Source organism: Streptomyces sp. S465 (genome assembly GCF_026898115.1).
Taxonomy (GTDB): Bacteria; Actinomycetota; Actinomycetes; order Streptomycetales; family Streptomycetaceae; genus Streptomyces; species Streptomyces luomodiensis.
The window spans coordinates 6,994,389-7,224,514 of the sequence record NZ_CP114036.1; the positions used below are offsets into that span (position 1 = coordinate 6,994,389).

At 72.2% G+C, this 230,126-nt stretch carries 191 protein-coding genes and 2 pseudogenes (2 of these 193 cut by a window edge); 111 read left to right on the forward strand and 82 right to left on the reverse strand.

The features are described from left to right. The 3 genes in view from ectB to thpD are tightly spaced (at most 32 nt apart) and all read left to right on the forward strand, a layout consistent with a single transcriptional unit that may run on beyond the window. A protein-coding gene (gene ectB / locus N6H00_RS29610) for a diaminobutyrate--2-oxoglutarate transaminase (protein WP_268974882.1) crosses the window boundary here: on the forward strand, positions 1-246 show its 3' portion. 1,044 nt of this gene lie to the left of the window's left edge; the window shows 246 of its 1,290 coding nt (coding positions 1,045-1,290); its start codon lies beyond the left edge, outside the window; it ends in the stop codon at positions 244-246. 32 nt (positions 247-278) lie between these two features. Continuing rightward, a complete protein-coding gene (locus N6H00_RS29615; RefSeq protein WP_268974883.1) occupies positions 279-677 on the forward strand; it encodes an ectoine synthase in 399 nt (132 codons plus the stop codon). A gap of 3 nt (positions 678-680) precedes the next feature. Continuing rightward, a complete protein-coding gene (gene thpD / locus N6H00_RS29620; protein ID WP_268974884.1) occupies positions 681-1,559 on the forward strand; it encodes an ectoine hydroxylase in 879 nt (292 codons plus the stop codon). Between the two features lie 8 nt (positions 1,560-1,567). On the opposite strand, the gene N6H00_RS29625 is transcribed toward thpD, so the two are convergent. Continuing rightward, a complete protein-coding gene (locus tag N6H00_RS29625; protein ID WP_268974885.1) occupies positions 1,568-2,095 on the reverse strand; it encodes a hypothetical protein in 528 nt (175 codons plus the stop codon). 146 nt (positions 2,096-2,241) lie between these two features. Here N6H00_RS29625 and N6H00_RS29630 point away from each other — a divergent pair, with 146 nt between their 5' ends. From N6H00_RS29630 to N6H00_RS29660, 7 genes are all read left to right on the forward strand, one after another. Next, entirely contained in the window at positions 2,242-3,399 is a 1,158-nt protein-coding gene (locus tag N6H00_RS29630) for an ATP-binding protein (protein WP_268974886.1), read from the forward strand. Next, entirely contained in the window at positions 3,383-3,745 is a 363-nt protein-coding gene (locus N6H00_RS29635; RefSeq protein WP_268974887.1) for a nucleotide pyrophosphohydrolase, read from the forward strand. Before N6H00_RS29630 ends, N6H00_RS29635 begins: the two co-directional genes overlap by 17 nt. 178 nt (positions 3,746-3,923) lie before the next feature. Further along, positions 3,924-4,409, forward strand: a complete 486-nt coding sequence (locus tag N6H00_RS29640) for a DUF6099 family protein (protein ID WP_268974888.1) — start codon at positions 3,924-3,926, stop codon at positions 4,407-4,409. An 18-nt stretch (positions 4,410-4,427) separates the two neighbouring features. After that, the gene (locus N6H00_RS29645) at positions 4,428-5,351 is read left to right on the forward strand and encodes an LLM class F420-dependent oxidoreductase (protein WP_268974889.1); all 924 of its coding nucleotides are present in this window, start codon (positions 4,428-4,430) and stop codon (positions 5,349-5,351) included. Between the two features lie 20 nt (positions 5,352-5,371). Continuing rightward, positions 5,372-6,388 carry a homocysteine S-methyltransferase gene (mmuM, locus tag N6H00_RS29650; RefSeq protein WP_268974890.1) on the forward strand — a complete coding sequence of 339 codons (1,017 nt, stop codon included), beginning with the start codon at positions 5,372-5,374 and terminating at the stop codon, positions 6,386-6,388. A 92-nt stretch (positions 6,389-6,480) separates the two neighbouring features. Next, a complete protein-coding gene (locus tag N6H00_RS29655) occupies positions 6,481-8,163 on the forward strand; it encodes a 3' terminal RNA ribose 2'-O-methyltransferase Hen1 (protein ID WP_268974891.1) in 1,683 nt (560 codons plus the stop codon). Next, a complete protein-coding gene (locus tag N6H00_RS29660; RefSeq protein ID WP_268974892.1) occupies positions 8,160-10,784 on the forward strand; it encodes a polynucleotide kinase-phosphatase in 2,625 nt (874 codons plus the stop codon). Before N6H00_RS29655 ends, N6H00_RS29660 begins: the two co-directional genes overlap by 4 nt. A gap of 216 nt (positions 10,785-11,000) precedes the next feature. Here N6H00_RS29660 and N6H00_RS29665 read toward each other — a convergent pair whose 3' ends face one another. After that, positions 11,001-12,053: a GlxA family transcriptional regulator gene (locus N6H00_RS29665; protein WP_443073077.1), complete on the reverse strand. Its 1,053-nt coding sequence runs from the start codon at positions 12,051-12,053 to the stop codon at positions 11,001-11,003. A gap of 54 nt (positions 12,054-12,107) precedes the next feature. Here N6H00_RS29665 and N6H00_RS29670 point away from each other — a divergent pair, with 54 nt between their 5' ends. Further along, positions 12,108-13,634 (forward strand): MFS transporter, encoded by a 1,527-nt coding sequence (locus N6H00_RS29670; RefSeq protein ID WP_268974894.1) that lies wholly within the window; start codon positions 12,108-12,110, stop codon positions 13,632-13,634. Positions 13,635-13,816: 182 nt separating this feature from the next. Further along, entirely contained in the window at positions 13,817-14,536 is a 720-nt protein-coding gene (locus N6H00_RS29675; protein ID WP_268974895.1) for a Crp/Fnr family transcriptional regulator, read from the forward strand. Positions 14,537-14,774: 238 nt separating this feature from the next. Here the strand turns inward: N6H00_RS29675 and N6H00_RS29680 are convergent, their stop codons facing one another. Continuing rightward, complete coding sequence (locus tag N6H00_RS29680) at positions 14,775-15,128, reverse strand: VOC family protein (protein WP_268974896.1); 354 nt, start codon at positions 15,126-15,128, stop codon at positions 14,775-14,777. 397 nt (positions 15,129-15,525) lie between these two features. Here N6H00_RS29680 and N6H00_RS29685 point away from each other — a divergent pair, with 397 nt between their 5' ends. The 4 genes from N6H00_RS29685 (at position 15,526) to argF (ending at position 22,328) form a co-directional block, all read left to right on the forward strand. Beyond that, positions 15,526-17,922 (forward strand): hypothetical protein, encoded by a 2,397-nt coding sequence (locus N6H00_RS29685; RefSeq protein ID WP_268974897.1) that lies wholly within the window; start codon positions 15,526-15,528, stop codon positions 17,920-17,922. Positions 17,923-18,335: 413 nt separating this feature from the next. Next, on the forward strand, positions 18,336-19,025 hold the full coding sequence (locus tag N6H00_RS29690; RefSeq protein ID WP_268974898.1) for a hypothetical protein: 690 nt from the start codon (positions 18,336-18,338) through the stop codon (positions 19,023-19,025). A gap of 936 nt (positions 19,026-19,961) precedes the next feature. Continuing rightward, the gene (locus N6H00_RS29695; RefSeq protein ID WP_268974899.1) at positions 19,962-21,191 is read left to right on the forward strand and encodes an arginine deiminase; all 1,230 of its coding nucleotides are present in this window, start codon (positions 19,962-19,964) and stop codon (positions 21,189-21,191) included. Between the two features lie 132 nt (positions 21,192-21,323). Next, positions 21,324-22,328, forward strand: coding sequence for an ornithine carbamoyltransferase (argF, locus tag N6H00_RS29700; protein ID WP_268974900.1), 1,005 nt, complete (start codon positions 21,324-21,326; stop codon positions 22,326-22,328). Here argF and N6H00_RS29705 read toward each other — a convergent pair. Beyond that, positions 22,315-22,821: an ATP-binding protein gene (locus N6H00_RS29705; protein ID WP_268974901.1), complete on the reverse strand. Its 507-nt coding sequence runs from the start codon at positions 22,819-22,821 to the stop codon at positions 22,315-22,317. The genes argF and N6H00_RS29705 overlap by 14 nt on opposite strands. Before the next feature lie 137 nt (positions 22,822-22,958). Beyond that, on the reverse strand, positions 22,959-23,393 hold the full coding sequence (locus N6H00_RS29710; protein ID WP_268974902.1) for a hypothetical protein: 435 nt from the start codon (positions 23,391-23,393) through the stop codon (positions 22,959-22,961). 212 nt (positions 23,394-23,605) lie between these two features. On the opposite strand from N6H00_RS29710, the gene N6H00_RS29715 reads away from it, so the two are divergent. From N6H00_RS29715 to N6H00_RS29730, 4 genes and pseudogenes are all read left to right on the forward strand, one after another. After that, positions 23,606-24,394 carry an FHA domain-containing protein gene (locus N6H00_RS29715; RefSeq protein WP_268974903.1) on the forward strand — a complete coding sequence of 263 codons (789 nt, stop codon included), beginning with the start codon at positions 23,606-23,608 and terminating at the stop codon, positions 24,392-24,394. 782 nt (positions 24,395-25,176) lie between these two features. Then, positions 25,177-25,548, forward strand: a pseudogene (locus N6H00_RS29720) (trehalase-like domain-containing protein); the annotation flags it as partial. A 361-nt stretch (positions 25,549-25,909) separates the two neighbouring features. Continuing rightward, positions 25,910-27,004: a glycoside hydrolase family 15 protein gene (locus tag N6H00_RS29725; protein WP_268974904.1), complete on the forward strand. Its 1,095-nt coding sequence runs from the start codon at positions 25,910-25,912 to the stop codon at positions 27,002-27,004. Then, positions 27,001-28,401, forward strand: coding sequence for a glucose-6-phosphate dehydrogenase (locus tag N6H00_RS29730; protein WP_268974905.1), 1,401 nt, complete (start codon positions 27,001-27,003; stop codon positions 28,399-28,401). Before N6H00_RS29725 ends, N6H00_RS29730 begins: the two co-directional genes overlap by 4 nt. Positions 28,402-28,693: 292 nt before the next feature. Here N6H00_RS29730 and N6H00_RS29735 read toward each other — a convergent pair whose 3' ends face one another. The 5 genes from N6H00_RS29735 to N6H00_RS29755 form a co-directional block, all read right to left on the reverse strand. Continuing rightward, the gene (locus tag N6H00_RS29735; RefSeq protein ID WP_268974906.1) at positions 28,694-29,503 is read right to left on the reverse strand and encodes a universal stress protein; all 810 of its coding nucleotides are present in this window, start codon (positions 29,501-29,503) and stop codon (positions 28,694-28,696) included. A 102-nt stretch (positions 29,504-29,605) separates the two neighbouring features. Next, a complete protein-coding gene (locus N6H00_RS29740; RefSeq protein ID WP_268974907.1) occupies positions 29,606-30,646 on the reverse strand; it encodes a C-terminal binding protein in 1,041 nt (346 codons plus the stop codon). Beyond that, the gene (locus N6H00_RS29745) at positions 30,633-32,423 is read right to left on the reverse strand and encodes an IlvD/Edd family dehydratase (protein ID WP_268974908.1); all 1,791 of its coding nucleotides are present in this window, start codon (positions 32,421-32,423) and stop codon (positions 30,633-30,635) included. The genes N6H00_RS29740 and N6H00_RS29745 overlap by 14 nt, the downstream gene beginning before the upstream one ends. A 305-nt stretch (positions 32,424-32,728) precedes the next feature. Continuing rightward, positions 32,729-32,929 carry a universal stress protein gene (locus N6H00_RS40240; protein WP_329618570.1) on the reverse strand — a complete coding sequence of 67 codons (201 nt, stop codon included), beginning with the start codon at positions 32,927-32,929 and terminating at the stop codon, positions 32,729-32,731. A gap of 275 nt (positions 32,930-33,204) precedes the next feature. After that, on the reverse strand, positions 33,205-34,734 hold the full coding sequence (locus N6H00_RS29755; protein ID WP_268974909.1) for a helix-turn-helix domain-containing protein: 1,530 nt from the start codon (positions 34,732-34,734) through the stop codon (positions 33,205-33,207). A gap of 125 nt (positions 34,735-34,859) precedes the next feature. Between N6H00_RS29755 and N6H00_RS29760 the strand changes: the two genes are divergently transcribed. Continuing rightward, positions 34,860-35,828: a DUF1648 domain-containing protein gene (locus tag N6H00_RS29760; protein ID WP_268974910.1), complete on the forward strand. Its 969-nt coding sequence runs from the start codon at positions 34,860-34,862 to the stop codon at positions 35,826-35,828. Between the two features lies 1 nt (position 35,829). Continuing rightward, entirely contained in the window at positions 35,830-36,189 is a 360-nt protein-coding gene (locus N6H00_RS29765; protein WP_268974911.1) for a GntR family transcriptional regulator, read from the forward strand. A gap of 6 nt (positions 36,190-36,195) precedes the next feature. On the opposite strand, the gene N6H00_RS29770 is transcribed toward N6H00_RS29765, so the two are convergent. Both N6H00_RS29770 and N6H00_RS29775 read right to left on the reverse strand, forming a co-directional pair. Continuing rightward, positions 36,196-36,753, reverse strand: a complete 558-nt coding sequence (locus N6H00_RS29770; protein ID WP_268974912.1) for a Uma2 family endonuclease — start codon at positions 36,751-36,753, stop codon at positions 36,196-36,198. 72 nt (positions 36,754-36,825) lie between these two features. Then, positions 36,826-37,725 carry a LysR family transcriptional regulator gene (locus N6H00_RS29775; RefSeq protein ID WP_268974913.1) on the reverse strand — a complete coding sequence of 300 codons (900 nt, stop codon included), beginning with the start codon at positions 37,723-37,725 and terminating at the stop codon, positions 36,826-36,828. Positions 37,726-38,130: 405 nt separating this feature from the next. Here N6H00_RS29775 and acnA point away from each other — a divergent pair, with 405 nt between their 5' ends. Next, on the forward strand, positions 38,131-40,848 hold the full coding sequence (acnA, locus tag N6H00_RS29780; protein ID WP_329618571.1) for an aconitate hydratase AcnA: 2,718 nt from the start codon (positions 38,131-38,133) through the stop codon (positions 40,846-40,848). A gap of 653 nt (positions 40,849-41,501) precedes the next feature. On the opposite strand, the gene N6H00_RS29785 is transcribed toward acnA, so the two are convergent. Further along, positions 41,502-42,401 carry a GNAT family N-acetyltransferase gene (locus N6H00_RS29785; protein ID WP_268974915.1) on the reverse strand — a complete coding sequence of 300 codons (900 nt, stop codon included), beginning with the start codon at positions 42,399-42,401 and terminating at the stop codon, positions 41,502-41,504. Between the two features lie 230 nt (positions 42,402-42,631). On the opposite strand from N6H00_RS29785, the gene N6H00_RS29790 reads away from it, so the two are divergent. Then, the gene (locus N6H00_RS29790; RefSeq protein ID WP_268974916.1) at positions 42,632-45,910 is read left to right on the forward strand and encodes a GH92 family glycosyl hydrolase; all 3,279 of its coding nucleotides are present in this window, start codon (positions 42,632-42,634) and stop codon (positions 45,908-45,910) included. A gap of 156 nt (positions 45,911-46,066) precedes the next feature. Beyond that, positions 46,067-46,969 (forward strand): hypothetical protein, encoded by a 903-nt coding sequence (locus tag N6H00_RS29795; protein WP_268974917.1) that lies wholly within the window; start codon positions 46,067-46,069, stop codon positions 46,967-46,969. On the opposite strand, the gene N6H00_RS29800 is transcribed toward N6H00_RS29795, so the two are convergent. The 3 genes from N6H00_RS29800 to N6H00_RS29810 form a co-directional block, all read right to left on the reverse strand. After that, positions 46,966-47,736, reverse strand: coding sequence for a PIG-L deacetylase family protein (locus N6H00_RS29800; RefSeq protein WP_268974918.1), 771 nt, complete (start codon positions 47,734-47,736; stop codon positions 46,966-46,968). The two genes, N6H00_RS29795 and N6H00_RS29800, sit on opposite strands and share 4 nt — an antisense overlap. A 288-nt stretch (positions 47,737-48,024) precedes the next feature. After that, positions 48,025-51,882 (reverse strand): GH92 family glycosyl hydrolase, encoded by a 3,858-nt coding sequence (locus tag N6H00_RS29805; protein WP_268974919.1) that lies wholly within the window; start codon positions 51,880-51,882, stop codon positions 48,025-48,027. A gap of 194 nt (positions 51,883-52,076) precedes the next feature. Continuing rightward, positions 52,077-52,598, reverse strand: coding sequence for a hypothetical protein (locus tag N6H00_RS29810; protein WP_268974920.1), 522 nt, complete (start codon positions 52,596-52,598; stop codon positions 52,077-52,079). A 339-nt stretch (positions 52,599-52,937) separates the two neighbouring features. On the opposite strand from N6H00_RS29810, the gene ngcE reads away from it, so the two are divergent. The 9 genes from ngcE (at position 52,938) to N6H00_RS29855 (ending at position 65,462) form a co-directional block, all read left to right on the forward strand. After that, entirely contained in the window at positions 52,938-54,374 is a 1,437-nt protein-coding gene (gene ngcE, locus N6H00_RS29815; protein ID WP_268974921.1) for an N-acetylglucosamine/diacetylchitobiose ABC transporter substrate-binding protein, read from the forward strand. 80 nt (positions 54,375-54,454) lie between these two features. Then, a complete protein-coding gene (locus N6H00_RS29820) occupies positions 54,455-55,372 on the forward strand; it encodes a carbohydrate ABC transporter permease (protein ID WP_268974922.1) in 918 nt (305 codons plus the stop codon). A gap of 61 nt (positions 55,373-55,433) precedes the next feature. Beyond that, positions 55,434-56,378 (forward strand): carbohydrate ABC transporter permease, encoded by a 945-nt coding sequence (locus N6H00_RS29825; RefSeq protein WP_443073079.1) that lies wholly within the window; start codon positions 55,434-55,436, stop codon positions 56,376-56,378. Positions 56,379-56,788: 410 nt separating this feature from the next. Continuing rightward, positions 56,789-57,988: an ROK family transcriptional regulator gene (locus tag N6H00_RS29830; RefSeq protein WP_268977156.1), complete on the forward strand. Its 1,200-nt coding sequence runs from the start codon at positions 56,789-56,791 to the stop codon at positions 57,986-57,988. Positions 57,989-58,206: 218 nt separating this feature from the next. Continuing rightward, entirely contained in the window at positions 58,207-59,310 is a 1,104-nt protein-coding gene (locus N6H00_RS29835) for a substrate-binding domain-containing protein (RefSeq protein ID WP_268974923.1), read from the forward strand. A gap of 124 nt (positions 59,311-59,434) precedes the next feature. Further along, positions 59,435-60,223: an ATP-binding cassette domain-containing protein gene (locus tag N6H00_RS29840; protein ID WP_268974924.1), complete on the forward strand. Its 789-nt coding sequence runs from the start codon at positions 59,435-59,437 to the stop codon at positions 60,221-60,223. Further along, positions 60,220-61,569 carry a sugar ABC transporter permease gene (locus tag N6H00_RS29845; RefSeq protein ID WP_268974925.1) on the forward strand — a complete coding sequence of 450 codons (1,350 nt, stop codon included), beginning with the start codon at positions 60,220-60,222 and terminating at the stop codon, positions 61,567-61,569. The genes N6H00_RS29840 and N6H00_RS29845 overlap by 4 nt, the downstream gene beginning before the upstream one ends. Before the next feature lie 167 nt (positions 61,570-61,736). Continuing rightward, positions 61,737-63,701, forward strand: a complete 1,965-nt coding sequence (gene dxs / locus N6H00_RS29850) for a 1-deoxy-D-xylulose-5-phosphate synthase (protein ID WP_268974926.1) — start codon at positions 61,737-61,739, stop codon at positions 63,699-63,701. A 288-nt stretch (positions 63,702-63,989) separates the two neighbouring features. Next, positions 63,990-65,462 carry an amino acid permease gene (locus N6H00_RS29855; protein ID WP_268977157.1) on the forward strand — a complete coding sequence of 491 codons (1,473 nt, stop codon included), beginning with the start codon at positions 63,990-63,992 and terminating at the stop codon, positions 65,460-65,462. 155 nt (positions 65,463-65,617) lie between these two features. Here the strand turns inward: N6H00_RS29855 and N6H00_RS29860 are convergent, their stop codons facing one another. Beyond that, positions 65,618-66,028, reverse strand: coding sequence for an NTP pyrophosphohydrolase (locus N6H00_RS29860; RefSeq protein ID WP_268974927.1), 411 nt, complete (start codon positions 66,026-66,028; stop codon positions 65,618-65,620). Positions 66,029-66,097: 69 nt separating this feature from the next. On the opposite strand from N6H00_RS29860, the gene N6H00_RS29865 reads away from it, so the two are divergent. Next, the gene (locus N6H00_RS29865) at positions 66,098-67,144 is read left to right on the forward strand and encodes a hypothetical protein (RefSeq protein ID WP_268974928.1); all 1,047 of its coding nucleotides are present in this window, start codon (positions 66,098-66,100) and stop codon (positions 67,142-67,144) included. Between the two features lie 630 nt (positions 67,145-67,774). Here the strand turns inward: N6H00_RS29865 and N6H00_RS29870 are convergent. The 5 genes from N6H00_RS29870 to N6H00_RS29890 form a co-directional block, all read right to left on the reverse strand. Continuing rightward, positions 67,775-69,904, reverse strand: a complete 2,130-nt coding sequence (locus tag N6H00_RS29870) for a 3-hydroxyacyl-CoA dehydrogenase NAD-binding domain-containing protein (protein WP_268974929.1) — start codon at positions 69,902-69,904, stop codon at positions 67,775-67,777. Continuing rightward, positions 69,901-71,118, reverse strand: coding sequence for a thiolase family protein (locus N6H00_RS29875; RefSeq protein ID WP_268974930.1), 1,218 nt, complete (start codon positions 71,116-71,118; stop codon positions 69,901-69,903). The genes N6H00_RS29870 and N6H00_RS29875 overlap by 4 nt, the downstream gene beginning before the upstream one ends. Before the next feature lie 170 nt (positions 71,119-71,288). Next, positions 71,289-72,566, reverse strand: a complete 1,278-nt coding sequence (locus tag N6H00_RS29880; RefSeq protein ID WP_268974931.1) for a ribonuclease D — start codon at positions 72,564-72,566, stop codon at positions 71,289-71,291. Positions 72,567-72,691: 125 nt separating this feature from the next. Then, complete coding sequence (locus N6H00_RS29885; RefSeq protein WP_268974932.1) at positions 72,692-73,351, reverse strand: response regulator transcription factor; 660 nt, start codon at positions 73,349-73,351, stop codon at positions 72,692-72,694. A gap of 275 nt (positions 73,352-73,626) precedes the next feature. Beyond that, on the reverse strand, positions 73,627-74,358 hold the full coding sequence (locus N6H00_RS29890; protein WP_268974933.1) for a DUF3000 domain-containing protein: 732 nt from the start codon (positions 74,356-74,358) through the stop codon (positions 73,627-73,629). A gap of 91 nt (positions 74,359-74,449) precedes the next feature. Here N6H00_RS29890 and hemE point away from each other — a divergent pair, with 91 nt between their 5' ends. Further along, positions 74,450-75,544, forward strand: coding sequence for a uroporphyrinogen decarboxylase (gene hemE / locus N6H00_RS29895; protein WP_268974934.1), 1,095 nt, complete (start codon positions 74,450-74,452; stop codon positions 75,542-75,544). A gap of 73 nt (positions 75,545-75,617) precedes the next feature. On the opposite strand, the gene N6H00_RS29900 is transcribed toward hemE, so the two are convergent. The 4 genes from N6H00_RS29900 to N6H00_RS29915 all read right to left on the reverse strand — a co-directional run bounded on the left by N6H00_RS29900 (position 75,618) and on the right by N6H00_RS29915 (position 80,930). Continuing rightward, on the reverse strand, positions 75,618-77,009 hold the full coding sequence (locus N6H00_RS29900; RefSeq protein WP_268974935.1) for an FAD-dependent oxidoreductase: 1,392 nt from the start codon (positions 77,007-77,009) through the stop codon (positions 75,618-75,620). 58 nt (positions 77,010-77,067) lie between these two features. Next, on the reverse strand, positions 77,068-78,519 hold the full coding sequence (locus N6H00_RS29905; RefSeq protein WP_268974936.1) for an MFS transporter: 1,452 nt from the start codon (positions 78,517-78,519) through the stop codon (positions 77,068-77,070). 432 nt (positions 78,520-78,951) lie between these two features. Beyond that, positions 78,952-79,752 (reverse strand): IclR family transcriptional regulator, encoded by an 801-nt coding sequence (locus N6H00_RS29910; protein ID WP_268974937.1) that lies wholly within the window; start codon positions 79,750-79,752, stop codon positions 78,952-78,954. Next, positions 79,749-80,930 (reverse strand): 4-hydroxybenzoate 3-monooxygenase, encoded by a 1,182-nt coding sequence (locus tag N6H00_RS29915; protein ID WP_268974939.1) that lies wholly within the window; start codon positions 80,928-80,930, stop codon positions 79,749-79,751. The genes N6H00_RS29910 and N6H00_RS29915 overlap by 4 nt, the downstream gene beginning before the upstream one ends. A gap of 74 nt (positions 80,931-81,004) precedes the next feature. Here N6H00_RS29915 and N6H00_RS29920 point away from each other — a divergent pair, with 74 nt between their 5' ends. The 3 genes from N6H00_RS29920 to hemQ all read left to right on the forward strand — a co-directional run bounded on the left by N6H00_RS29920 (position 81,005) and on the right by hemQ (position 85,556). Then, entirely contained in the window at positions 81,005-82,939 is a 1,935-nt protein-coding gene (locus N6H00_RS29920; protein ID WP_268974940.1) for an IclR family transcriptional regulator domain-containing protein, read from the forward strand. Positions 82,940-83,362: 423 nt separating this feature from the next. Then, entirely contained in the window at positions 83,363-84,835 is a 1,473-nt protein-coding gene (hemG, locus tag N6H00_RS29925) for a protoporphyrinogen oxidase (protein ID WP_268974942.1), read from the forward strand. Positions 84,836-84,839: 4 nt separating this feature from the next. Continuing rightward, on the forward strand, positions 84,840-85,556 hold the full coding sequence (gene hemQ / locus N6H00_RS29930) for a hydrogen peroxide-dependent heme synthase (RefSeq protein WP_268974943.1): 717 nt from the start codon (positions 84,840-84,842) through the stop codon (positions 85,554-85,556). A gap of 72 nt (positions 85,557-85,628) precedes the next feature. Here hemQ and N6H00_RS29935 read toward each other — a convergent pair whose 3' ends face one another. The 4 genes from N6H00_RS29935 to N6H00_RS29950 form a co-directional block, all read right to left on the reverse strand. Next, positions 85,629-87,464: an alpha/beta hydrolase gene (locus tag N6H00_RS29935; RefSeq protein WP_268974944.1), complete on the reverse strand. Its 1,836-nt coding sequence runs from the start codon at positions 87,462-87,464 to the stop codon at positions 85,629-85,631. Between the two features lie 113 nt (positions 87,465-87,577). Beyond that, positions 87,578-88,381, reverse strand: coding sequence for a TIGR04222 domain-containing membrane protein (locus tag N6H00_RS29940; RefSeq protein WP_268974945.1), 804 nt, complete (start codon positions 88,379-88,381; stop codon positions 87,578-87,580). 154 nt (positions 88,382-88,535) lie between these two features. Then, the gene (locus tag N6H00_RS29945; protein WP_268974946.1) at positions 88,536-89,603 is read right to left on the reverse strand and encodes a TIGR04222 domain-containing membrane protein; all 1,068 of its coding nucleotides are present in this window, start codon (positions 89,601-89,603) and stop codon (positions 88,536-88,538) included. Continuing rightward, positions 89,600-91,228: a DUF692 domain-containing protein gene (locus tag N6H00_RS29950; RefSeq protein WP_268974947.1), complete on the reverse strand. Its 1,629-nt coding sequence runs from the start codon at positions 91,226-91,228 to the stop codon at positions 89,600-89,602. The genes N6H00_RS29945 and N6H00_RS29950 overlap by 4 nt, the downstream gene beginning before the upstream one ends. Before the next feature lie 324 nt (positions 91,229-91,552). Here N6H00_RS29950 and N6H00_RS29955 point away from each other — a divergent pair, with 324 nt between their 5' ends. Beyond that, positions 91,553-93,601, forward strand: a complete 2,049-nt coding sequence (locus N6H00_RS29955; protein ID WP_268977158.1) for a transglycosylase domain-containing protein — start codon at positions 91,553-91,555, stop codon at positions 93,599-93,601. A gap of 65 nt (positions 93,602-93,666) precedes the next feature. Here the strand turns inward: N6H00_RS29955 and N6H00_RS29960 are convergent, their stop codons facing one another. Continuing rightward, complete coding sequence (locus tag N6H00_RS29960) at positions 93,667-94,965, reverse strand: hypothetical protein (protein ID WP_268977159.1); 1,299 nt, start codon at positions 94,963-94,965, stop codon at positions 93,667-93,669. A gap of 101 nt (positions 94,966-95,066) precedes the next feature. Next, positions 95,067-96,464 carry a hypothetical protein gene (locus tag N6H00_RS29965; RefSeq protein ID WP_268974948.1) on the reverse strand — a complete coding sequence of 466 codons (1,398 nt, stop codon included), beginning with the start codon at positions 96,462-96,464 and terminating at the stop codon, positions 95,067-95,069. A 152-nt stretch (positions 96,465-96,616) separates the two neighbouring features. Between N6H00_RS29965 and N6H00_RS29970 the strand changes: the two genes are divergently transcribed. Together N6H00_RS29970 and N6H00_RS29975 are read left to right on the forward strand one after the other, a co-directional pair. After that, positions 96,617-97,900 (forward strand): molybdopterin-dependent oxidoreductase, encoded by a 1,284-nt coding sequence (locus N6H00_RS29970; RefSeq protein ID WP_268974949.1) that lies wholly within the window; start codon positions 96,617-96,619, stop codon positions 97,898-97,900. A gap of 29 nt (positions 97,901-97,929) precedes the next feature. Next, on the forward strand, positions 97,930-98,484 hold the full coding sequence (locus N6H00_RS29975) for a hypothetical protein (protein ID WP_268974950.1): 555 nt from the start codon (positions 97,930-97,932) through the stop codon (positions 98,482-98,484). Positions 98,485-99,184: 700 nt separating this feature from the next. Here the strand turns inward: N6H00_RS29975 and N6H00_RS29980 are convergent. The 3 genes from N6H00_RS29980 to N6H00_RS29990 form a co-directional block, all read right to left on the reverse strand. Further along, positions 99,185-99,958, reverse strand: a complete 774-nt coding sequence (locus N6H00_RS29980; protein WP_268974951.1) for a methyltransferase domain-containing protein — start codon at positions 99,956-99,958, stop codon at positions 99,185-99,187. Next, positions 99,955-100,578, reverse strand: coding sequence for a TIGR04282 family arsenosugar biosynthesis glycosyltransferase (locus N6H00_RS29985; RefSeq protein ID WP_268977160.1), 624 nt, complete (start codon positions 100,576-100,578; stop codon positions 99,955-99,957). Before N6H00_RS29985 ends, N6H00_RS29980 begins: the two co-directional genes overlap by 4 nt. Before the next feature lie 188 nt (positions 100,579-100,766). After that, positions 100,767-101,489, reverse strand: coding sequence for a glycosyltransferase family 2 protein (locus tag N6H00_RS29990; protein ID WP_268974952.1), 723 nt, complete (start codon positions 101,487-101,489; stop codon positions 100,767-100,769). Positions 101,490-101,605: 116 nt separating this feature from the next. On the opposite strand from N6H00_RS29990, the gene N6H00_RS29995 reads away from it, so the two are divergent. The 5 genes from N6H00_RS29995 to N6H00_RS30015 all read left to right on the forward strand — a co-directional run bounded on the left by N6H00_RS29995 (position 101,606) and on the right by N6H00_RS30015 (position 104,810). Further along, positions 101,606-102,451 (forward strand): response regulator transcription factor, encoded by an 846-nt coding sequence (locus N6H00_RS29995; protein ID WP_268974953.1) that lies wholly within the window; start codon positions 101,606-101,608, stop codon positions 102,449-102,451. Continuing rightward, positions 102,444-103,559, forward strand: coding sequence for a sensor histidine kinase (locus N6H00_RS30000; protein WP_268974954.1), 1,116 nt, complete (start codon positions 102,444-102,446; stop codon positions 103,557-103,559). Before N6H00_RS29995 ends, N6H00_RS30000 begins: the two co-directional genes overlap by 8 nt. 152 nt (positions 103,560-103,711) lie before the next feature. Further along, on the forward strand, positions 103,712-103,909 hold the full coding sequence (locus N6H00_RS30005) for a hypothetical protein (protein ID WP_268974955.1): 198 nt from the start codon (positions 103,712-103,714) through the stop codon (positions 103,907-103,909). After that, positions 103,906-104,349 (forward strand): DUF6262 family protein, encoded by a 444-nt coding sequence (locus N6H00_RS30010; protein ID WP_268974956.1) that lies wholly within the window; start codon positions 103,906-103,908, stop codon positions 104,347-104,349. Before N6H00_RS30005 ends, N6H00_RS30010 begins: the two co-directional genes overlap by 4 nt. Before the next feature lie 272 nt (positions 104,350-104,621). After that, positions 104,622-104,810 (forward strand): hypothetical protein, encoded by a 189-nt coding sequence (locus N6H00_RS30015; protein WP_268974957.1) that lies wholly within the window; start codon positions 104,622-104,624, stop codon positions 104,808-104,810. A 206-nt stretch (positions 104,811-105,016) separates the two neighbouring features. On the opposite strand, the gene N6H00_RS30020 is transcribed toward N6H00_RS30015, so the two are convergent. Continuing rightward, a complete protein-coding gene (locus N6H00_RS30020; protein ID WP_268974958.1) occupies positions 105,017-106,246 on the reverse strand; it encodes a glycosyltransferase in 1,230 nt (409 codons plus the stop codon). Between the two features lie 634 nt (positions 106,247-106,880). Between N6H00_RS30020 and N6H00_RS30025 the strand changes: the two are divergent. Both N6H00_RS30025 and N6H00_RS30030 read left to right on the forward strand, forming a co-directional pair. After that, positions 106,881-107,231: pseudogene (locus N6H00_RS30025) on the forward strand (arsenate reductase ArsC); the annotation flags it as partial. Next, positions 107,228-107,737, forward strand: a complete 510-nt coding sequence (locus N6H00_RS30030; protein WP_268974959.1) for a GNAT family N-acetyltransferase — start codon at positions 107,228-107,230, stop codon at positions 107,735-107,737. The pseudogene N6H00_RS30025 and the gene N6H00_RS30030, both read left to right, overlap by 4 nt. Positions 107,738-107,868: 131 nt before the next feature. On the opposite strand, the gene N6H00_RS30035 is transcribed toward N6H00_RS30030, so the two are convergent. Then, positions 107,869-108,921 (reverse strand): NAD-dependent epimerase/dehydratase family protein, encoded by a 1,053-nt coding sequence (locus tag N6H00_RS30035; protein WP_268974960.1) that lies wholly within the window; start codon positions 108,919-108,921, stop codon positions 107,869-107,871. Positions 108,922-109,260: 339 nt separating this feature from the next. Between N6H00_RS30035 and N6H00_RS30040 the strand changes: the two genes are divergently transcribed. The 3 genes from N6H00_RS30040 to N6H00_RS30050 all read left to right on the forward strand — a co-directional run bounded on the left by N6H00_RS30040 (position 109,261) and on the right by N6H00_RS30050 (position 112,027). Continuing rightward, entirely contained in the window at positions 109,261-110,175 is a 915-nt protein-coding gene (locus N6H00_RS30040) for a class I SAM-dependent methyltransferase (protein ID WP_268974961.1), read from the forward strand. 201 nt (positions 110,176-110,376) lie between these two features. Beyond that, the gene (locus tag N6H00_RS30045; RefSeq protein ID WP_268974962.1) at positions 110,377-111,120 is read left to right on the forward strand and encodes a glucose 1-dehydrogenase; all 744 of its coding nucleotides are present in this window, start codon (positions 110,377-110,379) and stop codon (positions 111,118-111,120) included. Between the two features lie 304 nt (positions 111,121-111,424). Next, the gene (locus tag N6H00_RS30050) at positions 111,425-112,027 is read left to right on the forward strand and encodes a hypothetical protein (protein ID WP_268974963.1); all 603 of its coding nucleotides are present in this window, start codon (positions 111,425-111,427) and stop codon (positions 112,025-112,027) included. A gap of 107 nt (positions 112,028-112,134) precedes the next feature. Here N6H00_RS30050 and N6H00_RS30055 read toward each other — a convergent pair whose 3' ends face one another. After that, on the reverse strand, positions 112,135-112,944 hold the full coding sequence (locus N6H00_RS30055) for a peptidyl-tRNA hydrolase (RefSeq protein WP_268974964.1): 810 nt from the start codon (positions 112,942-112,944) through the stop codon (positions 112,135-112,137). A 169-nt stretch (positions 112,945-113,113) separates the two neighbouring features. Here N6H00_RS30055 and N6H00_RS30060 point away from each other — a divergent pair, with 169 nt between their 5' ends. Together N6H00_RS30060 and N6H00_RS30065 are read left to right on the forward strand one after the other, a co-directional pair. Continuing rightward, complete coding sequence (locus N6H00_RS30060; protein WP_443073081.1) at positions 113,114-113,524, forward strand: hypothetical protein; 411 nt, start codon at positions 113,114-113,116, stop codon at positions 113,522-113,524. 10 nt (positions 113,525-113,534) lie between these two features. Further along, on the forward strand, positions 113,535-113,687 hold the full coding sequence (locus N6H00_RS30065; RefSeq protein ID WP_268974965.1) for a hypothetical protein: 153 nt from the start codon (positions 113,535-113,537) through the stop codon (positions 113,685-113,687). A 21-nt stretch (positions 113,688-113,708) separates the two neighbouring features. Here the strand turns inward: N6H00_RS30065 and N6H00_RS30070 are convergent, their stop codons facing one another. Both N6H00_RS30070 and zapE read right to left on the reverse strand, forming a co-directional pair. Next, the gene (locus N6H00_RS30070; protein WP_268974966.1) at positions 113,709-115,130 is read right to left on the reverse strand and encodes an alkaline phosphatase PhoX; all 1,422 of its coding nucleotides are present in this window, start codon (positions 115,128-115,130) and stop codon (positions 113,709-113,711) included. A 489-nt stretch (positions 115,131-115,619) separates the two neighbouring features. Beyond that, the gene (gene zapE, locus N6H00_RS30075; RefSeq protein WP_268974967.1) at positions 115,620-116,747 is read right to left on the reverse strand and encodes a cell division protein ZapE; all 1,128 of its coding nucleotides are present in this window, start codon (positions 116,745-116,747) and stop codon (positions 115,620-115,622) included. Between the two features lie 67 nt (positions 116,748-116,814). On the opposite strand from zapE, the gene N6H00_RS30080 reads away from it, so the two are divergent. From N6H00_RS30080 to msrB, 4 genes are all read left to right on the forward strand, one after another. Then, positions 116,815-117,654 (forward strand): pyrimidine reductase family protein, encoded by an 840-nt coding sequence (locus N6H00_RS30080; RefSeq protein ID WP_268974968.1) that lies wholly within the window; start codon positions 116,815-116,817, stop codon positions 117,652-117,654. 76 nt (positions 117,655-117,730) lie between these two features. Continuing rightward, entirely contained in the window at positions 117,731-118,207 is a 477-nt protein-coding gene (locus N6H00_RS30085; protein ID WP_268974969.1) for an indole-3-glycerol phosphate synthase, read from the forward strand. Between the two features lie 323 nt (positions 118,208-118,530). After that, positions 118,531-119,952: a UDP-N-acetylmuramate--L-alanine ligase gene (gene murC, locus N6H00_RS30090; RefSeq protein ID WP_268974970.1), complete on the forward strand. Its 1,422-nt coding sequence runs from the start codon at positions 118,531-118,533 to the stop codon at positions 119,950-119,952. 14 nt (positions 119,953-119,966) lie between these two features. After that, complete coding sequence (gene msrB, locus N6H00_RS30095) at positions 119,967-120,374, forward strand: peptide-methionine (R)-S-oxide reductase MsrB (RefSeq protein WP_268974971.1); 408 nt, start codon at positions 119,967-119,969, stop codon at positions 120,372-120,374. Positions 120,375-120,488: 114 nt separating this feature from the next. Here msrB and treZ read toward each other — a convergent pair whose 3' ends face one another. The 5 genes from treZ to glgX form a co-directional block, all read right to left on the reverse strand. Continuing rightward, positions 120,489-122,246 carry a malto-oligosyltrehalose trehalohydrolase gene (treZ, locus tag N6H00_RS30100; protein ID WP_268974972.1) on the reverse strand — a complete coding sequence of 586 codons (1,758 nt, stop codon included), beginning with the start codon at positions 122,244-122,246 and terminating at the stop codon, positions 120,489-120,491. A gap of 124 nt (positions 122,247-122,370) precedes the next feature. Continuing rightward, positions 122,371-123,279, reverse strand: coding sequence for a GNAT family N-acetyltransferase (locus N6H00_RS30105; RefSeq protein ID WP_268974973.1), 909 nt, complete (start codon positions 123,277-123,279; stop codon positions 122,371-122,373). A 352-nt stretch (positions 123,280-123,631) separates the two neighbouring features. After that, positions 123,632-124,744, reverse strand: coding sequence for a lytic polysaccharide monooxygenase auxiliary activity family 9 protein (locus tag N6H00_RS30110; protein ID WP_268974974.1), 1,113 nt, complete (start codon positions 124,742-124,744; stop codon positions 123,632-123,634). Between the two features lie 166 nt (positions 124,745-124,910). Continuing rightward, positions 124,911-127,520, reverse strand: coding sequence for a malto-oligosyltrehalose synthase (treY, locus tag N6H00_RS30115; protein WP_268974975.1), 2,610 nt, complete (start codon positions 127,518-127,520; stop codon positions 124,911-124,913). A 127-nt stretch (positions 127,521-127,647) separates the two neighbouring features. Continuing rightward, positions 127,648-129,792 carry a glycogen debranching protein GlgX gene (gene glgX, locus N6H00_RS30120; RefSeq protein ID WP_268974976.1) on the reverse strand — a complete coding sequence of 715 codons (2,145 nt, stop codon included), beginning with the start codon at positions 129,790-129,792 and terminating at the stop codon, positions 127,648-127,650. Between the two features lie 233 nt (positions 129,793-130,025). Here glgX and N6H00_RS30125 point away from each other — a divergent pair, with 233 nt between their 5' ends. From N6H00_RS30125 to N6H00_RS30135, 3 genes are all read left to right on the forward strand, one after another. Beyond that, positions 130,026-130,829 carry a Tat pathway signal sequence domain protein gene (locus tag N6H00_RS30125; RefSeq protein ID WP_268974977.1) on the forward strand — a complete coding sequence of 268 codons (804 nt, stop codon included), beginning with the start codon at positions 130,026-130,028 and terminating at the stop codon, positions 130,827-130,829. Positions 130,830-130,872: 43 nt separating this feature from the next. After that, positions 130,873-132,189 (forward strand): copper amine oxidase, encoded by a 1,317-nt coding sequence (locus tag N6H00_RS30130; RefSeq protein WP_268974978.1) that lies wholly within the window; start codon positions 130,873-130,875, stop codon positions 132,187-132,189. 89 nt (positions 132,190-132,278) lie between these two features. Next, entirely contained in the window at positions 132,279-133,526 is a 1,248-nt protein-coding gene (locus tag N6H00_RS30135; protein ID WP_268974979.1) for an SAV2148 family HEPN domain-containing protein, read from the forward strand. Between the two features lie 56 nt (positions 133,527-133,582). On the opposite strand, the gene N6H00_RS30140 is transcribed toward N6H00_RS30135, so the two are convergent. After that, the gene (locus N6H00_RS30140) at positions 133,583-134,410 is read right to left on the reverse strand and encodes an ABC transporter ATP-binding protein (protein ID WP_268974980.1); all 828 of its coding nucleotides are present in this window, start codon (positions 134,408-134,410) and stop codon (positions 133,583-133,585) included. Positions 134,411-134,616: 206 nt separating this feature from the next. Between N6H00_RS30140 and N6H00_RS30145 the strand changes: the two genes are divergently transcribed. Then, on the forward strand, positions 134,617-135,351 hold the full coding sequence (locus N6H00_RS30145; RefSeq protein WP_268974981.1) for a 3'-5' exonuclease: 735 nt from the start codon (positions 134,617-134,619) through the stop codon (positions 135,349-135,351). 207 nt (positions 135,352-135,558) lie between these two features. Further along, entirely contained in the window at positions 135,559-135,801 is a 243-nt protein-coding gene (locus N6H00_RS30150; protein ID WP_268974982.1) for a hypothetical protein, read from the forward strand. A gap of 250 nt (positions 135,802-136,051) precedes the next feature. Here the strand turns inward: N6H00_RS30150 and N6H00_RS30155 are convergent, their stop codons facing one another. Beyond that, positions 136,052-136,984, reverse strand: coding sequence for an aminoglycoside phosphotransferase family protein (locus N6H00_RS30155; protein WP_268974983.1), 933 nt, complete (start codon positions 136,982-136,984; stop codon positions 136,052-136,054). Between the two features lie 224 nt (positions 136,985-137,208). On the opposite strand from N6H00_RS30155, the gene N6H00_RS30160 reads away from it, so the two are divergent. Then, positions 137,209-138,300 carry a CDP-alcohol phosphatidyltransferase family protein gene (locus N6H00_RS30160; RefSeq protein WP_268974984.1) on the forward strand — a complete coding sequence of 364 codons (1,092 nt, stop codon included), beginning with the start codon at positions 137,209-137,211 and terminating at the stop codon, positions 138,298-138,300. 10 nt (positions 138,301-138,310) lie between these two features. Here the strand turns inward: N6H00_RS30160 and N6H00_RS30165 are convergent, their stop codons facing one another. Then, the gene (locus N6H00_RS30165; protein WP_268974985.1) at positions 138,311-140,590 is read right to left on the reverse strand and encodes an MMPL family transporter; all 2,280 of its coding nucleotides are present in this window, start codon (positions 140,588-140,590) and stop codon (positions 138,311-138,313) included. 379 nt (positions 140,591-140,969) lie between these two features. Here N6H00_RS30165 and N6H00_RS30170 point away from each other — a divergent pair, with 379 nt between their 5' ends. The 4 genes from N6H00_RS30170 (at position 140,970) to N6H00_RS30185 (ending at position 145,031) form a co-directional block, all read left to right on the forward strand. Further along, on the forward strand, positions 140,970-142,187 hold the full coding sequence (locus N6H00_RS30170; RefSeq protein ID WP_268974986.1) for a S8 family peptidase: 1,218 nt from the start codon (positions 140,970-140,972) through the stop codon (positions 142,185-142,187). 122 nt (positions 142,188-142,309) lie between these two features. After that, positions 142,310-142,633, forward strand: a complete 324-nt coding sequence (locus tag N6H00_RS30175; RefSeq protein WP_268974987.1) for a cupin domain-containing protein — start codon at positions 142,310-142,312, stop codon at positions 142,631-142,633. A 256-nt stretch (positions 142,634-142,889) separates the two neighbouring features. After that, on the forward strand, positions 142,890-143,828 hold the full coding sequence (locus N6H00_RS30180; protein WP_268977161.1) for an STM4015 family protein: 939 nt from the start codon (positions 142,890-142,892) through the stop codon (positions 143,826-143,828). Between the two features lie 63 nt (positions 143,829-143,891). Further along, on the forward strand, positions 143,892-145,031 hold the full coding sequence (locus N6H00_RS30185; protein WP_268974988.1) for a wHTH domain-containing protein: 1,140 nt from the start codon (positions 143,892-143,894) through the stop codon (positions 145,029-145,031). A gap of 60 nt (positions 145,032-145,091) precedes the next feature. Here the strand turns inward: N6H00_RS30185 and N6H00_RS30190 are convergent, their stop codons facing one another. The 13 genes from N6H00_RS30190 to N6H00_RS30245 all read right to left on the reverse strand — a co-directional run bounded on the left by N6H00_RS30190 (position 145,092) and on the right by N6H00_RS30245 (position 156,481). After that, positions 145,092-145,727 (reverse strand): hypothetical protein, encoded by a 636-nt coding sequence (locus N6H00_RS30190; protein ID WP_268974989.1) that lies wholly within the window; start codon positions 145,725-145,727, stop codon positions 145,092-145,094. Positions 145,728-145,920: 193 nt separating this feature from the next. Beyond that, positions 145,921-146,682, reverse strand: coding sequence for a sirohydrochlorin chelatase (locus tag N6H00_RS30195; RefSeq protein WP_268974990.1), 762 nt, complete (start codon positions 146,680-146,682; stop codon positions 145,921-145,923). Between the two features lie 81 nt (positions 146,683-146,763). After that, positions 146,764-147,762, reverse strand: a complete 999-nt coding sequence (locus N6H00_RS30200) for an ABC transporter permease (protein ID WP_268974991.1) — start codon at positions 147,760-147,762, stop codon at positions 146,764-146,766. After that, positions 147,749-148,570, reverse strand: a complete 822-nt coding sequence (locus N6H00_RS30205) for an ABC transporter ATP-binding protein (protein WP_268974992.1) — start codon at positions 148,568-148,570, stop codon at positions 147,749-147,751. Before N6H00_RS30205 ends, N6H00_RS30200 begins: the two co-directional genes overlap by 14 nt. A 50-nt stretch (positions 148,571-148,620) precedes the next feature. Then, complete coding sequence (locus tag N6H00_RS30210) at positions 148,621-149,682, reverse strand: aliphatic sulfonate ABC transporter substrate-binding protein (RefSeq protein ID WP_268977163.1); 1,062 nt, start codon at positions 149,680-149,682, stop codon at positions 148,621-148,623. Between the two features lie 297 nt (positions 149,683-149,979). Beyond that, a complete protein-coding gene (locus N6H00_RS30215) occupies positions 149,980-151,347 on the reverse strand; it encodes a sulfate adenylyltransferase subunit 1 (protein WP_268974993.1) in 1,368 nt (455 codons plus the stop codon). 2 nt (positions 151,348-151,349) lie between these two features. Beyond that, on the reverse strand, positions 151,350-152,288 hold the full coding sequence (cysD, locus tag N6H00_RS30220) for a sulfate adenylyltransferase subunit CysD (RefSeq protein WP_268974994.1): 939 nt from the start codon (positions 152,286-152,288) through the stop codon (positions 151,350-151,352). A gap of 124 nt (positions 152,289-152,412) precedes the next feature. After that, on the reverse strand, positions 152,413-153,003 hold the full coding sequence (cysC, locus tag N6H00_RS30225; RefSeq protein ID WP_268974995.1) for an adenylyl-sulfate kinase: 591 nt from the start codon (positions 153,001-153,003) through the stop codon (positions 152,413-152,415). Continuing rightward, positions 152,985-153,683 (reverse strand): phosphoadenylyl-sulfate reductase, encoded by a 699-nt coding sequence (locus N6H00_RS30230; RefSeq protein WP_268974996.1) that lies wholly within the window; start codon positions 153,681-153,683, stop codon positions 152,985-152,987. The genes cysC and N6H00_RS30230 overlap by 19 nt, the downstream gene beginning before the upstream one ends. Next, complete coding sequence (locus tag N6H00_RS30235) at positions 153,680-153,865, reverse strand: hypothetical protein (RefSeq protein WP_268974997.1); 186 nt, start codon at positions 153,863-153,865, stop codon at positions 153,680-153,682. Before N6H00_RS30235 ends, N6H00_RS30230 begins: the two co-directional genes overlap by 4 nt. After that, positions 153,862-155,556, reverse strand: coding sequence for a nitrite/sulfite reductase (locus N6H00_RS30240; protein ID WP_268974998.1), 1,695 nt, complete (start codon positions 155,554-155,556; stop codon positions 153,862-153,864). The genes N6H00_RS30235 and N6H00_RS30240 overlap by 4 nt, the downstream gene beginning before the upstream one ends. 215 nt (positions 155,557-155,771) lie before the next feature. Continuing rightward, entirely contained in the window at positions 155,772-155,855 is an 84-nt protein-coding gene (locus tag N6H00_RS40245; protein WP_309471194.1) for a putative leader peptide, read from the reverse strand. A gap of 92 nt (positions 155,856-155,947) precedes the next feature. Beyond that, positions 155,948-156,481, reverse strand: a complete 534-nt coding sequence (locus N6H00_RS30245; RefSeq protein WP_268974999.1) for a GNAT family N-acetyltransferase — start codon at positions 156,479-156,481, stop codon at positions 155,948-155,950. A gap of 15 nt (positions 156,482-156,496) precedes the next feature. Between N6H00_RS30245 and N6H00_RS30250 the strand changes: the two genes are divergently transcribed. The 3 genes from N6H00_RS30250 (at position 156,497) to N6H00_RS30260 (ending at position 160,001) form a co-directional block, all read left to right on the forward strand. Continuing rightward, positions 156,497-157,714 (forward strand): helix-turn-helix domain-containing protein, encoded by a 1,218-nt coding sequence (locus tag N6H00_RS30250; protein WP_268975000.1) that lies wholly within the window; start codon positions 156,497-156,499, stop codon positions 157,712-157,714. 203 nt (positions 157,715-157,917) lie between these two features. Further along, positions 157,918-158,472: a hypothetical protein gene (locus N6H00_RS30255; RefSeq protein WP_268975001.1), complete on the forward strand. Its 555-nt coding sequence runs from the start codon at positions 157,918-157,920 to the stop codon at positions 158,470-158,472. 188 nt (positions 158,473-158,660) lie between these two features. Next, the gene (locus tag N6H00_RS30260; protein ID WP_268975002.1) at positions 158,661-160,001 is read left to right on the forward strand and encodes a YihY/virulence factor BrkB family protein; all 1,341 of its coding nucleotides are present in this window, start codon (positions 158,661-158,663) and stop codon (positions 159,999-160,001) included. 224 nt (positions 160,002-160,225) lie between these two features. On the opposite strand, the gene N6H00_RS30265 is transcribed toward N6H00_RS30260, so the two are convergent. Then, positions 160,226-161,164 carry an alpha/beta hydrolase gene (locus N6H00_RS30265; RefSeq protein ID WP_268975003.1) on the reverse strand — a complete coding sequence of 313 codons (939 nt, stop codon included), beginning with the start codon at positions 161,162-161,164 and terminating at the stop codon, positions 160,226-160,228. 195 nt (positions 161,165-161,359) lie between these two features. On the opposite strand from N6H00_RS30265, the gene N6H00_RS30270 reads away from it, so the two are divergent. The 5 genes from N6H00_RS30270 (at position 161,360) to N6H00_RS30290 (ending at position 167,585) form a co-directional block, all read left to right on the forward strand. Further along, positions 161,360-161,851: a MerR family transcriptional regulator gene (locus tag N6H00_RS30270; protein ID WP_268975004.1), complete on the forward strand. Its 492-nt coding sequence runs from the start codon at positions 161,360-161,362 to the stop codon at positions 161,849-161,851. Between the two features lie 53 nt (positions 161,852-161,904). Further along, positions 161,905-163,362 (forward strand): dihydrolipoyl dehydrogenase family protein, encoded by a 1,458-nt coding sequence (locus N6H00_RS30275; protein ID WP_268975005.1) that lies wholly within the window; start codon positions 161,905-161,907, stop codon positions 163,360-163,362. Positions 163,363-163,677: 315 nt separating this feature from the next. Continuing rightward, positions 163,678-165,219: a protein phosphatase 2C domain-containing protein gene (locus N6H00_RS30280; protein WP_268975006.1), complete on the forward strand. Its 1,542-nt coding sequence runs from the start codon at positions 163,678-163,680 to the stop codon at positions 165,217-165,219. Between the two features lie 92 nt (positions 165,220-165,311). Further along, positions 165,312-167,054: a pyruvate dehydrogenase gene (locus N6H00_RS30285; RefSeq protein WP_268975007.1), complete on the forward strand. Its 1,743-nt coding sequence runs from the start codon at positions 165,312-165,314 to the stop codon at positions 167,052-167,054. 129 nt (positions 167,055-167,183) lie between these two features. After that, positions 167,184-167,585, forward strand: a complete 402-nt coding sequence (locus tag N6H00_RS30290; protein WP_268975008.1) for a VOC family protein — start codon at positions 167,184-167,186, stop codon at positions 167,583-167,585. A 119-nt stretch (positions 167,586-167,704) separates the two neighbouring features. On the opposite strand, the gene N6H00_RS30295 is transcribed toward N6H00_RS30290, so the two are convergent. After that, positions 167,705-170,902, reverse strand: coding sequence for an alpha-mannosidase (locus tag N6H00_RS30295; RefSeq protein WP_268975009.1), 3,198 nt, complete (start codon positions 170,900-170,902; stop codon positions 167,705-167,707). A 252-nt stretch (positions 170,903-171,154) separates the two neighbouring features. Between N6H00_RS30295 and N6H00_RS30300 the strand changes: the two genes are divergently transcribed. After that, complete coding sequence (locus N6H00_RS30300) at positions 171,155-171,571, forward strand: ATP-binding protein (protein WP_268975010.1); 417 nt, start codon at positions 171,155-171,157, stop codon at positions 171,569-171,571. A gap of 136 nt (positions 171,572-171,707) precedes the next feature. On the opposite strand, the gene N6H00_RS30305 is transcribed toward N6H00_RS30300, so the two are convergent. Next, positions 171,708-172,868 carry a DUF2637 domain-containing protein gene (locus tag N6H00_RS30305; protein WP_268975011.1) on the reverse strand — a complete coding sequence of 387 codons (1,161 nt, stop codon included), beginning with the start codon at positions 172,866-172,868 and terminating at the stop codon, positions 171,708-171,710. A 374-nt stretch (positions 172,869-173,242) separates the two neighbouring features. Here N6H00_RS30305 and N6H00_RS30310 point away from each other — a divergent pair, with 374 nt between their 5' ends. Then, the gene (locus tag N6H00_RS30310; RefSeq protein WP_268977164.1) at positions 173,243-173,902 is read left to right on the forward strand and encodes a GntR family transcriptional regulator; all 660 of its coding nucleotides are present in this window, start codon (positions 173,243-173,245) and stop codon (positions 173,900-173,902) included. 803 nt (positions 173,903-174,705) lie between these two features. On the opposite strand, the gene N6H00_RS30315 is transcribed toward N6H00_RS30310, so the two are convergent. After that, entirely contained in the window at positions 174,706-175,587 is an 882-nt protein-coding gene (locus tag N6H00_RS30315; RefSeq protein WP_268975012.1) for a hypothetical protein, read from the reverse strand. A gap of 124 nt (positions 175,588-175,711) precedes the next feature. Continuing rightward, positions 175,712-177,466, reverse strand: coding sequence for a PucR family transcriptional regulator (locus tag N6H00_RS30320; protein WP_268975013.1), 1,755 nt, complete (start codon positions 177,464-177,466; stop codon positions 175,712-175,714). A gap of 233 nt (positions 177,467-177,699) precedes the next feature. Between N6H00_RS30320 and N6H00_RS30325 the strand changes: the two genes are divergently transcribed. The 5 genes from N6H00_RS30325 to N6H00_RS40610 all read left to right on the forward strand — a co-directional run bounded on the left by N6H00_RS30325 (position 177,700) and on the right by N6H00_RS40610 (position 184,597). Next, positions 177,700-178,590 carry an FAD binding domain-containing protein gene (locus N6H00_RS30325; protein ID WP_268975014.1) on the forward strand — a complete coding sequence of 297 codons (891 nt, stop codon included), beginning with the start codon at positions 177,700-177,702 and terminating at the stop codon, positions 178,588-178,590. Next, on the forward strand, positions 178,581-179,114 hold the full coding sequence (locus N6H00_RS30330) for a (2Fe-2S)-binding protein (protein ID WP_268975015.1): 534 nt from the start codon (positions 178,581-178,583) through the stop codon (positions 179,112-179,114). Before N6H00_RS30325 ends, N6H00_RS30330 begins: the two co-directional genes overlap by 10 nt. Before the next feature lie 2 nt (positions 179,115-179,116). Further along, a complete protein-coding gene (pucD, locus tag N6H00_RS30335) occupies positions 179,117-181,507 on the forward strand; it encodes a xanthine dehydrogenase subunit D (protein WP_268975016.1) in 2,391 nt (796 codons plus the stop codon). 105 nt (positions 181,508-181,612) lie between these two features. Beyond that, entirely contained in the window at positions 181,613-182,764 is a 1,152-nt protein-coding gene (locus N6H00_RS30340; protein ID WP_268975017.1) for an XdhC family protein, read from the forward strand. Between the two features lie 156 nt (positions 182,765-182,920). Continuing rightward, a complete protein-coding gene (locus N6H00_RS40610; protein ID WP_443073084.1) occupies positions 182,921-184,597 on the forward strand; it encodes a glycoside hydrolase family 6 protein in 1,677 nt (558 codons plus the stop codon). 43 nt (positions 184,598-184,640) lie between these two features. Here the strand turns inward: N6H00_RS40610 and N6H00_RS30355 are convergent, their stop codons facing one another. The 4 genes from N6H00_RS30355 to N6H00_RS30370 form a co-directional block, all read right to left on the reverse strand. After that, a complete protein-coding gene (locus N6H00_RS30355) occupies positions 184,641-185,534 on the reverse strand; it encodes a phosphatidylinositol-specific phospholipase C (protein ID WP_268975018.1) in 894 nt (297 codons plus the stop codon). A 100-nt stretch (positions 185,535-185,634) separates the two neighbouring features. Beyond that, positions 185,635-186,252, reverse strand: a complete 618-nt coding sequence (locus N6H00_RS30360) for a hypothetical protein (RefSeq protein ID WP_268975019.1) — start codon at positions 186,250-186,252, stop codon at positions 185,635-185,637. A 110-nt stretch (positions 186,253-186,362) separates the two neighbouring features. Then, positions 186,363-187,520 carry a magnesium and cobalt transport protein CorA gene (locus N6H00_RS30365; protein ID WP_268975020.1) on the reverse strand — a complete coding sequence of 386 codons (1,158 nt, stop codon included), beginning with the start codon at positions 187,518-187,520 and terminating at the stop codon, positions 186,363-186,365. Positions 187,521-187,881: 361 nt separating this feature from the next. Next, entirely contained in the window at positions 187,882-188,706 is an 825-nt protein-coding gene (locus tag N6H00_RS30370; protein WP_329618697.1) for a helix-turn-helix transcriptional regulator, read from the reverse strand. 157 nt (positions 188,707-188,863) lie between these two features. Here N6H00_RS30370 and N6H00_RS30375 point away from each other — a divergent pair, with 157 nt between their 5' ends. Beyond that, positions 188,864-190,561 (forward strand): AMP-binding protein, encoded by a 1,698-nt coding sequence (locus tag N6H00_RS30375; RefSeq protein WP_268977165.1) that lies wholly within the window; start codon positions 188,864-188,866, stop codon positions 190,559-190,561. Positions 190,562-190,646: 85 nt separating this feature from the next. Continuing rightward, complete coding sequence (locus N6H00_RS30380) at positions 190,647-192,371, forward strand: AMP-binding protein (protein WP_268975022.1); 1,725 nt, start codon at positions 190,647-190,649, stop codon at positions 192,369-192,371. A gap of 72 nt (positions 192,372-192,443) precedes the next feature. Here N6H00_RS30380 and N6H00_RS30385 read toward each other — a convergent pair whose 3' ends face one another. Continuing rightward, positions 192,444-193,172 carry a neutral zinc metallopeptidase gene (locus N6H00_RS30385; RefSeq protein WP_268975023.1) on the reverse strand — a complete coding sequence of 243 codons (729 nt, stop codon included), beginning with the start codon at positions 193,170-193,172 and terminating at the stop codon, positions 192,444-192,446. Between the two features lie 153 nt (positions 193,173-193,325). Beyond that, positions 193,326-194,045 carry a hypothetical protein gene (locus tag N6H00_RS30390; RefSeq protein WP_268975024.1) on the reverse strand — a complete coding sequence of 240 codons (720 nt, stop codon included), beginning with the start codon at positions 194,043-194,045 and terminating at the stop codon, positions 193,326-193,328. Positions 194,046-194,181: 136 nt separating this feature from the next. Between N6H00_RS30390 and N6H00_RS30395 the strand changes: the two genes are divergently transcribed. The 6 genes from N6H00_RS30395 (at position 194,182) to N6H00_RS30420 (ending at position 198,050) form a co-directional block, all read left to right on the forward strand. Next, a complete protein-coding gene (locus N6H00_RS30395) occupies positions 194,182-194,433 on the forward strand; it encodes a hypothetical protein (protein ID WP_268975025.1) in 252 nt (83 codons plus the stop codon). After that, entirely contained in the window at positions 194,430-194,801 is a 372-nt protein-coding gene (locus N6H00_RS30400; RefSeq protein ID WP_268975026.1) for a helix-turn-helix domain-containing protein, read from the forward strand. The genes N6H00_RS30395 and N6H00_RS30400 overlap by 4 nt, the downstream gene beginning before the upstream one ends. A gap of 100 nt (positions 194,802-194,901) precedes the next feature. Beyond that, a complete protein-coding gene (uraD, locus tag N6H00_RS30405) occupies positions 194,902-195,432 on the forward strand; it encodes a 2-oxo-4-hydroxy-4-carboxy-5-ureidoimidazoline decarboxylase (RefSeq protein ID WP_268975027.1) in 531 nt (176 codons plus the stop codon). Continuing rightward, positions 195,432-195,770: a hydroxyisourate hydrolase gene (gene uraH, locus N6H00_RS30410; protein ID WP_268975028.1), complete on the forward strand. Its 339-nt coding sequence runs from the start codon at positions 195,432-195,434 to the stop codon at positions 195,768-195,770. The genes uraD and uraH overlap by 1 nt, the downstream gene beginning before the upstream one ends. Positions 195,771-195,775: 5 nt before the next feature. Next, a complete protein-coding gene (pucL, locus tag N6H00_RS30415) occupies positions 195,776-196,657 on the forward strand; it encodes a factor-independent urate hydroxylase (protein ID WP_268975029.1) in 882 nt (293 codons plus the stop codon). A gap of 22 nt (positions 196,658-196,679) precedes the next feature. Then, a complete protein-coding gene (locus N6H00_RS30420; RefSeq protein ID WP_268975030.1) occupies positions 196,680-198,050 on the forward strand; it encodes an 8-oxoguanine deaminase in 1,371 nt (456 codons plus the stop codon). A 37-nt stretch (positions 198,051-198,087) separates the two neighbouring features. Here N6H00_RS30420 and aceB read toward each other — a convergent pair whose 3' ends face one another. Together aceB and N6H00_RS30430 are read right to left on the reverse strand one after the other, a co-directional pair. Continuing rightward, entirely contained in the window at positions 198,088-199,707 is a 1,620-nt protein-coding gene (aceB, locus tag N6H00_RS30425) for a malate synthase A (protein WP_268975031.1), read from the reverse strand. A 118-nt stretch (positions 199,708-199,825) separates the two neighbouring features. Beyond that, entirely contained in the window at positions 199,826-200,434 is a 609-nt protein-coding gene (locus N6H00_RS30430) for a nucleotidyltransferase family protein (protein ID WP_268975032.1), read from the reverse strand. A 272-nt stretch (positions 200,435-200,706) separates the two neighbouring features. Between N6H00_RS30430 and N6H00_RS30435 the strand changes: the two genes are divergently transcribed. Further along, positions 200,707-201,042, forward strand: a complete 336-nt coding sequence (locus N6H00_RS30435; protein WP_268977166.1) for a DUF5955 family protein — start codon at positions 200,707-200,709, stop codon at positions 201,040-201,042. 1,083 nt (positions 201,043-202,125) lie between these two features. Here N6H00_RS30435 and N6H00_RS30440 read toward each other — a convergent pair. Continuing rightward, positions 202,126-202,929 carry an IclR family transcriptional regulator gene (locus N6H00_RS30440; RefSeq protein WP_268975033.1) on the reverse strand — a complete coding sequence of 268 codons (804 nt, stop codon included), beginning with the start codon at positions 202,927-202,929 and terminating at the stop codon, positions 202,126-202,128. 252 nt (positions 202,930-203,181) lie between these two features. On the opposite strand from N6H00_RS30440, the gene allB reads away from it, so the two are divergent. Together allB and alc are read left to right on the forward strand one after the other, a co-directional pair. Next, positions 203,182-204,534: an allantoinase AllB gene (allB, locus tag N6H00_RS30445; RefSeq protein WP_268975034.1), complete on the forward strand. Its 1,353-nt coding sequence runs from the start codon at positions 203,182-203,184 to the stop codon at positions 204,532-204,534. Then, the gene (alc, locus tag N6H00_RS30450) at positions 204,531-205,727 is read left to right on the forward strand and encodes an allantoicase (protein WP_268975035.1); all 1,197 of its coding nucleotides are present in this window, start codon (positions 204,531-204,533) and stop codon (positions 205,725-205,727) included. The genes allB and alc overlap by 4 nt, the downstream gene beginning before the upstream one ends. 57 nt (positions 205,728-205,784) lie before the next feature. Here the strand turns inward: alc and N6H00_RS30455 are convergent, their stop codons facing one another. After that, positions 205,785-206,348: a TetR/AcrR family transcriptional regulator gene (locus N6H00_RS30455; RefSeq protein WP_268975036.1), complete on the reverse strand. Its 564-nt coding sequence runs from the start codon at positions 206,346-206,348 to the stop codon at positions 205,785-205,787. 84 nt (positions 206,349-206,432) lie between these two features. Between N6H00_RS30455 and N6H00_RS30460 the strand changes: the two genes are divergently transcribed. Both N6H00_RS30460 and N6H00_RS30465 read left to right on the forward strand, forming a co-directional pair. Continuing rightward, complete coding sequence (locus N6H00_RS30460) at positions 206,433-207,314, forward strand: NAD(P)H-binding protein (protein ID WP_268975037.1); 882 nt, start codon at positions 206,433-206,435, stop codon at positions 207,312-207,314. Between the two features lie 126 nt (positions 207,315-207,440). Beyond that, complete coding sequence (locus N6H00_RS30465) at positions 207,441-208,268, forward strand: AIM24 family protein (protein ID WP_268975038.1); 828 nt, start codon at positions 207,441-207,443, stop codon at positions 208,266-208,268. Between the two features lie 11 nt (positions 208,269-208,279). On the opposite strand, the gene N6H00_RS30470 is transcribed toward N6H00_RS30465, so the two are convergent. The 3 genes from N6H00_RS30470 to N6H00_RS30480 form a co-directional block, all read right to left on the reverse strand. Continuing rightward, complete coding sequence (locus N6H00_RS30470; protein WP_268975039.1) at positions 208,280-209,677, reverse strand: amidohydrolase family protein; 1,398 nt, start codon at positions 209,675-209,677, stop codon at positions 208,280-208,282. Positions 209,678-209,778: 101 nt separating this feature from the next. Then, complete coding sequence (locus N6H00_RS30475) at positions 209,779-210,732, reverse strand: DMT family transporter (RefSeq protein ID WP_268977167.1); 954 nt, start codon at positions 210,730-210,732, stop codon at positions 209,779-209,781. 188 nt (positions 210,733-210,920) lie between these two features. Beyond that, on the reverse strand, positions 210,921-211,799 hold the full coding sequence (locus N6H00_RS30480) for an NAD-dependent epimerase/dehydratase family protein (protein WP_268975040.1): 879 nt from the start codon (positions 211,797-211,799) through the stop codon (positions 210,921-210,923). Between the two features lie 113 nt (positions 211,800-211,912). On the opposite strand from N6H00_RS30480, the gene N6H00_RS30485 reads away from it, so the two are divergent. After that, positions 211,913-212,827 carry a LysR family transcriptional regulator gene (locus N6H00_RS30485; protein WP_268977168.1) on the forward strand — a complete coding sequence of 305 codons (915 nt, stop codon included), beginning with the start codon at positions 211,913-211,915 and terminating at the stop codon, positions 212,825-212,827. A gap of 70 nt (positions 212,828-212,897) precedes the next feature. Here N6H00_RS30485 and N6H00_RS30490 read toward each other — a convergent pair whose 3' ends face one another. After that, positions 212,898-213,086 carry a DUF6126 family protein gene (locus N6H00_RS30490; protein ID WP_268975041.1) on the reverse strand — a complete coding sequence of 63 codons (189 nt, stop codon included), beginning with the start codon at positions 213,084-213,086 and terminating at the stop codon, positions 212,898-212,900. Continuing rightward, positions 213,083-213,760, reverse strand: a complete 678-nt coding sequence (locus N6H00_RS30495) for a helix-turn-helix domain-containing protein (protein WP_268975042.1) — start codon at positions 213,758-213,760, stop codon at positions 213,083-213,085. The genes N6H00_RS30490 and N6H00_RS30495 overlap by 4 nt, the downstream gene beginning before the upstream one ends. Positions 213,761-213,936: 176 nt before the next feature. Between N6H00_RS30495 and N6H00_RS30500 the strand changes: the two genes are divergently transcribed. The 6 genes from N6H00_RS30500 to N6H00_RS30525 all read left to right on the forward strand — a co-directional run bounded on the left by N6H00_RS30500 (position 213,937) and on the right by N6H00_RS30525 (position 219,244). Further along, positions 213,937-214,365 (forward strand): ribonuclease, encoded by a 429-nt coding sequence (locus N6H00_RS30500; protein WP_268975043.1) that lies wholly within the window; start codon positions 213,937-213,939, stop codon positions 214,363-214,365. 187 nt (positions 214,366-214,552) lie between these two features. Beyond that, positions 214,553-215,518 carry a sugar kinase gene (locus N6H00_RS30505; protein WP_268975044.1) on the forward strand — a complete coding sequence of 322 codons (966 nt, stop codon included), beginning with the start codon at positions 214,553-214,555 and terminating at the stop codon, positions 215,516-215,518. Between the two features lie 211 nt (positions 215,519-215,729). After that, positions 215,730-216,383, forward strand: a complete 654-nt coding sequence (locus N6H00_RS30510) for a bifunctional 4-hydroxy-2-oxoglutarate aldolase/2-dehydro-3-deoxy-phosphogluconate aldolase (RefSeq protein ID WP_268975045.1) — start codon at positions 215,730-215,732, stop codon at positions 216,381-216,383. A gap of 388 nt (positions 216,384-216,771) precedes the next feature. Beyond that, positions 216,772-217,617: a transporter substrate-binding domain-containing protein gene (locus N6H00_RS30515; RefSeq protein ID WP_268975046.1), complete on the forward strand. Its 846-nt coding sequence runs from the start codon at positions 216,772-216,774 to the stop codon at positions 217,615-217,617. Positions 217,618-217,738: 121 nt separating this feature from the next. Next, a complete protein-coding gene (locus tag N6H00_RS30520; RefSeq protein WP_268975047.1) occupies positions 217,739-218,395 on the forward strand; it encodes a TetR/AcrR family transcriptional regulator in 657 nt (218 codons plus the stop codon). Positions 218,396-218,524: 129 nt separating this feature from the next. After that, a complete protein-coding gene (locus tag N6H00_RS30525) occupies positions 218,525-219,244 on the forward strand; it encodes an HAAS signaling domain-containing protein (protein ID WP_268975048.1) in 720 nt (239 codons plus the stop codon). On the opposite strand, the gene N6H00_RS30530 is transcribed toward N6H00_RS30525, so the two are convergent. Further along, the gene (locus N6H00_RS30530; RefSeq protein WP_268975049.1) at positions 219,187-221,145 is read right to left on the reverse strand and encodes a cellulase family glycosylhydrolase; all 1,959 of its coding nucleotides are present in this window, start codon (positions 221,143-221,145) and stop codon (positions 219,187-219,189) included. The genes N6H00_RS30525 and N6H00_RS30530 overlap by 58 nt on opposite strands. A 352-nt stretch (positions 221,146-221,497) precedes the next feature. On the opposite strand from N6H00_RS30530, the gene N6H00_RS30535 reads away from it, so the two are divergent. From N6H00_RS30535 to N6H00_RS30570, 8 genes are all read left to right on the forward strand, one after another. Beyond that, positions 221,498-223,177, forward strand: a complete 1,680-nt coding sequence (locus N6H00_RS30535) for an ABC transporter substrate-binding protein (RefSeq protein ID WP_268975050.1) — start codon at positions 221,498-221,500, stop codon at positions 223,175-223,177. 17 nt (positions 223,178-223,194) lie between these two features. Continuing rightward, positions 223,195-224,178 carry an ABC transporter permease gene (locus N6H00_RS30540; protein ID WP_268975051.1) on the forward strand — a complete coding sequence of 328 codons (984 nt, stop codon included), beginning with the start codon at positions 223,195-223,197 and terminating at the stop codon, positions 224,176-224,178. Then, complete coding sequence (locus tag N6H00_RS30545) at positions 224,175-225,050, forward strand: ABC transporter permease (RefSeq protein WP_268975052.1); 876 nt, start codon at positions 224,175-224,177, stop codon at positions 225,048-225,050. The genes N6H00_RS30540 and N6H00_RS30545 overlap by 4 nt, the downstream gene beginning before the upstream one ends. Then, positions 225,047-226,228 (forward strand): ABC transporter ATP-binding protein, encoded by a 1,182-nt coding sequence (locus N6H00_RS30550; RefSeq protein ID WP_268975053.1) that lies wholly within the window; start codon positions 225,047-225,049, stop codon positions 226,226-226,228. The genes N6H00_RS30545 and N6H00_RS30550 overlap by 4 nt, the downstream gene beginning before the upstream one ends. After that, positions 226,225-227,208 carry an ABC transporter ATP-binding protein gene (locus tag N6H00_RS30555; RefSeq protein ID WP_268975054.1) on the forward strand — a complete coding sequence of 328 codons (984 nt, stop codon included), beginning with the start codon at positions 226,225-226,227 and terminating at the stop codon, positions 227,206-227,208. The genes N6H00_RS30550 and N6H00_RS30555 overlap by 4 nt, the downstream gene beginning before the upstream one ends. Positions 227,209-227,331: 123 nt before the next feature. Continuing rightward, positions 227,332-228,099 carry a GntR family transcriptional regulator gene (locus N6H00_RS30560; RefSeq protein WP_268977169.1) on the forward strand — a complete coding sequence of 256 codons (768 nt, stop codon included), beginning with the start codon at positions 227,332-227,334 and terminating at the stop codon, positions 228,097-228,099. Between the two features lie 244 nt (positions 228,100-228,343). Further along, complete coding sequence (locus N6H00_RS30565) at positions 228,344-229,333, forward strand: sugar ABC transporter substrate-binding protein (protein ID WP_268975055.1); 990 nt, start codon at positions 228,344-228,346, stop codon at positions 229,331-229,333. Beyond that, positions 229,330-230,126, forward strand: partial view of an ABC transporter permease gene (locus N6H00_RS30570; protein ID WP_268975056.1) — the 5' portion only. Its footprint extends 256 nt past the window's final position; only the first 797 of its 1,053 coding nucleotides appear in the window; the start codon lies at positions 229,330-229,332; the stop codon falls past the right edge of the window. The genes N6H00_RS30565 and N6H00_RS30570 overlap by 4 nt, the downstream gene beginning before the upstream one ends.

The following is a 230,126-nucleotide window of genomic DNA, read 5'->3' on the forward strand; positions in this document are numbered from 1 at the left end:
ATCCGTGACGAACACCCGCGGCTCGGCGCCGACATCCGCGGCCGCGGCCTGGTGTGGGGCCTGGGGTTCGCGGACACCTCCCGTGCCTCGGCCGTGGCCCGCCGAGCCTTCGAACTCGGGCTGCTGGTCGAGACGTCCGGGGCGCGGGACGAGGTGGTGAAGCTGCTGCCGGCCCTCACCGTCGCCCCGCACGAGCTGGACGAGGGGCTGCGGATCCTCGCCCGATCGGTACGGGAGACCGGCTGAGCGACAGATGGGCAAGGGAAAGGCGTGGTCACGTGATTGTCCGGTCCTTCGCAGAGATCCAGAACACCGAACGCCATGTGCGGGCCGCCTCCGGGACCTGGGAGAGCAAGCGCATCGTGCTCGCCCAGGACAAGGCCGGCTTCTCGCTGCACGAGACCCTGCTGTACGCGGGGACGGAGACGTCGATGTGGTACGCGCACCACGTCGAGGCCGTGCTGTGCGTCGCGGGAGAGGCCGAACTCACCAATGACGAGACGGGCGAGACCCACTGGATCAAGCCCGGCACGATGTACCTGCTCGACGGCCATGAGCGGCATACGCTGCGCCCCAAGACGGACTTCCGGTGCGTGTGCGTCTTCACCCCGCCCCTGACCGGGCGGGAGGACCACGACGAGAACGGCGCCTACCCGCTGCTCCCGGAGGAGGGCTGACCCATGACCGAGACCACCACGGCCGTGCGGGACGCGTACCCGACCCGGGGCAGCCGCGAGGTCGTGACGCCCCGCCAGGACCCGGTCGTCTGGGGGCCGCTCCGCCCCGAGCTGGAGTCGTACGAGCGGGACGGCTTCCTCACCGTCGAGCACCTGCTGACCGGGGAGGAGGTCGCGCACTACCGTGCCGAGCTCGACCGGCTGGTCCGCGACCCGGCGCTGTACGCGGACGAGCGCCGCATCGCCGAGCCGACGTCGCGGGAGGTGCGGTCGGTGTTCGAGGTGCACAAGATCAGCGAAGTCTTCGCGGACCTGGTGCGCGACGAGCGGGTGGTGGGCCGGGCTCGCGAGATCCTCGGCTCCGAGGTGTACGTCCACCAGTCACGGATCAACGTCAAGCCGGGCTTCGGCGCGTCCGGCTTCTACTGGCACTCGGACTTCGAGACGTGGCACGCGGAGGACGGACTGCCGCGGATGCGGGCGGTGTCCGTGTCCATCGCCCTGACCGAGAACCATGACACCAACGGCGGTCTCATGATCATGCCGGGGTCGCACCGGACGTTCATCGGGTGCGCCGGCCGGACGCCGAAGGACAACTACAAGAAGTCGCTCCAGGCGCAGGACGCGGGCACACCGTCCGACCGGGCCCTGACGCGCTTCGCCGAGGAGCACGGCATCCGCCTGTTCACCGGCCGTGCGGGCTCGGCCACGTGGTTCGACTGCAACTGCATGCACGGCTCCGCCGACAACATCACGCCGTATCCGCGCAGCAACGTCTTCATCGTGTTCAACAGCGTGCTCAACCCGGCGGTGGAGCCGTTCGCGGCCCCGGTCCGGCGCCCCGAGTTCATCGGAGCACGCGACTTCACGCCCGTTCGGTAGGCGATTCGCTAGGGCTCCTGTAGAGCCGTCTTCGCGGCGTCGACGAAGTCCGTGAGGGCCTGCCAGAACGGCCTGAAGGCGGCGTCGAAACGCTGGAACGCCTCCGGCTCTCCGGAGCGCATCGCGCTCAGGGCGCGGTGGAACGGGCCGGTGGACCTCTGTAGCGCGTTCGCGGCGGTGGCCGCCGCGGCCGGGCCCTCCAGCTCGACCACGCGCACACAGCGGCGCAGCGTGCCGTACTCATCGCGTTCCCGCTCGGCCAGCTCGTCCAGGAGGGCGGCGCGGCGCTCCGTACCGCTCTCCTTCTCCTGGACGGCGGCGACCTCCCAGTACAACTCGCCCATGCGGTGGGTCTGTTCGATCAGCTCGAGATACGCGGTGCGCCTGCTGTCGCGCAGCCGCTCCGCGCGCTGGGCGAGCGCGGCGGTGTCCGCCTGGATCCGGGCGGCCCGGGTGTTGCCGCGGCTGGTGACCCAACTGGCCACCACCGCGGTGGAACCGGTGAGCGCCGCGATCCAGAACGTGTTGTCAGCCATGGCCCCCCGTACCGCCCGCACCTTCCGGCTCGCCGATCATCCGCCGTCCCTTGGTCATCATCAGCCACCACGGCCATCCCCCGATGGTAGGAAGATACGGAAGGCGTAACGGTTCGGCGGTATGTGCCACAGATATGTTCCCGGGCATGAGCGTATCCGGGCTGCTGCCCGCCAGGACCGAACTGCGGCCCGTGGTCTCCGAGTTGAGGCTGTCGGCCTTCAAGACCCACCGCCGTGCCGCCTTCCGGCTGGGTCCGCTGACCCTGATCTCCGGGCCGAGCGGCAGCGGTAAGTCCGGTGTGCTGGAGGCGTACACGGCGCTCGCGCGGCTTGCGAGCGGCGCCCGGCTCGCGGAGGTGTTCCGCGATCCGGCGGCGTACATCCCGCGCCGGGCGCGGCCGGACCGGCAGGGGCGGCGAGGCTTCCGCATCGGCTGCACCGTGGACGGCCCGGTCGGGCCGGTACAGCTCGATGTCGCCGTCCAGGCCGAACCCGAACTGCGCATCGTGGGCGAGCGGATGACGGGCGCGGGGGAGACCCTGCTGGAGACGGCGCTGCGCGACCCGGGGCGGCGCTGTGTGCAGGCCGCCTGGCACACGGCCGGCGCGGTCGCGGTGACCCGCGCCCCGCTGCCCGACGACCGGCTCGCGACCTCGCTGCTGCCGCTGCGGGTGGCGGGCACCACGGAGGGGCAGCGGCTCGCGCTGGCCGCCGCCGAACAGGTGGTCATCGCGCTGCGCTCGGTCTTCCCCTGCGATCCGCGGCCGGAGCGGATGCGGGCGCCGGCGGCGCCGAGGGACGGGCGGCTGCGCGGCGGCTGCGAGAACCTGGCGGCGGTGCTGCGGCGGACCAGCCGGGAGTGCGGTACGCGGCATGCGGCGCTGGTCGCGGCGGTCCGGGCCGGATGCGCCGGACCGGTGGAGGGCCTGGTCACGGAGGGGCACGCGGACGGGGCGGTGCGGGCCCTGGTCGAGCAGGGGGAGCTCGGCGCGATGCCCGTGGAGCGGCTGGGCGACGGCGAGCTGCGGTATCTCGCGCTCGCGCTGGTGCTGCTGACCGGGCCCGGCGTGCTGGCCGTGGACCCGGCGGCCGATGTGCTCCCCGCGCGGCAGGTGCTGACCGTGCTGGCCGACGGTTTCGACCGGTGTCTGGACCGGCGGCAGGCACGGGAACTGCTGGGGGTGGCGGCCCGGATGTGCGCACGGGGGCACATCCGGCTGGTGGGGACGGTGGGGGACGTGACGGGGGCGGTCGGGGACGCCCCCGTCACGGTGGTAAACCTGGGGCGTGAGCGAGTCCTATGAGAGCGAGCGACGAACCGACGGCCTGGACGTGGCCGTGCTCCAGCGCAGGCTGGCCGCCTTCGCGGCGGCTCGCGACTGGCAGCAGTACCACACCCCCAAGAACCTCGCGGCGGCGCTGAGCGTCGAGGCGTCGGAGCTGGTGGAGATCTTCCAGTGGCTGACGCCTGAGCAGTCGGCGCGGGTGATGGAGGACGAGGACGCGGCGGCCCGGGTCGAGGACGAGGTCGCCGATGTCCTGGCGTATCTGCTCCAGTTCTGCGAGGTGCTCGGGATCGACGCGCTCGCCGCGCTCTCGGCGAAGATCGACCGGAACGAGGGGCGGTTTCCGGTGAACGAGAGGCGCTGACAGCCCGCTTGCAGCCCGCTTCGTCACTCTCCGTAGTGAAAAAGTTATCCACATCGCAACTGTTGTCAACAGATTCCTGAATTCCCCTAGCTTTTCGGCCTGACAGTCATCACTCTGGGTAGTGGAGGAGTGACGGGTGCGGAAAGTCCGTTGAGATCCGTTGAGAGGGGTGCGGGGAATGGACGCGATGCGGCTGATCGGTGTCACCCGGCACGCCCTGGCGAAGGCCGGGAGCGTGCACGACATCGTGGCCGAAGCCTGGCAGGTTCAGGCGCTGGCCGAGGCGGTCGGCGGATATTTCGTGGTGAGCGGACCGGCGGCCGCGCGAGCGGAGGCGCGCGGTCTGTGCGAGGCGGGCGGGCGGGCGCGCGGCGCCCTGTTCCACCCGGCGTTGCACTACCCGACGCTGCGCGGCGGGCGCTTACGGGCCGCGCAGCTGACGGAGGTGCGCGATCCGAGGGAGGTGCTGCTGGCGCTGGGGGATCTGCTCGCGGAGGCGGGGTTCGCGCTGGTCGGCGTCGCCTCCAACACGGAGGAGGAGGCGCTGTACTGGCAGTGCGTGGAGGCGATCGACGCGGCGGACGAGGCCAGGGACCGGGTGCACGGGATGCTCAGGCACCTCACGTTCCGGGAGTGGGGTGGGGAGTGGGGCGGTGCCGCGTGAGGAGGCAGGATGGGGGCCATGGATCTTCGCATTTTCACCGAGCCCCAGCAGGGCGCGACCTACGACACCCTGCTCACCGTCGCCAAGGCCACCGAGGACCTCGGATTCGACGCCTTTTTCCGGTCCGACCACTATCTGCACATGGGAGGCGTGGACGGCCTCCCGGGTCCCTCCGACGCCTGGATCACCCTGGCCGGGCTGGCCCGCGAGACCCGGCGGATCCGGCTGGGCACCTTGATGACCGCCGCCACCTTCCGGCTGCCCGGTGTGCTGGCGATCCAGGTCGCGCAGGTCGACCAGATGTCGGGTGGCCGAGTCGAGCTGGGCCTGGGCGCGGGCTGGTTCGAGGAGGAGCACCGGGCCTACGGGATCCCCTTCCCCAAGGAGAAGTTCGCGCGGCTGGAGGAGCAGCTGGCCATCGTCACCGGGCTGTGGCAGACCCCGGTCGGCGAGACCTTCGGCTATGGCGGTGCCCACTACCAGCTGGTGGACTCCCCGGCACTGCCCAAGCCCGCGCAGAGCAAGGTGCCGGTGCTGATCGGCGGCCACGGGGCGACCCGCACCCCGCGGCTGGCCGCTCAGTACGCGGACGAGTTCAATATGCCGTTCGCCTCGGTCGAGGACAGCGAGCGCCAGTTCGGCCGGGTGCGGGAGGCGGCCGAGGCCGCCGGCCGCAAGGGCGACGACCTGGTGTACTCCAACGCGCTCGTGGCCTGCGTGGGCAAGGACGACGCCGAGGTCTCCCGGCGGGCCGCGGCCATCGGACGCGAGGTCGGGGAGCTGAAGGAGAACGGGCTGGCGGGCTCCCCGGCCGAGGTCGTCGACAAGATCGGCCGCTATGCGGAGGTGGGCGCCTCCCGGATCTACCTCCAGATGCTGGACCTGACCGACCTCGACCACCTGGAGCTGATCTCCTCACAGGTCCAGGCCCAGCTGGGCTGAGTAAACCACCAGGAGCACCCGTGACGTCCGTACCCCGTCCGCCCCTCGCCGCCGCGCTGGAGCGTGGACCGCTCGTTCTCGACGGCGGGCTGTCCAACCAGCTGGAGGCACAGGGCTGCGATCTCTCCGACGAGCTGTGGTCGGCCCGGCTGCTGGCCGATGACCCGGCGCAGATCGAGGCGGCCCACACCGCCTACGCACGGGCGGGCGCACGGGTGCTCATCACCAGTAGCTACCAGGCCACCTACGAGGGCTTCGCCCACCGGGGCGTGGGCCACGAGGAGGCCACGGCGCTGCTGAGGCGCAGTGTCGAGCTGGCGCGCGCGGGGGCGGAGCGGGCGGCTGCCGAGCGGCTTGCTGCCGAGGGGGCGGCTACCGAGGGGGCGGCTGCGGAGCGGCCTGCTGCCGAGGGGGCGGCCGCGGGTGGTCGGGGCGCGCGGCCGGTGTGGGTCGCCGCCTCCGTCGGCCCCTACGGGGCGATGCTGGCGGACGGCAGCGAGTACCGCGGGCGGTACGGACTGAGCGTGGCCGAGCTGGAGCGGTTCCACCGGCCGAGGATCGAGGCGCTGGCCGCGGCCGGGCCCGATGTGCTGGCGCTGGAGACGGTGCCGGACGCCGATGAGGCCGCGGCGCTGCTGAGCGCCGTCGAGGGATGCGGGGTGCCGGTATGGCTCTCCTACAGCATCGCGGGGGAGGCCACCCGGGCCGGGCAGCCCCTGAGGGACGCGTTCGCCCTGGCCGCGGGGGCCGACCAGGTGATCGCCGTCGGCGTCAACTGCTGTGAGCCGGGCGACGCGGACCGGGCCGTGGAGATCGCGGCCGACACCACCGGCAAGCCGGTGGTGGTCTATCCGAACAGCGGAGAGGAGTGGGATGCCGCGACATCGAGCTGGCGCGGCCGGGCGACCTTCGACCCGGGGCGGGTGAGCGCATGGCACGACGCGGGGGCGCGGCTCATCGGCGGCTGCTGCCGGGTGGGTCCGGAGCGGATCGCGGAGCTGGCGGCCGTGGTGAGAAACCACGAGGTGCCGTGGTGAGAAGTCCTGGGGTGCCGTGGTGGGAAACGTTGGGGGTGCCGTGGTGAGAAACCATTAGGTGACGGGCGCTTCGCCCGGCGATACTCGGACGGGTGTTCTTGACGATAACCACCACCGGCACCGCCGAGCGCCCCGCGACCGACCTCGGGTTCCTGCTGCACAAGCATCCCGACAAGGCGCAGCGGTTCTCGACCTCCCACGGCACCGCACACGTCCTCTACCCCGAGGCGACCGCCGAACAATGCACCGCGGCGCTGCTGTTGGAGGTGGACCCCGTGGCGCTGGTGCGGCGGGGCCGTGGCAAGGGCCGGGGCGGTGCCCCCGACTCCGCGCTCGCCCAGTACGTCAACGACCGCCCCTATGCCGCCTCCTCACTGCTGGCCACCGCGTTGAGCGCGGTCTTCTCCAGCGCGCTGAGGGGACAGTGCAAGGCCCGGCCCGAGCTGCCGGAGCGGGCGCTGCCACTGCGGATCGAGGTGCCCGCGCTGCCCGCCCGCGGCGGTGCCGCCCTGGTCGAGCGGCTCTTCACGCCGCTGGGCTGGCAGGTGACGGCCGAGCCGGTGCCGCTGGACGAGGAGTTCCCGCGGTGGGGCGACTCGCGGTACGTACGGCTGGTGCTGGAGGGTGAGCTGCGGCTGGCGGACGCGCTGCGCCATCTGTATGTGCTGCTGCCCGTGCTCGACGACGCCAAGCACTACTGGGTCGCCCCGGACGAGGTGGACAAGCTGCTGCGCTCCGGCGAGGGCTGGCTGGAGCACCACCCCGAGCAGCGGCTGATCACCAACCGCTATCTGGCCCGGCGCTGGTCGCTGACGCGCAGTGCGCTGGAGCGTCTGGAGCTGGCGCGGCTCGCCGAGACCGACGACACCCAGGCGGAGGAGATCGACAACGCCGTCGGCGAACCGGCGGCCGAGCTGATGGAGGGAGAGATGCGGGGAGAGGGGGATGCGGGCGGCGCAGGCGGCGAACGCGGTGAAGGCGACGGGAGTCCCGAGAACCCGGTGCCGCTGGCGGTACGGCGGCGGGAGGCGATACTCGATGCCCTGCGCGGGGTCGAGGCGGCAAGGGTCGTCGATCTCGGCTGCGGCCAGGGCCAGTTGCTGGCCGCGCTGCTGAAGGAGGCGCGGTTCACCGAGATCGTGGGTGTCGATGTGTCGATGCGCGCGCTCAACGAGGCGGCGCGGAGGCTGCGGCTGGACCGTATGCCCGAGCGGCAGTCGGCCCGGCTGAAGCTGACCCAGGGCGCGCTCACCTACACCGACTCCAGGCTCACCGGATATGACGCGGCGGTCCTCAGCGAGGTGATCGAGCATGTGGACCCGCCCCGGTTGCCCGCGCTGGAGCACGCGGTGTTCGGCGCCGCACGGCCCAAGGCCGTCGTGGTGACCACGCCCAACGTCGAGTACAACGTGCGCTGGGAGACCCTGCCCGCCGGGCGGATGCGTCATGGCGACCACCGTTTCGAGTGGACGCGGGAGGAATTCCGGGCCTGGGCGGGACAGGTCGCCGAACGGCACGGCTACACGGTGGAGTTCCGCCCCGTCGGCCCGGAGGACCCCGAGGTCGGCCCGCCCACCCAGCTCGCGCTGTTCCGGATCGGCGCCCAGGGCGGCGGCGACGGCACGGGCACCCGAGGCACCGAACGCGTTGACCGCACCACCGTGACCAGGACGGCCACCGAGACCAGGACGGCCACCGGGGCCGGCGCGGCCACCGGGGCCGCCGCCGCGACCGCCGCGGCCACCGCGACCGCCGCGAAGGAGGCAGCAGCATGACCGAGGACAAGCGCCCCATCGGCGTGCCCGACCTGTCCCTCGTGGTGCTCATCGGCACCACCGGCTCCGGCAAGTCCACCTTCGCCCGGCGCCACTTCCTGCCCACCCAGATCGTCTCCTCCGACATCTGCCGTGGACTGGTCGCCGACGACGAGAACGACCAGAGCGCCACCCCCGACGCCTTCGACGTCCTCCACTACATCGCGGGCAAGCGGCTCGCGGCCGGACGGCTGACCGTCGTGGACGCCACCAACGTCCAGAGCGAGGCCCGCCGCAGTCTGATCAGGCTCGCGCGCGAGCACGACGTGCTGCCCGTGGCGATCGTCCTCGACGTCCCCGAGGGTGAATGCGCCCGGCGCAACGCCCAGCGCCCCGACCGCGCCGCGCTGCCCGCCCATGTCATCCCCCGCCAGCGCCGTGAGCTGCGCCGCTCCCTGAAGTCCCTGGAGCGCGAGGGGTTCCGCAAGGTGCACATCCTGCGCGGTGTCGAACAGGTCGAGGCCGCGGAGATCGTCACCGAGCGCCGCTACAACGATCTGCGCCACCTCACCGGCCCGTTCGACATCATCGGCGACATCCACGGCTGCCGCTCCGAGCTGGAGACCCTGCTGGGCAAGCTCGGCTACGCCCTGCGCCGCGACGACCTCGGCCGCCCGGTCGACGCCGCCCACCCCGAGGGGCGTACGGCGGTCTTCGTCGGTGACCTCGTCGACCGCGGCCCCGACAGCCCCGGGGTGCTGCGCCTGGTGATGGGCATGGTCGCCTCCGGCGCGGCCCTGTGCGTGCCCGGCAACCACGAGAACAAGCTCGGCCGCTATCTCAAGGGCCGCAAGGTCCAGCTCACCCACGGCCTCGCCGAGACCGTGGCGCAGCTGGACCGGGAGCACGCCGCCGACCCGGGCTTCGCGGACCGGGTGCGGGACTTCGTCGACTCGCTGATCAGCCACTATGTGCTGGACGGCGGGAAGCTGGTGGTGTGTCACGCCGGGCTGCCCGAGAAGTACCACGGCCGCACCTCCGGCCGGGTCCGCTCGCACGCCCTGTACGGGGACACGACCGGGGAGACCGATGAGTTCGGCCTGCCCGTGCGCTACCCATGGGCCGAGGACTACCGCGGCCGCGCCGCCGTCGTCTACGGCCACACCCCCACCCCCCGCGCCTCCTGGCTCAACAACACCATCTGCCTGGACACCGGCTGTGTCTTCGGCGGCCGGATGACCGCGCTGCGCTGGCCGGAGCGCGAGCTGGTGGACGTCCCGGCCGAGCGGGTCTGGTACGAACCGGTCAAACCGCTGACCACCGAGGCCCCCGGCGGCGCCGACGGCCGCCCGCTCGACCTGAGCGATGTGCGGGGCCGCCGGGTCGTCGAGACCCGCCACATGGGCCGGATCGCGGTCAAGGAGGAGAACGCGGCGGCGGCGCTGGAGGTCATGAGCCGTTTCGCGGTCGACCCTCGGCTGCTCGGCTATCTCCCGCCCACCATGGCGCCGAGCGCCACCTCCAAGGAGGGTTCCGGCGGTGGAGCCGCCGACGGGGGCTTCCTCGAACATCCGGCGGAGGCGTTCGCCGCCTACCGCTCGGACGGGGTGCGCCAGGTGATCTGCGAGGAGAAGCACATGGGCTCCCGCGCGGTGGTGCTGGTCTGCCGTGACGCGGACGTCGCACGGGAGCGCTTCGGCGCACCGGACGGCGTCTCCGGCGCGGTCCACACGCGCACCGGACGGCCGTTCTTCGACGACGCGGCGCTCACGGAGACCGTGCTGCGCCGGCTGAACCGCGCCCTCGACGACGCCGGGCTGTGGCAGGAGCTGGACACCGACTGGGTGCTGCTGGACGCCGAGTTGATGCCGTGGTCGCTCAAGGCCGAGGGACTGCTGCGCAACCAGTACGCGGCGGTGGGCGCCGCCTCCCGCGCCGTCTTCCCCGGCGTCCTCGCGGCGCTGGAGGGGGCGGAGGCGCGCGGTGTCGAGGTGTCCGCCCTGCTCGGCAAGCAGCGTGAACGCGCGGCGGACGCGGCCGCCTTCACCGACGCCTACCGGCGCTACTGCTGGCCGGTCGACGGGCTGAACGGTATCCGGCTGGCGCCGTTCCAGATCCTGGCCGTCCAGGGCCGCAACCTCGCCACCGCGCTTCCGCACGATCAGCAGCTCGCCCTGATCGACCGGATGATCGAGGCCGAGAAGCCGGCCTCCGACGCCGACGGTGCCCGGATGCTGGTCCCCACCCGTCGGCTGATCGTCGACACCGAGGACGAGGCATCGGTCGCCGAGGGGGTGCGGTGGTGGCTCGACCTGACGGCGGCGGGCGGTGAGGGCATGGTGGTCAAGCCCCTCCAGGGCTTCGTCCGCAAGGGCGACGGCCGGCTGGTCCAGCCGGGCGTGAAGTGCCGGGGCCGCGAGTATCTGCGGATCATCTACGGCCCGGAGTACACCCGCCCGGAGAACCTGGCGCGGCTGCGGGAGCGCCATCTGGGCCACAAGCGCTCCCTCGCCCTGCGGGAGTACGCGCTGGGGCTGGAAGCGCTGGACCGACTGGCGGAGGGCGAACCGCTGTGGCGCGTCCACGAGGCCGTATTCGCGGTCCTCGCCCTGGAGTCCGAGCCGGTGGACCCGAGACTGTAGCGGCCGGCCTCCGCGGCCGGGGCCCGCTCCGGCCCGGTTGTGGCTTGGCTGCGGTCTGGTTGCGGCCTGGCTCCGGTCCCGCTCCGGCCTGGCTTCGGCCTCCGCTCCGGCGCGGTTGCGGTCCGGCTCCGGTGTCCGTTCTGGGGCCCGGTCCGGCCCTCGGCCTGGCCGTGGCTCCGGGTTCCGGCCCGGCCACCGGCGGCCGGCGGTCAGGTGTCAGACGGCCGTCTGGGGCCGTGACTCCTGGGGCCGTGACCAGGCCAGGGGCCGGGACTCGCGGGCCCGGAATGCGCGGCGGTAGTCGTGTGGCGGTACCCCCACCGCCCGGGTGAAGTGGCGGCGCAGGTTGGCCGCCGTCCCAAGCCCGCACAGCTCCGCGATCCGGTCCACTGGAAGATCGCCGCTCTCCAGCAGCTCACGGGCGCGTGCGATCCGCTGGGCCTGTAGCCAGCGCAGCGGTGTCGTGCCCGTGGCGGAGTGGAAGCGGCGGGTCAGGGTGCGCGGGCTGGTGTGGGCGCGGCGGGCGAGGTCGGCGACGGTCAGCGGCTCGTGGAGCCGCTCGGCGGCCCAGTGCAGCAGCGGGGCGAGCGAGTCGTCGGTGCGCTCCGGCAGCGGCGCCTCGATGTACTGGGCCTGGCCGCCCGGCCGGTGGGCGGGTGCGACGAGCTGCCGGGCCAGGGTGTTCGCCGCCTCGCTGCCGTAGTCCTCGCGCACCAGATGCAGACAGACGTCGATGCAGGCGGTGGAGCCCGCCCCCGTCAGTACGTCGCCGTGGTCGACGTAGAGCACGGACGGATCGAGCCGCACGGCCGGATAGCGCTCGGCGAACAGCGCCGCGTACATCCAGTGGGTGGCCGCCGTACGGCCGTCGAGAAGTCCGGTCGCGGCGAGGGTGAACGCGCCCGAGCACAGCGACACGATGCGGGCGCCGCGCCGATGGGCCTCGCGCAGCGCGTCGATCAGCTCCTCGGGCGGATCGCCGCGCACATCGGCCGAGGCCGGGACGATCACCGTGTCCGCCGAGATCAACTCCTCGGTGCCGTACGGGGTGCGGGCGGCGAACCACGAGCGGGCGGCGACCGGGTCACCGGCTCCCTCGCCACCCGGTCCGATCGCACAGACCCGCAGGTCGTACCAGGGGTCGGGGAGTCCGGGCCGATCGGTGCCGAAGACATGGCAGGGCACCGCCAGGTCGAAGATCGGCATACCCGGGGTGACGGCGAGGGCGATGGACCGGTGGCGCGCGGGCATGGCAGGAATGTACCGCATGCTGTCACTCCTGCCACTCGTTCCGTCCTGTCCCGGAGCCGATGCTGGATGGGCATGACGAACCCTTCCGCAAAGGCCCAGGGGAGCGGTGCGCCCACGGCCGCCCCCGATCCGGCTCCCGGTCCCGATCCGGGGTCCGGTCCCGATCCGGGGTCCGGTCCCGTTCCGGCTCCCGATCCCCGGCGCTGGCTGATCCTCGCCGTCGCGTCGGCGGCCCAGTTCCTCGCCGTGCTCGACATGATCGCGGTCAATATCGCCTTCCCCGCGATCGGCGCCGACTTCCGCTCGGCGTCCACCGCCCAGCTGTCCTGGGTGCTCAACGCCTACACCATCGTGCTCGCGGCGCTGCTGGTCCCCGCCGGGCGGCTGGCCGACGCGATCGGCGGGCGGCGCTCGTTTCTGACCGGCATCGCGCTGTTCGGACTCGCCTCGGTGGCCTGCGGGGTCGCTCCCGGGCTCGGCTCGCTGATCGCGGCGCGCGTGGTGCAGGGCGCGGCGGCGGCCGTCCTGGTGCCCACCTCCCTCTCGCTCGCCCTGCCCGCCTTCCCGGAGCGCGAACGGCCCACAGCCGTCGGCGTCTGGACGGCGGTGAGCGCGGTCGCGGCCAGCTCGGGACCGGTGGCGGGCGGACTGCTGGCCGCCTCCGACTGGCGCTGGATCTTCCTCGTCAACCCGCCCGTGGTGCTCGTGGCATGGGTGGCCGGGCTACGGCTGCTGCCGCGCCCGGGGTGCGTAGGCGACGAGCGCCGCCGCACCGGGCGCGTAGGCGAGCGCCGTCGCCTCGATCCGCTCGGGACGCTGCTCGTCCTCCTCGGCACCGGATCCCTCACCACCGCCTGTGTCGAGGCCGCCGACTGGGGCTACGACGCCCCGGCCACCCTCGCCTTCCTCGCCGCCGGCCTGGCCGTGGGCGCGCTGGCCGTGGCCCACGTACGCCGCCACCCGGACCCGGTGGTGGATCCGGCGCTGTTCCGGACCCGTGCCTTCACCGCCGCCGCGCTCGGCCTGCTGAGCTACTTCCTCGCCTACGCGGCCTCGCTCCTCGCCGCGACCCTGCTGTTCACCGGGGCGTGGGGCTGGTCCACGTCCCGTGCGGGCCTGGCCGTCACGCCCTGGCCGCTCACCGTCCTGGTGGTGTCGATGCTGTCGGGGCGGATCGTCCGGGCGCTGGGGGAGCGGACCACGGCCGTTGTCGGCGGGCTGTGCTTCGCCGCCGGTCCGATGTGGTGGCTCTTCCTCGCGGGCGGCGACGGTGCGCACTACGTCGTGGAGTGCATGCCCGGACTGGTGCTCACCGGAATCGGCGCGGGGCTCTACCAGCCGGTGATGTTCTCGGCCGCCGGACTGCTTCCGGCCCGTCAACTGTCCCTCGGGTCGGGGGTGCTGATGATGTCCCGGCAGGGCGGCTCGGCCCTGGGCGTCGCGGCGCTGGTCGTGATCACCGGTGGCGCCGCCCGGCCGGGGCTCGACGCGCTGCGCGCGGGCTGGGTCTTCACGGCGGTGACCGCCGCGCTCGCCGCCGTCGCGGGTGCCGCCTTGCGTACGGGGACGGGTACGGGTGGTCGTGATGGCCAGGGGTGAAGCGGGGGTGACGGGGAGATGCGGTCCGTACCGGGCAGGGACCGCACGGGTACGGACCCGGTACGGCACCATTGACGTGCCCGCGTCGGCTGCCTAGCGTTCTGAGCGATCCCTGGGTTCTCCGCAGGCATGGCGACGGTTCTCCGCAGGCATGACGACGACTGGCTGAGCGGGGAGGGCGGATGAGTCTCTTCGAGGACGGACGGCCCTTTCTGCACGCGCTTCCCGCCGAGGACCGGCGCGCGCTGCTCGCCCTCGGCAGGCCCCGGGCCTACGCCCCCGGCGAGGTCGTGCTGCGCGAGCACGACCGTACGACCTTCGTCGTCGCGATCACCTCCGGCTGGGCCGCCGTCTCGGTGGAGACCGAGCGCGGGGTGCGGCTGATCCTGGCGCTGCGCGGGGCGGGCGAGGTCGTGGGCGACCAGGCCGCGGTGGACCACGGCTCGCGCAGCGCCACCGTCACCGCGCTCGGCCGGATGGAGGCGGTGGTGGTCTCCGGCGACCGGTTCCGTGCCTATCTGGCCGCACGTCCCGTCGCCACCGTACTGATCATGCGTCAGTTCAGCTCCCGGCTGCGCAGTTCCGACGGCGAGCGGCGCTCGCTCGCCTCGGAGAGGGTGCTTCAGCGGCTGGCGGTCCGGCTGGTCGAACTCGCCGAGCGCACCGGCCACCCCGGCGCCGACGGGGCCATCACCGTCGATCTGCCGCTGCCCCAGCACGACATCGCCGCCGCGGTGGGCTCGACCCGGGAGGCGGTCGCCAAGGCGCTGCGACTGCTGCGCGACCAGGGCGTCGTCCGGACCGCCTCGCGCCGTTTCGTGGTGACGGACATCGGACTGCTACGGCTGTTGGCCGAGGGCCGTGCGACGGGGGAACACATCCCGGCGAGCCCTCGCGACTGAGCCCCCGCCACGCGCCCCACGATGCGGCCCGTGCGCCTCGGCGCTTGAACGCCCTCGCGTGGCCGGCCGCACCGCTGGTCCCCTCCGAACGGTGACCGCGGGCGGTGGCGGCCTTGAACATCGCCGTGGCCACGGCAGTGCATGTCGATCAGCCCGCCGTCGGCATCTCCACGCGATCCACTACGTCCGCGCCGCCCGTCCCGAATGCCCCACCATCGACCCCAGTCAGGCGTGAGCCCTACTGCCGCCGCTGGCCAAGGATGCAGAACTCGTTGCCTTCGGGGTCTGCCAAGACAACCCACGATTGATCACCCTGGCCAATGTCAACGCGCTGTGCGCCATGGGCCACCAGACGAGCCACCTCGGCGTCCTGGTCATCGGGCCTGAAGTCGAGATGCAGTCGGCTCTTGGCCTTCCTCGGCTCATCAAGCCGGACGAAGTCCAACCCCGGAGTGCGATCCGGCGCCGGACGGATCTCGAACTCGTCATCGGAGGAGTGGACCACAACCCAGCCAAGAGCCTCGGCCCACCACTGGCCCAGGGCCGCCGGATCCGCCGAGTGAACGATTACCTGTTCCCATTCCAAGGTCATTTGGCGAGCTTAGACGTGCCGGCCTGCGAAGAACAGTCATTTAAATCTCCCTCATCGGGCTGGTCCGGAGCGGCCTTTCCCCTCGTGGAGCCACCGCCTCGCGACTGAACCACCCTTGGCGCTTCGCGCCCCCGCGATCGATCGCGGGGGCGCATGCCTCACGCGTTTTCCGCGACTGTGTAAACGGCTACAGCCGTCCCGCCGCTCCCCCGCGACCCTGGAGACGGCACAGGGCGCGGGACCGTGGGCGACGGGGGTGCGCACGGCCCAGCGCCCCGCACCGGAGACGGGCGGCGGGGCGGGCAGGGGGAGAGACCCCGCCGCCCGCTTCGGGCATTCACCGGCACCCCGACACCACAGTGGGAGACGGGGGCCACGGCATGAAGGACGGCGGGCGATGAACGCACTGGAAGACGTGGGCGCCCCGGCGGACTCGGGGAGACGGCGCCCGGCGGGGTCGGGGGAGCGCCCCCTGGCGGACGCGGCGGGCCGGCCCCTGCTGGACCCGGTGGACCGGCCCCTGGTGGACGCGGCGGGCCGGCCCCCGGCGGACTCGGCGGATCGCCCCCCGGCGGACTCGGTGGGCCGCCCCGTGGCGGACGCGGGACGACGGCCCCCGCTGGATGCGGAGGCACGACTGGCGGACGCGGCGGGACGACGGCTGGCGGACTCGGGGGGACCGCCCCCGGCGGACGCGGCGGGACGACGGCTCGACATCCCCCAAGGCGGCCCGCTGGACGGGGCGGGCCTGCCGGGCGGTGCCCGCACAGCCCGCGAGGCGTGCGCCCATCTGCACATCGCCGACAGCCCGGCCCGCCTCCGCGCCGAACCGGCGCCCCACCCGCTCCCGGAAGGCCCGGTGCCCCGCGAGGAGCTGGACCGGCTGCGCCGGCTGTACCGGACCGTCCCGAACTATGCCGCGATGCGCGACCATCTGCGCCGCACCCGTCTGCTGGCGCTGTGCGGCGAACCCGGCACCGGCCGCGCCTGGACCGGGCTCGCTCTCCTCGCCGAGCTGTCCGAGCTGACCGGCGGCGGGGTCTCCCGGCTCGGTCCCGGCATCCTGCACGGGGCGCCCGGCGTGGAGAAGACCGAGCGCGGCCATGGCTATCTCCTCGAACTCCCCGCCGAGTACGCCGAGTACGCCGAGTACGCCGAGTACGCCGAGTACGCCGTGCACACCGAGTACGCCGTGCGTGCCCCGCGCACCGCGCACACCGGCCTCGCGGCCGAACTCCTGCTGGACCGGCTGCGCGCCCACTTCGCCGAGCGCGAGGCGTTCTGTGTGGTCCTGGTCGCGGGCGGCCCGGCCGCCGACCGGCTGCTGCGCGGCCGCCGTCACGCCGTGCCGTACGAGCCCCCGGCCGCCGCCGACGTCCTCGACCGCCACCTCGTCGAACTGCTCGCCGACGGCCCCACCGGACTGCTGGAGACGGCCCGCGCCACCGCCGTACGTCCCGAACTGGCCGAGGCGCTCGGCCTGGACGAGCCACGGCCCGGTGAGGCCGCCCGGCTCGCCGGCCATCTGGCCGCGTACGCCGGGGGAGGGCTGTCCGAGGAGCGGCTGCTGGAGCACTGCCGGTCGTTCGCCCCGGACCAGGCCCGTGAGTGGTTCCTGGCGGCCGGGCGCCCCGGTGATCTGCCCGCGGCGCTGCCCGCGCTGCGCGCCGCCGCGATGCGGATCGCCCTCGCCGTCTTCAACGGCGCGGCGCACAGCCTCATGGCGGAGGCCGCCGAGCTGCTGACCTGGGAACTGGTCGTCACGCTCGATCCGCAGTACGCCCCCGGCCGACCGCTGTTCGACCACCGCTCCGGGGCCTCGCTCGCCATGGCGCGCGCGGTTCACGGCGACGGGGTGGAGGACCTCGGGGACGCCTCGGTGCCCGTACGCGCGGTGTGGTTCGCGGGGCGGCGGCTGGCGCTCGCCGTGCTCCACGAGTCCTGGGACGCCCACCACAACCTCCGCGGCCCGATGGCCCGTTGGCTGCGCGCGCTGTGCGACGACCCGCGCCCCCAGGTGTGGGTGCGCGCGGCGGTCGCCGCGGGCGTGCTGTGCGCCCGCGACTACCTCAACGGCCTGGTCGAGCTGGCGCTGCCGCTGGCCCGCACGGACAGCCCGGTGCAGCGGATGGCGGCGGCCACCGCCCTCGCCGAGGCATCCCGCGCCGCGGAGGTGCGCCCCGCCGTGAACGGACTGCTGCGCGACTGGGCGCGCGGCGACGACGAGCGGGAGCGCGAGACCGCCGCGCTCGCCCACGGCTACGGCCTGGCGGCGGGCTCGGTCATGGCGTCCCTGGAGGAACTCGGCCGGATCGCCTGCGCCGACGAGGGCCGTACCACCTCGTACAGCGCGCTGCGGCTGCTGGCCGGGACCGAACCGGAGACCGTGCTGGCCGCGCTCACCCACTGGCTGCGCGACACCCGGCGGCCCCGCCGGGACCTGGCGCTGCTGACGGTGTTGCGCGCGGTCACCACCCGCACTTCGCATCTGTGGGGGCTGTGCGAGGTGCCGGAGCTGGCGCCGTACGCCGCCTGGCCGCTGGCCACGGCGCTGCTGGCGGCCCGTCCCGGATGCGCACCCCGGCTGGCCGAGCTGCTGCGGGCCGCCCTGACCTGGGCCAGATCGGCCGGGGCGGCCGAGGACGCGCTGGTCGGCTGGATCCGGCGGGCGGCCGGCGACGAGCGGCAGCTGGCGGTGTTGTGCGGCTTTCTGCCCCGGCTGGCGCAGGACGGCGACGAGCCGATCGACGCCGGGGCGGCCACACGGATACGGGAGGTACTGGAGGCGCTGTGAGGAGAAGGACGTCGATGGTGAAAGAGACAGAGAACCCGGCCGCCACGGAAACCGCGTACGACGCGTACGACACGACGGCGTCGAGCCCGGCAGGCCCCGTGGGTTCCGCGGGCCCGGCGAGTCCGGCAGGTTCGGCGGGTCGGGTGGGTTCGGCGGGCCTGGCGAGTCCGGCAGGTTCGGCGGGCCTGGCGAGTCCGGCAGGTTCGGCGGGCCTGGTGGGTTCGGCGGGCCCGGCAGGCCTGGCAGGCCCCGCGGGCCCCGTGGGTTCCGCAGGCCCGGCGGGCCCGGCAGGTCCCGTGGGTTCCACAGGCCCGGCAGGCCTCGCGGGCCCCGTGGGTTCCGCAGGCCCGGCGAGCCTGGCAGGCCCGGCAGGCCTCGCGGGTTCCACAGGCCCGGCGGTGCCCCGGGTTTCGGTGACCGGGGCGCGCACGCTGCGCGAGGCGCTGCGCCACGGCGGGGACGCCCTGCCCGCGGCGCTGCGGGAGGCCGACGACGGCCTGCTGCTGAGCGCGCTCGACGAGGGACTGCCCGCCGAGCGGGCCACCCGCGTCGTGGTCGAGCTGGTGCGCCGCGCGCCCGAGCGCGGACCGGAGCCAGCGGCCGCGGTCTGCGAGAAGGTGCTGGTCGCCCAGCTCTATCTCGACCCGCCGCCCCGCGCCCCGGGTGGTACGGCCGGAGCGGCCGGCGACGTGGACCGCCGGCTGCGGGTGCGTAACGCGCTGATGCTGTACGAGGGGCTCGTCCGCCCGTACGCGCAGCGCGGTGCGGTACCGGAGCTGATGGCGTGCGTCCTGCCCGGCCTGTGGACGGCCGGCGACGGCGCGGGCCGGGAGGTGGTGCGCCGGATCGCCGGCACCCGGCAGCCCACCGGGTTCGGCGAGAAGGGCTGGAAGGCGCTGTTCGGCGGCGTGGCCGAGGAGTGCCGGGAGCACGAGGAGGCGGCGGCCCGCGCCGCCCGGCACGAGGTCCGGCGGCACTGGTGGCGCCGGGGCACCGACGACGGGGGCCGCATCGACCTCCAGCCCGGCCAGCTGTGGGTCTCCGCCCTGCTGGGCTTGATCGCGGTCGCGCTGGTGCTGATCGTCGTGATCGCGGCCGGCTGACCACCCCACCCGACCCAGGCCCCCGCCCCCGCCGGGGCCGACGGGCTGGCCGTTCTCTCGCTGCCCCGCCCCCGCCGGGGTCGGCCGCCTCGTCCTGCCGGGGCCGACCGTCGGGCCGCTTCCCCGTTGCCCCGCCTCCGCCGAGGCCGGCCGGCAGGCCGCCCTCCCGTCGACCTGCCCCTTCGCCGGGGCCGATGTCTCTGCTCCTGCCGGGTCCGCCGCCTCGTCCCGCCGGGGCCGACGGGCGGGCCGCTTCCCCGGCGGTGCCCGTTCCCGCCCGCAGCGAGCCCATGACATGTCCCGCGCGCACCCCCACCGCCGGACCGCGATCGGCGGAAGAAATTCGCGAGACCGCAGACCCGCGAGACGTAGAGAGGCCCGCGAGGCCCGCGAGACCCGCGAGTCCCGCGAGGCCCGCGAGACGTGCGGAGGCCCGCGAGATTAGCGAGACCTGCGGAGGCCCGCGAGGCCAGCAGGTCCCGCGAGACCCGCGAGGCCCGCGAGACGTAGGGAGGCCCGCGAGTCCCGCGAGGCCCGCGAGACGTGCGGAGGCCCGCGAGATTAGCGAGACCCGCGAATCACGCGAGACCTGCGAAAGCCCGCGAGACCTGCGGAGGCCCGCGAGATCAGCGAGACCCGCGAATCACGCGAGACGTGCGGAGGCCCGCGAGATTAGCGAGACCCGCGAATCACGCGAGACCTGCGAAAGCCCGCGAGACCTGCGGAGGCCCGCGAGATCAGCGAGACCCGCGAATCACGCGAGACGTGCGAAGGCCCGCGAGACCTGCGGAGGCCCGCGAGATCAGCGAGTCCCGCGAAACCCGCGAAACCCGCGAGACCCCCGAAACCCGCGAGACCCCCAAAGCCCCCCAGAGATCCGCACAGATCCGTGTCGTGAAGCGGTCACAGCGGGCCGTGAGCGACGAAGATGGGGTCATGGGATTCCATGTCGACTCCGAGGCCGGGCGGCTGCGCCGCGTCATACTGCACCGCCCCGACCTCGAGCTCAAGCGGCTCACGCCGTCCAACAAGGACGCGCTGCTCTTCGACGACGTCCTGTGGGTGCGCCGGGCCCGCCAGGAGCACGACGGCTTCGCCGATGTCCTGCGCGACCGCGGGGTCGAGGTCCATCTCTTCGGGGATCTGCTCACCGAGAGCCTGGTCCTGCCCGAGGCGCGGGCGCTGGTGCTGGACCGGGTCTTCGACGAGAAGGAGTACGGCCCCCTGGCCACCGACCGCCTGCGCGCCGCCTTCGACGAGCTGACCGCTCCGGAGCTGACCGAGGCGCTGATCGGTGGCATGACCAAGCGGGAGTATCTGGAGCGGTACCCGGAGCCGGTCTCCGTGCGCTTCCACGCCATGGAGCCCGATGACTTCCTGGTCAACCCGTTGCCGAACCACCTCTTCACCCGGGACGCCTCCGCCTGGGTGTACGACGGGGTGTCGATCAACGCGATGCGCTGGCCCGCCCGCTGGCACGAGACGGTGCACTACGAGGCCGTCTACCGGCACCATCCGCTTTTCGCGGACGAGGACTTCCACGTCTGGTCGGAGGGCCAGGCCGCGTACCCCTCGACCATCGAGGGCGGCGATGTGCTGGTGCTCGGCAAGGGGGCGGTGCTGATCGGGATGAGCGAGCGGACCACCCCGCAGGCGGTGGAGATGATCGCGCACCGGCTCTTCGAGGCAGGTTCGGCCCGGACGATCGTGGCGCTCGACATGCCCAAGGGGCGGGCGTTCATGCACCTGGACACCGTGATGACCATGGTGGACGGGGACACCTTCACGCAGTACGCGGGGCTGGGGATGCTCCGCTCGTACACCATCGAGCCGGGCGCGGGCAGCCGTGACCTCAAGGTCACCGACCATCCGCCGGAGCATATGCACCGCGCGATAGCCGCGGCCCTGGGCCTGGACTCGATCCGCGTGCTCACGGCCACGCAGGACGTCCACGCGGCGGAGCGCGAGCAGTGGGACGACGGCTGCAATGTGCTGGCGGTCGAGCCGGGTGTGGTGGTGGCCTACGAGCGGAACGCGACGACCAACACCCATCTGCGCAAGTGCGGTATCGAGGTCATCGACATCCCGGGCAGTGAGCTGGGCCGGGGCCGGGGCGGGCCGCGGTGCATGAGCTGTCCGGTGGAACGGGACCCCGTGGAGCCGTAACGCCGGGGTCACCCCCCAGCCTCTGTATATATGCAGAGCCTCGTATATGCTTCCATGGTTTCCGGCCGCGGCGCCGCAGTCGTAGCCGCAGCCGCTGACCACCGTGTTCGCCGTGACCTAGGAGCCACCCTTATGGCGATTGACCTCACCGGCCGCCACTTCCTCAAGGAGCTGGACTTCACCGCCGACGAGTTCCGCCGCCTCATCGAGCTCGCCGCCGAGCTGAAGGCGGCCAAGCGCGCGGGCGCCGAGGAGCGGCGGCTGCGGGGCAAGAACATCGCCCTGGTCTTCGAGAAGACCTCCACCCGCACCCGCTGCGCCTTCGAGGTCGCGGCCGCCGACCAGGGCGCCTCGACGACCTACCTCGACCCGGTCGGCTCCCAGATCGGTCACAAGGAGTCGGTGAAGGACACGGCGCGGGTGCTCGGCCGGATGTACGACGCGATCGAGTACCGGGGCCATGGCCAGGGCGTCGTCGAGGAACTCGCCGCGCACGCCGGAGTGCCCGTCTACAACGGCCTCACCGACGAGTGGCACCCCACCCAGATGCTCGCCGACGTGCTGACCATGACCGAGCACAGCGAGAAGCCGCTGGAGCGGATCGCCTACGCCTACCTGGGCGACGCCCGGTACAACATGGGCAACTCTTACCTGGTCACCGGCGCCCTGCTGGGCATGGACGTGCGTATCGTCGCGCCCAGGCTGCTGTGGCCGGACAACACCATCGTGGAGCTGGCGCGGCAGCTGGCCGAGGCCTCCGGTGCCCGGATCTCGCTCACCGAGAACGTCGAGGAGGGGGTGCGCGGCGCGGACTTCGTCGCCACCGATGTGTGGGTGTCGATGGGGGAGCCCAAGGAGGTGTGGGACGAGCGGATAGCGCTGCTCGGGCCGTACGCGGTGACGATGGACGTGCTGCGCGCCACGGGCAACGACGCCGTGAAGTTCCTGCACTGCCTGCCGGCCTTCCACGACCTGGGCACGGATGTCGGCCGGGAGATCCACGAGCGGCACGGGCTGACCGAGCTGGAGGTCACCGACGAGGTCTTCGAGTCCGAGCACTCCGTCGTCTTCGACGAGGCGGAGAACCGGATGCACACGATCAAGGCGGTGCTGGTCGCGACCCTCAGCGCTCCGTAGCGCCGTCCGTAGCGCCGCCCGCGGTGTCCTCCGTGGGCGAAAGGACGAACCAGACGGCCTTGCCGTAGGGGGTCCGCCGGTAGCCCGCGTCCACGCTGAGGGTCCGGATCAGCAGCAGACCGCGTCCGCCCTCGGCGAGGCCGTCGGGTCTCTTGGGCCCGTCGGGATGCCCCAGCGCGTCCAGCTCGCCGGGCGGATTCGGATCCTGGTCGTGCACCTCGACCTGCCAGCCCCCGGTCGGCACCAGCTCCACCACCAGCTCTATCGGCTCGTCGCCCGCCGTGTGCCGCACCGCGTTGGCCACCAGCTCCGCCGTCAGCAGCTCCGCCGTGTGGCCGTCCACGGACGCCCCGAGGTCGGCCAGGGTCTTCCGGATCAGCGCACGCGCCAGCGGCACGGCGGCTGTCGTGTGCGGCAGGGTGAAGCGCCAGGTGGCGGTGTGGGTGGGATCGTGCACAAAGAGGTCCCGTCGGTCGGCGGCGTGAAGCGGCATACCGCAGCCCTCGACGCTAGGAAGCGGACGATGGCGCCGGAAGGGACCGTGGACCACTCTTCACGGGACCTAGGGCCTGACAGGGGCCTTTCAGGTGTATCGGTCATACATGGCCAAACCGCCAGGATGGGGAGGGGTCATCGGGCGGATCGGGCGGTCTGCTGCCGGTGCGCGCGGAAGTAGGCGCGGCTCCGCGGTGCGTACAGGAGGCTCACGCCGGTGCCCGAGGCCGCGATGGCCAGGACGGCCCGCACCGCGTACTCCGGCTGGAACGGGCCGCCCGGATCCGAGAACCCCCACATCACATGGGGCCCCAGATAGACCAGGAACAGCGCGGCGGTCACCGTCGCCGTGACGCACGCCGCGCGTCCGCCCCTGCGGATGCGGACGGCGGCACCGATGGTCACGAAGAGCAGCAGATACACGAACTGCGTCATCGACGGGTCGTTCACCGCGATCGTGGCGCTGAGCAGCGCCGAGGCGACCAGCAGCACGGCGGCCGCGGTGATGTGTCCGGGACGCTGGGGCGGGGGAGGTCCGGGCCAGTTGGTGTCGTCCGATGAACCGGTCATGGTGCCCTCCTTGTCTTCTCGCCCGGCGGCCGGGGGCCGGCGCCGGGCCGTGCCCGGCATCATCCGGCCGAACCTCCGGGACCCGTCCCGTCCGGGACGCGGCACCGTGCGTGTGGACGGGCTCGCCGTGGGGAGGGGTCCCGAAGGGGGCGCGGATCCTGGTGGTCGCGCCCGTGCACTGCCGAGCACCCCCCGACCCGAGGAGACGTCCGATGCCCCTCTCCACCAGCCTCGCGCGCGGAGTCGCGCCCACCACGCCCGGCACGCTCCACGCCCGCACCGTGACCGGCGATCTCAGCGCCCCGCCGCGGCCCGGCCTGACGGTCTGCTTCGGGCGCGGTGAGAAGCCGGACGTGGACCTGGGCGTGGGCGTGGACGATCTCCGGGTGAGCAGGCGGCACGGCGAGCTGACCTACCGTCATGGGCAGTGGTGGCTGCGCAACACCGGGCGGCAGCTCGTCCGGCTGCCCCGCGGCCGGATGATGCACCTCAGCTCCGAGCCGATCCCGCTCGCCACCGGCTACACCCCGCTGTTCGTCAAGGGTTCCGGCTACCGGGAGCACCTGGTCGAGCTGTACGTGGCGGGCCACGACGACCAGGGACCGGTCTCGCGGCGGCGCGCCGCCACCGTGCGGCCCGAGACCTGGGAACTCGACGACGACGAACGGCTGCTCCTGGTCGTCCTCGGCCAGCGCTACCTGCTGTACGAGGAGGACCCCAGACCCATGACGTACGCCATGGCGGCCAGGCAACTCGGCTACCTCCGCCCGGACGCGGGCTGGAACGAGCGCAAGATCGAGTACCGGATCGAGGCCGTACGCCGCCGTCTGCACCGCACCGGCTTCAGATACCCGCTGCTGCACGACCCGTCGCAGGGCCGCCCCGCCGACAACGCCCTGCTGCACAACCTGCTCAAGGGGCTGGTGGAGTCCACCACGCTCGTACCGCCGGACCTGGATCTGATGGAGGACGACTCCGACTGGTCCGACCCCGCGCCCTGAACGTACCACTTTGCGCAGATTGCGGATGCAGTGAGTCACTGGCGTTCCTGATCGAAAGCGGTTGAGCATGAGGGAAGGCACAGGGTCCGGCGAGCAGACGGCGGCGGCGGACGGCGGTGCCCGTGCACCGGCCGTGAGTCCGGCGCCCTCAGCCACCACCGGCGGCGCCACGGAAGCCCTCGTCTCCCCGGTCACCTTGCTCTGGTACCCGATTGCCGCAGTGTGTTCGCCGTGCTGCTGGTTTCGGGTGAGGCTGTGACCGACGATGCGCCCGCTTCCCGCCCGCGCCGTCCGGCGCGGTGACGATCGCGCGACTGGAAGGGGCAACCGGCCATGGTCGCGGCTTGCGAGGGGGGCCGATCTCGGTGAATCTGGAACCGACAGGAGGGCAGGCAAAGCGGGTAATTGTCGCCAACTGGACTGCACGGGACAGTCGATCCGCTTCGGTTCCCGCTATGCCCCGGTGCGGACGACGAAGGCTTTCGTACGTACCTCTGCTCGTGTCTCGGCGCGGGGTAGCACCGGGCCACGGGAAGACCCGACGCCGGGGCACGAGGAGGCCGACGGGCGGAAGCCAGGAGCAGCGCGTTCCAGACCCCGGTCGGACGATCGCGATCTTCGGAGGGAGCGTCTCCTGAGCGGACTGGCGACGGGTCGGCCCGACTCCCCACGCATGGCGCACGCCTGTACATAGGGGGTGGGGCGCGCCTTCGAGACGCGCACGTGGCCGGTGTCGTGGGGTGTGTGCGGAAAGCCCGCGAGCGGTCAAGGAGTGTAACGGCATGCACGATCCCGACCCACCGTTCCGGCCGGTTCGTCGGCCGGACGGGTACCTGCCCCTCGAGGACCTCGGCCTCATCGGGGACGGCACCACCGCGGCACTCGTCGGCCTCGACGGCACCATCCCGTGGATGTGCTTGCCCCGGTTCGACTCCGAACCAGTCTTCTGCGCGCTACTGGATCACGCACGGGGCGGTCACTTCGCCGTGGCACCCGAGAACCTGCGCGAAGCGCGGCAACGGTATGAGACGGACACCGGCGTGCTGCACACGGAACTGCGCAGTGACACCGGCGTGGTGCGCGTCACGGACGCCATGGTCCTCCGCTCGGGTGCCGATCTCTCCGACGACGCTCCGTCGAGCCGCGGGGAACTGGTCCGCTCGGTCACGGTCCTGGAGGGATCCGTACGCCTCGCCGTGGAGCTGGAGCCACGCGGCGGCGCGCAGACCCACCACCTGTACAGCGGACTGGAGGTGCGGCCGGCTCACTCCGCCGGTCTGCGTCTTCACCTACGGTCCAACCGCTCCGTGGACGGCCTGCGGACCGTACACGACCTGAGGCAGGGGGACCGCCTCGACGTTGTGCTGTCCTGGGGGCGCTTCCACCGCCACCACCGCTTCGACCCCGACGCGATGGTGCACCAGACAGTCGACGCGTGGCGGCGGTGGATGTGGGCCTTCGACTACGCCGGGCCCCCAGCACGCCCTCGCCCGGCGTGCCGCGATCACGCTGAAGATGTGCGACGACTGGGGCAACGGTGCACTCGTCGCCGCCCCCACATCGTCCCTGCCCGCGCCCATCGGGGGAATTCGGAACTGGGACTACCGCTACGCCTGGATCCGGGATGCCGCGTTCGCGGTCTTCGCACTGCGCCGCATCGGCTTCGACGGTGAGGCCGACGCCTTCCTCGGCTGGGTCCTCGACGCGTTCGAGCGCAGCCGCCGACCTCGCATCATGTACACCCTGGACGGCGATCAAGTGCCGGACGAAATCGAGGACGCCGGACTGGAGGGCTACCGCGGCTCCGCACCCGTCCGCTGGGGCAACGGCGCCGCCGACCAGCGACAGCACGACGTGTACGGCGAGATCCTGGACTGCGCTGACCAGTGGCTGCGTCGAGGAAGCGAGATCCAGCCCGCGATGTGGGCCGGTCTGGCCGGCCTCACCGACGCGGCCGGACGCGCCTGGCGCCAACCGGACCAGGGCATCTGGGAGGTCCGGAGTGACGGCCGCCCCTTCACCTACTCCGCCGGTCTGTGCCAGGTGGCTCTGGACCGGGGGGCCCAGATCGCCGAGCGCCTGGGACTGCCCGGCGACGCCGGCCGCTGGCGTGCCGAGGCCGGCCGGCTGCGCGACCTCATTCTGGAGCAGTCCTGGGACGAGAGAGCACAGACGCTGAGCGTCTACCTGGACGGCGGCGGCATCGTCGACGCGAGTCTGTTGAACCTGCCGCTGCGCCATGTCGTACCGGTCGACCATCCGCGGATGGTGGCAACCACCCGCGCCGTCGCCGAGCGCCTCTCGGCCGGCGACGGGCTGCTCTACCGCTACCTGCACGAAGAGCACCCCGACGGCCTCGCGGGCGATGAGGGTGCCTTCGTTCTGTGCTCCTTCTGGATGGTCGACAACCTGATCGGCCAGGGCAGGGTCGAAGAGGCCGAGGAACTGTACACGTCGCTGTGCTCGCGAGCGAGTCCTCTGGGGCTGCTGTCGGAGCAGATCTCCCCGACCACGGGAGCCTTCATGGGCAATTTCCCCCAGGCGTTCAGCCACATCGGCGTCATCGCCAGCGGAGTCAACCTCGACCGGGCGAAGGGCGGTTCCCGATGACCGTACGGCGACTCGCCGTCTTCGGCGGGACGGGCGACCTCATGGGCCGCTACCTCCTTCCGGCGCTGGCCGCCTTGCGCGCGGCGGGACATCTCGACGACCGGTTCAGCCTGGTGGCCGCCAGCCGGGAGAACTGGGACCGGAAGCGGTACCAGGAGTGGGCGGGCGACCAACTCGACAAGCACGGAGCCGGCTTCCCGGCCGACGTCCGGAGGGCCGTCACGGCCTCGGCGGACTACCGCAGGGCCGATGTCACGAACCCCGCGGACGTCGCGGCGGTCGTCGCCGGTGATGACCCCGCAGCCGTCTATCTCGCGCTTCCCCCCGCCCTCTTCCCGGACACGGTGACCGCGCTCCACGAGGCGGGGCTGCCCCGGGGCAGCCGCGTCGTCCTGGAAAAGCCCTTCGGCGAGGACCTCGCCGGCGCCCAGGAACTGAACCGGCTGCTCGCGGACCTCGTGCCCGAGCGCGCCGTCTTCCGGGTCGATCACTTCCTGGCCATGACGACCGTCCAGAACGTTCTCGGCAGCAGGCTCGCCAATCGGGTCCTGGAACCCATCTGGAACAGCACCCACATCGCCGAGATCGAGATCGTCTGGGACGAGACCCTCGCATTGGAAGGAAGGGCCGGCTACTACGATCACGTGGGCGCGCTGAAGGACATGGTGCAGAACCACCTGTTGCAACTGCTGTGTCTGGTCGCCATGGAGCCACCGCTCACCCTCGGTGAGCGAGACCTGCGCGACCGCAAGGTCGACGTGCTGCGCTCGGTACGGCTGCTGACCGACCAGGAGATCGTGGAGCGCACGCGTCGCGCCCGCTACTCATCCGGCACGTGCGGTGGCCATGAAGTGCCCGCCTACACCGACGAGCAAGGCGTGGACGCGCGGCGCGGGACGGAGACCCTCGCCGAGATCGATCTGGAACTGGACAGCTGGCGCTGGGCGGGCACCCGGTTCCGCCTGCGCAGCGGCAAGGCCCTGGGCAGGGACCGCAAGGAGGTCGCGGTGCGCTTCCGTTCCGTTCCGCACCTGCCGTTCGGGGAGGACCAGGACGTCCGGCCCAACGTGCTGCGCTTCGGACTGGAGCCGGAAAGCCTCAGCCTGGACATGACCGCCATCGGCTCGCGTGCCGAGGCCCTCACGCAGCTCTCGTTGGGCGCCCGCATGGACGCTCCCGCTCTGCCGGCCTACGGCCGTCTGCTGATGGACGTTCTCGACGGGGACCCGGCCCTGTCGATCCGCGGAGACGAGGCCGAGGAGGCGTGGCGCGTCGTCGAACCGGTCCTGTCCGCCTGGGAAAGGGGCCTCGTGCCCCTCGACGAGTATCCGGCCGGCTCGGACGGACCGCCGCCGCGCCACACCACTGCGGGGCGGCGGGACGACTCGCTGCACTAGCGCCCGGCTGCACCGTCCGGCCGACGGAGTGATCTCGACAGACCTCTCCTTGTGCCGTCGTCACAGGAGGGAGTGTCCGGGGCCGGGAAGTCGACCGTCGCCCGGGAGCCGGCCGACCGCCTGGTGCGCTGCGGCGGCGCTACCGGGACACGTTGAGGTCGGCCTGCCCCGCCGTGTTCATCCCCGAGACCCTGCTCGACTCCCAGCTCGCGACGCACAGGCGCCGCCGTCCGGGCCGGTCCGCGCGGGTACGGGGTCCTCCTGAGCTGGTCGGCCGCCCCGATGCCACCGCTCACGCTGTGTCCCGAACGATGGCGACCGGGCAGTGCGCGTGGTACAGGAGTGCTTGGCTCACCGAGCCCAGGAGCAGTCCGGAGAAGCCACCGCGTCCCCGAGCTCCGGCCACCATCAACTGCGCGTTCCGGCTCGCTTCGATCAGGACCTCGCGGATCTCACCGCTCAGCACTTGCTGCCTGACGGTGATGTCCGGATACCTTTCCCTGTGACCGGCGACTGACAGGGCCAGCAGACGTTCCGCGCTCTCCGCTCCCGTGCCAGGCGGCGCCAGGTCGGGCTGCCACGCGTGCACGGCGTAAATCTCGGACCCCCGCAAGGACGCTTCGGCGAAGGCGAACTCGACGGCCTTCTCACCTTCCGGGGAGCCGTCGACGGCCAGTACCACCGGCCCGATGTCATCTGGCTCCTCACGGACCACCAGTACCGGACAATGGCTTTGACCGACCAGGGACACCGCGGTCGAACCCAGCAGCATACCGACGAACTTCCCGATGCCCCGGCGGCCGACGACCACCAGATCCGCGGTTCGCGACTCGGCCGACAGCACGGGCGCCGCGTCGCCGACGACCACGGCATGGGTGACGTCCACCTCGGGCACCACACTGCGGGCGTGTTCTGCGGCGTCGTGGGCCAGGCGGTGGATCGGCGTCGGATCCAGTGGCGCGTACATGGGCCTGACCGGCCAGCTCAGGGCGTGCACCACACGGAGCCTCGCACCACGCCTCCTGGCTTCCCGTGCGGCCTGTGCCACGGCGGCGTCGCTCGAGGACGAGCCATCCACTCCCACGACGACCAGACCACTCATTGTGCCTCCACGTTCGCGTCGTTCCAGTCCCGTCAGGCACTCCAGGTCCGAGCCTCACTCCGGCCGAGCCCCGCCGCCAGTCGGCCGGAGACGGGCGGACGGTCATGACCCGGAGGAGGGAGGGCCGTCGCGGGGCGGGCGGGACTCGGCCGGCAGTCGGTTCACCGGGAAACGCGCCGGCTGCCCGGTCAGCACCCTTACGGCTTCCTCGGCGGCGATGGTCCGTACCGTCCTGACGGCTTCCTCCGAGTAGTAGGCCGCGTGGGGGGTGACGACCACGTTGGGCAGTTCGAGGAGGGTATTCGTCGGAAGCCATGCGCGCTGTTTCGCGGGTTCCTCCTCGATGTCGTCCAGCGCCGCACCGGCGATCCATCCCTCGGTGAGTGCCTGGTGGAGCGCCGCGTCGTCCACGATCGGTCCGCGCGCCGTGTTGACGAGGACGGCGGTCGGCTTCATCCGCCGGAGCGTCGCGCGGTCGAAGGTGTGGTGTGTCTGCGGGGTGAGCGGCGTCTGGACCACCACGTGGTCGGAGCCTTCCACCAAGTCGTCGAAGGACACCGGCCGGACCCGGGCACCCCGGATCACGGACTGGTCGATGAACGGGTCATGGGCCCAGACCTCGACGCCGAACGCCTTCACGCGTTCGGCGATGAGCCGTGCGATGGCCCCGAACGACAGCAGGCCCAGTACCTGTCCCCGCAGTCTGTGGATGGGCATCCCGGTCTTCCAGTGCCATTCGCCCTGCCGGGTCGCCCGGTCGTACCGGCAGATCTTCCGGGCGGCCGCGAGCCAGAGCGCGACGGCGTGGTCGGCGACCTCTTCGGCGCACCACTCGCTCGGGGCGTTCGTGACCTGGATGCCGTGCCGGGTGGCGGCATCGATGTCGACGATGTCCACGCCGGTGCCGTAGCGGGCGATCACCCGGCAGCGGGTCAACGCGGCGACGGCGCGGGAGCCGACGCGCGCGTACTGGGTCAGCACGCCGTCGGCCTCGCGTCCCGCCTCGATCACCTCGTCCTCGCTCTTGCACTGCGCGGCGAGGAGCCGCAGTCCGGCACCTTCGACGATCGCGCGTTCGATGTCCGCATCGCCGAAGTCGGAGTCGGCGATCAGAATCGTTCCGGGGGAGTCAGTGCGAGTCACGGGGGATCCCCTTCGTGTGGACGAGGTCCTGGTACGCCACGGCAAGCTCCAGACAGGCTCCGCTGTCCAGTTGGCCGACCGTGGCACGGTAGATCTCCTGCCACGGTGTCTGGTGTTCCAGGGCGGGAGGTGTGTGGGCGGCCCGCCGCGCGGCGATCTCCTCGTCCGACAGGAGGACGTCGACGCGTGCGTTGTCCAGGTCGACCCGGACCCGGTCACCGCTGCGCAGGATGGCGAGGTTGCCGTCGACCGCCGCTTCGGGGCTGGCGTTGAGGATGGACGGCGCGTCCGACGTGCCGCTCTGCCGGCCGTCTCCGAGCGCGGGCAGCGCGGTGATGCCTCGTTGGACCAGCCCCGCGGGAAGTTCCATGTTCACGACCTCGGCCGAGCCCGGATACCCGACGGGCCCGGTGTACCGGATGACGAGGAGACAGTCCTGGTCGATGTCCAGCTCCGGGTCCTCGATGCGGGCGTGGTAGTCCTCGGGCCCGTCGAAGACGACGGCGCGGAACTCGAACACCGACGGACCGCCGGAGTGCGGCAGCCCACGGGCCCGGAAGCTGTCCCCGATGACCGACGTCTTCATGATCGCGGAGTCGAATAGGTTTCCGGTCAGGACGAGCAGTCCGCCGCTCGTGGTCACGGGGTCGTGGAAGGGGCGGATGACCGCCGGATCGGCGGGCGGGGCGTTCTCCAGGTTCTCGGCCAGGGAGCGGCCCGAGACGGTCATGGCGTCGCCGTGCAGGCGTCCCGCTTCCAGCAGCGACCGCATGACCGCTGGGACGCCGCCGGCGCGGTAGAAGTCCTCGCCGAGGAACTCTCCAGCGGGAGCGAGGTTCACCAGTACCGGGATGTCGCGCCCGACGTGCTGCCAGTCCTGGTTGGACAGGTCCACACCGGCGTGCCGGGCGATGGCGTTGATGTGGACGGGCGCGTTGGTCGACGCCGCGATGGCCGACGCGACGACGATCGAGTTCTCGAAGGCGTGCCGGGTCATGATCTTGCGCGGGGGCAGGTCCTCTCGCACCAGGGCCACCGCTCGCAGGCCCGTCTCATAGGCCATCTGCGCCCGTTCGTTGTAGGGGGCCGGGATCGCCGCACAGCCGGGAAGGGACATGCCCAGTGCCTCGGCCAGACTGTTCATCGACAGTGCGGTGCCCATCGTGTTGCAGTGTCCGATGCTGGGCGCGGAGGCGGTCACCCGTGCCATGTACTCGTCGTGGTCGATCTCTCCGCTGGCCAGAAGCCGCTTCGACTGCCAGATCACCAGCCCCGAGCCCGTGCGCATACCGTTGTGATAGCCGTTGAGCATTGGTCCCCCGGACAGCACGATCGCCGGGATGTTCACCGTCGCCGCCGCGGTCAGGCAGGCGGGCGTTGTCTTGTCGCAGCCGGTCGTCAGGACCACCCCGTCGAGCGGGTATCCGTAGAGGACTTCGACCAGTCCGAGATAGGCGAGGTTCCGGTCCAGTGCCGCGGTGGGACGTTTTCCGGTCTCCTGCAACGGATGGACGGGGAACTCGAGGGGGATTCCGCCACCGTCGCGGATTCCGTCCCTGACCCGCTCGGCGAGGGCGAGATGGTGACGGTTGCAGGGGACCAGGTCGTTGCCCGTCTGGGCGATTCCGATGATCGGCCGGCCCGACTGAAGCTCTGCCCGTGTGAGGCCGTAATTCAGGAACCGCTCGAGATACAGGGCCGTCATCTCCGGCTTTTCCGCGTTGTCCCACCATGCCTGGCTGCGCAGTTCCCCTGCGGTGCGCTCCGTCGGTGACATGCTCAGCTCCTCGCCGACCGGTCCGGGCTGTCGCCGCGAGACCGGGAAAGGAAGTCGAAGGTCCAAAAGCGCTGATTCGGCAGGTCGTGAGGTTCCGGTCCGACGTCGACAGGGTGCGGGTGGCGTTGTCACCCTCGCTCAGCGGCCGTCGTCGCGCACCACGACCACCGGACACCCGGCCTGCTGGACGCGACGTCGGCTGCGGTGCCGTGGCGGGCCTCGGTACGTAGATCCACTGGTGGCGGCTCTCCCACGGTTTCCGCCACCCCCACGACCTGGACGAGAGCGGCTGTGCGCCCGTGCCTTCACCGCTGCCTCGTCGCTGCTCGACGGGGGCAACCAGCCGAGCGCGCCGTGGACTGGGGAACAGTCCAGGCGGTCGGCGCCTCCACCGTGCCGCCGGTGAGTCCGGCCTCACGTACGGCCCGGCGCAGCGCTTGTTTCGACGAGTCCGATCCGTCCACTCCGACCACGACGCGTTCGGTGTTCTGCTTCCAGTCAGCCACGGATCCTCCTCGGTTCGCCAGTGGCGGGCGACTGACTCGGCCGGCCGAGTACGGGTGTCAGCATCAGCTTCGGTCAAAGGGGCCGGACGCGCAGTTCGGGAGGCGCGGACGGACCGGAAGCCGCCACGGCCTCCTCCGAGGCCGCGGCAGGTCGGGCAGGTCAGCTCCTCGGCCGGCCTGAAGTCCCAGAAAGGTCCCAGAGACACCAACAAGTACCCTCCGGCCTGGCATGTGCGCAGACCAGAGGGGGTTTGCCGCTCTCTCCGCCAGAGCTGTCAAATGTCCCGGAACGTCTCGATCTGGGCGCCGATCGAGTTCAGCCGCTCCGCCAGGTCCTCGTAACCACGGTTGATGACGTACACGTTGCGCAGCACCGAGGTGCCCGGGGCCGCCATCATCGCGAGCAGGACGACCACCGCGGGGCGCAGGGCGGGCGGGCACATCATCTCGGCGGAGCGCCAGCGGGTCGGGCCCTCGACCAGGACACGGTGCGGGTCGAGGAGTTTGACGTGGGCGCCGAGCCGGTTGAGCTCGGTGAGGTAGATCGCGCGGTTGTCGTAGACCCAGTCGTGGATCAGCGTCGAGCCCTGGGCGACGGCGGCGATGGCCGCGAAGAAGGGCACGTTGTCGATGTTGACGCCGGGGAACGGCATCGGGTGGATCTTGTCGATGGGGGCCTGGAGCTTGGACGGCCGCACGGTCAGATCGACCAGCCGGGTGCGGCCGTTGTCCGCCGCGTACTCCCGGCCGCGCTCGTGGTCCAGTCCCATCTCCTCCAGGACGGCCAGCTCGATCTCCAGGAACTCCACCGGCACCCGGCGGATCGTCAGCTCCGATTCGGTGATGACGGCGGCGGCCAGCAGGCTCATCGCCTCGACCGGGTCCTCGGAGGGCGAGTAGTCGACGTCGCGGTCGATGTGGGCGACGCCGTGGACGGTGAGCGTCGTGGTGCCCACGCCCTCGACCTTGACGCCCAACTCCTCCAGGAAGAAGCAGAGATCCTGGACCATGTAGTTGGAGGAGGCGTTGCGGATCACCGTGACCCCGTCGTGCCGGGCGGCCGCCAGCAGCGCGTTCTCGGTGACGGTGTCGCCCCGTTCGGTCAGCACGATGGCGCGGGTGGGGGAGACCGAGCGGTCGACGCGGGAGTGGTACATCCCGTCGGTGGCGGTCACTTCGAGGCCGAAGTGGCGCAGCGCGGTCATATGCGGCTGCACGGTGCGGGTGCCCAGGTCGCAACCGCCCGCGTAGGGAATCCGGAAGCGGTCCATCCGGTGCAGCAGCGGACCGAGGAACATGATGACGCTGCGCGTCCGGCGCGCGGCCTCGGTGTCCATGGCGTCGAGGTCCAGCTCGGCGGGCGGCACGATCTCCAGATCGGCGCCGTCGTTGATCCAGCGGGTGCGGACGCCGATGCTGCCCAGCACCTCGAGGATGCGGTAGACCTCCTCGATCCTGGCGACCCTCCGCAGCGTGGTGCGGCCCGCGTTGAGAAGCGTGGCGCACAGCAGCGCCACGCACGCGTTCTTGCTCGTCTTGACGTCGATGGCACCCGACAGACGGCGGCCGCCGACCACCCGAAGGTGCATGGGGCCCGCGTAGCCGAGGGAGACGATCTCGCTGTCCAGGGCCTCGCCGATCCTGGCGATCATCTCAAGGCTGATGTTCTGGTTGCCCCGCTCAATGCGGTTGACCGCGCTCTGGCTTGTGCCGAGAGCCTCCGCGAGCTGGGACTGGGTCCAGCCCCGGTGCTGTCGGGCGTCACGGATGAGCTTGCCGATACGTGAGAGGTAGTCGTCAGTCATACAGAAGAGGCTATCTCAGATATGAGATGCGCATGCGACCGGGGAGGCGGAAGGGGTGACGGCCGTTCGGTCGGGGCATTGTTCTACTAGTATGCGAACAAGTTAAATGAACCGAGGAGGCCGATGTGAGTCCTGTCCGGCGGCGCGCACTCGTCCTGCTCCTGCCCTCCGTGCTGGCCTGGGCCGTGGTCCTGGCGGTCTTCGCCGGGCTGCGGGACCGGCTGCCCGACCCGCTCGCGACGCATTTCGGCACCGGCGGGGAGGCCGACGGATTCACCGGTCCGGGTGCGTTCCTTACGGTGGCGACCGCCGTGCTGCTCGGCTCCGGCCTCCTCATCGCGATGGGCGCCCTGCGCGCGGGCAGGACACTCCGCGCCCAGCGGCCCATGGTCGCCATCGGCTACGGCACCTCCGGGCTGCTGGGCTACTGCTTCGCGGCCGTGCTCTTCGCCAACGCCGACGCCGTCCGCGCCTCCCGGGTGTCCCAGCCGCTGTGGCAACTGGGCGTCGCCCTCGCCGTGGCGGGCGCCATGGGCGCCCTGGGATGGCTGCTCGCGGGCCCGGACACGGCACCCGGGGCCGGGCCCGGGACACCGGCCGCCGCGCCCCGCCTCCCGCTGGCCGACGGCGAGGTCGCCAGCTGGACGCGCACCGTCGGCTCGCCCGTGCTGCTCGCCGTGGGCGTGGGGACCACGCTGCTGGGCGCGGTGCTGGCCGCCGGGGGTTCAGGGGCGGAGGTGTGGCTGATCGTCATCGGGCTGATCTCCACCGCGCTGGCCCGCTGCCGGGTGACGGTCGACCGCCGCGGCCTCACCGTCGCCCCGTGGTGCGCCCCGCAGCCCAGGATGCGGATACCGCTGGCCCGCATCGAGCGGGCCACCAGCGGCGAGGCCGACGCGCTGAGCCTCGGCGGATGGGGCTACCGGATCCGCGGCGGGGGCAGCGCGCTGGTGTTCCGCTCGGGCGACGCGCTGTTCCTGCGGCTGGCCACGGGCCGGGAGTTCGCGGTCACGGTGGACGACGCCGGCACCGCCGCCGCCCTGCTCAACACGCTGATCGAGCGCGACCGCCGCGGACCGGGAGAGCGCGGCTGAGATGCTCTTCCGAGTCGACCCCCGTTCCGCGGCGCCGCTGGCCGACCAGATCGCCGCCTCCGTGCGTGGCGCGATCGCCGACGGCACCGTACGCCCCGGCGAACGCCTCCCCGCCGCCCGCGCGCTCGCCGCATCGCTCGGCGTCAACGTCCACACCGTCCTGCGCGGCTACCAGCGGCTCCGCGAGGAGGGCCTGATCGAACTGCGCCGCGGCCGCGGCGCGGTCGTCACCGGCGACCAGCCCACCGCCCGCGCCCGGCTCCTGGAGGGCGTCCAGGGCCTGGTGGAGGAGGCCCGCGCCCTCGGCCTGACGGACGAGGAGGTCCTGACCCTGGTCAGAACCCGCCTCGCGGGCGGCTGACGCCCATCAGAAGTCGGAGGTGTCCAGCTCCAGGCCGAACGGCTCAGGGAGCGGGAGGGGGGTGCCGAAGGGGTGGGGGCCGTCCACCTTGGTGTAGCCGAAGTCTCCGGGGGCGGAGAAGAGGGTGCAGGTCCGTTGCTGCCGGTCGACCAGCAGGAACAGCGGGGCTCCGTACTCGGCGTAGCGGCGCCGCTTGACGATCCGGTCGGTGTCCCCGTTCGAGTCGGAGGTGACCTCGACGATCAGGAGGGTCTGGCCGGGGACCAGGGCTCCTCCGCCCTTGGCGAGTTCGCGCGGCACGACGGCAAGATCCGGTACGAACCAATTCGGGCTGCCGGTCAGATCGAGGTCTCCCGACCCCGCCATGCACCCCAGTGCGGGCAGCACGGGGGTGAGCTGCTGCCGGAGCTTGGCGGCGGTGCGCTCATGATCCCAACTCGGTGACAGTGGTTCGATCAGCCCTTCGATGACCTGCACTCGGTCGAAGCCCCGGATGCGCTGGACGGCGTACTTGAGGGCCGTCTCCGGGTCGTCGGGGGCGTAGACGTGTGCTGGTGCGTTCATCGGTCCTCCCATCGGTAGCGGATGGCAAGGATCGTGGCTGCCGCTTCACGGGGGTTGCGTCCGGTTGCTCTCTCACCCGTACCGGTGACGATCCCCCGTCACCAGCGCCGCCAGCGTCCGGGCCGGGCCGTCGACGGCGGGGCCGTGGAGGAGTTCGGTGCGGTGGACCAGGCGGGGGGTGATCAGGGGGACGGTGACGATGCCGGGGGCGCCCTTGGTGGCCGGGTGGGGGAGCAGGGCGAGGCCGTGTCCGGCGGCGGTCAGGGCGATCAGCCCGCGTACGTCGGTGCCCTCGTACGTCAGGGTGGCGCGGAAGCCGCCGGTGTGGGTCAGCGCGCGCAGCCGGCCGAGCGGCATGGCGGCGTCCGGGGCGTCCAGCCAGTGGGCGTCGGCGAGGTCGGCCAGCCGCAGCCCGAGCCGGCGGGTCAGCGGGTGGCCGGTGGGCAGGGCCACCACCAGCGGGGCCTCCGCGACCGGGACCGTGGTGAGCGGACCCAGCTCGGGCAGCGGAAGGGCGTCGGCGGGGGTGGCCGGGCCGTCGATCAGCCCCAGGTCCAGCGCCCCGGACGCGACCGCCGCCGGGATCTCCCGGCGGCCGAGGATCCGCAGCGAGGTCCGGATGGCCGGGTGGGCCCGGCGCGCCCGGTCCAGGGCCGTGGCGATCCTCGGGGTCATCGCCAGCGGTGAGGCCCCCACCGCCAGCCGGGCGGTGCCCGACGCCGACAGCCGTTCGACGTCGGCCCGCGCCGCGTCCAGCCGGAGCAGCAGCGGTCCGGCGTGTTCCAGCAGCCGTGCGCCCGCGCTGGTGAGCATGACGGGCCGCCGGGTCAGCAGCGCCGTGCGCAGATCCGCTTCGAGGGAGGCGATGTGCTCGCGGACCGCCGCCGGGGTGAAACCCAGCTGATGCGCGGCGTCGGAGAAGGATCCGCAGCGGGCCACGGAGACGAACGTACGGAGCAGATGCGGGTCCATGGCAGCAGTATCGCGGTGGCGGGGGGTGGCTCAGTTCGCAACTGGGGGGTGGCCGGGGCCGGTTCGGGCCCGGTCGTCGTCCGTTCCGGGGCCGGCGGTCGCGTCCGCGTGCGTGCTCATGGCCCCAGGTCTAACGCGGGACGCCGGTACCGGGGAACCTTCCGGCACGCGATCACCCTTACCGGTGAACCGACCCGGAACGCGCCCACCGCCGGGCAGGGCATGACCGCGCGGGGTCGATGTACTAGAGTTATCTCGACATCGAGATATCTGCTGGCAGGCGCGCAATGCCGCCCCCGTGCCGGTAAGGCTTACCTAACTTAGCCATACCTTAGCGGATCGGCGCGGGCATGTGACGGCAGCATTGCGGTGGTACGCGCGAAATCATGCATGAAGGAGACTGTCGTGTCGGCGAACAGCTTCGACGCCCGCAGCACCCTGCAGGTGGGCGACGAATCGTACGAGATCTTCAGGCTGGACAAGGTCGAGGGATCGGCCCGGCTCCCGTACAGCCTGAAGGTGCTGCTGGAGAACCTGCTCCGCACCGAGGACGGCGCGAACATCACCGCCGACCACATCCGCGCACTGGGCAGCTGGGACTCGCAGGCCCAGCCCAGCCAGGAGATCCAGTTCACGCCGGCCCGTGTGATCATGCAGGACTTCACCGGTGTGCCCTGTGTCGTGGACCTCGCCACCATGCGTGAGGCCGTCAAGGAGCTCGGTGGCGACCCGGCGAAGATCAACCCGCTGGCCCCGGCCGAGCTGGTCATCGACCACTCGGTGATCGCGGACCGCTTCGGCACCCCGGACGCCTTCACCCAGAACGTGGAGCTGGAGTACGGCCGCAACAAGGAGCGCTACCAGTTCCTGCGCTGGGGCCAGACCGCCTTCGACGAGTTCAAGGTCGTTCCGCCCGGCACCGGCATCGTCCACCAGGTGAACATCGAGCACCTGGCCCGCACCGTCATGGTCCGCAATGGCCAGGCCTACCCGGACACCCTGGTCGGCACCGACTCCCACACCACCATGGTCAACGGCCTCGGTGTGCTCGGCTGGGGCGTCGGCGGCATCGAGGCCGAGGCCGCGATGCTCGGCCAGCCGGTCTCGATGCTCATCCCGCGCGTCGTCGGCTTCAAGCTCACCGGCTCGCTGCCCACCGGCACCACCGCCACCGACCTGGTGCTGACCATCACCGAGATGCTGCGCAAGCACGGCGTGGTCGGCAAGTTCGTGGAGTTCTACGGCGAGGGCGTCTCCTCCATCCCGCTCGCGAACCGCGCCACCATCGGCAACATGTCGCCGGAGTTCGGCTCCACCGCCGCGATCTTCCCGATCGACTCCGAGACCATCGACTACCTGAAGCTCACCGGCCGCAGCGAGCAGCAGCTCGCGCTCGTCGAGGCGTACGCCAAGGAGCAGGGCCTGTGGCTGGACCCGGCCGCCGAGCCGGACTTCTCCGAGAAGCTGGAGCTGGACCTGTCGACGGTGGTCCCGTCGATCGCCGGCCCCAAGCGCCCGCAGGACCGGATCATCCTGTCCGAGGCCGCCGAGAAGTTCGCCCAGGACGTCCGCAACTACGTGCCGGTCGCCGACCTCGACGAGGCGGGCGTGGAGTCCTTCCCGGCCTCCGACGCGCCGGCCGTCACCAACGGCGTGCCGACCAAGCCGACCCCGGTGATCGCCCCCGACGGCAGCCAGTACGAGATCGACCACGGCGCGGTCACCGTCGCCGCGATCACCTCGTGCACCAACACCTCCAACCCGTACGTCATGGTCGCCGCCGCCCTGGTGGCCAAGAAGGCCGTCGAGAAGGGCCTGACCCGCAAGCCGTGGGTCAAGACCACCCTGGCCCCCGGGTCCAAGGTCGTCATGGACTACTACGACCGCGCCGGGCTCACCCCGTACCTCGACAAGCTGGGCTTCAACCTCGTCGGCTACGGCTGCACCACCTGCATCGGCAACTCCGGCCCGCTGCCGGAGGAGGTCTCCAAGGCGGTCAACGAGGCCGACCTGGCCGTCACCTCGGTGCTCTCCGGCAACCGCAACTTCGAGGGCCGGATCAACCCCGACGTCAAGATGAACTACCTGGCGTCCCCGCCGCTGGTCGTCGCCTACGCCATCGCGGGCTCCATGAAGGTGGACATCACCAAGGACGCCCTCGGCATCGACCAGGACGGCAACCCGGTCCACCTGAAGGACATCTGGCCCTCCGAGAAGGAGGTCGAGGAGGTCGTCGCCTCTGCGATCGGCCAGGAGATGTTCAACACCAGCTACGCCGACGTCTTCGCCGGTGACGCCCAGTGGCAGTCGCTCCCGGTGCCGACCGGCAACACCTTCGAGTGGGACCCGGAGTCCACCTACGTCCGCAAGCCCCCGTACTTCGAGGGCCTGACGATGGACCCCGCCCCGGTCCAGGACGTCACCGGCGCCCGGGTGCTGGCCAAGCTGGGCGACTCGGTCACCACCGACCACATCTCCCCGGCCGGTGCGATCAAGGCCGACACCCCGGCCGGCAAGTACCTCACCGAGCACGGTGTCGAGCGTCGTGACTTCAACTCCTACGGCTCCCGCCGGGGCAACCACGAGGTCATGATCCGCGGCACCTTCGCCAACATCCGGCTGCGCAACCAGATCGCGCCCGGCACCGAGGGCGGCTTCACCCGCGACTTCACGCAGGACGGCGGCCCGGTCTCCTTCATCTACGACGCCTCGCAGAACTACCAGGCGGCCGGCATCCCGCTGGTCATCCTGGCGGGCAAGGAGTACGGCTCCGGCTCCTCCCGCGACTGGGCCGCGAAGGGCACCGCGCTGCTCGGCGTCAAGGCCGTCATCGCCGAGTCGTACGAGCGCATCCACCGCTCGAACCTCATCGGCATGGGCGTCCTGCCGCTCCAGTTCCCCGAGGGCGCCTCGGCGGAGGCGCTGGGCCTGACCGGTGAGGAGACCTTCGACATCACCGGCGTCACCGCGCTCAACGAGGGCGGCATCCCGGAGACCGTCAAGGTCAAGGCGGGCGACGTCGAGTTCGACGCCACGGTGCGCATCGACACCCCCGGCGAGGCGGACTACTACCGCAACGGCGGCATCATGCAGTACGTGCTGCGTTCGCTGATCCGCAAGTAAGACGCGGCCGACGCACGCAGCGGCGACGGGCCGCACTCCTGAAGGGGGTGCGGCCCGTCCGCGTGCGCGGCGGGGAATCCGCGTGCGCGGCGGGGGGATCGCGTGTTGTGCCCGCGCCGCGCACGGCGCGGCCGTGCCGGCGGACCTGCCCGCCACGTCCTCGTCGCCGCCCGAGCGGCCCGCGGCCCGCCCGCCCACCCACCTCAGCACTCGGCGGCGGCCGCCCGCGGCGCGTCGTATGCGGCCCGGGGTCCGCGTGGGCGCGGCGGGGGTTCGCGTGGGTGGTCCGGGGTCCGCGTAGGCGGCCGGAGACTGTTGGCGTGGTCGGGGACGGCCGACGTGGTCCGGGACTGTTGGCGTGGTCCGGGACCGCTGGCGCGGCCTGGGACCGTTGGGCGTGGTCGGGGACGGCCGACGTGGTCCGGGACTGTTGGCGTGGTCGGGGAGCCGCTGGCGTGGTCCGGGATCAGCGTGGGCGGTCCGGGAGCCGCTGGGGTGGTCCGGGAGCCGCTGGGGTGGTCCGGGAGCCGTTGGCGCGGCTCGGGACCGCTGGTGCGGCCCAGGACCGCTAGTGCGGCCCGAGACCGCTGGCGTGTTCCGGGACCGTTGGTGCGGCCCGGGACCGTTGGCGTGCCCCAGCACCGCCGGTGTGGTCAGAGAAACGTCCCCGAGGGGATGTACGGCGTCGGCGGTGGCATTCCGCGCAGGCACACATAGCCGCTTGTGGACAGCTCCAGCCCGGCCTCGAGGCCCACGTCCACCGCCCACTGCTGCTCGGCCGTCAGCCCCGGGACCCGGGCCTCCGCGCCCTCCGGCAGGCACAGCAGGGCCGCTGTCAGCAGCCGTTTGGCCAGCCGCCGCGAGGTCGCGGCCAGCAGCTCGATCTCGCCGTCGTCGCTCACGTAGCAGTAGCCGCTGCCCGCCAGGTCGTCCACGACCAGCAGCCGCCGCTGGGTGAGCAGCAGTTCGTGGTCGGCGCCGTGCGCGCCGCCCCGGGTGCGGCGGTCCACCGAGTCCAGCAGGTCGCGGTGGCGGGCCACCCCCTCGTGTACCGCGCCGTCGGGCGGGGACAGCCGCTCCTTGGTCTCCGGACCGACGGTGCCGCGCAGCCGCATCGCCGGATGCAGGGCGAATCCCGCCCGCCGGTAGACGCCCGCGGCGCGCGAGTCCTCCGAGCCGCGGATGATGCCGCGCAGACAGCCCCGTCCGTACAGCAGCGCCGCGGCCAGCAACTCCCGTCCCACGCCCTGCCGCTGGGCACGGGGCAGCACGGCGAGCAGCGAAAGCCCCCAGGTGCCCTCGCGCCGTGCGGACACCGCCACGCCGAGTGGCATGCCGGTCTCGTCCAAGGCGATCCAGCAGCCGCCCGGGTCGGTGCGGGCGAGGTGCCGGTGCCGGTCGTGGACCTCGGCGACGTACCCCGGCGGCCATCCGTCCTGGCCCGCGGCGGTGGCGGCGTCCGCGAGGGCGGCGGAGTCCCCGAAGGCGGCGGCCACCACCTCCCATGCGGCCTCGGCGTCCTCGTCGGTGTCACGTAGCTGGCGGAGGATCATGCGCCCATGATGGCGCGTCGGGTGAGGGGTTGTCGGGTACGCGGAAGCGGCTTGCTCGACCGGCGAACGCGACAACGTTGTCAGTGTGGCTGTAATGATCAGTACGCCGCCAACCGGGTGCCTGTGTCAAGACCGTCCGGCACCCTTACGGCCGACGGCCCCCGTGCGGTACGGTCCCCACGGCTTGTTCGACCCGGTGATCGCGGCCCTTCCGACAAGGTAGGACCGCAATGCCCTCAAGACCCCTGGCCGCCCTGGCGGCCGCGGCCCTGACCGCGGGGCTGCTCGCCACCGCGGCCACCGCGCCCGCGTCGGCCGCCGCGCCGCCGACGCTGGTCAAGGACCCGGCGGCGTACGTCGATCCGCTGATCGGCAGCGCGGCCGGCGGCGACACCTTCCCCGGCGCCGTCGTCCCCTTCGGCATGCTGTCGTGGAGCCCGGAGAACACCCGCGGTGACGCCACCCGCACCGTCGCGCCCGGCGGTTACCACTACGACGCCACCCGTGTGCGCGGCTTCAGCCTGACCCATATGTCCGGCACCGGCTGCGCGGGCGGCGCGGGTGACATCCCCTTCTTCCCGTACGTCGGCGAGGTCACCTCCTCACCCTCCGCCGACACCAAGGACCAGGTCTACGCCGCCGACTTCAGCCACTCCGACGAGACCGCCGAACCCGGCCGCTACAAGGTCGGCCTCGCCTCCGGCGCCGGCGCGGACCTGACCGCCACCGCCCGCACCGGCTCGGCCCGCTTCACCTACCCCGCGGACAAGACCGCGTCCCTGTTGATCCGCACCTCCTCCTCCGAGGTCGGCAGCACCGACGCGGACCTCACCATCGACCCGGCGCACCGCACCGTCTCCGGCTCGGTCACCAGCGGCAACTTCTGCGGTTACCTCGATCCCGAGGGCCGCCGCAGCTACTACACGCTGCACTTCACCGCCACGTTCGACACCCCGTTCACCGCCCAGGGCACCTGGCAGGACGGCACCCTGCGGCCCGGCACGACCAGCGCCGAGGGCGGCACCGGCTATGGCAGCGACGGCCGTCCGGTCGCCGGCAAGGGCTCCGGCGGCTATCTCCAGTTCGCCCCGGGCACCCGCCAGGTGGGCGTCAAGGTCGGCATCAGCTACGTCAGCGACAAGGGCGCCCGTGCCAACCTCGCCGCCGAGAACCCGCCGCGGCGCGGCTTCGACCAGGTGCGGACCGCCGCGTACGACGCCTGGCGGCGGCAGCTGTCCGCCATCAGGGTCGGCGGCGGCGCGGACGCGGACCGCACCACCTTCTACACCGCGCTCTACCACTCCCTGCTGCACCCCAACGTCATCGGCGACACCGACGGCCGGTACCGGGGCGGCGACGGTGAGGTGCACCGGGTGAGCCGGGGCCACCGGGCCCAGTACGGCACCTTCTCCGGCTGGGACGTCTACCGCTCCCAGGTCCAGCTGCTCACCCTGCTGGAGCCGGACAAGGGCTCCGACATCGCCCAGTCCCTGCTCAACCTCGCCCAGCAGAACGGCGGCGTCTGGGACCGCTGGCTCCAGGGCGCCTCCGGGACGCATGTGATGAACGGCGATCCGTCGCCCGCCGCCCTCGCCGGCATCCGGGCCTTCGGCGGCACCCGCTTCGACCTCGACGCCGCCCTCGACTCGCTGGTCAAGGCGGCCACCGTGCCGACGGACAAGGACCTCAGCCCGGCGGGCAAGCCCATCATGTCGGTCGGCCAGCGGCCCTCCCTCGACAAGTACCTGAAGCTGCACTACATGCCGTCCGTCTCCAACGCCTGGGGCGGTGCGGCCGAGACCCTGGAGATGTCCGGCGCGGACTTCGCCCTCTCCCAGCTGGCGCGGGCCGCGGGGCGGAAGTCCACCGCCGACACCTTCGCCCGCCGCGCCCAGTGGTGGCAGAACACCTTCAACGCCGCCGCCGACCCCGCCACCGGCGGCTACATCGCCAACCGTAAGGCCGACGGCAGCTGGGTCACCGGCTTCACACCGGCCACCGGCAACGGCTTCGTCGAGGGCACCAGCGCCCAGTACACCTGGATGGTCCAGCACAACCCCGCCGGTCTGTTCGCCGCCATGGGCGGTAAGGACGCCGCGATCAAGCGGCTGGACGCCTTCTTCCACGACGCCGACGGGGGCTGGGCGCTGACGGGCGCGGGCGGTGAGAAGTCCGAGCTGGACAACGAGCCGTCGATCAACGTCCCGTATCTGTACGCGTACGCCGGGCAGCCGTACAAGACCCAGGAGACCGTGCGCGCCGCGATGCGCCAGCTGTGGACCACCGACCCCGATGGCATCCCCGGCAACGACGACCTCGGCGAGATGTCCTCGTGGTACGTCTTCTCCGCCCTCGGCATGTACCCGCAGGTGCCCTCGCGCGCCGAACTCGTCCTGGCCTCACCCCTCTTCCCCAGGGTCGAGATCGAGCGCGGCGGCCGGGACATCTCCATCCGCGCCCCGCAGGCCGCGCCCGACGCGCCGTACGTCCAGTCGCTGAAGGTGAACGGGCGGGCGAGTGACCGCCCCTGGCTGCCGGAGTCCTTCGTCCAGCACGGCGGAACGCTCGACTACACCCTGTCCGACGCCCCCGACCGCGCCTGGGGCGCGTCCGCGTCCGACGCCCCGCCCTCCTTCCGCGAGGGCGAGCAGCCGTACCAGATCGGCGTCGGGCCGACCACGGGCACACTGGCCCCGGGCGAGAGCCTGACCGTGAAGGTGGCCGCCGTCCCGGTCAGCGAGGGCGACCGCCCCGAGGTGCGCTTCACCACCGACGCGCCCGACGGCATCACCGCCTCACCCGCCTCCGGGACGGTGGGGCCGGACGGCACGGTGGAGATCTCGCTGCGCGCCGGGAAGGACACGGCCGAGGGCTTCTACGATGCGAAGGTGACGGTGACCAGCGAGGACACCGAGGTCGTCCAGCCGATCACGCTCACCGTCGCCGCCCCCGGCACCCTGCTCGCCGCGTACAACAACGTCGGCGCGACCGACGACGACGGCGAGCACGACGAGGGCGACTACGACGGCGGCGGCTGGAGCTACTCCCGGCAGGCCCTCGCCGCCGCCGGCCTCGAACCGGGTGCCAAGGCCACCGTCCAGGGCCTGGACTTCACCTGGCCCGCCTCCCCGGCCGGCCGCCCCGACAACGCCTCCGCCACCGGCCAGACCATCGACCTCCCGGCCTCCACCGCCCTGTCCTTCATCGGCAGCGCCGTCAACGGCAACCAGAAGGCCACGGCCAAGGTGACCTACACGGACGGCACCACGGACACCACGGACCTGTCCTTCACCGACTGGACGGTGGGTGGCGGCGGCGGAACGGTCCAGTACGGGAACGTGACCGTCGCCAAGACCTCGTACCGCAACATCAGTGGCGGCGACAAGGACGTGGTGGACGCGTACATCTTCGCCACGAAGGCATTCCAGGCGCCGGAGGGCAAGACCATCAAGAGCATCACCCTGCCGGACAACGCGGACCTGCACGTCTTCGCGGTGGCCCGCGGCTGATTTTCGGGACCACTCCGCACGGTTCGCCGGGCCGCCCTGCCGAGGGCGGCCCGGCGAAACCTTGACCGGGTCAACCCATAATGGCTGCCGATACGTTCGAGTGAAGCCAGCGCAATTGCCATCGGCAATTGCCGAGATGTCTTTAGCGTTCAACGCATGGTCAGTTCCTCACACGAAGCCCTCCACCGGATTTTCCAGGAGGACACCGGGGCCATCGTCCGAGCGCTCAGACAGCTCCTCGGCGTTCCGTTCCCCGAGCCGGACAAAGCGTTTCTCGTCAGCCCGGACCTCACCGAGATCGCACCGGTCGAACGACGCGTGGACACCCTGCTGCAGGTCGAGACCGAGAATGACGGCACGTATCTGTTCGCGATCGAATCCCAGAGCAGAAGAGATACCAAGAAGCCGGCGGCCTGGGCCTACTACCTCTCGTACATGCACGCGAAATTCGGCCACCAGCCGGTGTTGATCGTGCTCTGCCCGGACGAGGCTACAGCCCGCTGGGCCGCCCGCCCGGTCACGCTCGGCATCCCCCATTTCCCGTCCCTGACGGTTCACCCGCTCGTTCTGGGCCCCGGTAACGTTCCCGTCATCACTGATGCGAAAGAGGTGGCGCGGGATATCCCGATCGCCGCCTTCTCCGCGATGACACATAGTAGGGACGAAAACGTCGATGGCATACTGAAGGTGCTGGCGACCACACTCACCAGGACCCTTCACATCGACGAGGCGATCATGTACGCCGAGCTCGTCGCAGCGGGACTCGGCAACACCCCGGCACGAAAGACTTGGAGCGACCTGATGTCCGCGTTGCTGGATTTCTTCCGTTCTGACCATGCGCAGCGGGCCTTCGCCGAGGTCCGGGCTGAGGCCCACGCCGAGGCCCGAGCCGAGGCCCACGCCGAAGCTCTCCTGCGGATCCTCAAGGCTCGGGAGCTCGAGGTCACTGCCGAGACGCGTGAGCGCATCGAGTCGTGCAAGGACATGGATGTCCTCGGCACCTGGGTGGACCGGGCCGCGACCGTCTCCCGCACGGAGGAGCTGTTCGCCGAAGGCTAGCGCTGCGCGGGCCGGGAGCTGGAGGTGTCGATGAACCACTCCCGGCCCAGCAGCAGCCCGAAGAGCGGGGCCGGTAGCCGGGTCATCGTCCGCATGACGGCGCTCATGCGGCCGGTCCCGTTCAGCTGGGAGTGGTGGGCGGCCAGGGCCGCCTGCTTCTGGCGGGCGTAGCGGCGCACGTCGTAGCGGTGGGTGATGGCCGAGCGCGCGCTGAAGCGCATGCTGAGCTCGTCGGGGTCGAAGCGCAGCGGTATCCGCAGCAGCCGTACGAGCCGGACCAGGCGCTCGGCGGTGTCGCGCGGCATCGTCGCCTCCAGCACCCTCGGGGTCCCGGCCAGTTCGGCGGCCCGCCGCCCCACCTCGTGCACCTTGACGTGGTCGCGGTGGCCGTAGCCGCCGTTGGGGTCGTACCCGATCAGCATCGCCGCGTGCTCCGCGCGCAGGACCGCCGCCAGCCGCTCCGCAGCCTCCTCCGTATCCGCCCGCGCGAAGCGCGTACGGTCCGGCGGGTCCGGGTGGAGGAGCGGGCCGTGGCCGCTGTCCGCGTAGCCGAGGTGGACGACACGGTCGACCCCGAGCACGGCCGCGCTCGTACGCAGTTCCCGCATGCGGGGTGCTTCGCCGTTCGCCGGGACGGCGCCCATCAGGCCGTCCGTCGCGACCACGAGCACCACCCGGTGCCCCTCGTCGGCGAGCCGGGCGAGCGTGCCCCCGGTCAGCAGTGCCTCGTCATCGGGGTGGGCGTGGAACGCCAGGACGGTGGCCATACGGCCCATCCTGGCATTCCCGGTCGGCGCCCCGCGCGGTGGCCGCGCAGGGAGGCGCCCATCAGCCTCCCGCCCCCACCGGTCGTCGGCCGGCGGCGGCGCGGTGCCGCCCACCCCGCCGCCCGTGGTCATTGGCGCCGAAGGCGCGAGACGGCGGGGCAGACGGCCCCGCACCGTTCAACACGCGGTGTGCGGCCGCCCGGACAACAAGCCGTGTGCGGCCGCACCGCACGGCGGGCCGTGGCCGCCAAGAACTCGCGGCCACGGCCCGCACCCTTACCGCATGGCTCAGCTCAGCAGCTCCACCTCCGCCAGCGTCGCCTTGCCGTCCGCCACCAACCGGTAGTGCTCATACGTCCCGGGCGTGCGCACCGAGAAGACACGGGTCTGCTTGTCCCATGTGAAGGACTCATCCGACCTCCGGTCCAGGTCTTTCCAGTCCTTGCCGTCCCGCGAGCCCTGGAGCACCCACCCGGTCGGCGCCTTGCCGCGGTCCGACGAGGTCAGGGTGTACTGGACCGCGCGGCCCGCCTCCGTGACCGGCAGGTCCACGGACTCGAACGTCGCCTCCGTGCCGGAGGTGTTGTCCAGCAGCGCCGTGCCGCCGCTGGGCACCGTCAGGTCGTGGCGCGGTGTCGGCACCTTGTCGTCCTGGGTGATGGAGGACGGTGCCGCGTTCTTCCCCGTGCCCCACTTCGACGGCTTGGCGCCCATCGTGAACTCCAGCGTGCCGCCCTTGGCGAGGACTTCATGCGGCAGGGCGGTGGAGTTCCACGCCTTGCCGTTCACCTTCAGGCCCTGGACGTATATGTTCGTCCGGCTGTTGCGCGGGGCCTTGATGACGAGGTCGCGGCCGTTCTCCAGGTGCACCGTGGCCTTGGTGAACTGCGGCGAGCCGACCGCGTACTCCGAACCGCCCATCACCAGCGGATAGAAGCCGAGCGAGCTGAAGATGTACCAGGCGGACTGCTCGCCGTTGTCCTCGTCGCCGTGGTAGCCCTGGCCGATCTCGCTGCCGGTGTAGAGGCGGGAGAGCACCTCGCGCACCTTCTCCTGGGTCTTCCACGGCTGGCCGGCCGCGTCGTACATGTACGTCACATGGTGGGCGACCTGGTTGCTGTGGCCGTACATGCCCATGCGGACGTCCCGCGCCTCGGTCATCTCGTGGATGACGCCGCCGTAGGAGCCGACGAACTCGGGGGAGGCGGTCTCCGGGGTGGCGAAGTAGGTGTCCAGCTTCTTGGCCAGGCCCGCCCGGCCGCCGTAGAGGTTGGCCAGGCCCCGGCTGTCCTGGGGCGCGGTGAAGGCGTAGCCCCAGCCGTTGGTCTCGGTGTAGTCGTTGCCCCAGATCCGGGGGTCGTACTTATCGGAGTCGACGCGCCACTTCCCTGCCGCGTCCTTGCCCTGGAAGAAGCCCGCCTTGTCGTCGAAGAGCGAGACATACCCCTGCGCGCGGTGCAGGAAGTATTCGGACTCCTCCTTGTAGCGGGCCTTCTTCGTCTTCGCGTAGAGCGCCTCGCCCATCTTCGCGAGGCCGAAGTCGTTGAGATAGCCCTCCAGCGCCCAGGACAGGCCCTCGTGGGTCTCGGTGCTCGTGTAGCCGAGGAAGGGCGAGGTGGACATGCCCTTACGGCCGACGCCCGACGAGGGCGGCGCGGCGGTGGCGTTCTTCAGTGCCGCCTCGTACGCGGCCTCGGCGTCGAACTTCACGCCCTTCAGATACGCGTCGGCGAAGGCCACGTCGGAGCTGGTGCCGGTCATCAGATCGGCGTAGCCCGGTGAGGACCAGCGGGAGATCCAGCCGCCGTCCTTGTACTGCTGGACGAAGCCGTCGACCATCGTGCCCGCCCGCTTCGGGGTCAGCAGGGAGTAGGCCGGCCAGGTGGTGCGGTAGGTGTCCCAGAAGCCGTTGTTGACGTACACCTTGCCGTCGGCGATCTTCGCGCCGGTGTGGGTCGGGGTGTTCTCCCCGGTGGCCGGCGAGAAGGCGCTGGCGTACTGGTACCGCGGCTTCGCCGTCGTCCCGGTGTTCTCGTAGGCGGAGTTGGGATACAGGTACAGCCGGTAGAGGCTGGAGTAGAGCGTGGTGAGCTGGTCGTGGTCCGCGCCCTCGACCTCGATACGGCCCATGATGTCGTCCCAGGCGCTCTGCGCGGCCCGCTTGACCCGCTCGAACGACCTTGACGCGGGCAACTCCCGGTCGAGGTTGGCCTTCGCCTGGTCGACGCCGATGAGGGAGGTGGCCAGCCGCAGGGTGACCGTACGGTCCTTGCCCGGCTTGAAGCGGAAGTAGCCGGTGACGTCCTTGCCGCCGCCGCCCTCCAGCTTGCCGCTCGCGCTCACCGGGGCGTCGAAGACCCCGTAGACGAACATCCGGGTGGCGCCGGTGGACAGTCCGCTCTTGACGTCGGAGTAGCCGGATATGACGCCGTGCTCGGCGTCGAGGGTCAGCCCGCCGTTGTTGTTGACGTTGTCGAAGAGGACGCTCGCGTCCTCGCCCGGATAGGTGAACCGCATGACCGCGGCGTGATCGGTGGGCGCGATCTCCGCCTTGAGGCCGTTCTCGAAGGTCACCCCGTAGTAGTAGGGGCGGGCGGTCTCCTTCTCATGGCGGAAGGGCAGGGCGCGGGCGGTCCGGGAGGCGTCCGGGACATCGGCCGCGGCGGACGGCATCACCTGGAAGGTCTGCCGGTCGCCCATCCAGGGGCTGGGCTCATGGCTCGCGCTGAACGCCTGGATGGTGGGGAGGTTGTCGGCGTTGTTGGCGCGGGCGTACTGGTAGAGCCAGTCGGTGGAGCCCGCGTTGGTCACCGGAGTCCAGAAGTTGAAGCCGTTGGGGACCGCGGTGGCCGGGAAGTTGTTGCCGCGCGAGAAGCTGCCGCTGGAGTTGGTGCCGCGGGTGGTCACGGCGTAGTCGGACAGGTGCCCCAGCGGCTTCTCGGGGGCCTTGGGGGCGATCGAGACGTCGTCCACCCAGCCGCGGAACTGCGCGGCGCCCTTGGGGGAGTCGTAGGCCACGAGTATCCGGTCCACCGTCTTGCCGGCGGCGACCGACCCGATCCGCGACTCCACGTGGTTCCACTGGTTGACGTAGAGCGTCTTGCCGGCGGCCTGGCCCTGCGGGCTCATCCGGGCGCCGTGCTGGTCGACCGCGCCGGGCAGCTCGCTGAGGTAGGTGCCATCGGTGAAGGCGAGATCGACGGAGACGTGGGTGGCCGGGTAGTTGAGGTCCGTCTCGGGCATCGACGGGAAGATCTGGTAGGACAGCGAGGTGTCCCGGGTGACGACCGTGTCGACGTCGAAGACCTTGTTGTACGAGTACGCCCGGCCGTCCGGCTTGTGGGTGCCCGCGTAACGCAGGGCGTGGGTGCCGGTGAAGCCCGCGTTGGGTTTGGCGGTGGGGGAGCCGGTCGGGCCCCGGTCGATCTGGGTGCGCATGTCGGAGGGCGCGGGCGTACTGGTGTCGCCGTTCGCGAACTGCACCTCGGCGAGCTGGATGAGGTCGTCCCCGGCGTTGCGGCTGATCTCCAGCCGGAAGTGCTGGTACGCCGTGCCGTTGTCGAAGGTGAACTCCCGCGTCTGCTGGCGCGAGGAGAAGGTCTCGTCCTTACGGGTGTCCAGCGTCGTCCAGTCGGAGCCGTTGGCGGAGCCCTTGAGGGTCCAGTCCTTCGGGTCCCGGCCGGGGGCGTCGTTGGCGGAGGTGAGGGCGTAGCGGATGGCCTCGACCGGCTCGCTCAGGTCGAACTCGAGCCAGGCGGTGGTGTCGACGGCCAGCCACTTGGTGGTGACCTCGCCGTCGACCAGGTTCTCCTTGATCTCCCCGCCCGCGGTGTTCTCCCCGCTCGCCCGGACCTCGGTGACCTTGTCCGTGACGTTGCCGGGTATCCCGGCGGAGTAGCTTCCGTCCACCCCTGACGCCTTCTTCTCGCCGTCGGGGCCGGTTTCGACGGTGTTGCGCCAGTCGGGCTGGGGGTCGTCCGATTCGAAGGACGAGGCGAACGTGCGGTCGGCGTGGTGCGCGGAGGCCGGGTCGGCGGGGGCGGCGACCGCGCCGCCCTGGGCGGTCACCGCCAGCACGACGGCCGCCACCAGGGCGGCCGGCCGTCCGATCCCACGCCATCGTCTTAGTGGTTGTCTCTGTCGCATACTCAGCTACTCAGCCTCTCAACGAGTCTGACAACGTTGTCCACTGGGTCGGGCAGTGATAAGTAGGGAGGCAGGGGGAGGGTGGTGTCAAGGTTGCGGACAGCCGTCGACGCGGGTCAGCCCGGCGCAAGCACGACGAGGGCCGTACCGCGTGAAGGCGGTACGGCCCTCGTCCGAGGCGATATAGCGGACCGTCAGCCCGTCTCGTCGGACTTCGTGGCGAGCGACAGCCGGCACTTCTTCGCGGTGTGGGAGCTGTCCGCCTGAAGCCCGGTGACCTTGATGGTCTTGTCGGCGCCGCCTGCCACGGACGCGTCGGACTTCGTTCCGGTGGTCACGACCTCGTCGGAGCTGTCGACGAAGCCGACCAGCAGTGAGTAGTAGGCCGTGTCGGAGCTGGAGTTGCTGATCTCCACGTTGGCGTAGGGCTTGCCGTCCGACCCCCATCCGCACGTGCCCATCTTGGCGTCCGAGGTGACCAGGCCGGAGCCGCCGGTGGGATCGTCCGACGGCTCGTCATACGGGTCGTCGTAGGGGTCGTCGGTCGGCTCCTGGGTGGGCTCCACCGGCAGTTGGGCCATGCCCTTGCCTATCGCCGCGCCGCCCTTGCTGTCCCCGGCGGACGAGCCCCCTTTGTCGGAGCCGCACCCCGCGGTGAGGGCGAGTGTCGCGGCCACGGCCATGCCGGTGGCGAAGGTGAGCTGCTTCCGGGACACGAAGACCGCCTTTCGAGGAGCGCACGGCGGCGTGCCGCACGGACTGTCTCCCCCACGGTATGTCGGACAGGTCTCAACTCGGGAAAGACTGAAACCCGAAGACCTTTCGATCTTGCCCATATGCGGCCGAGTGGACTATACCTGTCGCCCCAGGGGGAAGGCCGCACCGCGGCCCATATCGGAGGGCCTCGGCGGGCCTCCGCACTCCCCGGCGCACACCCAGCAATACTCCGCTTGACGCTTCAACTGACCCGCGGTGTCGGGGGCCCCTCGCCGGAGGCGAGCATGTACGGGAGACCGTTACACCGCCTGAGTCCTGACGAAGGCGAGGACTTGAGCATGGGATTCTCCTCAGAGGTGGGCCGTCGTGACCTGATCAAGCGCTCGGCGGCGCTCGGATTGATCACCGTGCCGGCGATGAGTGCGCTGTCCGCCTGCGCCAGCGGCGGCGATGACGACTCCAAGAAGGTCGACAAGGGCAAGAAGAGCGCCAAGAACCCCCTGGCGGTGAACGAGAGCGCCGCGCTCGACGTGGTCATCTTCGACGGCGGCTTCGGGCAGCAGTACGCCAAGGACGCCGAGGCGGAGTACGCCGCGGCCTTCCCGAAGACCAAGGGCAAGATCAAGCACGCCGCCACCCAGAAGATCCAGACCGTGCTCCAGCCGCGCTTCAACGGCGGCACCCCGCCCGACCTCGTCGACAACTCCGGCGCCGAGCAGATGGACATGGGCACCCTGGTCGGCAAGAACCAGCTGACCGACCTCACCCCGCTGCTGGACGCCCCCTCCCTGGACGACCCGAACAAGACGGTGCGCGAGACCCTGCGCCCCGGTGTCGTGGAGATGGGCCAGTTCGACGGCAAGCCGGTGTGGATCCTCTACTACGCCTACACCGTCTACGGCGTCTGGTACTCCAAGACCAATCTCGCCAAGCTCGACGTGGAGTACCCCGAGACCTGGGACGACATGCTCAAGGTCTGCGAGAAGGCCAAGAAGAAGGGGATCGCGGGCTGGACCTACCCCGGCAAGTTCCCGTACTACCTGCCGTTCAGCCTCTACCCCTTCATCGCCAAGATCGGCGGCCGGGAGGTCCTGGACTCGATCGACAACCTGGAGCCGAACGCCTGGAAGCACCCGGCCGTCAAGGCCGCCTTCGAGGCCTACTACGAGCTCTACAAGAAGGGGTACATCCTCAAGGGCACCCCCGGCCTCTCCCACATCGAGTCCCAGACCGCGTGGAACGAGGGCAAGGCGCTGTTCATCCCCAACGGCTCCTGGGTGGAGAACGAGGCGAAGAAGACCACGCCGGACGACTTCCAGATGGCGGTGAGCGCGCCCTCCAGCCTCGACAAGAGCGACAAGCTGCCGTTCGGCACCCTCTGGGCCTCCGGCGGCGAGCCCTTCATCGTCCCGAAGTCGGCCAAGAACCCCGAGGGCGGCATGGAGCTGCTGCGGATCATGCTCGGTGAGAAGTCCACCAAGAACTTCATCAAGCAGGTCTCCTCGCTCTCCTCCCTCAACGGCGGCACCGACGGCCTCGACCTGCCGCCGGGTCTGGCGTCCGCGCAGGAGGCGCTGACCAAGGCGGGCAAGAACGTGGTCAACCCGCGGCTCCAGGACTGGTACGTGACGCTTCAGAAGCAGCAGATCGGCGTCGGCGCGCTCGGCGAGATGATGGCGGGCCGGATGACCCCCGCCGAGACGATCAAGAAGTGTCAGAAGTTCGCCGATGACACGGCGAAGGACGACGCGGTCAAGAAGTACAAGCACGTCTGATGCAGCGCAAGCACACCTGATGAGGCTTTTCACGCGTCGCCGGCGGCACCATCCGTAGCGGAAGACCGAGGTCGGTAGAAATGCAGCATGGGAAGTACCGGTTCATCGCGGGGTTCCTGGCCCTGCCGGTGATTCTTTACGCGGTCTTCGTGATCTCGCCATTCGTCCAGGCCATCTACTACTCGTTCACCGACTGGACCGGTCTGAGCTCCGACTTCGAAATGGTCGGGTTCAAGAACTACGACTGGCTGCTGCACGACGACATCTTCTGGAAAGCGGTCGGACACAATGTCCTGCTGTTGCTGGTGGTGCCGCTGGTGACGCTCGGCCTCGGACTCTTCTTCGCCTTCATGCTCAATGTGGGCGGCCGGGGCAGGAAGAACGCGGCCGTCTCCGGGGTGCGCGGGTCGAGCCTGTACAAGGTGATCTATTTCTTTCCGCAGGTGCTGTCGATCGCGATCGTCGCCCTGCTGTTCCAGTTCACCTACAACCCGCGCAACGGCGCGATCAACGCCTTCCTCGGCGGAATCGGCCTGGACGCGCTCCAGCAGCAGTGGCTGGCCGATCCGAAGCTCGCGCTGTGGTGCCTGATGGCGGTCATGGTCTGGAGCAACGTCGGCTTCTACGTCGTCCTCTTCTCCGCCGGGATGAGCTCCATCCCGAAGGACTTCTACGAGGCGGCGCTGCTGGACGGGGCCAACCGGGTCAAAACCTTCTTCAAGATCACTCTGCCGCTGCTGTGGGACACGGTCCAGACCGGCTGGATCTATATGGGCATCATCGCGCTCGACGCCTTCGCCGTGGTGCAGATCATGACCGTGGGGCCGGGCGGCCCCGCCGACTCCACCCAGGTCATGGGCTACTACGTCTACACCAAGACCTTCCACGACGGGCAGGCCGGACGGGCCACCACGATCGGCGTCGCGATGCTCATCGTCACCTTGGTCTTCGCGGTCATCGTGACCAGGCTCGGCCGGCGCGAACGGCTGGAGTACTGATGCCGAGCACACCGACCGCACCCGGCCACCACCGCCCGACCGCCGATCTGGGGGTACCACAGTGACCTCGCACGCGCAGCCCTCGGAGCTCCCGGGCGTCACCAAGGAGGACGCGGCGCCGCCCGCCGGGCCGGTCCGCAAGCAGCCGCCGGGCCCGGCCGCCGAGGGCCGGATCGGCAGCGAGGGCCGGGTCCTCAACGTCTTCTCGCACGGCATCCTGGTGATCTGGGGGCTGCTGGTCACGCTGCCGCTGCTGTGGGCGGTGATGAGCTCCCTCAAGACCGACAAGCAGATCTTCACCTCGCCCTGGGGGCTGCCCTCCGCCCTGCACTTCGACAACTGGTCCCGGGCCTGGAGCAAGTCGAACATCGGCGACTTCTTCCTCAACACGATCCTGGTGGTGGGCTGCTCCCTCATCGGCACGATGCTGCTGGGCTCGATGGCGGCGTACATCCTGGCCCGGTTCGAATTCCCGGGAAAGCGGTTCATCTATTTCATGTTCGTCGGCGGGATGAGCTTTCCGATCATCCTGGCGCTGGTGCCGCTGTTCTTCGTGATGAAGAACATGAGCCTGCTCAACACCTTCCATGGGCTCATTCTGGTCTATATCGCCTATTCGCTGCCGTTCACGGTCTTCTTCCTGACCTCGTTCTTCAAGACGCTGCCGTCGTCGGTGGCGGAGGCGGCCCTGATCGACGGGGCCTCCCACACCCGTACGTTCTTCCAGGTCATGCTGCCGATGGCGAAGCCCGGACTGATCAGCGTGGGGATCTTCAACTTTCTCGGCCAGTGGAATCAGTACATGCTGCCCACGGTCCTCAACACCGACGAGGACAAGCGTGTGCTCACCCAGGGGCTGGTGCAGCTCGCGGCCAGTCAGCAGTACAAGGGCGACTGGTCCGCGCTGTTCGCCGGTCTGGTGCTGGCGATGCTGCCGGTCCTGGCCGTCTACATCCTCTTCCAGCGGCAGGTCCAGGCGGGCCTGACCGCGGGCGCCCTCAAGTAGCGGGCGCGCTCACATAGGGGCACCGGACATCTCCCCGTGCGGCCCCGTCCTCTCCGCGTGACCCGCGCGACGGAGAGGACGGGGCCGTCGCGGCTGTGCGCTCCCCGGGGTGTTCCGCCTGGTCGGGCCGGTCGTACGCTGGCGTGGACACGGCCGGGCGGCGGGCGGGGGATATGCCGGGCGGCGGGCGGGGGATATGCCGGGCGGTGGGCGGGAGAGATGCAGTGTGCCGGGCGGAGGACATCGGGAGGGGTGTGCGAGCCGGTCCGCGGCGGTCAGGGACTTGACGTGGGACAACCGTGGCGGCTCAGCTTAGAGTTCACATGTTGGAGACACAGCCGGGCCTCACTGCTGCGGTCCGGCCTGCGGAGCGGCCGTCGTGCCGCTCGCGAAGGCGGGAGTGGATGGGCGTGGAGACTCCGGGATCGCAGTCGTCGCTGCACCGGGCCAATCTCGAGCGGGTGGTCCGTGCGGTGCGCATGGCGGGCTCGCTGACCCAGGCGGAGATCGCCCGGTCCACCGGGCTGTCCGCCGCCACCGTCTCCAACATCGTGCGTGAGCTCAAGGACGGCGGGACGGTCGAGGTCACCCCCACCTCGGCGGGCGGCCGCCGGGCGCGCAGCGTCTCGCTCAGCGGGGACGCGGGCATCGTCGTCGGCGTGGACTTCGGCCATACGCATCTGCGCGTCGCCATCGGCAACCTCGCCCATCAGGTGCTGGCCGAGGAGGCCGAGCCGCTGGATGTGGACGCCTCCTCCTCGCAGGGGCTGGACCGGGCGGAGCAGCTGGTCAGCAGGCTGATCACGGCCAGCGGCCTGAGCCAGGACAAGGTGGTCGGCGTCGGTCTGGGCGTGCCCGCCCCGATCGATGTGGAGACCGGCACGCTGGGCTCGACCGCGATCCTGCCGGGCTGGGCGGGCACCAACCCGCGCGACGACCTGGCCCAGCGGCTCGGGGTGCCGGTGCACGTGGACAACGACGCCAACCTCGGCGCCCTCGGCGAGCTGGTCTGGGGCTCCGGGCGCGGGGTCGGCGACCTCGCGTACATCAAGGTCGCCGACGGTGTCGGCGCCGGGCTGGTGATCAGCGGGAAGATCTACCGCGGCCCCGGCGGCACGGCGGGCGAGATCGGCCACATCACCCTCGACGAGTCGGGGCCGGTGTGCCGCTGCGGCAACCGCGGTTGTCTGGAGACCTTCACCGCGGCCCGGTATGTGCTGCCGCTGCTGCATTCCAGCCATGGCGCGGACCTGACCGTGGAGCGCATGGTGCAGCTGGCCCGCGAGGGCGATCCGGGCTGCCGGCGGGTGATCGCGGACGTCGGCCGGCACATCGGCAGCGGGGTGGCCAACCTCTGCAATCTGATCAACCCCAGCCGGATGGTGCTGGGCGGTCATCTCGCCGAGGCGGGGGAGCTGGTGCTGGGCCCGATCCGGGAGTCGGTCGCGCGATACGCGATCCCCAGCGCGGCCCAGCAGCTGTCGGTGATGCCCGGGGCGCTCGGCGGCCGGGCCGAGGTGCTGGGCGCACTCGCGCTGGTGCTCAGCGAGATGGGGGATTCGACGCTGCTGGACGGGGCGCTCTCGGCGGGGACTCCGGCCCTCACCTGACCGCCGGGGGACCGCGGCTGGTGGCTCAGGTCTTGCCTGAACGCCTTTGTCCGGTCACGCTCCGTCTATCCGGCCTGTACGACTGCGTTCACTCAGATAACGAATGGCACCGTTGCCATCTCGTTAAGGATTTACTTCTTGACGCCATGTTGGCGGCCGAGTTGACTTCGAGCCACCTCGGCCGCAATGACGCGGCCTCGTCAGGGAGGTCACCCCCAATGAACGCAACGATGCGTCGCGTCGCCCTCGCCGCTTCTGTCGTCTCCATGACTGTCGCCCTCGCCGCATGTGGTTCGGCGAAGGAGGCCGGCGACAAGAAGTCGGATGAGAAGAAGAAGACCGGTCCGCTCACCATCGGGCTGCTACTGCCCGAGGACCAGACGGCGAGATACGAGAATTTCGACCGGCCTTTCGTCACCGAGAAGGTCAAGGCGATCTGTGCGGACTGCAAGATCGTTTACGTCAACGCCAAGTCGGACCCCTCGCTCCAGCAGCAGCAGGTCGACTCGATGATCACCAAGAAGGTTGACGCGATCATCCTCGACTCGGTGGACTCCAAGTCGATCGCCAGCTCGGTCCGGAAGGCCGACGAGGCCGGTATCCCGGTGGTCGCCTACGACCGGCTCGCCGAGGGCCCGGTCTCCGCCTACACCTCGTTCGACAACGAGACGGTCGGCAAGGTCCAGGGCCAGGCGCTGCTCAAGGCGCTGGGCAGCAAGGCCAAGAGCGGCAAGATCGTCATGCTCAACGGCTGGGAGGCCGACCCCAACGCCGCCATGTTCAAGAAGGGCGCCCTCTCCGTGCTGAAGGGCAAGGTGAACATCGGCAAGTCCTACGACGTGGACCGCTGGCTGGCGGACAAGGCCAACGAGGCCATGACGGGCGCCATTTCCTCGCTCGGCAAGGACAACATCGTCGGCGTCTACTCGGCCAACGACAGCATGGCGGGCGGCGCGATCACCGCGCTCAAGAGCGGCGGCGTCGACCCGCTGCCCCCGGTCACCGGCCAGGACGCCGAAATCGAGGGCGTGCGCCGGGTGATCTCCGGTGAGCAGTACATGAGCGTCTACAAGTCCTACCTGGACGAGGCCACCGCCGCCGCGGAGATGGCCGTCGCGCTCGGCCGCGGGGAGAAGGTCAACGAGTCCAACACGGTCGACAGCCCGACCACCAAGGACATTCCGGCGACGCTGATCACCCCGGTCTCGCTGACCAAGGAGAACATCAAGGACACCGTCATCAAGGACGGGATCTACAAGGTCGACCAGATCTGCACCGCCAAGTACAAGGCGGCGTGCGAAGAGGCCGGTCTCCTGAAGTAGCGGCGCGGGGCCGCCCGTAACCCCCGTGGCCGGCCCGCCCGCCCCCCCCCGATACCCCCCATCCGAGGGGAGAGTGCGCTCTCCCCTCCGTCACACAGCAGGGATCTCCCTGCCCGGAACGGAGATGGCCATCGTGCCGAACGGACCCGTGTTGGCGTTGCGCGGGATCTCCAAGCGGTTCGGCGCCGTCCAGGCGCTCACCGACATCCATCTGGAGGTCCACGCCGGTGAAGTCGTCGCCCTGGTGGGCGACAACGGCGCCGGCAAGTCGACCCTCGTCAAGACCATCGCCGGAGTCGGCCCCGCCGACGAGGGCGTTCTCGAGTGGCAGGGCAAGCCCGTCCAGGTCACCCGGCCGCATGACGCCCAGGAGCTGGGCATCGCGACCGTCTACCAGGACCTCGCCCTCTGCGACAACATCGACGTCGTCGGCAACCTCTTCCTCGGCCGCGAGATCCTGCGCGCCGGGGTGCTCGACGAGGTCGAAATGGAGCGGCGCTCCCGTGAGTTGCTCCAGACCCTGTCGATCCGCATCCCCAGCGTGCGGATTCCGATCGCCTCGCTCTCGGGCGGCCAGCGGCAGACCGTCGCCATCGCCCGTTCGATGCTCGGCGAGCCCAAGCTGGTGATCCTGGACGAACCGACCGCCGCCCTCGGCGTCGAGCAGACCGCGCAGGTCCTGGACCTGGTCGAGCGGCTGCGCGACCGCGGCCTCGCCGTCATCCTCATCAGCCACAACATGGCCGACGTCAAGGCCGTCGCGGACCGGGTCGCGGTGCTGCGGCTGGGCCGCAACAACGGCACCTTCGATGTGCAGAGCACCTCTCAGGAAGAGATCATTTCCGCCATCACCGGCGCCACGGACAACGCCGTGACCCGCCGTAAGGCGCGTACCGGGGAGGTCGCCAAGTGACCACCAATGTCCACAAGGCCAACGGCGGCCCGTCGAACGGCGGCAACAAGGGCGGCGGCAAGAATGGCAAGGGCGACAACAAGGCGAGCGTCCCGGCCGACGCCAACCCCGTCGCCAAGGAGGCGGTCACCGTCGTCGACCCCCGGCTGCTGGTCCGCCAGGAGGGGTTCAAGGGCTATCTGACGGAGTTCGGCCGCAAGATGCGCAGCGGTGATCTGGGCGCGGTCCCGGTCATCGTCGGCATCGCCATCATCTGGGCGGTCTTCCAGTGGAAGGACAGCGCCTTCCTCTCGCCCAAGAACCTCTCCGACCTGTCCATCCTGCTCGGCGGCACCGGCATGATCTCGGTCGGCATCGTCTTCGTGCTGCTGCTCGGTGAGATCGACCTGTCCGTCGGTTCGGTCAGCGGTCTGGCCGCGGCCACCCTGGCGGTGCTCAACGTCAACCACGGGGTGCCCGAGGGGATCGCGGTGATCGCCGCGCTCGCCAGCGGCGCGGCCCTCGGCGCGGTGCACGGCTTCTTCTTCGCCAAGATCGGTGTCCCCGCCTTCGTCGTGACCCTGGCCGGTCTGCTGGCCTGGAACGGTCTGATGCTCCAGGTGCTCGGCACCACCGGCACCATCAGCATCGACGACGACAGCTTCGTGCGTACGCTCACCGCGCATTACTTCAGCCAGCTCATCGCGGCGTACGGGGCGGCCACGGTCGCCACGGCGGGCTTCTTCCTCGCCCAGTTCCTGGACAGCAGGCGCCGTAAGGCGGTCGGCATACCCTCGCGGCCGCTGAGCGAGATCCTGGTGCGGACGGCCGTGCTCGCCGTGATCGTCTTCGCCGCGGCGTGGCGGCTCAACGAGTACAAGGGGCTGCCGCTCGGCCTGGTGATCTTCGTGGCGGTCCTCGTGATCCTCGACTTCGTGGTCCGCCGCACCTCCTACGGGCGCAAGGTGATCGCCCTGGGCGGCAGCGTCGAGGCCGCCCGCCGTGCGGGTATCAACGTGGTCGCCATCCGGATCTCGGTGTACTCGCTGGCCGGGCTGATGGCCGCGTGCGGCGGACTCATGATCGCCTCCCGGGTCGGCTCCGCCAGCCAGCAGGCCGGCACCGGCAACCTGCTGATGGAGGCCATCGCGGCCGCGGTCATCGGCGGCACCAGCCTCTTCGGCGGCCGCGGCTCGGTCTGGTCGGCGCTGCTCGGCATGCTGGTCATCGGCTCCATCTCGTCCGGGATGAACCTGCTGGGCGTCGCGAACTCCGTCCAGTACATGATCACCGGCGGTGTGCTGCTGGCCGCCGTCGTCATCGACTCGGTGTCGCGGAGGACACAGCGTTCCGCGGGTCGCGGTTAGCCCCGATGTCCGGCCGGCTGCCCGGTGCCTCCCCGGAGGCGCCGGGCAGCCGTGTGTACAGGCGCCGCAGGGCTTCCGGGTGCTCCGGTCTTCCGGCCGGTGGACGGAACATTAGACTCGGGCGGACGGCAAGGTTCCATGGAGACGCTCGAAGCAAGGAGGCACGGGTGCTGCTGACCCGCATCACGGGACCGCGCGATCTGGACCGGCTCGCTCCGGAGGAGCTGGACCAGCTGGCCGCGGAGATCCGCACCTTTCTCGTCGACGCCGTCTCCAAGACCGGTGGTCATCTCGGCCCCAATCTCGGCGTGGTGGAGCTGACCATCGCCCTGCACCGGGTCTTCGACTCGCCCCGGGACAAGGTGCTGCTGGACACCGGGCACCAGAGCTATGTGCACAAGCTGCTCACCGGCCGGCAGGACTTCTCCAAGCTCAAGAGCAAGGGCGGTTTGTCCGGTTATCCCTCGCGGGCCGAGTCCGAGCACGACGTCATCGAGAACAGCCACGCCTCGACCGTCCTGGGCTGGGCCGAGGGCATCGCCAAGGCCAATGAGCTGCTGGGCAAGCAGGACCATGTGGTCGCCGTGATCGGTGACGGCGCGCTGACCGGCGGTATGGCCTGGGAGGCGCTCAACAACATCGCCGCCGCCAAGAACCGTCCGCTGGTCATCGTGGTCAACGACAATGAGCGCTCCTACGGCCCGACCATCGGCGGCCTCGCGAACCACCTCGCCACCCTCCGTACCACCGACGGCTATGAGCGCTTCCTGGCCCGCGGCAAGGACCTGCTGGAGCGCACCCCGGTCGTCGGCAGGCCGCTGTACGAGACCCTGCACGGCGCCAAGAAGGGGCTGAAGGACTTCATCACCCCACAGGGCATGTTCGAGGACCTCGGGCTGAAGTACGTCGGCCCGATCGACGGCCACGACATCGAGGCGCTGGAGTCGGCGCTGCACCGGGCGAAGCGTTTCGGCGGCCCGGTCATCGTGCACTGCCTCACCGAGAAGGGCCGCGGCTACCAGCCCGCCCTTCAGGACGAGGCGGACCGCTTCCACGCCGTCGGCAAGATCCACCCGGACACCGGACTGCCGATCTCGGCCGGCGGTGCCGACTGGACCTCGGTCTTCGGCGAGGAGATGGTCAAGCTCGGCGAGGAGCGCGAGGACATCGTCGCGATCACGGCGGCCATGCTGCACCCGGTCGGGCTCACCGAGTTCGCCAAGCGCTTCCCGGACCGGGTCTACGACGTGGGCATCGCCGAGCAGCACGCGGCGGTCTCCGCGGCCGGGCTCGCCACCGGCGGACTCCACCCGGTCTTCGCCGTCTACGCCACCTTCCTCAACCGCGCCTTCGACCAGGTCCTGATGGATGTGGCCCTGCACAAGTGCGGGGTGACGTTCGTCCTGGACCGCGCCGGTATCACCGGTACCGACGGGGCCTCGCACAACGGCATGTGGGACATGTCGCTCCTCCAGGTCGTCCCGGGCCTGCGGATCGCCGCCCCGCGCGACGCCGACCAGGTCCGCGCCCAGCTGCGCGAGGCCGTGGAGGTGGCGGACGCGCCGACCGTGGTGCGCTACTCCAAGGGCGCGGTGGGCCCGGCGGTCGCGGCCGTCGGCAGGATCGGCGGTATGGACGTGCTGCGGGAGCCCGCGGCGGCCGACCGGGACCGGCCCGATGTGCTGCTGGTGTCGGTGGGCGCGCTGGCCCCGATGTGCCTGGAGGTCGCCGAGCTTCTCGACAAACAGGGCATTTCCACTACGGTGGTCGACCCGCGCTGGGTCAAGCCGGTCGACGAGGAGCTGCCCGCCCTCGCCGAGCGCCACCGCGTCGTCGTCACCGTCGAGGACAACAGCCGGGTCGGCGGAGTGGGCTCCGCCATCGCCCAGGCGCTGCGCGACTCGGGCGTCGACATGCCGGTGCGCGACTTCGGCATCCCGCCGCGCTTCCTCGACCATGCCTCCCGTAAGGAGATCATGGCGGAGATCGGGCTGACCGCGCCGGACATCGCCCGGCAGGTCACCGGGCTGGTCTCGCGGATCGGCGGGCGCTACGGGAACGAGTCCGCGGGCGCGGGCTCCCAGGGCGCCGGTGTGACCCGGTCGACGACGGCCGAGCCGGTGCGCGACTGAGCCACCGGGCCACCGCCCCCGCCCCCGCCCCACAACGCCTTCCCCGCTGGGCCGGCCGGAGCGTTTCCTGCTCCGACCGGCCCAGCGTCCGTCCCGCGACCCCGCCCCCATCGGGTGAATCGGCGTGCGCCCCGGGTGTGCGCGCCGCGCTCCCGCCCGTCTGGCAGAACCATGGGCGCGCACGGGGCACGGGCAGGCGTGGAGGTGGCACCGGTGAGCGAGCGGAAACCCGGCGGCGGCCCTGGTAGCGGCGCCGACGGCTCCGGCCGTACGGTCCGGCGCGGGTACCTGCGGACGAAGTCGATCGAACAGTCCATCAGGGACACCGAGGAGCCCGAGCACGCCCTGACCCGGTCGCTGTCCGCCCTGGACCTCACGGTCTTCGGCGTCGGCGTGATCATCGGCACCGGCATCTTCGTCCTCACCGGAGCCGTCGCCAAGCAGCAGGCGGGCCCCGCGACCGCGCTCGCCTTCATCGTCGCGGGCATCGTCTGCGGGCTGGCCGCCCTCTGCTACGCCGAGTTCGCCTCGACCGTGCCGGTGGCCGGGTCCGCGTACACCTTCTCGTACGCCTCACTGGGCGAGCTGCCCGCCTGGATCATCGGCTGGGACCTGGTGCTGGAGTTCGCGCTCGGCACCGCCGTGGTCGCGGTCGGCTGGGCCGGCTACATCCGCTCCCTGCTGGCCAACGCCGACTGGCGGTTGCCCAGTGCGCTGTCCGGCCCCGACGTGGCACACGGCTTCTCCTTCGACGTGCTCGCCGCCGCGCTGGTGCTGGTGATCACCGCGATCCTCGTCCTCGGGATGAAGCTCTCCGCACGCGTCACCTCGGTGGTCGTCGCGATCAAGGTGGCCGTGGTGCTGCTCGTCATCATCGCGGGCTCCTTCTTCATCGACCCGGCCAACTACCACCCCTTCATCCCCGAGGCCAAGGGCACGATCTCGGGTTCCGGCTTCGGCGCGCCCCTGATCCAGCTGATGTTCGGCTACCAGCCGACGACCTTCGGCGTCGAGGGCATCTTCACCGCCGCCGCCGTGGTCTTCTTCGCCTTCATCGGCTTCGACGTCGTGGCGACCGCGGCGGAGGAGACCAGGCACCCCCAGCGGGACATGCCCCGCGGCATCCTCGGCTCGCTCCTCATCTGCACCGCGCTCTACGTCGCCGTGTCCATCGTGGTCACCGGGATGCAGAAGTACACCCGGCTGTCCGTGGACGCCCCGCTCGCCGACGCCTTCAAGGCCACCGGGCACCCCTTCTACGCGGGCGTCATCAGCTTCGGCGCGGCGGTCGGGCTCACCACGGTGTGCATGATCCTGCTGCTCGGCCAGAGCCGGGTGTTCTTCGCGATGAGCCGGGACGGGCTGCTGCCCAGGTTCTTCTCCCGGGTGCACCCGCGCTTCGGCACGCCGTACCGCTCGACGATCCTGCTCGGCGTGCTCATCGCCGTCGTCGCCGGGTTCACCAGCATCTCCCAGCTGGCGGCCCTGGTGAACATCGGCACGCTCTTCGCCTTCGTCGTGGTCGCACTCGGTGTGCCCATCCTCCGCCGCACCCGGCCCGACCTGCCGCGCGCCTTCCGCACGCCCTGGGTGCCGGTGCTGCCGATGCTGTCGGTGGCCGCCTCGGTGTGGCTGATGCTCAATCTGCCCGCCGAGACCTGGCTGCGGTTCGCGGTGTGGATGGTCATCGGCCTGGTCGTCTACTTCCTGTACGGCCACCGCCATAGCCGGGTGACCGAGGTGGGGGCGCGTACGGAGTAGGGCGGTTCGCGAGACGCCGGGCAGGGGCCTGCGGCGGGCCTACGGCACCCGGCTGCGCCTGGCACGGGCCTGGGCAGGGCCCCATGACGAGACGTCCGGCACGGGCCTGGGCAGGGCCCCATGACGAGACATCCGGCACGGGCCTGGGCAGGGCCCTACGACGAGACGTCCGGGCGGACCGTCCGGGGGCCCGTCACCTGCGCGCCCAGGTCCATGACCCGCGCCCGCAGCCCCCGGTCCGCCGTCACCACCAGGCAGTCCCGCCCCTTTTCGCGGGCGTCCGCCACCACCGCCACGATGTGGTCGTCGCCGCTGCCCGGCGCGTCCTCCACCCGTACGTGCCCCGCCGGCTCGACCCCGCGCGCCGCGCCCTCGACGACCATCACGATGTCCACCGGAGGGCGGGTGGCCCAGTCGGGCACGCCCGGACGGGGCGGGAGTCCGGCCCCGGAAAGGCCGGCCAGACGGTCGCGGAGCCGCTCGGCGGCGCCGCGGCGGTCACGCCACCAGCCGTCGGGTACCGAGCCGATCACATTGGCGGTATCGACCACCACAAGGCCATCCATAGTCCGAGCAAATTACTATGGACATCGTTCATTCGGAGGTAACGGCTCGGGGAAGGTTGGCAGCGAGCCATGGCGTTGCGGTTGCTCCGCGGCAAGGACGGCAGGCTCACGGCCTACGCGCAGGTGGCGGGCGGTGTCGCCCGCTGGACCGAGGACCGCCCCGGCGGATCGTCCTGGACCGGACCGTGGCTGATCGAGGTCCCCGGGCTGTCTCAGGTGACGGTCGCTCAGGGCGCCGACGGCTACGCCCATCTGCTGGGGACGCGGCGTACGGAGGACAAGGACGGGCCGCGGGTCGACATCGTCCACGCCACCCAGTTCCAGACCGGGCGTCCCCTGACCGCGTGGCACTCCCTGGGCACCCCGCACCCCAAGGACCGCGCCAAGGCGCGGCGGATCGGCCCGCCGGCCGCGGCCCTGGACTCCACCGGCGCACTCCGCGTCTTCGTCCGCAACGCCGGGGGCGGGGTGAGCGCGCGGCGGCAGGACCCCAAGGGGACATGGGAACGCTGGACCGACTGGAAGGGCACGCACCTGCTGGACGGCCTGTCGGCGGCCGCGACCGCCGACGGCCGTCTGGAGCTGTTCGCACCGGCCGGGAAGGGCGCCGCGCTGCGCTGGTACCAGCCCAAGCCCGGCGCCGCCCCGCAGCGGGGCGAGGACATCCCCGCCGACGCCCAGCCGGATTCGGCGTCCGCGGTGGAGAGCAGCCCCGGCACCCTCACCCACTACTGGCGCGACGCCCACAGCGGTGAGGTCCTGGCCTGGCGGCCGGACGCCCCGGCCCCCGCACGGCTGGGCGGGGCGACGGGCACCGGCCCGGTCGCCGCGGTGCGCGCCGTGGTCGACGGCCACGACTGCACCGTCCTGGCCCACCGGGACACCGCGACCGGCGCGCTGGCGGTCGCCGCCTACCCCTGCGAGGACGAGGCGGCGGGGGTGTGGTGGACACCCTCGGGCGAGCCGGGCGCCCACACCCCGGCACTGGCGATCGACGGGCAGAGCCGGGTGGTGCTGGCCGCGCTGGGGCTGGACGGAGGGCTGCTGGTGGCCCGCCAGAAGACCGACGAGGCCGGACTGGCACTCGAGGCGTGGACCCGCGTGGGACGCGGCTGAGGGGACGCGGCGGCGCGTCGCACAAAGCGGCTGTGCCGGCCTCACGCTCGTAGCGGCAGCGGGCGCCCCGCCCTCACGCGGGGCCGGACCGCGCGTCGAGACGGTGATGTCATCCGGTCCTCCGCGTGGCGGCCAGCAGGTGCAGGCTGCTCACCCTTGGTGCCGACGCACCGGGCACTGCTGCGCCGTGGCGGTAGAGGCATTCGCTGACCAGGTCGCTGTCCGAGGCAACCTCGATCAGCGACCTGCCATGCGGCTTCCGTGCTGGGTGGCCGGGGCTCCGCCGGACTGCGGGCAGGCAGCCCCGCCGGGTACCCCCTGGATAACGCTTGATCTGACGCAACTGATTTGTCAATCAGTTTCCAGAGGGGTACCCCGCCCCCTGCTGTCCGGCATCGACCTCGGCCCCCGGCCACGGACGCCTCCACCGGCCCCGCCTCCATCGGCCCGCCGCCCGGCGGCGGGCGCCCGGCCCGGCATCCGGCATCAACGCCCTCGTACGGGGGTCGGTCTTCTGGAGGGAGGGCCGCCGGAGCGGTACGGGTGCCGGCGGCACGAGCGCGGAACGCGACAAGCGCCGGGCGGGCCGATTTCTCGGGCTCACCCGGCGCTCGTCGCACCGCTTCGTCGTTACGCCGGGACGCTCGCCACGCCCGGAGCCAGGAACGTCTTGCCGTTCACCCGCTCCGAGATGCCCTCGCGGTCCAGGTACGGCGTGATGCCGCCCAGGTGGAAGGGCCAGCCCGCGCCGGTGATCAGGCACAGGTCGATGTCCTGCGCCTCGGCGACGACGCCCTCCTCGAGCATCAGGCCGATCTCCTGCGCCACGGCGTCCAGCACCCGGGCGCGCACCTGCTCCTCGGTCAGGACGGTGTCGCCCTGCTGGAGCAGCGCGGCGACCTCCGGGTCCAGCTCCGGCTTTCCGGAGTCGTGCACGTAGAAGCCGCGCTTGCCCGCCTCGACCACGCGCTTGAGGTTCTCCGAGACCGTGAAGCGGTCCGGGAACGCGCCGTGCAGCGTCTCGGAGACGTGCAGACCGATCGCCGGGCCGACCAGCTCCAGCAGTACCAGCGGGGACATCGGCAGCCCCAGCGGCTCCACCGCGCGCTCGGCGACCTCGACCGGGGTGCCCTCGTCGATGACGTTCTGGATCTCGCCCATGAAGCGGGTCAGGATCCGGTTGACCACGAACGCGGGGGCGTCCTTGACCAGGACGGCGGTCTTCTTCAGCTTCTTGGCCACGCCGAAGGCGGTGGCCAGCGCCGCGTCATCGGTCTTCTCACCGCGGACGATCTCCAGCAGCGGCAGGATCGCGACCGGGTTGAAGAAGTGGAAGCCCACGACCCGCTCGGGGTGCTTGAGCTGGGACGCCATCTCGGACACCGACAGCGAGGAGGTGTTGGTGGCGAGGATGGCGTGCTCCGGCACGACCGCCTCGACCTCGGCGAACACCTGCTGCTTGACGCCCATCTCCTCGAAGACGGCCTCGATGACGAAGTCGGCGTCAGAGAAGGCGGCGGCCTTGTCCAGCGACCCGGTCACCGCGGCCTTGAGCCGGTTGGCCTTGTCCTGGTTGATCCGGCCCTTGAGCAGCAGCTTGTCGATCTCGCCGTGGACATAGCCCACACCCTTGTCGACGCGCTCCTGGTCGATGTCGGTCAGCACGACCGGCACCTCCAGCCGCCGCGCGAACAGCAGCGCCAGCTGCGAGGCCATCAGGCCCGCGCCCACGACACCCACCTTGGAGACCGGGCGCGCCAGCGACTTGTCCGGGGCGCCGGCCGGGCGCTTGCCGCGCTTCTGCACCAGGTTGAAAGCGTAGATGCCGCTGCGCAGCTCGCCGCCCATGATCAGGTCGGCGAGCGCCTTCTCCTCGGCCTCATAGCCGCGGGCGAGGTCGCCGTTGCGGGCGGCGTCGATGATCTCCAGCGCGCGGTAGGCGGCCGGGGCCGCCCCGTGCACCTTGCTGTCGGCGATGGCCCGGCCGCGCACGATGGCCTCGTGCCACGCGTCACCGCGGTCGATCTCGGGCCGTACGACCTCGATCTCGCCCTTGAGGACGGAGGCGGTCCAGATCAGCGACTGCTCCAGGAAGTCCGCGCCCTCGAAGATCGCGTCCGCGATCCCGAGCTCGTAGACCTGCTCGCCCCTCAGCTGCTTGTTCTGGTTGAGGGAGTTCTCGATGATGACCGAGACCGCGCGGTCGGCGCCGATCAGGTTCGGCAGCAGGGTGCAGCCGCCCCAGCCGGGGACCAGGCCCAGGAACACCTCGGGCAGCGAGAAGGCGGGCAGGGCCGCGGAGACGGTGCGGTAGGAGCAGTGCAGCCCGACCTCGACGCCACCGCCCATCGCCGCGCCGTTGTAGTACGCGAAGGTGGGCACGGCCAGGTTGGCCAGCCGCTTGAAGACGTCGTGGCCGCCCTTGGCGATGGCCAGCGCGTCCTCGTGGCGCTTCAGCAGCTCGACGCCCTTGAGGTCGGCGCCCACGGCGAAGATGAACGGCTTGCCGGTGATGCCGACACCGGTGATCTCGCCGTCCGCGGCCTCCTTCTCGACCTGGTCGATCGCCGTGTTGAGCTGGGCGAGCGAGGCCGGGCCGAAGGTGGTGGGCTTGGTGTGGTCCAGGCCGTTGTCCAGCGTGATGAGCGCGAACCGGCCCGCGCCCTGGGGGAGATCGAGGTGGCGGACGTGCGCCTGCGTCACGACCTCGCCTGGGAACAGCTCGGCCGCTCCCTTGAGAAGCTCTGCGGTGTTGGTCACTTGTTCCCCTCGAAGTGCGGGTTCTCCCAGATCACGGTGCCACCCATGCCGAAGCCGATGCACATGGTCGTGATGCCGTAACGGACCTGCGGCTGCTCTTCGAACTGCCGGGCCAGCTGCGTCATCAGCCGCACACCGGAGGAGGCCAGCGGATGGCCGAAGGCGATCGCGCCGCCGTACTGGTTGACGCGCGGATCGTCGTCCGCGATGCCGTAGTGGTCCAGGAACGACAGGACCTGGACCGCGAACGCCTCGTTGATCTCGAACAGGCCGATGTCCTCGATCGACAGACCGGCCTTGGCGAGGGCCTTCTTGGTGGCCGGGACCGGGCCGTAGCCCATCACCTCGGGCTCGACGCCCGCGAAGGCGAAGGAGACCAGGCGCATCCGCACCGGCAGCCCCAGCTCCCGGGCGACGTCCTCGGCGGCGATCAGCGAGGCGGTGGCGCCGTCGTTGAGCCCCGCGGAGTTACCGGCGGTGATCCGGCCGTGCGGGCGGAACGGGGTCTTCAGCGAGGCCAGGCCCTCCAGTGTGGTGCCCGGCCGCATCGGCTCGTCGGCGGTCGCCAGGCCCCAGCCCAGTTCCCCGCCCTCGGGGCTGGTCCGGCGCACCGAGACCGGCACCAGGTCCTGCTGGATCTTGCCATTGGCGTACGCCTTGGCGGCCTTCTCCTGGCTGCGCACCGCGAACTCGTCGGCGCGCTCCTTGGTGAGGTGTGGCAGCCGGTCGTGGAGGTTCTCCGCCGTCATGCCCATGAACAGGGCCGACTCGTCGACCAGCTTCTCCGAGACGAAGCGCGGGTTGGGGTCGACGGCCTCGCCCATGGGGTGGCGGCCCATGTGCTCCACACCGCCCGCGACGACGGCGTCGTACGCGCCGAAGGCGATGGACCCGGCGGTCGTCGTCACGGCCGTCATCGCACCGGCACACATCCGGTCGATGGCGTAGCCGGGGACCGACTGGGGCAGCCCGGCCAGGATGCCCGCGGTGCGGCCGATGGTCAGCCCCTGGTCGCCGATCTGCGTCGTCGCGGCGATGGCCACCTCGTCGATGCGCTCCGGCGGCAGGTCCGGGTTGCGGCGCAGCAGCTCCCGGATGCACTTGACGACCAGGTCGTCGGCGCGGGTCTCGTGGTAGATGCCCTTCGGGCCCGCCTTGCCGAATGGGGTCCGGACGCCGTCGACGAAGACGACGTCCCTAGCGGTACGAGGCACGTTGGCTCTCCTCCAGGTGCGGGATGGCACTGCTGCGGGCACGCCCGGGGGCGCGCCGTCACACCCTCATGCTACTTATGAGTAACCAAGCTGCCCAGTCCTCGCGACCGGAGGGTTGAAGGTCACAGCCGTGGACCGGCGGCGCCCGCCGCCGGTCCACGCGCGTCACATCACGCCGGGGGCGCCAGCAAGGCGGCCGTCAGCGCCGGGGTCACCTGGTCGATCTGCCAGGCGCGGGCGCCGTGACCAGCGAGAACGGAGGCGACCGCGTCCGCCGTCGGCTCGGCCGGCGGCTCCCAGCACAGCCGCCGGACGGTGTCCGGGGCGATCAGGTTCTCCTGCGGAAGATTCAGCTGTTCCGCCAGTTGGGTGACGGCCGCGCGCGCCGCGGCGAGCCGTGCCGCCGCGGCCGGGTCCTTGTCCGCCCACGCCCGGGGCGGGGGCGGCCCGGCCACCGGCTGGCCCGGCTGCGGAAGGTCTGCCTCGGGCAGGGCCCGCGCCCGGTCCACCGCGGCCTGCCACTGCTCCAGCTGACGCCGGCTCATCCGATGGCCGAAACCGCTCAGCGCGGCCAGCGCCCGGACGTTCGCGGGCAGGGCCAGCGCGGCCTCCACGATCGCCGCGTCGCCCAGCACCTTGCCCGGTGAGACATCGCGGCGCTGGGCGATCCGGTCCCGGGCCGTCCACAACTCGCGCACCACGGCCATCTGCCGGCGCCTTCGGATCTTGTGCATCCCCGACGTCCGCCGCCAGGGGTCCTTGCGCGGCGGGGCGGGCGGGGCCGCGGCGATGGCCGCGAACTCCTGGTGCGCCCAGTCCAGCTTGCCCTGCCGGGTCAGCTCCTCCTCCAGCGCGTCGCGCAGGTCGACCAGCAGCTCGACATCGAGCGCGGCGTAGTGCAGCCAGGGCTCGGGCAGCGGACGGGTGGACCAGTCGACGGCGGAGTGGCCCTTCTCCAGGGCGTATCCGAGGATGTTCTCGACCATGGCGCCCAGCCCCACCCGGGCGAAACCGGCCAGCCGGCCCGCGAGTTCGGTGTCGAAGATCCGGGACGGGATCATGCCTATGTCACGCAGACACGGCAGATCCTGGGTCGCGGCATGCAGCACCCACTCGGCGTCGGCGATCGCGGCGCCCAGACCCGACAGGTCGGGGCAGCCGACGGGGTCGATCAGTGCGGTCCCCGCTCCGGCCCGGCGCAGCTGGACCAGATAGGCCCGCTGCCCGTAGCGGTAGCCGGAGGCGCGCTCGGCGTCGACGGCCACCGGGCCATGGCCCGCGGCGAAGGCCGCGACGACCTCGGCGAGCGCGTCCGCGTCGGCGGTGACGGGCGGGATGCCCTCACGCGGCTCCAGCAAGGGGACCGGCGCCGGGGGGAGGTCGTCCGGAGGGGCGCCCCCGGTGGTTCGCAGTGTCGTCTCTGCTGCGGTCTCTTGGGCGTCGGTCACCTGTCAAGGGTAGCTGTGTGCGGCGGTAACGCAGGGCGCCCGTCGACGGAACGTTCCGTCGACGGGCGCGGGGACCGCCCCTTCGCAGGCGAACCGGGCCGGTGAGGGGCGCCGGGCGGTACAGCTCAGTGGATGATCCCGGTGCGCAGCGCGACCGCGACCATTCCGGCCCGGTCGCCGGTGCCGAGCTTGCGGGCGATCCGGGCGAGGTGACTCTTCACGGTGAGTGCGGACAGGCCCATCGAGACGCCGATGGCCTTGTTGGACTGGCCCTCCGCAACCAGCCTCAGCACCTCGACCTCGCGGCCCGACAGCTCCCGGTAGCCGCCCGGGTGGCCGGGGGCGCCCGGCGGGCGACGGTGCATCCGGGCGGCGGCGCCGAGCGGGGTGGCGCCGGGACGGCCCGGGATGCCGAGGTTGGTGCGGGTGCCGGTGACGACGTAGCCCTTGACGCCACCGGCCAGCGCGTTCCGTACGGCGCCGATGTCATCGGCGGCGGACAGGGCCAGCCCGTTGGGCCAGCCCGCGGCGCGGGTCTCGGACAGCAGCGTCAGGCCGGAGCCGTCGGGGAGGTGGACGTCGGCGACGCAGATGTCGCGCGGGTTGCCGATACGGGGACGGGCCTCCGCGATGGACGACGCCTCGATGACGTCGCGCACCCCGAGGGCCCACAGGTGACGGGTGACGGTGGAACGAACGCGGGGGTCGGCGACGACGACCATGGCCGTCGGCTTGTTCGGGCGGTAGGCGACCAGGCTGGACGGTTGCTCGAGGAGAACAGACACCAGGCCTCCTGGGAAGTGGTGGGACGGGTCACCACGTCCTTCGGCACCGATACGGTCCGGCTTTAGAGAATGATCACGATTTGGTGAGTAACAATTCGGGCAATTAGGACGACTGATCGATCAGTGCTGGTCTTTTAGGCTCGGTTCTCCCCCAGCTACCGCTGGGAGGTGCCACCGGTCGGAAGACCCGAGAACCCGGGGACTCTGCGCTCAGCCAGGCACCGTAGCGGGGCGTCCCCGGCCGGAAGGTCCCCGTGCCGGGACCCCTACGGCACTCAGCGTGCCTGGGGGCCCCGTCGCTGGGGCAGGGAGACGACCCCCGCCTCGGTGGTCCCTGCCGGGGGCAGGCCGGCGATCTGGCACAGGAGGTCGCACCAGGCGGCCAGATGCGCCGCGGTGTCCGGCGCGCCCGGCGGTTCGGTGGTGCCCTCTGCCGTCGGCTCCGGAGGGCGCGGGCCGGGGTGGGCCGGTTCGGGGGCCGGGTGGTCGGACGGGGTCCAGGAGGCCCGGATCTCGATCCGGGTCGACGGCTCCCGCTCGCCCATCGCGCCGAAGTAGTGCGAGCTCGCCCGGGTGACCGTGCCGCTGGGCGCCCCGTAGGACAGGCCGCGTGCCTCCAGGGCGCCGGTGAGCCAGGACCAGCACACCTCGGGCAGCAGCGGATCCGCCGCGATCTCCGGCTCCAGGTCGGCGTGGACCAGCGTGACCAGGCGGAAGGTGCCGCGCCAGGCGTCGTGTCCGGCCGGGTCGTGCAGCAGGATCAGCCGCCCCTCGGCCAGCTCCTCGTCGTCGCCGGACGCGCCGGTGACCACCGCCTCCAGCGCGTACGAGTAGGGTGCGAGCCGACGCGGGGGTGGGGTCGGATCGAGCTCCACCTCGGGCCGCACCCGCACACCGCGCAGCGCGGCGACGGCATGCCGGAAGGCGGGCGGGGTGTCCTCACCGCCCGCGTCCGTGCCGTCAGGGCCGTCAGCACCGTTCGAGAGGTGTCCTTGAACCGCTGCCATGCCCGGAAGACTAGGCGTAGTGAGGGCCCCAACCGGGGAGGAACACCCGGGTTGGCGGGTCACTCGTTCGGCCCGTGCGAAGATTTGGTGCATGAGCCCCAACGAGCGGCCCTCGGGCCAGCAGCAGTCCGGCCGTGCCGCGGCCCGTGCCACAGCCGATTCGGCCTTCCTGCGGGCCTGCCGCCGGGAGCCGGTGCCTCATACACCGGTGTGGTTCATGCGGCAGGCGGGGCGCTCGCTCCCGGAGTACCGCAAGCTGCGTGAGGGCATCGCGATGCTCGACTCCTGCATGCGGCCCGACCTGATCACCGAGATCACCCTGCAGCCGGTGCGCCGGCACCGGGTGGACGCGGCGGTCTACTTCAGCGACATCGTCGTACCGCTCAAGGCCATCGGCGTCGACCTCGACATCAAGCCCGGTGTCGGGCCCGTCGTCGAGCGGCCGGTCCGCAGCCGGGCCGATCTGGAGCGGCTGCGCCCGCTCGACCCGGACGATGTGAAGTACGTCACCGAGGCCGTCGGGGCGCTCGTCGGCGAGCTCGGGCCGACCCCGCTCATCGGCTTCGCGGGCGCCCCCTTCACACTCGCCAGCTATCTGATCGAGGGCGGCCCCTCGCGCAACCACGAGCACACCAAGGCGCTCATGTACGGCGACCCGGCGCTCTGGGCCGCCCTGCTCGACCGGCTCGCGGACATCACCTCCGCCTTCCTGAAGGTGCAGATCGAGGCGGGCGCCTCGGCGATCCAGCTCTTCGACTCCTGGGCGGGCGCCCTGGCCCCCGCCGACTACCGCCGCAGCGTGCTGCCCGCCTCCGCGAAGGTCTTCGAGGCCGTCGCCGGATACGGTGTGCCGCGCATCCACTTCGGTGTGGGCACCGGTGAGCTGCTCGGGCTGCTCGGCGAGGCGGGCGCGGACGTCGTCGGCGTCGACTGGCGGGTGCCGCTGGACGAGGCCGCCCGGCGGGTCGGCCCGGGCAAGGCCCTCCAGGGCAACCTGGACCCCGCCGTGCTCTTCGCCCCGCGTACGGCCGTCGAGGCCAAGGCGGACGAGGTGCTGGCGGCGGCCCGGGGGCTGGAGGGGCATATCTTCAACCTCGGCCACGGCGTTCTGCCCAGCACCGACCCGGACGCGCTGACCCGGCTCGTCGAATACGTGCACACCAGGAGCGAGGGCGGCGCGAACTGACCGGCGCCCCCGAGCGGCTCCCAGGGGCCGCCCCGGCTCCGGGCACGGCCCCGATACCGCCCGCGCGGCGGGCTCAGCGGCGCTCGGCCTGCCGTACCGTCGCCGCCGCCTTGCGCGCCGCCACCAGCACCGGGTCCCACACCGGGGAGAACGGCGGGGCGTAGCCCAGGTCCAGCGCGGTCATCTGCTCCACCGTCATCCCGGCGGTCAGCGCGACCGCCGCGATGTCGACCCGTTTGCCCGCGCCCTCGCGGCCGACGATCTGCGTGCCGAGCAGCCGTCCGGTGCGCCGCTCGGCGAGCATCTTCACCGTCATCGGCCGGGTGTCCGGGTAGTACCCGGCCCGGCTGGTCGACTCGATCGTGACCGTCTCGAACTTCAGCCCCACGGCGGTCGCTTCGGCCTCCAGCAGCCCGGTGCGGGCGATCTCCAGATCGCAGACCTTGCTGACGGCGGTGCCGACGACACCGGGGAAGGTCGCGTAGTCGCCGCCCACGTTGGAGCCGATGACCTGGCCGTGCTTGTTGGCGTGGGTGCCCAGCGGAATGTGCCGGGTGCGGCCGGACACCAGATCGAGGACCTCGACACAGTCGCCGCCCGCCCAGATGTTGTCGTAACCGCGCACGCGCATGGCCAGATCGGTCAGCAGCCCGCCGTGGTCGCCCACCGGCAGCCCCGCCTCCTGGGCGAGCCCGGTTTCGGGGGCCACGCCGAGGCCCAGGATCACCAGATCGGCGGGGTATTCGTCGACCTTGGTGGCCACGGCCCGTACCCGGCCGTCCTCGCCCGTGACCACCTCGGTGACCTCGGCACCGGTCACGGTGTCGATGCCGAGCCCCGACATCGCCTCGCGCACCAGCCGCCCCATGTCCGGGTCGAGCGTGGACATGGGCTGCTCACCGCGTTCGAGGACGGTGACCCGGCAGCCGCGCCGCATGAGCGCCTCGGCCATCTCCACCCCGATGTATCCGGCGCCGATCACGACCGCCCGCTCGACCCGGGTCGACTCCAGGGTCTCCAGCAGCGCCCGCCCGTGCTCCAGGGTCTGCACCCCGTGCACACCGGGCGCGTCGATCCCCGGCATGGCGGGGCGGCGCGGCCGCGCGCCGGTGGCGATGACCAGGTCCTCGAAGCCGTGCCAGCGCTCGCCCGTACCGCGCGGGTCGAGGTCCCGCGCCAGGACCCGCTGCCCGGCGAGGTCGATCTCGACCACCTCGGTGTGCGTCCGTACGTCGATCCCGCGGCCCCGGTGCGCCTCGGGCGTACGGGCGACCAGCTCATCGGGGCCGTCCACCAGCTCGCCGACCCAGTAGGGGATGCCGCAGGCCGAGTACGAGGTGAATGGGCCCCGCTCGAAGGCGAGGATCTCCAGCTCGCTCCGGCTCCTGAGCCTGCGCGCCTGCGACGCGGCCGACATGCCCGCCGCGTCGCCCCCGATGACCACCATGCGCCGTGCCGCCGCCATGTTCGCCCCTCCACCACTGGATGTCCGGCACTGGATGTCCGGCTGTCGTGGGACCAACCTATGCGCGTGCGGCGTGCTCCCGGATCAGCACGTACAGCACGGCGCTCAGGAGCATCAGCGCGCCGTCGATGTACACCGCGTGCGTCCAGCTGCCGTACGTGTCGAAGAGGGTGCCGCTGAGCGCCGGGCTGATCACCGCGCCGATCTCCCCGACCAGGTTGAACAGGCCGAAGGCCGCGCCCCGTTCGGTGGCGCCGACCACATCGCTCAGCAGCGCGTGCGCCATCGGCTGGAGCGCGTTGAAGAACAGGCTGGTCACGAAGAGCAGCACGGACATCACCCAGAGGGAGGGCTTGTCATGGGTCTGTAGATACGCGGCGAACACCAGCACCAGCACCCCCTGGACCACGGTGAACGCGATCAGCAGCGGCCGCCGCCCCCACCCCCGGGCCTTCGCCCGATCCGAGAGCCGGCCCCCGACGGGGAAGCCGAGGATGCCCGCGCCCGCGTTGAAGGTGGCCACCAGCGCGGCGTTCTGGAACGAACTGTGGGCGGCGTCCGCGACGATCGACACCGACCAGAAGCTGAAGAACCACAGATTCCACATGACCGCGATGAAGGCGAAGCTGAGCAGCAGCACATTGCGGTTCCGCGAGACCGCGCCCAGCCGGGTGCTCCGCCGGGTGAAGATCGCCCCGATCAGCAGGAACGCCAGCACGCACTCCAGGACGGCCACGCCCCAGCTCGGCATCCCCGCCCCGTCGGCGATCAGGTAGACCACCATGACCGCGGCGCACAGCACCACCGAGATCCCCAGCAGCCGCAGGGTGGAGCCGGTGGCCTTGAGCGGGCCGCCGATACGGCGCATATAGACCGCGGTGGCCCAGCCGAACGCCAGCGTGGCCCCGCCCAGCACCAGGAACGGCATCCGCCAGGCGTCCTCCGCGCCGAACGCCGCCCCGCCCCAGTCGATCAGATACGGCGCGCTGATGGTCGCGACCGTCAGTCCGATGGACAGTCCGGTGATGGCGACGCCCATGCCCAGACCGGCCTTGGCGGGCGGGGTGCGCTGGGCGATCAGCGAGCGGTCGTTGGAGTAGAAGACGCCCTCGCCGAGCCCGGTCAGCACCCGCAGCACGACGAAGGCGATCAGCCCGGTCATCATGCCGCTGGCCAGGGTCGTGACCCCCGCCCACAGCAGCGAGACCGCGAGCATCGTGCGGTGCCCGAAGCGGTCGCCGAGATAGCCGCCGGGGAACTGGGTCAGCATGTAGCCCGCGAAGAAGAGGCTGCCGATCAGACCGCCGAGCGCGTGCGGATGACTCGCGGAGCCCAGCATGCCGTGGTCGTGGTCGATCAGCCAGGTGACGACCGGGCCGGTGATGGTGCGGTCGGCGTAGCTGAAGAGCCAGCCGCCCAGCAGCATGGCCCACAGGGTGTGGTACGGCTGCCAGCCGCCCCGGGAGGTCGCCCGCCCCTGCGCGGCGGGCTCAGCGGTCACTTCGGGCATGTCCCGGGGTCCCCCTTCGGGCGCGGGCTGCACGCTCGACGGCGCGGTGTGTGCCACACAGAATGTGGCCGGGCACCCGCCCCGGCAAGACGCGCTCCGGGTTCTTCCAGTGACCGGAAGCCTTGGTGACGAGGGGTTGACCCGGAGCCCACGGTCACTGTGGCCTGTCCGGCCGCGATCCGCCGGTTCGGCGCCACCGCCACGCCAGTGCCGGTGACCCGGGTCCCGGCCTGGTCTCTCGCGCGGTGAGCCGCGAGCGTGCCCCCGGGCGCCGGGCGCCGGGCGCCGGGCGATGGGCTTCTCAGTCCCGGTCTTCCGGCCGGCCCCAGCGTCCCGGCCGGCCCCGGCCGGGACGCTTTCGCCCCGAGAGCCCCGGCGGCGGCCGCGCATGCGTCCGGCCCACCGGACGTCATCGGGGCGGCGGGAAAGACCCTAGGCGGCGAGGGTGCGGGAGATGCCGTGGGCCGCGACCCGTACGGCCGGGATCAGCCCCGGGGCTACCCCCTCCCCGGCCGGCACCACCACCGACAGCGAGGCCACCACCTCACCGCCCGGCCCGCGCACCGGGGCGGCGATGGACAGCCCCTCCATGGTGATCTGCCGCTCGCTGACCGCGATCCCGGTGCGCCGCACCTCGGCGAGGACGGCCCGCAGCCGGTGCGGGTCCTGGATCGTCATCTCGGTGTAGCGCCGCAGCGGGCGGGCGCACACCTGCTCGGCCAGCCGGGGCGGCCCGTAGGCGAGCAGCACCAGCCCGACACCGGTGGCGTGCAGCGGCCAGCGGCTGCCGACCCGGGTGCGCACCTGGACCGCGGAGCGCCCCGAGATCAGCTCCACGTAGACCACCTCCAGGCCGTCCCGCACGGCCAGCTGGACGTTCTCGTGGGTGGCCTCGTACAGGTCCTCCATGAACGGCAGCGCCGCCTCGCGCACCCCGCCCCCGCGCGGTGAGAGCATCGCCACCTCCCACAGCCGCAGCCCGACGTGGTACGCCCCGGTGGCGTCGCGCTCCAGCGCGCCCCAGCGGGTGAGCGTGGCGACCAGCCGGTGCGCGGTGGCCAGCGGCAGTCCGGCGCGCCGGGCGAGGGCGGTGAGGGTCAGCGAGCGGTGCGAGGCGTCGAACGCGCCGAGGACCGCCAGCATCCGGCCCGCGACCGAGCGGCCGGTGTCCGGGCGGCGGGGGGCCGGGGAGCGCGGCGTGCCCATGGGGGTGCGCGGGCGTGGTGAGGTCATGACAGCGGGAGACCGACGTAGTTCTCGGCGAGTTCGGCGGAGGCGGTGGGGGAGGAGGCGATCCGCTCCAGCCGCGCGAGCCGCAGCCGGTCCTCGAACGGGCCGGCGTCCGGGTGCCGGTGGAGCGTGTCCGTCATGAAGTACGAGAACCGCTGGGCCTGCCACACCCGGCGCAGACAGGTCCGCGAGTAGCCGTCCAGCAGCTCGGACGAGCCGGTCTGCTGCTGGTGGATCAGCGCACGGGCCAGGGTGATCACGTCGCTGACGGCCAGATTGAGCCCCTTGGCGCCGGTGGGCGGCACGATGTGCGCCGCGTCGCCCGCCAGGAAGAGCCGGCCGTGGCGCATCGGCTCCTGGACGAAGCTGCGCATCGGGGTGACCGAGACGGCGGTGATCGGACCGCGCTCCAGCGTCCAGTCCCCGTCGAGCGCGAAGCGGACCGACAGCTCGTCCCAGATCCGCTCATGGGGCCAGTCGGCCGGGTCGGTGCCGCCTGGCACCTGGAGGTAGAGCCGGGAGACCTGAGGGGAACGCATGCTGTGCAGGGCGAAGCCGCGCTCGTGGCGAGCGTAGATCAGCTCCTCGCAGGACGGCGCCACATCGGCCAGCACACCGAGCCAGGAGTAGGGATAGCCGTGCTCGAAGGTGCGGACCCGGTCGGCGGGGACGGCGCGCCGGGCGATGCCGTGGAAGCCGTCGCAGCCCGCCACGTAGTCGCAGGTCAGGGTCTGTTCGCGGCCGTGGTGGCGGAAGCGGATCACGGGCGCGGCGGAGTCCGGCTTCTCGATGGCCAGCGCCTCGGCCTCGAACAGCAGCGGGGGGCCGCCGGGCTCGTCCAGCTGGAGCGCGATCAGATCCTTGACGATCTCCGTCTGGGCGTAGACCATCACCGACTTGCCGCCGGTGGCGGAGGGGAAGTCCACGCGGTGGCCGCGGCCGTCGAAGCGCAGCTCGATGCCGTGGTGGGGCAGCCCCTCGCGGTCCAGGCGCTCGCCGGCGCCGCACTCCCGCAGCACGTCCACGGTGCCCTGCTCCAGGATTCCGGCCCGCTGGCGCCGCTCGACGTACGCCCGGTCCCGGCTCTCCAGCACCACGCAGTCGATCCCGGCGCGGTGCAGCAGCCGGGCGAGCAGCAGACCGGCGGGCCCGCCGCCGATGATGCCGACGGTCGTGCGCATCACATTGTCCCCTTGCTGTGGCTTGCCACTGTGACTTGTTCGCTGAGTGAAACTTCGTTCATAATCGGCTGGTGATGAGTTTCAGCCCGGTGCCCCCGCATGTCAATGGCCCCGTCGGCCCCCTCGAGCGCGGTCTCGCCGTGCTGCGCGAGCTGACCCGGCTGGCCGCGCACGAGGGGCGGACCACGGTCCGTCCCGGCGATCTCGTCCGTGGCACGGGGCTCGCCCGGTCCGTGGTCGACCGGGTGGTGGGCACGCTCGAACAGCTCGGCTACGTGACGCTCGACGGGCGCGACATCGGCCTCGCGGTCCGGCTGATGGAGCTGGGCAACGCGTATCTGGCGGCGAGCGGACTGCCCGGTGCGCTCGGCCCGTTCGCGGAGCGGCTCGCGGACGGCCTCGACGAGTCGGTCTCGGTCGCCGTCCCCGACGGCGACGGAGTGCGCTTCGTCGTCCAGGCCACCCGCCGCCGCACCATGTCCCTCGCCTTCCGTATCGGCGATCTGCTCCCCGCCGAGCGCTGCGCCCCCGGCGCGCTCTTCGCCACCGAGTGGTCCGAGGCCGACTGGGCCGCCTGGCACGTCCGCCGCGCCGAGGACCCCCTGGACGCCACCTTCCCGGCGGTCCCGCCCCGCCCCCGGCCCGCCTCCGACGCCGACGTCGAGGCCCACGTCACGGCCGACTTCCAGGCCCGCGTCAAGGAGACCGCCCGCGACGGCTGGGCCGCCGACGACCAGCTGATCGAACCGGGCCTGGTGGCGGTGTCCGTTCCGGTCCGGGACGCGTCGGGCCGTATCGTCTGCGCGGTCAACGTGGTCAGCCACACCAGCCGCCATGACGTGGACTCGCTGCGGGCGATGGCGCTGGGCCCGCTGAGCGCCCAACTCCCGGCGATGGCGGCGGCGGTGGCGGCTCCGCCGCCGTACTCCGCCGCATCGGCTCCTTCGGCCGCTTCGGTCCCGGGCGCGTCCGCCCCGGCCCCGGACGGGGCGCCGACGGCCGTGGGCGAGGACCCCGCGCGGGTGGCCAAGCGGGAGCTGGGAGCGGGTTTCCTCCAGTCGCTCGCGCGGGGGTTGACCGTGCTGCGGGCACTGGGCGGGGCGGAGGGCGCCCCTCAGGACGAGGCCCACGCGGCCGGGGGCGCGGCGCGGGGCACCTCCGACAGCAGCGGAAGCCTGACGGGCGGTCAGGGCGAGGCGGGGCCGGGCCGGGGGCCGGCCGACGGGGCGCGGGGCCGGGCCGACGGGGCGCGGGGCCGGGCCGACGCGGGCCCGTACGGCGGCGCCCGGCGTGGCGGAATGACGCTCAGTGCGGTCGCGGAGGCCACCGGGCTGGCGCGGGCCACCGCCCGGCGCTCGCTGCTCACCCTGGTCGAGCGGGGGTACGCCGAGGCCGACGGCCGGGTCTTCCGGCCGCTGCCACGGGTGCTGGAGCTCGGCTACGCCCCCCTCGCGGACCTCGGCTTCACCGAGATCGCCCAGCCGCATATGCGCGAACTGGTCCGCACCGTCCACGAGTCGGCCTCCCTGGCCGTCCTCGACGGCGGCGACATCCGCTACATCGCACGCGTCCCCACCGTCCGCATCATGAGCGTCAACATCACCATCGGCACCCGCTTCCCCGCCTACGCGACCTCCATGGGCCGGGTGCTGCTCGCGGGCCTGGACGCCGACGCCCGTGCCGCCCATCTCGCCGGGGTGGAGCCCCGGCCGCTCACCCGGCACACCGTGACCTCCGTGCCCGAGCTGGCGCGCGTCGTGGAGCGCGCGGCGGCGGACGGGTACGCCCTGGTCGACCAGGAGTTGGAGGAGGGGCTGCGGTCGCTCGCCGTGCCCGTACGGGACGCGCGCGGGCGCGTGGTGGCCGCACTCAACGTGGCGACCCACGCCGGTCGCGGCGCCGCCGAGAGCGTTCGCCGGGACCTGCTCCCGGCGCTGTGCGCGGCCGCGGCCCGGATCGAGGCCGACCTGGCCACGGCCTCGGCGCAGCACCCCTTGAAGTCCTTCTGAACCCCACCCCCGGCGCAACCCACCCCTAGCGCAACCCCGCCCCCGGCGCAGCACTACCGCCGTCGCGGTCCCGTCCCTGGCGCAGTCCGCCCCCGGCGCCGCCTGGCCCTCGGCGCCGCCTGGCCCTCGGCACAGTCCGCCCCCGGCGCCGCCCTGCCGCCGTCGCCGCCCGGCCCCAGCGGGCCAGGAGCCCCCGCCCGCCGCAGGACGAGCCGCCGCGTGAGGAGCGCGAGGACCCTCCGCGGCCGGAGCCGCCTCCCACGGCGCCATGAGCCGCCGTTTGTCCGCAGGCGTTCGCGGAGTTCAAGGGTCCGGCGGTGGCCGGTGAGCTCGCGGCACCCGCCGCCGACGGGTCGTCGCGGCCCCGCGTCGCCCGCGCGGACCCCTCTCGAGGGCCCCGGGGACGAGTGAGAGAGTGGGGGCATGAGAGCGGCGAACACCCCGGGGACGGAACACACCGGCCATGTCGTGGTCATCGGCGGCGGCATCGCGGGCCTGGCGGCGGCCCACCGGCTGCTGGCCGGCGGGGCGCGGGTGACGGTCCTGGAGGCGTCGGGGCGGCTCGGCGGCAAGCTGCGCGCGGGGGAGATCGAGGGCGTACCGGTCGACCTCGGCGCCGAATCGATGCTCGCCCGCCGCCCGGAGGCGGTCGAGCTGGCGCGCGCCGTGGGCCTCGGCGACCGGCTTCAGCCGCCCGCGACCGCGACCGCCTCCCTCTGGACGCGCGGCGGGCTGCGCCCGATGCCCAAGGGGCATGTGATGGGCGTCCCCGGCGATCTGGCGCCGCTGGCCGCGTCCGGGGTGATCTCGGAGGAGGGGCTGGCCCGGATCGCCCGCGACCGGGAGCTGCCGCCCACACCGGTCGGCGAGGACGTGGCGCTCGGCGGGTTCATCGCGGCGCGGCTCGGCCGCGAGGTGGTGGACCGGCTGGTGGAACCGCTGCTGGGCGGGGTGTACGCGGGCGATGTGTACCGCACCTCGATGCGTGCGTCCGTCCCCACCCTCTTCGACGTGGCCCGCTCGGCCCGCCCGCTGACCGAGGGCGTCCGGGAGCTGACCGAGCGCGCCGCGCAACGGCAGGACGGCCCGGTGTTCATGGGCATCGACGGCGGGATCGGCCGGCTGCCGCTCGCGGTCGCCGACGCCGTACGGGCCGCCGGCGGGGAGATCCGCACCGAGGCGCCCGTGCGGGAGCTGCGGCGCACCGCCGACGGCTGGACCGTCGCCGTGGACGGCACGGACGGCCCGCCGGTGGTGGCGGCCGACGCGGTGGTGCTGGCGGTTCCCGCGCCCGCCGCCGCCCGGCTGCTGACCGGCCTCTCCCCGGTCGCCTCCGCCGAGCTGGCCACCGTCGACTACGCCTCGATGGCGCTGGTCACCATGGCCTTCCGCCGGGACGCGATCGTCGGCGTGGACGCGCTCGCCGAGCGCAGCGGCTTTCTGGTGCCGCCGGTGGACGGCCGGACGATCAAGGCGGCGACGTTCTCCAGCCGGAAGTGGGGCTGGCTGCGGGACGCCGACCCCGATCTCTTCGTGCTGCGTACCTCGATCGGGCGGTTTGACGACGAGGCGGATCTGAAGCGGGACGACGCCGACCTGGTAAGGATGTCGCTCGCCGATCTCGGCGAGGCCGTCGGCCTGACGGCCCGGCCCGTGGCGACCCGGGTGGACCGCTGGGACGGCGGGCTGCCCCAGTACCCGGTGGGCCATCTCGACCGGGTGGCCCGCATCCGCGCCGAGGTCGCCAAGGTGCCGGGGCTGGCCGTGTGCGGGGCGCTCTACGACGGCGTGGGCATCCCGGCGTGCGTCGGCAGCGGCCGTAAGGCGGCCGATGAACTGCTGGGCACCCTGGCGGCCACCCTGGAGCCGGGCTCCGGAGCCGGAGAGCGAGAATAGGGCCATGACTGCTGCTCCTGAGAAGACTCCCAACGCCGGTAAGAAGGCCAAGGACCTCAACGAGGTCATCCGCTACACCCTGTGGTCGGTGTTCCGGCTGCGCGATGTGCTGCCGGAGGACCGCACCGGCTACGCCGACGAGGTCGAGGAACTCTTCTCCCAGCTCGCCGCCAAGGACGTCACCGTGCGCGGCACCTACGACGTGTCCGGGCTGCGCGCCGACGCGGACGTCATGATCTGGTGGCACTCGGAGACCTCCGACGCCCTCCAGGAGGCGTACAACCTCTTCCGCCGCACCCGGCTGGGGCGGGCCCTGGAGCCGGTGTGGTCCAACATGGCGCTGCACCGCCCGGCCGAGTTCAACAAGTCCCACATCCCGGCGTTCCTCGCGGACGAGAACCCGCGCGACTACGTGAGCGTGTACCCGTTCGTCCGCTCCTACGACTGGTACCTGCTGCCCGACGAGGACCGCCGCCGGATGCTCGCGGACCACGGCAAGATGGCGCGCGGCTACCCCGATGTGCGGGCCAACACGGTCGCGTCCTTCTCACTCGGCGACTACGAGTGGATCCTGGCCTTCGAGGCGGACGAGCTGCACCGGATCGTCGACCTCATGCGCCATCTGCGCGGTTCCGAGGCGCGCCGGCACGTGCGCGAGGAGGTGCCGTTCTTCACCGGGCGGCGCAAGGAGGTCTCCGAGCTCGTCGCCGGTCTGGCCTGACGGGTTCCCTGACGCTCACGGCGGGACGGGACGGCCGGACGGCCGTCCCGTCCCGGTCGTCCCGTACCCGCCTTACGGCGTGCCCGGGAGCGCGGCCGGCTGCTTGCCGGACTCGGGCAGCGGGGCCGGTTCCGGCAGCGGTTCGGGCTCCGGGCGCGGGGCGCAGAAGGCGGACCGGCCCGGGGTCCGCCCGGTCAGCAGATAGGTGTCCACATGGCGGTTGACGCAGTCGTTCGGGCCGCCCCACAGACCGTGGGTGCCCGCCTTCCGCTCGGTCACCAGCGAGGAGCCGGGCAGCCGGTGCCACAGTTCCTTCGCCCCCGTGTACGGCGTGGCCGCGTCCCGCTCCGCTGACAGCAGCAGCACCGGCGGCAGCGCCGCGCGTTCCTTCCGGGGACCCACGGCTTCCACGGACCCCACATCGACGGGGCGGCCGTGCTTCAGCGGCCAGAAGGCGCATGGCAGGTTCATCGCCACGTTGTTCCAGGTCTCGAAGGGCGCGCGGCGGGCGAGGGCGGTGTTGTCGCGGTCCCAGGTGGCCCAGGCGTGCGGCCAGGGCGCGTCGTTGCACTCCACGGCGGTGTAGACGGCGCTGCCGTTCTCGTCGGCGGCCGCCTGTGCCGGATCGGGCGCGGCGAGCGCGATCAGCGGCTCGGGGTCACCGAGCAGATAGGCGGCCAGCGCCCGTGCGGACGGATCCCAGTAGGCGTCGTTGTAGCCGGTCCTCAGGAACGCGTTCTGGAGCTGGGCGGTGCCGATGACCCCGCCCGCCGGTTTCCGCCCCAGCCGCCGCCGCGCCTTCTCGTAGGAGGCGAGCACCCGGTCCGCGGTGCGGCCCAGGTGGTAGACGGCGTGGTGCCGGGCGACCCAGCGGCGCCAGTCCCGCCAGCGCCGTTCGAAGGCGACCGACTGGTCGAGGTTGTCGCGGTACCAGATCTGCCGGGGGGCGGGGTTGACCACGCTGTCGAACACCATCCGGCGCACCCGCCCGGGGAAGAGCGTGGCGTAGACGGCTCCGTAGTACGTGCCGTACGAGGCGCCCACGAACGTGAGCCGCCGCTGGCCCAGCGCCGCGCGCAGCACCTCCAGGTCACGGGCGTTGTTCAGCGTGGTGTAGTGCGCGAGGGCGCGCCCCGAGCGGCGCGTACAGCCCCGTACGTAGGCCCGTGCCCGCGCCACCAGCCGCCGTTTGAAGGCGGCGGTGGGGTGCGGCGGGGAGCTGGTCGGCGCCTTGGCGTGGGCCGACGGCCGCCGGCAGGACAGCGGGGCGGACCGGCCCACGCCGCGCGGGGCGTAGCCGACGAAGTCGTAGGCGGCGGCCAGGCGGCGGAAGGCGTCCTCGGCCGCGTACTCCGGGAACGCCATACCGGAGGCGCCCGGTCCGCCGGGGTTGTAGATCAGCGCACCCTGCCGCCGCGCCGTGGGGCCGGTGGCCCGGACCCGGCTGACGGTGAGGGCGATGTGCTTGCCGCGGGGACGGGTGTAGTCGAGCGGTACGGAGACCTTTCCGCAGGTGATGGGGGCGGCCAGCTGCTCGGCGCGGGGACAGCGGCGGAAGGTGACACCGCGCTGCGCCGCGCGCCGGGCGGCGAGCGCCACCCCACGGGCCGCGGCCGCGCCGCCGGGCGGGGCGGCTGAGGCGGCTGAACCGGACCAGGCGGACCAGCCGGGCGCGGTGGGGGCGGCGGGGGCCGAACGGGGCGCGGTGGCGGCCGGGGCGGTGAGGGGCACGCCCGCCGCACCGGCAGGGGCCGGGACGGACCAGGTGGTCGCGGCGGTGGCCGTCGTGGCGGCGCGGACGGCGGGCACGGCGAGCGGGCGGCCGGTGGCGGGCGTCGCCAGCAGGGCGCTCATGGTCAGCGACAGGGACAGCGGTCCGAGGATGCCGTACAGCGGTGCTGCTCTCACCGGCCCCTCCCTTCATGCATCGCGCCGGACCTCCGGGCATCGCGCATAACGCAATGAAAGGGATATTTGGTGCGGCGGATGACCATGTAAAGCACCGGGCCGCGGTGTCGGGGTCAATGACCCCAATGCGCCTTCAGCGCCGCGCGCAGCGCCGGGTCGGGGAGGGCGGCCGGGCCGCGCAGCGCGAACGCGGTGAGCAGCTCGCCGTCGGCTCCGTCGCCCGCGCCGCCGCCGGAGCGCTGGGCGGCGGCCCGCCGCGGGGGCGTGCCGAACCGGCCCAGCAGCCGCTGACCGGCGGGGGAGGCCCACCGCGAGTACGGATACGCCTCGACCCGGGCGATCAGCAGGCAGCTCGCCGTCAGCAGCAGCGGCAGCGCGAACCACGCGGCCACCGCACCACGCCCCCCGGCGGGCGGCACCAGCAGCAGCGCGGCGGCCGCCGTGACCAGGACCAGCGCACCGGCCGCCCGCACCTGCCGTACCGCGACCGCCACATTCGTACGGGCCGAGGCGGGCACCGCGAGCCCCGCCGCCACCAGCCGGTCGGCCAGGTCCCGTACCGGGGCGGCGGTGGCGAGCGCGGCCCGCGCCGGCCGCACCGGGGACTGGCCCTCCGGCCCTATCGCGTTGATCAAGGACCGCTCCAGATCGTCCCGACCGTCCGGGTCCACGACGGTGACCCAGCCGGTGTGCGCGAGCAGCAGCCGGCGCTCGCGGTACATCGTGACGAGGGTCAGATCACCCACCCGCCGCGGACCGCCGGACAGGAACGCCGCCTCGTACAGGCTCAGCACCTTCCCGTCCGCCGCCGGGCCGGGGTCCGCCGCCTGGGCGGCGGCGACGGCCGCCAGGCACAGCTGCGTGCAGCTGACGACCGCCGCGCCCCACGCTACGAGCAGGAAGATGACCCACAGCATGGGCGAGTTCTACTGGACCCGCCGTCGCCGCGCCACGGTTTTCACCATATGAACGACTCGCGCGGAGCTGCCGGGCGTGCCGGGCGTGCCGGGCTTCTCGAGCCCGTTGGGCCGGGGCGACCCGGACGGGGGCGCGGCCTGCGGCTGCGGCGGCTCATCCCCCGCCGCAGCCGCCGCCCCCGCCGCCGCCTCCACCGCAGCCGCCTCCGCCGCCGCAGCCGCCGCCTCCGCCGCCCCCACCGCACGAGGAGCCCCCGCCCCCGCCTCCGCCACAGGACGAGCCGCCGCACGAGGAGCCTCCACAGCCGGAGCCTCCGCCACCGCACCACGATCCGCCGGCGGAGCAGGAGGAGGTGCCCGGGGAGGTCGAGGTCCCGCCGCCGGACGGGGAGGCCACGGTGCCGGCCGCCTTCTGCGCCTCCAGCAGGTGGTCCCGCAGCGTCGGCTCGCCGACCAGCGCGGCCGCCCCGGTCAGCGCGACCACGACGGCCACGGGGACCGCCGCGCCCTGTCCGGTGGACAGGGCCTGCCGTCCGCGCTGTTCGAAGACCTCCCGCCGGTACGCCGAGACCCCCGACTCCTTCCGGTAGACCGCCAGCGCCCGCTTCCCGGCCGCGGTCAGCCGGCGCTTGCTCGCCTTGACGCAGGCGCCGCCGACGACGAAGCCGACGAACAGCCCGGGGACGAGCTTGAAGATCAGCGGCACCCCGTGGCCGTCCGTGGCGGAGATGGTCATCACGAAGCCCAGGAACGTGGCCACGAAGCAGAGCCCGAGCTGGAGCTGTGCCAGTCCGTGCCAGAAGCGGAGGGCGTCCGGCGGCACCATCAGCCCGCGCCGGGCCAGCCGGTCACCGATCACCTGCACCGCCCGGCTGCGCATCAGCTCCCGGCGCAGCCAGTGCAGCGCGCCGTGCGGGGAGCGCGCGCACAGCCGCAGCACCTCCTCCTCGACCGGACCGCGGGCGACCTGCCGCCGTACCGAGAGGACGCCCGGCCCGCCGATCGCCAGCCGTCCGTCCGCGTACATCTCGCTGATCGCGGTGTCGGCCACCCGGCCCGGACCCCCCGCCAGGAACGCCGCCTCCAGCAGGTCGTGCGCCCGGTCGCCCACCGGTTCCGTGGCCACCTTCCCCCGGGCCGTGGCCGTGCCCGCGATGAGCGCCGTCGAGAAGACCGCCACCGCCGCGTAGAACAGGATCACCGCCGTGTCCACGCCGCTCACCGCCCGCTCAGCGCGAGCCGGACCCGGCGGGCCAGCCGGGCCGCCGGATGGGCCGCCAGGGGCGCGGGGCCGGACCGCTCCCGCCACCAGAGCGTCAGCTCACGCCGCGCCGCCGGGTCGTCGGGCCGGTCGTCCGCCAGCAGATGCTCGGCGAACGACAGCGCGTCGCGGCGGTAGCCGCCGGTCATCGGGCGGCCGTCGGCGTACCGCGCGAACGCCGTACGGTAGCCGCTGCCCAGGATCTCCGGCAGCTCCGGGGCCACCTTGGCGACCACGGACGCGCGCTTGGCGGTCAGCGCCGCGGTCTGCACCCGCAGCCGCCTCCGGTCGAAGCCCTCCGGCGCCGGGGTGCCCGCGACCAGCGCGGACAGCAGCGCGGTCTGGGCCAGCGCCAGCCGCTCACGGACGGCGTCCGGCACGGGGCCGCCGGGCGCGGCGGAGGTGATGGCGGCGGTGACGGAGGAGGTCCGCACCGGAGCGGTGCCCGCCGTCACCGCGCGGCCCGCTTCGGCGGTGCCCGCCGTCGTCACTGGGCGCGCCGCTTCCGGGGCGTCCGCCGCCGTCACCGGGCGCGCCGCCTCCGAGGCGCCCGCCGCTTCGGGGGCGTGCGTCGTCGTCACCTGGCGCGCCGCTTCCGGGGCGTGCGTCGCTGTCACCGGGCGCGCCGCTTCGGGGGCGTCCGCCGTCGTCACCGGGCGCGCCGCTTCCGGGGCGTCCGCCGCCGTCACCGGGCGCGCCGCCTCCGAGGCGCCCGCCGCTTCGGGGGCGTGCGTCGTCGTCACCGGGCGCGCCGCTTCCGAGGCGCTCGCCGTCGTCACCGCGCGGATCGCGTCCAGCTCGCCCGCCAGTTCCCCGGCCGACGGGAAGTCCTCGTCGCGCTCCAGCAGCACGCCGGGCGGCGTCGTACGGGCGCACAGCTCGGCGAGGACGTCGAGCACCGGCTGGGTCACCGGATGGGCGTGGCTGTCGTGCCACACCCCGTCCCTCTCCACCCCGCCCGCCACATGGACGTAGGCGATCGCCGACGTGGGCAGCTCGTCCAGCGCCTTGGCCGGGTCCTCGCCCCGGTTGACGTGGTTGGTGTGCAGATTGGCCACGTCGATGAGCAGCCGCACCCCGGTGCGCTCCACCAGCTCGGCCAGGAACTGACCCTCGGTCATCTCCTCACCGGGCCAGGAGAACAGCGCCGCGATGTTCTCCACCGCCAGCGGCACCGGCAGCGCGTCCTGCGCGATGCGCACGTTCTCGCACAGCACGTCCAGGGCGTCACGGGTCCGTGGCACCGGCAGCAGATGCCCGGCCTCGATGACCGGTGACGCGGTCCGCGGCCCCCCGGCCCTGACGAACGCGATGTGCTCGGTGACCAGCGGCGAGCCCAGTGCCTCGGCTCGCTCGGCCAGTGCCCGGAGGCGGTCCGGGTCGGGCCGCTCGGCTCCCCCGAGGCCGAGCGACACCCCGTGCGGGACCACCGTGGTCCCGCGCTCGCGCAGCCGCCGGAGCGCGTCCGGCACATGGTCGGGGCAGACGTTCTCCGCCACCACCTCCACCCAGTCGATGCCGGGCAGCCGCGCGATGTCTTCGGCGATCTCCGGGCGCCAGCCGATTCCGGTACCGAGGCGCACCATGGCTCCCCCTCCTCGTTCCGTACCGCGTCCCCCGCGGTGTGTTCTCGCGTGCCGGGGTGATGACCCCCCGGAGGGAGGACGAATCCCCCGGCCGTCCGGTTCAGAGGTTCATTTGAGCTTCAGGGCGTTACGCGGGAGGTCCCGGGTGGGCGGTGTCGCTGAATATGGCCACTGTTACAAAAAATTGGGGCCCTATGACGACAGACGTTCGGACGGGAAAATAGGATCGGTCTGGTCTGGGGGATGGAAGATCACACCTGTGTGCCGCGCCCGCGCGCGGAGCGAGCGTGGGGGAAACACGTGCTGGGCAGCAGCGACAACGCCATGGGGAAGCACCGCAAGCACCGCAGCAGGCCGCCTTCGAGGAGCCGGGGGAGGCGGCTGCGCCGCTGGGCGGCCGCGCACGTCCGGCTGGACTACCCCCGGGCGGGGCGGCGGGGGGTGCGGCGTTGGCTGCCGTCGTGGCGTCAGATCGCCCTGTTCTTCCTGTTCTGCCTCGGCAGTCTGACCGGTCTGCTGAGCTATCTCTACCTGCAGACCGACATCCCCAAGAACCTCAACGACTTCGCCACCCAGCAGGACAACGTCTACTACTGGGCCGACGGCACGGAGATGGCCCGCACCGGTCCGGTCAACCGGCAGGAGGTGCCGCTGGACAGGGTGCCGGAAAAGGTCCAGTGGGCGGTGCTCGCCGCCGAGAACGCCAGTTTCTACTCCGACAGCGGGGTGTCCCCGAGCGGTCTGATGCGGGCCGTGACCCGGATGGTGACGGGCGGTGAGACCCAGGGCGGATCCACCATCACCCAGCAGTACGTGAAGAACGCCTACCTGAATCAGCGTCAGACCTTCTCCCGCAAGCTCACCGAGATGTTCATGGCCATCAAGCTGGACGACCGGATGAGCAAGCGGGAGATCCTCCAGCGCTATCTCAACACCAGCTGGTTCGGGCGCGGCAGTTATGGCATTCAGCGGGCCTCGTACGCGTACTACGGCAAGGACGTCTCGGAACTCAACGCGAGCGAGGGCGCGCTGCTCGCCTCGCTGCTCAAGGGCGCCGGCACCTTCGATCCGACACTCAGCGCCAAGAACCACAAGCGGGCGGTCGAACGCTGGAAGTGGGTGCTGGACCGGATGGTCGACATCGGCCGGCTCTCCAAGGCCGAGCGGGCGCGCTATACGACGTTCCCCGAGCCCCAGCCGGAGCCCAAACCGGTCGGACTCACCGGTCAGGTCGGCTATCTGGTGGAGACCGCCAAGGCGTATGTGAGCTCCCACACCGATGTCTCCGACGCCGATTTCGACCTGGGCGGCTATCAGATTCACACCACCTTCGAGAGGTCGAAGGTGGACGCGCTCACCAAGGCGGTGAACGAGACGCGGGGCAAGCTCGACCCCGAGCGGCGCCCCGAGGACCGCAATGTGCGCATCGGCGCCGGCTCGGTGGCTCCGGACGGTGCCATTCGCGCGCTGTACGGCGGTCCCGGCTACCTCAAACAGGGGTTCAACGACGCGAACGCCTCCAATGTCCCCGCCGGCACCTCCTTCACCCCCTTCGTCTACGCCGCCGCGCTGCGCGACGGGGTGCTGTTGGAACGAGGCGGGGCGCGGACGCCCGTGACGCCCTCGACGCTCTACGACGGCGACAACAAGGTCGCCGTGCATACGCCCGAGGGGCCGTACTGGGACCGCAGCGGCAAGATCGTGCGGGCCACCAACGACGGTGATGTCTCCTATGGGCAGGTCACGCTGCGTCAGGCGATCGTGCAGTCCATCAACACCCCGATGATGCAGCTGGGCATGGACGTCGGCCTGGACGAGGTGCGGCGGGCGTCCATCGACGCGGGACTGCTGCCCAGCAGCTTCGGCGAGCGGGTGCCCGCGTTCTCGCTCGGCACCGCGACCCCCAGCTCCATCCGTATGGCGAGCGCCTACGGGACCTTCGCCGCCGGGGGTACGCACCATCCGCCCTACTCGGTGAGCGGGCTCACCCACGGCGGGGAGAGGGTGGAACTGCGCAAGGACCGTGCCAAGCGGGCCTTCAGCGCCGAGGTCGCGGCGGAGGTGGACGACGCGCTGCGCGGTGCGGTCCAGAGCCCGTCGGGTGCGGCGCACGGGGCCGCCGTGGCCGGGGAAGAGGTGGCCGGTAAGGGGGGCACGGCGCAGGACGGCACCTCGGCCTGGTTCGTCGGCTACACCAAGGAGCTGTCGACGGCGGTCTCGCTGTCCCGGCTGGACCCGAAGACCCAGGAGCTGATGCCGCTGGAGGGGTTGGGCGGGGAAGGCGCCGCCGACTCGGGAGACACCTACCCCCTGGACATCTGGAAGAGCTATATGACGGACCGGACGGCGGAACAGGACCGGACGGCGGAATAGGACGAGGCGGCGGAACAGGACCGGACGGCGGAACACGGCCGGGCGGTTCGGGCCCGAGCGGGACGCTATTCGGTCTTGGTGTACGTCGACCAGTCCGGCGATTGCGCCGGGTCCAGCATCCGCAGCTTCGCCAGCACCTTCGGGTCCTGGGCGTCCAGCCAGTCGGCGAGCTGCTTGAACGACACGCACCGCACACCGTCGCGGCGGCATACGCTCCTCATCACGTCCTCGATGGCCTGCATATAGATGCCGCCGTTCCAGGTCTCGAAGTGATTGCCGATGAACAGCGGTGCCCGGCTGCCGTTGTAGACCCGCTCGAAGCCATTGAGATAGCCCTGGCGGGTCAGCCGCTCCCACTCCGGGTATTTCGCCGGATCGCCCTCGGTGCTGTCACCGGACTGGTTGTAGAGGAAGTTGAAGTCCATCGACAGGACCTGCTTCTCGCTCTCCGGGTACGGCACCAGCTGTAGCGGGAAGTTCCAGATTCCGTCGACCTTGGACGGCCAGAGCTGGAAGTCGCCCGGGGAGCTCGCGTCATAGCGCCAGCCCATGGATTTGATGGCCGGGATCAGCGTCTTCTGACCCTCCAGGCACGGGGCGCGCCCGCCGACCAGTTCCACGTCGTAGTCGAACGGCAGCGGTTCGATGTCGGTGAAGCCGGTGTTGGTCTTCCAGTGCTTCACAAATGAGTACGCCTGTTCCGTCTCGCTCTTCCACTCCTGGGTGGACCAGTCCTCGCCGCCCTTGGCGCCGCAGAAATGGCCGTTGAAGTGGGAGCCGATCTCATTGCCGTCCAGCCAGGCCCCGCGCAACTGCTCCAGGGTCTCCCTGATGTGCTCGTCGGTGGGGAAGGAGATGGCGGCCGAGCCCCTCTTGTGCTGCGGCGGCTGGTAGAGGTCGCTCTTCGACTTGGGCAGCAGATACATGCCGCTCAGGAAGAACGTCATCGTGGCGTCGCTCTCCTTGGCGACCTGGCGGAAACGGGAGAAGAGGTGGTCGTCGTTCTCCAGCGCGCCGTCCCAGGAGAAGACCACGAACTGTGGCGGTTTCTCACCGGGTTTGAGCTTTTCCGGCTTGAGCTGGTGCGGCTGCGGCCCGGTGTAGGACGTGGAGCCGTCCCCGAGCACCTTGACCTTGCCGTCCCAGTCGGCGTACTTGTCCTTCTTCTTGGCCTCTTTGGGGACCCGGTCCGACTTGGGGGACGCCGCGACGGCCGGGAGATCCTCGCCCGGGGCCTCGCTCGTGTCCCCGCGCGAGGTGAGGGCTATCAGCAGCGCCACCACCACGGCCACGGCCGTCAGCGCGCCTATGGGCGCGGCAACGCCATAGGCGTTCTTCGCGTTTAAAGCCTTCAACGCCTTCATGATCTTCAGCGCCTTCACGGGTCCCGCCCCCTGGCAACAGTACAGATGTACGTCCCCCCTAGTATCACAGAAGTATCACGTGCTCTTCACACGGGTCTCCGTCACCAACCGGTCAACAGCAGATGGTTGACGGCCAGTGCGAGACACGCCTGGACCAGAAGCCATCGGCGTCGGTCGTCAGCGGGCAGCAGCGCGGTGGTGGGCAGCAGCCAGAGGAGGAAGGGAAGCCAGATGCGCTCCGTCTCGGCCTTGCTCATCCCGGACAGGTCGGCCACGGCGAGCGCGAGCAGCGCGGCGAAGGTCAGCACGACGAGCTTGTCCGGGGTGCCGGCCCCGCCCCGGCGCTGCCGCCGCAGAACATCGGGCAGCGCCGCGAGCATACGCCGCACACCCGCGACACCGGCCGGGCCGGCGACCACCGTCGCGACGGCCAGGTTGGCCCAGACCCAGTACCCGTAAGGACGTTCCGAGGCGACGCCCTGGTAGTAGCGCGTCACCAGCAGGGAGTAGCCCTCCCACCACCGGAACCCGGCCGCGGTGAACGCGCCCGCCACCGCCGCCACCCCCGTCAGCGCGAAGGGCAGCGGCCGCGTGGTGCGGGCGAGCAGCAGCACGGCGACGGCGGGCAGCGCGAGCAGCGTCAGCCCGTAGGAGAGATAGACCGTCAGCCCCAGCAGCAGTCCGGAGCCGAACGCGACGGCCCGTGGCGCCCGGACCGTACGCGTCGCCGCGAGCGCCAGCAGGGCGAGCCCCCAGGCCGCGACGGCCGCGAACCAGCCATCGGCCGAGGCGCCCGCCCAGACCGCCCCGGGCGCCAGGACCAGGAACGGGGCGGCCGCGCGGGCGGCGTGCTCCCGCCCCAGCGCGCGCAGCGTGACCAGGACCGCGACCGCAGCCGAAGCGCCCACGGTGATACAGAACGCCCCCGCCCGGCCACCCCCGCCCAGACCGAACCGGTCCAGGGCCACGAAGGTGAGCACGGCGCCGGGCGGATGGCCGGCGATATGCGCGGGCCAGTGGTCGGGCTGAGTGAGCAGGATGTGGCCCGTGAAACCGCGCAGGGCCGCGCCGATGTCGTGGAACCGGTCGATACCGCGCAGATACTCGTGGCGCGTGGTCAGCCGCTCCGCCACCCCCCGGTGCCATCCGTCGACCAGCGCCAGGGACCAGGTCCAGGCCATGGCAGCGGCCCACACCGCCCCCAGCAGCCCGCGCCACGGCAGCCGCGCCGCGAGCCGCGGCCCGTGGACGACGACCGCGGCGGCGACGGCCAGAGCGGCGGGCGTGCCCGGACCCACGTGGGGGAGCCAGTCGGCGTACAGCGGCGCCCAGTCGACGTACAGGGAGTGATCGGCCCGCTGGATCAGGGTGCCGACGACGGCGGCGACGGCGAAGAGCACGGCGGCGGCGGAGGCGGCGAGCACGTCCCACCGGCGGCCGGTCCGTGCGGCGTCCTCGTCGGCCCGGGTGGCGCTGGCGCTGCGCAAGGGGAGTTTCACGACGTCACGCTACGTCGCGGAGCCCGCTGTCGGGCCGCCGCGCCATGCGCCGTCATCGAACCGTCAGATCCTCGTGGCCAGGCGGGCGACGTCACCGTTTCGTCATGGCGGCAAGGCCCCGGAACGCGGTTCGGCGGTCCTACGGTCAAGCCATGAGCCACCGCCCCCACACCGACCGCAACCGTCCCGCCCTATGGCGGAGCCCGCTCCGCGGCCCCTGGCTGACCTCCGTCTTCGGCCTGGTCCTGCTCGTCGGCATCCCCGTGCTCTTCGTGACCGGCCTGCTGTCGTACGCGGCCTACAACCCCGATCTGTCCCCGGTCAACGACGAGACCCCGGACAAGGGGCTGCTCGGCTTCTACCTCTTCTCCTGGCCGACCCGTCCCTCCTGGCTCTACCGCGTCACCCAGGGCGTGCACGTCACCCTCGGCATCGTGCTCGTGCCGGTGCTGCTGGCGAAGCTGTGGTCGGTCATCCCCAGGCTCTTCGCCTGGCCGCCGGTGCGGTCGGTGGGGTACGCGCTGGAGCGGATCTCGCTGCTCGCGCTGGTCGGCGGCGGGCTGTTCGAGTTCGCGACCGGGGTGCTCAACGTCCAGCTGGACTACGTCTTCCCCGGGTCGTTCTACCCGCTCCACTTCTACGGGGCATGGATCTTCATGGCGGCCTTCGTGGTCCATGTGGCGCTGCGCCTGCCGCGTATGGCGCGGTCACTGCGCGGCCGCGACCTGCGGGCGGAACTGCGCACGCCGGTGTCGGCCACCCGGCCGGAGCCGCCCGACGACACCGGCTTGGTCAGCCCGCGCCCGGCCGCGCCGACCATGTCCCGGCGGGGCGCGCTCGCGATGGTCGGCACCGGCTCGTTCGCGCTGCTGGTGGTGACGGCCGGGCAGAGCATCGGCGGCCCGCTGCGCACCAGCGCCCTGCTCGCCCCGCACGGGCGCGACCCGGGACGGGGGCCGAACGGCTTCCAGATCAACAAGACCGCCGTGGGGGTCGGCATCCGCGCCCGTGACATCGGGCCCGGCTGGCGGCTGGTGGTGCGGGGCGCGACCGGCCGCGAGACCGTCCTCACCCGGCAGCAGCTGCTGCGGCTGCCGGGACACGGCGCGGCGCTGCCCATCGCCTGTGTGGAGGGCTGGTCCACCTCCGACCAGCGGTGGGAGGGGGTACGGCTGGCCGACCTCGCCGCGCTGGTGGGACATGCCGACCGGCCGCCGAAGGTCCTGGTGGAGTCGGTGCAGCGGCACGGCTCCTTCCGCAGCGTCGTCCTGAGCGACACCCAGGTCCGCGACCCGCGCTCACTGCTGGCCCTGAAGGTCAACGGCGCGGACCTGTCGCCGGACCACGGCTATCCGGCGCGGATCATCGTGCCGGGGGCGCCGGGGGTGCACAACACCAAGTGGGTCGGCCGGCTGACGTTCGGGGAGAGGGCATGAGGGGACTGGTGCGGGTTCTTGTGCCTCTTATGCCAGGTCTGCGGCGCGGCCTTGGGCGGGGGCTGCGGGGTGGTCTCCGGGGCCTCCGGTGGGGGCTGCGGCGCGGGCACGGCGGCGCGCCGCTGCGACTGCCGCTGCTGCTGGCCTCCTTCGCGCTGACCGCGTACGCGGGGATCAGGCTGCTGCGCGGCGACTGGTTCGGCATCCTGCTCTGGCTGGTGGGCGCGGCCGTCCTGCACGATCTGGTGCTGCTGCCGCTGTACGCGCTCGCGGACCGGGCCGTGCGCGCCGCGCTCCCGGCCCCGGCCTCGTGGATCAACCACGTACGGGTGCCGGCCTTCGTCTCCGGGCTGTTGCTGCTGGTGTGGTTCCCGCTGATCCTCGGCCGGGAGGAGCGCCGTTACGAGCACGCGACCGGGCTGACCGCCGGCGTCTTCTGGCCGCGCTGGCTGCTGATCACCGCGGGGCTGTTCGCCGTCTCGGCCCTGTGGCTGGCGATCCGGGTGTGGTGGCGCCGCCGTCGGGCCGGGGCGGAGGATCCGCGGAAGCCCGCCGCAGGCCCCGTACGGCCCAACCGGCCCTGACCGCGGCACCGGCGACCGCGTACCCCAGCGTCCCGATCCACGTCCCGGCCTCGACCGCACGGACCGTCACATACTGGGCCACGCCCGCGAGCGGCACGCAGAGCCACCAGCGCCACCACCAGCAGCGCGTACCACGGATGGCCCGGAGTCATCAGCCGGAACGTGAGCCCGGTCACCACGAGCGCGCCGCGCCAGGGCCGCCGGGGATTGCCGCGCGGCAGGACCCGGAGGACGACCGCGAGCAGAACGGCCGCTGATCACCGGCAGGGCCCAGGTGTCCGGGTCGGGCAGGAACAGGCGCGGCAGAGGACCGCGGCCTGACGGGTGCCCAGGCGGCGGACCGTCCACGCGGCGGCGGCGAAGAGCGCCCAGGCGGTGGCGTACGTACCTGCCGGAAGGTCAGGAACAGGACGGCGAGGAGCGAGCCGAGCAGCGCGGCGAGGACGAGCGGCGCGATCCACGGGCGGGCTCCGCGCGCCCGCGCGCCCGCGCGGGCGGGGCGGGGCGCGCCGCCGGGCCGCGCCCGGCCGGGCCCCGCGGTGGTGCGCCGCAGCCGTCGGCCGGTGGCTGAGGGCCGGGCCGGTCCGCCGACCCATCAGCCATCAGCCATCAACCATCGGCCGGGGCGCCGGAGCAACTGGCCGGTGCGCCCCAGCAGCCGACCGGGCGTCAGGAGACCGCGGGACCGCGCGGGCACGGCTCAGCGCTCCGTGGCGGATCGGGGTCCGGGCGGTGTGCGGCGCAGCGCCATGAAGCCGCGGTCCTGCGCGGTCCACTGCTCGACCGGGGCCCAGCCGGCCGCGCGTGCGTGGTGCAGCAGGGCCCGGATGCCGACCCGGGCCCAGGGGAAGGCCGTGCCCACTCCGCCCCGCCCGTCGTCCACGCGTACGCGCACCCGCTCGTCCACATCGGCCGCGGCCGCCTCCACCAGCAGCAGCCCGCCGGGGGCGATCAGCTGGGCGACGCGCGCCAGCAGGGCCCGCGGATCGCCCCCGATGCCGATGTTGCCGTCGATCAGCAGCGCCGTGCCCCAGCGTCCCTCCCCGGGCAGCGGTGCGAAGACCGAGCGGCACAGCGCGGGCCCGCCCGCACGGACCGTACGGGCGACGGCCGCCTGGCTGACGTCGATACCCAGGCAGGGGCGGCCCAGCAGGGCCAGCGCGGCCACCAGCCGGCCGGGTCCGCAGCCGATGTCGAGCGTCGGGCTCTGACATCGCCGCAGCACGGTGCGGTCGGCCGCGTCGGGGGCGGCACACCAGCGTTCGACGTCCAGGGGCAGCATCCAGCCGTCGGCGCGGCGCAGGAACAGCGGTCCTCGGCCCGCGCGCAGCGCTCGGACGTAGGGGTCGGCGTGCCATGGGGCGCCCGCGCGGCGGGAGGGAGCCCGCTCGCGCACCGACTCTCCGCGCACCGATCCGTCGTGCACCGATCCGTCGTGCACCGATCCGTCGTGCACCGACTCGGCCGTGCTCATCGCGCAGAGGCCCGGGACAGCCGGGCGAGGGTCCGGGCGAACCGCCCGCCCGGGGCGTCGGCCGCCACGCGTTCGGCGTCCTCGGCCGTGTCCACGTCGCGCAGCATCGGCAGGTCGCCCACCCGCAGCCCCGCGTCGGTCAGCCGGCGCCGCTGTGCGGCACCGGTCGCGGCGGTGGACATCGGCACGCCCCGCAGCAGACCGGGGTCCGGTTCCGCCAGACCCAGGGCCCAGAAGCCGCCGTCGGCGGCCGGGCCGAACCACGCGTCGCGGTCCTGCCAGCCGTCCGTGCCCAGCGCGGGGGCGAGGAGAGCCGGGGTGACCTGCGGAGTGTCCATGCCGATCAGCAGCGTGGGGCCCTGGCAGGCGGCGAAGGCCGCGGCGAGCCGTTCGTCCAGACCGCCGTCGCACTGCCGCACCACCTCGAAGCCCGGCGGCAGCCACGGCCCGGGGTGTCCGTCGAGCACCAGCACCCTGCGGTGGGCGGGCATCGCGAGCGCGGCGTGCAGGGTGTCGGCGAGGGCCGCCTCGGCGAGCGAGGCGGCCTCGGCGAAGGTGTACGGGGGAGCGAGTCTGGTCTTCACCCGCCCTGGGATCGGTTCCTTGGCGATGACGAGCAGTGTCGTCCTGCCTCCGGGAGCCGCCGGGGAGGCGGAACCGACGGCGACGACGGGCCCGGAACCGGAAGCGGTATCAGGTCCGGCGCCGGGGCGGTCCGGTGCCGGGGGAGCCGGGTCCGGTGCCCGGGGTGCCGGGTCCGGTGCCGGGGGGACCTCCGCCGCGTGCGCGCCCTCGCGTGGCGCGGCGCTCACCGCGCGGCCCTCGGGGTGGCGGCCAGGTCGCGGACCACTGGCGGCTGGCGCAGCACGGCGCGCATATCGCGCACCGTCTGCCAGGTACCCCGCCAGGTGCCGGTGACCTTCGACTTCCCGGTGCGCGGCCGGTACGGCACGTCCCGCTCCGCGATCCGCCAGCCCGCGTCCGCGGCGCGTACGACCATCTGCAGGGGGTAGCCGCTACGCCGATCGGTGAGGCCGAGGGCGAGCAGCGGCTCGCGCCGGGCGGCCCGCAGGGGGCCGAGGTCGCCCAGCGCGAGGCCGGTGCGCCGGCGCAGCATGCGGGTGAGCGCGATGTTGCCGAGCCGGGCGTGCACCGGCCAGGCCCCCCGCTCCTGGGGCCGTCGCCGGCCCAGCACGAGGTCGGCACCGCCGGCCTCGACGGTCCGCACGAAGGCGAGCAGCAGCCCGGGGTCGAGCGAGGCGTCGCAGTCGCAGAAGCAGACGATGTCGGCCTTGGCGGCGAGCAGTCCGGCGTGGCACGCGGCCCCGAAACCACGGCGGGGCTCGTGCACGACGGTGGCGCCATGGGCGCGGGCGATCGCGGCCGAGCCGTCCGTGGAGCCGTTGTCGACGACGATCGCGCGCCAGCCGTCGGGGATGCGGGCCAGCACCCAGGGCAGGGCGGCGGCCTCGTCCAGACACGGCAGGACGACGTCCGCGGAGGGGGTGGTGGAGTTCGTCACCCGCACCACCCTACGAAGGAGAAAGCGACATTCCGGGCTTCAGGTTCTTACGAAACACGGACGTCGGCCAGGCCGCGGGTTCCCGCCCGGCCCTGGCGACCGCTCCTGGTGCCACGCTGTACGGCATGGAACAGAACCCACCAGCCGGCCGGGTGCTCGTCGTGGACGACGACCCGACCGTGGCCGAGGTCGTCGCCGGATACCTCGGCCGGGCCGGTTTCGCCGTGGACCGGGCCGCCGACGGCCCCGGCGCGCTCGCCCGCGCCGCCGCCCGCCGGCCGGACCTGGTCGTCCTCGACCTGATGCTGCCCGGTATGGACGGGCTCGAGGTGTGCCGCGCGCTGCGGGACCAGGGCCCGGTGCCGGTCATCATGCTCACCGCCCGCGGCGACGAGGAGGACCGGATCCTCGGCCTGGAGATCGGCGCGGACGACTACGTCACCAAGCCGTTCAGCCCACGGGAGCTGGTGCTGCGGGTGGAGTCGGTGCTGCGCCGCGGCCGGACCGGTCCGCACGGCTCCGCCTCGTCCGCCACCGCCCGGGGCGGTGTGGCGCACCGGGCCGGGATCACCATCGACCCGCTGGCCCGGCGCGCCACCCGGGACGGCCGGGAACTCGCGCTGACCGTGCGCGAGTTCGACCTGCTGGCGTTTCTGGTGCGCCACCCGGGGGTGGCCTTCACCCGCGAGGAGCTGATGCGCGAGGTGTGGGGCTGGGACTTCGGCGATCTGTCCACCGTCACCGTCCATGTGCGGCGGCTGCGCGGAAAGGTCGAGGACGATCCCGCCGCGCCCCGGCTCATCCAGACCGTGTGGGGCGTCGGCTACCGCTTCGACGCCCCGCCCGAGGCCGCCGGCAACGGACACGACGAGCGGCGGGGCGACGGACGGAACGAGGGACGGGGCGGCGGACGGAACGACGGACGCGACGAGCGACGGGGCGGCGGACCGGGGCGGGGCCGCGATGCGTGATGTGTTCCTGATGGCGGCGTTCGCCTTCCTCGGCGCGGCGGCGGCCGGTCTGCTGGGCGCGTTCGCGCTGCGGCTGGTGCGCGGCCGTTCGGTCGCGGTGTCCCTGACCGTCGTCGCCGCCGTCGCGGTCACGGCGATGCTCACCGGCACGCTGGCCGTCGCCTGGGCGATGTTCCTGTCCCCGCACGACCTGACGGTGGTCACCACCGTCTGCGCCATGGCCGCCGTGGTGTCCCTGGCCACCGCGCTGCTGCTGGGCCGCTGGGTGGTGGCGCGCAGCAACGCGCTGGCGCTCGCCGCCCGCTCGTTCGGGGACGGCGGGAGCTTCGCCGCCCCCGACGGCCAGGCCACCGCCGAACTCGCCGCGCTCGGCCGGGAACTGGCCGCCACCAGCGCCAAGCTCGCCGCCTCCCGCGAGCGTGAGCGAGCCCTGGAGTCCTCCCGCCGGGAGCTGGTCGCGTGGATCTCCCACGATCTGCGCACCCCGCTGGCGGGGCTGCGCGCGATGTCCGAGGCGCTGGAGGACGGGGTGGCCCCGGACCCGGCCCGCTACCTCCGCCGGATCCGCACCGAGGTGGACCGGCTGAACACGATGGTCGGCGACCTCTTCGAGCTCTCCCGCATCCACGCCGGAGCGCTGTCCCTCGCCCCCACCCGGATCTCCGTCTACGACCTGGTCGGCGACGCCCTGGCCGGGGTCGATCCGCTCGCCCGCGAGCTGGGGGTCCAGGTGATCGGCGGCCGTGTGGACCCCGTTCCGGTGGAGGTCGACGGCAAGGAGATGACCCGTGTACTCGGCAATCTCCTGGTCAACGCCGTCCGCCGCACCCCGGCGGACGGCACGGTCGCGGTGGCCGCCGAGCGCGAGGCGGACACCGTCGTGCTGTCGGTCACCGACGGCTGCGGCGGGATACCGGAGGAGGACCTTCCGCGCGTCTTCGACACGGGCTGGCGCGGCAGCCACGCCCGCACACCCCCGGCGGGCGCCGGTCTGGGCCTCGCCATCGTCCGGGGCATCGTGGAGGCCCACGACGGACAGGCCGCGGTCCGCAACGTCGAGGGCGGCTGCCGCTTCGAGGTCCGCCTCCCCGCCGCCACCCCCACCTGAGCGCCCACGCGAGGGCCCGCCGTCGGGTGTGCCGCGTGGGGGTCTGCCGTTGGGGGCGCCGCGCGAGGGCCCGCCGTCCACTACCGGCTCGTCTCGGAAGGGAGAAGCTGAGGTCGACGGCCGAGGCGGACGACTGGGCCCGCGCCGAGGCCATGCCCTCGGACGCGGAGATCACCCGCATCCGACGTCTGATCCAGCGCGTCACCGAGGACGTCGAGACGCTCACCGAAGCCGAACGCGCCGAGATCCAGCGGGCCGCCCAGGTCGTCCGCCAGATGCGGCAGAACTTCCTCGGCATGCCCCGCATCCGCCAGTCCCTGCCCGACCTTCGACCGGAGCGACCCGCATGACCGCACCCGGCCCCACCGTCCAGGCGATGATCGAGGGCCGCCGGGCCGACACCGGACGACGGCGCCAGCGCGTGCCCGCGGCCTTGGCCCAGGCCGCGAAGGACGGCTCGGACGTCAGCGTCGCAGCGATCGCCCGCCGCGCCGGCGTCGACCGCACTTTCCTCTACCGCCACCGCGACCTGCTCGGCCAGATCCACGCCCAGGCCGCCGAGCCGCCCACGGCCCCCGGGAGCCGCGGCCCTGCCGTCAGCCGGGCCTCCCTGCAAGCCGATCTGCTGGCCGCCGACGCCCGAACCGCCCGGCTCGCCGCCCAGGTCCGCCGCCTCGAAGCGCGCCTCAGCGAGGTCCTGGGCGAGCAGGTCTGGCGTGAGTCCGGCATCGGCGGCCCCGAGGACACCGAACAGCTCAAGGCCCGGATCACCCCCTCGAACAACAGGTGATCGACTTGGAGCTGAAACGCCAGGAGCGTGACGACGACCTCGCCGCCGCCCGCGCCGCCAACCGCGAGCTGATGGCCCAGCTCAACCGCCACACCGACTGATCAAGCAGCCCGTGACCAGCTGAAACGCGCGAGGGCCCGGTTCCCAGCCGCTGCACGGCCGGGAGTCGGCGCAGGGCGCCCCGAGGCGGTGACGGCGACACCGCCTCGGGCGTTCACTGGAAGTATGGCGTTTTATAGCTTCGTAAAAGCTCCCGCCGGACAAAGAACCAGGTGGAGGCCCTGCGCGAGGCGATGTCCTCGATCGCGGAAGGGGCGCGGCCGTGCAGCGTGCGCCACGTCTACTACCTGGGCATCGGACGGCTGTGGGACAAGGACACCGGCACCTCGTGCCGGAACTACTCGGTCGTCGTCCGGGAACTGGGCTATATGCGGGAGTCCGGGAAGATCCCGTGGGAATAGATCACCGACGGAACCCGCATGGTGCGGCAGGAGCTCCAGTACGACTCCATCGAGGAGCCATGGAGCGCGCTGCGGAAGGCTACCGGCGCAACCTGTGGGCCCCGCAGAGCCGCCGCGTCGAGGTCTGGTGCGAGAGTGCAGCGTTGGGGGCGTGCTTTTGCCCGTGACCTCCGCGTGGGGCGTGGGGCTCGACGATCCGGCGTGGTTTACACGGACATTGCCGGCCTTTTTCCGCTGACCGTGTCGAGCAGCAGCTTCGCGGCCACCGTCGCCCCGTTGGTGCGGATCGTGCCGGCCACGGCGGTCGCTCGTGCGCGGGTCTCGGGGCTCAGGGCCGTGCTCAGCGCGGCCGACAGGGACTCGAAGGTCGGGGTCGGACCGTCGTGTGCCGCGCCGATGCCCAACTCGGCCACCCGGCCGGCCCAGTACGGCTGATCCGCCAACTGGGGGACCACTACCTGGGGGGCGCCGACCCGGGCGGCCGTCGTCGTCGTACCCGCGCCGCCATGGTGCACGACAGCGGCTACCCGGCCGAACAGTGCCTGATGGTTGACCTCGCCGACGGCGAAGCAGTCCTCCCGGCCGTCGATCAGCGCCAGGTCCGCCCAGCCGCGCCCGATGACGACGCGGCGGCCCTGCGCGCGGACCGCCTCGATGGCCACCTGGGCGGCGTCCGTCGAGGCGTGCATCGGCATGCTGCCGAAGCCCACGTACACCGGTGGCGCGTCGGCCTCCAGGAACGCCACCAACTCGGCCGGGAGCGGGCGTTCGTCCGGCACCATCCACGCGCCGGTCTGAACGACGTCGAGGTCGGGTGTCTCCTGCCACGGGTCCAGGATCGGGTCCGTCGCCAGCCATGGCTGGTCGCCGATGACGTAGTCGCGGACGTGCTTCACCGGGGGCAGACCGGCCGCCGCCCGGTTCGTGTTGAGCGCCTCGCCGAACAGCGCGTCGATGCTCTGAGCGTCCAGATCCCACAGCACCCGGTTGTCGGTCACCTCCGGCGGGAACGGCCGCCCCGGATACGCCAGTGGCCGGCGGTGCGGCGCCGGCAGGGTGAGCTGCTGGAAGGTCACGGACACGGATCGGATGCCCAGCATCTCGGCCACCGACAGCGCTCCGGCCGCGGCCGGCATCATCCCTGTCGCCACCAGCACGTCGCATCCCTCGGCCGCCGCGGTGACCGCGTCGAACTGCCCGGCGATCACCTCAGCCGCGCGCTGCGGCAGGCTCGACGCCGGCGGGGCCTCCTTCGTCAACGCCCGCGCCGACCGGCTGACGGGCACCAGCGGCACGCCCACACCGTCCAACCGCTGCGCGAAGTCCTCGTCCGGCGGCGCGCACACCTGCACCTGCGTGCCGAGTTCCCGTAACCGCACCGCGAGTCCCACCAGCGGTTCGACGTCCCCGCGCGACCCATACGTCGATAACAACACACGCACTTCGCGACACCCGTTTCTGTAGGTTCTGGCTTCGACCGGCGATTCTGCGGCACGCCGGGGGTCTTGCCGCAAGCCCCCTGGTGCGCTATACGTTGAGCATGGCAAGGAGTGGGTAACCTCCTTGCCTTTGCCTTTTGGCGTCCGTTATGGACGGACGACCTCCTTTCGAAGCGGCGGCCCGCCGCGTACGGCGGTGCCGTCGGCCCCGGAGGATCTCCGACGAGCTGTGCACTCCATCGAAGCCTGGTCGACGGCATCCGGCAGTGGAACATCGAGGCCCGGACGGAAGATGCCGAGCGGGAGCTGCTGCGCTCCCTGCGAGGGACAGTGAGGAAGATCGTTCGCCGCGCGTCCGCCGAGCCGGTCGCCGAAGACGACGAAGACGTGTAGGCCCCGTGCACCACGCGTGTTGCATCAGCTACAGTGCTCGCGACCGCTCCTGAACTGCGGAAACTCCAACCCGCACACTCGTGGCGCCCCGGAGAAGTGTCGGCGACTTCGACGCCTCGGGTGCCGATATCGAACGGGACTGGGTGGCCCGCACGGACTGCTGGAGCCACGTGGAACGCATCCTGCTCACCCACGAACAGGTCCGGGACCACGAGCTGCCCGCGGCTGTGGGGAAGGCGCCGCCTTCCTCACCCACCTCGCGGGCGACCACATCGAGGTCCGCTCCGCCGGATCCGCCCCCGCCGACACTGTCAACCCCGCCGTCGTGGAGGCGATGACCGAGGTCGGCATCGACATCGCCGCCGAAACCCCGAAAATCCTCACCGTCGACGCCGTGCAGGCATCCGACGTGGTCATCACCATGGGCTGCGGCGACGCCTGCCCCGTCTTCCCCGGCAAGACCTACCTCGACTGGAAACTCGACGACCCAGCCGGACAAGGAACAGCGGCAGTACGGCCGATCCGCGACGACATCCGCACCCGCGTCCAGAATCTGATCGACGAACTCACCACCGGAAACCCCACATGACCTCCAGCACCGGCACCCTCCGGATCACCGAACTGACAGCCGAGCATGCCCAAGACGTGCTGGCGATCCACCAACTCGGCATCGACGAAGGCAACGCCACCTTCGAAACCACCGCACCCACCTGGGAAGCCTTCGACGCCGCCAAACTCCCCGACCACCGCCATGTCGCCCTCGACACCGACGGGCACGTCCTGGGCTGGATCGCCGCCACGAAGGTCTCCCACCGTTGCGCGTACGCGGGCGTGGTGGAGCACTCCGTCTACGTCCACCCCGAAGCCCGTCGGCACGGAGTCGGAGCCGCCCTCCTCGACGCACTGATCGCGTCCACCGAAGCGGCAGGGATCTGGACCATCCAGTCCGGCATCTTCCCCGAGAACACCGCCAGCCTCCGCCTCCACCAGCAAGCAGGCTTTCGCATCATCGGCACCCGCGAACGCGTCGGCCGCCACCACGGTGCCTGGCGCGACGTCGTCCTGATCGAACGCCGCAGCCCCACCGTCACCTGACCAAGGCCGAAGTTGCCCCCGGCACCCGCCAAGTACAACGCTCAGGACCCGCCAACTAAAGCGCTCACTCGCCAACTACGGCGCTCAGTCACACCCGCTCAGACCCGCGCGCCGTGGGGCGTGGGGGGAACTCAGGCTCCCGCGCGCTGTGGGGCGTGGGCGAACTCGGTCATGCCCTCGGTGAAGGGGACCGCCGCGTGCCAGCCCAGCGCCTCGCGGATCCGCCGCGACGACGCGGTGATGTGCCGTACGTCGCCCAGCCGGTATCCGCCCGTCACCACGGGCGCCGGGCCGCCGAACGCCGTGGCCAGGGCCGCGGCCATCTCGCCCACCGTATGGGGGTCGTCGCTGCCGGTGTTGTACGCGGTCAGCGCGGACGGGGCCACCGCCTCCGGCGCCGCCTCCAGGGCGGCGACGTTGGCCGCGGCCACGTCCCGGACATGGATGAAGTCGCGGCGCTGACCGCCGTCCTCGAAGACCGTGGGTGCCTCGCCGCGCGCCAGGGCCGAGCGGAAGAAGGAGGCGACCCCCGCGTACGGGGTGTCGCGCGGCATCCCCGGCCCGTACACATTGTGGTAGCGCAGCGACACCGCACGGCCGCCCACCGACCGGGCCCAGGCCGCCGCCAGATGCTCCTGGGCCAGCTTCGTGGTCGCGTACACATTGCGGGGATCGGCCGGTGCGTCCTCCGCCACCCGACCGGGCCGCAGCGGCGTGCCGCACTCCGGGCAGCCGGGTTCGAAGCGGCCCGCCGCGAGATCCGCCTCGGCGCGCGGACCGGGACGGACCCGGCCGTGCCGGGGGCAGTCGTAGCGCCCCTCCCCGTAGACGACCATCGACCCGGCCAGCACCAGCTCGCGCACCCCGCGCTCGGCCATCGCCGCCAGCAGCACCGCCGTGCCCAGGTCGTTGCAGCCCACATAGGCCGGGGCGTCCGCGAAGTCCTTGCCGAGTCCGACCATCGCCGCCTGATGGCATACGGCGTCCACCCCGCCCAGCGCCGCGGTCACCGCCTCCCGGTCCCGCACATCGGCGTGGTGCCACTCCCCGTCCACGGGAGGCGGCGTCGGATGGGCGGCCGGCAGCAGGGCGTCGAGGACGACCGGCTCATGGCCGTGATCGATGAGGGCGGTGACGATGTGCGAGCCGATGAAGCCCGCACCTCCGGTGACCAGTACGCGCATGGGGAGGACGCTAGGCCCGAGCGGGCGGCGGGGCATGCGTCCGCGCCGGGCCGTCACCGCTCCGTAAGACCTTATGGCGGAGGCGTGGTCACAGAATGGTCACAAGAGGGACGGCCCGGCGTTGCCTTCCACTGCGACCGTGGCGCCCGTTCGCGTCTCCGGGACCTCGTTCGCGTCCCCGGGGCACCGGACACGTCCACCGACACATCCACCCGACACGCGGCCCCGACACGTCCACCCGACACGCGTCCACCGACATCACATCCACCCGGCGCGTCCACCCGACACATCCACCGACACGTCTCTCCCGACCGCCGCCACCGACGAACAGAGAGCCACATGACGGTCACCACCGCCCCCGCGGCCCAGCGTCCCCGCAACCTCAACGACGTCAAGGGCTGGTTCCCCAGCCTCGACCAAGTGCTGTTCGACCGCTTCCTGAGCCGTCAGGAGCGCCTCGGACAGCACGGGGACCTGATGGAGATGGGCGTCTACATGGGCAAGAGCGCCATCTTCACCGCCGCCTATCTGCGGTCGCACGAGCGGTTCACGGTCTGCGACCTCTTCGACGGGGAGGCGCCGGACGAGAAGAACGCGGCGGAGGCGCGCAAGTCGTACTCCACCCTCACCCGCACCGCCTTCGAGCAGAACTACCTGGCGTTCTGGAACGAGCTGCCGTACGTCATCCAGGGCCCGACCTCCGTCGTGCCCGACCACGTCGGCGCGGACACCTGCCGCTTCATCCACGTGGACGCCTCGCATCTGTACGAGCACGTGGCGGGCGACATCGACACCGCGCACACCGCGCTGGTGTCCGACGGGCTCGTCGTCCTCGACGACTTCCGCTCCGAGCACACCCCCGGGGTGGCCGCCGCGGCCTGGGAGGCGGTGTTCACCCGGGGCCTGCGGCCCATCTGCCTGTCCACGCAGAAGCTCTACGGCACTTGGGGCGACCCGGAGCCGATCCAGGACGAGCTGCTCGCGGACGAGGAGTGGCGCAAGGGGATGCACACCAGCGTGCAGGAGATCGCGGGCCGGAGGGTGCTGCGGTTCTCGGGGAAGCCCGCCAACCCGGCCGCGCCCCCGTCCCGCTACGCCCATGAGCCGCGTGACCCCGCCCCGGCGCCGCGCCCCGCCCCCACCGCACCGGGGCCCGCCCGTCCCGCCACACGCCGTCCCACCACGGTCCGGCGGATCGCCGCCGACGTCCTCCCGCCGGTCGTCACCCGTGCGATCCGCCGCCGCAGGGGGTAGGACCGCCCCGGACCGGACTGTCGCACCGGGCCGCACCGGGCCGCACCGGGGCCCGTTCGTTATGCGCTTCCTGTATGGCGGGGTGCGAAACAGGTCTTGGACGCCCCAGCGCAGACGGCTGTTGACTCGATGGTGTCCGGCCGGGACCGCCCGGCCGGGCCGAGCATCAGAAGCCGATTCCACAGATGGGGTGTGTCCGCCATGGGCAAGTACGACGGTAAGCATGTCGTGATCACGGGAGGCAGCAGCGGTTTTGGTCTGGCCACCGCCCAGCTGCTCGTGGAGGAAGGGGCGCGCGTCCTGATCACCGGGCGCAACCAGGCCACCCTGGACGCCGCCCGCGACCAGCTCGGCGACAACGCGATCGCGGTCCGCAGCGACGCGGCGTCGCTGCCCGACATCGACGCGCTGGCCGACCGGGTGAAGGCCGAATTCGGCACGGTGGACGCCCTGTTCGCCAATGCCGGGGTCAACGGTTTCGCGCCGTTCGAGGAGACCAGCGAGGAGCTCTTCGACCAGCTGCTGACCATCAACGCCAAGGGCCCCTACTTCACGGTGCAGAAGCTGGTTCCGCTGCTGGCCGAGGGCAGCGGCGTGGTGCTCACCACCTCGGTCGCGAACGTGCTGGGCCTGCCCGCGCTCAGCGCGTACGCGGCCAGCAAGGCGGCGCTGCGCTCCATGACCCGCGGCCTGGCCCGGGAGCTGCTCCCGCGGAAGATCCGCGTCAACGCGGTCAGCCCCGGCCCGATCGACTCCGGAATCCTGGAGAAGTCGATGCCCAAGGAGGCGGCCGAGCAGACGAAGGCACAGATGGCCGCGGACAACCCGATGCTGCGCATGGGCACCCCCGCCGAGGTCGCCAGGGCGGTCGCGTTCCTCGCGTTCGACGCCACCTTCACCACGGGCGCCGAACTCGCCGTGGACGGCGGCGGCTCCCAGATCTGACCGCCCGTCCACCGTCCTTACCGCCGCCGCAGCGCCGGGTGGTCCGCCACCACCGTGCACGCGCGGCGGCGGTGGCGGAGTCGGAGACCGCGCGTGCGGCCTCTTCGGCGCGGCACCTGGAGTGTCCGGCCCGGCACCTGGACTGTCCGGCCCGGCGTCGTAGCCGTGCCCGTCACCCCCCCGGCCCCGACCTGATCCACTGCCCATACCGTGTCTCCGTAAATCGATGCGGCATCTCGACGAGAGATGCCTCCGGGGGACATTGGGGCATGAGGGTCTGTACTTGGAAAGGATGGCCGTAATGGTGTCAAAGCGCTCTGCGGAGAGGACCGTCGGCTGGATCGCCGGGGCCGCGGTGGTAGCGGTGGTCACGGGTGTCACAGGGTGCTCGAACAACACGAGCTCCACCACCGAGAAGAAGCCGACCGCGGACAGCTCGGCCACGGCCGACGCGAAGAAGGAGGCCGCACAGCCCGCGGCCGCCCGCCAGTCCGCGGAGGGCGCGGTTGCCGAGTGGGTCACCGCGATCATCAAGAACCAGCCGACGCGGGCGTGCCTGGTGATGGCGGACACCGATGCGTCCCCGGTGCGGGTCGGCAGCGCCTCGATGTGCAACAGCGACCAGCCCGATGTGCGGAAAATGAAGGAGAGCATCGGGAGGCTCCGCGAGTCGTTCACGCCCAAGCCCGCCACGAGTGACCCGAAGGTGGAGGTCGCGCAGGCCCCGGTCACCGGCGACAAGGCGGTGGTTCCCGCCAACAAGGTCACCATCGACGGGCAGACCCTCGACAAGGTCATCCTGTCCAACTCCACCGGGCTGACGTCAGGACAGCTGGACGTCAAGGTGAAGGCGTCCGAGATCAACAACGCCTGGTACGTGACCGATTTCGATCTCAGCGTCGGATAGTGCCGTAACCGGGAGTCCCGCCGGGCTGGGGGCCAGGCTGCTGTTCGCAGCGGCCTGCCACCCCGGCGCATGGACGCGGTCGCGCCGCCGGCAGCCGCTCGGCTCGCTTACCGCCGCGGCTTGCCGGGCAGAGGGCAGAACCGGGTGCCCCCTTCGACCGCAACGGTAAGCCCGGGGGCGATCTCGGTGAACCCCGCGTCGCGCACCACCGGCAGCCCGCTCCTGGTGAGTTCGTCCCACCGCTCGGCCGACGCCGTACGCACCGCCAGCGGGAACCCGGCCCCGCGCCAGGCCGCCCGCGCCGCGTCGTCCAGCTCCCACCAGGCCAGCTGCGCGCCGTGCCCGGCCTGGGCCATGGCCTTGCCCGCCGACATCCGCACATGGGGGCTCAGCCACAGCACCGGACCGGTGAGATCGGGGGCGGCCGGCGGCTCGGGGTCGTCCAGGTCGGTGCCGGAGACCTGGAGCTTGGCCAGCTCCTTGGGCCAGCCGTCCAGCGGCACCGGCGGGAACACCCGCACCTCGGCGGCCGACGGGGACCCGTCCCCGTCCTCGGCCGTGGCAGCGGCCGCGGCCGAGGCGGGGGTCCGGCCCGTGACCGTGATGCCCGGCAGCCCGGCCGCGCGCCGCCAGTCCGCGCCGCGCGCCCGCCGTACGACCTTGCGGATCCGGGCGTCCTGCCAGTCCCGTACGGCCTGGGCCCACTCGCCGCCCTCGGCCGTCGCCCGCTCGTCCGACAGCAGCACCAGCACCGCCCGCGCCGCCGTCTCCAGGGCGTCCGTACGGGTCGGGGGCGCGGCCTTCTCGATCCGGACCACCATGGGCAGGACGAACTGCGGCGCGGCGTCCCGGTCGGACTCGGCGTGCCGGAAGGGGCTGGTGCGGGGGCTGGGGGTATCGGTCTCGGTGCTGGTCACGCGCCCAGTCTGCCAGGACCGCGGGAGGGGCCGCCGGACAGGCCGCGGGAGAGGCCGCGCGGGGCGGGGGAGTGGCTGGTGCGGGTGTGCGTCACCAGCGAGCCCGTTGCGGCGTCGCTCCTGCGCCGCGGCGGCGTCGGTGGGGCCGGGCCGGGTGCACCTTGCCTCCGTGCTGACCGCGCTGGGCGCCGCGCTGGTGCTCGGCACCGCCGGGACGCTGTTCGTCGCGGCCGTCAGCGATCCGCACGGTGCGGACCACCGGCACCGGGTCCCCGTGCCGGAGGCGACCGTCGCCGGACTGCTCGCCGCGGTCGCGTGCGCCCTGCTCGGCGCGGCCGTCGGCGCGCTGTGCGACCGGCCGCTGCTGCGCCGCCCCGGCTGGGCGATCCCCTCCACCCTGGGCGCCGCGCTGCTGGTGTCGGTGGCCGGCGCCTCGCCCGCGAACGCCGCCGTGTCGGGGCTGGTCGACGGCTCGCACAGCGGCACCGTGCCGATGCCGCTGCTGCCCCTGGCCCTGACCGGCGCGGCCGCCGCCGGGGCGACCGCGCCGGCCTGCGCGCTCAGCTCTCGCCGGTCGTAGAGTTCGGGTCATGGACGACCGTACGGACCTTCCCGAGGGCCCGCCGTACGCCGACTGCGTGCGGTGCGGCGAGCCCACCGAGTACCCCGCCTCGCGCCCCGGAGCGACGCTGTGTCCCGTCTGCGAATGGCAGGAGGCCCAGCGCACCGCCTGCTCCGGCTAGGCGTAGGCGGCGGTCATAACCCTAGTGGCGCCAGGGCCCGGTCACCGCGAAGGTGGTGCCCGGGGTGTAGCAGTTCACGTACATCGTGCGGCGGTCCGGCGCGAAGGTGACGCCCGCGAACTCACCCCACTCGGGGTCCTTCGGTGTGCCGCCCGCCGCGGCAGCGGCTGATGGCACAGCCTGCCGATTGCGTGCCATCGGGTAGACCTCGCCGTGCCGGGTCAGCCCGAAGACGTGCTGGGCGCCGTTGCCGTCCTCACAGACCATCAGGCCGCCGCTGGGCGCCAGCGTGATGTTGTCCGGGGACTCACCGGGCAGCTGGACATCCGTCTCGGGGCCGAAGACGATCACCAGCGTGAGGCGCCGCCGGTCGGGGTCGTACCGCCAGATCTGGCCGAAGTGGTCGGCCGCCGAGCCGTCCGCGCTCTTGGCGAAGCTGGAGACGAAGTAGACCGACGAGCCGCCCCAGTAGCACCCCTCCAGCTTCTGGGCGTGGGTGATGCCTCCGGGGCCGAAGTCCTGGAAGCGGATGGGGGTCTGCCGGGCGAGCGGGTCGGGCACGTCCACCCATTCGACGCGGTCGAAAGCGGTGCCCGGCTCCTGGATGGTGGACAGATCGGGCACTCCCGGCACGCGCAGCGCCTGGAGTTCCCCGCCGGCCCGCAGCGAGCCGATGCCGCCGAGCGGCTTCTTGGGCCGGAAGCGGTAGAAGAGCCCGAAGGGTCTCTCGAAGGCGTCCTCGGTCTCGTAGACGACGCCGCTGCGCGGATCGACGGCGATGGCCTCGTGCTGGAAGCGGCCCATGGCGGTGAGCGGCACGGCGCCGGTGCGGCGCGGATCGTAGGGGTCGACCTCGAAGATGAAGCCGTGGTCCTTGGCGTAGCCGTTGGTGCCCGCCCGGTCCTCGGTCTCCTCGCAGGTCAGCCAGGTGTGCCAGGGGGTGGGCCCGCCCGCGCAGTTGACCGCGGTGCCCGCGATGGCCACCCGCTCGGACAGTACGCGGTTGCCGGAGCCGAGTTCCAGGGCGGTGCAGCCGCCCAGCCCCATCGGGTCGTAGGTGAGGCCCTCCACGGCCGGGACGCGGAACGCGGCGTTCGGACGGTTCTCGTGGTTGCGGACCAGATGCGTCGTACGCCCCTGGCGGCCGTCGGCGCGGCCGGGGAAGGCGGCCATGCCGTCGCAGTGGCTGGGGACCTTGCCCTCGCCGGAGCGCAGTTCGTCGCCCTCGCGGGAGAGCACCCGGTAGCGGAACCCCTCGGGGAGGTCCAGCAGACCGTCGGGGTCGGGGACGAGGGGGCCGTAGCCGCCCTGGCCGAGCGGCCGGGGGTCCGGTGTGGCGGCCGCGGCGGTGCCGGCGAACAGTTCGGGGATGCTGCCGGTGAAGGCGATGGAGGCCCCCAGCGCGCCGGTGCGCCCGAGAACCTGACGTCGTGTCGCTGACATGCGGTAACTCCCTGCTGGCGGACAGAGAATATGACCGCATGTGTGTATCACGCCCGCAGACGCGCGGGAACCACGTGCGCGCGTCATGCGCGTGACGGCGGGTACGCCCGCGTCATGCGCGCCGGCGCATGGGAGCCCCTGCGTCACGCGTTCCGGCGCACGCGAACTCCTGCGTCACGCGTCCCTACGCATGGGAACTTCTGCGTTACGCGTTCCGGCGCACGGGAGCCTCTGCCTCATGCGCGTCGCCGCACGGGAACCCTTGCGCCATGCGCGCCGCGGCACGCAAACCCGTGCGTTACGCGTTCCGACACACGCGAACCCCTGCCTCATGCGCGCCGGCGCATGGGAACCCCTGCGTCACGCGTGCCGACGCACGCAAACCCCTGCGTCACGCGTGCCGACGCACGGGAACTCCCGCGTCATGCGCGCCGACGCACCGGAACCATGTGTGTCACGCGCAACCGGTGCGGCGGGGGAGCCACCCGCTCAGCTGCTCTCCGGCGCGTCGGCCAGTTCCTTCGCGTCCCGGGCGAGCGCAGTGAGCCGGGAGATCGCCCGGAAGTACTTCTTCCGGTAGCCGCCGTTCAGCATCTCCTCGCTGAAGAGCCGGTCGAACGGCACCCCGGAGGCCAGCACCGGCACCTCGCGGTCGTAGAGCCGGTCGGCCAGCACCACCAGCCGCAGCGCGGTCGACTGGTCGGGGACCGGGCCGACCCCGGTCAGGCAGACCGCCTGGATGCCGTCGCACATCGCGCCGTAGCGGCTCGGATGTACCCGGGACAGGTGCTCCAGCAGGGCGGGGAAGGCGTCCAGCGAGGCGCCCGGGACGCGGTGCGCCGCCCGGGTGACCGTGTCGTCGGAGTGCGGGGCGGGGGCCGCGGGCAGACCGCGGTGGCGGTAGTCCTCGCCGTCGATGCGCAGCGTCCGGAAGTGGGCGGACAGCCCCTGGATCTCGCGCAGGAAGTCGGCCGCGGCGAACCGGCCCTCACCGAGCTTGCCGGGCAGCGTGTTGGACGTCGCGGCGAGCGCCACGCCCGCCTCGACCAGCTTGCCCAGCAGCGTGGAGACCAGAACGGTGTCGCCCGGGTCGTCCAGCTCGAACTCGTCGATGCACAGCAGCCGGTGATCGCTCAGGGTGCGCACGGTCTGCTGGAAGCCCAGCGCGCCGACCAGGTTCGTCAGCTCCACGAAGGTGCCGAACGCCTTCAGCTCGGGGGCGGCCGGGGTGGCGTGCCACAGGGAGGCCAGCAGATGGGTCTTGCCGACGCCGTAGCCGCCGTCGAGGTACATCCCGCGCGGGCCGTCGGCCGCGGCGGCGGGCTTGGTCTCCCGGCGGAACCAGTGCCTGCGGCGACCGCCCTTCGTGTCCCGCCCGCCGCCCAGCCGTGCGGCGAAGGCGCGCAGCGCCTCGACCGCCTCGGCCTGGCTGGGCTGGTCGCGGTCGGTGATGTAGTTGTCGAAGCTCACGGTGGCGAAGCGGGGCGGCGGCACCATCTCGGCGACCAGGCGCTCCGCCGGAACCTGCGGCGCACGGGCGGTGAGGGCGGCTGGGGCTGCGGGGGCTTCGGCGGCTATGCGGCCTGCCGAGCCGGATGAGGTGGTTGGTGCAGACACGAATATCCAGGGTAGTCGCTCTTCACCCGAGCGCCGTCCGAGAGGGAGGCATGTCACACTGCGGCCTATGCGACGCCTGTTCCCCCCGCCTACCGCAACGCCCGCCGAAACCTCCGCCGAAACCTCTGCCGACACCTCTGTGTTTACCGATGTGTTTGCCGAAGACCGTGAATGGGGCCTCGACGAACTGGCCGACGCCTATGCGTATCCGGACCCGCCGTACGGCCCCTCCGGCGTCTGTCTGCGCGCCAACATGGTGTCCTCGCTGGACGGGGCGGCCCATCACGGCGGCCGGTCGAAGCCCCTGTCCTCCGACGCGGACATGCGGATCTTCGGGGTGCTGCGCGGACTCGCCGACGCCGTGGTGGTGGGCGCGGAAACCGTGCGCCGCGAGGGCTATCGGCCGGCGCGCGCCCGTAAGGCGTTCGCCGAGCGCCGGGCGGCGCTCGGCCAGGGACCCGTGCCCGCGATCGCCGTGGTGAGCGCGAGCCTGGACCTGGACTTCTCGCGGCCGCTGTTCACCGAGCCGCTGGTCCCCACGATCGTGATCACGGGCGCGGCGGCCTCGCAGGAGCGGGTGAAGCAGGCCCGTGCGGCGGGGGCCGAGGTGGTGCTCGCCGGGGCGGGGCCGTCCGGGCGGGTCGACGCGGCGGCGGTCGTGACCGCGCTCAAGGAGCTCGGCCACACCCGGCTGCTCACCGAGGGCGGCCCCACGCTGCTGGGGCAGTTCACCGCGGCCGGGGTACTGGACGAGCTGTGCCTGGCGGTGGCTCCCCTGATCGCCGCGGGGGACGCCAAGCGGATCGTGGACGGACCCGGGCTGGCGGAACCGGAGCAGTTCGCTCTCGCTTCCATCTTGGAGGAAGCCGGATTTCTTTTCACCCGCTACCGTCGGATTTACCAATAACTTATACAAAACGCCTGTTAACCCGTGAAAAGCAGTGCGAAGGAGAAGGGCATCCGCCGTGTTCACGAGCGTATTGATGATTGAGAAGCCCCTGACCCCCGCCGACGTGGAATTCGTCACCACCCTGCACGGCGACGATCCGGTCTCCTTCGTCGTCCTGATGCAGCCCCGGGGCAGCAAGGACCGGCTGCTGCGCGCGATCGACGACATCGCGCTCGGCGAGCTGGAGCAGGCCGCCCAGGAGGGGGATGAGCCGGAGGGCGCGGAGGCGCTGGAGCCCGCCGAGCGGGCGCTGAACCACTCCGTGGCGGCGCTCGAGGCGGCCGGGAGCCGGGCCCGGGGCCATGTCGTCCAGCGCCGTCCGCTGGAGGTGCTGCGCGGCGTCGTGGAGGAGACCCACGCCGATGAGGTGATTGTGCTCACCGCACCGCATTTCGTGGAGGAATTCTTCCACCGGGACTGGGCCTCCCGGGCGCGCCACAAGGTGGGGGTGCCGGTGCTCAAGCTCTTCGCGCACGCGGTGGACGAGGACCAGACCGCGGCCGGCGGCTGAGCCGGGGCTGAGCCGGGCTGAGCCATGGCCCTGGTCTCCGCGGCCGTCGGCGGGGCGGGGGGCCGGGGGTGTGGGAGTTGGGCTCTTCGCGCACGCGGTGGACGAGGACCAGCCCACGGCCGGGCCGACGGCTGAGCCGGGACCGAGCCGGGGCTGAGCCGGGCACCGAACCAGGGCTGAGCCGGGGCTGAGCCAGGACCGCGCCATGACCGAGCCGGGGCTGAGCCACGGCCCCGGTCTCCGCGGCCATCGGCGGGGGCGGGCCGCCGGGGGTGCGAGAATCGGGCCGACAGCACACACCGAGAACCAGGGGAGACCCGTACATGGCACCGGCCGGCACCGCCTCCGACGCGCTGGATCGACCGCACTTCATCGGCATCGGCGGCGCCGGGATGTCGGGCGTGGCGAAGGTTCTCGCCATGCGGGGCGCGCGGGTCTCGGGGAGCGACAGCAAGGACTCGCCGATCGTCGGGGCGCTGCGTGAGCTCGGCGCGACCGTGCACATCGGCCACGCCGCCGAGAACATCGCCGCCGACACCACCGGCGTCGTCATCTCCAGCGCCATCCGCCCCGACAACCTCGAACTGGTCACGGCGCGTGAGCGCGGCATCCCGGTGGTGCACCGCTCCGACGCGCTCGCCGCGCTGATGGACGGCTCCCGGCCGATCGCGGTCGCGGGCACCCACGGCAAGACGACCACGACCTCGATGCTGGCCGTCTCGCTGCGCACCCTCGGCCTGGACCCGTCGTACGTCATCGGCGGCGATCTGGACGCCCCCGGCTCCAGCGCCCACCACGGCGACGGCGACATCTTCGTCGCCGAGGCCGACGAGAGCGACCGCAGCTTCCACAAGTACGCGCCCGAGGTCGCGATCATCCTCAATGTGGAGCTCGACCACCACGCCAACTACGCCTCGATGGACGAGATCTACGAGTCGTTCCAGACCTTCGTCGGCCGCATCCGGCCGGGCGGCGCGCTGGTGATCTCCGCCGACCACCCCGGCGCCCGTGAGCTGACCGCCCGGATCACCGGCGGCGAGGGCCCGCGGGTGCTCACCTACGGCGAGGACGAGGACGCCGACGTACGGGTGACGGCCATCGAGCCGCACGGGCTGACCAGCGAGGTCACCGTCCGGCTCGCGGACTCCCTGGGCGGTGCGGAGATCACCTTCACCGTCTCCGTCCCCGGCCGCCACTACGCGCTCAACGCCGTCGCCGCCCTCACCGCGGGCGCCGCCCTCGGCGTTCCGGCCGGGGAACTGGCCCCCGCCCTCGGCTCGTACACGGGCGTCAAGCGGCGGCTCCAGCTCAAGGGCACCGCCGCCGGGGTGCAGGTCATCGACTCCTACGCGCACCACCCCACCGAGATCGCGGCGGACCTCGAGGCGATCCGCGGCGGCGCCCGGGAGGGCCGGGTCCTGGTGGTCTTCCAGCCGCATCTGTTCAGCCGCACCCAGGAGCTGGGCACCGAGATGGGCGAGGCGCTCGCGCTCGCCGACGCCTCCGTCGTCCTCGACATCTACCCCGCCCGTGAGGACCCGGTCCCCGGGGTCACCAGCGCCCTGGTCATCGACGCCGCCGCCCGCCGCGGGGCGGACGTGACCGCCGAGCACGACCGGACCGCGATCCCCGAGCTGATCGCCGGAATGGCCAAGCCGGGTGACCTTGTTCTCACCATGGGCGCGGGCGATGTGACCGATCTCGGTCCGGAGATTCTCGCCCGTCTCCAGAGCCCGGAGAACTGAGGAGGTCCGTCCCCATGGCGTATGAGATCGACAAGCCGGAGGAGCAGTGGCGCGCGGAGTTGACCCCGCAGGAGTACCACGTGCTGCGGGAGGCCGGCACCGAGCGCGCCTTCACCGGTGAGTACACCGATACCAAGACGGTCGGCGTCTACTCCTGCCGGGCGTGCGGGGCGGAGCTCTTCCGCTCGGAGACGAAGTTCGAGAGCCACTGCGGCTGGCCGTCGTTCTACGACCCGGCGGACAGCTCGGCCGTCGAGCTGATCGAGGACCGGTCACACGGCATGGTCCGCACCGAGGTGCGGTGCACCCGCTGCGGTTCGCACCTGGGCCATGTCTTCTCGGGCGAGGGCTATCCCACCCCGACCGACCAGCGGTACTGCATCAACTCCATCTCACTGCGGCTGACCCCCGAGGAGGGCTGACCCCGAGGAGAGCTGACCCAGAGGACAGCTGACCCAGAGGACAGCTGACCCGGGCCGCCGCCACCCTGCCGCCCGCCACCGTGCCGTGTGAGCACTGGCTACCGCGCGATCACATCACCGGCTGCCGCAGCGCAGCACGGCGGCGGTCTCGGGCGGCAGCCGCAGCATGCCGTCCGGGCCCGGCCGCTCGATCCGCCGCCAGGCGGCGACCACCTCGGTGACCTCGCCGGTCCGGGGCCCCAGCCAGGTCTCGGCCGGCCGGTCGCCCGGGTTGAGCAGAATCCGCAGCGGGCCGCGCTGAAAGCTGAAGCAGCCGTCCGAGCCGGTGGACAGGCCCGTGTACGACCAGGTGGGGTCGGTCAGGGCCGGTTCGGCGCGGCGCAGCGCGATCAGCCGGCGGTACCAGTCGAGCAGAGCCCGGTGCGGCTCCCGCTCCGGCTCCCGCCAGTCGAGGCAGGACCGCAGCCGGGTGGCCGGGTCCTGCGGGTCGGGGACGTCTGCCTCCGCCCAGCCGTGGGCGGCGAACTCCCGGCGGCGGCCGGAGCGCACCGCCTCGGCCAGCCGCGGGTCCTGGTGGTCGGTGAAGTACTGCCAGGGCGTGCGGGCGCCCCACTCCTCGCCCATGAAGAGCATCGGGGTGAACGGCGCGCACAGCACCACGGTCGCCGCGCAGGCCAGCAGCCCGGGGGAGAGCTGGGCGGAGAGCCGGTCACCGACCGCGCGATTGCCCACCTGGTCATGCGTCTGGGCATAGCCGAGCAGCCGGTGTGCGGGGGTGGTGTGGGTGTTCAGCGGGCTGCCGTGGAGGCGGCCCCGGAACGTCGAAGGGGTGCCGTCGTGGAAGAAGCCGCCCATCAGCGTCTTGACCAGGGCCCCGGGCCCCTCGGCTGCGAAGTCGGCGTAGTAGCCCTGCCGTTCACCGGTGAGGAAGGTGTGCAGGGCGTGGTGGAAGTCGTCGTTCCACTGTGCGTGCAGACCGTGGCCGCCCGCCTCGCGCGGGGTGGTGGTGCGCGGATCGTTGAGGTCCGACTCGCCGATGAGGAACAGCGGGCGGCCGGTGCGGGCGGCCAGCGCGTCCACGGCGGCCGACAGCTCGGCCAGGAAGTGCCGGGCCCGGGTGTCGCGCAGCGCGTGCACCGCGTCCAGCCGCAGCCCGTCCAGCCGGAAGTCGCGCAGCCAGGCCAGCGCGCTGCCGATGAAGTACGCGCGGACCTCGTCGGAGCCGGGCGCGTCGAGGTTGACCGCCGCGCCCCAGGGGGTGTGGTGGGTCTCGGTGAAGTACGGCCCGAAGGCCGGGAGGTGGTTGCCGGAGGGGCCCAGGTGGTTGTGGACCACGTCGAGGACCACGCCGAGGCCGTGCCGGTGCGCGGCGGCCACGAAGCGCGCCAGCCCCTCCGGCCCGCCGTACGGCTCGTGCACCGCCCAGGGCGCCACGCCGTCGTACCCCCAGCCATGGGTCCCGGGGAACGGGCAGACGGGCATCAGCTGCACATGCGTGACGCCCAACTCGGCCAGGTGCGGCAGCCGTTCGGCCGCCGCGTCGAAGGTGCCCTCATGGGTGAAGGTGCCGATGTGCAGCTCGTACAGGACCGCGCCGGGCAGCGGCCGCCCGAACCACTCCCGCTCCCAGGGGAAGCGGGAGTGGTCCACCACCGCGCTCAGCCCCTCGGGGCCGTCCGGCTGGCGGCGGGAGCGCGGATCGGGCAGCGGCGGACCGTCGTCGAGCGCGAAGCCGTACCGCGCCCCGGGTCCGGCCTCGGCCTCGGCCCGCCACCACCCCTCCCGGTCCGGATCGGGCTCCATGGGGCGATCGCGCCCCTCCAGATGGAGCCCGACCCGCCCGGCGTGCGGCGCCCACACCTCGAACAGCACTGGCGTCTCCTCACCTCGGCCCGTCCACGGTCCCGACCATGCTGCGGGACACGGCGCGCACGGCGCAGCAGTACGACACCGGCCGGACGAGGGTCAACGCCGGCCGGACCAGGGCGGACGCCGGTCAGACCAGGTCGATGCGCTCCTGCGTGACGGGGTAACCCGCCGTGGCGAAGTGCGCGGCCATCGGGAGGTTGGGCTGGTCCGTCGCCGCGGCGATCTTCGTGGCCCCCCGTGCCACCAGATCGTGCGTGCACTCCACGAGCAGGTCGTACGCATAGCCGTGGCCGCGCTGCTCCGCGACGACCCCGATGAAGCCCACGCACGGGCCGGACGGGTTGTGCGCGGGCACCTGAATGCCCACCAGCTCGCCCTCGGGCGTCCAGGCGAGCCGCCACCACTCGCGCGGCGAGGGGCACCAGGAGAAGAAGTCCATCAGCTCCCGCACCGCGGCCTCGACCCCTCCCCGGGCGATGGCACGTGCGTCGTGCGCGTCGAGCGAGCCCGGCATGATGCGCCGCAGCACCTCCTCGATCACCGCGTCCTCGGGCTCCGGCCGGAACTTCAGCCGCCCCGGGCGCTCGGGCAGCCCGCACTCCGGCGTCCACTCATAGCGGTAGCGCTCGACCAGGAACTCGAGCCCGCCCGCCACGGCGGCGTCGACACGGGCGCGGGCGGCGGCCCGCACCTCGGGCTGGTCGCGCCAGCCGGGCGGGGCCAGCAGGCTGTACTCGGCGCGCAGCGGTGCGGTGCGCAGCAGTTCGGCGGCGGCGTCGGCCTCGCCCTCGGCGAAGTCGAACCAGTCCAGGGCGACGGGCGCGGAGTCCTTCGGCCCGGCCCACCAGGCGGCGCGGGCCACGACCCGCCCCTCGCGCAGCGCCACCCAGGTCCACTCGGGGCGGTACTCGCCGCCCTGGCCGACGGTGGCGTAGGTGTGGCCGAAGCGGCCCCGGCCGACGAGCGCGGGGACCCGCAGATCGTTGAAGAGATGGGCGTCGCCCTCGGTGAGCGCGCGGATGACCAGATCGGTCATGGGATTCCTTCCAGGAGGGTGGTGCGCTCCCGGTCGGCTGCCTGATCAGGCGATGCGCGCTTCAGACGAGGCGCGCTTCAGAGGATGCGTGATCAGACGCGGTTACGCCCGGCGGACAGGGGGCGGGAGCGCGGAATGGTCGTGATGTCCATGGCTCTCGCCTCCTTCCTCGGTCACGGGCGTGGCCGCACTCTACGGGCGCCGATCTCTCCCTGTCCACGCCTTTTCCCGGGCGGTGCCGGTCTGCCGCCCACGAGGGGGAAGGAGCGGCAGACCGGCGCGCGGGATGAGGTGCACCTGACAGATCATTGAGCGGGCCGGCGCACCTGCGTGGTCCGGTGTGGGAGGCAGACTAGTGCACCATGCAGATCGGCGCGGCCGCCGTGTCCGGAGAGCCGCCGCCGGCCGTGAAGCCGAAGGTCGTCGAGGCCCCCGTGGCCAGGGAACCGTTCCAGTCGGCGTTGGTGACCGACGCCCCCGGGCCGGTGGTGGTCAGCTTGCCGTTCCAGACGCTGTCGATCCGCTGCCCGGACGGCACCGTCCAGTCGACCATCCACGCGGAGATGGGCGTGACACCGGTGTTGGTGACCGTCACCTCGGCCTGGTAGCCGCCGTTCCAGGTGCTGGTCACCTTCTGGGCGGCGGAGCAGGAGGCCGTCGGCGGGTCGGCGGGGTCGCTGCCGTTGTCGCCGCCGCCGCTGCTGGTGGTGCCGGGGACCGTCACCTCGCCGTTGCCGCCGTCGAAGACCACGTCGGAGCAGCTGTAGAAGGTCTCCTGGCTGTCCGAGCGCGTCCACACGGTGTAGATGATGTGCCGTCCGCTCTTGCCGGAGGGCAGGTTGGCGGTCCAGGTGTACTTGCCGTCGACCGTGCCGACCTGGCCGGACAGCGGCGGGTTCGTCACCGTGCTGAACGGCTGGTCCTCCAGATCGTCCCAGCTGAGCGACTGGGTCGGATCGATCGGGTCCTTGGTGATGTAGCTGCGGAACGACCCCGGGTGCGCGGCCCAGGCGTTGTACGCGAACTGCATCGACGCGCCGGACGTCAGATGGGTCACCGGCCAGTCGTTGCTGCCCAGGTCGAAACCGGAGAAGTCATAGACGGTGGCCGCGGCACTGCACAGCTTGCCGTCCGGGATGAACCCCTCGGTGCGGCCCGCGCCGTCCGAGCGGAGCACCGCGAACCAGTTGTAGAAGGGCGTCGCCCCGCTCTTGTCGTACGCGGCCTTGCACGCCGGGTTGGTCGGCTTGACCTCGCCGGTGGAGGACATGCTGTACTTCCAGCAGAGGTAGGTGCGGCTGCCCGGCGCCATCGGCGCGCCGTGTGCGGAGGCGCTGCCCCCGGAGAAGAAGACAAGGCCCAGGGCGGGCAGGACCGAGAGCAGGACCAGCAGGACGGACCTGGGCGCGCGGGAGCGGCCCGGCGGGCGTGTGGAAGAGGCGAGAGCCAGTAATCGTCGAGGCATTGCGCGTGCTGTCCCTTCGACGTGATCGGGTCAGGAACCGTCGGCATGGGAGCGCTCCCAATTGCTTGGTGAACGTAGCGCGCGTCTCCGCACCTGTAAATGCTTCAGGAGGTGAAGACCGCAACCTTTCTGGTGGGCCGTCAGGAGAGACCGCCGGAAGGGCCGGTCAGGTACGGACCAGTAGCGCCACCGGCAGCCGGGACAGCAGCCCGGCCAGGGCGGTGGGGCCCTCGGCCGTCCGCCCGGTCAGCAGGTCCCGCCAGCCGCCCGGCGGCAGCGGCAGCCGGGTGGCGCCCCAGCCGCCCGCCTCCGCCAGCCGCCGCGACAGCCGTGTGACGACCGTGACCGCCCCGCCCTCGCCCCCGGCGCCGGTCCGTACGAAGGCCGTACAGTGCGCCGCCGCCGGCCCCTCGGCGGCCAGCGGCGCATAGCCGCTCCCCGGGCCGAACCACCCCGGACGCTCCCGGCGCAGCCGCAGCGCGGCCCTGGTCAGCAGGAGTTTCTCGGCGGACAGGCCCGACACCTTCGGCTCGCCGTCCAGCGTGGGCGGGCGGCGGTTGTCCGGGTCGACCAGGGCGGTATAGACGTGTTCGGTGCCCATGTAGAGGTCGGGGACGCCCGGCATGGTGAGGTGCAGCAGGGCGGCGCCGAGCGTGTTGGCCCTGGCCGGTCCGTCCAGCTGGGCGCCGATCGCCGCCCACACCGACGGGTCGGCCGCGCACGGGCCGGCCGCCAGGAAGGCGGTCACCTCCTCCTCGTACGCCGCGTTCCGCTCCGTCCAGGTCGTCCGCAGCCCCGCCTCGCGCACCCCCTTGAGCACGGCGGGGACCAGCCGTTCGGCATCCCCGTGGCCCAGGGCGAGCGCGGTCTGCCAGGCCGTCCAGGCCAGCTGCGGATCGGGGGCGGGGGCCGACCGGGTCAGCTCCTCCACCATCCGGCCCCACCAGGCCGGGCATTCGGTGAGCGCCGCGACGCGGGCCCGCGCGTCCGCGCTGCGCTTGGTGTCATGCGTGGACAGCACCGTGCCGGTGGCGGGCCAGTCACGCAGCAGCCGGGCGGCGAAGGCGTGGAACTCCTCGGGGGGCACGGCCGGCCGCCCCGGATCGCCGCCCACCTCCCCGGCCGACAGCAGCGGGGGGTAGCGGTAGAAGGCGGTGTCCTCGACCGACTTGGCGCGCAGCGCGGCCGCCGTCTGGGCGAACCGGGCGCAGAAATCGCGCTGGTCAGGGCCGTCCCCGAGGACGCCCAGCGCCGCGTCCCGCACGACGAACACCACCCGCGCCTCCTGCGGCACCGTGAACGCCTCCCGGGCGTCCGCCGCCGAGCGCAGCATCACCGCGTCGGCGTCCGACGCGGGCCGCGTGTCCGTGTCCACGGACGCGTACGGACGGTAGACCGGCAGCCGCACCAGCAGCTCCTGGATCGCCGTGCGCAGCGCCCAGGGCGCGTGGTCGCGCAGCCGGGGGTCGGCCGCGCAGATGCGGGAGGCGGTGCGGGTCAGCCGCGCCACCTCGGCGGCCAGCTCATGCGTGACCACCTCGCGGGCGGCCCGGCGCACCGTGGCGGCCCAGTCGCCGCCCAGGTCGGCCGGGGGAGCGGCGAAGTCGCGGTAGAGGGCGGTGAGCTTCGCCAGCCCGTCCGGGTCGACGAAGAGCCCGTCGATGTGGTGCAGCGCGTCGTAGCCGGTGGTCCCGGCGACCGGCCAGGCCGGGGGCAGCGGCTCGTCCCGGGCCAGGATCTTCTCGACCACCGTCCACCGGCCGCCCCCGCCCCGGCCTCCCGGCGCGCTCCACCGGCCGCCCCCACCCGCACCGTCCCTCCCACCTGCACTGTTCTCCGTGGCCGTCCCGTCTCCTGGGGCTGTCCCTTCCGCCGTGGCTGTCCCGTCTGCCGTGGCTGTCCCGTCTGCCGTGGCTGTCTCGTCCCCTCCGGCCGTCCCGTCCTCTGCGTCCGTCCCTTCTCCCGTGGCCGCTCCGTCCGCCGTGGCCGTCCGCACCGCCCGGTCGAGCCGCCGCAGATAGCCCTCCGGATCGGCGAGCCCGTCCGGGTGGTCGATCCGCAGCCCCTCCACGACCCCGTCCCGCACCAGGTTCAGCAGCGTGGCGTGGGTGGCGTCGAAGACCTCCGGGTCCTCCACCCGCACCGCGATCAGCTCGGAGATGGTGAAGAAGCGCCGGTAGTTGAGCTCGGTGCGGGCCAGCCGCCACCAGCCGAGCCGGTACCACTGGGCGTCCAGCAGTTCGGCGAGCGGCAGTCCCTCGGTGCCGGGCCGCAGCGGGAACGCGTGGTCCCAGTAGCGCAGCGTCCCGTCCTCGACGCGCAGCCGCTCCCACTCCTCGCCGAGCGGCCCGCCGAGCACCGGCAGCAGCACCTTGCCGCCGTGGGCCTGCCAGTCGATGTCGAACCAGCGCGCGTAACGCGACCGGGGTCCCTCTCGCAGCACCTCCCACAGCGGGGTGTTGAGCCGCTCGGGGGCGGGTGCGGCCATATGGTTCGGGACGATGTCGACGATCAGCCCGAGGCCGTGCGCCCGCGCCGTACGGGCGAGGGAACGCAGCCCCGCCTCGCCGCCCAGTTCGGCCCGGACGGCGGAGTGGTCCACCACGTCATAGCCGTGGGTGGAGCCGGGCACCGCCTCCAGCACGGGGGACAGATGCAGATGGGAGACGCCGAGCGAGGCCAGATACGGCACCGCGCGCTCCGCGGCCGCGAACGGGAAGGCGGGCTGGAGCTGGAGGCGATAGGTGGCGGTGGGTACGCCGGGGTCAGCCGTCATATGAACGTACGTACCCATCAGGGGCGCCCCGTGCGAGGCCCGCGCACCCGAACGGACGCGATCGGGCCCCCTGGCGGACGCGATCGGCCCGCTGGCGGATTCCAGGGCCTGGGGGCCGCTACGGGCCCTAGGCGGGCCGCTGAAGCACCATCAGGCTGCGGTCCACCAGGGTCAGCCGGTCGCCCGCCGCCACCTTCGCGCCGCCGCCCGGCTCCACGCCCTCCGGCACCGCCGTGTCCACGATGACCTGCCACTGCTTGCCGTGGTCGATGGGTACGACGAAGTCCAGCGGCTCGTGGTGCGCGTTGAACAGCAGCAGGAACGAGTCATCGGTGATCCGCTCACCGCGCGCCCCCGGTTCGGAGATCGCGCTGCCGTTGAGGAACACCGCGAGGGACTTGGCATGGGCCGCCTGCCAGTCGCGCGGGGTCATCTCCTCGCCCTCATGGGTGAACCAGGCGATGTCCGACAGCTCGTCATGGGTGCCCTCGACCGGCCGTCCGTGGAAGAAGCGGCGGCGCCGGAAGACCGGGTGGTCGCGGCGCAGCCACACCAGCGAACGGGTGAAGCGCAGCAGCTCCAGCGCCCAGCGGTCCTCCCACTCGCCGTCCTGTCCCTTGGCGTGGTCCGGCCAGCGCACCCAGGACACCTCGTTGTCCTGGCAGTACGCGTTGTTGTTGCCGCCCTGGGTGCGCGCGAACTCGTCGCCGTGGCTGAGCATCGGCACGCCCTGGGAGAGCATCAGGGTGGCGATGAAGTTGCGCATCTGGCGCTCGCGCAGCGTGCGCACCGCCGGATCGTCGGTCTCGCCCTCGACCCCGCAGTTCCAGGACCGGTTGTAGTTCTCGCCGTCCTGGTTGGCCTCGCCGTTGGCCTCGTTGTGCTTCTCGTCGTAACTCACCAGGTCGCGCAGGGTGAAGCCGTCATGGCAGGTGACGAAGTTGACCGAGGCCAGCGGGCGCCGCCCGTCGCCCTGGTAGAGGTCGGAGGAGCCGGTCAGCCGGGAGGCGAACTCGGCCAGCGTCCTCGGCTCACCGCGCCACAGATCGCGCACGGTGTCCCGGAACTTGCCGTTCCATTCCGTCCACAGGGGCGGGAAGTTGCCGACCTGATAGCCGCCCTCACCGACGTCCCAGGGCTCGGCGATCAGCTTCACCTGACTCACCACCGGGTCCTGCTGGACCAGGTCGAAGAACGACGACAGCCGGTCCACCTCGTGGAACTGCCGGGCCAGCGTCGCCGCCAGATCGAAGCGGAAGCCGTCCACATGCATCTCGGTCACCCAGTAGCGCAGCGAGTCCATGATCAGCTGGAGCACGTGCGGGGAGCGCATCAGCAGCGAGTTCCCGGTGCCGGTGGTGTCCATGTAGTACCGGCGGTCCTCGGTCAGCCGGTAGTACGAGGCGTTGTCCAGGCCCCGGAAGGAGAGCGTGGGGCCCAGGTGGTTGCCCTCGGCGGTGTGGTTGTAGACCACGTCCAGGATGACCTCGATGCCCGCCTGGTGCAGTGCCCGGACGGCCGATTTGAACTCCAGCACCTGCTGGCCCCGGTCGCCCCAGGAGGCGTAGGCGTTGTGCGGGGCGAAGAAGCCGATGGTGTTGTAGCCCCAGTAGTTGGCCAGCCCCGCGTCGGCCAGCCGGTGGTCGTGGACGAACTGGTGGACGGGCATCAGCTCCAGCGTGGTGACGCCCAGCTCCGTCAGATGTTCGATGATCGCGGGGTGGGCGAGCGCCGCGTACGTCCCGCGCAGCTCCTCCGGCAGCCGCGGATGGCGCATGGTCAGCCCCTTGACATGGGCCTCGTAGATGACCGTGCGGTGGTAGTCGGTGCGCGGTGGGCGGTCGTCGCCCCAGTCGAAGTACGGATTGACCACGACCGACGCCATGGTGTGCGGGGCGGAGTCGAGGTCGTTGCGCTTCTCCGGCCGTCCGAAGTGGTAGCCGTAGACCTCCTCGCCCCAGCGGACCTGCCCGCTGATCGCCTTGGCGTACGGGTCCAGCAGCAGCTTGGCGGAATTGCAGCGGTGGCCGGACTCCGGCTCGTACGGGCCGTGGACCCGGAAGCCGTAGCGCTGCCCCGGCATGACCCCCGGCAGATAGGCGTGGCGCACGAACGCGTCGGACTCCCGCAGCTCGACCGCCGTCTCCGAGCCGTCGTCGTGCAGGAGGCACAGCTCGATGCGGACAGCGGCCTCGGAGAACACCGCGAAGTTGGTTCCGGCGCCGTCGTAGGTGGCGCCAAGGGGGTAAGCCTGTCCCGGCCAGACCTGCATACGTCGACTCTTCCACTTCTTCTTCGGGGGCCGCGAGCACCCCAGGCACCGGACGGAACCCGATCGACCCTGCATCCTTTCCCAACTGGCCCCGACCATCCGGGCTTTCAACAGAATTTCCTCACAAGGGAGGCAACCTACGGCCATATCGGTTCGTCCTACCGGGTGACCTGACGCATACGCGTATCCCGCTATGCGGTCCGATGTGGTGACAGGGGGGATTGGGGGAGGATGTGCGCACATTGATCCACCGCCACCTGGGCAAGGTGATGGCCGGTGCGGCCGTGGCGGTCACCGCCACGGCGATCATGATCGGGGTGACGCTCCCGGGCAGCGCGTCCGGCGAGGAAAGCCCCGGCGGGGGACCGCAGGGCTCGGCGGCGGAGCAGGGCCAGGCGGCCCGGCAGCTGCCCGGTGTGGTGGAGTCCGCGCCCGAGCAGGGGAAGACGGGCACCGGCCGCGATCCGCTGACCGACGATGAGATCAAGCGCGCCCAGACCCTCGCGGTCAGCCGCGACTTCCGCAAGAGCAGCGAGGACGTCAAGGGCTCACAGGGCCCCGAGCGGCTCTCCACCGACCTCGCGGAGCTCGGCCCCGACGAGGTGGGCGCCGCCGACGCGCCGCGGCGCGCCGAGGTGACGTACTACGACTACCGGGACGACACCTACGTCACCAAGACGGTCGACCTCCGCGGCGGCAAGGTCACCGGCACCGACACCCAGCACGGTGTCCAGCCGCCGCCCAACCGCGACGAGGCGAGGGAGGCGGCCCGGCTGCTGATCGCCGACAAGCTGGGCGCGGGGCTGAAGAAGGACTTCAAGGACGCCACCGGCAAGACGCTGACCAGCCCGGACCAGCTGACCGTCACCGGTTTCGTCTACCGCGCGGGCGAGGGCAACCCCGGTCCGGCCTCGGTCCAGGACTGTGGCGAACACCGCTGCGTACGGCTGTTCACCCGGGTGACGAACGGCCCCTGGATCGACACCCGGCAGCTGGTGATCGACCTCAGCGCCCACAAGGTGGCCGAGCTCAGCTGAAGCCTCCGCTCCCACGCCCCACCCTCATCACAGGAGTCTCCCCATGCCTGCAAACAGGCTCCGCCGCGCCCGTGCCCGGGTCGTGGCGGCCATCGGCGTCCCGGCGCTGCTCGGCACCGTGGCGGTCGCCGCCGGGCCGGTCGGCGCGGCCCAGGCGGCCCCGCCGGCCTCGGCCTCGGCCGCGGCGGACTGCAGCGCCCCGTACCGCATCGAGCAGCAGCTGGACGGCGGCACCACCTGGCGGATGTGCTGGCACTACGAGAGCAAGGCCGGGCTGGTGCTCGACGACATCTCCTATCAGCCCAAGGGCGAAAGCGCCCCGATCAAGGTGCTGACCTCGGCCAAGCTCGCCCAGATCCATGTGCCGTACGACGACGGCAGCAATGAGTACGACGACCTCACCGGCCAGGGCTTCGCCCAGGGGCTCCAGCAGCTGGACCCGGCCGAGTGCCCCGGCGGCACGATCAAGACCGTACGGGTGCCCGACGCCTGGGACCCCGATCACCCGGATGTGAAGGGTCTGTGTGCGACCACCCGGGCCCGTGGTCACGCCTACCGCATGGGCGACGGGGAGAAGGTCTACCAGCTCCAGGGCAAGGACCTGCTGCTCTACACCGTCAACCAAACCGGCTGGTACGAGTACATCACCGAGTGGCGGTTCGCCGGTGACGGCACCATGACCATGCAGGTCGGCGCCACCGGTACGCTCTCCCCGATGGACTACGACGCGGGCGACGGCCGCGGCTGGCCCATCGGCAAGGGCGCCAAGGACTACGCCACCAGCCATGCCCACAACGTCTTCTGGCGGCTGAACTTCGGGCTCGACGGCTCGCCCAAGAGCAAGGTCGAGCAGTACGACTCCAAGACCACCGCGACCGCGGGGCGGATCCCGAAGACCAAGACCACCCGCACCCCGGTCACCAAGGAGCTGGCGGGCGACGCGGCGGCGGCGCGGTGGTGGCGCGTGGTCAGCACGGCGGGCAAGAACAAGGACGGCCATCCACGCAGCTACGAGATCGTCCCCGGCCACACCACCACGTACCAGGGGCGTAGCTTCACTCAGCACGACGTCTACTTCACCGAATACAACAAGTGTGAACAATTCGCCAGCAACAACCTGCGCAACTGCGGCGCCGGGGCCGGGAAGAGCGTCGACAAGTGGGTGAACGGCCAGACCCTCAAGCACCCGATCGTGTGGGTCAACATCGGGTTCCACCACATCGCCCGGGACGAGGACCAGGAGCCGATGCCGGTGCACTGGCAGGGCTTCCAGCTCTCCCCGCGCGACGTCACCGCCATGAATCCCCTCACGCCTCCTGCACTGTCCGGACACAACGGTCATACAGAAGAGGCACGGTGACCCGATAGGCGGGACCTGAGTGTCGCACCGCCCCCGTCAGCGCAGTAGTCTGCGGTGATCGTTGGACGGGGGCGGAAGGCGGTGCACAGGTGAGCTCGGGCGGGCTGGAGCTGCCCCCTGGTGACGGAGGTCCCGGGGGTGACGGTTCCACCGACGCACCTCCCGGCGCGGTGTCCCTGGTGCGGCCGATGGAGATCGGAGCGGAACTGGACTGGGGCGCCGACGCCTGGAGCGAGGTGCGCACACGCGCACGCCGGGCCGGGCGGGCCTATATCTGGCTCAACCTCGTGGAACAGCGGCTGCGCGCGGTCGTCAACGCCGTGCTGCGGCCCATCTACGAACCGGTCCACGGCGACGACTGGGTCGTCGCCGCGGCCGGCCCGGCCGGGCAGGAGTGGGTACAGCGGGCGGTCGCGGTACGGGAGGTGAGCCGGCGCAAGGGCTATCTGCTCGACCCGGCCGACGACAATGTCGTCAGCTTCCTGACCCTGCCGCAGCTGCGGGAACTCCTCGTCCAGCACTGGCCGTGCTTCGAGCCGTATCTCGACGACCGCCGCGAGGTGGAGCTCGCCCTGGACGAGCTGGAGGTCGCCCGCAATGTGGTCTCCCGCAACCGAGCCCTGTCCCAGACCGTCCTCGCCCAGGCCGAGCGCGCCTCCGCCCGGCTGCTGGAGATCCTCGGCAGCGGCACCGGCTCCCCCTCCGCCGACCGGCTGCCCATCGACGCCGTCGAGGACCTCGTCGGCGACCGCTACGCCGATGTCGTGGGCGTCCACCCGGACCGGGTGCGGCTCCAGCGCCAGCTGCCCGCCGAGGATCTGTTCGGCCACGCCCGCCGCCTCGACGCCGTCGGCATCGGGCTCAACCTCCTGGTCCAGAACTACTCGGGCCGCCGGCTGGTCCGGCTGGCCGAATCCGGCTGCCGGGCCCGGCTGCTCTTCCTCAACCCGGCGAGCAGCGCGGTGCGGCGGCGGGAGCGTGAACTGGGCCTGAAGAAGGGCGAGATGAGCCGCTCGGTGGAGATGAACATCCTCCATATGCGGCGGGTGCGCGCCCGGCTGCGGGACCCGGGCGCGTTCGAGATCCACGTCTTCGACGAGACCCCCCGCTTCACCGCCTACCTGGTCAACGGCGACGGCGCCGACGGCCTCGCGGTCGTCCAGTCGTATCTGCGCAAGGCCCGGGGCATGGAGGCCCCGGTCCTGGTGCTGCGCGGTGGCGGCCGGGGCCGCGAGGTGGTCCGCGAGGGCATGCCCGAGGAGGGTGAGGGCGGGCTCTTCGCCACCTACCGCGAGGAGTTCGAAAGCGTCTGGGCGGACTCCCGGCCGGTGTCCTGAACCGACGAGCCGGTGTTCTGGACCGGCGAGCCGGTGTTCTGGACCGGCGAGCCGGTTCACTGGTGCGGCGAGCCGGTGTCCTGACCGGAGGGGCGCAGCGCGCGGGCGGCCCAGCGGCCGTCGGTGCGGCTGATGCGCACCGGGTGGTCGAAGCATTTGCTGATGGCGTCGGTGGTCAGCACTGCCTCGGCCGCCCCCTGGTCCAGGCACTCGCCCTCGCGCAGCAGCACCGCGTGGGTGGTGCTGGCGGGCAGCTCCTCCAGGTGGTGGGTGACCAGGACGGTGGCCAGTTCGGGGTGCTCCCGGCGCAGCGTGTCCAGGCTCTCCAGCAGCTGCTCACGGGCGGCCAGGTCCAGCCCGGTGGCCGGTTCGTCGAGCAGCAGCAGCCGGGGGAGGGGCATCAGCGCACGGGCGATCAGCACCCGGCCGCGCTGGCCCTGCGACAGGGTCGGCCAGCGCGCGTCGAGCTTCCCGCCCATGCCGAGCGTGGTCAGCAGCCGGTCGGCCCGGTCGCGCTGGTCGGGGGTGGGGTGGCGGCGGGGGACCGGCTCCACGGTGTTGGTCAGCCCGGTGAGCACCACGTCCCGCACCCGCAGCGGGGAGCGCAGCGGATGCCGGGGATCGACATGCCCCACCAGCGTCCGCAGCTCGCGCAGATCGACCCGCCCCAGGGTGCGGCCGAGGACCTGCACCGTGCCGTGGGTGGGGTGCACCAGCGCGCCCGCCAGACTCAGCAGGGTGGATTTGCCCGCGCCGTTGGAGCCGAGCAGCGCCCAGTGCTCCCCCTGGTGGACGGTGAGCGAGATCGAGCGCAGCAGCGGGGTGCCGTCGCGCACCACGTCCACGTCGTTCAACTTCAGTACGGGAACGGCCGGGGCGGTCACGGGGCCGCCACCTCCTTGTTGTGTCCTTGTCCTGGGTGAGCTCTTCGACCGGCGCCTCGGGCGGCACCGGCAGAACGGAGGCTATCCCGGACCGGGCGGGCCGGACATTCCGGGCTGGGATGCGGGGCCGGTCGTGGCGGGCGTTGTCAGTGGTGCGTGGGAAGGTGAGCACACCTGGGGGGAAGAACGGTAAAGGGAGGGCGGCCATGGGCTGGCACCGGGGGCTTCTGATCGGATTCGATCTGGAGACGACGGGCACCGATCCACGCACGGCACGGATTGTCACGGCGGCCGTGGTCGAGGTGACGGACGGGGTACCGACAGGGCGGCACGTATGGCTGGCCGACCCTCACGTGCCCATCCCCGACGACGCCGTGGCGGTGCACGGCATCACCGGCGAGCGGGCGGCGGCGGAGGGCCGGCCCGCCCACGAGGTGGTCGAGGAGATCGCCGAGGTGCTGGTGGCCCACTGGCGCGCCGGCGCCCCGGTGGTGGCGTACAACGCGGCGTTCGACCTCAGCCTGCTGGCCGCCGAGTTGGCACGGCACGGGCTGCGTCCGCTGAGCGAGCGGCTGGACGGCGCGGAGACCGGCCCCGTGGTGGATCCGTACACGATAGACCGCGCCGTCGACCGCTACCGCAAGGGCAAACGCACGCTGGCGGCGGTCTGCGGGGAGTACGGAGTGGTGCACGACCGCGCCCATGACGCCGGCGCGGACGCGCTGGCGGCGGTGCGCGTCGCCCGCGCGCTCGCCGAGCGCCACCGCGAGGTCGCCGCGCTCGAGCTGTGGGACCTCCACCGCAAGCAGGTGGGGTGGTACGCCCGCTGGGCCGCCGACTTCCAGTCCTGGCTGCGCCGCAAGGGCACTCCGGACGCGGTCGTGGACAGCGGCTGGCCGCTGCGGGGGGCGGAGGCGGGGGCGGGGGCCGTGGCGGGGTAGCCACGCGGTGGGGCGGTCACCGGCCCGGCGGGCACCGGAGCGCCCCAGCGATGGGTTCCCGGCGGGAAGACCGGGCTCCACTTGAGATCATGGTCGGCAGCCCCGATGCGGCAGCCTCGTCCTGAAGTAAAGGAGATTGGCCATGTCCTTCCACGTCGGCATCGTCGTGGCGGACCTCGACCGTGCCGCCGCGGACTACGAGCGACGGTGGGCCGTCAAGACCGAGCGGATCATGGATCTCAGCTTCCCCGACGCCCGGTTCCTGTCCACCATCTCGCCTACGCCGTCGAGAGCATCGACCGGCATCTCGCGGCGCTGCGCGAGGCGGGCGAGGACCCGACTATCGCCTTCGACGGGGCCATCGCGGACCGGGCCCGCTTCGCGTACCTGGACGGCCTGGCGCACGGACCGGTCGTCGAGCTGATCGAGCGGGCCGGTCAGGGCGGCTGACCGCCCGGCGCTACGGCGGCCGACGGGGGTCTGGCAGAGCACTTCTCGGTGAAGGTGGCGACAGCGGCTGCGCGGCCGTGGTCGCGGTGTCGGCCGCGCCGGACGTGGACGCCGAGGAGAACAGGGCGAACGCCGCGGGGGCGGGGCGCGGACGGTGGTCCGGTGGGTCAGCCGGGCCTGCGGGTGTGCCTGGGGGCACGGGCGGGCGGTCCGGGAGCGGCCGCGGGGGTGCGGACAGCGGTGGGCGGGCTCAGAAGGCGTGCCAGCGCACCGTCGCGTCCGCGTCCCGCAGGGAGGCCACCCGGCGGGCGAACTCGGCTCGGGCCGCCGGGTTGCCCGGCGCGTGCTGGGCCACCCACGCGCAGCCGGCGGTTTCCCGCGCGCCCCGCAACGTCGCGCAGCCCGGCCACTCCCGGACATCCCAGCCGTACTCCGCCACGAACTCCTCGTACGCCGCCGCGCCGAGTCCGTAGCGGTCCCGGGACAGGGCCATCACCACCAGATCGTGCTCGCGCAGATCGTCCGAGAAGGTCTCCAGATCCACCAGCACCGGGCCGTCCGGGCCGATGTGCACATTGCGCGGCAGCGCGTCGCCGTGGATCGGGCCGGGGGTGAGCCGCGGGGTCAGCTCCGCGGCGGCGGCCGCGAAGTCGTCCCGGCGGGCGCGCAGATACGCCGCGTCCGCCGGGTCGATCGCGTCCCCGGCCAGCCGCAGCCAGCGCTCGACGCCGCCCAGCAGATCGCGGCGCGGCAGCGGAAGCGGCGCCAGGTCGGGCGGCGGGTCGGGCAGGGCGTGCACCATCCGCAGCAGCTCGGCGAGATCGCGCGGCCCGGCGGGCCGTACGGCGTCCGGCAGCCGCTGCCAGTACGTGACGAGATGGCCCCCGAACGGAAGCGGCTGCTCGGAGCCGTAGCGCCGGTCGGGGCGTACCGCGGGCAGCCCCTCCCGGGCCAGCCAGTCGGCGACCTTAAGCTCCCGGGCGGCCCGGTCCCACACCTCCAGATCGCGGCTGATCCGGACCACCAGGGACAGGCTGTCGAGGGCGAAGACGGCGTTCTCGCCGAGGGCCAGCAGCCGGGCCTCCGCCGCACCGGCCCGGTAGGGCGGCAGCGCGGCCGAGAGCACCGCCCGCGCCCGCTCCTCCGTGAAGGCGACATCCGCCACCGCCGTACCCCTCCTCATCGCTCCGCCCCAGTCTCCCATCGAGCGCGGCGATGAACGGCCGGCCCCCGCACGTCGGCCACCGGGACGGCCCCGCCGTCCCGTACACCTGACCGTGCCATCGACCCGGTCCCCCACGCAGACCGTTACCCCTCGGCAAAGGTTGTCCTCAACCGGCCTTGTCTCTTCTCTTACGAGTTTCTTAGCTTCAGATGAACTCTTTTCTAACGCCAGGAAGACTGACCATGCCCCGAGACATACCGCCGCTCGCCGAGGTCCGCAGGATCACCGAGAAGAAGCGAGACGCGTGGTGGACCGTCATGCTCGTGGATCCGGTGGCCACACCGCTGGTCCGCTGGATCGCGAAGTACACCCGGGCCACTCCCAACCAACTGACCTGGGGCGCCTTCCTGGTGGGCCTCGGCTCCGCCGCGTGCTTCGCGCAGGGCGACTGGGAATGGCTGCTGCTCGGGGCCCTGCTCTACCACGTGAGCTTCATCTTCGACTGCATGGACGGCAAGCTCGCCCGGCTGACCGGCGCCGGCTCGGTCTTCGGGGCGTGGCTGGACTTCGTCTTCGACCGGATCCGGGTGCTGGTCTGCGCGGTCGCGCTGATGGGCGGCCAGTACGCGCGCACGGACGACGTCCTGTATCTGTGGCTGGCGCTGGCCGTCGCCTCCCTGGACGCGCTGCGCTACATCGACTCGCTGGAGATCTTCAAGATCCGGCACGGGATGCGCAAGGAGATCAAGGCCCGGATGCGTGCGGCCCGCAAGGCCGACAATCAGGCCGAGCTGGCGTTCATGGAGGACCTGCTGCGGGAGAACCCCGAGGCCGATCTGGAGACCGACCCGGCCACGGTGGCCCCCTTGCAGCCGGTGGCGCCGGCGGAGGCCGCACGGGCCGTGGAGACCGCTCCGGCCGTGGAGACCGCACCGGCCCTGGCGGCCGCACCGGCGCCCGGTACAGCGGCCGCGGCCGTCGCCGAGACCGCCGCCGCAGCCGGTACCGCCCGAGCGGCGGTACCGGCCCCGCGCCGCCCCGCGGTCGTCGATCTGCACCAGGAGTTCCGGCGCCGCTTCCCCTGGTGGGTCCGGTGCCGGAACTTCCTGCTGCGCCACCGCATCCGGGCCCATCTCATCAGCGGTATCGAGTTCCAGATGGGCGTGTTCATCATCGGGCCGGCCATCGACGGGGTGGTGGCGACGACCGTCGTGTCGGGTGCGCTGCTGCTCGTCTTCGAGCTGGCCATCATCTACAAGCTGCTGCTGTCCACCCGGGACTTCACCCGCACCATCAACTCCTTCGAGACGGCCACCGCCCCGCTCAACTCCTGAGGAGCAAAGGTCAGACCCTGGCGTGCCGGGGCCGGTCGTCCGCGTCCGGCGCCCAGGGAGCGCCCACCGGGACGGCGGGCCGCTGGGGCGGGGCGGGCTCGTCGTGGGTGAGGTCCGGAAGCCACCGCAGCCACTTCGGCAGGTACCAGTTGCGCTCGCCCAGCAGCGTCATCGCGGCCGGGAGCAGCACCCCGCGGATGACGGTGGCGTCGATGAGGACCGCGGCCGCCAGGCCCACGCCCATCTGCTTCATGGACTGCATCGACAGCGTCCCGAAGATGGCGAAGACCGCGACCATGATGACGGCGGCGCTGGTCACCACGCCCGCGGTGGTGACCACACCGTGCACCACCGCGTCCTTGGTGGTGCGGCCGGCCAGGCGCGCCTCGCGGATCCGGGAGACCACGAAGACGTGGTAGTCCATGCTCAGCCCGAACAGGATCACGAAGAGGAACAGCGGCAGCCAGGACACGATCGCGCCCACGCCCTCCGCGCCGACCAGCCCCGCGCCCCAGCCGTGCTGGAAGACGGCGGTGAGGATGCCGTACGCCGCGCCGACCGACAGCAGGTTGAGCACGATGGAGGTCACGGCGATGGTGAGCGACCGGAAGGACATCAGCATCAGCAGGAAGGCGAAGACCACCACGAAGGCGAAGACCGGGGTGATCGCCGAGCCGAGCTTGTCGTTGAAGTCCTTGGAGGAGGCGGTCGAGCCACCGATGGGGGCCGCCACCCCGTCCACCGTGTCGAGCGTGGCCGGGCGCACCTCGTTCCGCAGCACGTTCAGGCTCCGCTCGGCCTTGCCCTCGTCCGAGCCGCCGATCAGCGGTACCTCGATCACGGCCAGGTTCTGCTTCCGGTGGAAGGTCACCTCGACCGGGCCCTTGGAGGCGCCCTTCGCCACCGCCTCGGTGCGGAAGCGGGCGATCGCGTCGCGCACCGGCGCGGCGTCGATGTCGTCCGCCGTCACCGCGACCCTGGCCGGGTCGGGCCCGCCCGGGAACGCCTCGTCGATGTGGTGGTACGCGACCACGACCGGCAGCCGGTCGCCGAACTCCTGGTCCAGGGTGAGGTTCGCGGTGTTCATCCCCACGGCGGGGACGGCCACCGCGATCAGCGCGCCACCCGCGAGGACCAGCGACAGCTTGGGGCGGCGCAGCACCGGGCCGAGGACGGCGCGCCAGACGCGGCTCTCGCCGTTGCTCCGCCGCTTGGCGCGCGCCAGGAACGGCACCCGGCCCTTCTCCACCCGCTCACCGAGCAGCGAGAGCAGCGCGGGCAGCACCGTCACCGAGCCGACCATGGCCACGGCCACCACCATCAAGGTGGCCAGCCCCATCGCCTTGAACTCCGCGATACCGGTGAAAAGCATGCCCGCCATGGCCACGATCACCGTGACACCCGAGACCAGGATGGCGCGGCCGGAGGTGGCCGCCGCGATCCGCAGCGCGGTCCCCGCGTCCCGTCCGGCGGCGCGCTCCTCGCGCTCCCGGCGCAGGTAGAACAGGCAGTAGTCGACCCCGACGGCCAGCCCCACCAGCAGCATCACCGAGTTGGCGGTGTCGCTCATGTGCACCCAGTGGCTGACCACCGCCACCAGGCCGGAGGTGGCCAGGAACGCGGTCATCGCGAGCGCCACCGGCAGCAGCGCGGCCACCAGCGCGCCGAAGGCGATCAGCAGAATGCCCAGGGCCACCGGCAGCGCGGAGTACTCGGCCTGGGTGAAGTCGTCGCCGAACGCGTCGTCGAACGCCTTCTGGCCGCTGGCGTCGCCGAACTCCTCGATCCGCAGCGCCTGGTGACGGTTCTGCGCCTCGGCCACCGCGTCCAGGACCGGCTGGACGCGGTCCGCGGCCTGCTCCGGGTCGCCGCGCATCTCGAACCGCACCAGCGCCGAACGCCGGTCGGCGGAGAGGGCCTTGGTCGCGTACGGTGACTGGACGGCGGTCACCCGGCCGGTGTCGCGTACCCCGTCGAGCACCGCCTCGACCGCCTCGCGGAAGGCCGGGTCGTCCGCGGTGAGCCCGCCGTCCTTGGCCTGGATCAGCACGGTTTCCCCGGCTGCTTCGTCAATGCCCGCATCGTCGAGAATCTTCGAGACGCGCCCGGACTCGCCGGGAACCTGCTCGCTGTCCGCCACGTCCACCCGGCCCGCCATCGAGCCGACGGCCAGGGCGAGGACGACCAGCAGCACCCAGCCCCCGACCGCCGCCCACCGGTGACGGGCGCTCCAGCTAGCCACGCGGGCGGCTGTCCCGCGCGGTCTGTCCCAGTGGCCTGTGTCCGCCACGACATCCCCTTATGCCCTGGTGGCAGACCCTCTCCGCCACCCCTGGACGACGCTAGGCCGCGGGGGCGGACCGTCCCATCATGCTGACCGGTGAACCTGACGGGTGGTTGTCTCCCTCCGAAGAGGGGGGCCATCCCCACCATGCCCCATCCAAGCCCCTTACACCTAAGGGAGCTTGACCTGGTGGTCGGTGCGGACAACGTTGCCTATGTCACACCTGGACCGGGATCTTGAATTGACCCGTACTCATCAGTCAGGGTTTTTGTCAGAACCTGAGTGGCCCCAACACACAACGGTTCTTCCGCACTTACGGGAACGGCATCCGCTTGCGCTCCCGCGCGGACTACCCCCCACAACCGCACGAGGAGGAACCCTCGTCATGGCAGTTCACAAGCAGCGCAACGCGCGTCGACTCGGTCTGGCCGTGGCCGCCGCCACCGCCGTCACCGCCGGTGTCTTCGTCGCCGTTCCGGCCGGCGCCGCCACCGCACCCGCCGAGGGCAAGGTCTACGGCACCCAGGCGGCAAACGCCGTGGACGGCAGCTACATCGTCATGCTCAAGGGCGACAAGAGCGTCAAGGCCGCCGAGCAGGGCAAGGACCTCGCCGAGAGTTACGGCGGGAAGCTGCGCCGCACCTACGACTCCGCGATCAACGGCTTCTCGGCCAGCGGGCTGACCGACACCGAGGCCAAGCGGCTGGCCGCCGACCCGGCGGTGGCCAAGGTGGTCCAGAACCACCGGTACACCATCAAGGGCACCCAGGAGAACCCGCCCTCGTGGGGCCTGGACCGGATCGACCAGGAAGACACCCAGGGCGACGACGCGTACAACTACCCCGACAGCGCGGGTGAGGGCGTCACCGCCTACGTCATCGACACCGGCGTCCGCACCAGCCACAAGGACTTCGAGGGCCGGGCCACCTCCGGCTTCGACGCGGTCGACAACGACGACGACGCCGACGACGGCAACGGCCACGGCACCCACGTGGCGGGCACCATCGCCGGTGCCGAGCACGGCGTGGCCAAGAAGGCCGACATCGTCGCGGTGCGGGTCCTGGACGACCAGGGTTCGGGCACCACCGAGCAGGTCGTCGCGGGCATCGACTGGGTCACCGAGAACCACCAGGGCCCGTCCGTCGCCAACATGAGCCTGGGCGGCACCCCCGACGAGGCCCTCGACGCGGCCGTGCAGAAGGCCATCGACTCCGGTGTCACCTTCGCGGTCGCGGCGGGCAACGAGTCCAGCGACGCCAGCCAGAGCTCCCCCGCACGGGTGGAGGACGCGATCACGGTCGCCTCCAGCACCGACCAGGACGAGCAGTCCGACTTCTCCAACTACGGCTCGGTCGTGGACATCTACGCCCCCGGCTCGGACATCACCTCCGACTGGAACACCGGCGACGACGCGACCAACACCATCTCCGGTACGTCGATGGCCACCCCGCACGTCGTGGGCGCCGCCGCCGTCTACCTCAGCGGCCACCAGGACGCCAAGCCGGCCGACGTGGCGCAGGCGCTGACGGACGGCGCGACCGCCGACAAGATCTCCAACCCGGGCGAGGGCACGCCGAACAAGCTGCTGAAGATCGTCGAGTAGGACCTACGGGGACCTGTACGGACCTGTACGGGTGAGGTGATCATCCCAGGGGCGCAGCCGGGTGCGGAGAGCACCCGGCTGTGCCCTTGGGCCCGTTGAGCCGCGATGCCACGCTGAGCGGCATGAACCTCACCGACGGATACACCGCGGCGGCGGTCGGCGACGCCCCCGTCAAGGAACTCTTCCCAGGCATCCGCCTGCGCCCCCTGTGGACGGGGGACAACGGCGCGAAGGCCCACGTCCTCGAGATGGACCCCGGCGCCTCATGGGAGGGCGTGGACGTCCACGAACCGGGCCCCGAAGAGGTCTTCGTGGTCTCCGGCACCTTCAACGACGGCGCCCACGACTACCCCGCCGGCACCTTCATCCACGCCCCGGCCGGCTCCTCCCACATTCCCCGGACCACGACGGGCTGCACGCTGTTCGTCTTCTACCCGGAGGGCTAGGACCTGCCTCGGCCCTCCACCTCGCGGCGCACGGCATCGAGATCCAGGTCGACGGTGAACTCCCCGGCGACCTGGACGGACGCATTGCACGTGACAGCTCTGACGACCGCCGACGCCTCCAGGCCGAGCCGTGCGACTGCGCCCGGAAGCACGTGGCGGCGACGGCGGTGGCCCGCCAGTCCCGCTGTCGGAGGCCGCTGATAGAACATGTCGCACTGCTGTTGGACATGGATCTTGGAGCCTCGTCTTGTCGTACGTGCACCACGTCGAGAACTTCTACGGATTAACGGTACTGACCGTTCCGCCGTACACCCCCGCCACGCTGCTGCCCGACGCCGCTTCCGTGGCGTGGCGCCTTCAGTCCGGGCTGTACTCCACCGACGAGGACGCCGATGTCTGCTGGGAGCGCTTCACCAGCACGGTGGAGCTGGAGAAGGTGCGGGCGCTGGTCCTCGGCTACGGCATGGACAGGGTGTCCTGGCTCACCGACCTGAGCGACCGGCTGACCGGTCTCGAAGCGGTCTTCCTGGGCGACATCGAGGACGAGGAGGAGATGATCTCCTCGATCGAGCAGTCCGATGTCGCCCCGCTCCTGGAGGCGTTCCCGGGTCTGCGGGAGCTCGTCGTCCGCGGCGGGAGCGGGCTGAAGTTCCCCGTGGCGGGTCACGCGGGGCTGCGGTCGCTGCGGATCGAGTCCGGCGGGCTGCCTCCCGAGGCGGCGGAGAGCATCGCCGCCGCCGACCTGCCCGCGCTGGAGCGGCTGGAGCTGTGGCTGGGCGACGACTGGTACGGGGGCGGCACCACCGTCGAGCAGCTCGCCCCGCTCCTCGCGGGTGCGCGCAAGCCCGCGCTGCGCCACCTGGGGTTGCAGAACAGCCCCATCCAGGACGAGCTGGCCGCCGCGGTGGCCTCCGCGGCGGTCGTGCCCCAGCTCACCTCGTTGAGCCTGGCCATGGGCACGCTCTCCGACAAGGGCGCCGAGGCGCTGCTGCACGGGCAGCCGCTCACCCACCTCGAGGAGCTCGACCTTTCGCACCACTACCTCAGCGACGAGATGATGCTGCGGATATGGACGACGCTGGAGCCCGCGGGGGTCCGGGTGAACCTGCGCGGGAAGCGGGAGCCGGACGAGGAGTGGGAGGACGACGAGGAGGAGGACGGGGCGAGCGGCCGCTATATCGCGGTGGCCGAATGACCCTCCGGTCCGGCGCCGACCCCACTCGTCCCTCGCACGCTCACCGCTCCTGAAAGGCCCACCATGTCGAACACCCCCGCATCCCAGGACCCGGAGGACCGGTTCACCCGTCTGCGCCTGGGCTACCACACCTCCCTGCTGCGGCCCGGCGAGCAGGTGCCCTTCGGCCATGTGCTGTTCGCCGCGGTCACGGTGGGGTGCGCCCCCGCCGACGTCGTGTCACGGCTGACCGCACTCGGCTACACCGACATCGAGCTGCCCGACATCCCGCTGCCACCCACGGTGACCCGGCAGGACGCCCTGCTGCTCAAGGCGGACACGTACAACCTCTCCTGGATCAAGCTCGACGAGCCCGTCTCGCTGCGGAACCTGGTCGTCTCGGCGGGGGAGCAGGGGCTGAGCCCCGCCGAGGCCGCCCGGCGGCTGACCGTCTTCGGCTGCACGGTCCCGGCCGGCCACCCGCTGCCCGAGACCCCGGACAGCCGGGACATCGTGCTGATCCGCACCGACCCCAAGGGCGATGGCACGTTCCTGGACTGGGACGCGGAGGCGAGCCCCCGGCACGTGTTCCGCGTGGCCCATGAGCTGCGGTGCAATCCGCACACCGTCGCCACGCGCCTGCTCGCCCTCGGCGTCCGGCTGCCGTACACCCCCGAACCCGAGGACGAGCTGCTCCTCGCGGACAGCGGCGCCCACCTCGGACACGTGGTCACCGTCGCGCGGGAGACCGGCCGTGATGTGGCGGACATCATGGCCCGTCTGAAGGAGCTGGGCGCCGACCGTCCGGGCACCGTGCCGGACTCCCTGGAGGCGGACGATCTGCGCCTCATCAGCGAGGAACTCGACGGCCGACGGCCCTGGCTGAAGGTGAACAACGTCGTGGGGGTGCAGCTGCGGCACATCCTGCGCGCGGCCCTCGCCACGGGCCGGACCCCCGCCGACACCGCGGCACGCCTGGCCGAGCTGGGCCATTGGCTGCACGAGAACGCCAAGCTGCCACAGGTGGCGGATCCGGAGGACATCCGGCTCCTGGAAACGGTCGACCGCTCCTTCCTGGACGGCGTCCACCTCGAACACGTGCTGCACAGCGCGAGCCTGACCGGACGAAGCCCGGCGGACGTCGCGTCGCGACTGGCCGAACTGGGCTACCGGCTGCCCGACGAGGTGGACTACCCCGAGGTCTGCGGCGCGTCGCACGGGTGAGGAAGTCACGGCGGCGGTGGAGCCGCCCAAGGTGGCTCCACCGCGCAGATGGGCAGGCGTTCACTCGTGGGCGCTGATCACACCGCCGGCGCTGAGCACGATGTACACGCCGTTGGCGTCGAGCCCGGTGTCGTGCTCGTTCGTCTCCATCGTGGCGGCCACCCCGTCGTGGCCGATGATCTGCGCCCGGTACTGGAGTTCGCCGACCTTCGTGACCTTGGCCTTCCAGCCGCCCGCGAGCTCGAACGTGCCCGGTCCCTGGTGTCCACCGCCCATCCAGGAGTGGACCTCGCCGCCCATCGTGAGCACGACGAACATGTCGTTGGCGTCGAGCCCGGCGTCGTGCTCGTTCGCCTCCAGCGTGGCCAGGACGTCACCATCGTTGACGATCTTGAGACGGTAGTGCAGGTCGCCGAGCTCGTAGATCTCGGCCGTGCTGCCGTCCGCCAGGGTTTCGGTGCGGGAGGGGGACGCCGCCTTGTCCGCGGCGCCCGCCTTGGTGTCGACCTTGGCATCGGAGCCCTGCGCTCCGGCGGAGGAGCCCGCGCTGCTGGACGCGGCGGTGGCCGCGGACTTCGAGCTGGTGTCGTCCGAGCCGGAGCAGGCGGTCAGGGAGAGGCCGGCGGCTGCGATCAGGGCGGCGGCGGCAACGCGCAGGGTGCGGCGACGAGCGGTGCGGACGGTGCTGGAGCTCATTTCGGTTCCCCCCAGGGGCAGTTGGTGTCGTGTGCTTCTCGGTACGTCACCCACTCTGGCGGGAGTTCCTACCGCACGACTGCCGCTCCGCTAACACCTGGCTAACGCGGGCGTGAGCAGGGGAAGGCGCAGGTCGCCGGGTGAACCGGCCGGCGGCCTCAAGGTCCGGTCAGGCAGTCAGGCAGTCAGGCAGTCAGGCGGTCAGCGGCACCGGGACCGTGCGGCGGGCCTCGTCGTAGCGGTGCAGCAGGAGGCGGGCCAGTTCCGGGGCCGGGCCCAGGACGTCGGACAGGACGTCCGCGCCCGCGGCCTCGGCGCCCCGGGCGATGCGGTCGGGGAGGCGGCCGGGGGCGATGACGTAGGGGGCCACGGCCACCCGGGCGACGCCCTCCGCGCGCAGGGCGCGGACGGCGTCCTCGGTGCGGGGAAGTGAGGCGGAGGCGAACGCGGGTCGCACGGCGCACCAACCGGTGTGCCGCCACTCCCGCGCGATTTCAGCGATCACCGCGATCGCCTCCGGGTCGGTGGAGCCCGCCGCGGCCAGGACGACCCCGGTCGAGCGGCGGTCGGCGGGGCGCAGCCCCGCCTCGTACAGGCGGCGTTCCAGGGCGTCCACGAGCAGCGGGGACGGGCCCAGGACCGCGGCCTGGCGGACGGACAGCCGGGGGTGGCGGGCCGTGGCCTCGCGCAGCACCGCCGGGATGTCGGACTTCGCGTGGAAGGCGCGGGTCAGCAGCAGGGGGAGGGCGATCACCTGGTCCCCCGCGTCCGCGCCTCGCTCCGCGAGGCGGGCGAGGACCTGGCTCACGCGCGGTGCGTTGAACTCCAGGAACGCCGCCTCCACCCGCAGCCCCGGCCGCAGCGACCGCACCCGCGCGCGCAGCGCGTCGACGGTCGCCGCATGGCGCGGGTCGCGGCTGCCGTGGGCGACGATCAGCAGGGTCGGGGCAGACATCGTGGCTCTCTCTGGCTCTCCGTGGTCTCCGGTGGTTTCCGTGGCTTCCGTGGTTGTTGGTGGTCTTCGGCGGTTTTCCGGTCAGCGGGCGCTCGCCAGCAGGCCGCGGCTGCGCAGCACCCGACGCTCGATCGGGGCGAAGATCAGCAGCTCGATGGCGATGCCGACGACGAGGATCAGCAGGATGCCCAGCAGCACACCGGGCATGTCGGAGTTGTTGCGCTGGTTCTCCAGGTACTGGCCGAGCCCCAGGCCCAGGTCGGGGGACTTGGCGATGATCTCGGCGGCCATCAGCGAGCGCCAGGAGAAGGCCCAGCCCTGCTTGAGCCCGGCGACGTAACCGGGCAGCGCGGCGGGCAGCAGGATGTGCCGGGCGCTGACCAGACCGCGGGCGCCGAGGGTGCGCCCGGCCCGCAGGAAGATCGGGGGGACCTGGTCGATGCCGGCGACCAGCCCGTTGGCGATGGAGGGGACCGCGCCCAGCAGGATGACGGTGTACATCATCTGGTCGTTCAGGCCCAGCCAGATCACCGCGGGCGGCACCCAGGCGACCGAGGGCAGCGACTGGAGCCCGGACAGGATCGGGCCGATGCCGGCGCGGATGAACTTCACCCGGGCGACGATCAGACCCAGCGGGGTCGCGATCGCCAGCGCGATGAGGAAGCCGAACAGGCCGCGCGAGACGCTGGTCCAGATGATGTCGAACAGCTCGCCCTGGAGCCACAGCCGGCGCAGCGAGTCCCAGACGAGCTTGGGGTCGGGGAGCTTGTAGTCGTCGGTGACCTTCGCGAGGACGAGCACCTTCCACAGGGCCAGGACGACGAGCACGGCCACGATGGGCGGCAGCACCTTCTGGACCAGCACCTCGACCGGTGAGACGCGCTTGGTCTGCACTGTGTCCAGGGCGTCCAGACCGGCCTCCAGGCCCGCCAGGTCCTGGGCGGTGGAGGTGCCGGCGGGCTTCCCGGCTGTCTTCCCGGTGTTCTCGGCGTTCTCGGTATTCTCCGTGGCCTCGGCGGCCTCGGTGTTCTCGGCGGCTTCGTCGACCCCGCCGCCGCGGGTGGTCTTACTGCTGGCCATGGCGGCGGATCTCCCCACGCAGTTCTTCGGTGATCTCAACGGACAGGTCGGCGACGTCCGAGTCCTCGATACGGCGCGGCTGCGGGATGTCCACCGTCCATTCGCGGACCACCCGCCCCGGCCGGGAGGACAGCAGCACCACGCGCTCGGCCAGCCGCACGGCCTCGCGGACGTTGTGGGTCACGAACAGCACCGAGACGCCCGTCTCGCTCCAGATCCGGGTCAGCTCCTCGTGCAGCACATCGCGGGTGATGGCGTCGAGCGCGGCGAACGGCTCGTCCATCAGCAGCACGCTGGAGTCCTGCGCCAGCGCGCGGGCCAGCGCCACGCGCTGCCGCATACCGCCGGACAGCTCGTGCACCCGCTTGCCGTAGGCGCCACCGAGCCGCACCAGCTCCAGCAGCCGCTCGGCCTGCGGCCTGCGGTCGGCGCGCGGCACACCGCGCAGCCGCAGCGCCAGTTCGATGTTCTTCCCCGCGGTCAGCCACGGGAACAGGGCGTGCTCCTGGAACATCAGGGCCGGCCGGCCGGGGACCTCGATGGTCCCGGCCGACGGCTTGTCCAGGTCGGCGATCAGATTGAGCAGGGTCGACTTACCGCAGCCGGAAGCCCCCAGCAGACAGACGAACTCGCCCGGCCGCACATGGAGGTTGATGTCCTCGAGCACCGGCTGGGCGGTCCCGGGACGGCCGAATGACTTGTGGACGTGGTCGATCGAGACGGACCCGGCGCGGCCGGAGGGGGCGGGCGAACCCGCCGCCGCGGCGCCCGTCCGGTCGTCCTTCTCGGTGGTCAGTGCCGGGGACATCCGGTCACCTCCTGATGGATGCGTACCTGCGTACGGGGACGGACGGTCGGCTACTGGGTGCCGAGACCGGCGGCGGAGACCGTCGGTTTGCCCTCGGCCTTGAGGACCTTGTTCAGCGGGGCCAGGTCGTAGATGCCCTTGAGGTCGGGCTTCTCCAGCAGCCCCGCCTTGACCGCGTGGTCCGCCTCGGTGTTCAGCGTGGCGGCCAGGGGGTCGTCGGTGACCTGGACGGACTTCCACGCCGGGTCCATCACCTCGGCGGGCAGTGCCTTGCCGGTCTCCGCCTTGAGCGTCGCGTTGGCCGCGTCCTTCGCCTGCTCGGGGTTGGCCTTGATCCAGGCGTTGGTCTTCACCGAGCCGCGCAGCACGGCCTCGACGACCTTCGGATGCTCCTTCAGGAACGCCTGCCTGACGATCACATTCGTGATCACGAACTTGTTGTCCGGCCACAGCGAGGACTCGTCCAGCAGCACCTTGCCGCCCTCGGCGACCAGCTTGGACGCGGTCGGCTCGGGCACCCACGCACCGTCGATGGCGCCGGACTTGTACGCGTCGGGGGTGACCTTGTTGTCGGAGCGGACCACCGACACATCGCCCTTGCCGCTCTGCGCGTCGACCTTCCAGCCCTTGCTCGCGATCCAGTTGAGGAACGCCACGTCCTGGGTGTTGCCCAGCTGCGGGGTGGCGATCTTCTTGCCCTTGACGTCGTCGAGCGTCTTGATCTTCTTGGGGTTGACCACGAGCTTGACGCCGCCGGAGACCGACCCGGAGATGATCTTGAGGTTCTTGCCGTGCGACTTCACATAGCCGTTGATGGCCGGTGACGGGCCGATCCAGCCGATGTCGATGGAGCCCGAGTTGAGCGCCTCGATCTCGGACGGCCCGGCGTTGAAGACGAACGGCGAGACCTTCGTGCCCTTCAGCTCCTGCTGGATCTGGCCGCCCTTGCGCAGGCCCACCAGCGCGGTGGCATGGGTGACATTGGCGAAGTAGCCGATCTTCACCTTGTCCAGGCCGTCGATCTTCTCGCCGCCGGCCGCGGGCAGGGCCGAGGCCCCCTGGTCGTCGCTGTCCTTCTGCGAGCCGTAGCCGCAGGCGCCCAGCCCGCCCATCAGCAGGGGAAGGACGGCCGCCGCGGCCAGGAACCTGGTGCGGTGGCGGGGACGCTCGGCTGGTCGTACGAAGGCAGGGCGGACGGCAGACGACACGGGGGTGTTCCTCTCGACGGGCCGGGACGGCGTCAGAGGACGCCCGGCAGGTCAGACGGGATGCGACGGCGGTGGTGGACAGGAGCGGACGGCGGCGTCAGCACGCACATCGTCCGACCCCGCCCTGGCCGCTGCCGAGCGCGCCGCTGCCCACCCGGCCGCCCTCCTTGGCGAACGTCGAGAACACCTCACCGGCCATGGTCAGAAGTCCCATCCCTCGTCGTCCCGCGCGGACTCGGCACCCTGGGCCGACGCCGCGAAGGAGTCACCCGCCATCCCGGCGGTCAGCGTGGTGCCGTCGGCCGGGTCGATCAGCAGGAAGGAACCGGTGCGCCGCGACGCGTCGTACGCGTCCAGCGCCAGCGGCTCGGACGTACGGAGCACGACCCGGCCGATGTCATTGGCGGCCAGCTCACCCGGCGCCGGGTGGTGCGACAGATCGGCCAGCGTCAGCCGGGACGGGATGTCCTTGACGATCGCCTTCACCGTGCGGGTGGTGTGCTTGAGCAGCACCCGGTCGCCCACGCGCAGCGGACGGTCGTGCAGATGGCACACGGTGGCCTCGACGTCCTGGGTGGTCTGCGGGACGTGGTCGCTCGGCGCGATCAGATCGCCGCGCGAGATGTCCAGGTCGTCGGCGAGCGTGACGGTCACCGACTGCGGAGCCCACGCCACGTCCACCAGCGTGCCCAGCGCGTCGATCCCGGTGATGGTGCTGGTCCGGCCGGACGGCAGCACGGTGACGGCGTCGCCGACGCGCAGCACACCGGAGGCGATCTGGCCGGCGTAGCCGCGGTAGTCGGGGTGTTCGGCGGTCTGCGGACGGATCACGTACTGCACCGGGAAACGCGCCGGGTCCTGGGACGGGTCGGTGCCCACCGGCACGGTCTCCAGGTGCTCCAGCACGGTCGGGCCGCCGTACCAGTCCATGTTGGCCGACGGGGTCACCACGTTGTCCCCGGCGAGCGCCGAGATCGGGATGGCGGTGATCTCCGGCACGCCCAGCGAGGCCGCGTAGGTGGTGAACTCCTCGGCGATGGCCGCGAAGACCGGCTCCGCGTAGTCCACCAGGTCCATCTTGTTGACGGCGAGGACCACATGCGGCACCCGCAGCAGGGCGGCGACCGCGGCGTGCCTGCGGGTCTGCTCGACCACGCCGTTGCGCGCGTCCACCAGCACCACGGCGAGCTCGGCGGTGGAGGCGCCGGTGACCATGTTGCGGGTGTACTGCACATGGCCGGGGGTGTCGGCGAGGATGAACCGCCGCTTCGGGGTGGCGAAGTAGCGGTACGCGACATCGATGGTGATGCCCTGCTCCCGCTCCGCGCGCAGTCCGTCCGTCAGCAGCGCCAGGTCCGGGGCCTCCTGGCCACGGCTGCGCGAGGCGTGCTCCACGGCCTCGAGCTGATCGGCCAGTACCGACTTGGAGTCGTGCAGCAGCCGCCCGACCAGGGTGGACTTGCCGTCGTCCACCGAGCCGGCGGTGGCGAAGCGCAGCTGCGAGGTGGCGGCGGACCGCTCGACGGCGGCCGCGGCGGCCTGCTCCCCGGACGTCAGATTGCTCGTCATGGTTAGAAGTACCCCTCGCGCTTGCGGTCCTCCATCGCGGCCTCCGACAGCTTGTCGTCGGCGCGGGTCGCACCCCGCTCGGTCAGTCTGGAGGCGGCTATCTCATCGATGACCTGCTCGATGGTCACCGCGTCCGACTCGACGGCACCCGTGCAGGACATGTCGCCCACGGTGCGGTAGCGCACCATGCGCCGCTCCACGGTCTCGCCGTCCTTCGGGCCGCCCCACTCACCGGGCGCCAGCCACATGCCACCGCGCCGGAAGACCTCGCGCTCATGCGCGTAGTAGATCTGTGGGAGGTCGATCTTCTCCCGGGCGATGTACTGCCACACGTCCAGCTCGGTCCAGTTCGACAGCGGGAAGACCCGCACATGCTCACCGGGGGAGTGGCGGCCGTTGTAGAGCTGCCACAGCTCGGGGCGCTGCCGGCGCGGGTCCCAGCCGCCGAACTCGTCCCGCAGCGAGAACACCCGCTCCTTGGCGCGGGCCTTCTCCTCGTCCCGGCGGCCACCGCCGAAGACCGCGTCGAAGCGGTTCTTCTCGATGGCGTCCAGCAGCGGCACGGTCTGGAGCGGGTTGCGGGTGCCGTCCGGGCGCTCCCGCAGCCGGCCGTCGTCGATGAACTCCTGGACGGAGGCCACGTGCAGCCGCAGCCCGTGCCGGGCGACCGCGTTGTCCCGGTAGGCGATGACCTCGGGGAAGTTGTGTCCGGTGTCCACGTGCAGCAGCGAGAACGGCACCGCCGCCGGGGCGAACGCCTTGAGCGCGAGATGCAGCATGACGATGGAGTCCTTGCCGCCGGAGAACAGGATCACCGGCCGCTCGAACTCGCCCGCCACCTCACGGAAGATGTGCACCGCCTCGGACTCCAACGCGTCCAGGTGCGAGAGCGCGTACAGGCCCGCGCCCTCGTCCGCGTTGATCGCCGTCACGGTCGTCATGCCGCGCCCCTTTCGTTCGCTCGGCTGCGGTAGTGGCTTCCCGTTGCATCGGCGGCTCCGCCGTGGGCACTGCCGGACGCAGGGCGTCCGGGTGCGGGGAGCGTGGTGGCCGCGCGCGCGTGACTCACAGCAGTCCCCTTTCACTCAACAGCAACCGCACCTCGGCCGCCGACTCCTGCACCCCGTTCTTGTGGGTTTCGATGCGCAGATCCGGGTCGGCAGGGGCCTCGTAGGGGTCGTCGACACCGGTCAGGCCCGAGATCTCGCCCGCGGCCTGCTTCGCGTACAGACCCTTCACATCCCGCTCCGAGCACACCTCGACCGGGGTGGCCACGTGCACCTCCAGATACGGGGTGCCCTCGCGCTTGTGGCGCTTGCGCACCGCCTCGCGGCTGTCCGCGTACGGGGCGATGACCGGCACCAGCACCGTGACCCCGTGCGAGGCGAGCAGCTCGGCGACGAAGCCGATCCGCTGGACGTTGGTGTGCCGGTCCTCGCGGGAGAAGCCGAGCCCCGCGGAGAGGAACTCGCGGATCTCGTCCCCGTCGAGCACCTCCACCCGGTGGCCCTCGCCGCGCAGCCGCTCGGCCAGCGCATAGGCGATCGTGGTCTTTCCCGCGCTCGGCAGACCGGTCAGCCACACCGTGGCGCCGGTGGTCGTGGGGGCGCTCATCTCGTTCTCCTGGTCGACAGCCATCAGCCGTGCAGCCCGCATTCGGTCTTGGTGCGTCCCGCCCAGCGGCCGGACCGGATGTCCTCGCCTTCCAGAACCCGGCGGGTGCAGGGGGCGCAGCCTATCGACGGATAGCCGTCCATCAGCAGGGGGTTGGTCAGCACACCGTGCTCGGCGATGTACGCGTCGACATCCGCCTGGGTCCAGCGGGCGATCGGCGAGATCTTCACCTTACGTCGCGCGGCGTCCCAGCCAACGACCGGGGTGTTGGCGCGCGTTGGGGATTCGTCCCGGCGCAGACCCGTCGCCCAGGCGTCGTACTCCCGCAGCCCCTCCTCGAGCGGCTGGACCTTGCGCAGGGCGCAGCACAGGTCGGGGTTGCGGTCGTGCAGCCTGGGGCCGTACTCGGCGTCCTGCTCGGCGACGGTCTGACGGGGCGTCAGTGTGATGACGTTGACGTCCATCACGGCTTCCACCGCGTCACGGGTGCCGATGGTCTCGGGGAAGTGGTAGCCGGTGTCGAGGAAGACCACGTCGACACCGGGGAAGGCGCGGGAGGCGAGATGCGCCACCACCGCGTCCTCCATCGAGGAGGTGACACAGAAACGTGATCCGAAGGTGTCCGCCGCCCAGCGCAGGATCTCCAGCGCGGGGGCGTCCTCGAGCTCGCGGCCCGCCTTCTCGGCGAGCCCCTCGAGATCGGTCTGCTCGAGCCGGGTCATATCGTCGTGCCCCCTTCATCGACCGTGTCGGGCCGCAGACCCTTGGCCAGCAGCCCGAGGAACGACAGGCGGAACGCGCGGTTGCAGGACGCGCATTCCCATGCGCCATGGCCCTCCTCCGAGGGCCGCAGGTCCTCGTCACCGCAGTAAGGGCAGTAGAACGGCGCGGCACGCTCGCTCATGTGAGGGCCTCCTCGGAGGCCCGGCCGGCCCAGGTGGCGAAGCGCTCGCCGTCCTCGCGCTCCTCCTGGAAGCGGCGCAGCAGCCGCTCCACGTAGTCGGGGAGCTCGGCGGCGGTGACCTTCAGCCCGCGCACCTTGCGGCCGAAACCCGGCTCCAGGCCCAGGGCGCCGCCCAGGTGCACCTGGTAGCCCTCCACCTGCTCGCCGTTGGCGTCCATGACCAGCTGGCCCTTGAGGCCGATGTCCGCGACCTGGATGCGGGCACACGCGTTCGGGCAGCCATTGAGGTTGATGGTGATCGGCTCGTCGAACTCGGGCAGCCGGCGCTCCAGTTCGTCGATCAGCCAGGAGCCGCGCCCCTTGGTCTCGACGATCGCCAGCTTGCAGAACTCGATACCGGTGCAGGCCATCGTGCCGCGCCGGAACGGGGACGGCGTGACCTGGAGGTCCAGCGCCTCCAACCCGGCGACCAGCGACTCCACCTGGTCCTCGGCCACATCGAGCACGATCATCTTCTGCTCGACGGTGGTGGTCAGCCGCCCGGAGCCATGTGCCTCGGCCAGGTCGGCGATCTTGGCGAGGGTCGCGCCGTCCACCCGGCCGACGCGCGGCGCGAAGCCCACGTAGTAGCGGCCGTCCTGCTGACGGTGGACGCCCATGTGGTCACGCCACCGCTGGGCCGGCTGCTCGGGCGCCGGACCGTCGATCAGCGGGCGCTTCAGGTACTCGTCCTCCAGCACCTGCCGGAACTTCGCCGGGCCCCAGTCGGCGACCAGGAACTTCAGCCGGGCGCGGTTGCGCAGCCGCCGGTAGCCGTAGTCGCGGAAGATGGAGGTGACCCCGGCCCAGACGTCCGGGACCTCCTCCAGCGGGACCCAGGCGCCGAGCCGTACGCCGATCTTGGGGTTGGTGGACAGCCCGCCGCCGACCCACAGGTCGAAGCCGGGGCCGTGCTCGGGGTGGCGGACACCGACGAACGAGACGTCGTTGATCTCGTGCACCACGTCGAGCACCGGGGAACCGGAGATCGCGGTCTTGAACTTGCGCGGCAGGTTGGAGAACTCCTTGCTGCCGATGTAGCGGCGGTGGATCTCCTCGATCGCGGAGGTGCCGTCGATGATCTCGTCCTCGGCGATCCCGGCGACCGGCGACCCGATGATCACGCGGGGGGTGTCACCGCACGCCTCCGTGGTGGACAGCCCGACGGCCTCCAGACGCCGCCAGATCTCGGGCACGTCCTCGATCCGGATCCAGTGGTACTGGATGTTCTGCCGGTCGGTGATGTCCGCGGTGCCGCGTGCGAACTCCTGCGAGATCTCCCCGATGACCCGCAGCTGCTCGGTGGTCAGCCGGCCGCCGTCCACCCGGACCCGCATCATGAAGTACTCGTCGTCCAGCTCCTCCGGCTCCAGGATCGCGGTCTTGCCGCCGTCGATCCCGGGCTTGCGCTGGGTGTAGAGGCCCCACCAGCGCATCCGGCCGCGCAGATCGGCGCCGTCGATGGAGTCGAAGCCGCGGTGGGCGTAGATCGTCTCAATGCGTGTCCGCACATTGAGACCGTCGTCGTCCTTCTTGGTCTGCTCGTTGCCGTTGAGGGGGGTGAAGTGCCCCGCGGCCCACTGGCCTTCGCCGCGGTGGCGTCCGGCCTTGCGGCGGGGCGTTGCGCTTGCGCGTTCCGGGGTGGCAGCCATGGCGGTGTGTGTCCTTCTGAGCGGCTCTGGTGCGGCGGACGGTACTCGCGCACCCTTTGACCTGCGCATACGCAGGCGGACAGGGGTGACGGCGGTGACCGGTGCGAGGTGCGGCGGCGAGGTGTGGAGGCGTGCGCGCTCGCCCACGTCGTCGGGGGCGGCGAAAGATGTGCGGTGGTGCTGACCGGGGCCCCGGGGCCCTGACGAGGTGCGGGTCAGCCCGCCGGACAGATCGCGCTGGACATGCGGCCGAGGTCGACGTGGCGTCGACTCACCAAGGCAATTCCAGCTCGAGACATGACGGAAGCGTCGCATGGTGGTCTCTGGCGAGTCCACCTTTATCCACTATGCGGACTGATATGTCTCAGCTAGCAAGACGTTGTGGTGTTGGTCACTCTTCGTCCGCCGTCTTGACGTCGAAGACGCGGAAACCCCGGCGGCGGTAGTTGTCCAGCGCGTACGGCCCGTCCTTGCTGCACGTGTGCACCCATACCCGCTTGGTCGGCACCCGGTCCGGCCACCGGTCGGCCATGTCCCAGGCGCGGGCGGTCCCCCAGCTCAGCAGATGCCCACCGATACGGCGGCCCCGGAAGGCCGGTACCAGGCCGAAGTAGGCGATCTCCACCACGCCCTCGTCCTGGCCCTCCAGCTCGATGTACCCGGCCGGGGTGCCGCGCTCGTACGCCACCCAGGTCTCCACACCGGGCCGGTGCAGATACCCCTCCCACGCCGCACGCGACCACACCAGCCGGTCGGTCCACGCCACGTCCGAGCCCACCGCCGTGTACAGGAAGTGGCTGAACTCGGGGCTCGGCACCTCGGCCCGGACGATCCGCACCTCCGCCGTGGCGGGCGGCTCCTGTGCCGGGCTGAGATCCGAGGCGGCGGTCTGCTCCAGGTACCAGGTGGTCACGGTGATGCTCATGGTGGACAGATAACCATGGACGCCGTTGACTCGCCGTTGACGGGTATCGACGCGGGGGGTGTTGCGGACGTGGCGGACGTGGGGGACGTGGCGAAGTTCGCGGAGCTGTTGCGCGAGCTCAAGGGGAGGACGGACCGCAGCTACGCGGCGCTGGCCGCCCGCAGCGGGGTGAGCGGCTCGGCCCTGCACCGCTACTGCTCGGGGGCGAGCGTGCCCGGCGACTACGAGGTGATCGCGCGGTTCGGCAAGGTGTGCGGGGCCGGCCGCGAGGAACTGCTGGAGCTGCACCGGCGCTGGGTCCTGGCCGACGCCGAGCGTAAACGGGCCGTCTCCCGCGCATCGACCGCCGTCTCCCGCGCCCCGGCCGCCGCCGTATCGGCGACCCCCGCCGTCTCACGGGCCGAGACGGACGGTGAGTCGGATACCGAGCCGGGGGTCGAGCCGGAGCCGGGCCCGGGGGTCGAGCCGGGGCCGGGGGCGGCGGCCGGGGCGGCCGCGCGGCCGCCGGCGCGGCGTCGGCCGCTGATCGCCGGGCTCCTCCTGACCGCGCTCACCGCCGCCGCGACGGCGGTCGTGCTGTTAGGGGACGCGCTGGGACTCAGGGGCGGCTCGGGCGGGTCCTCGGACGGCCGGCTGCTGCTGTCCTCCCGCTGTCCGGTCGTGGTGAGCATGGGGCAGTCGGACGCGTGTGTGCACGAGCTCCAGTCGCTGCTCGCCCGCGCCGGCGGTGAGCTCGACGTCGACGGGGCCTTCGGCCCGGTCACCCAGATGCGGGTCGTGGTGTTCCAGCTCCGCAGCGGGCTGACGCCGAACGGATCGGTGGACGAGCGGACGAAACGGGCGCTCTACGAGACCGAGGGGAAGCCGCTCGACACCTGGACACCCGAGCGGGTCGCCCGGCGCATCCGCGAGGTCTTCACCGAGGACCCCGAGCGCGCGGTCGGCATCGCCGACTGCGCCTCGTACCTCGACCCCCTCTACACCCTGCCCAACACCAACGCCACCCGGAACTGGGGCGTCTTCCAGCTGTACGACGGCACGCTGCGCACGCTCGACGGCACCCGTGAGCAGGCACTGGACCCGGACTGGAACATCCGGGCGGCCCATCGGCTGTGGGCGCGAACCCATGACTTCAGCGCCTGGAAGTCCTGCGACCGCGCCTATCGCGCCGGAACGAAGGGGGCCGAGGGGGCCAAGGGGACCAAGGGGGCCGAGGGGGCTAAGAGGCGCTGATCGTGGCTCGTCGCGCCATCGCCACCTCACCCGGCATCCCAGCCGGCATCCCAGCGCCCGCCGTCCCCGCAGGTCGGGGGCGGTTTCCGAGCCCGCTGTCCCAATTTCCCCGATGGCGGTCCACTCGACCCGGAGGGCTGGGATCGTGTTGCCGCCGTCCTCGACGGCCCACGGATCGGCAGACGGAGGAGACGAACACGACCATGGCTGTGACCAGCATCCGGACCAGACTCGGCGCGCTGCTCGGCGGCGCGGTCCTCGCGACCACCGGCGTTTTCACCGCCCACAGCGCGGTGGCCGCACCCAGCGTCCCCCCGGCCGCCGACGCCCCTTCCGCCGTCGCGGTGACCAAGCTCAGCCACTCCGACGCGGCGAACCGGCTGCGCGCCGCCGGGATCTCCTGGACCTCCAGTGGGGGCTGCTCGGACCGCAACACCCCCACCTGCACCTCGTTCGAGCAGATCAACCTGACCACCGTGCAGGGTGCCATCACCCTGAAGCAGGCCAGCGGCTGCGCGCTCACCATCACCGGCGGCACGGAGACCGGGCACGCCTCCGGTACGTACAGCCACTGGAACGGCTACAAGCTCGACTTCAGCCCCACCAGCTGCCTCAGCAACTACATCACCGGCACCTTCAGCAACATCGGCCCGCGCCCCGGTGACGGCGCCCAGCAGTACAAGTCCGGCTCGGGCAACATCTACGCGCGCGAGAGCAACCACTGGGACGTGACCTACTACAACTGCGGAGGCTGCTGACCCGCGGCCGGCGCACCGCTGCAACGCGGCGCAACCTTTGCGCATGGCGGTATCCGGCTCGGACAGTGGGCCCGGCGGGCGGAGGGTGGTGCCGAGTCGGCGCGGCATCCCCTCCGTCGACGCCTTTTGCGGCGGTTCGGCCTGGTCACCGGGTGAGCGAGGGGGAGAACCCCCGATACGGTGAGAAGGTGCAGCCAGCAGATGAAACACCGAAGCCGCCCGGCCGGCTCCGCAAGGCCCGCGCCCTGTACCGCAACGTGTCCAAGCGCAGGATGGCCTGGCTGCTGCTGAAGGACACCGTCAACTCCTGTATGGAGTACCGGGTCACCGGGCTCGCCGCCGAGGCGGCCTTCTTCACCCTGCTGTCGCTGCCGCCACTGCTGCTCGCCCTGATCGGACTGCTCGGCTACTTCGACGCGTGGACGAGCACCGACACGGTGGCCACCATCCGGCAGAACATCCTCGACGCCTCCGCGACCGTGCTGTCCGACCGGGGCGTGCGGGAGATCGCCCGGCCGCTGCTGGACGATGTCATCGAGGGCGGCCGCCCCGATGTCATCTCGCTTGGCTTCGCCATCGCCCTGTGGTCCGGTTCGCGCGCGGTGAACGTGTTCGTGGACACCATCACCATCATGTACGGACTGGAGGGGCGGCGCGGGATCGTCAGGACCCGGCTGCTGTCGTTCCTGCTCTATCTGGTGGCGCTCGTGGCCGGGGCGGTGGCGCTGCCGCTGATGGTCATAGGGCCGGAGGCGGTGGTGAACCTGCTGCCGTCCAGCGGCGATCTCGTACCGGCCCTGTACTGGCCGGTGGTGCTGGTGTTGTCCGTCGCCTTCCTCACCACGCTCTACCACGTGTCCGTGCCGGTGCGCTCGCCGTGGCGCGAGGACATCCCCGGGGCACTGGTGGCCCTCGCGATGTGGGTGCTGGGCAGTTTCCTGCTGCGGATCTACCTGATCCATACGGTCGAGGGCCCGACGATCTACGGCTCGCTGGCCGCACCCGTCGCGGTGCTGCTGTGGATCGGGGTGTCCGCCTTCGCGGTGCTGGTCGGGGCGGCGGTCAACGCCGCGATCGACCGGGTCTGGCCGTCGGTGGCCACGGCCGCCGGGCGCGCGGAGGCCGTCGCCCGCGCCCGGGAGGAGGCGGCCCGGCTGCGGGCGAGGGATCAGCGCACGGCGGACGACGGCGCGGCGGAGATCACCCCGCCGTCGGAGTTCCCCGAGCGCTGGGCCCAGTTCCTGCCGCACGCGGACGTACGCTCCCGGCTGCACACCAAGCGCGAGGCGGGGGAGAAGTCCACCGGGGCGTCCACCGGGGCCTCCGCCGGTAAGCCCTCGGGCAAGGCGTCCGGGCCGTCCGCGGAGCCCCGGACACCCCGGCAGGCACCGAGGCGCCCGGAGGTGCGGTCCGCGGCGGACGGCGCGGACGACACTCCCGCCACGGACACCCGCGCCACGGACGCCCGCCGCACGGACCCCCGCGCCACGGGCGGCACCGTGGCGGATGACGACCACTCGGTGCGCTGACCCCGAGGCCCCGTTCCGCGACGAGGCCCGTACGCGCGCCCGGGGGGAGGGTGCTGACGCGCTTCTCGTACTCGCGGCGGGGCTTGCGCTGGGCCGGGACCTGGCGTTGGTCGCGGCTCCGCCACACCCTGCATCCCGGCGGGAAACCTTCGGAGAACGCCCGTTCTTCGAAGATCGCCTCACGGGCCGTGAGGCGGAGTGACCGGGATGCGTGGTGGGGTGCCTCAGCGCGCTCGCTCGTACTCCCGCGTGATGAAGGAGACGGCGTTGTCGAGGGCCTCGTCGGCCTCGGCCATGTGGCCGGCCAGCAGGTGCCAGACGTGGAACATGTGGGGCCATACCTCAAGGGTGGTGCGGACGCGTTGTTCTGCGAGCCGTCCGGCGAGCGTGATGCCGCTGCTGAGCATCACTTCGTTCTCACCCATCTGGATCAAGGTCGGGGCCAGGCCGCGCACATCGGCGAAGACGGGCGAGGCGTCCGGATCGGTCGGCAGCGCGTTGCCCAGGAACGCGCGAGCGAGCTTCTCCAGGAATTCTCCGCTGGTCAATGGGTCGAGGCCGTTGCGGCTCTGGACCGAGGAGCCGGAGTGCGTCAGGTCGGCCCAGGGCGAGAGGGAGACGCCCGCCACGGGCAGCGGCAGGCCCGCGGCGCGTGCCTTGCGCATGACCGTGATCACCATCGCGCCCCCGGCGGAGTCACCCGAGATCGCGATCTTCTCAGGAGCGGTCCCCGCCGCGAGGAGCGCCCGGTAGGCGGTGAACACGTCGTCGATGGGGGTGGGGAAGGGATGCTCGGGGGCCTGGCGGTAGTCGGGCACAAACACCCGTGCCCGCAGGCGTTTGGCGTAGTGGCCGGTCAGTCCGACATAGGCCTCGACCGCCCCGTGTACATAGCCTCCGCCGTGGATGTAGAGCAGTGTCCGGTCATCGGTCACTTCCTCCGGCACCACCAGCATGGTCGGCACGCCATCGAGCTCGGTCCTCTCGAAGGTCACGCCGTGCGGTGCCGGGAGAGCGGCGGCGAGTTCCCTGCCGTAGTTGTCCCGCACTTCCGCCCAGCTGAGGTCGCCTTCCCCGGCAAGCGCGGGAGCGATGCCGCTGGCCGCTTGTATCCAGCGTTCCAGCAGTGCTGCGGCCTCTGGTGTCACGTTCATGGTGCTCATGTCTTTCGTCGATGCCACTGATTGCGCGGCCCCGGTGTGCCACACGGACGAGATACATGCCCTGTGGGGTACGCCGCCGAGACGGTTCCGGTGGACCTCGCCAACGTCGTCAGCGTCCATCCCTGACACTGATGTCAAGGTCAAACCGTGCAGGTCACAGCCTTCTGGAGGCTGCCTTGCCCTAAGATCGAGGGCATGCGCATCGGCGAGGCGGCGCAGCGCACGGGAACGACTCCGCGGCTGCTGCGGTACTACGAACAGCAGGGTCTGATCACGCCCGGTCGCTCCGAAAACGGCTACCGGGAGTACGACGAAAATGCCCTGGGGCGGATTGTGCAGATCCGAGACCTTCTGCAGGCCGGTCTGCCGACCCGCCTGATCCAGCGGGTCCTGCCGTGCATCTCCACCCCGCGCAGCACCATCCGCTTCTCCGGTCTGACACCGGAGATGGTCGCGCTCCTGGAAGCCGAGCAGGCCAGCCTCACGGCACGCATCGACTGTCTGACCCGCAACAGGGACGCGATCGCCGACTATCTCGCGGCCCTGCGCGAGACCAACGGGCAGCAGGAACACGCACCGGGCCGCACAGCGGATGACAGGCTTGAAAGCGCCGTGACCGCGGGACCCGTACCGCCTACGCCACATGGGCTCGGCCGGAACGCTGATTCGGATGGCTGTGCGCGGTAACTCGACGCCGCGATGGCGCCGAGACGGTGATACGAGCGAGAGAGCGGGTTGCGATGAACCAGGCCACGGACGAGTACGACGTCATCGTGCTGGGCGCGGGCCCGGTCGGTGAGAACCTGGCCGACCGGACCCGTGCCGCCGGGCTCTCCACGGTGATCGTGGAGCGTGAGCTGGTCGGCGGTGAATGCTCGTACTGGGCCTGCGTCCCCAGCAAGTCGCTGCTGCGTCCGGTGCTCGCGCGGGCCGAGGCCCGCCACGTGCCGGGGCTGCGGCAGGCGGTCGGCGGACCGCTGTCGGCGGCCGATGTCCTCGCCCACCGGGACAAGCAGGTCGGCCACTGGAAGGACGACGGTGCCCTCCCCTGGCTGGAGTCGGCCGGGATCGACCTGGTGCGCGGCCACGGGCGGCTGGTCGGGCCGCAGCGGGTCGCGGTGACACCGCCGGACGGATCCGACGGCGGCGGCGACGAGCGGATCCTCACCGCCCGGCACGCCGTGGCCGTCTGCACCGGGACCCGGGCCGCGCTGCCCGACCTGCCCGGTATCGCCGAGGTCCGCCCCTGGACCAGCCGGGAGGCCACCAGCTCCGGCGTGGTGCCGGAGCGGCTGGTCGTGGTGGGCGGCGGTGTGGTGGCCGCCGAGATGGCCACGGCCTGGAGCGGCCTCGGCTCACGCGTCACCATGCTGGTGCGCGGCTCCGGGCTGCTGACCCGTATCGAGCCGTTCGCCGGCGAGCTGGTGGCCGAGACGCTGAGGGAGGCCGGGGCCGAGATCCGCACCGGTACGTCGGTGAAGGGCGTCGCCCGGCCGGGCGGAGCGGAGGGGCCGGTCACGGTGACCCTGGAGAACGGGGAGCGGCTCGAGGCGGACGAGGTGCTGTTCGCCACCGGGCGCGCCCCGCACACCGAGGACCTGGGCCTGGAGACGGTGGGACTCGAACCGGGCGGCTGGCTGTCGGTCGACGAGACCTGCCGGGTGCGGGACGTACCGGGCGGCTGGCTGTACGCGGTGGGCGATGTCAACCACCGGGCGCTCCTCACCCACCAGGGCAAATACCAGGCACGGATCGCGGGCGCGGCGATCGGGGCCCGCGCGCAGGACGTCCCGCTGCTGGACACGGACCGCTGGGGCGCGCACGCGACCACGGCGGACGAGGCGGCCGTCCCGCAGGTCGTGTTCACCGACCCGGAGGTCGCGGCGGTCGGCCTGACCGCGGAGCAGGCCGAGGCCGAGGGCCGCAGCATCCGCGTCGTCGACTACGACATGGGCCAGGTCGAGGGCTCGGTGCTGTACGGGGACGGCTACCGGGGCCGGGCCCGTATGGTCGTCGACCTGGACCGGGGCCATCCGATCGGCGTCACCTTCGTGGGCCCGGGGGTCGGCGAACTGCTCCACTCGGCGACGGTGGCGGTGGCGGGCGAGGTCCCCATCGAGCGGCTGTGGCACGCGGTGCCGTCGTTCCCCACGATGAGCGAGGTATGGCTGCGGCTCCTGGAGGCGTACCGGGGCTGACGGGCGCCTCCGTCTCCGCGGAACCCCTCGCCCTGCCGGGCCCTTCGGACAGCGGGGGCCGCGGGCGGGGCTTCCCCCTCCGGCCCCGGCCCGGAGGTGCCCTCTGGCAGCGTCCGGACCCCTGTCGGGCGGATCGGGTGCGCTCGTCGCGGGGGCCGGCTCCTCCCGGACACGGCGACGGCTCGCGGGGCCGGGGCTCGGCCGGGGCTCGCGGGCGGGGCCGCTCGCCCGGCGGAGCTCGAGCGCGTCTCGGGCGGGCCTCGTGCCGGTCAACGCGTGGTGTTCCCGTGGTGCCTGGCTGTGGACAATGTGGGGATGAGTCAGCAGGGCGACCGACGCGGTCAAGAGGACGACTGGTGGGCCGAGTTGTACGACCCGCGGCGTGCCGACGCGGGGCCCGCGGCGGCCTCGGACTCCGTGGACGACCGGTTCGACTCGGCCTCCCGCACGCTCACCGGCGACGGGGACGCCGGTGACCGGAGACCGGCCGCGGGCGCCCCCTGGGGGCCGTGGGCGGGACAGCCGGGCGGTGCCGCACCGGGCTCGGACGCCGGCGCGGGAGGTGGCCCGCAGGGGTGGCGATCTCCCGGCGGCGAGGGGCCCGGTGCCGCACCGCCCTCCCAGGACGGCACGGCGCGGGACGGCAACTGTGGAGCCGGTCCCGCTCTGGGAGGCAACGCCGGAGCCGGAGCCGGAGCCGGTGCCGCGCCGGACCGCACCGCGAAGTCCGGCGTCGCACCAGCCGGCACGGAACCGGGCGCCGCGTGGGACGGCGCGGACCCGGGCGCCACGGCGGAACGTACGGAACCGGGTACCGCACCGGGCCGTGCGGATTCCCCGGCACCGTCATCGCCGCCATCACCGCCGCCCTCGCGCGCCGCCGGGCCGCCCGCGTCACCCCGCCCCACCCCGAAGCCCGAGCCCTCCCGGCCCGCCCAGCCGTCCCGGCCTTGGCGGACCGCGGCGGCCTCGTACGCCGGCGACGAGCCGCCCACGTACGAGGCCGAGCCGACCACCCTCCCCGTCGCCGACCCCGAGGACCTGCGGGACCTGGTCCCCGACACCGTGCTGGAGGGCGCCCGCTACGGCACGCTGACGCTCCGGGCCGCTTCGCTGCGCGGAGCCGCGGCCCGCTACCGGGGCGAGCCGCGGCGGGACGCGCTGCTCGCGGCGCGGTTCGGAACCGGGGACAGCGCCCTCGTCGTGGTGGCCCTGGCGAGCGGACCGCGGGCGGCCCCGGGGGCGCACCGGGCGGCGCGTGAGCTGTGCGAGTGGATCGCCGGGGCGGTCGGCCGCAATCGGATCCGGCTGACGGAGGACATCCACACCGCCAACCGCGGCGCGCTCAGCTCCGGACTGCACCGGCTCACCGGCCGTGCCTACGGGCGGCTGCGGGCCGGCGCGGCCGTACGCGGCCTGGCCGCCGCCGACTGCACCGCGTCGGTGCGCTGTCTGCTGCTCCCGGCGCATCCGGCCTGCCGCACCCGGGTGTTCTTCGGCGTCGGCGACGGCGGGCTGTTCCGTCTGCGGGACGGCGTCTGGCAGGACCTGGAACCGGCCGGGGACACCTCCGCACCCACCGAGCCCGAGCACAAGACCGGCCCCGACCACGACCCTGCCCCCGCCCCCGGACCGTTCCGCTTCCGCACCTCCGTAGCCCGGCCGGGCGACACCCTTCTGCTGTGCGGCGCGGGCCTCGCCGAGCCCCTGCGCGGCGAGGCCGCCCTCGCCGACCACTTGGCCGCACGCTGGGGCGCGGCGGAGCCGCCGGGCCTGGCCGCGTTCCTCGCCGACACCCAGACCGGGGTGAAGGGATACGCCGACGACCGTACGGCGGCCGCCGTCTGGGAGGCGTAAGCGCGGCGTCCATGGGTTGATGGACAGGAGTGACGGAACGAACAAGAGTCACCGATCTCATCGATCCAGGACGAAAGGGATGAGGGTGCGCGATGGCCAAGCAGACCGTGGCGGAGCAGTACGTGGACATCCTGGTGCGCACCGGTGTGCGGCGGCTGTACGGGGTGGTCGGCGACAGCCTCAACCCCGTGGTGGACGCGGTCCGCCGCAACTCCGCCATCGAGTGGATCCAGGTCCGGCACGAGGAGACCGCCGCCTTCGCCGCCGGCGCCGAGGCGCAGCTCACCGGGACCCTGGCCGCCTGCGCGGGCTCCTGCGGCCCCGGACACGTCCATCTGATCAACGGGCTCTACGACGCCCACCGCTCGATGGCCCCGGTCCTCGCCCTCGCCTCGCACATCCCCAGCAGCGAGATCGGCACCAGCTACTTCCAGGAGACCCACCCCGAGCGGCTGTTCCAGGAGTGCAGTCACTACTGCGAGCTGATCTCCCACCCCCAGCAGATGCCCCGCGTCCTCCAGACCGCGGTCCAGCACGCGGTCGGCCGCAGCGGGGTCAGCGTGGTCGCCCTCCCCGGCGACATCGCCGCCCGCCCGGCGCCCGAGCGCGCCGAGGAGCACGCCCTGGTGACCTCCCGGCCCACCGTGCGCCCCGGTGACGCGGAGATCGACCGGCTCGCCCGCATGGTCAACGAGGCGGAGCGGGTGACGCTCTTCTGCGGCCGGGGCTGTGCCGGGGCGCACGAGGAGGTGATGGCCTTCGCCGAACTGGTGAAGGCGCCCGTGGGACACGCCCTGCGCGGCAAGGAGTGGATCCAGTACGACAATCCGTTCGACGTCGGGATGAGCGGTCTGCTCGGCTACGGCGCGGCGTACGAGGCCACCCACGAATGCGATCTGCTGATCCTGCTGGGCACCGACTTCCCCTACGGCGCGTTCCTGCCGGACGACGTGCGGACCGTGCAGGTGGACGTCCGCGCCGAGCATCTGGGCCGCCGCTCCAAGCTGGACCAGGCCGTCTGGGGCGATGTCCGGGAGACGCTGCGCTGTCTGACGCCGAAGGTGCGTCCGAAGACCGACCGCCGCTTCCTGGACCGGATGCTGAAGAAGCACGCCGACGCGCTGGAGGGCGTGGTCAAGGCGTACACCCGCAGGGTCGACAAGCACATCCCGATCCATCCGGAGTACGTGGCCTCGGTGCTGGACGAGGAGGCCGCCGACGACGCCGTCTTCACGGTGGACACCGGGATGTGCAATGTGTGGGCCGCGCGCTATCTGTCCCCCAACGGCCGCCGCCGGATGATCGGCTCCTTCACCCACGGCTCGATGGCCAACGCGCTGCCGCAGGCGATCGGCGCCCAGTTCCTGGACCGCCGCCGCCAGGTGATCTCGATGTCCGGCGATGGCGGATTCACCATGCTGATGGGCGACTTCCTCACCCTGGTCCAGTACGGCCTGCCGGTGAAGGTGATCCTGTTCAACAACTCCGCGCTGTCCATGGTCGAGCTGGAGATGCTGGTCTCGGGCCTGCCCGCGCACGGCACGGGCTACCGCAACCCCGACTTCGCCCAGATCGCCCGCGCCGCCGGGGTGTACGGCGAGCGGGTGGAGAAGCCCAAACACCTGCGATCCGCGCTGCGCGCCGCACTGCACCACAAGGGGCCCGCGCTCCTGGACATCGTCACGGACCCCAACGCGCTGTCCATCCCGCCGAAGATCAAGGCGGAGATGGTGACCGGCTTCGCGCTCTCGGCCAGCAAGATGGTGCTGGAGGGAGGCGTCGGCAGGATGGTCCAGATGGCCCGCTCCAACCTCCGCAACGTACCGCGCCCCTGAGAAAACCGCGCCCCTGAGAAAACCGCCCGCCCCTGAGAAAAACGTGCCCTGATAAAAGCGGGCGGTTTCTGTCCGGTATCCACCGTACGGTCTGTCTCACAGCACATTCAGACCTCACGGGAGCACGCCATGCACTTCGCTTCGATCCGCGTCATCACCGAGGACGTCGCCCGGATCGTCGAGTTCTACGAGAAGGCCACCGGCGTGGTGGCGAAGCGGCATACGGACGACTTCGCCGAGATCATCACACCGGGCGCGACCCTCGCCCTCGCGAGCACCCGGACGGTACGGGGGCTCGGGGCGCGGGCGCCCCGGCCGGCGGCCAACCAGAGCGTGATCGTCGAGTTCCGCGTCGCCGATGTCGACTTGGCCTACGAGCGGCTCAAGGAGTCCGACGTCGAGATCGTGAACGAGCCCACCACACAGCCCTGGGGCAATCGTTCGCTGCTGATCAGGGACCCGGACGGCAACATGGTCAACTTCTTCGCCCCCGTCACCCCGGACGCCCTCGAGCGGTACGAGGACCGCTGACGCCGCACGGCGTCCGGGTGCCGATGAGGCGGCGGACGGTCGCCCGGCCGGCCCGCAGCGGACGACCGCCCGTCGTACAGCCCCCTCAGCCCCCCGTCAGTCCCCGTCAGCCCTCGTCGTCAGCCGGTCACCGGCCGCAGCCGCAGCGTGAGGATCTGGTGGGGGCGCAGGGCCAGGGTGAGGCCGGCCGGGCCTGTGGGGGCCTCGTGGAGGGGGCGCTCCAGCAGGTCCGTCACATCCGCCCCGAGCACCGGGAAGCCGGTGACCAGCGTGCCCGCCGCCCGGCCGCCGTGCGACTCGTACAGCCGTACCACCACATCGCCGCTGCGGTCCTCGGCGAGCTTGACCGACTCGACGGTGATCGCGGGGTTGTCCACGGTCACCAGCGGTGCCCGCTCGGCCGGTCCGGCGGGCAGGGTGCGCAGCGGCAGGTTGAGGGCGAGCCCTTCGGCGACCGCCTCGGCGACGCCCGCGCCGGGCAGCAGGGCGTAGCGGAAGCGGTGGACGCCCAGGTCGGTCTGCGGGTCGGGGCTGTGCGGGGCGCGCAGCAGGGTGAGCCGCACGGTGGTGCCCAGCACCTCGCCCCCCTCCGGGTCACCGGCCGGGTCACCGGCCGTGGCGCCGCGCGTGTCATGCGCCGTACGGGTCACGTCGTGGCCGTACGTGGAGTCGTTGAGCACCGCGGCCCCGTAGCCGGGCTCGGCGACCCGCAGCCAGCGGTGTGCGCAGATCTCGAAGCGGGCCGCGTCCCAGCTGGTGTTGGTGTGCGTGGCGCGGTCCACATGGCCGAACTGGATCTCCGCGGTGGACACCCGGGCGTGGATGTCCAGCGGGAACGCCGCCTTGAGGACCTTCTCCGACTCCTGCCAGTCCACCTCCGTGGCGATGTCGAGGCGGCGGTTGCCCGCGGCCAGCGTCAGCTCCTGGGTGATGCGGGAGGCGCCGAAGGACCGTACGACCCGCACCGTGGCGCGCAGCGGACCGGACTCGATCAGCTCGACGGACTCGGCGTCGGTCAGGTCGGTGTGGCGGCGGCGGTAGTGCCGGTCGATGTCCCAGGCGTCCCACTGGTTGGGGTGGTCGGGGTGGAGCTGGAGGAGGTTGCCGCGGGCGCCCGGGGCCAGCACCTCACGGCTCGCGTCCAGGTCCAGCACCGAGGTGAGCAGCCCGTCGGCGTCGATGGTCACCCGCAGCCGGTCGTTGTCCAGGACGATGGACTGACCGTCGCTCAGGGCGGTCACCGGCGGTGCCCCCTGGGGCGCCCCGGCGGGGGCGGTGGCCCCCTGCGGGGCGGCGCCGACGGGGGCCGCGCCCAGCCCGGCGACCCGTACCGCGACCGCCGTACGGCCGTCGCCGAGCGGCTGGACCGGGGCCCCGGACGGCAGGGCGGCCGCCGTCTCCGCGTCCAGGACGGCGATCTCCTCGCGTTCGTAGGGCGAGGCGTTGAGCACGGCGGGCCGGTCGCCGCCCAGGGCCGCCACCGCGTCCGCGACGATTCCCTCCAGCTCGGCGCGCACCTTCTCGTAGGTGTCCCGGGCCTCGCGGTGCACCCAGGCGATCGACGAGCCGGGCAGGATGTCGTGGAACTGGTGCAGCAGCACCGTCTTCCAGATCCGGTCCAGGTCGTCGTACGGATAGGCGTAGCCGGGGGCGTGCAGCGCGGCGGCCGTGGCCCACAGTTCGGCCTCGCGCAGCAGATGCTCGCTCCGCCGGTTGCCCTGCTTGGTCTTGGCCTGGGTGGTGTACGTGGCCCGGTGCAGCTCCAGATACAGCTCGCCCGACCACACCGGCGCCTTGGCCGCGTACTCCCGCTCGGCCTCCTTGAAGAACGCCGAAGGTGGCTGGATCTGTACGGTCGGCGAGCCCTCCAGGGAAGCGAGCCGCCGCGCCTTCTCCAGCATCTCGCGGGTCGGGCCGCCACCGCCGTCGCCGTAACCGAAGGGCACCAGCGAGCGGGTCGCCAGCCCCTTGTCCGCGAAGTTCCGCTCGGCGTGGGCCAGTTCGGCGGCGCTGAACTGGGCGTTGTAGGTGTCCACCGGCGGGAAGTGGGTGAAGACCCGGGTGCCGTCGATGCCCTCCCACCAGAACGTGTGGTGCGGCATCTTGTTGGACTGGTTCCACGACAGCTTCTGGGTGAGGAACCACTTCACCCCCGCCAGCTTGGCCAGCTGCGGGAAGGCCGCCGTGTAGCCGAAGGAGTCCGGCAGCCAGATCTCCTCGGTGTCCACCCCCAGCTCCTCCAGGAAGAACCGCTTGCCGTGCACGATCTGCCGGGCCAGCGCCTCGCCACCGGGCATGTTGGCGTCCGACTCGACCCACATCGAGCCCACCGGCGCCCAGTTGCCGTCCGCCACGGCCTTCTTGATCCGCTCCCAGATGTGCGGCTGGTGCTCCTTGACCCAGGCGTACTGCTGCGCCTGTGAGCAGGCGAACACCAGCTCCGGGTACTCACCCGCGAGGGCGGTGACGTTGGCGAAGGTCCGGGACGCCTTGCGCACCGTCTCGCGCAGCGGCCACAGCCACGCCGAGTCGATATGGGCGTGCCCGGTCGCCGAGACCCGGTGCGCGCTGGCGTGCGCGGGACGGCTGAGCACCTCGGTCAGCTCGGCGCGGGCGGCGGCCGCGGTGGCGGGGACGTCGTGCAGGTCGAGCGCGTCCAGCGCGTTCTCCAGGGCGCGCAGGATCTCATGGCGGCGCGGCCGGTCCGGCGGCAGCTCGCGCATCAGCTCGGACAGCACCTCGATGTCCAGGACCAGATGCCAGACGGTCTCGTCCAGGACGGCCAGCTCCGCCGAGGCGAAACGGTACAGCGGCTCGTCACCGGCGGTCAGCACATCGCCGAGCCGGGTCGGGGTGAAGCCGTCGCGCAGCACGGAGGGGTTGGCGGCGGCCTCCAGCAGCAGCGCCACGGGTTCACCACCGGCCGCGGGGGCCGCGACCGGGACATGGCGGTTGCGCGGATGGACGCCCTTGATCGGCACGCCCTCGGCGTCGTACACCAGCCCCTCGGCCTGGAACCCCGGGGCGTCGTCGGTGAAGCCCGGGTCGATGACGGCCTCCACCCGCCGCCCCGCCCACGCCTCGGGCACCGTGCCCTCCAGCCGGAACCACCAGGTCGACCACGGGCTGCCCCAGTCCGTGCCGGCGGCGAACGGCTCGTACGTGCCGGCCAGCGCCTCCGCGACCGGCACCGGCTCACCGGGGACCCGCCACGCGGACAGGCCCAGCGGCACCCGGGCCGTGTACTGGGCGGGCCTGATGAACTGGCGCAGCGCGCGGTCCAGGCGCCCCTCCACCAATGATCGGTCGTCGTGCATACGGCTCCTCGGCTCGGGCTCGGTGGATCACTCAGCGGATCACTCCGCGGATCACTCCCAACATTTCCCGCGGTGTGTGGGCGGCAACACGCGGGCATGCATTTCCGTGAGCGTGTTCGACGACATTCGACGCTGGCCGCCGCCATGGGGCGGCCGGGGCGGGGGAGGATGAAGCGTCAGCCTGTACGGCCCGGCCGGGTGCGCGGACACGGCCGGCCGGATGCGAGGGCGAAGGCTGCGGAGGCTGTCCCGGTGGAGCGTGGCCCGGTCCTGACCAAGCGATTGGCGCACGGCGATCTCGCGGCGGTCGCGGAGGTCCGCGCGGAGCTGCGCCGGCTGCTGCGGCACTGGGGCGGGCCCGGCCGGGCCGATCTCGCCGAACTGCTCACCAGCGAACTGGTGACGAACGCGCTGGTGCACACCGACCGCGGCGCGCAGATCACGGCCTCGACAGGGGACGGGCCGGGCGCGCGCGTCACCGGCCGATTACGGGTGGAGGTGCGGGATTTCGTCTCCCGGCACCCGACGCTGCGCGACCGGCCCGCCGAGGACAGCACGTCCGGGCGCGGACTGCTGCTGGTGCATACGCTCGCGGACGCCTGGGGCGTGCGGGCGCACGGGGTGGGCAAGGTCCTGTGGTTCGAACTCGAAGCCGAAGGTGTTCCGTAGCCGCGCTCCGCGACCGGTGCGGACGCCGTCTGCGGGCGCCCTCCACGGGTCGCCGTGGGTTCGCCGCGGACGCGTGAGGCGTTACGGACCCGCCGAGCGGCGGGCGAGGACCGGTGTCCCCGCCCTGGCCGCCCGTTCAGCCGAAGGCGCGCTCGATCTGCGCCAGCTTCTCCTCGAGGGAGTCCAGCCGCGGGATGGTGAGGGTGTCGTCCTCGGCCGTGAGATCGATGGTGCGGGGACGGTCGGCCTCGGCGTCCTTGTCCTTCTCACCGAAGCCGAAGCTGAAATCCCGCTCGCGCTCATTGTCCCGGTCGCGGTCCAGGACGCCGGTCCCGGACTCGGCCGCGCCCGCGGACCGCAGGGCGGGCCGGGGGGAGGCGGCGGACAGCTGAGCCTGCTCCGGGGCTCCGGCGGGTTCCAGCACCTTCTCCTCTATAGCAGGCTCCGAACTGAGCTGCGCGGGCGGCGGGGTGGCGGCGGTGACCTCCACCTGACGGCCGCCGCGCCGGCCCCACATCCGGTGCTGCCGGTTGATCGCCCGGATCCGGGCCCGGTCCAGCTTCTCCTGGTCGCGCCGGCGGATGCGGTCGTTCTCCTTCTTGCGCCGGTCCTCCCGGACCTCCTCGACCGCCTCGTCCAGCGTCCGCACGCCCTCGAGCAGCATCAGCGACCACGCCGCGAAGGTCTCACGCGGAGCGCGCAGCCAGCGGACGACGCGGATCTGCGGCAGCGGCCGCGGCACCAGGCCCTGCTCTCGCAGCGCCGCCCGGCGGGTCTGCTTCAGGGCCCGGTCGAAGAGGACCGCCGCCGAGAGCGACATGCCCGCGAAGAACTGCGGGGCGCCCGCGTGGCCCCCGCCGCGCGGCGCGTGCACCCAGTTGAACCAGGCCGCCGCACCCGCGAACAGCCACACCAGCAGCCGCGAGCCGAGCGCCGCGTCACCGTGGCTGGCCTCCCGCACCGCCAGCACCGAGCAGAACATCGCCGCGCCGTCGAGCCCGAACGGCACCAGGTACTCCCAGCCGTTGGTCAGCGCCAGGTTCTCCCGCCCGAAGCCCACCAGGCCCTGGAAGGAGAGCGCGGCGGCCACGCCGGCACAGCAGAACAACAGAACATAGGAGGCCATCCCGTAGATGGCCTCCTTACGGCGCCGACGCTCCTCGCTGCGCTCCCAGGAGTCGGTGGTGACGCCCTCGTCCTTCTTACGTCGTCCGCGCGCGAGGACAACGGCCGCCCCCACGACGCCGGCGAGCGCCACGACGACTGGCAGAACCAGCGATATGTCGGTCAGTCTCATCCGGTGCCCCTTGATTGGCTTTCATGAAGTTCTGGCCGCAGTGCGGCCTACCGCGCGCGACATCCTGGCGGGTTCCTGTCGGGCCTCGAGCGGTTTTGGGACAAGAGGCCGCCAAGTGTGCGGGGGGACACGCGGTGAGGTGCGATACGGTCCGAACACTCGCGCTGTGCAAGCGGCTTGATTGTATTCACGGAACCTGATCGCGGGTAATCCGGCTGATCACCATGCCTGTCGGCGTACGGTCGTGTACGAGGCGCAACGTTACCGCCGCCTTAAATGCCGTTTACAGGCTTTTCCCGGGCGCGCCCTGGCGCATATCGTTTCGATGGAACGTCAGGAGGACCGGAGTGAAGCAGTCCGAAGCACCGGCGGCGATGGGGCCGCTGGCCTCCGGTGTGCCCGCGGGACGCAGGTCCCCGCGCCGCCACTCGGTGCGCGGCCAGATCCTGGACGCCCTGCGGGACGCGCTGGCCGGGGGCGAGCTGACCCCGGGCGAGGTGTACTCCGCCCCGGTCCTCGCCGAGCGCTTCGGCGTCTCTCCCACCCCGGTACGGGAGGCCATGCAGCAGCTCGCGGGGGAGGGCGCCGTCGAGGTGGTGCCCAACCGGGGCTTCCGGGTCTCCCGCCGCAGCGAGCGCGAGCTGGCCGAGCTCGCCGAGGTGCGGGCGCTGCTGGAGGTGCCGGTGCTGCTCAGCCTGGCGCAGGCGATCGCGCCCGAGCGCTGGGCCGGGCTGCGGCCCTTCGCCGAGGCGACGGCGGCGGCCGCCGCGAAGGGCGACCGGGCCGCCTACCTGGAGTCGGACCGCACCTTCCACCAGACCGTCCTCGGGTTGGCCGGAAACCAGCAGCTGGTGATCGTCGCCGACGATCTGCACCGCCGCGCCCAGTGGCCGCTGGCCTGCGGCCGGGTGACCCGCACCGCCGACCTCGTCGCGGACGCGGAGGAGCACATGGCCCTGCTCGACGCCCTGACCGCCCGCGATCTCGACACCGTGGAATCCCTCACCCGCGCCCATTTCGCCCCGACCGTCTGACCGGTCCCGACGGTCTGATCGGTCCCGAGCGTCCGACCGACTCCGAGGTCTGGCCGGCCCCGAGCGTCCGACCCGCGTCTGGCTGGCCCCGACCGTCTGACCGGTTCCGACGGTCTGGCTGGTCCCGAGCGTCCGACCGACTCCGACGGTCTGACCGACTCCGAGCGTCTGGCCCGCGTCTGGCTGGCCCCGACCGTCTGGCCGGTCTCGACGGCCTGGCTGGCCTCGACCGTCTGGCCGGCCCCGACGGTCTGACTGACCCCGACCGTCCGACCGGTCCCGAGCGTCTGACCGACTCCGACGGTCTGGCTGGCCTCGACCGTCTGGCCGGTCTCGACGGCCTGGCTGGCCTCGACCGTCTGGCCGGCCCCGACGGTCTGACTGACCCCGACCGTCCGACCGGTCCCGAGCGTCCGACCGGCCCCGACGGTCTGGCTGGCCTCGACCGTCTGGCCGGTCTCGACGGCCTGGCTGGCCCCGAGCGTCTGATCGGCCCCGACGGTCTGACTGGCCCCGACCGTCTGATCGGTCCCGAGCGTCTGACCGACTCCGAGTGCCTGACCGACTCCGAGTGTCTGACCGGTCCCGACGGTCTGACCAGTCCCGACGGTCTGACCGGTCCCGAGCGTCCGACCGGCCCCGGCCGTCCGACCGGCCCCGGCCGTCCGACCGGTCCCGGGGCCGTCGTCGGTCGCCCCGTCGCGGGGTCGGGGGAACGGCCGGATCCGGTGGGTGGGCGAGTGGCCGGCGGCGCCGTGGGGGTTCCCGGGGCCCCGCCCGGACGGGGCCGGGGCGGGGGCGCGTCAGCCGAGGGGGTCCGTGGGGGCTAACTGCTCCGCGAGCCAGACCGGGACGCCGCCCAGCAGGCGGACCAGCCGGGCCGCCTCGGTGCGCATCCGGGTGGCCTCCTCGGGGTCGGGCACCACATCGGCCAGGGCGGCCAGGGCCGGGGCGATGCCGACCAGATAGCCCAGCTCCTCACGGATCCGCAGCGACTCGGCGAAGCCGTGGCGCGCGTCGCTCAGCTCGCCGTCGGCCTCCGCCATGGCGGCCAGATGCCGCCAGGTGAACGACCGCAGCAGGGTGTCGCCGTGCGTCGCCGCGCCCGCGTGGGCGCGCTGGAAGGCGGCCAGCGCGCCGGTCGGGTTGTGGGCGAGGTGCTGGGAGATCAGCCCGCGCCGGAAGTCCAGCAGCGGCCGGATCGGGGAGTCCGGTGAGAGCAGCGCGGCGGCCCGGCCGAGCGCGGTCCGCGCCTCATCGGCCCGGTCCCGCACCCCGAGCAGCGTGGAGGCGTACGCCAGATAGCCGCGTTCGCACGCGGTCGCGCCCCGCTCGGTGTCGGTGAGCGCGAGCGCCTCCGCCGCCCGCAGGGCGTCCTCGGCCGCGTCCCACCCCGTGGCGGTGTACATGCACCGTTCGATCAGGACGGCGCCGCGCTTGAGCGCGGCCGCGGCGTCGTTCGCCGCGCGCGGGGTGAGCAGTTCGGCGGCGTCCTTCCACAGGCCGCGCGAACGCAGCCGCCACACCGCCGTATCGAGTGGGTCTTCCACGAGCGGGTCGTGTGCGCGCCCCGCCCGTGCCTCGGAATGGGAATCTGACGATCCAGGTGGTGACATGGCGGTGTCCGCCACATTGCCCTCCCCAAGCGCGCCATCGAGCCGGAAGCCGTGGGCGAATCTCAGCATGAATGCGCGCGCCCGGCCAAGAGGTTGGTGTGAAAGAATTCACAAACCCCTGGCAAGAGTGACGGTGTCTTGGTGCGAAGGGGGGAATGCCCGGGGCGCGTGATCGGGCCGCGCCCGCCGGGCGTCAGCTCATCCGCAGGGCGAGGAAGAAGTCCAGCTTGTCCTCCAGGCGTGAGAGTTCACGCCCCGTCAACTGCTCGATCCGGCCGATCCGGTAGCGCAGCGTGTTGACGTGCAGATGCAGCCGGGTGGCGCAGCGCGTCCAGGAGCCGTCGCAGTCCAGGAACGCCTCCAGGGTCGGGATCAGTTCGGCCCGGTGGCGCCGGTCGTACGCGCGCAGCGGGTCCAGCAGCCGGGCGGTGAAGGCGCGCCGCACATCGTCCGGGACGAAGGGGAGCAGCAGGACGTGCGAGGCCAGTTCCTGATGTCCGGCCGCGCAGACCCGCCCGGTGCGCGCGGCGGCGACGCGCCGGGCGTGCCGGGCCTCCTCCAGGGCGCCGCGCAGCCCGTCGGCGGAGTGGACGGCGGCGCTGACGCCGAGGGTCAGCCGGCCGTCGCCGTCCAGGCCGCGGGAGAGCGGCTCCCGGACGGCGGTGAGCAGCGCGTCGGCCCGCAGTCCCTCGGTGTGGTCCGTGACGTGGTCCGACGGTCCGTCGGTGAGCGCCGGGAGCGGTACCAGCGCGACCGCCTCGCCGTCGGAGTGCGCCACCGCGATCCGGTCCGAGGGCTCGGGGCCGGACGTCCACGGGTCGACCAGGATCTCCTCCAGCAGCGACTGGGCGGCCCGGCCGCTGTCCCGGGCGCCCCCGTCCGCGCCGTCCCCCTGCTCGGGACCACTCTGCTCCGGGCCGCCCTGCTCCGGACCGCCCTGCTCCGGACCGGCGTCCCACTCCACCCGGGCCACCACCACCTGCCAGTGCGGTGCCGTGCCGAGCCCCGGCAGCAGCACCGGGGCGGCCACCCGCAGCCGGGCGGCGATCTCGGCGGGCGGCGCGCCCGTCCGGACCAGCTCCAGCACCTCCTGGGCGAGCCTGCGCCGCACCGTGCGGGACGCGTCCCGCCGGTCGCGCTCGACCGCGATCAGCTGGGTGACCCCGTGCAGCAGGTCCAGCCGCTCCTCCGGCCATTCGTCGGCGTCCGCGCCGACCACCAGCAGCCAGTCGGACAGCACGGTCTCGCGCACATCGTCCCCGGTGTCCCCGTCGCGGATGGGGAAGAGGGAGTACGTCACGCCGTCCGCGCCGGTCACCCGGTGCGGGCCGCGGCGCCCGGCGCGCCGGGCGGCCAGATGCTCGCCGGCCAGCTGGGCGCGGACCGCGGCGGGTGGCTCCGCGGCCGCCCCGGCGGCCGGGCCCGCGATCCGGCGGCCGGTGGGGGAGAGCACCCACGCGGCCAGGTCCAGGTCGGAGCGGAGCAGGTCCAGGACCGCTTCGGGGCCGCCGCCCGCGGGCCCCGGGGTCATCAGCCGGCGGTGCCGGTCGACGACGGCCGCGAGGTCCCCGGCCCGCTCACCGGAGACCTGGCGCACCACATGCTCGGTGATCGTGGCGAACGCGACGTCCTCGACCACGGAGAACAGCGGCATCCGGTGCCGTCCGCAGGCCAGCACCAGGTCCTCGGGCACATCGCCCAGCTCCGCCTCACCCGCCGCGAGACCCGCCACCCCGGCCGCCGCCAGGATGCGGACGAACCGCTCGGAGTCCTCCGGCTCGCGCCGCCAGGCGAGCCCGGTGAGCACGAGTTCACCGCCGGAGAGATAGCGGCTGGGGTCGCGCAGATCGGTCGTCATCACGCCGCGCACGGTACGGTCCAGCTCGGCCTCGCCGCCGAGCAGCCGCAGCCCCAGGGCGTCGTTCTCCAGCAGTGTGCGCAGCCGCATGTGAGGCCAGCCGATCTCGTCTTCGTGTTGCCGGTCGAATACCGCGGGGTTTCGATGCCCCGCCGTTCGTTCGAATCTACAAGACCCGCCCGCTGGCCAGCCAATTGCTTCATGCCTTCGGTGACTGCACCAGATGGCCCACGCCTCGGTCTACTGGCCTGGAGCCGGGTGCAGGGTTCCGGGGAGGCCGATGCCCGCGCCCCGCCCGCCGACGACGCGAAAAGAGAGACCCCATGGACTTCCTGCGCCCCGCCGGCTGGGAGGAGGCGCTCGCCGCGAAGGCCGAGCACCCCACCGCCGTGCCCATCGCGGGCGGCACCGATGTGATGGTCGAGATCAACTTCGATCACCGGCGCCCCGAGTACCTGCTCGATCTGAACCGCGTCCGCGAACTGGCCGAGTGGGAGGTCACCGACCGTACGGTCCGGCTGGGCGCGGGCGTGACGTACACCCGCGTCATCGAGGAGCTCCGGGCCGAGCTGCCGGGCCTGGCGCTCGCCGCGCACACCGTGGGCTCCCCGCAGATCCGCAACCGCGGCACCGTCGGCGGCAACCTCGGCGCCGCCTCGCCCGCCGGGGACGCGCATCCCGCGCTGCTGGCGGCCGGGGCCGAGGTGGAGGCGGCGTCGGTGCGCGGCACCCGGCTCGTCCCGGTCGAGGAGTTCTTCACCGGGGTCAAGCGCAACGCCCTGGAACCGGATGAGCTGATCCGGGCGGTGCACATCCGACGGGCGGACGGTCCGCAGCAGTTCTCCAAGGTCGGCACCCGCAACGCCATGGTCATCGCCGTCTGCGCCTTCGCCGTCGCGCTGCATCCGCGCACCCGCACCGTGCGCACCGGGATCGGATCGGCCGCGCCCACGCCGGTACGGGCCCGGGAGGCCGAGGAGTTCCTGGGCGCGGCGCTCGCCGAGGGCGGCTTCTGGGACGGCGGCGCACCCCTGGACCCGTCGGCCGCCCGGCGGTTCGCCGAGCTGTGCGCCGGGGCGTGCCGCCCGATCGACGATGTGCGCGGCACCGCCGCGTACCGCCGCCACGCGGTGGGGGTCATGGCGCGGCGCACGCTCGGCTGGGTCTGTGAGGCGTACCGCGAGGGAGAGGGGAGGACCGCACCGTGCGCGTGAACATCACGGTCAACGGGCGGCCGTATGCGGCCGACGACATCTGGGAGGGCGAGTCCCTGCTGTACGTGCTGCGCGAGCGGCTGGGCCTTCCCGGCTCGAAGAACGCCTGTGAGCAGGGCGAATGCGGTTCCTGTACGGTCCGCCTGGACGGGCTGCCGGTGTGCGCGTGCCTGGTGGCGGCGGGCCAGGCCGAGGGCCGCGAGGTGGTCACCGTCGAGGGGCTCGCGGACCACGCCCGGCGGCGGTCCGCCGGCGGGCGGGCGCCCGAGGCCGGCCGGGCCGGGGAGGCCGCCCCGCCGGCCCCCGTCCAGCAGGCGTTCATCGACGCCGGCGCCGTCCAGTGCGGCTTCTGCACCCCCGGGCTGCTGGTGGCCGCCGATGAGCTGCTGGAGCGCAACCCCGACCCCTCCGACGCCGATATCCGCGAGGCGCTCTCCGGCAACCTGTGCCGCTGCACCGGCTACGAGAAGATCCTCGACGCGGTGCGGCTCGCGGCCGCCCGCACCACCGGGGAGGCGGTCTGACCATGGCAGCCGTCCGCACCGCCAGTGCCCCCCTCACCCAGGCCGCCGGCGTCGGCAGGGGAGTCGTCGGCGAGTCCGTCCCGCGCCCCGACGGCATCCTCAAGGTGACCGGCGAGTTCGCGTACTCCTCCGATCTGTGGCACGAGGACATGCTGTGGGGCTTCACCCTCCGCAGCCCGTACGCCCATGCGGCGATCCGGTCCATCGACACCGCCTCGGCACTCGCCCTGCCCGGGGTGTACGCCGTGATGACGCATGCCGACCTGCCCGCCGAGACCCACTACGGGCTGGAGATCCGCGATCAGCCCGTACTCGCGAAGGACCGGGTCCGCTACCACGGCGAGGCGGTCGCGATCGTCGCCGCCGACCACCCCGAGACCGCCCGCCGGGCCGCCGCCCTGATCGCGGTGGAGTACGAGGAGCTGCCGCTGGTCGTCGACGAGGCCACCGCCACCGCACCGGACGCCCCGCTGCTCCACCCCGGCCGCACGGACCACCACGCCGCCCACGTCCCGCACCCCAACATCGTGCACCGCCAGCCGGTCCGGCGCGGCGATGTGGCCGCCGCCAGGGCCCGCGCCGATGTGGTGGTCCGCCGGGACTACGAGGTCGGCATGCAGGACCAGGCGTTCCTCGGCCCGGAGTCGGGGCTCGCGGTGCCCGCCGAGGACGGCGGGGTGGACCTCTACATCGCCACCCAGTGGCTGCACGTCGACCGCGATCAGCTCGCCCCGGTCCTCGGACTGCCCGCCGACAAGGTGCGGCTGACGCTGTCGGGGGTGGGCGGGGCGTTCGGCGCGCGCGAGGACCTGTCGATGCAGGCGCACGCCTGTCTGCTGGCGCTGCGCACCGGAAAGCCCGTCAAGATCGTTTACAACCGGTACGAGTCGTTTTTCGGCCATGTCCACCGCCACCCCGCCAAGCTCACCTACGAACACGGCGCGACCCGCGACGGCACCCTGCTCTACGTCCAGTGCCGCATCGTCCTGGACGGCGGTGCCTACGCCTCCTCCTCCCCGGCGGTCGTCGGCAACGCCGCCTCCCTGTCGATCGGCCCCTACGTGGTCGAGAACGTCGACGCCGAGGCCGTCGCGCTCTACTCCAACAACCCGCCCTGCGGTGCGATGCGCGGCTTCGGCGCCGTCCAGGCGTGCTTCGCCTACGAGGCGCAGATGGACGCGGTGGCGGCCGGACTCGGCATGGACCCGGTGGAGTTCCGGCAGCGCAACGCCATGTCCCAGGGCGCCACCATGCCCACCGGACAGCTGGTCGACTCCCCGGCCCCGGTCGCCGAGCTGCTGCGCCGCGTCAAGGCGCTGCCGATGCCGCCCGAGCGCGCCTGGGAGACGGCGGGCGGCCCCGTGGACGTACGGGCGCTGCCGGGCGGACTGTCCAACACCACCCACGGCGAGGCCGTGGTGCGCGGTGTGGGCTACGCGGTCGGCATCAAGAATGTCGGTTTCTCCGAGGGCTTCGACGACTACTCCACGGCCCGCATCCGGCTGGAAGTGATCGGTGGCGAACCGGTCGCCCTGGTGCACACCGCGATGGCCGAGGTCGGCCAGGGCGGTGTCACCGTGCACACCCAGATCGCCCGCACCGAACTGGGCGTGGACCGGGTCACCCTGCACCCGGCCGACACCCGGGTCGGCTCGGCCGGCTCCACCTCCGCCTCCCGGCAGACGTACATGACCGGCGGCGCCATCAAGCACACCTGCGAGGCGGTACGGGAGGAGGTGCTGCGCCGCGGCCGCGCACGGTTCGGCGCCGCCCACCCCGCGTGGGCGGCGCCCGAGCGGCTGCGGCTGGTGGACGGCGCAGTGGTCACCGACGGCGGCGAGGCGATCGGCGACCTCGCCGAGATCCTCGGCGAGGAGGCGATCGACCTGGAGCGGGAGTTCCGGCACCGGCCGACCGAGCCGTTCGATCCGGGCACCGGACAGGGGTTCGGCCATGTGCAGTACTCCTTCTGCGCCCATCGCGCGGTCGTCGAGGTGGACACCGAGCTGGGCCTGGTCAAGGTGGTCGAGCTGGCCGCCGCGCAGGACGTGGGCAAGGCGATCAATCCGCTGTCGGTCGTCGGGCAGATCCAGGGCGGTTCGACGCAGGGACTCGGGCTCGCCGTGATGGAGGAGATCGTCGTCTCGGCGGACGGGGCGCGGGTGCGCAATCCGTCCTTCACCGACTATCTGATCCCCACCGTCCTCGACACCCCGAGCATGCCGGTGGAGGTGCTGGAGCTGGCCGACGACCACGCCCCGTACGGGCTGCGCGGCGTCGGCGAGGCGCCCACGCTGTCCTCGACCCCGGCCGTCGTCGCCGCGATCCGCGCGGCGACGGGCCGCCCGCTCCACCGCGTCCCGGTCCGCCCGGAGCATCTGACCGGCACCTGAGCCGCCGGTCCGGGGCCGGACGGGGAGCTCCGGCGTTCCGGGGCAGATTTCGCGGGCCCGGTGCGTTGACGCGGGTAACCGACGTGCCCCAAGGAGCTGATCACCATGCTGGACATCGCCGCCGAGCTGCACCGCTGGTGCGAGGAAGGACGGGATGTCGCCGTCGCCACCGTGGTCTCCGTGGGCGGCAGCGCGCCCCGGCAGCCCGGTGCTGCGCTCGCCGTGGACGCCGAGGGCACGGCGATCGGCAGTGTGTCCGGCGGCTGTGTCGAGGGCGCGGTGTACGAGCTGTGCCAGGAGGCGCTGCGCACCGGCGAAACCGTACGGGAGACCTTCGGCTACTCCGACGAGGACGCCTTCGCGGTGGGCCTGACCTGCGGCGGGGTCATCGATGTGCTGATCAGCCCGGCCCCCGCGGCCGACCGCCGGCTGCGCCCGGTGCTCGCCGCCGCCGCGTCCGCCGCCGCCGACGGCCGGACGACGGCACTGGCCCGGATCGTGGACGGCCCGCCCGAGCTGCTGGGCCGCGCCCTGCTCGTCCGCCCGGACGGCGACTGGGACGGCACCCTGGGCGGCCACCCCGAGCTGGACCGTACGGCGGCCGCGGAGGCCCGCGCCCTGCTGGACGCCGGGCGCACCGCGACCGTGGTCATCGGCGCCGAGGGAAGCCGCTGCGGGCGCCCGGTCACCCTGCTGGTCGAGTCCAGCGTGCCGCCACCGCGCATGATCGTCTTCGGGGCGGTGGACTTCGCGAGCGCGCTGGTGCGGATCGGGAAGTTCCTGAACTACCACGTCACGGTCTGCGACGCCCGTCCGGTCTTCGCGACCGCGCACCGCTTCCCGGACGCCGACGAGGTCGTCGTCGACTGGCCGCACCGCTATCTCGAGCAGACCGAGGTGGACGCCCGGACGGTGCTGTGCGTGCTCACCCACGACGCCAAGTTCGACGTACCGCTGCTGGAGCGGGCGCTGCGGCTGCCCGTGGCGTACGTCGGGGCGATGGGCTCCGCCCGCACCCACCGGGACCGGCTGCGGCGGCTGCGCGAGGCCGGTGTGGGCGAGCCGGAACTGGCCCGGCTGCGCTCCCCGATCGGGCTCGACCTCGGCGCCCGTACGCCCGAGGAGACCGCGCTGTCCATCGCGAGCGAGATCGTCGCGAACCGGCGGGGCGGCAGCGGTACGCCGCTGACGGGCGCGCGGACACCGATCCACCACGACACCCGGACGTCCTCGGAGCGGATGGAGCCGGTCGCATGAAATCGCATCAGCTCACATGAGGATCGTCTGACATTCGGTCACTCCTGGGCGGGAAAAACCCTCCGCCACCTGGCAGAGCCTGCTATGCCGGGCGCCGGTTCCTGAGTGAGAGTCAGAAGCCGACCTTGGTCCTGCCGCCCCCTCTGGAGTGCGCCCGTGCGTAAGAGACGCAAGATTCTCACCCTGTCGACGGCCGTCGTGACCGCGGCCACCCTGCCCCTGCTGATGAGTCCCGTGGTGAGCGCGGCCGGATGGGAGGACGACACCGAGTCCTCGCACCTGACCCGCCTCTACGCCCCGCCCCCCGACCGGGACGCCTACCGTCAGGTGGCCCGGCTCGCCTGGCAGGGCGACTACCGCGAAGCCGCCGGGCTCATGGCCATGCTGCGGACGCCGCACGCGCTCTGGTACGGGGACGAGACCCCGGGGCGGGTCAAGCGGCTGGTCCGCAGGGCGACGCGGAGCGCCCGCTGGCAGGGGACGCTGCCGGTGCTCACCCTCTACAACATTCCGGGCCGTGACTGCGGCAGTTACTCGAGAGGCGGAGCGGACGGCATCGCCGCGTACCAGGCGTGGATCGACGCGGTCGCCGAGGGCATCGGCAACCGCAAGGTGATCATCGTCCTCGAACCCGACTCGCTGGCGCTGCTGCCCTCCGAATGCTCCGGCGCGGACGCCGAGAGCGAGGCCGAGACCGAGAGTGAGACTCCGGACGCGGCCGGGACCGATGGGGTAGCCGCCGAGGAGCAGCCGGCCGCCGAGGAGCAGCCGGTCGAGCTGCCGCCGCTGCCCGACCCCGACGCGACGACGGCCCCGCCCGCCGACCAGGAGGCCGCGCAGACCCCGGACCCGCAGACCTCGAACCCCCAGTCCCCGGACTCGCAGTCCCCGGACTCGCAGTCCCCGGCCCCCCAGACCTCCGCCTCTCAGAGCCCCGCCCCCGAGCCGTCCGGCGGCGCACAGCCCGGCACCCTGCCCGAGCTGCCCCCGCTCCCCACGCCGCCCGAGACCTCCGGCTCCGAGGACTCCGAGGGCTCCGAGAGCCCCGAGGACCCCAAGGACCCCAAGGACCCCAAGGACCCCAAGGACTCCAAGGGCCCCGAGGACGCCGACACCGTGGGCGACGCCCCGGAGGTCGAGGACGCGCAGACCGCCGCCCGCTACTCCGAGATCAACTACGCGGTCGACGTCCTCACCGCGCAGGGCAACGCGTCGGTGTACCTGGACGCGGGCCACGCCGGCTGGCACTCCGTCAGAACCATCGTGCCCCGTCTGATCAAGGCCGGGATCGACCGCGCCGACGGCTTCTCCATCAATGTCTCCCACTACCAGACCGACCAGGACAGCTCCTGGTACGGGCGGCTGGTCTCCTCCTGCCTCGCCTACGCCGACCGGGGTGGGGACCCCGAGGACTGTGCCGACCAGAGCTGGTCACGGTGGCACGCCCGGCGCTGGATGCGCGACCACGTACCGTTCGACCCCGACCGTATGAAGCACTTCGTCACCGACACCAGCCGCAACGGCCAAGGGCCCTGGACCCCCAGGGCCGGTGCGCACCTCGACGCGCAGTCATGGTGCAACCCGCCGGAGCGCGGTCTGGGCAGGCGCCCCACCACCCGTACCGGCAATCCGCTGCTGGACGCCGTGCTGTGGGTGAAGACGCCGGGCCAGTCGGACGGCCGGTGTCTGCGCGGCACGGACGGGCCCTTCGACCCGGAGCGGGGGACGGTCAACCCCGAGGCGGGGGAGTGGTTCCCCGAGCAGGCCCTGGAGCTCGTGCGCTACGCGGACCCGGCGGTCACCATCCGCCGGATCACCGGCCGCGGATACTGACCGCCGGCCGCCGCACCGCCGGCAGGCCGGCCGCCGATCGCCGTCAGCCCGTCGGATTGTGCCGGACGAGGGCGTCGACCAGGCCGGACGTGGTGTTCGGGAAGTCCATCGGAACGATCCCGAGCCCCGTCCAGCCCTGTGCCTCGGCGCCCTCCAGGAACGACTTCACCTGCGGGTTCAGCCGGTCGGCGTTGGAGCGCGGCGGCAGCAGGGCGGCGGTGGACACGTAGTTGATGAAGAGCTTGCCGGGCTGGGCCGCCGCCTTGCGGAACTGCGCCTCGATTTTCGGGTACTTGCCGATCGGCTCCGCCATGTAGTCGTCCTGGATGTCGAAGAGCGCCCCGTCGCCGTACCGCACCCCCGGCATGTTGTCCGAGTCGGCGAGCAGTACCACCCTGCCCCGGGCCTCGCCCAGGGTGGGGAGGGTGCCGTCCAGGCGGAAGAGTGAGCGCCAGCCCTTGTCGTCCAGGTAGATGTCGAAGATCCGGCGGAACTCCGCGGCGCTCTCCTCCGAGTACTCCTGCTTGACCCGCATCAGCACGGTCTCCGACGGATGCGCGGAGAGGAAGGCGCGGCAGGCGCCGAGCACATCGTCGAAGTTGAGGTTCTGGTAGGAGGCGCCGTGGTGGATGGGGAAGGCGTTCTCGAAGGCGCGGCAGCGGATGTCCAGGAAGCGGATGCCGCTGGTCAGCTGGTCGGCGATGACGCTGTTCTGACACTCCGTCCACGGCCCGCCGAAGCGGGCGCCGGAGTCGTGGGTGCCGGGCAGCGTCAGCCGCTGGACCGGGGTGGAGTCGGCGATGGCCGACAGCCAGTCCTCGGCGGCCAGTGGCCGGGCCGGCGCGGCGGCCGTGGCCGTCGCGGCACCGCCGGCGGCGGTGACCAGCCCCACGGTGGACAGCGCGGCCGCGCCCCTGAGAAACCCTCGCCGGTCCATACACACTCCTGTCGCTCGCCTGTTGTGTCGTGCACATGGCATCCAAGCACAGGCGAACGAGGAGGGACTACGGAAAGCGGCTGAATCAGCGGTGCGTCGATTACTTCTCGACCGGCGGGCAGTAGCCGGTGTCCTCGCCGATGGAGTTGATTTCGGCGTTGGGTCGGGTGTCGCCCGCGTAGTTGATCTGGTCGGTGCACTTGACCCCGTCCTTCTTGGGGGTGCCCGAGGGGGTGCTGGTGGTGGAGCCCTGGACGGGCGGGCAGTAGCCGGTGTCTTCGCCGATGGAGTTGATTTCGGCGTTGGGTCGGGTGTCGCCCGCGTAGTTGATCTGGTCGGTGCACTTGACCCCGTCCTTCTTGGGGGTGCCCGAGGGGGTGCTGGTGGTGGAGCCCTGGACGGGCGGGCAGTAGCCGGTGTCTTCGCCGATGGAGTTGATTTCGGCGTTGGGTCGGGTGTCGCCCGCGTAGTTGATCTGGTCGGTGCACTTGACCCCGTCCTTCTTGGGGGTGCCCGACGGCGTGCTGGCGGTGGAGTCCTGGGCGGCCTTGGACGTGGGAGCGGAGGAGGTGCTCGCGGAGGCGGACACGGAGGACGAGGCCGAGGACGAGGCGTCGGTCTCGCTGTCCTGGCAGGCGGTGAGCCCGAGCGCGGCGACCGCGATCAGCATGGCGGCGGCGGCCTTGCGGGTGTGGCGGACTGCGGTGCGGTGCGACATGGTCTTCCTCGTTCTCACGACGTGGTGTTCCGGCTTGGTGAGAACAATCCTGTCGGCCACGGCTGTTGATCTGTCGCCGTACCGCTAACGTTCCGCTAACGCCCGAGACTTCACAGCCACCCCCGCCGCTTGAAGATGACGTACAGGCTGACGCAGACCACCGCCATCAGCAGAATCGCGAACGGGTACCCCCACACCCAGCCCAGCTCGGGCATATGGGTGAAGTTCATGCCGTAGATGGTGCCGACGAGGGTCGGGGCGAAGAGGATGGCCGCCCATGCGGAGATCTTCTTGACCTCCTCGTTCTGCTCGAACCCCGCCTCGGCCAGCGCCCGCATCTCGGCGTTCTGCTGCTGGGTCACCAAGGTGGCGTTGACCGCGAGGATGTCGGTGAGGGCGGAGCGGAAGCCGTCCACGCGCTCGCTGGTGTGGGTGACGTGATCGGCGACGTCACGCAGATAGCGCTGTAGCTCCTCATCGGTGCCGTATTTGTCGAAACCCGCCATCAGCCCGTGCAACATCCCGACCAAAGGCCGGGTGGCACGCTGGAACTCCACCATTTCGCGGGAGAGTTCATAGATGCGCCGGGACACCTCCGGATCGCCGCGGAACACCTCGGTCTCGATTTCGTCGATGTCGTTCTGCACCCCCGCCACCACCGGGGCATAGCCGTCCACGACAGCGTCGAGTATCGCGTAGAGCACGGCCTCGGGCCCCAGCGCCAGCAGCTCGGCCGTCGACTCCATCCGGGCGCGCACCGCGGACAGGTCCGGCGCGGCGCCGTGCCGGACGGTGATGACGAAATCGGGACCCACGAAGACGTGCAGCTCGCCGAAGTCGACCTCCTCGGGCGCGTCGAGATACCGGGCGGCGCGCAGCACCACGAAGAGCGTCTCGCCGTAGCGCTCCAGCTTGGGCCGCTGATGGGCCTCCATCGCGTCCTCGATGGCCAGCTTGTGCAGATCGAACTCCTCGGCCAGCGAGAGCAGCTCCGCCTCGGTCGGCCGGTACAGCCCGATCCAGGCCATGGCGCCCGGCTCCTCGCGCAGCCGCCGATACGTGGCGGCCAGGGAACCGGGGGTGCCGACCCGGCGGCCGCCGCGGTACACGGCGGCGTCCACCACACTGCGCTCGTCGGCCGGGGTTCCGTCGCCAGGGGCGGGCTCCTCGCGCGGGGGCGCCGGGGCGGGGCCCGGGGCGGTGTTGGCCCCGGGGCGCAGCCGGAGGTACCGCTTCGTCGGACGCGGAGTGCGACGGCGCTCGGACATGGCGGGTCCTTTACGGGTTGCGGGCGCGCGAGCACTGACCTCTGTGCAGGATATCGCCCTATATGACCGTGGTGCGGTCCGGGGTCGCTTGACCGGTTGGTTGCGTCAGATCAAGCGTTTTTCGGAGGGGGGTACCGGAAGGGGCGCGCCCCGGCTCCCCGCAGTCCGGCCGGACCCAGCCACCGAAGACGGAAGCCGCCACCGGCGCCGCGACCACGGGCCCGGCGCCCGGCGGCGGCGCCGGGCCGCCACTCCTGCGCCGCTGCTCAAACGCGCCGAAGGCGCGAAACGAAACCCGCACCCGCCCAACCTGAGCAGCCCGCCAACCCGAGCAGCCCGCTCAGCCAACCCGAGCAGCCGCCTACGGCAAAAGCCCGGCACGCCGCGCCTCCACCACGGCGTGCAAACGCGTATGGGCCCCCAACTTCCGCATCGACGACCGCAAATAGCTCTTCACCGTCTCCGGCCGCAACCCCAACCGCTCCGCCGCCGCCGAGTTCGTCGCCCCCGACGCCACACACGCCAGCACGTCCACCTCGCGGGGCGACAGGTTCACCCCGCTCCGGCGTTCGCGCTCCCGCCGGCGTGCCCGCTCCCGGCCGTGTCCCGACGAGGCCCTGGCCAGCCGGCCGCAGGCGCTGAGGATCTCCTCCCGCAGCTGGGGGTCGGACACCCGGTGCGCCAGGGCCCGCAGATCGACATGCGCCTCGCGCACCTCCTCCCACACCGCCGGGTCGGTCTCCTCCACCGAGGGCGGCTGCTGCCGTGCCACCGTCAGCAGCCGCTGTGCCTCCTCCTGCCCCGCCAGCGCCTGCTCCAGTTCGCGCGCCGCCGCCACGGCGGCGCTCAGCGCGCGGTCGCCGAGCATCAGCGGCTGGCGCAGTGCGCCGTACAGCACGCCGCGCACCCGCCCGCGCACCACCACCGGCACTGCGAGCATCGAGCGCAGCCCCTCGGCGCCCACCGCCGCGTCGTACTCATGGCTGATCGCCCGTGAGGCGGGGTAGTCCGCCACCGAGATCGGCCGGGACATGGTGAGGACCTTGCCGCCGAGGCCGTTGCCGGGTATGACGGCGAGCCCCTGCAAGGAGTTGGTCGTGGTGCCGGTGAGCTCCGAGATCCGGAACTGCCGTGAGCCCGAGAAGAGCCCGCCGAACGCGACGGGCAGCCCACCGCGCCGGCGCATACGCTGCAGCGTGCTCCGTACGTCGACCGCCCCGTCCGGACCCGTCACGGCCACCTCCTGCTTCCAGCGCCACCCCCGTCCGGGGGTAGTGAGACTCAGATCACCCGTCGCACGATGCTAGCGAGCGGTACGGCATTCAGGAGGACAAGTGACAGCAATGGATCCGGCTCACGACTTCCGCGAGGCACGGGACTTCCTGCTCGAGCACGGGGAGGACTACGCGGCGGCGTACGAGGGGTTCGGCTGGCCACGCCCGGACCGCTTCAACTGGGCCCTGGACTGGTTCGACGGGATCGCCGGACGCGGCGGCGACCGTACCGCCCTGCACATCGTCGAAGAGGACGACAGCGAGATCCGGCTGAGCTTCGAGGAACTGCGCCGCCGCTCCAACCGGGCCGCGAACTGGCTGCGCGACCGGGGCGTACGGGCCGGTGACCGCGTCGTGGTCATGCTCGGCAACCAGGTCGAGCTGTGGGAGACCGCGCTGGCCGCGATGAAGCTGCGCGCGGTCGTCATCCCCGCCACCCCGCTGCTCGGCCCGCTCGACCTCGCCGACCGCATCGAGCGCGGCCGGGCGGCGCATGTGATCGTGCGGACCGGGGACACCGGCAAGTTCGCGGACGTGGCGGGCGACTACACCCGGATCGCGGTCGGCGGCGCGCCCGAGGGCTGGCTCGCCTACGAGGACGCGGGCACGGCCGGTATCAGGGCGGACCGCGAGGAGGACGACGAGCCCTTCGTCCCCGACGGGCCGACCCTCGCCACCGACCCGCTGATGCTGTACTTCACCTCCGGCACCACCGCCCGCCCCAAGCTCGTGGAGCACACCCACATCTCGTACCCCATCGGGCATCTGGCGACGATGTACTGGATCGGGGTCAGGCCGGGCGATGTGCACCTCAACATCTCCTCACCCGGATGGGCCAAGCACGCCTGGTCCAATCTCTTCGCCCCCTGGAACGCCGAGGCCACCGTCTTCGTCCACAACTACACCCGCTTCAACGCCACCCGCCTGATGGCCGTGATGGACCGCTGCGGCGTCACCACCTTCTGCGCCCCGCCCACCGTCTGGCGCATGCTCATCCAGGCCGATCTCACCCAGCTGCGCACCCCGCCCCGGGAGGCCGTCGCGGCGGGCGAACCGCTCAACCCCGAGGTCATCGAACATGTGCGGCGCGCCTGGGGGGTGACCATCCGGGATGGCTTCGGCCAGACCGAGACCGCCGTTCAGGTGGCCAACACCCCCGGTCAGCCGCTCAAGACCGGTTCGATGGGCCGGCCGACCCCCGGATACCGGGTCGTCCTGCTCGACCCGGTCACCGGCCGGCCCGGCGAGGAGGGCGAGATCTGTCTCGAGCTCACCGGCCCGAACGGCCGCCCGGTCGGCCTCATGACCGGCTACGCGGGCGACGAGGAGCGCACCGCCGAGGCCACCGCCGGCGGTTACTACCGCACCGGTGACATCGGCGCACGCGACGCCGACGGCTACATCACCTACATCGGGCGCGCCGACGACGTCTTCAAGGCGTCCGACTACAAGATCTCGCCGTTCGAGCTGGAGAGCGCGCTGCTGGAGCACGAGGCGGTCGCGGAGGCCGCCGTCGTCCCGGCCCCCGATCCGCTGCGGCTCGCCGTGCCGAAGGCGTACATCGTGCTGGCGGAGGGCTGGGAGCCCGGCCCGGAGACCGCGAAGGCGCTGTTCGCGCACTCCCGGGCGGTGCTCGCGCCGTACAAGCGGATCCGCCGTTTGGAGTTCGCCGACCTCCCCAAGACGGTTTCCGGCAAGATTCGCCGGATCGAGCTGCGTGAACGCACGGCACAAGGCGGCGGTATCGAGTTTCATGAGGAGATCTGATGACTGACGCTCATCTGATGACCGACCCTCACGAACGTGAACTCGTACGCGAAGGCGTACGCGCACATGGACCCAAGGAGATCCCATGACCGACCTGACATCAGACCCACCCAGCCCAGCCGGACTCTCCTACGCCAGCGGAGCCAGTGACCTCCCGCTGCTCGGCGACACCATCGGGGCGAGCCTGGCCCGCGCCGTCGAGCTGTACGGCGAGCGCGACGCGCTCGTCGACCTGCCCTCCGGCCGCCGCTGGACCTACGCCGAGTTCGGCCGGGCGGTCGAGGAGGTCGCGCTCGGGCTGATGGCCAAGGGAGTCGGAAAGGGCGACCGGGTCGGCATCTGGGCCGTCAACTGCCCCGAATGGGTGCTGACGCAGTACGCCACCGCCCGCATCGGCGCCATCATGGTCAATATCAACCCCGCCTACCGCGTCCACGAGCTGCGGTTCGTGCTCCGGCAGGCCGGCATCTCGGTCCTGGTCTCCTCCACCGAGCACAAGACCAGCGACTACCGCCGGATGGTCGAGCAGGTGCGCTCGGCCTGCCCCGCCCTGCGCGATGTCATCTACATCGGCGACCGGACCTGGGACGGGCTGGTGCGCGCCGGCGCCGATGTCTCCCCCGCCCGGCTGGCCGAGCGCGAGGCCCGGATCGTCTGCGACGACCCGGTCAACATCCAGTACACCTCCGGCACCACGGGCTTCCCCAAGGGCGCCACCCTCTCCCACCACAACATCCTCAACAACGGTTTCTTCGTGGGGGAGACGGTCCGCTACACCGAGCAGGACCGGATCTGCGTACCGGTGCCCTTCTACCACTGCTTCGGCATGGTGATGGGCAACCTCGCGGCCACCAGCCACGGCGCCTGCGTGGTCATCCCCGCCGCCTCCTTCGACCCGGCCGCGACCCTGGCCGCCGTCGAACGGGAGCGCTGCACCTCGCTGTACGGCGTCCCCACCATGTTCATCGCCGAGCTGGCCCTGCCGGACTTCGCCACCTTCGACCTCAGCTCGCTGCGCACCGGGATCATGGCCGGATCGCCCTGCCCGGTGGAGGTGATGCGGCGGGTGGTCACCGAGATGCACATGGCGGAGGTGTCCATCTGCTACGGCATGACCGAGACCTCACCGGTGTCCGTCCAGACCCGGCCCGAGGACGACCTGACCCACCGCACCGGGACGGTCGGCCGGGTGATGCCGCATGTCGAGGTCAAGGTCGTCGACCCGGCCACCGGGCTGACCGTGCCCCGGGGCACCCGCGGTGAGCTGTGCACCCGCGGCTACTCGGTGATGCTCGGCTACTGGCAGGAGCCCGAGCGGACCGCCGAGGCGATCGACTCGGCGCGCTGGATGCACACCGGCGACCTCGCGGTGATGGACGCGGACGGATACGTCCGGATCGTCGGCCGGATCAAGGACATGATCGTCCGCGGTGGGGAGAACGTCTATCCCCGGGAGATCGAGGAGTTCCTGCACACCCACCCCAAGATCGCGGACGTGCAGGTCGTCGGCGTACCGGATGAGAAGTACGGCGAGGAGATCCTGGCCTGCGTCATCCTGCGCGAGGGCGCCAGGACCCTCACCCGCGACGAGCTCGCCCGCTTCTGCCGGGGCCGCCTCGCCCACTACAAGGTGCCCCGCTATCTGCGTCTCATGGACGCCTTCCCGATGACGGTCAGCGGCAAGGTCCGCAAGGTCGAGCTGCGCGAGGCGGCCGCCCGGGAGCTGCTGTCCGAGACCCGGTCCGAGGCCGACCCGGCCAGAGCCGAGGCAACCGCCGCACGCGCTGAACCCCAGGCCGCGCGCGGCTGACTCAGCTGATCCAGCTGATGCGATGAGGGCCCCTCGACCCAGCAGGGGCCCACACCCCCGCCGAGCCGCCCGTCACCGGATGACGTCGGGCAGGCAGGACGTCACTCCGGAGCGCGCGCCGCGGCTGAAGGAGGAGAGACGCTGGGCGGCGTCGCCATGGTCGGAGACGTCGGTCCACGGGGTCCTGTCGGCGAGCGCGGTCAGGGCGTCCGCCAGCTCCTCGGTGTCACCCTCCTCGAAGGTGAGGGTTGCGTCCCGGGCGGCTCCGAAGAGGACCGCCCCGGCCAGACAGTCGGCCTGGAGCTCACGGGCCAGCTCCACCAGGCCCGCGTCCAGGCGGTTCTGGACGGCGTGGCCCCACTCATGGGCGATCACCAGATAGACCCAGGCGTCGCCCCGTGCGTGGCCCCAGCGCATCAGGTCCCTGTCCCAGGCCAGGTAGTCGCCGTCGGAGCAGTAGACGGCGTTGTCGTCGGGGAGGGGCTCACCGCCGCACACCGGGGTGTCGAGGGCGGTCCCGGCGTACGCCCCGTCGTACGGCCCCAGGACCCGGGGCGGTTGGTAGCCGCCGGTGAACAGCTCGGACCAGTGGGTCCGCCAGTAGGTGTCGGTGATGGCGACCGCCGCGTCGATGTCCCGCTCCACCTCCGTACGGCCGTCGGTCCCGCCGGTGTCCGTGGGCCGGCCGGGCGTATCCGGTGCGGTGCCGGGCGCGGGCGCCGACTCGACCGGGGAGCTGTCCAGCGGGCGCGGGGACGGATCGGCACCTCCCCCGCACCCGGCCACCAGGAGCAGGGCCAAGGCGGCGACGATCGGAGCCCATGACCTCGGGCACCACGGAACAGCCATCGTTCGGCCTCCGGCCGGTCGAGAGTCGAGAGTCGAGAGGAGGAACGGGTGAACGGTGGACGGTGATCCCTCAACGGAACCGTTCCCCCGTCAGGGGACGGGGGATCAGCTGTTCGGCGGTCCCAGCCGGATCAGTGTGTCCGCCGGGTCGTTGACGGGCTGCGGGGTGCCGGTCAGGTCCATGATGAAAAGCGGCAGATGGAGCGCGTCGGCGCGGGCCCGCGCCTCCCGCGCGTAGCCCGCCAGCGAGAAGAAGACGCTCACGGCCGACTTCTGGAGCCCGTTCAGCCACAGGCATTCGATGTCCCGCAGCCCGGTGGGGCGGGTGGTCGGATCGACCTGGGCGACGACGCCCATCCCGTAGAGGTCCACCCCGGACCCGGCCCGGTCCTCCGACGGGCGCAGGCCGTGGAAGCCGAGCCAGGTCAGATACTGCGCGGCGGCGGCGACCGCGTCCCGCGCCGTGCGGATCGTCACCGGCTGGAAGGCCGGGCGCGGCACGACCGGGCCGCCGCGCCCCGCCGCCGCACCCGGGCCGGCGGGGCGCGGCTCGGCCGGGGGCGGTGCGGCGGCGACCGGGACGCGGACCACCGCGCCGCAGCCGCAGCCGAGCTCCGGCTGCGGCCAGTGGCCCCGGCGGCCGCAGGCGGGGCAGTCCACCGCCACCCAGAGGTTCTCCCAGGTGCGGTGGGCGATCTCCTCCGGGGCGCCGTCGCGGAGGACGGGCAGGGTGACCGGCGCGCCGCACGGACAGGGGAAGGTGGGCGGCGTGAACGGCTGCTCGCGACGGCACGCGGGACAACGCACCGGCACGTTGTCTGTCATCGGGGCGCTCCGTGGACGGGGGCGGACGCGGTATCCGTCCATGCTCCCGGAAGCGGGTGGCGCGGGGATGTACTTGGGCGTTCTGTCCCCCGTAGTGGGGGCACCGTGTTACGGCCTGACGCAGTAGGTTGGCGGCGTGAGACTGAGGGTTGAGTTCACCACCGAACCGTTCGACCTCGACGAGGTGCCGCCGCACGCCGTGGCGGCCCGCGAGACCGTCCAGGCCGCCCCGCTGGACGCCGTCGACGTCGGCCCGTTCGGCAACACCGCCGAGGGCGGGGCGGACGCGGTGCTCCAGGCCGTCGACCAGCTCCTGCGCGCCTCCCTCGGGGCCGGTGCCACCCGGATATCGCTCCAGGTCAGCGTGGTGGGGGAGGGGGAGACATGAGCGGACCGGCCAATCACCCCTTCGCCGCCGCGGTGAAACCGCTCGTGGACGCCATGGGCGGCGAGATGATCGCCCCGGACCGGGCGCGGGGCGACGATGTGGTGCTCTCCTGGGAGGGCCGCCCGGTGGTCGCCGTCAGGCTGCCGCATCTCTCCGACTCGCTCGACCGCATCCTCGCCGACCTCCAGCGCCGCCACGGCGTGCCGCTCTCGGCCCTCGACCGCAAGACCAAGCAGTCCGTCGTCCGCCACCTCGAACAGCGTGGCGCCTTCTCCGTGCGCCACGGCGTGGAGACGGTCGCCGGAGCCCTCGGCGTGAGCCGCTTCACCGTCTACAACTACCTCAACCGCGAGAAGAGCGGGGACTGACGGTCCCGTCACGGGCCCCCGCCCGCATCGGCCGCTCCGTAACGCGGATTTTTCAACAAACTGTTGACGCTCGATACGAGGGCCTCCTAGCTTGCGGAGGGTGACTACCAGTGCTCCGCCGGGCCTGGCCCGGTTCAACGCGGTGGACGGGCGCGACGCGGCCCGGATGCTGCGCGAGGTGTGCGCGAGCCGGGCCTGGGCCGCGGCGGTGGCGGACGGACGGCCGTACGCCACCCTCGGCGAACTGCTCGACGCCGCCGACGCGGCCACGGCCGGGCTGACCGCCGCCGATCTGGCCGAGGCGACGGCCGCGCACCCGCCCATCGGACGGCCGGCGCCGGGCGACGCCGCCTCGGCGCGGGAGCAGAGCGGGGTGCGGGACGAGGAGCGGGCACAGCTGCTGGAGCTGAACCGCGCCTACCAGGAGCGCCACGGCCAGGTCTTCCTGATCTGCGCCACCGGCCGCACCGGCGCGGAGATGCTGGCCGCGCTGCGGACACGGATCGGCCATGACGCCGAGACCGAGCGCGAGACCGTGCGCACCGAACTGGGAAAGATCAACCGCATCCGGCTGACCCGGTGGGCGGAGACCCTCCAGGCCCCGCGGGCCCCGGCGGAAGGAGAGCGGTGATGCCGACCGGCGCCACGTCCGTGTCCACCCACATCCTGGACACCAGCATCGGCCGCCCCGCCGTGGGCGTGGTCGTCGAGCTGGCCGTCCGCTCGGGGCCCGGTACCGAGTGGACGCCGCACGCCGACTCCCTCACCGACGCCGACGGGCGCTGCCAGGACCTGCCGGCGCTCCCCGAGGGCACCACCCACGCACGGCTGCGCTTCGAGACCGGGCCGTATCTGACCCACGCCTTCTTCCCGGAGGTCGCGGTCGCCTTCGCCGTCGAGCCGGGTGAGCACTACCACGTACCGCTGCTGCTCACCCCGTTCGGCTACTCCGTCTACCGAGGGAGCTAGCACCGATGCCCACGCTCGGCCCGAACCGTTACGGCAAAGCCGAAACCCGTGTCGTCCGGGTGGTGCGCGACGGCGCCGTGCACCACCTCAAGGACCTCAACGTCTCGGTGGCGCTCGCCGGGGAGATGGACGCGGTCCACCTCCGCGGTGACAACGCCAACGTCCTGCCGACCGACACCGTCAAGAACACCGTGTACGCCTTCGCCAAGGAGCACGGCATCGACGCGGCCGAGGAGTTCGGCATCCGGCTGGCCCGGCACTTCGTCACCGGGCAGGAGTCCATCCACCGGGCCCGGGTGCGGATCGAGGAGTACGCCTGGGAGCGGATCGAGACGGCCGGGAGCGCCCGGCACTCCTTCGCCCGCCGCGGCCAGGAGGTCCGCACCGCCCGGATCGCCTACGACGGCGAGCGCTGGGAGGTGGTCTCCGGGCTCACCGGGCTCACCGTCCTGAACACCACGGACTCCGAGTTCCGGGGCTATGTCAAGGACCGTTACACCACGCTCGAGGAGACATCCGACCGCGTCCTCGCCACCGATGTGCACGCCCGCTGGCGCTACGGCTGGAGCGATGACACCCGGCCGGTGCCGGACTGGCAGCACGCCCACGCCGAGGCACGCGGCCATCTGCTGAGCGCGTTCGCCGAGACGTACTCCCGCTCGCTCCAGCAGACGCTGTACCAGATGGGCGCGCGGGTCATCGAGCGCCGGCCCGAGATCGACGAGATACGGCTCTCGCTGCCCAACAAGCACCACGTCCTGGTCGATCTGGAACCCTTCGGCCTCACCAACGACAACGAGGTCTACGTCGCCGCCGACCGGCCGTACGGCCTCATCGAGGCCACCGTGCTCCGGGACGGCGCCGAGCCCCTGATCCCCACCGACTGACCCGACGGAAGGGCCACGCGCCGTGAACCGCATCGTCATCGAGAACTGTGCCGTCGCGACCGTGGACGCGAAGGACACCGAGTACGCCGGCGGCCATGTCGTCGTCGCGGGCGACCGCGTCGAGTCGGTGGGCGAGGGGCGCGCGCCCCAGGGGCTCGAGGGCGTCGTCCGCCGCATCGACGGCACCGGGCATCTGGTCACCCCGGGCCTGGTCAACACCCATCACCACTTCTACCAGTGGCTCACCCGCGGCCTGGCCCAGGACAGCAACCTCTTCGACTGGCTGGTCGCGCTCTACCCCGCCTGGGCGCGGATCGACGAGCCGATGGTCCACGCGGCGGCGCGCGGCTCGCTCGCGATGATGGTGCGCGGCGGGGTCACCACCGCCATGGACCACCACTACGTCTTTCCGCGCGGCGGCGGCGATCTGCTGGGCGCCGAGATCCGCGCGGCGCGCGAACTGGGGGTGCGCTTCACCGCCGCCCGCGGCTCCATGGACCTGGGCGCCTCCGCCGGCGGGCTGCCGCCGGACTTCGCCGTGGAGTCCACCGAGGAGGCGCTGGCCGCCACCGAGGAGGCCATCGACGCCCACCACGACCCGGGTTTCGGCGCGATGCTCCAGATCGCGGTCGCCCCCTGCTCGCCCTTCTCGGTCTCCACCGAACTCCTCCGCGAGGCCGCGGCGCTGGCCCGCCGCAAGGGCGTCCGGCTGCACACCCATGGCTCGGAGACGGTGGAGGAGGAGAAGTTCTGCCGGGAGCGGTTCGGGATGGGGCCGACCGACTACTTCGCGTCGACCGGCTGGCTGGGCGAGGACGTGTGGATGGCCCACTGCGTCCATATGAGCGACACCGACATCCAGGCGTTCGCCCGGACCGGCACCGGCGTGGCCCACTGCCCCTCGTCCAACGCCCGGCTCGCCGCCGGGATCGCCCGCGTCCCCGATCTGCTCGCCGCGGGCGTACCGGTGGGCCTCGGCGTGGACGGCACCGCCTCCAACGAATCCGGTGAGCTGCACACCGAACTGCGCAACGCGCTGCTGGTCAACCGGCTCGGCGCGCACCGCGAGAAGGCGCTGACCGCCCGCCAGGCGCTGCGTCTGGGCACCCACGGCGGTGCGCGGGTGCTCGGCCGCCAGGACCAGATCGGCTCCCTGGAGCCGGGCAAACTGGCCGATCTGGTGCTGTGGAAGCTGGACGGGCTGGGCCACTCCTCGATCGCCGACCCGGTCGCGGCCCTCGTCCTCGGCGCCCCGGCCCCGGTGACGCTGTCGCTGGTGGGCGGGGTTCCGGTGGTGGAGTCGGGCCGGCTGCGCACCGTGGACGAGGACGAGATCGCCCGCGAGGCGCGCGCCCAGGCGCGACGCCTCGCCCGTATCGCGGCGGACGGCTGAACGTCGCCGCGATACGGACGGTGTCGTCCGGCGCCGCTCAGTCCAGCAGCTCGTACGCGGGCAGGGTCAGGAACTCCGCGTAGTCCTCGTCCAGCGCGACCCGCAGCAGCAGATCGTGCGCCTGGCTCCACCGGCCCGCGCCGAAGGCGTCCTCGCCGATCTCCTCGCGGATCGCCGCCAGCTCCTCGGCGGCGACCTTGACGACGAGATCGGCGGTGGCCCGCTCGCCGTTCTCGAAGGTGACCCCGGTGTTGACCCACTGCCAGATCTGGGAGCGGGAGATCTCGGCGGTGGCCGCGTCCTCCATCAGGTTGAAGATCGCGACGGCGCCGAGGCCGCGCAGCCACGCCTCGATGTAGCGGATGCCGACCTGTACCGCGTTGCGCAGGCCGTGCTGGGTGGGCTTGGCGTCGAGCGACGCGATGTCGATCAGCTCGGCGGCGGTGACCCGGACGTCCTCGCGCAGCCGGTCCTTCTGGTGCGGCCGGTCGCCGAGGACCGCGTCGAAGGAGGCGCGGGCGACCGGGACCAGATCGGGGTGGGCGACCCAGGAGCCGTCGAAACCGTCCTGCGCCTCCCGGTCCTTGTCGGCCCTGACCTTGTCGAACGCGACGGCGTTGACCTCGGGGTCGCGGCGCGAGGGGATGAAGGCCGCCATGCCGCCGATCGCGTGCGCGCCGCGCTGGTGGCAGGTGCGCACCAGCAGTTCGGTGTAGGCGCGCATGAACGGGGCGGTCATCGTGACCGCGTTGCGGTCGGGCAGGACGAAACCGGGGCCGGCGTCGCGGAAGTTCTTGACGATGGAGAAGAGGTAGTCCCAGCGGCCCGCGTTGAGCCCGGAGGCGTGGTCGCGGAGCTCGTAGAGGATCTCGTCCATTTCGTACGCCGCCGTGATCGTCTCGATGAGAACGGTGGCGCGGATCGTCCCTTGCGGAATCCCGAGGTAGTCCTGAGCGAAGACGAAGACGTCGTTCCAGAGGCGGGCCTCCAGATGCGACTCGGTCTTGGGGAGGTAGAAGTACGGCCCCTTGCCGAGGGTGAGCAGACGGCGGGCGTTGTGGAAGAAGTACAGCCCGAAGTCGACGAGGGCACCGGGGACGGCGCGGCCGTCGGCGGCCCGCAGATGGCGCTCGTCGAGGTGCCAGCCGCGCGGCCGGGTGACGACGGTGGCCAGCTCCTCGGCGGGCCGCAGTGCGTAGCTCTTGCCCTCGGGGGAGGTGAAGTCGATCCGGCGCTCATAGGCGTCGATCAGATTGAGCTGACCGCCGATCACATTCGCCCAGGTGGGGGCGGAGGCGTCCTCGAAATCGGCGAGCCAGACCTTGGCGCCCGAGTTGAGGGCGTTGATGGTCATCTTGCGGTCGGTGGGGCCGGTGATCTCCACCCGGCGGTCCTCGAGCGCGGGCGGGGCCGGGGCGACGCGCCAGTCGGGGTCGTCGCGGATGTGGGCGGTCTCCGGCAGGAAGTCCAGGCTGCTGGTGCGGGCGATCGCGGCGCGGCGTTCCGCGCGGCGCGCCAGCAGCTCGTCGCGGCGGGGGGTGAAGCGGTGGTGGAGCTCGGCCAGGAAGGTCAGGGCCGCGTCGGTCAGCACCTCCCCCTGACGCTCCAGCGGCTCGGCGTCGACGACGGCCACCGGGGACGGCGCTGCTGCGGACATGGGCTGTCACTCCTTAGGCGAGGCACGGCGGAACACACGCGATGCTTCTGTGTCGCGGATACTAATTTTCTCATGGTGGAAGATCAATGATGCGGGGAACGTCTCGTCCCGTGTCCCCTCACTCCAGCAGCGCCAAGTCCTCGGGGGTGTCGATGTCATCCGTACGGGCGATGTCCGAGCAGTCGACGAGCGTGATCGCGGACTGATGGGCCCGCAGATAGGCGCGTGCCCCCCGGTCGCCCACCGCACTCGCCGTGATGTCGGCCCACCGGTCCGCGCCGAACAGCACCGGATGCCCCCGCTCCCCGCCGTACGCGGCGGCCGCCAAGGTCGACGGCGAGCGGTACGCGGCCACCACCCGCGCCACGGCCTCGGCCCCGATACCCGGCTGGTCCACCAGCGTGACCAGCGCCGCCCGCGCCCCCGTACCGGCCAGCGAGCCGAGCCCGGCCCGCAGCGAGGACCCCATGCCCTGCGCCCAGTCGGGGTTGTCGACCAGGACGCACCCGGACAGCCGGGCCCGCGCCCGTACGGTCCCGGCCGCGGCGCCCAGCACGATGTGCACCGGGGCGCAGCCGCCCTCCCGCAGCGCGTGCGCCGCGTGCTCCACCAGCGGCCGTCCCCGATGCGTCAACAGGGCCTTGGGCCGCCCGCCCAGCCGCCGGCCGCCGCCGGCCGCCAACACGATCCCGGCGACCAGCGCGTTGTCCTCCGATGTGCGTTCCATGGGCCCTGCTTACCGCACAGCGGGGCGGCGCGGGGGCTTCATCCCAGCCGGTCTGATTTTCGCTCTCCGTATAGCGCGTCGCGCACTGAGTGGCGTTAACTGATCCGCGGCCCCTTGTGCCCGGATCGACGTGAACCACTATGAAGCCGGGCGAGGCGGCCGTGGGGAGAGGGGGCAGGCTCGTGCGAGAGTGCGCGAGGGGGAGCAGGACAGTGTTGTCCGAGTCGTCCGACGAGGGCGCGAGGCTCTGGGGCGAACCCGGCGCCTTGCCAATGGAGGGTGCCGCAGTCGTGGAAGCCGGGCGAGTGGCGGGCGCCGATGACGATCCGAGGGCGGCGGAGCTGCGCCGTGCCGTGGCCCGGCTGAGGCGTGACCTGGCCGCCCACCCCGCCGAATTACCGGACCGGGCGATCGCGGACGACGAGCTGGCGGCGCTGGACGCCATGGCCCGCACCGGCGCCCCGGAGCTGCACCGCCTCCGCCGCTCACTGCTCCTCATCGCGGGCGCCCTGGGCTCGGTCAGCGCCCTGGGCCCCGCCCTGACGGGCGTTCACGCGGCGATCGACCAGTTCGGCAGCGTCCCGCGGACGGGCCTGGGGAGGGACTGAACGCACCGGCGCGCCCAGGCGCCCAGGCGCCTTCGGCGCCACACGGCGGCGGGCCGGCGGCGGCCTGGCCGCCAGGCCCCCGCCGCCGGGCACCGGCTGCCGGGCGTTTGCCGCCGGGCACCGGCTGCCGGGCGTTGGTCGTCGGCCGCCGGGCGTTTGCCGTCTGCACGCCGGGCGTCGGCCGCCAGCTGTCTGCGGCCGTCGGCCGTCAGGCGTCGACCGCCGGGCGTTCGCCGTCGGCCGCCAGCCGTCTGCACGCCGGGCGTCCGCCGCCATCCGTCCGCCGTCCGTCGCCGGGCGTTCGCCGTCCCCCGTCTGTCGCCGTCTGCCGCCAGGCGTCCGCCGCTCGGCGTCCGGTGTCCGCTCCCGGTGTCCCGGTGTCCGGCGTCCGCCGGGTGGCGGGATGTTGGGTGTCGGTACGACTTGATGGCGACGGGACGTGCGCGTGCGGCGTGATGACGGCGGATGCGTGCGTCGAGTGCGACGTTCAGGTCGACCGAAGCGCCGCCGGGCGGTCTGACGCCTCACTCGACCGCCCGTTGCCGGTGTCTCGTGCTCGTCGTGGCTTGTGCTCGCTGTGCCCCGCGCTCGCCGCGCCCGCGCCCGTCGCCCCCGCGTTCGTCGTGGCTCGCGTTGGCCGTGGCTCGCGTTGGCTGTGGATCGTGCCCGCCGTGTCTCGCGTTCGGCGTGCCCCGCGCCCACTGTGCCCGCGTGCCTCCCGCGTCCGCGCCCGTCGCATCCGCTCCCGCGCTCGCCGCTCCCGCGCTCGCCGCTCCCGCGCTCGCCGCTCCCGCGCTCGCCGCTCCCGCGCTCGTCGCCCCGGCGCTCGTCGCGTTCGCGCTCGTCGCGTTCGCGTCCGCGCTCGCCGCGAGGGCCGCACCCGGCCGAGCTGAGCGGCGGCGTGGCCGAGCGGCGGGGCTGGCTGGGCGGGGGAGTCGGCCGCGTGGCGGAGCCGACCTGCGGCGGAGCTGGCCGCGTGGCGGAGCCGACCTGCGGCGGAGCTGGCCGCGTGGCGGAGGCGGCCGTGCGGCGGGGGCTGCCGTGCGGCGGGGGCGGCCGAGTGGTTTTCTCCGCCGTAGGCGGCTAGGCGGATCCCGTGCTGGCCAGCGCCTTCGACAACTCGGACGCGACCTCCTTGAGGATCGGCACTATCTCCTCCGTGGCCTCGTCCGTCACCCGGCCCGCCGGGCCCGAGATGGAGATGGCCGCCGGGGCGGGGGAGTCGGGCACCGGGACCGCGAGGCAGCGCACGCCCATCTCCTGCTCGTTGTCGTCCACCGCGTAGCCCACTTCGCGGACCTGCCGCAGGGCGTCGAGGAACTCGTCCGGCGAGGTGATCGTCTTCTTGGTCGCCGCGGGCATGCCGGTACGGGACAGGAGGGCGCGCACCTCCTCGGGGGGCGTGCCCGCCAGCAGTGCCTTGCCGACGCCCGTGGTGTGGGGCAGCACCCGCCGCCCGACCTCGGTGAACATCCGCATCGAGTGGCGCGAGGGCACCTGCGCGACGTACACCACCTCATCGCCGTCCAGCAGCGCCATGTTGGCGGTCTCGCCGGTCTCCTCCACCAGCCGCGCCAGATACGGCCGCGCCCAGGTGCCCAGCAGCCGGGAGGAGCTCTCGCCGAGCCGGATCAGCCGGGGGCCGAGGGCATAGCGGCGGTTGGGCTGCTGGCGTACGTAGCCGCAGGCCACCAGCGTGCGCATCAGCCGGTGAATGGTGGGCAGGGGCAGCCCGCTGCTGGTGGACAGCTCGCTCAGTCCGACCTCGCCCCCGGCGTCGGCCATCCGTTCCAGCAGATCGAAGGCGCGCTCCAGGGACTGGACGCCACCGGATCCGCCACCGGACCCGGCGGTGGTGGCGGCGGTCTTGGACTCGGCGGACGGCACGGCGGTGTTCCTTTCCCAGCGGTCGGCACCGGCCGCACACGGTGACGATCCGCTGCCGACCGGCCACGGGCAGCCTACCGGTCCCCGGCGACCCCCACAGCGGGCTTGCGCTCGCGGTCCGCGCCGGTCACGGCCGGGGGGCGGTCTTGACCGGGCCCGGCCGCCGCGTGAATCATGCATCCCATTCAACGGAATGTTGATTCCGGTTCGCGGAATCAACATTGGGTGGGGGTGAGAAGGATGTCCGTGCCGGTGTCCGACGCACGGCCGGTGGAGCTCGTGCTGCGCTCGGCCAAGGTGGTCACCCCGGACGGCATACGCGCGGCCTCGGTGTCCGTCGCCGACGGCCGCATCGTGGCCGTCGGGCCGTACGAGTCCCCGGCCCCGGACGGCGCGCGGGTCGAGGACCTCGGCGACGACGTCCTCCTCCCCGGCCTCGTCGACACCCACGTCCATGTCAACGACCCCGGCCGCACCGCATGGGAGGGGTTCGCCTCCGCGACCCGCGCCGCCGCGGCCGGCGGCGTCACCACCCTCGTCGACATGCCGCTCAACAGCATCCCGCCGACCACCACCGTCCGGGCCCTGGAGGTCAAACGGGCCGTCGCCCGGCGCTCGGCCCATGTCGACATCGGCTTCTGGGGCGGGGCCGTGCCCGGCAACGTCGCGGACCTGGCGCCGCTGCACGACGCGGGCGTCCTCGGCTTCAAGGCGTTTCTGCTCCCCTCCGGCGTGGAGGAGTTCCCGCAGCTCGCCCCCGACCAGCTGGAGGCCGCCCTGCGCGAGATCGCGGGCTTCGGCGGACTGCTCATCGTGCACGCCGAGGACCCCCGCCTCATCGACGGCGCCCCGCCGCCGGCCGGCCCGCGCTACGCCGACTTCCTCGCCTCACGCCCGCGCGCCGCCGAGAACGAGGCCATCGCGGGCCTCATCGAGCTCGCCCGCCGGCTCGACGCCCGCGTCCATGTCCTGCACCTGTCGTCCGCCGACGCGCTGCCGCTGATCGCCGACGCGCGGCGCGAGGGCGTCCGTGTCACCGTGGAGACCTGTCCGCACTTCCTGACCCTCACCGCGGAGGAAGTCCCCGACGGGGCCACGGAGTTCAAATGCTGTCCGCCCATCCGGGAGGCCGCCAACCAGGACGCGCTGTGGGCGGGCCTGGCGGCCGGGGAGATCGACTGCGTGGTCTCCGACCACTCGCCCTGTACGGCCGACCTCAAAGTGGACGACTTCGGCCGGGCCTGGGGCGGCATCTCCTCGCTCCAGCTCGGACTCCCCGCCGTCTGGACGGCGGCCCGGCGGCGCGGCCACACCCTCCAGGAGGTGGCCCGCTGGATGTCCACCGGCCCCGCCGCGCTCGTCGGTCTCGACCGTAAGGGCGCCATCGAGGCCGGCCGCGACGCCGATTTCGCGGTCCTCGCCCCGGACGAGACCTTCACCGTCGACCCCGCCGCCCTCCACCACCGCAACCAGGTCACCGCCTACGCGGGCAGGACGCTGTACGGCGTCGTCCGGTCCACCTGGCTGCGCGGCCGGAAGATCGCCGAGCACGGCCTGCCGACCGAACCCACCGGCCGACTCCTGGAAAGGCAGCCCCGTCGATGACCGCCTACCCGTCCGCGCCGATCCCCCGCTTCACCGGCGACGCCGCCCCGTACGGCGGGGGCGATCCGTACGCCGACTACCGGACCGCCGACTTCCCCTTCACCCACCTCGTGGACCTGGCCGACCGGCGGCTCGGCGGCAGCGTGCTCGCGGCCAACGACGAGTTCTTCGCCGAGCGCGAGAACCTGCTGAAGCCCGAAGCGCCGCGCTTCGACCCGGAGTCCTTCGGTCACAAGGGCAAGGTCATGGACGGCTGGGAGACCCGGCGGCGGCGCGGGGCCACGGCCGACACCCCGCATCCGGCCGAGGGCGACCACGACTGGGCCCTGATCCGCCTCGGCGCGCCCGGGGTCGTCCACGGCATCGTCGTCGACACCGCCCACTTCCGCGGCAACCACCCGCGAGCGGTGAGCGTCGAGGCGACGGCGGTGGACGGCACCCCGTCCCCCGGGGAACTCCTCGCCGCCGACACCGCCTGGACCGAACTCGTCCCCCGCACGCCGATCGGCGGCCACGCGGCCAATGGCTTCGCCGTCTTTGTCCGGCGCCGCTTCACCCACCTGCGCCTCAAGCAGTACCCCGACGGCGGCGTCGCCCGCCTCCGCGTCCACGGCGAGGTCGCCCCCGACCCGGCCTGGCTCACCGCCCTCGGTACCTTCGACCTGGTGGCCCTGGAGAACGGCGGCACCGCCGAGGACGCCTCCGACCGCTTCTACTCCCCGCCCGCCAACTCCATCCAGCCGGGCCGCTCCCAGCGGATGGACGAGGGCTGGGAGACCCGCCGCCGCCGCGACACCGGCCACGACTGGGTCCGCTACCGCCTCGCCGCCCAGGCGACCCTCCGCGCCGTGGAGATCGACACCGGCTGCTACAAGGGCAACGCGCCGGGGTGGGCGGCGCTGTACGGCCTCGACGCGACGTCCGGCGCGGACCCGGCCGACCACACGGCACCCGGCTGGACCGAACTCCTGCCCCGCACCCGCCTCCAGCCCGACACGGTCCACCGCCTCCCGCTCGACGCGGCCCCGCCGGTCACCCACGTCCGCATCGACATCCATCCGGACGGGGGCATCGCCCGGCTGAGGCTGCACGGGACACCGACCGAGGACGGCGCGCGGTGGCTCGCCGCACGCCATGCGGAGCTGACCGACCAGCTCCCTCCCCGGCGGGCCTCCCGCACCCGCTCCGCGTAACCGACCAACTCGGCCGTCCGCTCGCCGGACCGGCCGACCGCACGCTTGCCCTTTGTTTCAGCGGTCGGCGGCGCGGATGCCCTCAAGCTGGAGGGTCAGGTGCCGGCGCCAGTCTTCGCCGCCCGTCATGTTCGCCATCGCCCCGCGGGTGATGAGGACGAAGTCGGAGGCCTGGAAGTCGGTTCGTAGGTGGCCGGCGTCGATGGCGCGCCGCACGACGCGTTCGACGATCGCCGCGAACGCGGTCTTCTCGGCGTCGATCTCGCCCCAGCTCGGCTCCTGCGGGCCGAGCAAGGCGAAGCGGAACGCCGCGTCGGGCTGCGCGGATTCCAGGTATCCGTACAGCAGCGTCTCGAAGGCCGTCCACGGGTCCTCGATCTGCTCGGCGCTTCGGGCCAGGCTGGTCATCGCTTCGAACCGGCGGCCGATGATCGCGGCCCGCAGGGCCTGCTTGTCCGCGAAGTGCCGATACAGGGTGCCGACGCCCAGACCGGCGCGCTCGGCGATCTCGTCCATCTGCACGCTCTCGCCCTGCCGGGCGAACAGTTCGCTGGCCGCGTCGAGGATGGCCTCGCGGTTGCGCCGAGCGTCGGCACGCAGCGAGGGGCCCCGGGTCGTCATGGGTCCTGATGGTAGTTGACGGCGTGGAGAGCCCGCATTAGCCTCCGGAACCGGAGTTCAGGTTCATGTTATGGAGGAGTTCTCGTGATCGTCGTCACCACACCGACCGGACAGATCGGCAGCCAACTCGTGCGACGGCTGCTCGACGGGGGCAAGGCGGTCCGGGTCGTCACCCGTGATGCCTCGCGCCTTGACCGGACCGTCCGCGACCAGGTCGAGATCGTCGAGGGCCGCCACGACGATCCGACCGTGCTCGACAAGGCGCTGCCCGGAGCCGACGCCCTGTTCTGGCTGGTCCCCCCGAACCCCGCCGCGCCGAGCACCATGGAGCATTACCTGTCCTTCGCCCGCACCGGCGCCGCGGCCGTGGCCCGCCACGACGTCGGCCACCTCGTGGCCGTGAGCAGCGCCGGTCACGGATGGACGAGCCCGGCCGGCGTGCTGTCCGCGGCCTTCGCCATGGACGCGCACCTGGCCACGTCCGGCGCGGCCTACCGGTCCCTGGCCCTGCCCTTCTACATGGAGAACCTGCTCGGCCAGCTCGACGCGATCCGCCGGCACAACGCGTTCTCCCTGACCTGCGCCGGCGACCAGCCACTGGCCACGATCGCGACACGCGACATCGCCGAGGCCGCCGCCGACCTGCTGACCGACCTGTCCTGGGCCGGGCAGGCCGACCTGCCCCTGTTCGGGCCCGACCGCCTCACGCCCGAGGGCATGGCCGAGGTGATCAGCGAAGAGCTCGACATGCCCGTCGCCTACCGCCGCATCACCGTGGACGAGTACGCCTCCGCGCTGCGTTCCCGCGGACTCGGCGACCGGATGGTGCGGGACTTCGTCGAGACGTTCGCCGCCCAGGACGGCGGTATCTACGACGCGGACTGGGCCGCCGCGACGATCGCGGCCACCGGCTTCCGGACCTGGTGCCGGCAGGTGCTCAAGCCTGCCGCGCACGCCACGTCGTAGGCCCACGCCTCCAGCCGGCCGCGACGGAACCTGGTGGTCCGGGTCGGACGTTGACCCGGATGTCCGGTTGTGACACCACCTGGCACCACCGGACACCACCTGACGCGACCCTCGAGGAGAACTGCTGTGACCCTGCGGCAAGAGATCGTCGGCAACGCCATGCAGATGGCGGTCTGCACCCTTCAGCCGGGGCAGACCGTCTACTGCGAGGCCGGGAAGTTCCTGTTCAAGACGGCCAACGTGACGATGGAGACCCGGCTGTCCGGACCGAGCGCGGGCGGCGGTCAGCCCGGGGGCAACGGCGGCAGCGGCGGGGGTGGCGGCATGGGCGGGATGCTGCGCCAGGCCATGGGCACCGCCATGCAGGTGGGGCAGCGGGCGCTGGCCGGGGAGTCGCTGGCGTTCCAGTACTTCACCGCCACCGGCGGCGAGGGCACCGTCGGCTTCGCGGGGGTGCTGCCCGGCGAGATGCGGGCGCTGGAGCTGGACGGGACGCGGGCCTGGTTCGCGGAGAAGGACGCCTTCGTGGCGGCCGAGTCCACCGTGGAGTTCGGGATCGCGTTCCAGGGCGGGAAGACCGGGCGCAGCGGCGGTGAGGGGTTCATCCTGGAGAAGTTCACCGGGCGCGGCACCGTGATCATCTGTGGTGCGGGCAACTTCATCGACCTGAATCCGGCCGATTTCGGCGGCCGGATCGAGGTCGACACCGGCTGCATCGTGGCCTTCGAGGAAGGCATCCGGTACGGCGTGGAGCGGATCGGCGGGCTCAACCGCCAGGGGCTGATGAACGCGGTCTTCGGCGGCGAGGGGCTGTCGCTGGCCACCCTGGAGGGCAACGGCCGGGTGATCCTCCAGTCGCTCACCATCGAGGGCCTGGCGAACGCCCTGAAGAAGGCGCAGGGCGGCGACAAGCAGGGGCCGACGGGCGGGCTGTTCTCCACCCACGCGGGGTGACGGCGGCCGGCTCAGCCCGGGAGCGGCAGACCGGCGGCGTGGAAGAGCCGGTCGCGGGAGGCCGCGGCCTCGTCGAAGACGGCGTCGCCTCCCTTCAGCACACCGTTCTCCTTGCGGACGTCACCGGCCACCATGACCAGGTCGACATTGCCGGCGTGGCCGCCCGCGACGATCGTGGCCCCGATGTCCGTGGCGGGCAGCATGTTGGCGTGATCGAGACGGATCATGATCAGGTCGGCCTCCTTGCCCGGGGTCAGGCTGCCGGTGCGGTCGTCGATCCCCGCGGCCCGTGCGCCCTCGATGGTCGCGAAGGACAGCAGGTCGGCGGCGTCGAACGTGGGCAGGCCGGGAACACGGTCCATGGGCCCGGCCGCACCGGCGAGGATCAGCTGCTGGTAGGCGAGCGTCGCCCGCATGACGCCGAACATGTCACCGCTCACGATCGTCTCGGTGTCCACGCTGAGGCTCGGGCGGACACCGGCGGCCAGCAGCCGGTTGGTGGCCGGCTGACCCAGGCCCGGCATGAAGACCTCCAGAGCGCCGGCCACGGATGCGGTGGCGCCGCGTGCGGCCAGCATCCTCAGCTCCTCGTCGGTCGATGTGCACAGATGGATGAACGTCATGTCCGAGGCGAGCAGCCCGGCCTCCTCCAGCTGCCGTACGGCCTGCTGCTCCGCCCCCCACTCGCCGAAGCCCACGTGCATGCTGATGCGCAGGCCCAGCTCACGGGCGAGCCGGATGTCCTGCTCGGATACATCGGGGGTGGACAGCTCCGGGCCGCGGAGCATGGCGTTGAGGGTCACCCGCGCCGAGTCGTCGGAGAGCACCTCGTTGCGGATGCGCCGAATGTCGTCGGGGTGGGTGCGGTCACTGCCGAACTGCCACTGCTCGGCCTCCGTGGACGGCCAGCCGTGGTCGAAGACGGCGCGGATGCCCGACTCCCAGTGCGCGGCGATCGCCGCGTCCGAGTGCTCGGGGCTGTTGCTGATGTGCGACTCGTCCCGCACGGTGGTCACCCCGGAGTCGAGGGACATCAGGTCCGCCGCCAGGTTGCCGACGTGTACGTCCCGGGGCTCGAAGTACTGTCCGAGGCCGATTTGCACCTGGCTGCGGTACTCCTGGTAGGTCCAGGCGGGGCCGAGGTTGCGCAGCGCTCCCTGCCAGTTGTGGCGGTGGGTATCGATGAAACCGGGCAGCACGGCGTTCCCCGTGCCGTTGATGACCCTGGCCCGGTCGTCGGACAGGTCCCGGCCGATCTCGAGGATCCTGCCGTCGGCGACGAGGACGTCGCCCACGACGTTGCCGAGCTTGTCGTCCTGAGTCATCAGGTACGCGCCCTTGATCAGGATGCGTTCCTTGTTCTGCGGGTTCTGCGGGTTCTGCGGGTTCTGCGGCTGGTTCTGGGACACCTGTGGTTCCTTTCGTGCCGGGGCGGCTCTGTGTTGCTCGTCCATCGAGGGAGGGACGGTGGGTGGGTCCGGGTCCGGGTCCGGTCGGACGCGGACGTGGATCACGTCGTGGGGGTGCCTCGCGGGCGCCGGGAGGCGATCCAGACGGCGCCGAACGTGAGCGACGCGCCGAGGATGGTGAGGACGGAGGGGGACCGACCACCCGAAGGGACGAGGAAGTCAAGGGCGATCGAGCCGGCGAGCTGCCCCGCTATAGAGGCCATGCTCAGCAGCAGGACACCGATCCGGCGCACCAGGAACGCCGAGGCGCCGATGAACACCACACCGCACAGACCACCGAGGTAGACCCACAAGCTGGTGGGCAGCGCGGTCCCCGCGGTCCCCTGTACGAGTGTTTTCGCCCCCCAGGCCGTGACGAGGAAGACCGCACCGACGAGGAAGTTGAGCCAGGTCGCTGCGAGCGGCGAGCCCGACGCGGCCGTCGTCGCTCCGTTCAGGGCCTGCTGCACACCGAGGAGGAAGCCCGCGGCGATGGCGGCGAGGGCCGGCAGGATGATCGTGGCCGGGGCCGGGGTGTCGGCGAAACGGGGCAGGGCGGACACGACTGCGGCCACCAGGATGACAGCCGCTCCCGTGAGCCGAGTGGCGCCCGGCCGCTGCCGCAGGCCGCCGCCGATACCCCGGCTGTCCACGATCAGACCGCCGAAGGTCTGACCGGCGATGGCCGACACGGTGAACACGGCGATTCCAGTGACCAGCGCGGCGGTGGACTGGGCCACGGCGAACGTGCCGCCGAGCACACCGGCCAGCAAGTACCGGCGGGGGAGCCGACCGTCCCGTGAAGCGCCGGCCAGGCTGCGCAGCGCGCCGCGCAGCCGGGGGGAAAAGAGCGCGAGGAGGGACAACAGGACGAATCCGCCCGAGAAACTGATCGCCGCCGCGGCGATGCCGTCGTCGAGGCGATGACTCAGCTCACCGTTCAGACGGGCCTGTACCGGTACCACCATGCCGGCTGCGATGGCCGCCACGACGGCTGGCGAGCCGCCGCGGCGCACGGACGGGCGGGGCTGTTCCGCCGGCTGGGGGCCGGGCCCGGCAGGACGGCGGTCTGACCCGGGTGGTGCGGTGGGAGTGCTCATGTCGAAGTTCCTTCGAGAAGGGTTGCGGCCGGGCGGGGCCCGATCGCCCCGGCCGCTGACGTCCGGTCGGGGCCCCGCCTGCGGCAGGGCCCCGCAGGTCGCTCTCAGAAGTCGGTACGCGCGATGTCGTCGAGGACCGACGGTCCGGTGGGGGACCAGCCCAGGACACGCCGGGCCCTGTCGCCCGAAGCCTGCTGGTCGAGGAGAAGGGCCTCGCCGAGCAGGCCGAGCCGGTCGAGCGTCTGCACGACGGGTTCGGGCTCGACGCGTCCGGCCAGGCCGACGGAGCGGCTCACCGCTTCGGTGATCTCCCGTACGGTCGGGTTCGCGCCGCCGGCGCCGATGAAGTACGAACCGGCCGGGGCCTTCTCCAGCGCGAGCACGTAAAGCTCGGCCAGGTCGTCCACGTGCACGGTGCTCCAGTGCTGGTCACCGGGACCGATCATGGTGAGCGCCGGGGTGTTTCCGGCGGTTCGGGGACCGGCGGCGACGAGGTTCAGCAAACCGCCGCCGTGGCCGTACACCACCGCCGGTGCGATGACCGAGGTCCGGACGTTCTGCGCGTCGCGCACGAGCTTGCTGAGCGGCACCCGCCAGGCGGTCAGCCGCGGGGGGTTCATGCCGGACGACTCGGTGATCGCCGAACCGCTGCCGTGCAGCCAGACCCCGGTGGTGTGCACGAACGGCCGGTCCGTGTCCCGCAGCGCGCGCAGGAAGCTGGTGACGGCCACCTCGTCGACGGTCGCGCTGGTCTCGTCGCCCGGCGACGCCACGTGGATCACGCCCTCGCTCGCGGCCGCGAGTTCCTCCAGGGCGTCGCCGTCCGCCAGGTCGGCGACCGCGGGCTCGGCGCCCTTGGCCCGCACCAGCTCGGCCTTCTCGGCGGAGCGGACCACGGCGGTGACCCGGTGGCCGCCGGAGATGAGTCGATCGAGCACCGCGGCTCCGATGTAGCCGGTGCCGCCGGTGAGCAATACGCGCATGGTCATCCTCTTTCGCTGATTTCCAGGTCGGGTGGTTGGCCCGCACGACAACGGTCGCCCTGTCCGGCTATCGTGTCCAACGAATGTTTTCGAATATCCGATCGGACTTGTCGATGAATGAGGTGGGTGTGGACCAGAAGCGGCTGGAGTACTTCATCACCGTCGCCGAGGAGCTGAACTTCACGCGGGCGGCCCAGCGGCTGCACGTCACCCAGTCCACGCTCTCGGCCGGTATCAAGGCCCTGGAGCAGGAGCTCCGGACCGAACTGCTCCTCCGCTCCACGCGGTCGGTCAGATTGACGGAGGCCGGCTCGGCGTTCCTCCCCGAGGCGCGGACCGCGATCGAGGTGCTCGACCGGGCTCGGGCGGCGGTGGAGCCGCTCTCCACGGGGCTGCGCGGCAGCCTCACCGTGGGCGTCCTCAGCGGGCTGACGGTGATCGACGTACCCGCGCTGGCCGGTGAATTCCACCGGCACTATCCCGAGGTCCGGTTGCGCACCGAGACCTCCCAGCGGGGAACCTCCGGGCTGATCGAGCGGATCAAGGAGAGCCATGTCGACGTGGCCTTCGTGGGAGCCGACATCAAGGACGAACACCTCAGATCGAGGGCCATCAAGAAGTACGAGGCTCAGCTGCTGGTCCCCGCCGATCACCCACTGGCCGGCCGGAAGAGCGTGCGGCTCGGCGACGTCGCCGGGGAATCCTTCGTCGACATGCCCGCCGGTTTCGGGCAACGCCGGGTCGTGGACGACGCGTTCACGAAGGAGGAGCTGTTCCGGCGGGTCCTCATCGAGGTCTCGGACATCACCACGATCGCGGACTACGTGGCGCACGGCCTGGGCGTGGCGCTGTTGCCCCCGGACTTCGCCGCGGCGGTCGGGGACGCTGTTCGTACCGTCCCCCTCGAGGACGCCCGACTGGCCTGGACGCTCAGCGTGGTCACCTCCGCGACGCGTCCGCCGACGCGGGCGCTGCACGCCTTCCTCGACCTGATCCCGCACCACATCCGGCGCGACCGCGTGTTCTGAACGGACGTCCCCGGCCGGGACGTCGGCTACGGTACGGCCGGGCCCCGGGCCGCAGGCCCCGGGCCACCGCCTACTTCGCGCCCGCCACGTAGAAGAGGAAGAACAGAAAAGCGGCGATGAAGTGGACGCCCACCAGGTAGATGAAGACCCGGACGGTGAAGGTCATCGGCGCCCGGTCCTCCTCGTTCGGTCCGGTCCGGGCACTCGCCGGCGGGCCCGTCCGGGCATCGGTCGCGCTCAGGTCGTTCGCGTCCTTCATGGTCTACCGGGCCTTCCTCCGCGAGGGTCGCCGCCGAGGCACAGCTCGGCCGCGCCGCTCTGGAGCAGCGTGTGGACGAAGAGCAGATCCGCGCCGCCGGGCCGGGCGGCGGCGATGCGGTGCGGGGTGAGCGAGTCGAAGTGGGCCGCGTCGCCCGGGGAGAGCACATGGACGGTCTCACCGAGGGTCAGCCGCAGCCGGCCGCCCAGGACGTACAGCCACTCCTCGCCGGGATGGACCCGCACCAGGTCCTCCTGGGCACCGGAGCGCTCCGGCACATGCAGCCGCAGCGCCTGCATGGCCCGGCCGGAGCCGCCGGCCTGCCAGTAGGTCCAGCCGCCCGCCTCCTGCGCCTCCATGCGGTCGGCCCGGACGATCGGGTCCCGTTCCGGGGACACCTCGCCGAGCAGGTCCGATACCGTGGTTCCGTAGGTACGGGCCAAGGCCAGCAGCATCGGGAGCGAGGGCTGGCGGCGGCCCGTCTCCAGCCGGGACAGATGCGCGGGTGAGAGCCCGACGCGCCCGGCGGCGGCCTCGAGCGTCAGACCACTGCGTCGCCGCAGGTCACGCAGGCGGGGAGCGACGGTGGGGAGCTCGACGGGCGGTCCGCCGGAGTGACCGTCGGCCGGTCCGTCCGTGGGCCCCTCGGCGGGCCCGTCGGGGAGCGGGTTCATATCTCCGGTATAGCCAGCGGATGACCTCAGAGGCAAAAGTTTTGCCTGAGAGGCAAGAACCGTGAGGTTACGTCTTCGTTACCCTCTCCGGCGCTTCGCGGAGTTCTTGTGAACGCCGGGAAAACCACGAGACTTGGCATTGACACGACAGGGTCTACGCGCGTCATGCTATCCGTATGACGATCCCCCCACGGCTCGCCCGCATCGGCGCCCTCGGCGCCCTCGCCTCGACGCTGATCATCGGCGGTACGGCCACCGCGGCCACCGCGGTCACCCAGCCGGCACCGCGGACCGTTGTCTCCTCGCAGGTCATCGCGGCCGTCGGCGACATCTGCTACTCGGATCTGCCGACCGAGGCCCATGACACCCTGGACCTGATCGAACAGGGTGGCCCCTACCCGTACCCGCAGGACGGCACCGTCTTCCAGAACCGCGAAGGCATCCTCCCGTCCCAGTCCTCCGGCTACTACCACGAGTACACCGTGATCACCCCGGGCTCCGACGACCGCGGCGCCCGGCGCATCGTCACCGGGCAGAAGACGGACGAGGACTACTACACGTCCGACCACTACGCCTCGTTCGACCTGGTGGACTACGGCTGCTGACGCCGCCCCACCGAAAAGCGCCACCCCCCGCACCGCGGCCGCTGCCCCCAACCGGGCAGCGGCCGCAACGCGTTGCGCCCTCCATGCGGGTTGTCTGCCATGACGGGCTGCCCGGGAACCCCGCGCGGGTCCTCGTCGTTGCTTCCCGATAACGTCTCGGTAGAAGCGGACGTGCGGGGAGGCGCTGATGGCGAACGGTCCGGAAGTGGTCACGTGCGGGGAGGCCATGCTTCTCCTGCTCGCCGAGCCCGGGGTTCCGCTGGACCGGGCCGTGCATTTCCGGCGGTCGGTGGCGGGGGCCGAGTCCAATGTGGCCGTGGGTCTCGCCCGGCTCGGGCACGGTGTGCGCTGGCTGGGCCGGGTCGGTGCCGACCCGGCGGGCGAGGCGGTGCTGCGCGAGCTGCGTGCCGACCGCGTGGACGTCGCCCACGCGGTCGTGGACGACCACGCCCCCACCGGGCTGCTGATGCGGGACAGCCACCCGCACCGCGCCATCGATGTGCAGTACTACCGCATGGGCTCGGCCGCCTCCCGGCTGACACCCGAGCAGATACGCCCCGAGGCCCTCGAAGGCGCCCGGCTGCTGCATCTGTCCGGGATCACGCCGATGCTCTCGCCGACCGCGGCGGCCGCCAGCCGGCGCCTGGTGGAGCTGGCCCGTGCGGCCGGGGCCAAGGTGTCCTTCGATCCGAACGTACGGCACAAGCTGGGCGGCGCGGCGCAATGGGCCCAGACGGCGGGCCCGTTGCTGCGCGACGCGGACATCGTCTTCGCGGGCGAGGACGAGTTGGAGCTGCTGACCGCCCAATCCGCCGACGAGGCGGCGAAGGAGCTGGTGCGCGGCGGGGCCGGCGAGGTCGTGGTCAAGCGCGCCGACCACTCCGCCACCGTCCTCACCGCGGACGGCCGCTGGGACCAGTCGCCGCACGCGGTGCCGGTCGTCGACCCGATCGGGGCCGGTGACGGCTTCGCGGCCGGCTATCTTTCGGCGCGTCTGCGCGGACTGCACGAGGACCAGGCGCTCGCCGAGGCGGCGTGCGTGGCCGCCCTGGTGGTCCAGGCCGCCACCGATACGGACGGGCTGCCCACCGCCGCCGCGCGGGACCGGGCGCTCGCCGAGCTGTCCGAGGGCGGGGACCCGGTGTACCGCTGAGCCGCCCCCCGGCGGCGCACCGCGGCGCGCCACGACGGACAGCGCGGACAGCGCCCACAGCGCGCATCGCACGGACAACCCGGATACCGGCCCACCAAGCGCAGCACAGCACCGCACATCGTCAACCGCACACCGAAACCGCCGCATATCCCGGAGGCAATCCGGGGCGGCACCGCCAGCACCATCTGGGAGAGGAAAGGCGGCGACCGCCGTGTACCGCTGGGAGATCACCCGGGCCGCGCTCAGACAGCGCGTCCTCGCCATCGTCCGCAGCGACAGCTACGACCACGCCCACGCCACGGCGGACAGTCTGCTCTCCGCCGGCATCACCAGCCTGGAGATCTCGCTGACCACCCCGTTCGCGCTGGAGGCGGTCACCACACTGATCCGGGAGGTCGGCGACGACGCGGTGATCGGCGCGGGCACGGTGCTCGACGCCGCCTCCGCCCGGATGGCGGTGGACGCCGGGGCCCGCTTCCTCGTCTCGCCGAGCCTGGACCCCGAGGTCATCCGCACCGGCCACCGCTACGGACTGCCGGTCTTCCCCGGCGTGGCCACGCCCACCGAGGCGGTGCGCGCGATGGAGCTGGGCGCGGACGCCCTGAAGCTCTTCCCCGCCTCCGCGTACGGGCCCAGGTGGGTCAGCGACGTACGGGCCGCGCTGCCGCAGGCCGCCGTGATCCCCACGGGCGGGGTGACCCTGGCCGAGGCCCCGGACTGGGTCGCGGCCGGGGCCGTCGCCTGCGGGATGGGCTCGGCGCTGTCCGAGGGCGACCGGGACACCGTGGTCAAGCGCGCCGCCGAGCTGCTGGCCCGCCTCGCGGATGTGGCACCGCCGCTGGACTCGGCGCCCGAGCCGTACTGACGTACCGGCCTGCTGACGTACCGTCGGCGGGGTGCGCGGGCCACCCCGACGCGGCCCGCATGCCGTACCGACGCGCGTCGCACGCCACACCGGCGTGGCCCCGCATGCCGACGCGACTCGCGCGCCGGACCAGGGCGAACAGCCGACGCGGCCCCGCATGCCGCCGCGCCCGCGCCGTACCGACGTGGCCCCGCGCGCCGTGCCGACGTGGCCCCGCGCGCCGCGCCGACGCGGCTCCCGCGCGCCGCGCCGACGGCCACGCGGCGCACGGCGTCGCATCCCAGCAGGCGGTCAGTGGGTTCCCGTGGGCCCGGACTTCTGCCACCCTGAGCGGCTGTGATCATGCGGCTCGTACCGGCCGCCAGCCCGCCCGTGCCCAGGAGATGCCGTGAGACGTACCGTCACGCTGTCCGCCCTCGCCGCCGTGCTCGCCGCCACCGCCGCCGGTTCGGCGCTGGCCGTCGGCTCCACGGCGGAGCCGGAGTCGAAGCGGGCCGCCGCCGCCGACCGCGCGCAGCCGGGCGGCACCTTGCTCGACCGGGTGCCCCGGCGCGGGGTTCTGCGGGTGTGCACCACGGGCGACTACCGGCCCTTCAGCCACCGCGATCCCGAGTCCGGCGCCTACACCGGCATCGACATCAAGATGGCCGGGGACCTGGCCAAGAGCCTGGACGCCAAACCGTCGTTCGTGCCCACCACCTGGGCCGACCTGGTGGACGACCTGGCCGCCGGGCGGTGCGACGTGGGTATGGGCGGTGTGTCGGTGACCCTGGCCCGTGCCCGCAAGGCGGCTTTCAGCGAGCCGTATCTCACCGATGGCAAGACGCCGATCGTGCGCTGCGAGGACAAGGACACGTATCAGACGCTGGAGGACATCGACCGGCCGGGCGTGCGGGTGGTGGTCAACCCGGGCGGCACCAATGAGCAGTTCGCCCGCGCCCATGTCAAACAGGCCACTCTGACCGTCCATCCGGACAACACCACGATCTTCGACGAGATCATCGCGGGCCGCGCCGATGTGATGATGACGGACGCCAGCGAGACCCGCTACCAGTCCGCGATCCACCCGGAGCTGTGCGCGGTCCACCCCGACGAGCCGTTCTCCTTCTCCGAGAAGGCGTACGTCCTGCCGCGCGGCGACACGCAGTTCAAGGAGTACGTCGACCAGTGGGTCCACCTGGCCACGCACGACGGCACGTACAAGAAGTACGAGGATGAATGGATGAAGCGCTGAAGCGCTGAGGCGGCGAGGCGCGGAGCGGCGGCGGACGGCCGGCGGCTGAAATTATCGGCATCGCCGTACGACTCTCGCGTCCACCGCCCTCCTACGGCGTCCGGAGCGGGAAGATGGCCCCATGAGTGCCGCCCAGCCACCGCGCCGCCGCTCGGACGCCGTCGCCAACCGCGCCGCCCTCCTCGACGCGGCCGAGCGGATCCTGCTCCGCGACGGGCCCGCGGTGCCGCTGGACGTGGTGGCGCGCGAGGCCGGGGTCGGCATCGCCACGCTGTACCGGAACTTCGCCGACCGCGAGGAGCTGTACGCGGCCGTCGTCCACCGCTGCTACGAACTCGTGGCCGCCCTCGCCCAGGAGGCCGAGCGCAGCACGGCGCCGCCGCTGGACGCGCTGGCCGGTTTCCTGGACCGGCTGCTGACCGAACACCACCATCTCGCCCTGCCGCTGCTCGGCGCCCCCGGCCCGCTCCAGCAGGACGGGGCCGAACCCCTCGGTCCGCGGATCTCCCGGTCGCTGGCCGCGGTCCTGAAGCGGGGGATCGACGACGGCTCGATCCGCCCCGACGCCACCGCGGCCGATCTCGTCGTCGTCGGCGCGATGCTCGCCCACGCCCAACTCCCGCCCGACGCCTGGCACCGCGCCGCCCACCGGATCGCCGTACTCGTCCTGGACGGCCTGCGCGCCCGACCCGGCACCACCCGGCTCCCGGCCGGGCTCACCGAGCCCGAAGTCGACCGGATCATGACCCGCCGTGGGAGCGACACGGCGGCCCACTAGCCTGTCGAGCGCAGCGGGACGCGCAGATGCGCGAATCCGGGAGCGGCTCTCGTGCGGGTGCTACACGCTGACGGAAGCCGGTCGCAGTGCCTGGCCCGGTGACCGTTCCCTCGCATCCGGAGAGACGACATGAGCAGTCCCCTCAGCCACCCCCTCGTGCGGACCTTTCTGTCCTCGGTCGAGCGGCAGACCGCGGCGCTCCCCGCCGCATGGCGGGAGGAACTGCTCGAGGACCTGCGCGAGGAGATCGCGGCGGCGCTGGCGGACGCCCCCGCCGAGGGCCCGGCCGACGCCCCCGCCGCGGAACCCATGGCGGACCCCGTGGCGGGCGGCGGCTCGGCCGACGGCGATGAGCGGGTGCGGCAGGTCCTCGACTGGATCGGCACCCCGGAGGAGATCGCGGCGGACGCGCTGGCCGAGGAGTCCGGCAGCATCCCTCCCGAGCCGGAGAACGTCGGCGGCACCTGGCTGACGCTCGGCCTGGCCGTGCTGCCCGTGCCGCTGTGCCTGGTCCCGGGGGTGGGCATACCGCTGGGGCTGGCCGCCGCCCTCGGCGCGCTGGTCCGGCTGTGGCGGTCCGCGCCGTGGGCGCGGCGGGAGAAGCGGCAGGCCACCCTGTTCGTGCTGTCGCCCCTGGTGACGGTGCCGGTGCCGGCGGTGGTGCTGTCCCTGGCGTTCGACGGGATCAGCGCCCCCGCCTTCGTGGTCTCCCTCCTGGTGGCCCTCATCCTGCCCGTGGTCGGCGCCGTACGGCTGGCCCGGTCCGCCGCCCGGCTGCGCGAGCGGTCCGGTCAGGGTGTCTCCAGCCGCAGCACCCGCACCCCGTACGGGGGCAGGACGACCGTCTGAGCCGTCGTGCCGTCGAGGGAGGTGAGCCGTCCGCCGTCCGCCACCACCGGTTTGACCGTCAGCTCCTCCCGCGCCTGGCTGACCAGCCAGACGAAGACCCGGCCGTCCTCGTGCACCAGCCGGTCCACCGCGACCCGGGGGTCCGCCACGGTGACCGGTCGGCTGACGCCCGCGTGGGCGGCGAGCGCGTCGTAGAGGGCGCTGGTGGCCTCGGGGTTGACGCGCGGGGTGACCGCGGCCATGTGCTCGATCGGATAGGTGCAGAACACCACCGACCCGGCGCCGGTCCGGCGCAGCAGCAGCGCCGGGCGGCCGCGCCCGTCGACCGCGAGGATCTCGGCGCCGTCCGGTTCCACGGGCAGGAAGACCCGGCCGTTGCCGGTGGCCGGGGTGCGGAAGGTGAGCCTGGCCCCCTCGGGGAGGGTGCCGAACGCCCGGGTGAGGGTGAACGTCACCTCGTCGTCCTCGATGGGGTCGACCAGGCCGTAGTCCAGCTGGTGGCGGACGCCGAAGAGCTGTCCCAGATGCGCGTACCACGGCCCGCGCTGCTCGTCGTGGGCGCCGGGGGAGTAGGAGACGTAGACCGTCGCGCCCTCGTGGGCCAGCCGGTCCAGCGCGTACCAGGTGGGCGAGAGCAGCTGCTTGGTGGAGGGGACGAGCCACAGCCGCACCCCCGAGGTCTCGGCGGAGGGCAGCGCTCCGTCGCTTTCGCGGACCACCGCCGCCGGGACGTCCGCGAGCCGCGCGGAGATCCACGCCTGGCGGCAGGTGCGCAGGACGTGGCCGCGGTCCTCGGCGCGGGTGAAGGGGTAGACGGTGTCGAGGTAGGAGGAGACCAGCAGGGCCGTGTCGCTCCCGGCGCGCGCACAGCGGTCGTACTCCACCGCGCGCAGCGTCTCGGCGAACGCCCGCACCTCCGCCAGCTGCGGTTTCGGCTCGCCCGCCGCGTCGGTGAGGCCGAAGTGCATCTCGAAGGCGTGGTGCCGGTACGGATCCTGCTCGCGCAGCCCGTCGTAGTCGGTGTTGTTCCAGGCGATCCAGCCCGTGGCCCCGGCCAGCAGGCTGTTGTGCAGCGTCTGCCGGTAGTAGCGGGCGGCGCCGCGGTCGGAGGCGAAGTCGGAGCTGACCCCGAACTCCTCCAGGACCACCGGCCGTCGATAGGTGCCGGTCAGCTCGCACACCCAGGCCGCCGCGTAGTGCTGGCGCACCGGGTCGTCCTCCATGCGGTAGACGTGCGGGCCCAGGAAGTCGCACAGCGCGGCGGTGTCGCGGAGCCGGAAGCCGTTGTCGTGGCCGGAGTTCTCCAGCCCCCAGGCGCCGTCGCCGAGCGAGACGGGCTGGGTGCCGCCGCCGGCTCGTACGGCGTCCACGACGAGCTGTGCCCAGGCGGCGACGGACTCGCGCCCGGCGGGGGGTTCACCCGGCGGGCGGCCGTAGATCGGCATCTCATTGGAGATCAGCCAGGCGGCCACGGCCGGGTGGGCGGCGAAGCGCCGCACGGTCTCCCGGATGAACCACGCCTGCCGGGAGACCAGCCAGACGTCGCCGTACAGATCGCGGTCGCCGCGCCAGGCCGGATCCCAGTTCTCACCGGACATATGGCCGACCAGGAAGGTGGGCACGGTGGTCATGGACAGGGCGTGGTGGCGGTCGAGGAAGTCGGCGAAGCGCGCGCACATCTCCTCGTCCAGCCGGTCGGGGGCGGGCATGAAGTCCGGCCAGTAGAAGAACGACCGGGTCATGGTCATTCCGTGGTCGCGCAGGACCCGCAGCTCGGCGTCGACCACCTCCCCGTCGTACGACCGCCACATCAGCGGACCGCCGGTCCGGGACCAGTAGTTGGCACCGAGCCAGGTGACGGGACGGTCGTGCGCGGTGAGCCGGGCGGAAGGACGCTGCATCGGCGGAGTACTCCCTCGGACGACAGGCGACGGCGTGCGCCGGCTCAAGCAGTGAATTGCTTTACCGGTTTAGTGTCAATACCGCCGACACCTTTCGTAGCCCGCCCGAGCCGGGGCCGATCAACGGGCGTCAGGCGCTTGAACTAGCCGTTGTCCGGGCCGACCTGGGTGTTCGACATATTCGACTGACCCGGTTCAGTGCGGGAGCCGTGTCGGCGCTCTTGACACCCTCTTCGGGGCGCCCTTAATTTCACGGCGCCGGGGTGTGCGGACCACCGTCCGGCGGCCGTCCTTCGATCGCGTCACACGACATCGCGCAACGGAACACCGCGCAACGAAACGAGGGGACACCATGACGTTGAGAACAACGGCCGGTCCGCGCCGCGCGCTCGCCGTGGGGGCCGTACTCGTCCTCACCTCGACGCTCGCCGCCTGCGGCGGAGGCGGTTCGGGGGGTGGTGGGGCGAGCGGTGTGCTGACCGTGTCCACCGGCTCCACCGGCAACTTCGTCCGCAATTTCAATCCGTACGCCCCGCAGCCGCTCCAGGCGACCAACGGGATGATCTACGAACCGCTGTTCCACTTCAACGCGGCCAGAACCGGGGAGGTCGACCCCTGGCTGGCCACCAAGTACACCTGGTCCGACGGCGGGAAATCCCTCCGCCTCCGCTTGCGCACACAGGTCACCTGGAACGACGGCAAGCCGTTCACCGCCGAGGACGTCGCCTACACCTTCGAGATGACCAGGGACAACAAGGCGCTGAACCAGTACGCCCTTCCGGTGGCCTCCGCGACCGCGCAGGGGAAGAACACCGTGGTCGTCACCTTCACCAAGTCCGCCTACACCAAGGAGTACTTCCTTCTCGGCAAGCTGAAGATGCTGCCCAAGCACATCTGGTCCACGCTCTCCGCCAAGGAGAAGACCACCACGCTCAACACCAATCCGGTGGGCACCGGCCCCTGGAAGGTGAAATCGGTCAAGGGCACGACCATGGATCTCGTGGCGCGGGACGACTACTACATCAAGGGCCTTCCGCACTTCAAGATCATGCGGTATCGGAACTTCACCGGGAACAACGCCGCCAACGCCGCCGTCATCTCCGGCCAGATCGACTGGGCGGGCGGTTTCATCCCCGACGTCAAGAAGAACTATCTCGCCAAGAACAAGAAGTACGACCTGGTCAACATTCCGCTGGCGACCACCTCCCTGATACCCAACGCCCAGCGCGGCCCGACCGCCGATGTCCATGTCCGCAAGGCGATCAGCGCCGCCCTGGACCGCGACTTCATGAACCGGAGCGTGTACGACGGCCAGGCGCCCGCGGCCAACCCCATGGCGCTGCTGCTCCCCAACTACCAGGCCGTTCTCGACCCGTCGCTGAAGGACGCGCGGATCGAGACCGGTCAGCGGGCGGTCGACCGCCATCTGACCGCCTCCGGCTACACCAAGGGCGCCGGCGGAATGTGGCAGAAGGACGGCCGGAAGCTGTCGGTGACGGTGGAACTCGTCTCCGGCTGGACCGACTACATCAGCGTGGCCCAGCTGGCCAAGGACCAGCTGAAGAAGGCCGGTATCGAACTCGTCGTCAAACCCGAGTCGTACAACCAGTGGTCCAACAACCGGGCCCGCGGCCAGTTCCAGCTGCTGCTCGACAACGCCGGGTACACCCCCGATCCGCGGGCCTACTACGCCCAGATGCTGGACAGCTCGATCCCCCCGAAGATCGGTGAGTCCACCAACGTCGGCAATTTCGGCCGTTACGCCAACGCCACGGTCGACAAGGCCCTCGACGAGATCGGCCGCACCACGGATCTGACGGCGCAGAAGCCCTGGTACTACCGGATTCAGCGGGAATTCATCAAGGACATGCCGCTGATCCCGCTCTTCTCCGCCCAGAACGAGCAGGAGTTCAACGGGAACCGCGTCACCGGATATCCCACCGAGGACGACCTCTACGCCGCCCCGTCCATCTGGCTGGACCCGGACGGCGGCTGGGTCGCCGCCCGGATCAAACCGGTCACGGGCAAGTAGGGGACGGGGCGACCGCGGTGCGCTACGTCCTGCGCAAGCTCGGCTTCTACGCCATCGCCGCCTGGATGGCGATCACCGTCAACTTCTTCCTGCCGCGGCTCATCCCGGGCGACCCGGTGCAGCTGATGCTCGCCCGCATGGCGCAGTCCGGGCCCGTCCAGCCCGGTCAGGAGGAGGCCCTGGCCCATATGCTCGGCCTCGGCCACGGCAATCTGCTCGTCCAGTACGGGGAGTATCTGAAGGCGCTCGGCCACGTCGACTTCGGGCTCTCGGTGACCTACTTCCCCAGCCCGGTCACCGATGTGCTCGACGACGCCGTCCCCTGGACCCTCGTCCTGGTCGGCAGCGCCACCCTCATCAGCGTCGTGCTGGGCATCACCCTCGGCACCCTGGCCGGCTGGCGGCGCGGCAGCTGGTTCGACTCCCTCGTCCCCTCCACCACCTTCCTCGCCGCCATCCCCTACTTCTGGCTGGCGCTGCTGCTGCTCTACCTCTTCAGCCAGGTGTGGGGCCTGCTGCCGCTCGGCGGCGGCTACGACGAAACCCTCGACATGGGGCTGAACGGCGCCTTCCTCTCCTCCGCCGCCGAACACGCGGTGCTGCCCGCCGCCACCATCGTGCTCAGCTCGGTCGGCGGCTGGATGCTGGGGATGCGCAACATGATGGTCTCCACCCTCACCGAGGACTACGTCACCGCCGCCGAGGCCAAGGGGCTGCCCCCGCGCACCGTCATGGTCGGCTACGCGGCCCGTAACGCCGTGCTGCCCTCGGTCGCCGGATTCGCCATCTCGCTGGGCTTCATCGTCAGCGGATCGCTCGTCATGGAGATCGTCTTCTCCTATCCGGGCATGGGCTTCACCCTGCTCCAGGCCGTCCAGAACACCGACTATCCGCTGATGCAGGCCGTCTTCCTCGTCATCACCTTCGCCGTGCTCGCCGCCAACTTCCTGGTGGACCTGGTGTACGGCCTCGTCGACCCCCGCACCAGGCAGGCCCGATGACCGCGATCGCCACCCCGCCCCGCCCCGCCACCGGCCGCGACTGGCTGCGCCCCGCGCTGCGCTCCCGCCGCTTCACCGCCGGTCTGGCCGTGCTCACCGTGTTCGTCCTCACCGCCGTGCTCGCCCCCTGGCTGGTGACGGACCCCGACCGGTTCAGCCAGGACCTGAGCGTGGGCCCCTCCGGGGCGCACTGGCTGGGCACCACCCAGACCGGACAGGACGTCTTCGCCCAGCTCGTGGTCGCCGCCCGGGGCACCCTGCTGATCGGCGCCGCCGCGGCGCTGCTCGCCACCGCCGTCTCCATCGTCATCGGCATCGGCGGCGGCTTCCTGGGCGGACTCGCCGACGAGACGTTCTCCCTGATCAGCAACGTCTTCCTGGTGATCCCCAGCCTGCCGCTGGTGATCGTGGTCGCCGCGTACGTCAAGGGCGACGGGACCTGGTCCACCATCCTCGTCATCGCCCTCACCAGCTGGGCCGCCTCCGCCCGGGTGCTGCGCGCCCAGACGCTGTCGCTGCGCACCCGCGACTACGTCCTGGCGGCGCGGGTCTACGGGGAGAAGCGGTGGCGGATCGTGCTGGTCGAGATCCTCCCCAATGAGCTGGCCATCATCGTCTCGCAGTTCATCTTCGCGGTGATCTTCGCGGTGCTCACCCAGGCCGGTCTGGCGTTCCTCGGCCTCGCCGACCCCTCCACCCTCACCTGGGGCACGATGCTCTACTTCGCGCAGAACGCGGAGGCGCTGACCGGCGGCGCGTGGTGGTGGTTCATCCCGCCGGGCCTGTGTATCGCCGTGCTCGGCACGGCGCTGTCGCTGATCAGCTTCGGCCTCGACGAGGTCCTCGATCCACGCCTGAGGGGCACCCGATGACCGACGATGACCTGGTGCTGCGTGCCGAGCACCTCAGCGTGGTGTACGACGGGCCGCGCCCCACCCGCGCCGTCCGCGACGTCGGCTTCGAACTGCGCCGGGGCGAACTGCTCGGCATCGCGGGCGAGTCCGGCTGCGGCAAGTCCACGCTCGCCTACGCGGTGGGCCGGATGCTGCGCCCGCCCGCGCGGCTCACCGGGGGCCGGGTCGTCCACCGCGGCCGCGACGGCACCGAGACCGACGTACTCGCCCTGGAGGGCGAGGCGTTGCGCGCCTTCCGCTGGTCCACGCTGTCGATCGTCTTCCAGAGCGCCATGAACGCGCTCAACCCGGTGACCACGGTGGGCCGGCAGTTCGAGGACATCTTCCGGGCGCACCGGCCCGCGATGCGCGGGCCCGAGCGCCGGGAGCGCGCCCGCGCGCTGCTGGACATGGTGGGCATCGACCCGGCCCGGACCCGCGCCTATCCGCATGAGCTGTCCGGCGGGATGCGCCAGCGCGTCGTCATCGCGATGGCCCTCGCGCTCGAACCGGAGATCGTCATCATGGACGAGCCCACGACGGCGCTCGACGTCGTGGTGCAGCGGGAGATCCTGGACGAGGTCCAGCGGCTCCGCGACGAGCTGGGCTTCAGCGTCGTCTTCATCACCCATGACCTGTCGCTGCTGCTGGAGATCAGCGACCGGCTGGCGGTGATGTACGCGGGCTCGATCGTGGAGCACGGCCCCGCCGAGCGCATCGTCCGCCCTGCCGAACGCGCGGAGCGGACCCCGTTCGGGGGTTCCGCCGGTGCTGGCGGTTCTGCTGGTGCTGCTGGTCTCCTCGGTTCTGTTGGTCCCGCCGGCCCCGCCCACCCCTACACCCAGGGTCTGCTGCGCTCCTTCCCCGACCTGGCGGGGGAGCGGCGCACCCTGCGCGGTATCCCCGGCTCCCCGCCGGACCTCCGCGACGACCTGCCCGGCTGCCCCTTCGCACCGCGCTGCGACCACGCGTTCGCCCCCTGCGCCACCGACCCGCCCCGGCTGCTGCCGGTGGCCCCGGCCGGCTCGGCCGCCTGCCACCTGGCGCACGCCGCCGACCCACCCGGCGCACCGGGCGGCGAAGGGGCGCCGTCCTCCGCCGTACCGCCCGGGGCGGGGTACGGCGCCGGGGCCCTGGACGAAAGGCGGCAGTCGTGACCGTGCTCGAGGTGACCGATCTCACCGTCGACTATCCCCAGCGCGGGCGGGGGACCTTCCGGGCCGTGGACCGGGTGTCGTTCTCGCTGGCGGCGGGGCGGACCATCGCGCTGGTGGGGGAGTCCGGGAGCGGGAAGTCGACCGTGGTGCGGGCGCTGGCCCGGCTGGTGGCGCCCAGCGGCGGCGAGATCCGGCTCGCCGGTGCGCGGCGCACCCGCGGTGCGGCGTACCGCAGGGCCGTGCAGATGGTGTTCCAGGACCCGTTCGCCTCGCTCAACCCCGCCCATACCGTCGGCCACCATCTGCGCCGTCCGCTGCTGGTCAACGAGCGGGCGCGGCGCGGGGCGGACGTGGCGGCGAAAGTGGCGGAGCTGCTGCGGTCGGTGAACCTGACGCCGGCCGCCGACATGGCGGACAAGCGGCCGCACGAGCTGTCCGGCGGGCAGCGGCAGCGGGTGGCGATCGCCCGTGCGCTCGCCCCCGGGCCCGAAGTGCTGCTGGCCGATGAGCCGGTGTCGATGCTGGACGTGTCGATCCGGCTGGAGATCCTGGGGCTGCTGGACCGGCTCAAGGAGGAGCGCGGGCTGGCGCTGCTCTACGTCACCCACGATCTGGCCACCGCCCGGCACTTCTCGTCCGAGGTGATGGTGATGTACCGGGGCGAGATCGTCGAGCGCGGCCCCGGCGACGAGGTGATCCTGGCCCCGCGTCACCCCTACACCCAGCTGCTGGCCGCCGCCGCGCCCAGCTCCGGGGCGAGCCGGGAGCGGACCCGGGCCGCGCGGGCCGCGCGGCTGGCGGCGCGGGAGCGGCGGGACGCCGAGCGGCGCGAGGTGGTGGTGGGGGACGGCTGCCGCTTCCGGCCGCGCTGTCCGTTCGCGATGGACGCCTGTGCGCGGCGGCCGCCGGAGCTCGAGGCCGGACCGGGGCACCGCGCCCGGTGCTGGCTGGTGGGGGCGGACGGCGGTGCACGGCCGTGACGGGTGACACGGCTGTGGACGTTGTCGGCCCGGCCCGGCGCGCCACCCTGCGTGGTTTGTCCGGACAATAAAACTTCACAACTTCCCGTCATGTGCTCATCCGGATACCCTCGGGCCGTGGCTATGGAGGAAGAAGACTCTTCGGGCGGGGCGGAGGCGCTCCAGCTCAGTGTCGACCGCAGCAGTCCGGTCCCCCTGTACTTCCAGCTGTCCCAGCAGCTGGAGACGGCGATCGAGAAGGGGCGGCTGGCGCCCGGAAGCCTGCTCGGCAACGAGATCGAGCTGGCCGGACGGCTCGGACTGTCCCGGCCCACCGTCCGTCAGGCCATCCAGTCGCTGGTGGACAAGGGGCTGCTGGTGCGCCGCCGGGGCGTGGGCACCCAGGTGGTGCACAGCCAGGTCAAGCGTCCGCTGGAGCTGAGCAGCCTCTACGACGACCTGGAGGCGGCCGGCCAGCGCCCCGCCACCCGGGTGCTGCGGAACACCACCGAGTCCGCGACCGCTGAGGTGGCCGCCGCGCTCGGCATCGCCGAGGGCGCCGAGGTGGTGCTGATCGAGCGGCTGCGGCTGGCGCACGGCGAGCCCATGGCCCATCTGCGCAACCACCTCCCGGTGGGCCTGCTCAAGCTGGACAGCGCCGACCTGGAGCGCACCGGTCTCTACCGGCTGATGCGCGCGGCGGGGATCACCCTGCACAGCGCCCGCCAGGCGGTCGGCGCCCGCGCGGCCACCGCCGAGGAGGGGGAGCGGCTCGGCGAGCCGGCCGGCGCCCCGCTGCTGACCATGGAGCGCACGACGTTCGACGACACCGGCCGGGCCGTGGAGTTCGGCTCGCACACCTACCGGGCCTCCCGCTACGCCTTCGAGTTCCAGCTGCTCGTACGCCCCTGAGCCGGGCGTTCCCGGCCCGACCCGTTGACGTGGCCCGCGCCCCCCGCTACAAGTCCCCCAGCCGCCACGGGGCGGCCGGGCGGCCCCGTCGAGCACCCCGGAAGCTCCGGCGAGAGCCGGTGACGGATACTTGGCGGCGGCCGGGCCCGATCATGCGGTGCCCGGCCACGAAGGTGACAGCGGGACGAACACACAGTGAGAAGGGCGGGTCTTCGTGGCGAAGGTGCGGAGAGGGGCACGCGCGATGACCGCCGCCGTGCTCGCGGCGGTTCTGGGTACGGCCCTGGCGGGCTGTAGCAGTACGGGCGGTAAGCGCGCCGAGGAGCGGGCCGCCCGGGAGGCGGCCGCCGGTGGGCGGGCGGCGGTCAACACCCCGAAGTGGACCTTCGCGATGGTCACCCACTCCGGCGACGGCGACACCTTCTGGGACATCGTCCAGAGCGGCGCCAAGCAGGCCGCGGTCAAGGACAACATCAAGTTCCTCTACGCCCACAACGAGGAGGGCAAGGAGCAGGCCCAGCTGGTCCAGTCCTACCTCGACCAGAAGGTCGACGGTCTGATCGTCACCCTCGCCAAGCCCGACGCCATGAAGTCCGTGATGAAGAAGGCCCAGAAGGCCGGGATACCGGTGATCACGGTGAACTCCGGCTCCGAGGTGTCCAAGGCCATGGGCGCGCTCACCCACATCGGCCAGGACGAGACCATCGCGGGCGAGGCCGTCGGCGACGAGCTCAACAAGCGGGGCCGCAAGAAGGCCCTGTGCGTGATCCACGAGCAGGGCAACGTGGGCCTGGAGCAGCGCTGCGACGGCGCGGCCAAGACCTTCGACGGCAAGCTGGAGAAGATCTACGTCGAGGGCACCAACATGCCCGATGTGCAGTCCTCGGTCGAGGCCAAGCTCCAGTCGGACAAGGGCATCGACACCGTGCTCGCCCTCGGCGCGCCCTTCGCCGACACCGCCGCCAAGGCCGCCGAGCAGGCCGGCAGCGACGCCGAGATCGACACCTTCGACCTCAACGCCAAGGTCGCCGCCGCGCTGCAGAACGGCACGCTCGGCTTCGCCGTGGACCAGCAGCCGTACCTCCAGGGCTACGAGGCCGTGGACCTGCTGTGGCTCAACCGCTACAACGCCGATGTGCTCGGCGGCGGACGCCCGGTGCTGACCGGTCCGCAGATCATCACCAAGGACGACGCCGCCCAGCTCGCGGCGTATACGAAGCGGGGGACCCGATGAGCGCGCAGGCACCGCCCGTGGAGGAGGAACTGGTCGGCGGACCGCCGGTGCGCGGCTCGCTGCCGCGCCGGCTCGTGGGCCGGCCGGAGCTGGGCGCGGTCGTCGGCGCCGTCGCCGTCTTCGTCTTCTTCTCGGTCGTCGCCGACGCCTTCCTCCAGTGGTCGAGCTTCAGCACCGTGCTGTACGCCTCCTCGACCATCGGGATCATGGCGGTGCCGGTCGCGCTGCTGATGATCGGCGGGGAGTTCGACCTGTCCACCGGGGTCCTGGTGACCAGCTCGGCGCTGATCTCCTCGATGTTCTCGTACCAGATGACGGCGAACGTCTGGGTCGGTGTCGGGGTGTCCCTGCTGGCCACCCTCGCGATCGGCTTCTTCAACGGCTATCTGCTGGTCCGCACCAACCTGCCGAGCTTCATCATCACGCTCGGCACCTTCCTGATCCTCCAGGGCTGCAACCTCGGCTTCACCAAGCTGATCAGCGACACCGTCTCCACCAAGAGCATCTCCGACATGGAGGGCTTCCCCTCCGCCCACAAGGTCTTCGCCTCGCACCTGACCATCGGCGACGTCGAGATACAGATCACCGTGGTGTGGTGGCTGGCCCTGGTCGCGCTCGCCACCTGGGTCCTGCTGCGCACCCGCGCCGGGAACTGGATCTTCGCGGTGGGCGGTGCCAAGGAGGCGGCGCGGGCGGTCGGCGTACCGGTGGCGCGCACCAAGATCGGCCTCTATCTGGGCGTCGCGCTGGCCGCCTGGATCTCCGGACAGCATCTGCTGTTCAACTACGACGT

Coding starts and splice junctions, on each gene's coding strand:
- thpD (WP_268974884.1), top strand. CDS start 681: ATGACCGAGACCACCACGGCCGTGCGGGACGCGTACCCGACCCGGGGC.
- N6H00_RS29625 (WP_268974885.1), bottom strand. CDS start 2,095: ATGGCTGACAACACGTTCTGGATCGCGGCGCTCACCGGTTCCACCGCG.
- N6H00_RS29630 (WP_268974886.1), top strand. CDS start 2,242: ATGAGCGTATCCGGGCTGCTGCCCGCCAGGACCGAACTGCGGCCCGTG.
- N6H00_RS29640 (WP_268974888.1), top strand. CDS start 3,924: ATGGACGCGATGCGGCTGATCGGTGTCACCCGGCACGCCCTGGCGAAG.
- N6H00_RS29645 (WP_268974889.1), top strand. CDS start 4,428: ATGGATCTTCGCATTTTCACCGAGCCCCAGCAGGGCGCGACCTACGAC.
- N6H00_RS29660 (WP_268974892.1), top strand. CDS start 8,160: ATGACCGAGGACAAGCGCCCCATCGGCGTGCCCGACCTGTCCCTCGTG.
- N6H00_RS29665 (WP_443073077.1), bottom strand. CDS start 12,053: ATGCGGTACATTCCTGCCATGCCCGCGCGCCACCGGTCCATCGCCCTC.
- N6H00_RS29670 (WP_268974894.1), top strand. CDS start 12,108: ATGACGAACCCTTCCGCAAAGGCCCAGGGGAGCGGTGCGCCCACGGCC.
- N6H00_RS29675 (WP_268974895.1), top strand. CDS start 13,817: ATGAGTCTCTTCGAGGACGGACGGCCCTTTCTGCACGCGCTTCCCGCC.
- N6H00_RS29680 (WP_268974896.1), bottom strand. CDS start 15,128: ATGACCTTGGAATGGGAACAGGTAATCGTTCACTCGGCGGATCCGGCG.
- N6H00_RS29685 (WP_268974897.1), top strand. CDS start 15,526: ATGAACGCACTGGAAGACGTGGGCGCCCCGGCGGACTCGGGGAGACGG.
- N6H00_RS29695 (WP_268974899.1), top strand. CDS start 19,962: ATGGGATTCCATGTCGACTCCGAGGCCGGGCGGCTGCGCCGCGTCATA.
- argF (WP_268974900.1), top strand. CDS start 21,324: ATGGCGATTGACCTCACCGGCCGCCACTTCCTCAAGGAGCTGGACTTC.
- N6H00_RS29705 (WP_268974901.1), bottom strand. CDS start 22,821: ATGCCGCTTCACGCCGCCGACCGACGGGACCTCTTTGTGCACGATCCC.
- N6H00_RS29710 (WP_268974902.1), bottom strand. CDS start 23,393: ATGACCGGTTCATCGGACGACACCAACTGGCCCGGACCTCCCCCGCCC.
- N6H00_RS29715 (WP_268974903.1), top strand. CDS start 23,606: ATGCCCCTCTCCACCAGCCTCGCGCGCGGAGTCGCGCCCACCACGCCC.
- N6H00_RS29725 (WP_268974904.1), top strand. CDS start 25,910: ATGTGCGACGACTGGGGCAACGGTGCACTCGTCGCCGCCCCCACATCG.
- N6H00_RS29730 (WP_268974905.1), top strand. CDS start 27,001: ATGACCGTACGGCGACTCGCCGTCTTCGGCGGGACGGGCGACCTCATG.
- N6H00_RS29735 (WP_268974906.1), bottom strand. CDS start 29,503: ATGAGTGGTCTGGTCGTCGTGGGAGTGGATGGCTCGTCCTCGAGCGAC.
- N6H00_RS29745 (WP_268974908.1), bottom strand. CDS start 32,423: ATGTCACCGACGGAGCGCACCGCAGGGGAACTGCGCAGCCAGGCATGG.
- N6H00_RS29755 (WP_268974909.1), bottom strand. CDS start 34,734: ATGACTGACGACTACCTCTCACGTATCGGCAAGCTCATCCGTGACGCC.
- N6H00_RS29765 (WP_268974911.1), top strand. CDS start 35,830: ATGCTCTTCCGAGTCGACCCCCGTTCCGCGGCGCCGCTGGCCGACCAG.
- N6H00_RS29770 (WP_268974912.1), bottom strand. CDS start 36,753: ATGAACGCACCAGCACACGTCTACGCCCCCGACGACCCGGAGACGGCC.
- N6H00_RS29775 (WP_268974913.1), bottom strand. CDS start 37,725: ATGGACCCGCATCTGCTCCGTACGTTCGTCTCCGTGGCCCGCTGCGGA.
- N6H00_RS29785 (WP_268974915.1), bottom strand. CDS start 42,401: ATGATCCTCCGCCAGCTACGTGACACCGACGAGGACGCCGAGGCCGCA.
- N6H00_RS29790 (WP_268974916.1), top strand. CDS start 42,632: ATGCCCTCAAGACCCCTGGCCGCCCTGGCGGCCGCGGCCCTGACCGCG.
- N6H00_RS29795 (WP_268974917.1), top strand. CDS start 46,067: ATGGTCAGTTCCTCACACGAAGCCCTCCACCGGATTTTCCAGGAGGAC.
- N6H00_RS29800 (WP_268974918.1), bottom strand. CDS start 47,736: ATGGCCACCGTCCTGGCGTTCCACGCCCACCCCGATGACGAGGCACTG.
- N6H00_RS29805 (WP_268974919.1), bottom strand. CDS start 51,882: ATGCGACAGAGACAACCACTAAGACGATGGCGTGGGATCGGACGGCCG.
- ngcE (WP_268974921.1), top strand. CDS start 52,938: ATGGGATTCTCCTCAGAGGTGGGCCGTCGTGACCTGATCAAGCGCTCG.
- N6H00_RS29820 (WP_268974922.1), top strand. CDS start 54,455: ATGCAGCATGGGAAGTACCGGTTCATCGCGGGGTTCCTGGCCCTGCCG.
- N6H00_RS29835 (WP_268974923.1), top strand. CDS start 58,207: ATGAACGCAACGATGCGTCGCGTCGCCCTCGCCGCTTCTGTCGTCTCC.
- N6H00_RS29840 (WP_268974924.1), top strand. CDS start 59,435: ATGGCCATCGTGCCGAACGGACCCGTGTTGGCGTTGCGCGGGATCTCC.
- N6H00_RS29860 (WP_268974927.1), bottom strand. CDS start 66,028: ATGGATGGCCTTGTGGTGGTCGATACCGCCAATGTGATCGGCTCGGTA.
- N6H00_RS29865 (WP_268974928.1), top strand. CDS start 66,098: ATGGCGTTGCGGTTGCTCCGCGGCAAGGACGGCAGGCTCACGGCCTAC.
- N6H00_RS29890 (WP_268974933.1), bottom strand. CDS start 74,358: ATGGCAGCGGTTCAAGGACACCTCTCGAACGGTGCTGACGGCCCTGAC.
- hemE (WP_268974934.1), top strand. CDS start 74,450: ATGAGCCCCAACGAGCGGCCCTCGGGCCAGCAGCAGTCCGGCCGTGCC.
- N6H00_RS29900 (WP_268974935.1), bottom strand. CDS start 77,009: ATGGCGGCGGCACGGCGCATGGTGGTCATCGGGGGCGACGCGGCGGGC.
- N6H00_RS29905 (WP_268974936.1), bottom strand. CDS start 78,519: ATGCCCGAAGTGACCGCTGAGCCCGCCGCGCAGGGGCGGGCGACCTCC.
- N6H00_RS29910 (WP_268974937.1), bottom strand. CDS start 79,752: ATGACCTCACCACGCCCGCGCACCCCCATGGGCACGCCGCGCTCCCCG.
- N6H00_RS29915 (WP_268974939.1), bottom strand. CDS start 80,930: ATGCGCACGACCGTCGGCATCATCGGCGGCGGGCCCGCCGGTCTGCTG.
- N6H00_RS29920 (WP_268974940.1), top strand. CDS start 81,005: ATGAGTTTCAGCCCGGTGCCCCCGCATGTCAATGGCCCCGTCGGCCCC.
- hemG (WP_268974942.1), top strand. CDS start 83,363: ATGAGAGCGGCGAACACCCCGGGGACGGAACACACCGGCCATGTCGTG.
- hemQ (WP_268974943.1), top strand. CDS start 84,840: ATGACTGCTGCTCCTGAGAAGACTCCCAACGCCGGTAAGAAGGCCAAG.
- N6H00_RS29940 (WP_268974945.1), bottom strand. CDS start 88,381: ATGCTGTGGGTCATCTTCCTGCTCGTAGCGTGGGGCGCGGCGGTCGTC.
- N6H00_RS29950 (WP_268974947.1), bottom strand. CDS start 91,228: ATGGTGCGCCTCGGTACCGGAATCGGCTGGCGCCCGGAGATCGCCGAA.
- N6H00_RS29955 (WP_268977158.1), top strand. CDS start 91,553: ATGGGGAAGCACCGCAAGCACCGCAGCAGGCCGCCTTCGAGGAGCCGG.
- N6H00_RS29960 (WP_268977159.1), bottom strand. CDS start 94,965: ATGAAGGCGTTGAAGGCTTTAAACGCGAAGAACGCCTATGGCGTTGCC.
- N6H00_RS29970 (WP_268974949.1), top strand. CDS start 96,617: ATGAGCCACCGCCCCCACACCGACCGCAACCGTCCCGCCCTATGGCGG.
- N6H00_RS29975 (WP_268974950.1), top strand. CDS start 97,930: ATGCCAGGTCTGCGGCGCGGCCTTGGGCGGGGGCTGCGGGGTGGTCTC.
- N6H00_RS29980 (WP_268974951.1), bottom strand. CDS start 99,958: ATGAGCACGGCCGAGTCGGTGCACGACGGATCGGTGCACGACGGATCG.
- N6H00_RS29995 (WP_268974953.1), top strand. CDS start 101,606: ATGGAACAGAACCCACCAGCCGGCCGGGTGCTCGTCGTGGACGACGAC.
- N6H00_RS30000 (WP_268974954.1), top strand. CDS start 102,444: ATGCGTGATGTGTTCCTGATGGCGGCGTTCGCCTTCCTCGGCGCGGCG.
- N6H00_RS30005 (WP_268974955.1), top strand. CDS start 103,712: ATGCCCTCGGACGCGGAGATCACCCGCATCCGACGTCTGATCCAGCGC.
- N6H00_RS30010 (WP_268974956.1), top strand. CDS start 103,906: ATGACCGCACCCGGCCCCACCGTCCAGGCGATGATCGAGGGCCGCCGG.
- N6H00_RS30030 (WP_268974959.1), top strand. CDS start 107,228: ATGACCTCCAGCACCGGCACCCTCCGGATCACCGAACTGACAGCCGAG.
- N6H00_RS30035 (WP_268974960.1), bottom strand. CDS start 108,921: ATGCGCGTACTGGTCACCGGAGGTGCGGGCTTCATCGGCTCGCACATC.
- N6H00_RS30040 (WP_268974961.1), top strand. CDS start 109,261: ATGACGGTCACCACCGCCCCCGCGGCCCAGCGTCCCCGCAACCTCAAC.
- N6H00_RS30045 (WP_268974962.1), top strand. CDS start 110,377: ATGGGCAAGTACGACGGTAAGCATGTCGTGATCACGGGAGGCAGCAGC.
- N6H00_RS30065 (WP_268974965.1), top strand. CDS start 113,535: ATGGACGACCGTACGGACCTTCCCGAGGGCCCGCCGTACGCCGACTGC.
- N6H00_RS30070 (WP_268974966.1), bottom strand. CDS start 115,130: ATGTCAGCGACACGACGTCAGGTTCTCGGGCGCACCGGCGCGCTGGGG.
- N6H00_RS30080 (WP_268974968.1), top strand. CDS start 116,815: ATGCGACGCCTGTTCCCCCCGCCTACCGCAACGCCCGCCGAAACCTCC.
- N6H00_RS30085 (WP_268974969.1), top strand. CDS start 117,731: ATGATTGAGAAGCCCCTGACCCCCGCCGACGTGGAATTCGTCACCACC.
- murC (WP_268974970.1), top strand. CDS start 118,531: ATGGCACCGGCCGGCACCGCCTCCGACGCGCTGGATCGACCGCACTTC.
- msrB (WP_268974971.1), top strand. CDS start 119,967: ATGGCGTATGAGATCGACAAGCCGGAGGAGCAGTGGCGCGCGGAGTTG.
- N6H00_RS30105 (WP_268974973.1), bottom strand. CDS start 123,279: ATGACCGATCTGGTCATCCGCGCGCTCACCGAGGGCGACGCCCATCTC.
- N6H00_RS30110 (WP_268974974.1), bottom strand. CDS start 124,744: ATGCCTCGACGATTACTGGCTCTCGCCTCTTCCACACGCCCGCCGGGC.
- treY (WP_268974975.1), bottom strand. CDS start 127,520: ATGACGGCTGACCCCGGCGTACCCACCGCCACCTATCGCCTCCAGCTC.
- glgX (WP_268974976.1), bottom strand. CDS start 129,792: ATGCAGGTCTGGCCGGGACAGGCTTACCCCCTTGGCGCCACCTACGAC.
- N6H00_RS30130 (WP_268974978.1), top strand. CDS start 130,873: ATGCCTGCAAACAGGCTCCGCCGCGCCCGTGCCCGGGTCGTGGCGGCC.
- N6H00_RS30145 (WP_268974981.1), top strand. CDS start 134,617: ATGGGCTGGCACCGGGGGCTTCTGATCGGATTCGATCTGGAGACGACG.
- N6H00_RS30155 (WP_268974983.1), bottom strand. CDS start 136,984: ATGAGGAGGGGTACGGCGGTGGCGGATGTCGCCTTCACGGAGGAGCGG.
- N6H00_RS30160 (WP_268974984.1), top strand. CDS start 137,209: ATGCCCCGAGACATACCGCCGCTCGCCGAGGTCCGCAGGATCACCGAG.
- N6H00_RS30170 (WP_268974986.1), top strand. CDS start 140,970: ATGGCAGTTCACAAGCAGCGCAACGCGCGTCGACTCGGTCTGGCCGTG.
- N6H00_RS30175 (WP_268974987.1), top strand. CDS start 142,310: ATGAACCTCACCGACGGATACACCGCGGCGGCGGTCGGCGACGCCCCC.
- N6H00_RS30185 (WP_268974988.1), top strand. CDS start 143,892: ATGTCGAACACCCCCGCATCCCAGGACCCGGAGGACCGGTTCACCCGT.
- N6H00_RS30190 (WP_268974989.1), bottom strand. CDS start 145,727: ATGAGCTCCAGCACCGTCCGCACCGCTCGTCGCCGCACCCTGCGCGTT.
- N6H00_RS30195 (WP_268974990.1), bottom strand. CDS start 146,682: ATGTCTGCCCCGACCCTGCTGATCGTCGCCCACGGCAGCCGCGACCCG.
- N6H00_RS30200 (WP_268974991.1), bottom strand. CDS start 147,762: ATGGCCAGCAGTAAGACCACCCGCGGCGGCGGGGTCGACGAAGCCGCC.
- N6H00_RS30205 (WP_268974992.1), bottom strand. CDS start 148,570: ATGTCCCCGGCACTGACCACCGAGAAGGACGACCGGACGGGCGCCGCG.
- N6H00_RS30210 (WP_268977163.1), bottom strand. CDS start 149,682: ATGGGCGGGCTGGGCGCCTGCGGCTACGGCTCGCAGAAGGACAGCGAC.
- N6H00_RS30215 (WP_268974993.1), bottom strand. CDS start 151,347: ATGACGAGCAATCTGACGTCCGGGGAGCAGGCCGCCGCGGCCGCCGTC.
- cysD (WP_268974994.1), bottom strand. CDS start 152,288: ATGACGACCGTGACGGCGATCAACGCGGACGAGGGCGCGGGCCTGTAC.
- cysC (WP_268974995.1), bottom strand. CDS start 153,003: ATGCGGGCTGCACGGCTGATGGCTGTCGACCAGGAGAACGAGATGAGC.
- N6H00_RS30230 (WP_268974996.1), bottom strand. CDS start 153,683: ATGACCCGGCTCGAGCAGACCGATCTCGAGGGGCTCGCCGAGAAGGCG.
- N6H00_RS30235 (WP_268974997.1), bottom strand. CDS start 153,865: ATGAGCGAGCGTGCCGCGCCGTTCTACTGCCCTTACTGCGGTGACGAG.
- N6H00_RS30240 (WP_268974998.1), bottom strand. CDS start 155,556: ATGGCTGCCACCCCGGAACGCGCAAGCGCAACGCCCCGCCGCAAGGCC.
- N6H00_RS40245 (WP_309471194.1), bottom strand. CDS start 155,855: ATGTCTCGAGCTGGAATTGCCTTGGTGAGTCGACGCCACGTCGACCTC.
- N6H00_RS30245 (WP_268974999.1), bottom strand. CDS start 156,481: ATGAGCATCACCGTGACCACCTGGTACCTGGAGCAGACCGCCGCCTCG.
- N6H00_RS30250 (WP_268975000.1), top strand. CDS start 156,497: ATGGACGCCGTTGACTCGCCGTTGACGGGTATCGACGCGGGGGGTGTT.
- N6H00_RS30255 (WP_268975001.1), top strand. CDS start 157,918: ATGGCTGTGACCAGCATCCGGACCAGACTCGGCGCGCTGCTCGGCGGC.
- N6H00_RS30265 (WP_268975003.1), bottom strand. CDS start 161,164: ATGAGCACCATGAACGTGACACCAGAGGCCGCAGCACTGCTGGAACGC.
- N6H00_RS30270 (WP_268975004.1), top strand. CDS start 161,360: ATGCGCATCGGCGAGGCGGCGCAGCGCACGGGAACGACTCCGCGGCTG.
- N6H00_RS30275 (WP_268975005.1), top strand. CDS start 161,905: ATGAACCAGGCCACGGACGAGTACGACGTCATCGTGCTGGGCGCGGGC.
- N6H00_RS30280 (WP_268975006.1), top strand. CDS start 163,678: ATGAGTCAGCAGGGCGACCGACGCGGTCAAGAGGACGACTGGTGGGCC.
- N6H00_RS30285 (WP_268975007.1), top strand. CDS start 165,312: ATGGCCAAGCAGACCGTGGCGGAGCAGTACGTGGACATCCTGGTGCGC.
- N6H00_RS30290 (WP_268975008.1), top strand. CDS start 167,184: ATGCACTTCGCTTCGATCCGCGTCATCACCGAGGACGTCGCCCGGATC.
- N6H00_RS30295 (WP_268975009.1), bottom strand. CDS start 170,902: ATGCACGACGACCGATCATTGGTGGAGGGGCGCCTGGACCGCGCGCTG.
- N6H00_RS30305 (WP_268975011.1), bottom strand. CDS start 172,868: ATGAGACTGACCGACATATCGCTGGTTCTGCCAGTCGTCGTGGCGCTC.
- N6H00_RS30310 (WP_268977164.1), top strand. CDS start 173,243: ATGGGGCCGCTGGCCTCCGGTGTGCCCGCGGGACGCAGGTCCCCGCGC.
- N6H00_RS30315 (WP_268975012.1), bottom strand. CDS start 175,587: ATGCTGAGATTCGCCCACGGCTTCCGGCTCGATGGCGCGCTTGGGGAG.
- N6H00_RS30320 (WP_268975013.1), bottom strand. CDS start 177,466: ATGCGGCTGCGCACACTGCTGGAGAACGACGCCCTGGGGCTGCGGCTG.
- N6H00_RS30325 (WP_268975014.1), top strand. CDS start 177,700: ATGGACTTCCTGCGCCCCGCCGGCTGGGAGGAGGCGCTCGCCGCGAAG.
- pucD (WP_268975016.1), top strand. CDS start 179,117: ATGGCAGCCGTCCGCACCGCCAGTGCCCCCCTCACCCAGGCCGCCGGC.
- N6H00_RS30340 (WP_268975017.1), top strand. CDS start 181,613: ATGCTGGACATCGCCGCCGAGCTGCACCGCTGGTGCGAGGAAGGACGG.
- N6H00_RS30355 (WP_268975018.1), bottom strand. CDS start 185,534: ATGGACCGGCGAGGGTTTCTCAGGGGCGCGGCCGCGCTGTCCACCGTG.
- N6H00_RS30360 (WP_268975019.1), bottom strand. CDS start 186,252: ATGTCGCACCGCACCGCAGTCCGCCACACCCGCAAGGCCGCCGCCGCC.
- N6H00_RS30365 (WP_268975020.1), bottom strand. CDS start 187,520: ATGTCCGAGCGCCGTCGCACTCCGCGTCCGACGAAGCGGTACCTCCGG.
- N6H00_RS30370 (WP_329618697.1), bottom strand. CDS start 188,706: ATGCGCCGGCGCGGTGGGCTGCCCGTCGCGTTCGGCGGGCTCTTCTCG.
- N6H00_RS30375 (WP_268977165.1), top strand. CDS start 188,864: ATGGATCCGGCTCACGACTTCCGCGAGGCACGGGACTTCCTGCTCGAG.
- N6H00_RS30380 (WP_268975022.1), top strand. CDS start 190,647: ATGACCGACCTGACATCAGACCCACCCAGCCCAGCCGGACTCTCCTAC.
- N6H00_RS30390 (WP_268975024.1), bottom strand. CDS start 194,045: ATGACAGACAACGTGCCGGTGCGTTGTCCCGCGTGCCGTCGCGAGCAG.
- N6H00_RS30400 (WP_268975026.1), top strand. CDS start 194,430: ATGAGCGGACCGGCCAATCACCCCTTCGCCGCCGCGGTGAAACCGCTC.
- uraH (WP_268975028.1), top strand. CDS start 195,432: ATGCCGACCGGCGCCACGTCCGTGTCCACCCACATCCTGGACACCAGC.
- pucL (WP_268975029.1), top strand. CDS start 195,776: ATGCCCACGCTCGGCCCGAACCGTTACGGCAAAGCCGAAACCCGTGTC.
- aceB (WP_268975031.1), bottom strand. CDS start 199,707: ATGTCCGCAGCAGCGCCGTCCCCGGTGGCCGTCGTCGACGCCGAGCCG.
- N6H00_RS30430 (WP_268975032.1), bottom strand. CDS start 200,434: ATGGAACGCACATCGGAGGACAACGCGCTGGTCGCCGGGATCGTGTTG.
- N6H00_RS30435 (WP_268977166.1), top strand. CDS start 200,707: ATGGAGGGTGCCGCAGTCGTGGAAGCCGGGCGAGTGGCGGGCGCCGAT.
- alc (WP_268975035.1), top strand. CDS start 204,531: ATGACCGCCTACCCGTCCGCGCCGATCCCCCGCTTCACCGGCGACGCC.
- N6H00_RS30455 (WP_268975036.1), bottom strand. CDS start 206,348: ATGACGACCCGGGGCCCCTCGCTGCGTGCCGACGCTCGGCGCAACCGC.
- N6H00_RS30480 (WP_268975040.1), bottom strand. CDS start 211,799: ATGCGCGTATTGCTCACCGGCGGCACCGGCTACATCGGAGCCGCGGTG.
- N6H00_RS30485 (WP_268977168.1), top strand. CDS start 211,913: ATGAATGAGGTGGGTGTGGACCAGAAGCGGCTGGAGTACTTCATCACC.
- N6H00_RS30490 (WP_268975041.1), bottom strand. CDS start 213,086: ATGAAGGACGCGAACGACCTGAGCGCGACCGATGCCCGGACGGGCCCG.
- N6H00_RS30495 (WP_268975042.1), bottom strand. CDS start 213,760: ATGAACCCGCTCCCCGACGGGCCCGCCGAGGGGCCCACGGACGGACCG.
- N6H00_RS30500 (WP_268975043.1), top strand. CDS start 213,937: ATGACGATCCCCCCACGGCTCGCCCGCATCGGCGCCCTCGGCGCCCTC.
- N6H00_RS30505 (WP_268975044.1), top strand. CDS start 214,553: ATGGCGAACGGTCCGGAAGTGGTCACGTGCGGGGAGGCCATGCTTCTC.
- N6H00_RS30520 (WP_268975047.1), top strand. CDS start 217,739: ATGAGTGCCGCCCAGCCACCGCGCCGCCGCTCGGACGCCGTCGCCAAC.
- N6H00_RS30525 (WP_268975048.1), top strand. CDS start 218,525: ATGAGCAGTCCCCTCAGCCACCCCCTCGTGCGGACCTTTCTGTCCTCG.
- N6H00_RS30530 (WP_268975049.1), bottom strand. CDS start 221,145: ATGCAGCGTCCTTCCGCCCGGCTCACCGCGCACGACCGTCCCGTCACC.
- N6H00_RS30535 (WP_268975050.1), top strand. CDS start 221,498: ATGACGTTGAGAACAACGGCCGGTCCGCGCCGCGCGCTCGCCGTGGGG.
- N6H00_RS30545 (WP_268975052.1), top strand. CDS start 224,175: ATGACCGCGATCGCCACCCCGCCCCGCCCCGCCACCGGCCGCGACTGG.
- N6H00_RS30550 (WP_268975053.1), top strand. CDS start 225,047: ATGACCGACGATGACCTGGTGCTGCGTGCCGAGCACCTCAGCGTGGTG.
- N6H00_RS30560 (WP_268977169.1), top strand. CDS start 227,332: ATGGAGGAAGAAGACTCTTCGGGCGGGGCGGAGGCGCTCCAGCTCAGT.
- N6H00_RS30565 (WP_268975055.1), top strand. CDS start 228,344: ATGACCGCCGCCGTGCTCGCGGCGGTTCTGGGTACGGCCCTGGCGGGC.